Source organism: Acidovorax sp. SRB_14 (assembly GCF_012932145.1).
In the GTDB taxonomy this organism is placed as follows: domain Bacteria; phylum Pseudomonadota; class Gammaproteobacteria; order Burkholderiales; family Burkholderiaceae_C; genus Simplicispira.
Genome location: NZ_MWOK01000003.1, coordinates 1 through 224,664 on the forward strand (window position 1 = coordinate 1; position 224,664 = coordinate 224,664).

Annotated in this window: 202 protein-coding genes and 6 tRNA genes (1 of these 208 only partly in view); 77 read left to right on the forward strand and 131 right to left on the reverse strand. The window is 67.0% G+C overall.

Going from position 1 to position 224,664, the window contains the following annotated elements; all coding sequences use genetic code 11:
* Positions 1 to 411: 411 nt before the first annotated feature.
* Together B2J86_RS03100 and B2J86_RS03105 are read right to left on the reverse strand one after the other, a co-directional pair.
* Entirely contained in the window at positions 412 to 2,313 is a 1,902-nt protein-coding gene (locus B2J86_RS03100; protein WP_173024700.1) for a ferrous iron transporter B, read from the reverse strand.
* A complete protein-coding gene (locus tag B2J86_RS03105) occupies positions 2,310 to 2,618 on the reverse strand; it encodes a FeoA family protein (RefSeq protein ID WP_169170368.1) in 309 nt (102 codons plus the stop codon). The genes B2J86_RS03100 and B2J86_RS03105 overlap by 4 nt, the downstream gene beginning before the upstream one ends.
* A 216-nt stretch (positions 2,619 to 2,834) precedes the next feature.
* Here B2J86_RS03105 and kynB point away from each other — a divergent pair, with 216 nt between their 5' ends.
* From kynB to B2J86_RS03125, 4 genes are all read left to right on the forward strand, one after another.
* The gene (gene kynB, locus B2J86_RS03110; RefSeq protein WP_169170359.1) at positions 2,835 to 3,461 is read left to right on the forward strand and encodes an arylformamidase; all 627 of its coding nucleotides are present in this window, start codon (positions 2,835 to 2,837) and stop codon (positions 3,459 to 3,461) included.
* A gap of 72 nt (positions 3,462 to 3,533) precedes the next feature.
* Positions 3,534 to 4,814: a kynureninase gene (gene kynU / locus B2J86_RS03115; RefSeq protein WP_169170360.1), complete on the forward strand. Its 1,281-nt coding sequence runs from the start codon at positions 3,534 to 3,536 to the stop codon at positions 4,812 to 4,814.
* Between the two features lie 2 nt (positions 4,815 to 4,816).
* The gene (kynA, locus tag B2J86_RS03120; RefSeq protein ID WP_173024701.1) at positions 4,817 to 5,719 is read left to right on the forward strand and encodes a tryptophan 2,3-dioxygenase; all 903 of its coding nucleotides are present in this window, start codon (positions 4,817 to 4,819) and stop codon (positions 5,717 to 5,719) included.
* A gap of 255 nt (positions 5,720 to 5,974) precedes the next feature.
* Positions 5,975 to 7,186: an MFS transporter gene (locus B2J86_RS03125; protein ID WP_173024782.1), complete on the forward strand. Its 1,212-nt coding sequence runs from the start codon at positions 5,975 to 5,977 to the stop codon at positions 7,184 to 7,186.
* Between the two features lie 56 nt (positions 7,187 to 7,242).
* On the opposite strand, the gene B2J86_RS03130 is transcribed toward B2J86_RS03125, so the two are convergent.
* The 4 genes from B2J86_RS03130 to B2J86_RS03145 all read right to left on the reverse strand — a co-directional run bounded on the left by B2J86_RS03130 (position 7,243) and on the right by B2J86_RS03145 (position 13,519).
* A complete protein-coding gene (locus B2J86_RS03130; RefSeq protein WP_169170362.1) occupies positions 7,243 to 8,439 on the reverse strand; it encodes an FAD-dependent monooxygenase in 1,197 nt (398 codons plus the stop codon).
* Positions 8,440 to 8,514: 75 nt separating this feature from the next.
* Positions 8,515 to 11,442, reverse strand: coding sequence for an aconitate hydratase (locus B2J86_RS03135; protein ID WP_173024702.1), 2,928 nt, complete (start codon positions 11,440 to 11,442; stop codon positions 8,515 to 8,517).
* 371 nt (positions 11,443 to 11,813) lie between these two features.
* Positions 11,814 to 12,101 carry an H-NS family nucleoid-associated regulatory protein gene (locus B2J86_RS03140; protein WP_169170370.1) on the reverse strand — a complete coding sequence of 96 codons (288 nt, stop codon included), beginning with the start codon at positions 12,099 to 12,101 and terminating at the stop codon, positions 11,814 to 11,816.
* 110 nt (positions 12,102 to 12,211) lie between these two features.
* Complete coding sequence (locus B2J86_RS03145) at positions 12,212 to 13,519, reverse strand: hemolysin family protein (RefSeq protein WP_169170364.1); 1,308 nt, start codon at positions 13,517 to 13,519, stop codon at positions 12,212 to 12,214.
* A 25-nt stretch (positions 13,520 to 13,544) separates the two neighbouring features.
* Between B2J86_RS03145 and B2J86_RS03150 the strand changes: the two genes are divergently transcribed.
* On the forward strand, positions 13,545 to 14,387 hold the full coding sequence (locus B2J86_RS03150; protein ID WP_173024703.1) for a symmetrical bis(5'-nucleosyl)-tetraphosphatase: 843 nt from the start codon (positions 13,545 to 13,547) through the stop codon (positions 14,385 to 14,387).
* 137 nt (positions 14,388 to 14,524) lie between these two features.
* On the opposite strand, the gene B2J86_RS03155 is transcribed toward B2J86_RS03150, so the two are convergent.
* The 3 genes from B2J86_RS03155 to B2J86_RS03165 form a co-directional block, all read right to left on the reverse strand.
* Positions 14,525 to 15,985, reverse strand: a complete 1,461-nt coding sequence (locus tag B2J86_RS03155) for a DEAD/DEAH box helicase (protein WP_173024704.1) — start codon at positions 15,983 to 15,985, stop codon at positions 14,525 to 14,527.
* 184 nt (positions 15,986 to 16,169) lie between these two features.
* Positions 16,170 to 17,039 (reverse strand): neutral zinc metallopeptidase, encoded by an 870-nt coding sequence (locus tag B2J86_RS03160; RefSeq protein ID WP_169170367.1) that lies wholly within the window; start codon positions 17,037 to 17,039, stop codon positions 16,170 to 16,172.
* 102 nt (positions 17,040 to 17,141) lie between these two features.
* A complete protein-coding gene (locus tag B2J86_RS03165; protein WP_173024705.1) occupies positions 17,142 to 17,483 on the reverse strand; it encodes a hypothetical protein in 342 nt (113 codons plus the stop codon).
* A 134-nt stretch (positions 17,484 to 17,617) separates the two neighbouring features.
* Between B2J86_RS03165 and B2J86_RS03170 the strand changes: the two genes are divergently transcribed.
* The gene (locus B2J86_RS03170) at positions 17,618 to 18,562 is read left to right on the forward strand and encodes a delta(1)-pyrroline-2-carboxylate reductase family protein (RefSeq protein WP_169168805.1); all 945 of its coding nucleotides are present in this window, start codon (positions 17,618 to 17,620) and stop codon (positions 18,560 to 18,562) included.
* Between the two features lie 210 nt (positions 18,563 to 18,772).
* Positions 18,773 to 19,921 (forward strand): branched-chain amino acid ABC transporter substrate-binding protein, encoded by a 1,149-nt coding sequence (locus tag B2J86_RS03175; protein ID WP_173024706.1) that lies wholly within the window; start codon positions 18,773 to 18,775, stop codon positions 19,919 to 19,921.
* 58 nt (positions 19,922 to 19,979) lie between these two features.
* Here B2J86_RS03175 and dcd read toward each other — a convergent pair whose 3' ends face one another.
* The 16 genes from dcd to B2J86_RS03255 all read right to left on the reverse strand — a co-directional run bounded on the left by dcd (position 19,980) and on the right by B2J86_RS03255 (position 39,922).
* A complete protein-coding gene (gene dcd / locus B2J86_RS03180; protein WP_169168807.1) occupies positions 19,980 to 20,546 on the reverse strand; it encodes a dCTP deaminase in 567 nt (188 codons plus the stop codon).
* Between the two features lie 262 nt (positions 20,547 to 20,808).
* Positions 20,809 to 22,101 carry a dihydrolipoamide acetyltransferase family protein gene (locus B2J86_RS03185; RefSeq protein WP_173024707.1) on the reverse strand — a complete coding sequence of 431 codons (1,293 nt, stop codon included), beginning with the start codon at positions 22,099 to 22,101 and terminating at the stop codon, positions 20,809 to 20,811.
* 2 nt (positions 22,102 to 22,103) lie between these two features.
* Positions 22,104 to 23,108: an alpha-ketoacid dehydrogenase subunit beta gene (locus B2J86_RS03190; protein WP_169168809.1), complete on the reverse strand. Its 1,005-nt coding sequence runs from the start codon at positions 23,106 to 23,108 to the stop codon at positions 22,104 to 22,106.
* A gap of 60 nt (positions 23,109 to 23,168) precedes the next feature.
* A complete protein-coding gene (locus B2J86_RS03195; RefSeq protein WP_173024708.1) occupies positions 23,169 to 24,404 on the reverse strand; it encodes a 3-methyl-2-oxobutanoate dehydrogenase (2-methylpropanoyl-transferring) subunit alpha in 1,236 nt (411 codons plus the stop codon).
* An 89-nt stretch (positions 24,405 to 24,493) separates the two neighbouring features.
* Positions 24,494 to 25,594 (reverse strand): BMP family ABC transporter substrate-binding protein, encoded by a 1,101-nt coding sequence (locus B2J86_RS03200; RefSeq protein WP_173024709.1) that lies wholly within the window; start codon positions 25,592 to 25,594, stop codon positions 24,494 to 24,496.
* Between the two features lie 152 nt (positions 25,595 to 25,746).
* Positions 25,747 to 27,321, reverse strand: coding sequence for a methyl-accepting chemotaxis protein (locus B2J86_RS03205; protein WP_169168812.1), 1,575 nt, complete (start codon positions 27,319 to 27,321; stop codon positions 25,747 to 25,749).
* A gap of 302 nt (positions 27,322 to 27,623) precedes the next feature.
* The gene (locus tag B2J86_RS03210) at positions 27,624 to 28,676 is read right to left on the reverse strand and encodes an adenosine deaminase (RefSeq protein ID WP_169168813.1); all 1,053 of its coding nucleotides are present in this window, start codon (positions 28,674 to 28,676) and stop codon (positions 27,624 to 27,626) included.
* Complete coding sequence (locus B2J86_RS03215) at positions 28,676 to 29,653, reverse strand: aromatic ring-hydroxylating dioxygenase subunit alpha (RefSeq protein WP_173024710.1); 978 nt, start codon at positions 29,651 to 29,653, stop codon at positions 28,676 to 28,678. Before B2J86_RS03215 ends, B2J86_RS03210 begins: the two co-directional genes overlap by 1 nt.
* Before the next feature lie 69 nt (positions 29,654 to 29,722).
* A complete protein-coding gene (locus tag B2J86_RS03220) occupies positions 29,723 to 30,877 on the reverse strand; it encodes a BMP family ABC transporter substrate-binding protein (RefSeq protein ID WP_169168815.1) in 1,155 nt (384 codons plus the stop codon).
* 209 nt (positions 30,878 to 31,086) lie between these two features.
* The gene (locus B2J86_RS03225) at positions 31,087 to 32,232 is read right to left on the reverse strand and encodes a BMP family ABC transporter substrate-binding protein (RefSeq protein WP_169634528.1); all 1,146 of its coding nucleotides are present in this window, start codon (positions 32,230 to 32,232) and stop codon (positions 31,087 to 31,089) included.
* Positions 32,233 to 32,272: 40 nt separating this feature from the next.
* The gene (locus B2J86_RS03230) at positions 32,273 to 33,193 is read right to left on the reverse strand and encodes an ABC transporter permease (RefSeq protein ID WP_169168817.1); all 921 of its coding nucleotides are present in this window, start codon (positions 33,191 to 33,193) and stop codon (positions 32,273 to 32,275) included.
* Between the two features lies 1 nt (position 33,194).
* On the reverse strand, positions 33,195 to 34,277 hold the full coding sequence (locus tag B2J86_RS03235) for an ABC transporter permease (RefSeq protein WP_169168818.1): 1,083 nt from the start codon (positions 34,275 to 34,277) through the stop codon (positions 33,195 to 33,197).
* On the reverse strand, positions 34,264 to 35,871 hold the full coding sequence (locus B2J86_RS03240) for an ABC transporter ATP-binding protein (protein WP_173024711.1): 1,608 nt from the start codon (positions 35,869 to 35,871) through the stop codon (positions 34,264 to 34,266). The genes B2J86_RS03235 and B2J86_RS03240 overlap by 14 nt, the downstream gene beginning before the upstream one ends.
* Positions 35,872 to 35,948: 77 nt before the next feature.
* Complete coding sequence (locus B2J86_RS03245; RefSeq protein WP_169634530.1) at positions 35,949 to 36,881, reverse strand: LysR family transcriptional regulator; 933 nt, start codon at positions 36,879 to 36,881, stop codon at positions 35,949 to 35,951.
* 146 nt (positions 36,882 to 37,027) lie between these two features.
* A complete protein-coding gene (locus tag B2J86_RS03250) occupies positions 37,028 to 39,112 on the reverse strand; it encodes a diguanylate cyclase domain-containing protein (protein ID WP_371736080.1) in 2,085 nt (694 codons plus the stop codon).
* A 186-nt stretch (positions 39,113 to 39,298) separates the two neighbouring features.
* A complete protein-coding gene (locus B2J86_RS03255; protein WP_169168821.1) occupies positions 39,299 to 39,922 on the reverse strand; it encodes a Crp/Fnr family transcriptional regulator in 624 nt (207 codons plus the stop codon).
* A 252-nt stretch (positions 39,923 to 40,174) separates the two neighbouring features.
* On the opposite strand from B2J86_RS03255, the gene B2J86_RS03260 reads away from it, so the two are divergent.
* Entirely contained in the window at positions 40,175 to 41,200 is a 1,026-nt protein-coding gene (locus tag B2J86_RS03260) for a porin (RefSeq protein WP_169168822.1), read from the forward strand.
* A 247-nt stretch (positions 41,201 to 41,447) separates the two neighbouring features.
* On the opposite strand, the gene B2J86_RS03265 is transcribed toward B2J86_RS03260, so the two are convergent.
* The 3 genes from B2J86_RS03265 to B2J86_RS03275 are packed head-to-tail and all read right to left on the reverse strand — an operon-like array spanning position 41,448 to position 47,397.
* On the reverse strand, positions 41,448 to 42,881 hold the full coding sequence (locus B2J86_RS03265; protein WP_169634531.1) for an efflux transporter outer membrane subunit: 1,434 nt from the start codon (positions 42,879 to 42,881) through the stop codon (positions 41,448 to 41,450).
* Entirely contained in the window at positions 42,874 to 46,056 is a 3,183-nt protein-coding gene (locus B2J86_RS03270) for an efflux RND transporter permease subunit (RefSeq protein ID WP_173024712.1), read from the reverse strand. Before B2J86_RS03270 ends, B2J86_RS03265 begins: the two co-directional genes overlap by 8 nt.
* A gap of 12 nt (positions 46,057 to 46,068) precedes the next feature.
* The gene (locus tag B2J86_RS03275; protein ID WP_169634533.1) at positions 46,069 to 47,397 is read right to left on the reverse strand and encodes an efflux RND transporter periplasmic adaptor subunit; all 1,329 of its coding nucleotides are present in this window, start codon (positions 47,395 to 47,397) and stop codon (positions 46,069 to 46,071) included.
* 179 nt (positions 47,398 to 47,576) lie between these two features.
* Here B2J86_RS03275 and B2J86_RS03280 point away from each other — a divergent pair, with 179 nt between their 5' ends.
* Positions 47,577 to 48,218, forward strand: a complete 642-nt coding sequence (locus B2J86_RS03280) for a TetR family transcriptional regulator (RefSeq protein ID WP_169168826.1) — start codon at positions 47,577 to 47,579, stop codon at positions 48,216 to 48,218.
* Here the strand turns inward: B2J86_RS03280 and B2J86_RS03285 are convergent, their stop codons facing one another.
* Positions 48,219 to 49,433 (reverse strand): urate hydroxylase PuuD, encoded by a 1,215-nt coding sequence (locus B2J86_RS03285; RefSeq protein ID WP_173024713.1) that lies wholly within the window; start codon positions 49,431 to 49,433, stop codon positions 48,219 to 48,221. It abuts the gene before it with no gap.
* A gap of 430 nt (positions 49,434 to 49,863) precedes the next feature.
* Between B2J86_RS03285 and B2J86_RS03290 the strand changes: the two genes are divergently transcribed.
* Positions 49,864 to 50,400 (forward strand): hypothetical protein, encoded by a 537-nt coding sequence (locus tag B2J86_RS03290; RefSeq protein ID WP_371736082.1) that lies wholly within the window; start codon positions 49,864 to 49,866, stop codon positions 50,398 to 50,400.
* A 144-nt stretch (positions 50,401 to 50,544) separates the two neighbouring features.
* Here B2J86_RS03290 and uraH read toward each other — a convergent pair whose 3' ends face one another.
* Positions 50,545 to 50,895 (reverse strand): hydroxyisourate hydrolase, encoded by a 351-nt coding sequence (uraH, locus tag B2J86_RS03295; RefSeq protein ID WP_169168828.1) that lies wholly within the window; start codon positions 50,893 to 50,895, stop codon positions 50,545 to 50,547.
* 90 nt (positions 50,896 to 50,985) lie between these two features.
* On the opposite strand from uraH, the gene B2J86_RS03300 reads away from it, so the two are divergent.
* The 9 genes from B2J86_RS03300 to B2J86_RS03340 all read left to right on the forward strand — a co-directional run bounded on the left by B2J86_RS03300 (position 50,986) and on the right by B2J86_RS03340 (position 62,883).
* The gene (locus tag B2J86_RS03300; RefSeq protein WP_173024714.1) at positions 50,986 to 51,663 is read left to right on the forward strand and encodes a GntR family transcriptional regulator; all 678 of its coding nucleotides are present in this window, start codon (positions 50,986 to 50,988) and stop codon (positions 51,661 to 51,663) included.
* Positions 51,660 to 52,616, forward strand: coding sequence for an allantoinase PuuE (gene puuE, locus B2J86_RS03305; RefSeq protein WP_173024715.1), 957 nt, complete (start codon positions 51,660 to 51,662; stop codon positions 52,614 to 52,616). The genes B2J86_RS03300 and puuE overlap by 4 nt, the downstream gene beginning before the upstream one ends.
* A gap of 6 nt (positions 52,617 to 52,622) precedes the next feature.
* Positions 52,623 to 54,398 carry a 2-oxo-4-hydroxy-4-carboxy-5-ureidoimidazoline decarboxylase gene (gene uraD, locus B2J86_RS03310; protein WP_173024716.1) on the forward strand — a complete coding sequence of 592 codons (1,776 nt, stop codon included), beginning with the start codon at positions 52,623 to 52,625 and terminating at the stop codon, positions 54,396 to 54,398.
* The gene (locus B2J86_RS03315) at positions 54,395 to 55,651 is read left to right on the forward strand and encodes a M20/M25/M40 family metallo-hydrolase (protein ID WP_173024717.1); all 1,257 of its coding nucleotides are present in this window, start codon (positions 54,395 to 54,397) and stop codon (positions 55,649 to 55,651) included. Before uraD ends, B2J86_RS03315 begins: the two co-directional genes overlap by 4 nt.
* Positions 55,652 to 55,754: 103 nt before the next feature.
* Positions 55,755 to 57,548, forward strand: coding sequence for a gamma-glutamyltransferase (ggt, locus tag B2J86_RS03320; RefSeq protein WP_173024718.1), 1,794 nt, complete (start codon positions 55,755 to 55,757; stop codon positions 57,546 to 57,548).
* Between the two features lie 425 nt (positions 57,549 to 57,973).
* On the forward strand, positions 57,974 to 60,265 hold the full coding sequence (locus tag B2J86_RS03325) for an NADP-dependent malic enzyme (RefSeq protein ID WP_169168835.1): 2,292 nt from the start codon (positions 57,974 to 57,976) through the stop codon (positions 60,263 to 60,265).
* Between the two features lie 370 nt (positions 60,266 to 60,635).
* Positions 60,636 to 61,988: a dicarboxylate/amino acid:cation symporter gene (locus B2J86_RS03330; protein WP_169168836.1), complete on the forward strand. Its 1,353-nt coding sequence runs from the start codon at positions 60,636 to 60,638 to the stop codon at positions 61,986 to 61,988.
* A gap of 193 nt (positions 61,989 to 62,181) precedes the next feature.
* Positions 62,182 to 62,269, forward strand: a tRNA-Ser gene (locus B2J86_RS03335).
* Positions 62,270 to 62,499: 230 nt separating this feature from the next.
* Positions 62,500 to 62,883, forward strand: a complete 384-nt coding sequence (locus B2J86_RS03340; RefSeq protein WP_169169480.1) for a LysR substrate-binding domain-containing protein — start codon at positions 62,500 to 62,502, stop codon at positions 62,881 to 62,883.
* Between the two features lie 34 nt (positions 62,884 to 62,917).
* On the opposite strand, the gene pyk is transcribed toward B2J86_RS03340, so the two are convergent.
* From pyk to hyi, 4 genes are all read right to left on the reverse strand, one after another.
* Positions 62,918 to 64,336: a pyruvate kinase gene (gene pyk / locus B2J86_RS03345; protein ID WP_173024719.1), complete on the reverse strand. Its 1,419-nt coding sequence runs from the start codon at positions 64,334 to 64,336 to the stop codon at positions 62,918 to 62,920.
* A 3-nt stretch (positions 64,337 to 64,339) separates the two neighbouring features.
* Positions 64,340 to 65,656 carry a glycerate kinase gene (locus B2J86_RS03350; protein ID WP_254067963.1) on the reverse strand — a complete coding sequence of 439 codons (1,317 nt, stop codon included), beginning with the start codon at positions 65,654 to 65,656 and terminating at the stop codon, positions 64,340 to 64,342.
* Positions 65,657 to 65,696: 40 nt separating this feature from the next.
* Positions 65,697 to 65,867, reverse strand: coding sequence for a hypothetical protein (locus tag B2J86_RS18330; RefSeq protein ID WP_173024721.1), 171 nt, complete (start codon positions 65,865 to 65,867; stop codon positions 65,697 to 65,699).
* 105 nt (positions 65,868 to 65,972) lie between these two features.
* A complete protein-coding gene (gene hyi, locus B2J86_RS03360) occupies positions 65,973 to 66,752 on the reverse strand; it encodes a hydroxypyruvate isomerase (protein ID WP_173024722.1) in 780 nt (259 codons plus the stop codon).
* A gap of 548 nt (positions 66,753 to 67,300) precedes the next feature.
* Here hyi and B2J86_RS03365 point away from each other — a divergent pair.
* Positions 67,301 to 67,630 carry an I78 family peptidase inhibitor gene (locus B2J86_RS03365; protein ID WP_173024723.1) on the forward strand — a complete coding sequence of 110 codons (330 nt, stop codon included), beginning with the start codon at positions 67,301 to 67,303 and terminating at the stop codon, positions 67,628 to 67,630.
* A 99-nt stretch (positions 67,631 to 67,729) separates the two neighbouring features.
* Here the strand turns inward: B2J86_RS03365 and hemW are convergent, their stop codons facing one another.
* The 5 genes from hemW to B2J86_RS03390 form a co-directional block, all read right to left on the reverse strand.
* Positions 67,730 to 68,971, reverse strand: a complete 1,242-nt coding sequence (gene hemW, locus B2J86_RS03370) for a radical SAM family heme chaperone HemW (protein WP_173024724.1) — start codon at positions 68,969 to 68,971, stop codon at positions 67,730 to 67,732.
* Position 68,972: 1 nt separating this feature from the next.
* The gene (gene rdgB / locus B2J86_RS03375) at positions 68,973 to 69,572 is read right to left on the reverse strand and encodes an RdgB/HAM1 family non-canonical purine NTP pyrophosphatase (protein ID WP_169633972.1); all 600 of its coding nucleotides are present in this window, start codon (positions 69,570 to 69,572) and stop codon (positions 68,973 to 68,975) included.
* Between the two features lie 42 nt (positions 69,573 to 69,614).
* On the reverse strand, positions 69,615 to 70,346 hold the full coding sequence (rph, locus tag B2J86_RS03380; protein ID WP_173024725.1) for a ribonuclease PH: 732 nt from the start codon (positions 70,344 to 70,346) through the stop codon (positions 69,615 to 69,617).
* Positions 70,347 to 70,492: 146 nt separating this feature from the next.
* Positions 70,493 to 71,392 (reverse strand): PP2C family serine/threonine-protein phosphatase, encoded by a 900-nt coding sequence (locus B2J86_RS03385; protein ID WP_169169488.1) that lies wholly within the window; start codon positions 71,390 to 71,392, stop codon positions 70,493 to 70,495.
* Positions 71,389 to 72,405, reverse strand: coding sequence for a serine/threonine-protein kinase (locus tag B2J86_RS03390; protein WP_173024726.1), 1,017 nt, complete (start codon positions 72,403 to 72,405; stop codon positions 71,389 to 71,391). The genes B2J86_RS03385 and B2J86_RS03390 overlap by 4 nt, the downstream gene beginning before the upstream one ends.
* Before the next feature lie 74 nt (positions 72,406 to 72,479).
* On the opposite strand from B2J86_RS03390, the gene B2J86_RS03395 reads away from it, so the two are divergent.
* The 4 genes from B2J86_RS03395 (at position 72,480) to B2J86_RS03410 (ending at position 76,630) form a co-directional block, all read left to right on the forward strand.
* Positions 72,480 to 73,397: a YicC/YloC family endoribonuclease gene (locus B2J86_RS03395; protein WP_173024727.1), complete on the forward strand. Its 918-nt coding sequence runs from the start codon at positions 72,480 to 72,482 to the stop codon at positions 73,395 to 73,397.
* A 36-nt stretch (positions 73,398 to 73,433) separates the two neighbouring features.
* Positions 73,434 to 74,054, forward strand: coding sequence for a guanylate kinase (gene gmk / locus B2J86_RS03400; RefSeq protein WP_169169491.1), 621 nt, complete (start codon positions 73,434 to 73,436; stop codon positions 74,052 to 74,054).
* A gap of 16 nt (positions 74,055 to 74,070) precedes the next feature.
* On the forward strand, positions 74,071 to 74,274 hold the full coding sequence (gene rpoZ, locus B2J86_RS03405; protein WP_169169492.1) for a DNA-directed RNA polymerase subunit omega: 204 nt from the start codon (positions 74,071 to 74,073) through the stop codon (positions 74,272 to 74,274).
* A 94-nt stretch (positions 74,275 to 74,368) separates the two neighbouring features.
* A complete protein-coding gene (locus B2J86_RS03410) occupies positions 74,369 to 76,630 on the forward strand; it encodes a bifunctional (p)ppGpp synthetase/guanosine-3',5'-bis(diphosphate) 3'-pyrophosphohydrolase (protein ID WP_173024728.1) in 2,262 nt (753 codons plus the stop codon).
* Between the two features lie 7 nt (positions 76,631 to 76,637).
* Here the strand turns inward: B2J86_RS03410 and greB are convergent, their stop codons facing one another.
* From greB to hrcA, 4 genes are all read right to left on the reverse strand, one after another.
* On the reverse strand, positions 76,638 to 77,195 hold the full coding sequence (greB, locus tag B2J86_RS03415; RefSeq protein ID WP_173024729.1) for a transcription elongation factor GreB: 558 nt from the start codon (positions 77,193 to 77,195) through the stop codon (positions 76,638 to 76,640).
* A 75-nt stretch (positions 77,196 to 77,270) separates the two neighbouring features.
* Positions 77,271 to 77,347: transfer RNA gene (locus B2J86_RS03420), tRNA-Arg, on the reverse strand.
* A gap of 260 nt (positions 77,348 to 77,607) precedes the next feature.
* Positions 77,608 to 77,684 (reverse strand) — tRNA-Ile (locus tag B2J86_RS03425).
* Between the two features lie 49 nt (positions 77,685 to 77,733).
* Positions 77,734 to 78,738, reverse strand: coding sequence for a heat-inducible transcriptional repressor HrcA (gene hrcA / locus B2J86_RS03430; RefSeq protein ID WP_169633970.1), 1,005 nt, complete (start codon positions 78,736 to 78,738; stop codon positions 77,734 to 77,736).
* 28 nt (positions 78,739 to 78,766) lie between these two features.
* Here hrcA and B2J86_RS03435 point away from each other — a divergent pair, with 28 nt between their 5' ends.
* From B2J86_RS03435 to rapZ, 3 genes are read left to right on the forward strand one after another with little or no spacing between them, the layout of a single operon-like run.
* Positions 78,767 to 79,663 (forward strand): NAD kinase, encoded by an 897-nt coding sequence (locus B2J86_RS03435; RefSeq protein ID WP_169167669.1) that lies wholly within the window; start codon positions 78,767 to 78,769, stop codon positions 79,661 to 79,663.
* Positions 79,664 to 79,665: 2 nt separating this feature from the next.
* Positions 79,666 to 81,333 (forward strand): DNA repair protein RecN, encoded by a 1,668-nt coding sequence (gene recN, locus B2J86_RS03440; protein WP_173024784.1) that lies wholly within the window; start codon positions 79,666 to 79,668, stop codon positions 81,331 to 81,333.
* Positions 81,334 to 81,336: 3 nt separating this feature from the next.
* Positions 81,337 to 82,200: an RNase adapter RapZ gene (gene rapZ / locus B2J86_RS03445; RefSeq protein ID WP_169167670.1), complete on the forward strand. Its 864-nt coding sequence runs from the start codon at positions 81,337 to 81,339 to the stop codon at positions 82,198 to 82,200.
* 35 nt (positions 82,201 to 82,235) lie between these two features.
* Here rapZ and mutY read toward each other — a convergent pair whose 3' ends face one another.
* The 3 genes from mutY to mutM all read right to left on the reverse strand — a co-directional run bounded on the left by mutY (position 82,236) and on the right by mutM (position 86,157).
* On the reverse strand, positions 82,236 to 83,279 hold the full coding sequence (gene mutY, locus B2J86_RS03450) for an A/G-specific adenine glycosylase (RefSeq protein WP_169167671.1): 1,044 nt from the start codon (positions 83,277 to 83,279) through the stop codon (positions 82,236 to 82,238).
* Complete coding sequence (locus tag B2J86_RS03455; protein ID WP_173024730.1) at positions 83,276 to 85,237, reverse strand: dynamin family protein; 1,962 nt, start codon at positions 85,235 to 85,237, stop codon at positions 83,276 to 83,278. Before B2J86_RS03455 ends, mutY begins: the two co-directional genes overlap by 4 nt.
* 104 nt (positions 85,238 to 85,341) lie before the next feature.
* Complete coding sequence (mutM, locus tag B2J86_RS03460) at positions 85,342 to 86,157, reverse strand: bifunctional DNA-formamidopyrimidine glycosylase/DNA-(apurinic or apyrimidinic site) lyase (RefSeq protein WP_173024731.1); 816 nt, start codon at positions 86,155 to 86,157, stop codon at positions 85,342 to 85,344.
* Positions 86,158 to 86,188: 31 nt separating this feature from the next.
* Between mutM and B2J86_RS03465 the strand changes: the two genes are divergently transcribed.
* The 7 genes from B2J86_RS03465 to pth all read left to right on the forward strand — a co-directional run bounded on the left by B2J86_RS03465 (position 86,189) and on the right by pth (position 91,941).
* The gene (locus tag B2J86_RS03465; RefSeq protein ID WP_173024732.1) at positions 86,189 to 87,982 is read left to right on the forward strand and encodes a tetratricopeptide repeat protein; all 1,794 of its coding nucleotides are present in this window, start codon (positions 86,189 to 86,191) and stop codon (positions 87,980 to 87,982) included.
* The gene (locus B2J86_RS03470) at positions 87,982 to 88,521 is read left to right on the forward strand and encodes a lipoprotein insertase outer membrane protein LolB (protein WP_173024733.1); all 540 of its coding nucleotides are present in this window, start codon (positions 87,982 to 87,984) and stop codon (positions 88,519 to 88,521) included. The genes B2J86_RS03465 and B2J86_RS03470 overlap by 1 nt, the downstream gene beginning before the upstream one ends.
* 9 nt (positions 88,522 to 88,530) lie before the next feature.
* On the forward strand, positions 88,531 to 89,376 hold the full coding sequence (gene ispE / locus B2J86_RS03475) for a 4-(cytidine 5'-diphospho)-2-C-methyl-D-erythritol kinase (protein WP_173024734.1): 846 nt from the start codon (positions 88,531 to 88,533) through the stop codon (positions 89,374 to 89,376).
* 43 nt (positions 89,377 to 89,419) lie between these two features.
* A tRNA-Gln gene (locus B2J86_RS03480) sits at positions 89,420 to 89,496 on the forward strand.
* A 46-nt stretch (positions 89,497 to 89,542) separates the two neighbouring features.
* Positions 89,543 to 90,517, forward strand: coding sequence for a ribose-phosphate pyrophosphokinase (locus B2J86_RS03485; protein WP_169167677.1), 975 nt, complete (start codon positions 89,543 to 89,545; stop codon positions 90,515 to 90,517).
* Positions 90,518 to 90,610: 93 nt separating this feature from the next.
* On the forward strand, positions 90,611 to 91,237 hold the full coding sequence (locus B2J86_RS03490) for a 50S ribosomal protein L25/general stress protein Ctc (RefSeq protein WP_173024735.1): 627 nt from the start codon (positions 90,611 to 90,613) through the stop codon (positions 91,235 to 91,237).
* A gap of 95 nt (positions 91,238 to 91,332) precedes the next feature.
* A complete protein-coding gene (gene pth / locus B2J86_RS03495) occupies positions 91,333 to 91,941 on the forward strand; it encodes an aminoacyl-tRNA hydrolase (protein WP_169167679.1) in 609 nt (202 codons plus the stop codon).
* Positions 91,942 to 92,017: 76 nt separating this feature from the next.
* Here the strand turns inward: pth and B2J86_RS03500 are convergent, their stop codons facing one another.
* Entirely contained in the window at positions 92,018 to 92,278 is a 261-nt protein-coding gene (locus B2J86_RS03500; RefSeq protein WP_169167680.1) for a YfhL family 4Fe-4S dicluster ferredoxin, read from the reverse strand.
* Positions 92,279 to 92,468: 190 nt separating this feature from the next.
* Between B2J86_RS03500 and B2J86_RS03505 the strand changes: the two genes are divergently transcribed.
* The 6 genes from B2J86_RS03505 (at position 92,469) to B2J86_RS03530 (ending at position 99,217) form a co-directional block, all read left to right on the forward strand.
* The gene (locus B2J86_RS03505) at positions 92,469 to 93,431 is read left to right on the forward strand and encodes an ABC transporter permease (protein WP_173024736.1); all 963 of its coding nucleotides are present in this window, start codon (positions 92,469 to 92,471) and stop codon (positions 93,429 to 93,431) included.
* Positions 93,428 to 94,312, forward strand: a complete 885-nt coding sequence (locus B2J86_RS03510) for an ABC transporter permease (protein WP_169167682.1) — start codon at positions 93,428 to 93,430, stop codon at positions 94,310 to 94,312. The genes B2J86_RS03505 and B2J86_RS03510 overlap by 4 nt, the downstream gene beginning before the upstream one ends.
* Before the next feature lie 10 nt (positions 94,313 to 94,322).
* A complete protein-coding gene (locus B2J86_RS03515; protein ID WP_169167683.1) occupies positions 94,323 to 95,318 on the forward strand; it encodes an ABC transporter ATP-binding protein in 996 nt (331 codons plus the stop codon).
* Positions 95,315 to 96,214 carry an ATP-binding cassette domain-containing protein gene (locus B2J86_RS03520; RefSeq protein ID WP_169633967.1) on the forward strand — a complete coding sequence of 300 codons (900 nt, stop codon included), beginning with the start codon at positions 95,315 to 95,317 and terminating at the stop codon, positions 96,212 to 96,214. Before B2J86_RS03515 ends, B2J86_RS03520 begins: the two co-directional genes overlap by 4 nt.
* Positions 96,215 to 96,305: 91 nt before the next feature.
* Entirely contained in the window at positions 96,306 to 97,796 is a 1,491-nt protein-coding gene (locus B2J86_RS03525; RefSeq protein ID WP_169167685.1) for an ABC transporter substrate-binding protein, read from the forward strand.
* Positions 97,787 to 99,217, forward strand: a complete 1,431-nt coding sequence (locus B2J86_RS03530) for an amidase (RefSeq protein ID WP_318294042.1) — start codon at positions 97,787 to 97,789, stop codon at positions 99,215 to 99,217. Before B2J86_RS03525 ends, B2J86_RS03530 begins: the two co-directional genes overlap by 10 nt.
* Positions 99,218 to 99,380: 163 nt before the next feature.
* Here B2J86_RS03530 and B2J86_RS03535 read toward each other — a convergent pair whose 3' ends face one another.
* The 22 genes from B2J86_RS03535 to serA all read right to left on the reverse strand — a co-directional run bounded on the left by B2J86_RS03535 (position 99,381) and on the right by serA (position 122,702).
* Positions 99,381 to 100,277 carry a MaoC family dehydratase N-terminal domain-containing protein gene (locus B2J86_RS03535; RefSeq protein ID WP_169633966.1) on the reverse strand — a complete coding sequence of 299 codons (897 nt, stop codon included), beginning with the start codon at positions 100,275 to 100,277 and terminating at the stop codon, positions 99,381 to 99,383.
* 113 nt (positions 100,278 to 100,390) lie between these two features.
* The gene (locus B2J86_RS03540) at positions 100,391 to 101,092 is read right to left on the reverse strand and encodes a histidine phosphatase family protein (RefSeq protein WP_169633965.1); all 702 of its coding nucleotides are present in this window, start codon (positions 101,090 to 101,092) and stop codon (positions 100,391 to 100,393) included.
* A 95-nt stretch (positions 101,093 to 101,187) separates the two neighbouring features.
* Positions 101,188 to 101,865 carry a LysE family translocator gene (locus B2J86_RS03545; protein WP_173024737.1) on the reverse strand — a complete coding sequence of 226 codons (678 nt, stop codon included), beginning with the start codon at positions 101,863 to 101,865 and terminating at the stop codon, positions 101,188 to 101,190.
* Between the two features lie 79 nt (positions 101,866 to 101,944).
* Positions 101,945 to 102,802, reverse strand: coding sequence for a DUF429 domain-containing protein (locus B2J86_RS03550; protein ID WP_173024738.1), 858 nt, complete (start codon positions 102,800 to 102,802; stop codon positions 101,945 to 101,947).
* 6 nt (positions 102,803 to 102,808) lie between these two features.
* The gene (locus B2J86_RS03555; RefSeq protein WP_173024739.1) at positions 102,809 to 103,690 is read right to left on the reverse strand and encodes a DMT family transporter; all 882 of its coding nucleotides are present in this window, start codon (positions 103,688 to 103,690) and stop codon (positions 102,809 to 102,811) included.
* 229 nt (positions 103,691 to 103,919) lie between these two features.
* The gene (locus tag B2J86_RS03560; RefSeq protein WP_169167691.1) at positions 103,920 to 104,342 is read right to left on the reverse strand and encodes a BLUF domain-containing protein; all 423 of its coding nucleotides are present in this window, start codon (positions 104,340 to 104,342) and stop codon (positions 103,920 to 103,922) included.
* 1 nt (position 104,343) lies between these two features.
* The gene (folE, locus tag B2J86_RS03565; protein ID WP_169167692.1) at positions 104,344 to 105,069 is read right to left on the reverse strand and encodes a GTP cyclohydrolase I; all 726 of its coding nucleotides are present in this window, start codon (positions 105,067 to 105,069) and stop codon (positions 104,344 to 104,346) included.
* Positions 105,070 to 105,179: 110 nt separating this feature from the next.
* The gene (clsB, locus tag B2J86_RS03570) at positions 105,180 to 106,406 is read right to left on the reverse strand and encodes a cardiolipin synthase ClsB (RefSeq protein ID WP_169167693.1); all 1,227 of its coding nucleotides are present in this window, start codon (positions 106,404 to 106,406) and stop codon (positions 105,180 to 105,182) included.
* Positions 106,407 to 106,487: 81 nt separating this feature from the next.
* Positions 106,488 to 107,240 (reverse strand): endonuclease/exonuclease/phosphatase family protein, encoded by a 753-nt coding sequence (locus B2J86_RS03575; protein ID WP_173024740.1) that lies wholly within the window; start codon positions 107,238 to 107,240, stop codon positions 106,488 to 106,490.
* Positions 107,237 to 107,698 (reverse strand): dihydroneopterin triphosphate diphosphatase, encoded by a 462-nt coding sequence (gene nudB, locus B2J86_RS03580; protein ID WP_169167695.1) that lies wholly within the window; start codon positions 107,696 to 107,698, stop codon positions 107,237 to 107,239. The genes B2J86_RS03575 and nudB overlap by 4 nt, the downstream gene beginning before the upstream one ends.
* Before the next feature lie 183 nt (positions 107,699 to 107,881).
* Positions 107,882 to 109,696 carry an aspartate--tRNA ligase gene (aspS, locus tag B2J86_RS03585; RefSeq protein WP_173024741.1) on the reverse strand — a complete coding sequence of 605 codons (1,815 nt, stop codon included), beginning with the start codon at positions 109,694 to 109,696 and terminating at the stop codon, positions 107,882 to 107,884.
* A gap of 42 nt (positions 109,697 to 109,738) precedes the next feature.
* The gene (locus B2J86_RS03590) at positions 109,739 to 110,359 is read right to left on the reverse strand and encodes a DUF502 domain-containing protein (protein WP_169167697.1); all 621 of its coding nucleotides are present in this window, start codon (positions 110,357 to 110,359) and stop codon (positions 109,739 to 109,741) included.
* A gap of 9 nt (positions 110,360 to 110,368) precedes the next feature.
* Entirely contained in the window at positions 110,369 to 110,680 is a 312-nt protein-coding gene (locus tag B2J86_RS03595; RefSeq protein ID WP_173024742.1) for an FmdB family zinc ribbon protein, read from the reverse strand.
* 103 nt (positions 110,681 to 110,783) lie between these two features.
* Positions 110,784 to 112,238 carry a sodium:solute symporter family protein gene (locus B2J86_RS03600; RefSeq protein ID WP_169167699.1) on the reverse strand — a complete coding sequence of 485 codons (1,455 nt, stop codon included), beginning with the start codon at positions 112,236 to 112,238 and terminating at the stop codon, positions 110,784 to 110,786.
* A 124-nt stretch (positions 112,239 to 112,362) separates the two neighbouring features.
* Complete coding sequence (gene ubiB, locus B2J86_RS03605; RefSeq protein ID WP_169167700.1) at positions 112,363 to 113,937, reverse strand: ubiquinone biosynthesis regulatory protein kinase UbiB; 1,575 nt, start codon at positions 113,935 to 113,937, stop codon at positions 112,363 to 112,365.
* Positions 113,934 to 114,527: a hypothetical protein gene (locus B2J86_RS03610; protein ID WP_169167701.1), complete on the reverse strand. Its 594-nt coding sequence runs from the start codon at positions 114,525 to 114,527 to the stop codon at positions 113,934 to 113,936. Before B2J86_RS03610 ends, ubiB begins: the two co-directional genes overlap by 4 nt.
* Before the next feature lie 45 nt (positions 114,528 to 114,572).
* Entirely contained in the window at positions 114,573 to 115,574 is a 1,002-nt protein-coding gene (locus B2J86_RS03615; protein WP_173024743.1) for a Tim44 domain-containing protein, read from the reverse strand.
* 19 nt (positions 115,575 to 115,593) lie between these two features.
* Positions 115,594 to 116,325, reverse strand: a complete 732-nt coding sequence (gene ubiE / locus B2J86_RS03620) for a bifunctional demethylmenaquinone methyltransferase/2-methoxy-6-polyprenyl-1,4-benzoquinol methylase UbiE (protein WP_169167703.1) — start codon at positions 116,323 to 116,325, stop codon at positions 115,594 to 115,596.
* A gap of 145 nt (positions 116,326 to 116,470) precedes the next feature.
* Positions 116,471 to 116,887, reverse strand: coding sequence for a gamma-butyrobetaine hydroxylase-like domain-containing protein (locus tag B2J86_RS03625; RefSeq protein WP_169167704.1), 417 nt, complete (start codon positions 116,885 to 116,887; stop codon positions 116,471 to 116,473).
* A 63-nt stretch (positions 116,888 to 116,950) separates the two neighbouring features.
* Positions 116,951 to 117,385: an HIT family protein gene (locus B2J86_RS03630; RefSeq protein WP_173024786.1), complete on the reverse strand. Its 435-nt coding sequence runs from the start codon at positions 117,383 to 117,385 to the stop codon at positions 116,951 to 116,953.
* Positions 117,386 to 117,399: 14 nt separating this feature from the next.
* Positions 117,400 to 121,317 (reverse strand): FAD/FMN-binding oxidoreductase, encoded by a 3,918-nt coding sequence (locus tag B2J86_RS03635; RefSeq protein WP_173024744.1) that lies wholly within the window; start codon positions 121,315 to 121,317, stop codon positions 117,400 to 117,402.
* Between the two features lie 155 nt (positions 121,318 to 121,472).
* Complete coding sequence (serA, locus tag B2J86_RS03640) at positions 121,473 to 122,702, reverse strand: phosphoglycerate dehydrogenase (RefSeq protein ID WP_169167707.1); 1,230 nt, start codon at positions 122,700 to 122,702, stop codon at positions 121,473 to 121,475.
* A gap of 297 nt (positions 122,703 to 122,999) precedes the next feature.
* Between serA and ugpB the strand changes: the two genes are divergently transcribed.
* From ugpB to ugpQ, 5 genes are all read left to right on the forward strand, one after another.
* Entirely contained in the window at positions 123,000 to 124,319 is a 1,320-nt protein-coding gene (gene ugpB, locus B2J86_RS03645; RefSeq protein ID WP_169167708.1) for a sn-glycerol-3-phosphate ABC transporter substrate-binding protein UgpB, read from the forward strand.
* A gap of 207 nt (positions 124,320 to 124,526) precedes the next feature.
* Complete coding sequence (gene ugpA, locus B2J86_RS03650; protein WP_173024745.1) at positions 124,527 to 125,408, forward strand: sn-glycerol-3-phosphate ABC transporter permease UgpA; 882 nt, start codon at positions 124,527 to 124,529, stop codon at positions 125,406 to 125,408.
* 51 nt (positions 125,409 to 125,459) lie between these two features.
* Positions 125,460 to 126,311: a sn-glycerol-3-phosphate ABC transporter permease UgpE gene (gene ugpE / locus B2J86_RS03655; RefSeq protein ID WP_169167710.1), complete on the forward strand. Its 852-nt coding sequence runs from the start codon at positions 125,460 to 125,462 to the stop codon at positions 126,309 to 126,311.
* Positions 126,312 to 126,352: 41 nt separating this feature from the next.
* Positions 126,353 to 127,363: a sn-glycerol-3-phosphate import ATP-binding protein UgpC gene (locus tag B2J86_RS03660; RefSeq protein ID WP_169167711.1), complete on the forward strand. Its 1,011-nt coding sequence runs from the start codon at positions 126,353 to 126,355 to the stop codon at positions 127,361 to 127,363.
* A 21-nt stretch (positions 127,364 to 127,384) separates the two neighbouring features.
* Positions 127,385 to 128,155 (forward strand): glycerophosphodiester phosphodiesterase, encoded by a 771-nt coding sequence (gene ugpQ / locus B2J86_RS03665; protein WP_173024746.1) that lies wholly within the window; start codon positions 127,385 to 127,387, stop codon positions 128,153 to 128,155.
* A 145-nt stretch (positions 128,156 to 128,300) separates the two neighbouring features.
* Here ugpQ and B2J86_RS03670 read toward each other — a convergent pair whose 3' ends face one another.
* Together B2J86_RS03670 and B2J86_RS03675 are read right to left on the reverse strand one after the other, a co-directional pair.
* Positions 128,301 to 129,188, reverse strand: coding sequence for an N-formylglutamate amidohydrolase (locus tag B2J86_RS03670; RefSeq protein WP_173024747.1), 888 nt, complete (start codon positions 129,186 to 129,188; stop codon positions 128,301 to 128,303).
* Positions 129,188 to 130,171 carry a tripartite tricarboxylate transporter substrate binding protein BugE gene (locus B2J86_RS03675; RefSeq protein ID WP_169167713.1) on the reverse strand — a complete coding sequence of 328 codons (984 nt, stop codon included), beginning with the start codon at positions 130,169 to 130,171 and terminating at the stop codon, positions 129,188 to 129,190. The genes B2J86_RS03670 and B2J86_RS03675 overlap by 1 nt, the downstream gene beginning before the upstream one ends.
* A gap of 108 nt (positions 130,172 to 130,279) precedes the next feature.
* Between B2J86_RS03675 and B2J86_RS03680 the strand changes: the two genes are divergently transcribed.
* Positions 130,280 to 131,179 (forward strand): LysR substrate-binding domain-containing protein, encoded by a 900-nt coding sequence (locus tag B2J86_RS03680; RefSeq protein ID WP_169167714.1) that lies wholly within the window; start codon positions 130,280 to 130,282, stop codon positions 131,177 to 131,179.
* A 41-nt stretch (positions 131,180 to 131,220) separates the two neighbouring features.
* On the opposite strand, the gene B2J86_RS03685 is transcribed toward B2J86_RS03680, so the two are convergent.
* A complete protein-coding gene (locus tag B2J86_RS03685; protein ID WP_169167715.1) occupies positions 131,221 to 131,499 on the reverse strand; it encodes a hypothetical protein in 279 nt (92 codons plus the stop codon).
* Between the two features lie 72 nt (positions 131,500 to 131,571).
* Between B2J86_RS03685 and hemA the strand changes: the two genes are divergently transcribed.
* From hemA to B2J86_RS03710, 5 genes are all read left to right on the forward strand, one after another.
* Positions 131,572 to 132,870 (forward strand): glutamyl-tRNA reductase, encoded by a 1,299-nt coding sequence (gene hemA, locus B2J86_RS03690; protein ID WP_169167716.1) that lies wholly within the window; start codon positions 131,572 to 131,574, stop codon positions 132,868 to 132,870.
* Positions 132,871 to 132,928: 58 nt separating this feature from the next.
* Positions 132,929 to 134,038 carry a peptide chain release factor 1 gene (gene prfA, locus B2J86_RS03695; protein WP_173024748.1) on the forward strand — a complete coding sequence of 370 codons (1,110 nt, stop codon included), beginning with the start codon at positions 132,929 to 132,931 and terminating at the stop codon, positions 134,036 to 134,038.
* Positions 134,039 to 134,131: 93 nt separating this feature from the next.
* The gene (gene prmC / locus B2J86_RS03700) at positions 134,132 to 134,980 is read left to right on the forward strand and encodes a peptide chain release factor N(5)-glutamine methyltransferase (protein ID WP_371736098.1); all 849 of its coding nucleotides are present in this window, start codon (positions 134,132 to 134,134) and stop codon (positions 134,978 to 134,980) included.
* A gap of 48 nt (positions 134,981 to 135,028) precedes the next feature.
* On the forward strand, positions 135,029 to 135,349 hold the full coding sequence (gene grxD, locus B2J86_RS03705) for a Grx4 family monothiol glutaredoxin (RefSeq protein ID WP_169167718.1): 321 nt from the start codon (positions 135,029 to 135,031) through the stop codon (positions 135,347 to 135,349).
* A 131-nt stretch (positions 135,350 to 135,480) separates the two neighbouring features.
* On the forward strand, positions 135,481 to 136,797 hold the full coding sequence (locus B2J86_RS03710) for a hemolysin family protein (protein ID WP_173024749.1): 1,317 nt from the start codon (positions 135,481 to 135,483) through the stop codon (positions 136,795 to 136,797).
* A gap of 9 nt (positions 136,798 to 136,806) precedes the next feature.
* On the opposite strand, the gene B2J86_RS03715 is transcribed toward B2J86_RS03710, so the two are convergent.
* Together B2J86_RS03715 and B2J86_RS03720 are read right to left on the reverse strand one after the other, a co-directional pair.
* The gene (locus B2J86_RS03715) at positions 136,807 to 137,451 is read right to left on the reverse strand and encodes a lytic transglycosylase domain-containing protein (RefSeq protein ID WP_169633956.1); all 645 of its coding nucleotides are present in this window, start codon (positions 137,449 to 137,451) and stop codon (positions 136,807 to 136,809) included.
* Complete coding sequence (locus tag B2J86_RS03720) at positions 137,448 to 139,193, reverse strand: proline--tRNA ligase (protein ID WP_173024750.1); 1,746 nt, start codon at positions 139,191 to 139,193, stop codon at positions 137,448 to 137,450. The genes B2J86_RS03715 and B2J86_RS03720 overlap by 4 nt, the downstream gene beginning before the upstream one ends.
* A gap of 92 nt (positions 139,194 to 139,285) precedes the next feature.
* Here B2J86_RS03720 and B2J86_RS03725 point away from each other — a divergent pair, with 92 nt between their 5' ends.
* Positions 139,286 to 139,981 (forward strand): RNA pyrophosphohydrolase, encoded by a 696-nt coding sequence (locus B2J86_RS03725; RefSeq protein ID WP_169167771.1) that lies wholly within the window; start codon positions 139,286 to 139,288, stop codon positions 139,979 to 139,981.
* 89 nt (positions 139,982 to 140,070) lie between these two features.
* On the opposite strand, the gene proB is transcribed toward B2J86_RS03725, so the two are convergent.
* The 4 genes from proB to rplU form a co-directional block, all read right to left on the reverse strand.
* The gene (gene proB / locus B2J86_RS03730) at positions 140,071 to 141,213 is read right to left on the reverse strand and encodes a glutamate 5-kinase (RefSeq protein WP_173024788.1); all 1,143 of its coding nucleotides are present in this window, start codon (positions 141,211 to 141,213) and stop codon (positions 140,071 to 140,073) included.
* 89 nt (positions 141,214 to 141,302) lie between these two features.
* Positions 141,303 to 142,376, reverse strand: a complete 1,074-nt coding sequence (gene cgtA, locus B2J86_RS03735; protein ID WP_173024751.1) for an Obg family GTPase CgtA — start codon at positions 142,374 to 142,376, stop codon at positions 141,303 to 141,305.
* A 169-nt stretch (positions 142,377 to 142,545) separates the two neighbouring features.
* Complete coding sequence (rpmA, locus tag B2J86_RS03740; protein WP_169167723.1) at positions 142,546 to 142,803, reverse strand: 50S ribosomal protein L27; 258 nt, start codon at positions 142,801 to 142,803, stop codon at positions 142,546 to 142,548.
* 15 nt (positions 142,804 to 142,818) lie between these two features.
* Positions 142,819 to 143,130: a 50S ribosomal protein L21 gene (gene rplU / locus B2J86_RS03745; protein WP_119014632.1), complete on the reverse strand. Its 312-nt coding sequence runs from the start codon at positions 143,128 to 143,130 to the stop codon at positions 142,819 to 142,821.
* A 249-nt stretch (positions 143,131 to 143,379) separates the two neighbouring features.
* Between rplU and B2J86_RS03750 the strand changes: the two genes are divergently transcribed.
* The 8 genes from B2J86_RS03750 (at position 143,380) to B2J86_RS03785 (ending at position 150,069) form a co-directional block, all read left to right on the forward strand.
* Positions 143,380 to 144,309 (forward strand): polyprenyl synthetase family protein, encoded by a 930-nt coding sequence (locus tag B2J86_RS03750; protein WP_169167773.1) that lies wholly within the window; start codon positions 143,380 to 143,382, stop codon positions 144,307 to 144,309.
* A 25-nt stretch (positions 144,310 to 144,334) separates the two neighbouring features.
* A tRNA-Pro gene (locus tag B2J86_RS03755) sits at positions 144,335 to 144,411 on the forward strand.
* Positions 144,412 to 144,524: 113 nt separating this feature from the next.
* Positions 144,525 to 146,261 carry a type IV-A pilus assembly ATPase PilB gene (gene pilB, locus B2J86_RS03760; RefSeq protein ID WP_169167729.1) on the forward strand — a complete coding sequence of 579 codons (1,737 nt, stop codon included), beginning with the start codon at positions 144,525 to 144,527 and terminating at the stop codon, positions 146,259 to 146,261.
* 23 nt (positions 146,262 to 146,284) lie between these two features.
* Positions 146,285 to 147,502, forward strand: a complete 1,218-nt coding sequence (locus B2J86_RS03765; RefSeq protein ID WP_169167730.1) for a type II secretion system F family protein — start codon at positions 146,285 to 146,287, stop codon at positions 147,500 to 147,502.
* Positions 147,502 to 148,374, forward strand: coding sequence for an A24 family peptidase (locus B2J86_RS03770; protein WP_169167731.1), 873 nt, complete (start codon positions 147,502 to 147,504; stop codon positions 148,372 to 148,374). The genes B2J86_RS03765 and B2J86_RS03770 overlap by 1 nt, the downstream gene beginning before the upstream one ends.
* Positions 148,371 to 148,991, forward strand: a complete 621-nt coding sequence (coaE, locus tag B2J86_RS03775) for a dephospho-CoA kinase (RefSeq protein ID WP_371736101.1) — start codon at positions 148,371 to 148,373, stop codon at positions 148,989 to 148,991. The genes B2J86_RS03770 and coaE overlap by 4 nt, the downstream gene beginning before the upstream one ends.
* 81 nt (positions 148,992 to 149,072) lie before the next feature.
* Complete coding sequence (gene zapD, locus B2J86_RS03780) at positions 149,073 to 149,828, forward strand: cell division protein ZapD (protein WP_173024752.1); 756 nt, start codon at positions 149,073 to 149,075, stop codon at positions 149,826 to 149,828.
* Between the two features lie 13 nt (positions 149,829 to 149,841).
* Positions 149,842 to 150,069 carry a DNA gyrase inhibitor YacG gene (locus B2J86_RS03785; RefSeq protein ID WP_173024753.1) on the forward strand — a complete coding sequence of 76 codons (228 nt, stop codon included), beginning with the start codon at positions 149,842 to 149,844 and terminating at the stop codon, positions 150,067 to 150,069.
* 46 nt (positions 150,070 to 150,115) lie between these two features.
* On the opposite strand, the gene B2J86_RS03790 is transcribed toward B2J86_RS03785, so the two are convergent.
* From B2J86_RS03790 to secA, 4 genes are all read right to left on the reverse strand, one after another.
* Positions 150,116 to 150,568, reverse strand: a complete 453-nt coding sequence (locus B2J86_RS03790) for an NUDIX domain-containing protein (RefSeq protein ID WP_173024754.1) — start codon at positions 150,566 to 150,568, stop codon at positions 150,116 to 150,118.
* A complete protein-coding gene (locus B2J86_RS03795; protein WP_173024755.1) occupies positions 150,561 to 151,433 on the reverse strand; it encodes an ATP-binding protein in 873 nt (290 codons plus the stop codon). The genes B2J86_RS03790 and B2J86_RS03795 overlap by 8 nt, the downstream gene beginning before the upstream one ends.
* 44 nt (positions 151,434 to 151,477) lie before the next feature.
* On the reverse strand, positions 151,478 to 152,707 hold the full coding sequence (gene argJ / locus B2J86_RS03800; RefSeq protein ID WP_169167736.1) for a bifunctional glutamate N-acetyltransferase/amino-acid acetyltransferase ArgJ: 1,230 nt from the start codon (positions 152,705 to 152,707) through the stop codon (positions 151,478 to 151,480).
* 175 nt (positions 152,708 to 152,882) lie between these two features.
* Entirely contained in the window at positions 152,883 to 155,642 is a 2,760-nt protein-coding gene (secA, locus tag B2J86_RS03805) for a preprotein translocase subunit SecA (protein ID WP_173024756.1), read from the reverse strand.
* Between the two features lie 275 nt (positions 155,643 to 155,917).
* Between secA and B2J86_RS03810 the strand changes: the two genes are divergently transcribed.
* On the forward strand, positions 155,918 to 156,217 hold the full coding sequence (locus B2J86_RS03810) for a DciA family protein (RefSeq protein ID WP_169167738.1): 300 nt from the start codon (positions 155,918 to 155,920) through the stop codon (positions 156,215 to 156,217).
* Between the two features lie 45 nt (positions 156,218 to 156,262).
* Here the strand turns inward: B2J86_RS03810 and B2J86_RS03815 are convergent.
* From B2J86_RS03815 to petA, 6 genes are all read right to left on the reverse strand, one after another.
* Positions 156,263 to 156,338, reverse strand: a tRNA-Thr gene (locus B2J86_RS03815).
* Positions 156,339 to 156,391: 53 nt separating this feature from the next.
* Entirely contained in the window at positions 156,392 to 156,907 is a 516-nt protein-coding gene (locus B2J86_RS03820; RefSeq protein WP_173024757.1) for a ClpXP protease specificity-enhancing factor, read from the reverse strand.
* A gap of 37 nt (positions 156,908 to 156,944) precedes the next feature.
* Positions 156,945 to 157,556 (reverse strand): glutathione S-transferase N-terminal domain-containing protein, encoded by a 612-nt coding sequence (locus B2J86_RS03825; protein WP_056668591.1) that lies wholly within the window; start codon positions 157,554 to 157,556, stop codon positions 156,945 to 156,947.
* A gap of 96 nt (positions 157,557 to 157,652) precedes the next feature.
* Positions 157,653 to 158,414: a cytochrome c1 gene (locus tag B2J86_RS03830; RefSeq protein ID WP_169167740.1), complete on the reverse strand. Its 762-nt coding sequence runs from the start codon at positions 158,412 to 158,414 to the stop codon at positions 157,653 to 157,655.
* A gap of 16 nt (positions 158,415 to 158,430) precedes the next feature.
* Positions 158,431 to 159,843 (reverse strand): cytochrome bc complex cytochrome b subunit, encoded by a 1,413-nt coding sequence (locus tag B2J86_RS03835; protein WP_169167741.1) that lies wholly within the window; start codon positions 159,841 to 159,843, stop codon positions 158,431 to 158,433.
* A gap of 11 nt (positions 159,844 to 159,854) precedes the next feature.
* Positions 159,855 to 160,454, reverse strand: coding sequence for a ubiquinol-cytochrome c reductase iron-sulfur subunit (petA, locus tag B2J86_RS03840; RefSeq protein WP_169167742.1), 600 nt, complete (start codon positions 160,452 to 160,454; stop codon positions 159,855 to 159,857).
* A 145-nt stretch (positions 160,455 to 160,599) separates the two neighbouring features.
* Here petA and mscL point away from each other — a divergent pair, with 145 nt between their 5' ends.
* Positions 160,600 to 161,028 carry a large conductance mechanosensitive channel protein MscL gene (gene mscL, locus B2J86_RS03845; RefSeq protein ID WP_169167743.1) on the forward strand — a complete coding sequence of 143 codons (429 nt, stop codon included), beginning with the start codon at positions 160,600 to 160,602 and terminating at the stop codon, positions 161,026 to 161,028.
* A 73-nt stretch (positions 161,029 to 161,101) separates the two neighbouring features.
* Here mscL and pdxA read toward each other — a convergent pair whose 3' ends face one another.
* The 5 genes from pdxA to B2J86_RS03870 all read right to left on the reverse strand — a co-directional run bounded on the left by pdxA (position 161,102) and on the right by B2J86_RS03870 (position 166,884).
* The gene (pdxA, locus tag B2J86_RS03850; protein ID WP_173024758.1) at positions 161,102 to 162,127 is read right to left on the reverse strand and encodes a 4-hydroxythreonine-4-phosphate dehydrogenase PdxA; all 1,026 of its coding nucleotides are present in this window, start codon (positions 162,125 to 162,127) and stop codon (positions 161,102 to 161,104) included.
* A gap of 126 nt (positions 162,128 to 162,253) precedes the next feature.
* Entirely contained in the window at positions 162,254 to 163,003 is a 750-nt protein-coding gene (locus B2J86_RS03855) for a Nif3-like dinuclear metal center hexameric protein (RefSeq protein ID WP_173024759.1), read from the reverse strand.
* 54 nt (positions 163,004 to 163,057) lie between these two features.
* A complete protein-coding gene (locus tag B2J86_RS03860) occupies positions 163,058 to 165,070 on the reverse strand; it encodes a TRAP transporter large permease subunit (RefSeq protein WP_173024760.1) in 2,013 nt (670 codons plus the stop codon).
* Entirely contained in the window at positions 165,070 to 165,696 is a 627-nt protein-coding gene (locus B2J86_RS03865; protein WP_169167747.1) for a TRAP transporter small permease subunit, read from the reverse strand. The genes B2J86_RS03860 and B2J86_RS03865 overlap by 1 nt, the downstream gene beginning before the upstream one ends.
* A gap of 66 nt (positions 165,697 to 165,762) precedes the next feature.
* Positions 165,763 to 166,884 carry a TRAP transporter substrate-binding protein gene (locus B2J86_RS03870; protein WP_169167748.1) on the reverse strand — a complete coding sequence of 374 codons (1,122 nt, stop codon included), beginning with the start codon at positions 166,882 to 166,884 and terminating at the stop codon, positions 165,763 to 165,765.
* A 238-nt stretch (positions 166,885 to 167,122) separates the two neighbouring features.
* On the opposite strand from B2J86_RS03870, the gene B2J86_RS03875 reads away from it, so the two are divergent.
* Positions 167,123 to 168,274, forward strand: a complete 1,152-nt coding sequence (locus B2J86_RS03875) for a trypsin-like peptidase domain-containing protein (RefSeq protein WP_169633947.1) — start codon at positions 167,123 to 167,125, stop codon at positions 168,272 to 168,274.
* Between the two features lie 95 nt (positions 168,275 to 168,369).
* Here the strand turns inward: B2J86_RS03875 and tatC are convergent, their stop codons facing one another.
* From tatC to hisI, 8 genes are all read right to left on the reverse strand, one after another.
* Positions 168,370 to 169,161: a twin-arginine translocase subunit TatC gene (gene tatC / locus B2J86_RS03880; protein WP_169167750.1), complete on the reverse strand. Its 792-nt coding sequence runs from the start codon at positions 169,159 to 169,161 to the stop codon at positions 168,370 to 168,372.
* A 53-nt stretch (positions 169,162 to 169,214) separates the two neighbouring features.
* Positions 169,215 to 169,688: a Sec-independent protein translocase protein TatB gene (tatB, locus tag B2J86_RS03885; protein ID WP_169167751.1), complete on the reverse strand. Its 474-nt coding sequence runs from the start codon at positions 169,686 to 169,688 to the stop codon at positions 169,215 to 169,217.
* A gap of 20 nt (positions 169,689 to 169,708) precedes the next feature.
* Positions 169,709 to 169,948, reverse strand: a complete 240-nt coding sequence (gene tatA / locus B2J86_RS03890; RefSeq protein ID WP_169167752.1) for a Sec-independent protein translocase subunit TatA — start codon at positions 169,946 to 169,948, stop codon at positions 169,709 to 169,711.
* A gap of 86 nt (positions 169,949 to 170,034) precedes the next feature.
* On the reverse strand, positions 170,035 to 170,391 hold the full coding sequence (locus B2J86_RS03895) for a histidine triad nucleotide-binding protein (protein ID WP_169167753.1): 357 nt from the start codon (positions 170,389 to 170,391) through the stop codon (positions 170,035 to 170,037).
* A gap of 42 nt (positions 170,392 to 170,433) precedes the next feature.
* Complete coding sequence (locus B2J86_RS03900) at positions 170,434 to 171,465, reverse strand: patatin-like phospholipase family protein (RefSeq protein WP_169167754.1); 1,032 nt, start codon at positions 171,463 to 171,465, stop codon at positions 170,434 to 170,436.
* Complete coding sequence (locus B2J86_RS03905; RefSeq protein WP_169167755.1) at positions 171,458 to 171,844, reverse strand: hypothetical protein; 387 nt, start codon at positions 171,842 to 171,844, stop codon at positions 171,458 to 171,460. The genes B2J86_RS03900 and B2J86_RS03905 overlap by 8 nt, the downstream gene beginning before the upstream one ends.
* Positions 171,841 to 172,242 carry a phosphoribosyl-ATP diphosphatase gene (locus tag B2J86_RS03910; RefSeq protein WP_169167756.1) on the reverse strand — a complete coding sequence of 134 codons (402 nt, stop codon included), beginning with the start codon at positions 172,240 to 172,242 and terminating at the stop codon, positions 171,841 to 171,843. Before B2J86_RS03910 ends, B2J86_RS03905 begins: the two co-directional genes overlap by 4 nt.
* 5 nt (positions 172,243 to 172,247) lie before the next feature.
* The gene (gene hisI / locus B2J86_RS03915) at positions 172,248 to 172,637 is read right to left on the reverse strand and encodes a phosphoribosyl-AMP cyclohydrolase (protein ID WP_216842292.1); all 390 of its coding nucleotides are present in this window, start codon (positions 172,635 to 172,637) and stop codon (positions 172,248 to 172,250) included.
* Between the two features lie 276 nt (positions 172,638 to 172,913).
* Between hisI and B2J86_RS03920 the strand changes: the two genes are divergently transcribed.
* From B2J86_RS03920 to B2J86_RS03940, 5 genes are all read left to right on the forward strand, one after another.
* Positions 172,914 to 174,776 carry an ABC transporter ATP-binding protein gene (locus B2J86_RS03920; RefSeq protein ID WP_173024761.1) on the forward strand — a complete coding sequence of 621 codons (1,863 nt, stop codon included), beginning with the start codon at positions 172,914 to 172,916 and terminating at the stop codon, positions 174,774 to 174,776.
* 69 nt (positions 174,777 to 174,845) lie between these two features.
* Positions 174,846 to 176,360, forward strand: coding sequence for an ABC transporter substrate-binding protein (locus tag B2J86_RS03925; RefSeq protein ID WP_169167759.1), 1,515 nt, complete (start codon positions 174,846 to 174,848; stop codon positions 176,358 to 176,360).
* Positions 176,361 to 176,395: 35 nt separating this feature from the next.
* Positions 176,396 to 177,319 carry an ABC transporter permease gene (locus tag B2J86_RS03930; protein WP_173024762.1) on the forward strand — a complete coding sequence of 308 codons (924 nt, stop codon included), beginning with the start codon at positions 176,396 to 176,398 and terminating at the stop codon, positions 177,317 to 177,319.
* Positions 177,316 to 178,179, forward strand: coding sequence for an ABC transporter permease (locus tag B2J86_RS03935; RefSeq protein WP_173024763.1), 864 nt, complete (start codon positions 177,316 to 177,318; stop codon positions 178,177 to 178,179). Before B2J86_RS03930 ends, B2J86_RS03935 begins: the two co-directional genes overlap by 4 nt.
* 1 nt (position 178,180) lies before the next feature.
* A complete protein-coding gene (locus tag B2J86_RS03940) occupies positions 178,181 to 179,956 on the forward strand; it encodes a peptidase M14 (RefSeq protein ID WP_173024764.1) in 1,776 nt (591 codons plus the stop codon).
* A 95-nt stretch (positions 179,957 to 180,051) separates the two neighbouring features.
* On the opposite strand, the gene B2J86_RS03945 is transcribed toward B2J86_RS03940, so the two are convergent.
* The 4 genes from B2J86_RS03945 to B2J86_RS03960 are packed head-to-tail and all read right to left on the reverse strand — an operon-like array spanning position 180,052 to position 183,171.
* Positions 180,052 to 181,080 (reverse strand): S49 family peptidase, encoded by a 1,029-nt coding sequence (locus tag B2J86_RS03945; RefSeq protein WP_169167763.1) that lies wholly within the window; start codon positions 181,078 to 181,080, stop codon positions 180,052 to 180,054.
* A gap of 1 nt (position 181,081) precedes the next feature.
* On the reverse strand, positions 181,082 to 181,459 hold the full coding sequence (locus B2J86_RS03950) for a Rieske 2Fe-2S domain-containing protein (RefSeq protein ID WP_169167764.1): 378 nt from the start codon (positions 181,457 to 181,459) through the stop codon (positions 181,082 to 181,084).
* 24 nt (positions 181,460 to 181,483) lie between these two features.
* Positions 181,484 to 182,152, reverse strand: a complete 669-nt coding sequence (locus B2J86_RS03955; protein WP_169167765.1) for an HAD family hydrolase — start codon at positions 182,150 to 182,152, stop codon at positions 181,484 to 181,486.
* A complete protein-coding gene (locus B2J86_RS03960; protein ID WP_371736110.1) occupies positions 182,149 to 183,171 on the reverse strand; it encodes an RluA family pseudouridine synthase in 1,023 nt (340 codons plus the stop codon). Before B2J86_RS03960 ends, B2J86_RS03955 begins: the two co-directional genes overlap by 4 nt.
* A gap of 579 nt (positions 183,172 to 183,750) precedes the next feature.
* On the opposite strand from B2J86_RS03960, the gene B2J86_RS03965 reads away from it, so the two are divergent.
* The 4 genes from B2J86_RS03965 to queF all read left to right on the forward strand — a co-directional run bounded on the left by B2J86_RS03965 (position 183,751) and on the right by queF (position 189,593).
* On the forward strand, positions 183,751 to 186,873 hold the full coding sequence (locus tag B2J86_RS03965; RefSeq protein WP_173024766.1) for an Rne/Rng family ribonuclease: 3,123 nt from the start codon (positions 183,751 to 183,753) through the stop codon (positions 186,871 to 186,873).
* A 104-nt stretch (positions 186,874 to 186,977) separates the two neighbouring features.
* Entirely contained in the window at positions 186,978 to 187,754 is a 777-nt protein-coding gene (gene yaaA, locus B2J86_RS03970; protein ID WP_169635407.1) for a peroxide stress protein YaaA, read from the forward strand.
* Positions 187,755 to 187,774: 20 nt separating this feature from the next.
* Positions 187,775 to 188,680, forward strand: a complete 906-nt coding sequence (locus tag B2J86_RS03975) for a 2OG-Fe(II) oxygenase (RefSeq protein WP_169635381.1) — start codon at positions 187,775 to 187,777, stop codon at positions 188,678 to 188,680.
* Between the two features lie 67 nt (positions 188,681 to 188,747).
* Positions 188,748 to 189,593, forward strand: coding sequence for an NADPH-dependent 7-cyano-7-deazaguanine reductase QueF (queF, locus tag B2J86_RS03980; RefSeq protein WP_169170105.1), 846 nt, complete (start codon positions 188,748 to 188,750; stop codon positions 189,591 to 189,593).
* 27 nt (positions 189,594 to 189,620) lie between these two features.
* Here queF and B2J86_RS03985 read toward each other — a convergent pair whose 3' ends face one another.
* On the reverse strand, positions 189,621 to 191,183 hold the full coding sequence (locus B2J86_RS03985) for a PAS domain-containing methyl-accepting chemotaxis protein (protein ID WP_173024767.1): 1,563 nt from the start codon (positions 191,181 to 191,183) through the stop codon (positions 189,621 to 189,623).
* A gap of 102 nt (positions 191,184 to 191,285) precedes the next feature.
* The gene (gene dinB, locus B2J86_RS03990; protein WP_173024791.1) at positions 191,286 to 192,470 is read right to left on the reverse strand and encodes a DNA polymerase IV; all 1,185 of its coding nucleotides are present in this window, start codon (positions 192,468 to 192,470) and stop codon (positions 191,286 to 191,288) included.
* Positions 192,471 to 192,667: 197 nt separating this feature from the next.
* Between dinB and B2J86_RS03995 the strand changes: the two genes are divergently transcribed.
* Positions 192,668 to 193,564: a c-type cytochrome gene (locus B2J86_RS03995; RefSeq protein WP_173024768.1), complete on the forward strand. Its 897-nt coding sequence runs from the start codon at positions 192,668 to 192,670 to the stop codon at positions 193,562 to 193,564.
* 147 nt (positions 193,565 to 193,711) lie between these two features.
* On the opposite strand, the gene B2J86_RS04000 is transcribed toward B2J86_RS03995, so the two are convergent.
* The 9 genes from B2J86_RS04000 to B2J86_RS04040 form a co-directional block, all read right to left on the reverse strand.
* Complete coding sequence (locus tag B2J86_RS04000) at positions 193,712 to 194,875, reverse strand: alpha-hydroxy acid oxidase (protein ID WP_169635384.1); 1,164 nt, start codon at positions 194,873 to 194,875, stop codon at positions 193,712 to 193,714.
* Between the two features lie 245 nt (positions 194,876 to 195,120).
* Positions 195,121 to 197,376: a diguanylate cyclase domain-containing protein gene (locus tag B2J86_RS04005; protein ID WP_173024769.1), complete on the reverse strand. Its 2,256-nt coding sequence runs from the start codon at positions 197,374 to 197,376 to the stop codon at positions 195,121 to 195,123.
* 191 nt (positions 197,377 to 197,567) lie between these two features.
* Positions 197,568 to 198,440, reverse strand: coding sequence for a methylglyoxal synthase (locus B2J86_RS04010; protein ID WP_169635386.1), 873 nt, complete (start codon positions 198,438 to 198,440; stop codon positions 197,568 to 197,570).
* Positions 198,441 to 198,555: 115 nt separating this feature from the next.
* Entirely contained in the window at positions 198,556 to 199,431 is an 876-nt protein-coding gene (locus B2J86_RS04015) for an endonuclease/exonuclease/phosphatase family protein (RefSeq protein WP_169635387.1), read from the reverse strand.
* Positions 199,432 to 199,528: 97 nt separating this feature from the next.
* Positions 199,529 to 200,377 carry a carbohydrate ABC transporter permease gene (locus B2J86_RS04020; protein ID WP_169170112.1) on the reverse strand — a complete coding sequence of 283 codons (849 nt, stop codon included), beginning with the start codon at positions 200,375 to 200,377 and terminating at the stop codon, positions 199,529 to 199,531.
* Positions 200,374 to 201,276, reverse strand: coding sequence for a carbohydrate ABC transporter permease (locus B2J86_RS04025; protein WP_169170113.1), 903 nt, complete (start codon positions 201,274 to 201,276; stop codon positions 200,374 to 200,376). Before B2J86_RS04025 ends, B2J86_RS04020 begins: the two co-directional genes overlap by 4 nt.
* A 7-nt stretch (positions 201,277 to 201,283) precedes the next feature.
* Entirely contained in the window at positions 201,284 to 202,582 is a 1,299-nt protein-coding gene (locus B2J86_RS04030) for an ABC transporter substrate-binding protein (protein WP_169635389.1), read from the reverse strand.
* 114 nt (positions 202,583 to 202,696) lie between these two features.
* A complete protein-coding gene (locus B2J86_RS04035) occupies positions 202,697 to 203,722 on the reverse strand; it encodes an ABC transporter ATP-binding protein (protein ID WP_173024770.1) in 1,026 nt (341 codons plus the stop codon).
* A 156-nt stretch (positions 203,723 to 203,878) separates the two neighbouring features.
* Positions 203,879 to 205,993: a BCCT family transporter gene (locus tag B2J86_RS04040; protein WP_169635391.1), complete on the reverse strand. Its 2,115-nt coding sequence runs from the start codon at positions 205,991 to 205,993 to the stop codon at positions 203,879 to 203,881.
* A 325-nt stretch (positions 205,994 to 206,318) separates the two neighbouring features.
* On the opposite strand from B2J86_RS04040, the gene B2J86_RS04045 reads away from it, so the two are divergent.
* Positions 206,319 to 208,439 carry a catalase gene (locus B2J86_RS04045; protein ID WP_173024771.1) on the forward strand — a complete coding sequence of 707 codons (2,121 nt, stop codon included), beginning with the start codon at positions 206,319 to 206,321 and terminating at the stop codon, positions 208,437 to 208,439.
* Positions 208,440 to 208,609: 170 nt separating this feature from the next.
* Here B2J86_RS04045 and B2J86_RS04050 read toward each other — a convergent pair whose 3' ends face one another.
* Positions 208,610 to 209,599, reverse strand: a complete 990-nt coding sequence (locus tag B2J86_RS04050) for a Bug family tripartite tricarboxylate transporter substrate binding protein (RefSeq protein ID WP_173024772.1) — start codon at positions 209,597 to 209,599, stop codon at positions 208,610 to 208,612.
* A 198-nt stretch (positions 209,600 to 209,797) separates the two neighbouring features.
* The gene (gene argH, locus B2J86_RS04055) at positions 209,798 to 211,255 is read right to left on the reverse strand and encodes an argininosuccinate lyase (RefSeq protein ID WP_169635393.1); all 1,458 of its coding nucleotides are present in this window, start codon (positions 211,253 to 211,255) and stop codon (positions 209,798 to 209,800) included.
* Positions 211,256 to 211,306: 51 nt separating this feature from the next.
* Here argH and B2J86_RS04060 point away from each other — a divergent pair, with 51 nt between their 5' ends.
* Together B2J86_RS04060 and B2J86_RS04065 are read left to right on the forward strand one after the other, a co-directional pair.
* The gene (locus B2J86_RS04060; protein ID WP_169635394.1) at positions 211,307 to 212,440 is read left to right on the forward strand and encodes a sensor histidine kinase; all 1,134 of its coding nucleotides are present in this window, start codon (positions 211,307 to 211,309) and stop codon (positions 212,438 to 212,440) included.
* Entirely contained in the window at positions 212,437 to 213,195 is a 759-nt protein-coding gene (locus B2J86_RS04065; protein ID WP_169169991.1) for a LytTR family DNA-binding domain-containing protein, read from the forward strand. Before B2J86_RS04060 ends, B2J86_RS04065 begins: the two co-directional genes overlap by 4 nt.
* Before the next feature lie 108 nt (positions 213,196 to 213,303).
* Here the strand turns inward: B2J86_RS04065 and hisF are convergent, their stop codons facing one another.
* From hisF to B2J86_RS04105, 8 genes are all read right to left on the reverse strand, one after another.
* Complete coding sequence (gene hisF, locus B2J86_RS04070) at positions 213,304 to 214,104, reverse strand: imidazole glycerol phosphate synthase subunit HisF (protein WP_169169990.1); 801 nt, start codon at positions 214,102 to 214,104, stop codon at positions 213,304 to 213,306.
* 193 nt (positions 214,105 to 214,297) lie between these two features.
* Entirely contained in the window at positions 214,298 to 215,329 is a 1,032-nt protein-coding gene (gene galE / locus B2J86_RS04075) for a UDP-glucose 4-epimerase GalE (protein WP_173024773.1), read from the reverse strand.
* 10 nt (positions 215,330 to 215,339) lie between these two features.
* Positions 215,340 to 216,083 (reverse strand): 1-(5-phosphoribosyl)-5-[(5-phosphoribosylamino)methylideneamino]imidazole-4-carboxamide isomerase, encoded by a 744-nt coding sequence (hisA, locus tag B2J86_RS04080; protein ID WP_173024774.1) that lies wholly within the window; start codon positions 216,081 to 216,083, stop codon positions 215,340 to 215,342.
* Between the two features lie 55 nt (positions 216,084 to 216,138).
* Positions 216,139 to 216,816, reverse strand: coding sequence for an imidazole glycerol phosphate synthase subunit HisH (gene hisH, locus B2J86_RS04085; RefSeq protein WP_169635395.1), 678 nt, complete (start codon positions 216,814 to 216,816; stop codon positions 216,139 to 216,141).
* Positions 216,817 to 216,866: 50 nt separating this feature from the next.
* Positions 216,867 to 217,490 carry an imidazoleglycerol-phosphate dehydratase HisB gene (gene hisB / locus B2J86_RS04090; protein ID WP_169635396.1) on the reverse strand — a complete coding sequence of 208 codons (624 nt, stop codon included), beginning with the start codon at positions 217,488 to 217,490 and terminating at the stop codon, positions 216,867 to 216,869.
* Entirely contained in the window at positions 217,487 to 218,599 is a 1,113-nt protein-coding gene (gene hisC, locus B2J86_RS04095) for a histidinol-phosphate transaminase (protein ID WP_169169985.1), read from the reverse strand. The genes hisB and hisC overlap by 4 nt, the downstream gene beginning before the upstream one ends.
* Positions 218,596 to 219,048 (reverse strand): PIN domain-containing protein, encoded by a 453-nt coding sequence (locus B2J86_RS04100; protein WP_169635397.1) that lies wholly within the window; start codon positions 219,046 to 219,048, stop codon positions 218,596 to 218,598. The genes hisC and B2J86_RS04100 overlap by 4 nt, the downstream gene beginning before the upstream one ends.
* 2 nt (positions 219,049 to 219,050) lie before the next feature.
* On the reverse strand, positions 219,051 to 219,275 hold the full coding sequence (locus tag B2J86_RS04105; RefSeq protein WP_173024775.1) for a CopG family transcriptional regulator: 225 nt from the start codon (positions 219,273 to 219,275) through the stop codon (positions 219,051 to 219,053).
* A 116-nt stretch (positions 219,276 to 219,391) separates the two neighbouring features.
* Between B2J86_RS04105 and B2J86_RS04110 the strand changes: the two genes are divergently transcribed.
* Positions 219,392 to 220,240 (forward strand): NAD-dependent protein deacetylase, encoded by an 849-nt coding sequence (locus B2J86_RS04110; RefSeq protein ID WP_173024776.1) that lies wholly within the window; start codon positions 219,392 to 219,394, stop codon positions 220,238 to 220,240.
* Between the two features lie 285 nt (positions 220,241 to 220,525).
* Here B2J86_RS04110 and hisD read toward each other — a convergent pair whose 3' ends face one another.
* From hisD to B2J86_RS04135, 5 genes are all read right to left on the reverse strand, one after another.
* Entirely contained in the window at positions 220,526 to 221,842 is a 1,317-nt protein-coding gene (gene hisD / locus B2J86_RS04115) for a histidinol dehydrogenase (protein ID WP_173024777.1), read from the reverse strand.
* A 10-nt stretch (positions 221,843 to 221,852) separates the two neighbouring features.
* Entirely contained in the window at positions 221,853 to 222,515 is a 663-nt protein-coding gene (gene hisG / locus B2J86_RS04120) for an ATP phosphoribosyltransferase (RefSeq protein ID WP_173024778.1), read from the reverse strand.
* Positions 222,515 to 223,792, reverse strand: coding sequence for a UDP-N-acetylglucosamine 1-carboxyvinyltransferase (gene murA / locus B2J86_RS04125; protein ID WP_169169978.1), 1,278 nt, complete (start codon positions 223,790 to 223,792; stop codon positions 222,515 to 222,517). Before murA ends, hisG begins: the two co-directional genes overlap by 1 nt.
* 95 nt (positions 223,793 to 223,887) lie before the next feature.
* Positions 223,888 to 224,133: a BolA family protein gene (locus B2J86_RS04130; RefSeq protein ID WP_169169977.1), complete on the reverse strand. Its 246-nt coding sequence runs from the start codon at positions 224,131 to 224,133 to the stop codon at positions 223,888 to 223,890.
* A gap of 57 nt (positions 224,134 to 224,190) precedes the next feature.
* A protein-coding gene (locus B2J86_RS04135) for an ABC transporter permease (protein WP_169169976.1) crosses the window boundary here: on the reverse strand, positions 224,191 to 224,664 show its 3' portion. It continues 279 nt past the right edge of the window; the window shows 474 of its 753 coding nt (coding positions 280–753); its start codon lies off the right edge, out of view; the stop codon is at positions 224,191 to 224,193.

Below are 224,664 nucleotides of genomic sequence, written 5' to 3' on the forward strand. Positions count from 1 at the left end.
CTTTCTTTCGGCGACGCGAAAGAAAGTTACTGCGCCGCCGGGCGCACATCCCGGCCAGCAGCCTCAGCAAAGAGCGCGCCCATAGAACACCACAAACCACAAAACAATAGCTACCCACGCAAGCCAGGCACGCCCCAGCGCCAAATAAAACCCCAAATACCACTCACCGATCCGGCGCCATCCACACCGGTTTCCGGCCTTCCACACCACCCTCCGGCACACCGCCGGACGCAGCAGTAGGAGCATTCCCGCAGCCCCCACAGCTGCTGCAAGACCCGCAGCCCGACTTCTCAGCCAGCGCCGGCCGCACAAAACCCAGACGGCGGCGCAGGGCGGCAGGCATCCAGTACCACAGCGCATACAGCGCCGCCAGGGCCACGATGGCGCCCACGACACAGTCTTGCCACATGGTCATGCCCCTCCTGTCAACACCAGCGCCAGCCGGTAGGTGATGAAACTGGCGCCGTAGGCGAGCGCAAACAGGTACGCCGCCATCAGCGCGGCCAGGCGCCAGGAATTGGTTTCGCGGCGCACCGTGGCCAGCGTCGAAAAGCACTGCGGCGCAAACACAAACCACACCAGGAGCGACAGCGCCGTGGCCAGCGACCACTGGTGGGCAATCAGCGGGCCGAGCTGCGCCGCCACGCCGTCGCCCGTGGCCGAGAGCGCATAGACCGTGCCCAGTGCGCTCACCACTACCTCGCGCGCCGCCATGCCCGGCACCAGCGCGACGGCGATCTGCCAGGTAAAGCCGAGTGGCGCAAACAGCACTTCGAGCCAGCGCCCCAGCTGGCCGGCCAGGCTGTACTGGATGGCCGGGCCCGGCGCGCCCGCGGGTGCGCCGGGGAACGACGACAGGAACCACAGCAGCACCGTGAGCGTCAGAATGATGCCGCCCACGCGCTTCAAGAAGATGGCCGCGCGCTCCTGCAGGCCGCGCGCCAGGCTGCGCAGGTGGGGCCAGCGGTAGGGCGGCAGCTCCATGAGCAACGGCGTGGGCTGCATGCGGCCGCGCCAGAGCTTCATCACCGCCGCCACGGCCATGGCGCTGGCGATGCCGCCCAGGTAGAGCGCGAACAGCACCAGCCCCTGCAGGCTGAACACGCCCCAGACGGTGCGCGCCGGAATGAAGGCGGCAATCAGCAGCGCATACACCGGCAGACGCGCCGAGCAGGTCATGAGCGGCGCCACCAGGATCGTGGTGAGCCGTTCGCGCCAGTGGGGGATGGTGCGCGTGGCCATGATGCCGGGGATGGCGCAGGCAAAACTCGACAGGAGCGGAATGAACGCGCGCCCCGACAGCCCCACCGTGCCCATCAGGCGGTCGAGCAGGAAGGCCGCGCGCGGCAGGTAGCCCGAGTCTTCGAGCGCCAGGATGAACAGGAACAAGACCAGGATCTGCGGCAGGAACACCAGCACGCCGCCCGCGCCGGCCAGGATGCCGTCGACCAGCAGGCTGCGCAGCACGCCGTCGGCCATGTGCGCGCGCACCGCCTGGCCCAGCGCGTCAAAGGCGCCGGTGATGGCCTCCATCGGCACCTTGGCCCAGCTGAACACCGCCTGGAACATCAGGAACAGCGTGGCGGCCAGCACCAGCGTGCCCCACAGCGGGTGCAGCAGCACGCGGTCGATGGCCTCGCTACGCAACGCCTGGCCCGCGGGCGCCTGCACCGCCAGGCGCAGGATGCGGCGCACCTCCTGCTGCGTGCGCAGCACCTGTTCGGGGCCTTGCGGCTGCCAGGGCCGCAGGGCGGCGCCGGCGCCCGCCTGCGCGCCGCGCCAGCCGTCGATGAACTGCAGCAGCTGCTGCGCCCCGCCCTTGCGGATGCCCACGGTCTCGACCACGGGCATGCCGAGTTCGCGCGCGAGCAGCGCGCGGTCGATGGCCAGGCCGGCGCGGCGCGCCGCATCGCTCATGTTGAGCACCAGCACCATCGGCCCCCCCATGGCCCGCGTCTCCAGCACCATGCGCAGGCCCAATGGCAGGTTGGTGGCATCGACCACGCAGACCAGCAGGTCGGGCGCGGCCTCGCTGGCGCGCCGGCCCAGCACCACGTCGCGCGTGACGGCTTCGTCGGCGCTCAGCGCGTTCAGGCTGTAGGCGCCGGGCAGGTCGAGCACGCGCACGCGCTGGCCCGAGGCCGTGGTCAGCAGCCCCTCCTTGCGCTCCACGGTCACGCCGGCGTAGTTCGCCACTTTCTGGCGGCTGCCGGTGAGCAGGTTGAACAGCGCCGTCTTGCCGCTGTTGGGGTGGCCCAGCAGCGCGAGTTTCCAGGGCGCAGCGGGGCTTGAAACTGCAGCGGCGCCACTCATGCGGCCTCCGCCAGCGCGCCGGGCGGCGTGCTGCCCACGCGCACCAGGGCCGCCTCGCGCCGGCGCAGCGCGAACGTGGTGCGCCCCACGCGCACCGCCAGCGGATCGCCGCCGGCCGGCGCCCGCGCCACGACGCGCACCGGCTCGCCGGGCAGAAAACCGATTTCCAGCAGGCGCAGCAGCACATCGCGCTCGTGCGGCGCGGCGTCCATGTGCAGCGCGCGCACCCAGGCGTCGGTGCGCAGCGGCAGGTCGGCCAGGCTGCATTCGCCCGCTGCGGGAGCGGCAGCAACGTTCCAGGGCATCGCGGTCACAGAGACCCTCTCCAACGAAAATAGGAATGGTTCTCATTCTATGAATTCCCGGCCTTTCGCGGGGATTTTTCTGCGCCCTCCTGCCGCTTGCCAGCGCCTTCCTTTGCGGTGGCGCAAATGCCATTTGGATCGGCACGCGGCAGGTTTTTACCGCGCTGTTGCAATGAAGCGACACCACGGCGTGGCCACGGCGCTACCTTCTGGCCCATGAAGAACCTGTGGGACATCTCCCCCGCCGTGCACCCGGCATCGCCCGTTTTTCCCGGCGACACGCCCTACCAGCAGCAGTGGAGCGCCACCATCGCGCCCGGCTGCCCGGTCAACGTGAGCAGCATCACGCTCTCGCCGCATGTCGGCGCTCATGCCGACGCGCCGCTGCACTACGACGCGCAGGGCGCCAGCATCGGCGAGCTGCCGCTCGAGCCTTTCCTGGGGCGCTGCCGCGTGGTCCACGCCATCGGCTGCGGCGCGCTGATCGAATGGCGCCACCTCGCGCATGCGCTGGCCGACCTGCCGCCGCGTGTGCTGGTGCGCACCTATGCTCGGGCGCCCACGCAGTGGGACGCGCACCTCGCCGCCTACGCGCCCGACACCATCGAGCGCCTGGCCGACCTGGGCGTGCAGCTCGTGGGCATCGACACCGCCAGCATCGACCCGGCCGACAGCAAGCCGCTGGCGAGCCACCAGGTGATCCGCCGCCGCGGCCTGCGCGTGCTCGAGAACCTGGTGCTCGACGCCGTGCCCGAGGGCGACTACGAGCTGATCGCGCTGCCGCTCAAGCTCACGAGCGCCGACGCCTCGCCGGTGCGCGCCGTGCTGCGCTCCCTGGCCTGAATTTCAGGTCTTTTCGGCCCCAAACGCTTGCTGGATAAGCGCTGGCAGCTATCAAAAAGAAAGAATTACCGCATGACCAACTTGCAAGACTGCCGCGCGCTCGACGCGCAAGACCCCCTGGCGCCGCTGCGCCAGCATTTCACGCTGCCGGACGGCGTGGTCTACCTCGACGGCAACTCGCTGGGCGTGGCGCCGAAGGCCGCGGCCGCGCGCGTCGCCGACGTGGTGCAGCGTGAATGGGCGCAGGGCCTGGTCCGCTCGTGGAACGACGCCGGCTGGGTCGACCTGCCGCAGCGCCTGGGCAACCAGCTCGCGCCGCTGCTCGGCGCACGCCCGAACGAGGTCGTGTGCACCGACAGCACCTCGATCAACCTCTACAAGGTGCTCAGCGCCGCGCTGCACATTGCGCAGGCCGACGCGCCGGCGCGCACCAAGGTGCTGAGCGAGCGCAGCAACTTCCCCACCGACCTCTACATCGCCGAGGGCCTGTGCCGCGAGCGCGGGCTCGAGCTCGTGCTGCTCGAGCCCGAAGCCATCGCTGGCGCACTGCAGGACGACGTGGCCGTGCTGATGCTCACGCACGTCAACTACCGCACCGGTGCCATGCACGACATGGCGGCCGTCACGGCCGCGGCGCACGCGGCGGGGGTGCTGGCGGTGTGGGACCTCGCGCACAGCGCGGGCGCCGTGCCGGTCGACCTGCACGCGGCCCAGGCCGACTTTGCGATCGGCTGCGGCTACAAGTACCTGAACGGCGGTCCCGGCGCGCCAGCGTTCGTCTGGGTGCATCCGCGCCACACCGACCGTTTCTGGCAGCCGCTGTCGGGCTGGTTCGGCCACGCCGCGCCGTTCGCCTTCACGCCCGGCTACCAGCCGGCGCCCGGCATCCGCCGCTACCTGTGCGGCACGCAGCCGATCCTCAGTCTGTCGGCGCTGCAGTGCGGGCTTGATGTGTTCGATGCCGCACAGCCGCTGGGCGGCATGGCGGCGCTGCGCGCCAAGTCGCTGGCGCTGACCGACCTGTTCATCGCGCTCGTCGAGGAACGCTGCGCCGGCCACGGCCTGGGCCTGGCCACGCCGCGCGCCCACGCCCAGCGCGGCTCGCAGGTGTGCCTGACCAGGGAGGTAGGTGCCTACGCCATCGTGCAGGCGCTGATTGCGCGCGGCGTGGTCGGCGACTTCCGCCAGGGCGACGGCGGCACCGGCCCGCACAAGGACATCCTGCGCTTTGGCTTCACGCCGCTGTACCTGGGCTTTGAAGAGGTCTGGCACGCCGCCGAGCAGCTGCGCGAGGTGCTCTACAGCGGCGAATGGCAGCGCCCCGAATTCCACCAACTCAACGCGGTGACCTGACCATGTCTGACTGCCCCTTCTCCCCCGGCCCTGCCGCCGCTGGCGCAGCTGCGGCCTCTTCGTCCGGCCCCACTCCCGAAGCCATCGTGCGCGCCGAGCACGCCCAGCTCGACTTCAGCCAGCGCATGGGCTATGGCGACTACCTGCAGCTCGACGCGATCCTCGGCGCGCAAAAACCGCTCTCGCCCGCGCACGACGAGGTGCTGTTCATCGTGCAGCACCAGACCAGCGAGCTGTGGATGAAGCTCATGCTGCACGAGCTGCATGCCGCCATCGCCCTGATCGCCCAGGACCAGTTGCCGCCCGCGTTCAAGATGCTCGCGCGCGTGAGCAAGATCCTCGAGCAGCTGGTGCACGCCTGGGACGTGCTGGCCACCATGACGCCGCCCGAGTACAGCGCGATCCGCCCCTACCTGGGCGAGTCGAGCGGCTTCCAGAGCTACCAGTACCGCTGCATCGAGTTTGCCCTGGGCAACAAGAACGCCGCCATGCTGCAGCCGCACGCGCACCACCCTGCGTGGCTCACGCAGGTGCAGGCCGCGTTCGAGGCGCCCTCGCTCTACGACGAAGCGCTGCGCCTGCTGGCGCGGCGCGGCATCGACGTGCCGGCCAGCCACCTCGAGCGCGACTGGACGCAGCCGTATGCCGCCGACCCGGCCGTCGAGCAGGCGTGGCTCACCGTCTACCGCGACCCGCAGCGGCATTGGGACCTGTACCAGCTCGGTGAAGAACTCACCGACCTCGAGGACGCTTTCCGCCTGTGGCGCTTTCGCCATGTGACCACGGTGGAGCGCATCATCGGCTTCAAGCGCGGCACCGGCGGCACGGGCGGCGTGAGCTACCTGCGCAAGATGCTCGACGTGGTGCTGTTCCCCGAGATCTGGTCGCTGCGCACCAGCCTGTAAACTTCAGGCCCCATCGGCCTCCAGCGCTGGTACAGAAAGCGCTGACAGCTATCAAAACCGGAGTGCTGCCGCCGCGACAGCGCCCACGCGCGCCAGCGTGTAGGCTGCACGCTTCAAAAGACACCCGCCGTGCCCCCGCAACCCTCGCCCGTTTCATCCCCCGTGCCCCATCCCCCTGCCGTCCCTGCGCACCCGGCACCCTTGCCGGATTCCTCGCCCCAGCCCGCGCCGCCCTCGCAGGCCACGCTGTGGTTCATGCTGCTGGCGCTGCTCTCGGCCTTTGCGCTGAGCCAGGCCTACCGCACCGTCACCGCCATCATGGCGACCGGCCTGCAGGGCGACTTTGGCCTCTCGCCGGCGTCGCTGGGCGCGTTTGCCGGGCTGTTTGGCCTGTCGTTTGGCGTGACGCAATTTTTCATGGGCATTGGCATGGACCTGTACGGCCTGCGCCGCACCGTGCTCAGCGCCTTTCCGCTGGCCATTGCCGGCGCTGCCGTGTCGGCCTGGGCGCCCGGCTATGGCTGGCTGATGTTCGGCCAGCTGCTCATCGGCGTGGGCTGCGCGCCGGCCTTCCTGGCCTGCACGGTGTTCATCTCGCGCCATTTCCCGAGTTCGCGCTTTGCCTTCCTGTCGGGCGTGGGCATGGGCGTGGGCGGCCTGGGCCTGCTGCTGACCGGCACGCCGCTGGCCTGGCTGGTGCAGCAGCACGGCTGGCGCAGCGGCTTTGCGCTGCTGGCGCTGCTGTCGGCGCTGGCGTGGCTGCTGATCTGGCGCTGCGTGCACGAGCCGGCGCTGCCCGGCCCCGCGCCCGCGCGCGAGCGCTGGGGCACGGCCGTGCGCCGCTTTGGCGCGCTGTTCATGCTGCCGCACACGCTGGGCATCCTGCTGCTGGGCATGGTGGCCTATGCCTCGTTCCTGGCGCTGCGCGGCCTCTGGATCGGGCCGATGCTGATCGACCGCTATGGCTTCACGCTGGTCGAGAGCGGCAACATGGCCCTCGTGATGTCGCTGATTTCGCTGTTCAGTCCGGCCCTCTTTGGCCGCCTCGATCCGGGACCGGCGCGCCGGCGCGCCTGGGTGGTCAACTTCTCGCTGCTGGCAGCCGCGCTGTACCTGGGCGTGGGGCTGGTGCACCACGCCGCGCTGAACCTGGCGCTGGTGGTGGTCATTGCGGTGCTGTCGGGTTACTCGGTGCTGCAGTATTCCGACGTGCGCTCGTCCTACCCGCCCGACCTGACCGGGCGCGCGCTGTCGGTGTTCACCATGGCCATGTTCCTCGGCGTGGGCCTGGTGCAGTCGCTGACCGGCTGGGTCGCCGACTGGGCGCAGGGCCAGGGGCTCGAGCCCTACCGCGCGGTGATGGCGACCATTGCCGCCTTGCTGGCGTTGGGTTCGACCGCGTTCCGCTGGCTGCCGGTGTCGCCGCTGCTGCGGCAGCCCGCGGCGCACGGCACAGAATCCGCATGAAAAAGCACGCCAGCGCTTATGGGAAAAGCGCTGGCAGCTCTGTTTTTTTATAGCCCTTAAAGCGAGCTGGCGCTGGAGCCATCGCCGCGGTACAGCCACGGCAGGTCCAGCAGGCGCGGCCCGAGCAGGCGCAGCGCGGCGTCGCGCCCCCAGCGCACCGGGCCGGTGGCGTGGAAGATGCGCCCGTTGCGCTGCGAACGCGCCTGCACGCGCGCGTTGCGCTCCCAGCGGTTGAGCGCGTAGCGGCGCAGGCGCAGCGGCACCTCCAGGTCGTGCATGGCCAGGGCATGCTGCAGCTGCGCGGCGTCTTCAATGGCCATGCCGGCGCCCTGCGCCAGGTAGGGGCGCATCGGGTGCGCGGCGTCGCCCAGCAGCGCCACCAGGCCCTGCGCCATCTGCGCCGCACTGCGCACCGGGGGGCGATCGGACAGCGGCCACAGGCGCCAGGCCGGGACACTGCGCACCAGGGTTTGCAGCGCGCTGCAGCTGCCGGCGAGGGCCCCCTTGAGGTCGGCGGCGTTGGCCGCATGGTCCCAGCTTTGCAGGTCCTGCCGCGCCGGCCCCTGCACGATGACGACGATGTTTTGCAGCTCGCCGCGGCGCACCGGGTACTGCACGGCGTGCAGGCGCGGCCCGAGCCAGGCGGTGACCTGCCGCGTGCGCAGGGCCTTGGGCAGGGCGCGCTGGGGCACGATGGCGCGGTAGGCCAGGTGGCCGGTGCTGCGCGGCGGTCCGTCGCCGAGCAGCTGCACGCGCGTGTGGCTCCACAGGCCGTCGGCGCCGATCAGGGCGTCGCCCTCGACGTCCTTGCCGCGCGTGGTGCGCACCAGGATGGCGCCGTTGGCCTCGGCATGGCGCTCAATGCCCAGGCCCAGGTTGAGCTGGACGCTCTCGCAGGTTTCGACGGCCGCCAGCAGCACGCCGTGCAGGTCGGCGCGGTGCACGGTGGCGTAGGCGGCGCCGTAGCGCTGCACGGCGTCGGCGCCCAGCGGCAACACCGCCAGTTCGCGCCCCGACAGCGCGCTGCGCACCTGCAGCCGCTCGGGAAAAGCCGCGACCGACTGCAGCGCGCGCTGCAGGCCCCAGGCCTGCAGGCGGCGCACCACGTTGGGCCCCAACTGCACGCCTGCCCCCACTTCGCTGAACGCGCCAGCGCGCTCGTACAGGCGCACGTCCCAACCGGCCCGCGACGCGCCCAGCGCAGCCGCCAGCCCCCCGATGCCGCCGCCGGCAATCAACACCTGCTTGTTCATGCGGCCATTGTGCCTGCTGCCACCGGCCCCGCGGCGCAGCGCAGGGGTCCGGGCCGTGCCGAAGCACGGGCCGGGTCAGGCGGCCAGCAGCTGGCGCAGCACATAGGGCAGGATGCCGCCGGCGCGGTAGTAGTCGACCTCGATCGGCGTGTCGATGCGCAGCGTGACCTGCACCTCCTGGCGCGTGCCGTCCGCGCGGTGGACGACCAGGGTGGCGTCGCTTTGCGGCGTGAGCGCAGCGTCGGGCCGCACGTCGATGGTTTCGATGCCCGTGAGCGCGAGCGACTCCCACGAATCCTGGCCCTTGAACTGCAGCGGCAGCACGCCCATGCCGACGAGGTTCGAGCGGTGGATGCGCTCGAAGCTCCGGGCCACCACGGCCTTGATGCCCAGCAGCTGCGTGCCCTTGGCGGCCCAGTCGCGGCTCGAACCCGTGCCGTATTCCTCGCCCGCGAACACCACCGTGGGCGTGCCCTGCGCCATGTACTGCATGGCGGCGTCGAAGATGAACATCTTCTCGCCCTGCAGCGGGCCCTCGTTCTGGAACAGGGTCACGCCGCCTTCTTCGCGCGAGCCGTCGGGCCCGGGCGGCAGCATCAGGTTCTTGATGCGCACGTTGGCGAAGGTGCCGCGCATCATCACGTCGTGGTTGCCGCGGCGCGCACCATAGCTGTTGAAGTCCGCCTTCATCACGCCGTGCTGCTGCAGCCACTGTCCGGCGGGCGAGCTGTCCTTGATGGAGCCGGCCGGCGAGATGTGGTCGGTGGTGATGGAGTCGCCAAACAGCGCCATGATTCGGGCGCCGTGCACCGAGGCGTCGATGGCGCCGGACCCGCCCGCGCTGGCAGCCGCCTGGGGGGACGCGGCTTGCAGCGTGAAACCGCTGAAAAACGGCGGCTCGGCGATGTAGGTGCTGGCGGGCCAGGTGTAGGTGTCGCCGCCCACGCCCCGGATACCGCCCCAGAGTTCGCCCGGCTCGGTTTTGACCTTGGCATAGTTGTCGCGGAACGCCGTGCCGTTCATGGCGAATCGCATCAGGGCATGGATCTCGTCGCTGCTGGGCCAGATGTCCGCCAGGTACACGTCTTTGCCATTGCGCGCCTGCCCCACCGGCTGGCTGGTCAAGTCCTTGAGCACCGTGCCGGCAATGGCGTAGGCCACCACCAGCGGCGGGCTGGCCAGAAAATTGGCCTTGATATTGGGGTGGATGCGCGCCTCGAAGTTGCGGTTGCCCGACAGCACGGCGGCACAGACGAGGTCGTTGCTGGTGATGGCTTCGTTGAGCTCGGGGGTGAGGTCCCCCGAGTTGCCGATGCAGGTCGTGCAGCCGTAGCCTGCCAGGGAAAAACCCAGCTGCTCGAGGTACGGCATCAGCCCCGTTTGCGTGAGGTACTCGGTCACGATGCGCGAGCCCGGCGCCAGCGAGGTCTTGATGTGCGGCTGCACGCTCAGGCCCGCCTCGACCGCCTTCTTGGCCAGCAGGCCGGCCGCCAGCAGAACGCTCGGGTTGGAGGTGTTGGTGCAGCTGGTGATGGCGGCGATCAGCACGTCGCCGTTGCCGATGGCCAGGTCGGGACCCGAGGGTTTGACCTGCACACTGGCCTCGCTGTGCGCGCTGGCCAGCGTCGGCTTGTTGCCCTCCATCTCGACGACCGAGCGCGGCGCGCCGATGGGGGTGGGCACGCTTGCGGCGGCCACCGCCTCTGGCTGCTCGGCCTCGCCGTGGCGCACATGGTGGCGCGTGTGCAGCAGGGCGGCGCTCTGGTTGAAGCCGTTCTCGGCATTGGACTTGGAAAACAGCGACGCGAACTGCGCGGACACCTGGCCAAGCTCGATGCGGTCCTGCGGCCGCTTCGGACCTGCCAGGCTCGGGGTGACGCTGTCCAGGTCCAGCGCGATCACCTGCGAATAGTCGATTTCGCCCTGCTGGGGGATGCCAAACAGGCTCTGGGCCTTGAAATAGGCTTCGAACGCTTCGATTTCGTCCTGCGTGCGGCCGGTGCCGCGGAAATACTCGATGGTTTTTTCATCGACCGGAAAGAAGCCCATCGTGGCGCCGTACTCGGGCGCCATGTTGCCAATGGTTGCGCGGTCGGGCAAGGCCAAGGTGCGCGTGCCTTCGCCAAAAAACTCGACAAATTTGCCCACCACCTTGTGGCGGCGCAGCAGCTCGGTCACCGTGAGCACCAGGTCGGTGGCGGTGACGCCTTCGCGCAGCCGGCCCGTCAACTCCACGCCGACCACGTCGGGGGTCAGCATGTACACCGGCTGCCCGAGCATGGCGGCCTCGGCCTCGATGCCACCCACGCCCCAGCCGACCACGCCAATGCCGTTGATCATCGTGGTGTGGCTGTCGGTGCCGACCAGGGTGTCGGGGTAGTACACGCCATCCTGGGTTCGGTGCACGCCGCGCGCCAGATACTCCAGGTTGACCTGGTGCACGATGCCAAAGCCCGGGGGCACGACACCAAAGGTATCGAATGCCTGCATGCCCCATTTCATGAATTCGTAGCGCTCGCGGTTGCGCTGGAATTCGAGCTTCATATTGAGGTCGAGCGAGTCTTTCTGGCCGTAGGAGTCGACCATGATCGAGTGGTCCACCACCAGATCCACGGGCACCAGCGGTTCGATCTTCTTCGGGTCCTGGCCAAGGCGGGCGGCCGTGCTGCGCATCGCGGCCAGATCGGCCAGCAGCGGCACGCCAGTAAAGTCCTGCAGCACCACGCGCGACACCACAAACGGAATTTCTTCGGTGCGCGCGGCCTGGGGCTTCCACTGCGCCAGCTGCTCCACGTGCGCAGGAGCCACTTTGAGGCCATCGCAGTTGCGCAGCACCGACTCCAGCACGATGCGGATCGACACCGGTAAACGCTGGATTTGCGGAAACTGCTGGGCCAGCGCGGGCAAAGAATACAGCGTGCCTGTCTTGCCAGAGGCCGTTTCGAAACTCTTGAGCGTGAATGCAAACGCGTGAGGGTGGGATTTTGGCGACGACTGGACCATGGCGTACTCCTGTGACGGTGACAAACCCCATTCTGGCACCTTGGTGAAAAGTACTGGCGCGTGCTGTCTTTCGCGCGCAATGGTTTCATGGCAGTGCCCCATCGATTCCTGCCGCGCCAAGGCTGAACGGCTGTGTTTCACCCAGCGAATATGCGTGCCCTGCGCTCTGCGGCAGCGATATTGCCTCGCGATATAGGGCTGCACTCAAAGGCCGCAAAAACAACTGAACCTTTTTTCGAAGCCGCATCTGCCCATCGCAATGGGGCGCCATGGAAACTTCTGGTGGCGGGGTTAACCGGCATAGCGGGAATTTCTGGGCGCAAAAAAGCCCGCCGAGGCGGGCTTTGGGGGCACAAACAGGGAAAACCTGTTCAGATCGCGAACTTTGCGCGGTCTTCGTTCTGAATCCATTTGGGCGCCTTGCCGCGGCCGGTCCAGGTCTGGCCCGTGGCGGGGTCGCGGTATTTGGGGGCCACTTTGGAGCCGCTGGCGCTGCTGCGCGCACGCGCGGCAGGGAAAACGTCTTGCGCAGTCAGGCCAAACTCTTCCACCAGCGCACGCACCTGGGTCAAAGCGCCGGCCAATTCCTGGTGGCGGGCTTCGTTGATTTGCTTTTCAAGGGCTTCGCGCTGTTTCAGCAGTTCTTTGTAACTGGTCATGGTAGGTTGACGTTGTGTTGATGAAGCGGTGATTATAGAAACATCATTGCGGGTCTGCACGCAAACCACGTCTTATGTCCCGACTAATGTGTGCATTATTGCTGTATCCGTCAGTCGGGGGTTTCTGGGGCCGGCGCCTTTTGCGCCAAAACCTTGTCGATGCGTTTGCCATCGAGATCGAGCACCTCGAATATCCAGCCTTCGCACGCAATGCGCTCTGCCACTTCGGGCATATGGCCCGATTCGGCCATCAATAATCCGGCCAACGTGTTATAGCGCCCGCGCTCTTCTTCCGGCAGATCGCGGATATCCAGGCGCGCTTTCAATTCCGAGACGGGCATCAGGCCGTCCAGCAGCCACGAACCGTCTTCGCGCTGCACCGCCCAGGCATCGGTGGCGGCACCGGGCTGCAATTCGCCGGTAATGGCTTCGAGCAAATCGCGCGGCGTCATGATGCCTTGCACCACGCCATATTCATCGACCACGAAAACCATGCGGCCCGAGCGCGCGCGAAACTGCTCGAGCAACTCCATGCCGCTGAGCGTCTCGGGCAGGAACGAGGCCGGCTGCACATGCTGCTCAATGGGGCCGGGGGCCTCGGGGCCGAGCTCGAGCAGATGCGCGACGCTGATGATGCCGACCACATCGTCGAGCGAGCTGCGGCAGACGGGATACCACGAATGCGCGCCCTTGTTGCCGCTGGCGCTGGCCATTTGCAGGCACTGCACCACCGTGTGGGAAGCGTCGAGCCACTGCACGTCGCTGCGTGGCACCATGATGGACGTGAGCGGCCGGTCGTCGAGGCGGAACACGTTCTGCACCATCTGGTGCTCGTGGTGCTCGATGACGCCGGCATTGCGTCCTTCTTCGAGGCTGGCGACGATCTCTTCCTCGGTCACGGCGCGGGCGGCCGCGTTGTCGACGCGCAAGAGCCTGAGCACGCCCTGCGTGGACACCGCCAGCAGGGCCACGAAAGGCTTGGCGATCTTGGCCACCCACGCCATGGGGCGCGAGACGAGGCGCGCCACCGTCTCGGGGTAGAGCTGGCCGATGCGCTTGGGCACCAGTTCGCCAAACACAATGGTGATGAAGGTGATCAGCGTGACCACGATGGCCGTGGCCGTGATGCCCGATGCCCCTTCGGGCATGCCGAGCGACCGCAGCCAGTGCGCCAGGTCGTCGCTGAAGGCGGCTTCACCGATGATGCCGTTGAGCATGCCGATCGAGGTGATGCCGACCTGCACCGACGAAAGAAACTGTGTGGGATTGCCCAGCAGGGCCAGCGCCGCGTCGGCGCCCTTGTCGCCGCCCTCGGCCATGGCCGTCAGACGGGCCTTGCGGCTGGATGCGAGGGCGAGCTCCGACATCGCGAACACGCCATTGAGCACGGTCAGCAGCGCGATCAGCAGAAAATCCATGGATCAAAAACTAAGAAAGAACAGGATGGCACTTTACTGTATCGGTGATATCCAGGGCTGCGACAGCGCCTTGCAGCGCCTGCTCGAGCGTATCGATTTCTCGCCCAGCCGCGACACGGTCTACCTGCTGGGCGACCTGGTCAATCGCGGCCCCGAATCGGCCGCCGTGCTGCGCCGCTGCATGGCAGCCGAGGGCGCCCTGGCGTGCCTGCTGGGCAACCACGACCTGCACCTGCTGGCCGCCGCGCACGGAGCGCGCAAGATCTCGCGCCGCGACACGCTGGCCGACGTGTTGCAGGCCCCCGACCGCGATGCCCTGCTCGATTGGCTGCGCCAGAAGCCGCTGGCGCGCCTGCATACGCACGCCGGCGAGCCGCTGCTGATGGTGCATGCCGGCGTGCTGCCCGACTGGAGCGCTGACGACACGCTGGCGCGGGCCGCCGAGGTGCATGCCGTGCTGCGCGGCCCCGATCTGCCGCAGTTCCTGCCGCACATGTATGGCAACACGCCCGAGCGCTGGAGCGATGCGCTCACCGGCACCGAGCGCCTGCGCGTGATCGTCAACGCGCTCACGCGGTTGCGCTTTTGCACCCCCGACGGGGCCATGGATTTCGACAGCACCGAGAGCGCCGCGGCCGCGCCGCCGGGGCTGATGCCCTGGTTTGACGTGCCTGGACGGCAGAGCGCCGACACCTTGGTGGCCTTCGGGCACTGGTCCACGCTGGGCTGGATGGACCGGCCCCGGCTGCTCGGACTCGACACGGGCTGTGTGTGGGGCGGCTGCCTGAGCGCCGTGCGTTTTGGCGCCACCTTGGCAGAGCGCGAATGCCTGCAGGTGCGCTGCGCGCAGGCACAGCAGCCGGGGTAATGCTACTATTTAAATAGCTGCTTTCGCTTACCCCATCAACGCTGCAGCCTGTTTTCACCCAAATCCAGGCCATCGGCGCACCGGCCAAAAGACAGGGAGGCCGGGCGCGGCGGCGATCGGAGCCGCCGCCCGAGGCCTCAGGCCTGCGTGGCGCTTTCCACGGGCTTGAACAGCGCGGCCACTTTGCGCTTAGGCTTGATGTTGGCCGAGAGGCCACGGCCGGCCGGTGACCGGGGCGCGGACTCCCACTGCGCTGCAGCCGCGTCTGACGGGGCCTCGTAGGGCTTCTCGAAGAACGGGTCGCGCGACGCCACGGCCGGACGGAAGCCGCTGCGCGGTGCGCGCGGGGTGCGCTCGGCATAGGGCGGGCGCTCGGACGGTGCGCGCGGCGCGCCGTCCGCATCGCTCGCCCGCCAGGCGCGGCGGCCGTCGTTGATGCGGCCCTGCGGGCGGTCTTCGTCGTATTCGATCGCTTCGATCTCGATCTTTTTCTTCAGCAGCTTCTCGATGTCGGCCACCAGGCGCGCATCGGTGCCCGACACCAGCGTGACCGCCAGGCCCGAGGCGCCCGCGCGGCCCGTGCGGCCGATGCGGTGCACGTAGTCCTCGGCATTGAACGGCACGTCGAAGTTGAACACCGCCGGCACGTCCTTGATGTCGAGGCCGCGCGCGGCCACGTCGGTGCAGACCAGCAGATCGACCTCGCCGCTCTTGAAGGATTCGAGCGCCTTCAGGCGTTCGTCCTGGCTCTTGTCGCCGTGCAGCGCGGTGGTATTGAGGCCCTCGCGCTCGAGGCTACGCGCCAGGCGCGCGCAGCCGAGCTTGCTGTTGACGAAGATGAACGCCTGCTTGATGCCACGCGTCTTCAGCACCTGGTGGATGGCGCGGCGCTTGTCGTCGTCGCCCGCGCTGTAGAAGTGCTGCTCGACGGTGGAGGCGGTTTCGTTGGGCCGGGCGACCTCGATGGTCACCGGGTTTTGCAGGTAGCTGCCGGCCAGGCGCTTGATCTCGGGCGAGAACGTGGCGCTGAACAAGAGCGTGGTGCGCTGCTTGGGCAGGTACGACAGGATGCGCTGCAGGTCGGGCAGGAAGCCGATGTCGAGCATGCGGTCGGCCTCGTCGAGCACCACGTACTCGACCTGGTTGAGCACCGCGTTCTTGGCCTCGATGTGGTCGAGCAGGCGCCCCGGCGTGGCCACCAGCACTTCGACGCCCTTCTTGAGTTCGAGCGTCTGCGGCTTCATGTCCATGCCGCCGAACACCACGGTGCTGCGCAACTTGGTGTATTTGGCGTAGAGCGCGATCTGCTGCGCGACCTGGTCGGCCAGTTCACGCGTGGGCAGCAGCACCAGGGCGCGCACCGGGTGGCGTGCGGGCGAGGTGGAGCTGCTTTCGTGCTTGAGCAGGCGCTGCAGCAGCGGCAGCGAGAACGCCGCCGTCTTGCCGGTGCCGGTCTGGGCCGCGCCCATCACGTCCTGGCCCGTGAGCACGACCGGAATGGCCTGCGCCTGGATGGGGGTCATGGACTCGTAGCCCATCTCGGCCACGGCGCGCGCGAGCGGCTCGGCCAGCGATAAATTGGAAAAAGAACTTGTCATTGAGCCTGCTATTGTCGCACCAGCGCCGGCAAACGCTACCGCGGCACCTCCGCGCGCTGCTGCGCAGGGCCCGAGCCGCAGCCCCTTGCGGGCCATTTTTCTATGGTTTTAATAGCTGGCATCGCCCTGCCCTATTGGCCTGCAAGGCCTTTTCGTTCAAATACACGCAGAGGCCCGCGCGGCTTCAGAGGCTGCGTGCAGAAAAGGTGTCGCAGTCGCGGACGCTGCCGCTTTGCAGCCCGTTGTTGAACCAGCGCACGCGCTGCGCGCTGGTGCCGTGGGTGAAGCTCTCGGGCACCACGCGGCCCTGGCTTTGCTTTTGCAAGGCGTCGTCGCCGATCTTGGCGGCGGCATTCATGGCGGCCTCGATGTCGCCGTTCTCCAGGATCTGGCGCGCCGACTGCGCATGGTTGGCCCAAACGCCGGCAAAGCAATCGGCCTGCAGCTCCAGGCGCACCGACAGCTGGTTGTATTGCGCCTGGCTCACGCGGCCCCGCTGCTGGTCGACCTTTTCGCTGATGCCCAGCAGGTTCTGCACATGGTGGCCGACCTCGTGCGCGATCACATAGGCCTGCGCAAACTCGCCCGGTGCGCCCAGCTGATTCTTCAGGGTTTGGTAAAAGTCCAGGTCGATATAGACCTTCTGGTCGCTCGGGCAATAGAACGGCCCCATGGCCGCCTGGCCGGTGCCGCAGGCCGTGGCCGTGGCGCCGCGGAACAGCACCAGCTTGGGGTCCTGGTAGCGCCCGCCGCCCTGGCTGAAAATGCCCGTCCAGACATCCTCGGTGTCGGCCAGCACGGTGGAGACAAACTTGGCCATGCGGTCGTCGGCCGGGGGCCGCTGCGCCGGGGCCTGCTGCACCTGCGCGGGCTGCCCGCCACCGCTGAGGAACCCCAGGATGGTCAGCGGATTGATGCCGAAGATCCAGCCCCCCAGCAGGGCGATGACGATGGTGCCGATGCCGATGCTGCGCCCACCAAACACCGGCATGCCGCCGCCTGCGCCGCGGCGGTCTTCGACGTTGTCCGACTCGCGATTGCCTTCCCATTTCATGGCGTCTCTCCTGGCGGTTGCGCGCGGCGTGGCGCGGGCAAGGGCAGTGTACGCCCGGCGCGGGGCCGCGGAACACCCTCGCCGCGCGCGCGGCAGCCCCGGTCAGCGCTGCGCATACAGGGCGGTCGGCACATCGCCGGCCGCGCCCTGCGGCGGCATCGGCGACGCGGCGGCGGTGTGCAGCGGCGCCGCGCCTGCGCGCAACTGCGCCTGGGCCTGCGCCGCCGCGGCGCCGGGCTCCGCACGGGCCTGGCCGGCAGGCAGCATGGCGATGGTCTGGCGCAGTTCCACGCCGCGCTGCACCTGGTGCTGTGCCAGCTGAGCCATGGCCAGGAGCTGCGCCGCAATCGCGACCAGCGCCACAGCGAGGAACAAGCGCGGCCAGCGCGGCGGCGCCGATGGCGAGGAGCGCGAAGGGAAAGGGGTCGGCAGGGCTGGTGGCATGGTGTAAAAGCTGCGCGGGGCAGCCGCAAGGAACATGGCACGAATGCTAGGCAGCGGCGCGGCCCGCCGGGCGCGGCACAACACCCATTGCACTGTAGGAGAGGGCCGGCAGTGGCAGCGCTACAGTCATGGGCATGCCCGAAACCCTGCCTCCACCCCCTTCTCTTCCACCGTCCGGCCGGCTGCTCGACGGCCCCCACACTGCGGCGCGCCTGCCCTGGAACGCGCTGGCCGACGAGATCGCGCTGGTGCTGCGCGACCCGAGCGTCCGCGTGCCGGCGCGCCTGGTGCTGCCGCTGGGCGGCGGCGGCAGCCTGTTCGTGATGCCCGCGACCGATGCGCACGTGGCCATGACCAAGCTCATCAGCTTTACCCCGGCCAACGCCGGCACGGACCGCCCGACCATCCAGGGCGACGTGGTCGTGTTCGACGTTGCCAGCGGCACGCGCCGCCTGGTGCTCGACGGCCCCACGGTCACGGCACACCGCACCGCCGCGGTCTCGCTGCTGGCCGCGCGGCTGATGGCGCCGAAGCCGCAGGGCCCGCTGCTGATCGTCGGTGCGGGCGTGCAGGGGCTGGCGCACCTGCAGGGCTTCGTGCTTGGCCTGGGCGTGCGCGACGTCGTCGTCGCCTCGCGCAGCAGCGCCAGCGCCGAGGCGCTGGCCGAGCAGGCCCGCCAGCTCGGCGCCCGCGCGCGCACCACCGACGATCCCGATGCCGCGCTGGCCGAGTGCCCGCTGGTGGTCACCTGCACGCCCGCTGGCGCCGTGGTGCTGCGCGGCCTGCCGCGCGCTGACGCCTTCATGGCCGCCGTGGGCGCCTTCACGCCCGCCATGGCCGAACTCTCGCCCGCGCTGTGCCGCCACTTCGTGCAGGCCGGCAGCGTGGTCGTCGACACCGTGGACGCGGTGCACGAGGCCGGCGACCTGCTGCAGGCCGATATCGATGTGGGCGCCCTGGCCACCTTGGGCGACGTGATGCGCGGCGTGCGCGTGCCCGGGCCGGGCCCGGTGCTGTTCAAGAGCTGCGGCTGGGGTGGCTGGGACCTGGCCGCGGCGCGCTTGGCGCTGCGCACCTGAAGGCGGCGCAAACCGCTGGCCCCCTGTGGCGCGCGGTGCAGGGCCGCTGCCTATTATGTATAGCCTATTTAACGCAGATTGGCGTGCGCGGCGGGGGTGAATTTTGCAGAACATTCCCTGATGCAGGCGGCTGCCCGCTGCTGATAGGCTGCCACGGCGTTCCGCGCATTGACCCATCTCACTATTCCGCCGATCAGAAAGAGACACCGAATGAACCCACGCCCCTTCCTGCCGTCCCCGTCCTGCCTGGCCGTCGCCGCGCTCTCGCTGCTGGCCGCCGGCGCCAGTGCCCAGGACACCCGGACCGTGAAAATTGCCCACGCCGGTCCGACCTCGGGCGCCATTGCGCACATCGGCAAGGACACGCAAAACGGCGTCAGCATGGCGCTCGAAGAAATCAACACGCAGAACCTGGTGATCGGGGGCAAGAAGGTCAAGTTCGAACTGGTGGCCGAGGACGACGCGGGCGATCCGCGCCAGGCCACGGCCGTCGCGCAAAAGCTCTGCGACGCGCGGGTGGCCGGCATCGTCGGCCACCTGCAGTCGGGCACCACGATTCCCGCGTCAGTTGTCTACAGCAAGTGCGGCATTCCCCACATCACGGCGGCGGCCACCAACCCCGATGTCACCAAGCCCGGCTACAAGACCACCTTCCGCCTGATCGCCAACGACAACGCGCTGGGCGCGGCGCTGGCCATCTACGCCCACGACACGCTCAAGCTCAAGCGCGTGGCCATCATCGACGACCGCACCGCCTACGGCCAGGGCCTGGCCGACGTGTTCAAGGCCACGGCACGGCAAAAGGGCATGGAGGTGGTGAGCGAGGAATTCACCAACGACAAGGCCACGGACTTCATGGCCATCCTGACGTCCATCAAGGGCAAGAAGCCCGACGCCGTGTTCTTTGGCGGCCTGGACGCACAGTCCGGCCCCATGCTGCGCCAAATGGAACAGCTGGGCCTGTCGAATGTGAAGTATTTCGGTGGCGATGCGCTGTGCACCGAAAAGCTGCCCGAGCTGGCGAGCAAGGCCGGCACGCTGGCCAACGTGACCTGCGCCACCGGCGGCGCCTCGATCCAGAAGATGCAGGGCGGCGCCGAGTGGAAGAAGAAGTACGACGCCAAGTTCCCCGGCCAGTTCCAGAACTACAGCACCTATGCCTACGACGCGACCTATGTGCTGGTGGACGCCATGAAGCGCGCCAACTCGGCCGATCCGAAGGTCTATGTGCCCTTCATCGGCAAGGCCAACTACAAGGGCGTGACCGCCCCCATCACGTTCACCTCCAAGGGCGAGCTGACCCAGCCGGCCGTCACGCTCTATGCCTTCCGCGACGGCGCGCGCGTGCCGCTGAACTGATGCCGCAGCCGGGGCGCAGCCGCCCCGGCCCTGCCCAGCGCCGCCATTCCCGCGGGAATCAGGCCTTGGGCAGGGTCACGCCGTGCTGGCCCTGGTACTTGCCGCCGCGGTCCTTGTAGCTGACTTCGCAGACCTCGTCGCTCTCGAAGAACAGCACCTGCGCGCAGCCTTCGCCGGCGTAGATCTTGGCCGGCAGCGGCGTGGTGTTGGAAAATTCGAGCGTCACGTAGCCTTCCCATTCGGGCTCGAACGGCGTCACGTTGACGATGATGCCGCAGCGCGCATAGGTGCTCTTGCCCAGGCAGATGGTGAGCACGTTGCGCGGGATGCGGAAGTACTCGACCGTGCGCGCCAGCGCGAAGCTGTTGGGCGGGATGATGCAGCTGTCGCCATGGAAGTCGACAAAGCTTTTTTCGTCGAAGTTCTTCGGGTCCACCACGGTGCTGTGGATGTTCGTGAACACCTTGAACTCGGGCGCACAGCGGATGTCGTAGCCGTAGCTGCTGGTGCCGTAGCTGATGATCTTGCGCCCTTCGGCCTCGCGCACCTGGCCGGGCTCGAACGGCTCGATCATGCCGGTTTGCTCGGCCATGCGGCGGATCCACTTGTCGCTCTTGATGCTCATATTGCTTCCTCGCAAGACTATTGTTTTGATAGCTATCAGCGCTTGACCAACAAGCGTTAGAGCCGTATTTTGCTCCATAAATGCCGCAACCCGCCAGCCGAGCACGGACACCAGGCAGGCCTGCGCTGCGGCCCAGGTGCAGCGCCGCAAGCTTAGCCGCCCGGCGCAAGCGGGCCCCGCAGGGCATGCGGGGGAATGGGACCGCACGCCCTGCACCCTGCTGCGCTGCGGCGCCCCATCGCGGAAAAGCAGCGCCCCGGCCCTATTCCACGAACAGCAGTGCCGGCGTTTCGAGCAGCGCACGCATGGCCTGGATGAACTGGGCGGCGTGCAGCCCATCGACCACGCGGTGATCGAACGAGGACGACAGGTTCATCAAGAGGCGCCCCACGACCTGCCCCTCGCGCAGCATGGGGCGCAGGGCGATGCGGTTGACGCCGACGATGGCCACTTCGGGGTGGTTGATGACGGGCGTGCTGGCAATGCCGCCGAGCGCCCCCAGGCTTGTCAGCGTGATGGTCGAACCCGACAGCGCCGCGCGCACCGCCTTGCCGCTGCGCGCGTCCTCGGCCACGCGCGCGATGCCGGCCGCGCAGGCCCACAGGTCGAGCGCCTCGGCGTGGCGCAGCACCGGCACCATGAGGCCGAGCACGGTCTGCGTGGCGACGCCCAGGTGCACGGCCGCATGGCGCGTGACCACGCCGGCCTCGTCGTCAAAGCGCGCATTGATCTGTGGAAACTCGCGCAGCGCCAGCACCATGGCGCGCACCAGGAAGGGAAGCAGTGTGAGCTTGCCACGCGCCGCACCGTACCGTGCGTTGAGCTCGGCACGCAGCGCCTCGAGCGCGGTCACGTCGATTTCTTCGACGTAGCTGAAGTGCGGGATGCGGCGCTTGGACTCCTGCATCTTCAGCGCAATCTTGCGGCGCAGCCCGATGACGGGAACGGCCTCTTCGCCCTCGCGCTCGGCATAGGCCGTCGGACCCGCCTGTGGCGCCGGCCGGCTGGCCAGCAGATAGGCGTCGAGGTCGGCGTGCTGGATGCGTCCGGCCAGGCCGCTGCCGTGCACCTCGTGCAGCGCAATGCCCAAGTCCCGCGCGCGATGGCGCACAGCGGGTGCGGCCAGCGCGCGCTCGGCGGCCTGCGGCGCTGCCGCTTCGGCACGCGACGCTGGCGGGAGTCGCGCCGCAGCAGGTGCTGACACGGGCGCAGCCGCCGGCGGGGTTGCCGCCGCGCTGGCCGTGGCCGCTGGCGACGGTACCGGGGCAGACGCGGCTGCAGGAGCGGGCGCGCTGCCCTGGAGGTTGCCCGCGTCTTCCACCTCCAGCCGCAGCAGCTCGGAGCCCACGGCCAGCGACTGGCCCACCTCGCCGCCGCGCGCCAGCACCTTGCCGGCCCGCGGCGACGGGATCTCGACCGTGGCCTTGTCGGTCATCACGTCGGCCAGCGGCTGGTCGGCGGCCACGGTGTCGCCCGGCTGCACATGCCAGGCCACCAGCTCGACCTCGGCAATGCCCTCGCCAATGTCGGGCACCCGGATGGCGTAGAGACCCATGGTCATGCCTCCACCGTGCGTTGCAAGGCCGCGCCCACGCGCGCCGGGCCCGGAAAGTAGGCCCATTCCTGGGCGTGCGGGTAGGGCGTGTCCCAGCCGGTCACGCGCTCGATCGGGGCTTCGAGGTGGTAGAAGCAGTGTTGCTGCACCAGCGCGACCAGTTCGCCGCCAAAGCCGCCGGTGCCGGTGGCCTCGTGCACGACGACGCAGCGGCCGGTCTTCTTCACCGACGCCACGACGGTGTCCAGGTCCAGGGGCCAGAGGGTGCGCAGGTCGATGATCTCGGCATCGATGCCGGTCTCGCGTGCCGCGCATTCGGACACCCAGACCATGGTGCCGTAAGTGAGCACAGTGACCGCGCTGCCGGGCCGGAACACAGCGGCGCTGCCGAGCGGCACCGTGTAGTGGCCCGTGGGCACCTTGCCCAGCGTATGCTGGGACCAGGGCACGACCGGGCGGTCGTGGTGGCCGTCGAACGGACCGTTGTAGAGGCGCTTGGGCTCCAGGAAGATGACCGGGTCGTCGTTCTCGATGGACGCGATCAGCAGGCCCTTGGCGTCGTAAGGGTTGCTGGGCATGACCGTGCGCAGCCCGCAGACATGCACGAACAGCGCCTCGGGGCTCTGGCTGTGCGTCTGCCCGCCATAGATGCCGCCGCCGCAGGGCATGCGGATGGTGATGGGCGCGGTGAAATCGCCCGCGGAGCGGTGGCGCAGCCGCGCCGCTTCGGAGACGATCTGGTCCATGGCCGGGTAGAAATAGTCGGCGAACTGGATCTCGACCACGGGCCGCAGCCCGTAGGCGCCCATGCCCACGGCCGTGCCGACGATGCCACCCTCGGAGATCGGCGCGTCGAAACAGCGCGACGTGCCGTACTTGGCCTGCAAACCTTCGGTGACGCGGAACACGCCGCCGAAATAGCCCACGTCCTGGCCATAGACGATGACCTGGGCATCGCGCTCCATCGCCACGTCCATGGCCGAGCGCAGCGCCTGGATCATGGTCATGGGAACGGTCTCTGCCGGGGCGCCCGGCTCCGGGGACTCTTGTGCGCGCGCTGCCATGGCTCAGACCCCCAGCTGCTGGCGCTGGCGGCGCAGGTGCGCGGGCAGCTCCTGGTAGACATCGTCGAACATGGTGGCGGCGCTCGGCACACGGCCGTCGAGCAGCGTGCCGTGGCTCTCGGCCTCCTTCTGCGCCGCGACCACCTCGGCCTCCAGCTCCTGCTGGGCCTGCGCATGGCGCTCGTCGGACCAGGCGCCGAGGGCGATCAGGTGCTGCTTCAGGCGCGCGATCGGGTCGCCCAGCGGAAAGCGCTGCCAATCGTCGGCCGGGCGGTATTTGGAAGGGTCGTCGGACGTGGAGTGCGGCCCGGCCCGGTAGGTCACCCATTCGATCAGCGTGGGGCCGTGGTTGCCGCGTGCGCGCTCTGCCGCCCACTGCGAGGCCGCGTACACCGCGAGGAAGTCGTTGCCATCGACGCGCAGCGAGGCGATGCCGCAGCCCACGCCGCGCGCAGCAAAGGTGGTGCCCTCGCCACCGGCAATCGACTGGAAGGTGGAGATGGCCCACTGGTTGTTGACCACGTTGAGGATGACGGGCGCGCGGTAGACATGGGCGAAGGTCAGCGCCGTGTGGAAGTCGGATTCGGCCGTGGCACCGTCGCCGATCCAGCCCGAGGCGATCTTCGTGTCGCCCTGGATGGCCGACGCCATGGCCCAGCCCACGGCCTGCACGAACTGCGTGGCCAGGTTGCCCGAGATCGAGAAGAAGCCTGCCCGCTTGTACGAATACATGACGGGCAGCTGCCGCCCCTTGAGCGGGTCGCGCTCGTTGCTCATGAGCTGGCAGACCATCTCGGACAGCGGAATGTCGTCGCGCGCCAGCAGCAGGCCCTGCTGGCGGTAGGTCGGGAAGCACATGTCGCCCGGCGCCAGCGCCAGCGCATGCGCCACCGCGATCGCTTCCTCGCCGAGGCACTGGATGTAGAACGAGAGCTTCTTCTGGCGCTGCGCGATCAGCATGCGCGCGTCGAAAATGCGCGTCTTGAGCATGGCGCGCAGGCCCCGGCGCAGGCGCTCGGGCGCGAGGGCCACGGCCCAGGGCCCGACGGCACGGCCCTCGGGGTCGAGCACGCGCACCAAGTGGTTGGCGAGGTCGGCCGTGTCGGCAGCGGGGGTGTCGATCGGCGGACGCCGCACCGCGCCCGCGGGCGAGACGCTGAGGTAGGAAAAATCGGTCTTGCAACCGGGCCGCCCCGTCGGCTCCGGCACATGCAGCCGCAGGGCTGGGTGCTGGTTCATCCACGGTCTCCATGCGCAACGCTGTCGCGCCCGGCACAAGGATAGGCCCGCACCGCCCCGATCGGCCCATGGGCATGATGCGAGTGGGGTCAGCGAGCGATTTTCCCCTGCACGCCTTCGACCAGCCAGTTCATCTGCAGGATCTGCGCATCGGTCAGCGCCTGACCGCGCGCGATGACCTCGCGCCCGGTGTTGTCGCGCACGGCCGCCTGGGTGGCGCGAAACGGATGCAGCTTGCCCGCGCCAATGTCCTTTTGGCGTGCCAGCACTTCCTGCTGCACGGCAGCGGGCACTTGGGAGCCAAAGCCTTCCACGCGGATCATGCCTTCGCGCACACCGCCCCAGACATCGCCGCTTTTCCAGCTGCCGTCCAGTACGGCGCGCGCGCGCTGCGTGTAGTAGCCGCCCCACTGGTGCGTGACGGCCACGATCTGCGCGTCAGGCCCGACGCTGCGCATGTCCGAGTGGTAGGCCACGGCGAGCTTGCCGCGCTCCTGGGCGGCGGCCATCACCGCGGTCGATGCGGTGTGGAACGAGACCACGTCCACGCCCTGGTTGAACAGCGCCATGGCGGCATCGCGCTCGCGCGGCGGGTCGAACCAGGTGTCCAGCCAGACCAGCTTGACCGTTGCCTTCGGGTTCACCGAGCGCATGCCAAGCGTGAACGCGTTGATGCCCTGCAGCACCTCAGGGATGGGAAAGCCCGCCACATAGCCCGCCACGCCGGTCTGACTCATGCGCCCGGCCGCGATGCCGGCCAGGTAGCGGCCCTCGTAGTAGCGTGCATTGGCCGTGGCCACATTGGGCGCCTGCTTGTAGCCGGTGATGGACTCGAACTTCACGTTCGGAAAATCCTGCGCCACCTTGAGCGTGGGCTCCATGTAGCCAAAGCTGGTCGTGAAAATGAGCCGGTGCCCGGTCTGCGCCAGGTCGCGGATCACGCGCTCGGCGTCAGCGCCCTCGGGCACGCTTTCGACAAAAGTCGTCTCGACCCGCCTGCCCAGCGCCGCCTCTACGGCACGCCGCCCTTGGTCATGCTGGCGCGTCCAGCCGGCGTCGAGCACCGGCGTGACATAGACAAAGCCGATCCGCAGCGGTTCTTTGGGCGGCGCCTTGGCGGCCGGGGTCTGGGAAAAAACGGGGAAGAAAAAACAGGCGGCCGCGAGCGCAGCTGCGAGGTTTTTGTACATGGTGTTCCTCTACATGGTCCTGGATGAAAAACGAAAAAGCCGCAGGACAACAGCCTTTCCGTGGGAAAAACGCAAGCAGTGCGTGGAGGGAGTTTGCTAGGGGATTACTCCCGCGCAATGAAAGCGATGTTGCAACAATGTCGAGATAAGGGTCACCTCAGGCGCAGCGCCTGCGATGCCGCGCCCAGGCGGAAGGCGCCGACCACATCGGCTAGGCGCGATGCCTGATCCTTGAGGCTTTCGGCCGCGGCCGTGGACTCTTCCACCAGTGCGGCATTCTGCTGCGTCATCTGGTCGAGCTGGCTCACCGCCACGTTCACCTGGCCAATGCCCTGGCTCTGCTCGGATGCCGCGGCGCTGATCTCCCCGATGATGTCGGAAACACGGCCCACGGAGCTGACGATATCGGTCATGGTGCTGCCGGCATCCCGCACCAGCGCCGCACCCGACTCCACCTTCTCCACCGAGACGCCAATCAGCGTCTTGATCTCCTTCGCCGCCTGGGCAGAACGCTGCGCCAGCGAGCGCACTTCGCTGGCCACCACCGCGAAACCGCGCCCCTGTTCTCCCGCACGGGCGGCCTCTACCGCCGCGTTGAGCGCAAGGATGTTGGTCTGGAACGCAATGCCGTCGATGGTGCCGATGATGTCCGAGATTTTCTTGCTGCTGGCGTTGATCTCATCCATGGTGCTGACGACCTGGGCCACCACCGTGCCCCCACGTTGCGCCACCTGCGCGGCCGACGCTGCCAGCTGGTTGGCCTGCATGGCAGAGTCCGCACTCTGGCGTACGGTACTTGTGAGCTCTTCCATCGAGCTGGCGGTCTCTTGCAAGCTGCTGGCGGTCTGCTCGGTGCGTGCGCTCAGGTCCTGGTTGCCCGTCGCGATCTGGGTGCTGGCGGTGGAGATGCTGTCCACCACGCCGCGCACCTGCGACATGGACGTGTGCAATTCGGTGCGCATCACATCCAGCGCACGCAGCAGGCGGCCGGTTTCATCGCCAGCGTAGCTCGACTGGAGCGCTCCCGTGAGGTCCATGCCGGCGATCGACTCGGCAATCGCCTCGGCCTGGCGCAGCGGGCGCGTGATGCTGGTGGCCAGCAGCCAGGCCAGCAAGGCCCCCAGCAGCAGCGAAACGCCCGTGCAGATCGCCAACAGCATAGAGGTCTGGGCACGCAGTTCTTCGCTGTGTTTGCCTGCCGCATCCAGCTCGGTGCGCTGGGCGTCCACCATCTGTTGCACCCCAGCGAGGTAACTGCGCGACGTGGGCTCGAACCGCTCGTTGAAGACCTTGTTGGCGCCTTCGGCGTCACCGGCCTGCTTGAGTTTGCTCACTTCTTCGCGGGCTGCAAGGTAGTTTTTGCGCAACTCGGCCACCTTGGCAAACAGCTGCTTTTTTTCTGGCGTATCCATCTTGGATTCGATGAACTTCTGCAATTCATTGGTTTCCTTGATCGACGCGGCCGTGGCCGGAGCGAAATACGGAATCAGGTCGGCATCGCTGCTCTTGGCAATGGCCGCCGCGCGCTGTACGCCCGATGTGGTGTGGCGCAACCAGTCGGAGCCTGCACGCTCCGCCTTGATGTTGCCATTGACCATGGCGTCGATCTCTTTGCCCAGCTGGCTCAGCTTGACCACCGCCACCACGCTGCTGGCCAGAAACAATGCCAGGATCAGACCCAGCACCACGGCCAAGCGCTTGCCGATGGAAAGTTGATTGAGAAACATGGAACGACTCCGATAAGGAACAAGGCTGAGGGTGCGCGCAGACAACAGCCGCCGGGCGAGCGACATACCGCGCCACGCTACAACCTGCCAATCGACGCGTACAAAACCTCACAATTCTAGTTTTTTCCAGGGTTTACCCGAAAACTCATTGCGCCCTCCAACGCCACGGATGGGTCGCAAGCCGGTGTCTGAGCCCGTGTTTCCACAGGCAATTTGCCGTTCCACCCGATTTTTTCCGGTGCCTCGCAGTGTTGCGCGGCAAACACATCGCAGCCGCACAACACCAGCCTTTTCGCCACAGCTCAGCCGTCGTGCGCGACAAAACGCTCGAAGGTTTCCTTGAGTTTGTGCTCCCACAAACGCTTGTCGGAATTGCTGGCAAAGCTCGCCTCAAAGCTGTTCAAAGCAAGCTGGTAGGCATCCTGCGCGGTCATGCCTGTGGCCGCAAACACCTGCGTGAAGTTTTCGTTGATGTAGCCACCAAAGTAGGCTGGGTCGTCGGAATTGACGGTGGCGGCCAGCCCTGCTTCCAGCAGCTTGCCCAGGTTGTGGTCTGCAAGGTTCGGGAACACGCGCAGTTTCTGGTTCGACAGCGGACACACGGTGAGCGCAATACGGTCCTGCGCAAGGCGCCGCATCAGCACAGCGTCATGCACTGCCTGCACGCCATGGTCGATGCGTTCGACCTTCAGCACATCCAACGCGCTCCAGATATAGGCCGGAGGGCCTTCCTCTCCCGCATGGGCCACAAGGTGCAGGCCCAGTTCGCGGCAACGTGCGAACACCCGCGCAAACTTCTCGGGCGGGTGTCCGACCTCGCTCGAATCGAGCCCCACGCCCACGATCCTGTCGAGGACCGGCAATGCCTGCTCGAGGGTTTCAAAGGCCGACTCCTCACTCAGGTGGCGCAGGAAGCACAGGATCAGCGCGGCGCTGATGCCCAGCTCGGCGCGCGCATCGGCGCAGGCGCGGTGCAGGCCATTGACCACGGCCGCCATCGGTACGCCGCGCGCCGTGTGGGTTTGCGGGTCGAAGAAAATTTCCGTATGCACTACGTTATCGATAGCAGCCCGCGCAAGATAGGCGCGGGCCATGTCGTAAAAGTCCTGCTCATGCAACAGCACGCTGGCGCCGGCGTAATAAATGTCGAGAAAGCTCTGCAGGTTGCTGAACGCATAGGCGCTGCGCAGCTCCTCCACGCTGGCGTAGGGCAGCGGCACGCCGTTGCGCTGTGCCAGGGCAAAGATCAGCTCGGGCTCCAGCGAGCCCTCGATGTGGATGTGCAGCTCGGCCTTGGGCATGCTGCACAGCAGTGCCGGCAGCCGGTGCGTGGCGATGGGCGGGACCTGGAACATCAGCAGACTCCAAAGGTGGTGCCGCTGGCCTTGAGGAAGCGGCGGTAGGCCGACGAGGCCTTGTCGGCGGCGGTATGCAGCTCGGCGAGCAGGTCCAGCGGCAGGCGCTTGGGATTCTGCGACTCGAGCACCGGCTGGTCCTGCGTGAAGATGGTGTGCTGGAAGGCCTGCAGCTTGGCATCGGGCGAATCGAAATCGGCCACGGCCAGGCGAAACCACACGCGGCTGCTTTCGGGCGTGAGCGGGCAGACATCAAGCGCGATCGACTCGCGCCAGCCCTGCACGGCCGTCGAGCCCTCTTCCGGCACCTTGGTCAGCACGGCGGTATACGGGCCGGTGACTTCATAGGTGTATTCGACCTGCGCCGGCGCCGTGGAATGCAGGTTGGACTGCGGCTGCCAGGCCTTGCAGCCCGTGGCGCGCAGGCCGGTGGGCGTCGGCTCGACGCGGTAGTCGTCGATCGCGGTGGCCGCGCGCGTGCCGAGCCAGCCTTCGTGGACGAAGCCAAAATGCGACATGTCGAGAAAATTCTCGATGATGCGCGGCGCGCTGGCGGCCACATCGTAGGGCCCGCAGTTGAGCTTGCGCAGGCGCGCGTCGCTCTCGGCCTCGAAGGCGGGCAGGCCCGCCGTGCCCGCTTCCAACCGCACCCAGACCAGGCCCTGGGCCTCGCAGGCTTCAAAGCGGTGCGCACAGTGTGCGGCGGAAGGCGTGAAGGTGGGCAGCGCCGGCACGTGTACGCACTGGCCGCTGGCGGCGAACTGCCAGCCGTGGTACGGGCACCCCAGCTTGCCGTCGTGCACGCGGCCCAGCGACAGGCGGGCGCCGCGGTGCGGGCACTGGTCGGCAAAGGCCTGCAGCGCGCCGGTGCCGTCGCGCCACAGCACCACATCGCGCTGCAGCAGGCGCACGGGCACGGGGGCCTGCGCCACGTCATTCGACAGCGCCACCGGGTGCCACAGGGTTGCTTCCATCATGGGAATTTCCTTAAGAAAAAAGGGCCGCCTGCTGGCGGCCCTGGTGCGTGCGGTGGGGCGCGCGCTCTCTTACTTCTTGTCGCCGCCCGGGACCTTGCCTTCCACGCCCTTGACGTAGAAGTTGATGCCGCCGAGGAACTTGTCGTCGGCGACCGCGTCCTTGGCGATCACTTCCGTACCGCTGTTGTCGAGGATCGGGCCCTTCCAGATCGCAAAGCTGCCGTCCTTCAGGCCCTTCTTGACTTCATCGACCTTGGCCTTGGTTTCGGCGGGCACGTCTTCGGCAATCGACACCATGTCGATTGCCCCTTCCTTCACGCCCCACCAGGCCTGGCCGGTGCTCCAGGTGCCATCGAGCACGTCCTTGACGGCCTTGGTGTAGTAAGGCGCCCAGTTGATGATGGCCGAGCCCAGGTGGGCCTTGGGGCCGTAGGCGGTCATGTCGGAGTCCCAGCCGAAAGCGCGCTTGCCCTTTTCCTGCGCCGTCTTGAGCACGGCGGGCGAGTCGGTGTTCTGGAACAGGATGTCGGCGCCGCCGTTGATCAGCGAGGTGGCGGCTTCGGTTTCCTTGGGCGGGCTGAACCATTCGTTGACCCAGACCACCTTGGTCGTGATCTTGGGATTGACCGACTGCGCCCCCAGCGTGAAGCTGTTGATGTTGCGGATGACCTCGGGAATCGGCACCGAACCCACCACGCCCAGGGTGTTGGACTGGGTCATGGCGCCCGCGATCACGCCGGCCAGGTAGGCGCCTTCGTAGGTGCGGCTGTCGTAGGTGCGCAGGTTGGGCGCCGTCTTGTAGCCGGTGGCGTGCTCGAACTTGACGTCCGGATTGTCCGCCGCCACCTTCACCATCGACTCCATGTAGCCAAACGTGGTGCCGAAAATCAGCTTGTTGCCCTGGCCGACGAAGTCGCGCAGCACGCGCTCGGCGTCGGCAGACTCGGGGACGCTTTCGACAAACGTGGTCGCGATCCGGTCGCCAAACTCTTTTTCCAGCGCCTTGCGGGCGTTGTCGTGCGCGTACGACCAGCCGCCGTCGCCCACGGGGCCGACATAGGCAAAGGCAATCTTCAGCGGCTCCGCCTTGGGTGCAGGGGCGGCCGCAGGCGCCGCTGCAGGCGGTGCCGGCTCCTCCTTCTTGCCACAGCCCACCAGCGCGACGGCGGCGACGGCGGACAGCGCCGTCGCCTTGAGCAGGGAGCGTTTTTGAAGATCGGTCATGGTCTTTTCCTTAAAGGGTTCTCTGGATACAACAGGGGAAAGAGGCGGGGCATCGCAACGCTGCGTGCCGGTGGCTGCTCGGGTAAGCCCCGCAAATATAGGAAAAAAACACCGGGGTTTTCGCGGGTTCTCCCGAAAACGACAGTCTGGCCGGTCGCAGGCGCCCAGAAGAAAGGCCCTGCAGGGCCGCTCTTGCTCGGGCGTCGCGCTTATTTCGCGCCAGGCACCTTGCCTTCGACGCCGTGGACGTAGAAATCGATGCCGGTCAGGAAGGCGTTGTCGCCGACCTTGCCCGCGGGCAGCACTTCCTTGCCGGCGTTGTCCTGGATGGGGCCGGTCCAGACATGGAAGCTCTCGTCCTTCATGCCCGCCTTGGCCTTCGCGACCCGGTCCTTGATCTCCTGGGGCACGTCGTCGGCGATCTTCACGAGGTCCATCGCACCTTCCTTGACGCCCCACCAGAACGAGCCGCCTTCCCACTTGCCGTCGAGCGTGTCCTGGGTGACCTTGGTGTAGTACGGTGTCCAGTCGATCACGGCCGAGCCCAGGTGGGCCTGGGGCGCGAAGGCGCTCATGTCGCCGTCCTTGCCGAAGGCGCGGACACCGCGCTCCTGCGCCGTCTTGAGCACGGCAGGCGAGTTGGTGTTCTGGTACATCACGTCGACACCGCCATTGATCAGGCTGGTCGCAGCTTCAGACTCCTTGGGCGGGCTGAACCACTCGTTCACCCACACCACCTTGGCCTTGATGGCCGGGTCCACGCTTTGCGCACCGAGCACAAAGCTGTTGATGTTGCGCACCACTTCCGGGATCGGCACGGACGCCACCACGCCGATGGTCTTGGTCTTGGTCATGCCGCCCGCCACGATGCCGGCGAGGTACGCGCCTTCGAAGGTCTTGGTGTCGTAGGTCGCCACGTTGCCAGCGGTCTTGTAGCCGGTGGCGTGCTCGAACTTCACGTCCTTCAGGTCTGCGGCCGCCTTCTGCACAAACTCCTGATAGCCAAAGCTCGTCGCAAACACCAGCTTGCTGCCCTGGCCGGCCATGTCGCGCATCACGCGCTCGGAGTCGGCACTTTCGGGCACGCTTTCGACGAAGGAGGTTTCGATCCGGTCACCGAATTTTTCCTGGATGGCGCGGCGGCCCAGCTCGTGCTGGTAGGTCCAGCCGCCGTCGCCCACGGGGCTCACGTACATGAAAGCGATCTTCAGCGGCTCGCTCTTGGCAGGCGCCTCGGCCCCCGGGGCTGCGGCGGGAGCGACCTCCTCCTTCTTGCCACAGCCCACCAGGGCGGCAACTGCCACGGCGGTCAGTGCGACCGTCTGGAGCAGCGAGCGTTTCTGCAGATTCGTCATTGGATTTCCTTGCGAGTAAAAAAAACGGGGAACGGCTGGCTCAGGAGCCCGGATAGAACGGTTTGCCGAGCGAGGCCGGCATGTTGACGCGAATCCAGGTCGGATTGCGCGAAATGAGCGCCAGCACCACGATGGTGGCCACATAGGGCAGCATGCTCAATAGCTGGCTGGCCACCTGCACGCCTGTGGCCTGCAGATGGAACTGCAGCATGGTCACGCCGCCGAACAGGTAGGCGCCCAGCAGCACGCGCGCCGGCCGCCAGGTGGCAAAGGTTGTGAGCGCCAGCGCGATCCAGCCGCGGCCCGCCACCATGCCTTCGACCCACAGCGGCGTGTAGACGGTGGAAATGTACGCACCGGCCAGGCCGCACAAGGCGCCGCCCGCCATCACGGCGGCCAGTCGGATGCGGCGCACCGGGTAGCCCAGTGCATGCGCCGATTGCGGCGACTCGCCCACCGAGCGCAGCACCAGCCCCGCGCGCGAGCGGTACAGGAACCACACGAGCGCGGCGGCAAAGGCGATCGTCAGGTATACCAGCGGGTGCTGGCGAAACAGCGCGGGCCCGGCGAGCGGAAGGTCGCCGAGCACGGGGATGGCGTATTTGGGCAGCTCGGGCAGCTTGGCCTGCACATACTGGATGCCGGCAAAGGCCGAAAAGCCCACGCCAAACAGCGACAGGGCCAGCCCCGTGGCGTACTGGTTGGTGCCCAGCCAGATGACCAGCACGCCGAAGATGGCGGCCAAGAACGCGCCCGCGGCCATGCCGGCGGCAAAGCCCAGCCAAGTATTGCCTGTGTGCACCACGGTGGCAAAGCCGGCGATGGCGGCGCACAGCATCATGCCCTCGGCCCCCAGATTGACGATGCCGGCCTTCTCGTTGATGAGCAGGCCTAAAGCGGCAATGGCCAGCACGGTGCCCGCGCTCAGCGTGGCGCCGATCAGCAATGCATAGGATTCCATGTCAGAGCCCTCCCTTCAGGGCCGTGGGGGTGCGCACCCAGCGGATGCGGTAGGCGATCAAGGTGTCGCAGGCCAGCAGCGTGAACAGCAGCAGGCCCTGGAACACGCCCGTGAGCGACTTCGGCAAGCCCAGGCGCGACTGCGCCAGCTCGCCGCCGATGTAGAACATGCTCATCAGGATGGCGGAAAACACCATGCCCACCGGGTGCAGGCGCCCGACAAACGCGACGATGATGGCGGCAAAGCCGTAGCCGGCCGGCACATAGGGCGTGAGCTGGCCGATCGGCCCGGCCACTTCCAGGGCGCCCGCGAGGCCGGCCGCGCCGCCCGAGATCAGCAGTGCGGTCCACAGCGCGCGGCGCGTGGAAAAGCCCGCGTAGCGCGCCGCCGCCGGTGCCAGTCCACCGACTTGCAGCGCAAAGCCCGAGCGCGTGCGAAACAGGAACACCCACAGCGCCCCCGCGCCGGCCAGCGCCAGCAGCAGGCCGATGTTCATGCGCGAGCCGGCCATCAGGCGCGGAATCTGCGTTGCCTTCTCGAAGGTCTTGGTCTGCGGGAAGTTGTAGCCCATCGGATCCTTCCACGGCCCGAACACCAGGTAGCCCAGCACCAGCGTGGCCACGTACACCAGCATCAGGCTGACCAGGATTTCGTTGGCGTTGAAGCGGTCGCGCAGCAGGGCCACGAGGCCCGCCCAGACCATGCCGCCCAGCACGCCCGCGAGCAGCACCACCGGCATGATCCAGGGGCCGGTGGTCTTGTCGGCCAGCAGCGCCATGCCGCCGGCCGCGATGGCGCCCATGACGAACTGCCCTTCGGCGCCGATGTTCCAGATATTGGAGCGAAAGCACACGGCCAGGCCCAGCGCTATCAGCAAGAGCGGCGTGGCCTTGACCATCAGCTCGCCGAGCGCGTACGGCGACTTGATGGGCTCCCAGAAGAACACCTGCAGGCCGCGCACCGGGTCCTTGCCCAGGGCGGCGAACAGCGCGATGCCGATCAGCACCGTGATCGCCAGCGCCAGCAGCGGCGAGCCGTAGCTCCACCCGCGCGAGGCCTGGGGGCGGGGTTCAAGCTTGAGCATGGGGGGTCTCCTGGTCCAGTGCGTGCCGCTGCGCTGGGCTGCGGGCCAGGTGGGCCTGCACGTCGGCGTGCCACAGGCCACTCATCCACTCGCCAATGCGCTCGACCGTCGCTTCGGCGCGGTCCACCGAAGGCGACAGGTGGCCCTTGGCCATGACGTAGAGCCGGTCGCTGACGTCGAACAGCTCTTCGAGTTCTTCGCTGAGCACCAGCACGGCGCAGCCGGCGTCGCGCAGCGCCAAAATGGCGCTGCGGATCTGCTGCGCCGCGCCCACGTCCACCCCCCAGGTGGGCTGGGAGACGATGAGCAGCTTGGGGTTCGCGTCGATCTCACGGCCGACGATGAATTTCTGCAAGTTGCCTCCCGACAGCGACTGTGCCGCTGCATTCGGGCCGCCGGCCTTGACGCCAAAGCGCGCGATGATGCCCCGCGCCTGCGCCTGCAGCGCGCCCATGCCGATCCAGCCGAAAGCGCCCACGGCGTCGCTGCGCGTCAGCAGCAGGTTGTGCGCCAGGCCCATGCCGGGCACCGCGCCACGGCCCAGGCGCTCTTCCGGCACAAAGTGCAAACCCAAGGCGCGGCGTGCGCGCGGCGAAAGGCGCCCGGCGCGCCGGCCCGCCACCTGCACCATCGCCGGCTCGGCGCGGGGGTCTTCGCCCGAGAGCGCATACAGCAGCTCCTTCTGGCCGTTGCCCGACACCCCGGCAATGCCCACCACCTCGCCGGCGCACACCTCCAGTTGCAGGTCGAGCAGATCGACCCCAAACTGGTCGGCCCGCGGCAGGCTCAGGCCCTGCACGCGCAGCACGGCGGCGCCGGCGTGCACGGGGCGGTGCGTGAGCGCTGGGGGCTCGGCGCCGATCATCAGGCGCGAGAGCGAGGCGTTGGACTCTTCGGAGGGATTGCACACGCCCGTGACCTTGCCGCCGCGCAGCACCGTGCACGCGGTGCACAGGGCGCGGATCTCGTGCAGCTTGTGGCTGATGTACAGGATGCTGCAGCCCTCCGACGCAATCTTGCGCAGCACCACGAACAGCTTCTCGACCGCCTGGGGCGTCAGCACCGAAGTCGGTTCGTCGAGGATCAGCACCTTGGGATCGGTGAGCAAGGCACGGATGATCTCGACGCGCTGCATCTCGCCCACGCTGAGCGTGTGCACCGGGCGCAGCGGGTCGATGTCGAGGCCGTACTCGGCCGCCTTGGCCGTGATGCGCTGCGTCACTTCGGCCAGGCCCAGGCGCTTGTCCAGCCCCAGCCACACGTTCTCGGCCACCGAGAGCGTGTCGAACAGGCTGAAGTGCTGGAACACCATCGCAATGCCCAGGGCGCGCGCCTCCTGCGGGTTGCGCACCTGCACCGGCTGGCCGTTGAACGCCACCGTGCCCTCGTCGGGGCGGGTGGTGCCATAGATGATCTTCATCAGCGTGGACTTGCCCGCGCCGTTTTCGCCCAGCACGGCATGGATTTCGCCCGGCTGCACGGTCAGCGAAACGCCGCTGTTGGCCACCACGGCGGGGTAGCGCTTGGTGATGCCGGTCAGCTGCAGCCGCGGTGGCGGCGCGCCCGGGCTGGGAGAGGGTGCGGTGGAACTCATGCGGGCGATTGTCTCTCAGTTTGATTTTGGCATTCGATGAAATAGGCCTCTGGCGCAGCATGGACGTGCGCTGAAAGCTATTGTTTTCGTAGCGACTCCGCCACCGCCTTCACACAGTCGCGCAGCCACATGGCGGCGGCAGACTGGTGCGTGCGCGCATGCCACAGCTGGTAGTACATGAGCGGCGGAAAGGGCACGGGGCACGGCAGGATCGCCAGCGGCAGCTGCTCGGTGTAGCGCTCGCAGTACTGGCGCCCGGTGGTCAGCACCAGCAGGCTCGACGCCACGATGTCGGGGATGGCGCTGAAGTGCGCGCAGCGCGCCGTGATGCGGCGCGACAGGCCCAGGCTTTCCAGGTGCGCATCGATCACGCCCCGCGCCCCCGGGTGCGTGGGCGTGGGCGCAATGTGCTCGGCCGCCAGCCAGTCCTCCGGCTCCCAGCCGCGGCGCACGGCCGGGTGCTCGCAGCTGACCAGGCAGACCACTTCGTCGGCGAACAGGCGGCCCATGTGCAGGTCGCTCGGCGGCTGCGGCCAGTTGCCGATCACGACGTCGACCTCGCCCTGCTCCAGGTGCGCGTGGTAGTGCGCGTCGGGCGTCAGCGCCAGGATGTCGATGGGGCACAGCGGCGCCTCGGACTTGATGCGCGCCACCAGGCGCGGCAGGAAGCGGGGGTCGAGGTAGTCGCTGGCGGCCACGCGGAAGGTGCGCGTGGCGCTGCGCGGGTCAAAGCCGCGCGCGTCGGAGAAAAGCGCCTCGGCCGCGCGCAGGATGGCGCCGGCAGGCTCGACCATGCGCAGCGCCGCATCGGTGGGCAGCATGGCGGCGCCCGAGCGCACCAGCAGCGGATCGCCCGCCAGGTCGCGCAACCGCTTGAGGGCGCCGGACACGGCCGGCTGGTGCATGCCCAGGCGCACGGCGGCGCGCGAGACGCTGCGCTCGGTCAACACCGTGTGCAAGACCCGGATGAGGTGCAGGTCTATCTTGTCTAGAAGGGCTTGGTCTCTCATGGGGGATGGTGCTTCCGGTCTGGTGCGCAGGCCTGTGCGGCGCCGTCTTTCCAGGCCCGCAGGCGTGCCCCGCACTTCGTCCGAAGCGGCCAGCCCCGGGCGGCGGCCAATGTACCACTGGGCGGCACCGGGGCCGGCCCGCGTGCCTAAACGTCCACGGTCCGCGGCGCACCAGGCGCTGCGTGCACCACCACCTGGTTCCGGCCCGCGCGCTTGGCGTCGTAGCAGGCCATGTCGGCGGCATGCAGCACGGCCGCCACGCCGTGCGCGCGCGCGTCCAGCACCACCATGCCCACGCTCACGCCCAGCGTGAAGCTGCGGCCCTGGTACACGGGCTCCCAGCCCTGCACGGCCGCGCGCAGCTGCTCGGCCACCAGCGCGCCGTGCGCCGCCGTGCAGCCCGGCAGCACCACGGCAAATTCGTCGCCACCGAGCCGGGCGACCCAGCCGCTCTGGCGCACCTGGCCCTGCAGCAGCTGCGCCACATGGCACAGCACGTCGTCGCCCGCGCCGTGGCCGGCGACGTCGTTGACCACGGTGAAATGGTCGATGTCGAGGTGCAGGAACACGCCGTCGCAGGGCGCCGCATCGGGCGCTGCGGGCGGCGCGCCCTGCCCGGCGCGGTCCAGCCGCTCTGCCAGCAGCAGCTGCAGTCGCTGCTCGCAGCCCAGCCGGTTGGCCAGCTGGGTGAGCGGGTCGTGCGTGGCGGCCCAGGCGTTTTGCTGGCGCGCCTCGTGCGCCGCGGTCAGGTCGTCCAGCGTCCAGACGTTGCCGCCCTCGAGGCCTTCCACCCGCACACTGCGCCCTTGCACGCGCGCCCAGACGGCGCTGCCGTCCTTGCGCCGCAAGCGCACGTCGCCGGCATAGGCGCCGTGCGCGGCAAAGCCGGCGCGCACGCGGGCGGCGGTGTCGGCGTAGTCGGCGTCGGACAGGTAGAGCATGCGCAGAGGCCGGCCCCGCAACTCGGCCTGCGCATAGCCCAGCATCTGGCAGACCTGCCGACCCAGCACCTGCAGGCGGCCCTGGCGCGTCACCACGATGCCGATCGAGGCATGGTCCAGGATGGCCTGGAACTGTCCGCCCACGGCCTGCTGCAGGCGCGCCTGGTGCGCGCGCTGCCCCTGCAGCGCCTGCAGCACCTGCACCAGCGCATCGACCTCGCCCGGGGAGGCGGGCCAGGGCAGGTCGGCAGCCGCGTCGTCGTGCAGCAGCAGCGCGGCACGGTCGCGCAGGCGCTCCAGGGGCAGCAGCAGCCACCACAACAGCGCCACCGCGAGCGCTGCGCTGAGCGCAATGCCCGCTGCGGCCAGCCCCCAGGCGCGTTGCTGGGCGCCCTGCAGCGGCTGCAGCACCTGCGGCGTGTCGCTGACGCGCGCCACCATCCACTGCGGCAGCGGCATGCCGGCCATGCTGACGATGTGCCCGGGCAGCACCGTGGTGCTGCCCGGTCCCGGCACGGCGCGGGCCTGCGCCAGCCACTGCGCGTAGACCGCGGCGAGGCCGGGCTCGTCGCTCACATTGCCCATGACGCGCTCGGGATCGGAGTGCGACAGGATGGTGCCGTCGCGCGTGAACACCACCAGGCGCGAGTCGCTGCGCTGCGGCTGCGCGATGTAGGCGGGCAGCAGGCCCTGCGACTGCAAGCGCAGGGCGCCGGCCAGCGCCCCCGTCACCGCGCCGTCGGCGGCGTGCAGCGGCATGGTGAACATCACGCGCGCCTCGCTCGTGCCGCCGCCCACCAGTTCGGAGACCATGGGCTTGCCCCCGACCAGCGTGCGGCGCAGGTAATCGCGCTCGGCCGGGTCGAGGTTGGCCACGCCCTCGAGGCGGCCATGCTGCAGGTTCAGCCGCAGCTCGCCGTCCTTGCGCGCCACCTGCATGGAGTCGAAGAACTGCACGGCCGGCAGCCCCTGCTGCAGCACCCACTCGAGCGACGAAGGCGATTCGAGCATGTCCGTGGTGATGCCCGAGGCGACGGTGCGCAGCACTTTCTGGCTTTGTTCGATCTTGCTGGCCAGCAGCCGGGCCACCAGCTCGACCTCGTCGCCCTGCTGGTCCACCAGGCGCTGCACCGCTTCCTGGTCCGAAGCCCGGTCCACCAGCCAGCCTGCCAGCGTGCCCGACAAGACCACCAGCAAGGCGACCAGCACCGCGAGCTTGAGGGCCAGCGCGCCGGGCAGGGTCCAGGCCCCTGCCCCATCGGAAGATGGCGCAAGGTCTGGGGGTTTCACGGCCGCTCCGCGCAGGAAGCGTCCGCGTCGCGTGCAAAAACTGCAGGGGGCATGGTCGCAGAGAGGTGGAAGCGGGAGCACCCAATATACGCAGCCGCCCGCTCCCTTGCGTGGGGTCGAACCCTCAAAGGCCCCGAGGACAAACCCTGACAGCCACCCGCAGGCGCCCTCCACGCCGCGGCGGACTCAGCGGCCCGCGACCTGCTGCAGGATCTCGGGCAGTGGCAGCTGCAGCACAGCGCCCGTGCCCTTGATGAGCCCGCTCTCGCGCAGGTTGCGCAGCACGCGCGAAAACGTCTCGGGTGCAATGCCCAGTTGCGCCGCGATCAGGCGCTTGCGCTGGCACAGCGTCACGCTGGCGTGGCCCTGCGCATCGCGCTGTGCGTGCTGCAGCAGCCACTGCGCGCAGCGCGCTTCCGCATCCTGCGCCAGCCGGCTTACCGCCAGCTCGGTCTGCTGGCGGTAGCCCGAGGCCATGTCGCGCAGCAGCATCTGCGTCGACGCGGGCAGCATCTGGACCTCGTGCAAGAACACTTCCAGAGGCTGGCGCCGCAGCCGCACGCTGGTCTCGGCCACCATGTCCACCGCAGAGGGCAGCCCGAGCAGGGCCGAAGCGGCATCCAGCCAGAACGGGCCCTCCACGACGCCGAGCTGGTGGCGCATGTGGCCATCTTCCCGCACCCCCAGTACCACGCGCCCGCTTTCGAGGTGCAGCACCGAGGTCAGCTGCTGCTGGCGCTGGCGCAGCACCTCCCCTGCAGCGGCCATTTCGGGCGCGGCATGCAGGTCGGAGCTGGAGAAGGACAACATGGAGGCCACTGTGCCGGGCGACTTCCCTGCGCGCCTTGCGCAGGATCAAAAAAACGGGTGATGCAGGCACGCAACAGATTGTCTGTTTTGTATACAGCTTCCCGGCAATTGCCCGCGCAAAACGGCCCGGGAGCGGCAAAGTTACTTACCATCACACCCCGCCCAGCCGTGCGCGCACGGCTGGGCGCCCCTTTTGGGCCCCGCATTTCCCCCGCCGCCCTGTCGGCATCCTTTCCCTTTGCAGGAGTTTCAATGTCCAAAACCCTCATGGCGCTGAGCGCCGCCCTGCTGTGCGCCGGCGCAGCCCACGCCCAAAGCTCGGTGCAAGCCACCGGCCTGGTCGACCTCTATGTCGGCTCGCTGAAGTTCGCTGGCGACGCCAGCAGGAAAAACGTCGTCGACAGCGGCGGCCTGACCACGTCGTGGATTGGCTTCACGGGCACCGAAGACCTGGGCGGCGGCCTCAAGGCCCAGTTCAACCTGACCTCGTTCATGCGCGCCGACACCGGCACGCCCGGCCGCTTCGTGAACGACACGTTCTTCTCGCGCGACGCCAACGTGGCGCTGTCGGGCGCGTTCGGCTCGGTCCAGCTGGGTCGCGGCATGGCGCCCAACTTCCTGCCCACCATCGTGTCGAACCCGCTCGGTGATTCGTTCACGTTCTCGCCGCTGGTGCTGCACGCCAACGTGCCGCTGTTCAACGCCTCGGGCTGGCAAGGCACCACCCCGTCCGACACGGGCTGGTCCAACCAGGTCGTCTACAGCACGCCCGACATGGGCGGCCTCAAGGCCAACCTGCACTACCAGTTCGGCGAGCAGGCCGGCAGCAACGGAAAGAAGAACATCGGCCTGAACGCGCTGTACTTCAGCGGCCCGATCACGCTGACCGGCTTCTACGAGCGTGACCAGGTCAGCAACCCGGCCGTGCCCAACACGCTGCTGCCGAACACCCAGAAGAGCTGGATGCTGGGCGGCGCCTACGACTTCAGCGTCGCCAAGGCCTTCCTGAGCTATGGCCAGTCGTCCGCCGACGGCTCGAACATCAAGGCCAAGACCGGGCAGCTGGGCGCGTCGGTGCCGCTGGGCGCGGGCAAGGTGCTGGCCTCGTACGCGCAGACCAAGCTGTCGTCCACCGACATCTCGCGCAAGACCTTCACCGTGGGCTACGACTACAACCTGTCCAAGCGCACCGACGTGTACGCCATGGTCATGAACGACCGCATCACCGCGCAAACCACCGGCACCAGCTTCGGCGCCGGCATCCGCCACCGCTTCTGAGGCTGAAGGCGCCGGGCTGCAGCGCGCACGCCGCTGCAGCCCGGCGCTATGGGTGCGTTGCGCCATCAAAAAAGAGAGCGCCTTGCGCTTGCCCTGTCTGAGTTTCGGAGTGAAAAGCCTCTGAAATACAGCAGTGACAAGCGCAAGGCGCTCTCTTTTTTGATGATCGGAAGCACCGCGGCCCTGCCCCCGCAGGCACCGCTCCCCACCGCGGCGCCGGGCGCAGGCGCTGCGGCCTGCCGCCGGCCTACAGCGCCGGGGGCACCGGTGCTGCCGGGACAGCGTCGGCCGTCCAGCCGCCACCCAGCGCCTTGTACAGCGCCACCTGGTTCTGGCGCTGCGCCAGCTGCGTCTGCGCCAGCGCCTGCTGCGTGGCAAACAGCGCGCGCTGCGCGTCGAGCACGTCCAGGTAGTTGGCCACGCCGTTGCGGTAGCGCAGGTCGGCCAGGCGGAAACGGTCGGCCTCGGCGTCGGCCTGGGCCTGCTGCGCCAGCACCTGCTCGCCCAGCGTGGCACGGCCCGCCAGCGCGTCGGCCACTTCGCGGAACGCGCTCTGGATGGCCTTCTCGTACTGCGCCAGAGCAATCTGGCGCCCGGCGCGGGCCGAGTCCAGGCCAGCCTGGTTGCGGCCCGCATCAAAGATGGGCAGCACCGCCTGCGGGGCCAGCGTCCAGCCCCACGAGCCGCTTTTGAACAGACCCGACAGCGCGCCGCTGGCCGTGCCGGCGCTGGCCGTGAGCGAGATGCGCGGGAAAAACGCCGCACGCGCCGCGCCGATGTTGGCGTTGGCGGAGATCAGCTGCTGCTCGGCCTGGCGGATGTCGGGCCGGCGCGCCAGCAGGTCGGACGGCATGCCTGCGGGCACATCGGGCAGCATCAGGGCCGCGCTGCTTTCGGGTGGCGCCAGCAGGGCGTCGGGAATCGGCTGCCCCACCAGCAGCGTGAGCGCGTTGACATCGAGCGCCCGCTGGCGGCGCTGCTCGGCCAGCGCCGAGCGGGCGGCGGCCGTGAGCGACTCGGCCTGGCGCAGGTCCAGCGCCGAGGTCACGCCCTGCTCGAAGCGCAGCCGGTTCAGGCGCAGCGAATCCTCGCGCGTGGCCAGCGTGCGCTGCGTCAGCGCCAGCAGTTCGTTGTTGGTCTGCAGGCTCAGCCAGGTGCTGGCCACCGAGGCCACCAGGCTGGTCTGCGCGGCGTTGCGCGCTTCCTCGGTGGCAAGGAACTGCGCCAGGGCGGCCTCCTTGAGGCTGGCGACCCGGCCAAAGAAGTCGATCTCCCACGACGCCAGCGCCAGGCCCGCGGTGTAGACGCTGGCGATACCGTTGCTGCCGTCGACCGCCGGCTGGCGATTGCCGGCAACGGCGGCATTGAGCGTGGGCAGCTGGTCGGCCCGCCGGATCTGGTACTGCGCCCGCGCCTGCTCGATCGACAACACCGCCACGCGCAGGTCGCGGTTGTTCTGCAGCGCCAGCGCCACCAGCTCACGCAGGCGCGCATCGCCGACGAAATCCTGCCACGGAACGTCGGCCGCCGCCGTGGCGGCACGCGCCGTCTCCGTCGCAGCAAAGGGCCATTGCGCAGCGACCGGCGCCGCAGGGCGTTCGTAGGTCGGGATCATCGAGCAACCGGCCAGCAGCGCCGCAGCGCTCGCTGCCAGCAGCGGGGAAAGTTTGTTCTTACGCATGGGGCTTACCTTCATTTCCTGCTGGATCCTGTTCGATGCCGGCGGCTTGCGCGTGGGCCGCGTGCATCCGGCGCTGCCGGTCGCTGCCCTTGAAGAGGCTGCGCACCACAACAAAGAACGTCGGCACGAAAAACACCGCCAAGGAGGTGCCGACCACCATGCCCGCGATCACACCGGTGCCGATGGCGCGCTGGCTGGCCGAACTCGCGCCAGAGGCAATGGCCAGCGGCACCACGCCCAGAATGAAGGCGAGCGAGGTCATGACGATCGGGCGGAACCGCAAATGGGCCGCCGCCAGCGCCGACTCGACGACGCCCTTGCCCTGCGCCTGCAGATCCTTGGCGAATTCGATGATCAGGATGGCGTTCTTCGCCGACAGGCCGATGATGGTGATCAGCCCCACCTGGAAGTAGACGTCGTTGTTCATGCCGCGCAGGCTGACGCCTAGCAGCACGCCCAACACGCCCAGCGGCACCACGAGAATCACCGACAGCGGGATCGACCAGCTCTCGTAAAGCGCCGCCAGGCACAGGAACACCGCCAGCACGGCGAAGCCATACAGCACGATGGCCTGCGAGCCGGCGAGCTTTTCCTCGCGCGACTGGCCCGTCCATTCGAAGCCGAAGCCCGCCGGCAACTGCGCTGCCAGGCGCTCCATCTCGGCCATGGCCTCACCGGTGCTGTAGCCCGGCGCGGCGCCGCCCGCAATGCGCATGGCCGGATAGCCGTTGTAGCGCACGGTCTGCATGGCGCCGCTGATCCAGCGCGTGGTGGCGAACGACGACAGCGGCACGGCCTTGCCCTGGCTGTTGAGCGCCGTCAGCTGCAGGATGTCCTCGGGCTGCATGCGGGCCTCGGCCTCGGCCTGCACCACGACGCGCTGCATGCGTCCGGCGTTCGGGAAGTCGTTGATGTAGGCCGAGCCCAGTGCGGTCGAGATCGTGTTGTTGATGGCGGCAAAGCTCACGCCCTGCGCGCTGGCCTTGTCGCGGTCGATATCGACCTGCAGTTGCGGCGCATCCTCCAGCCCGTCGGGTCGCACGCCGGCCAGCACCTTGCTCTGGGAGGCCATGCCCAGCATTTGGTTGCGTGCCGCCACCAGGGCGTCGTGGCCGTTGCCACCGCGGTCCTGCAGGCGGAACGTGAAGCCGGAGCTGACGCCCAGCTCAGGAATCGGCGGCGGGCTCAGCGCAAAGATGAACGCATCGCGCACGCTCGAGAGCGCGCCCATGGCCCGGCCCGCAATGGCGTCGGCGGTGTGCTCGGCGCCCGCGCGCTCCGACCAGTCCTTGAGCGTCACGAACGCCAGACCGGCGTTCTGCCCCTGGCCGGAGAAGCTGAAGCCCAGCACGGCGACCATGTTCTTCACTTCGGGCTGCTTCAGCATGAAGCCCTCGACCTTTTCGACCACGGCCTGGGTGCGCTCCAGCGTGGCGCCCGGCGGCAGCTGGATGTTGACCAGCAGGTTGCCCTGGTCTTCGCCGGGCAGGAACGAGGTCGGCAGGCGCATGTACAGCACGCCCACGGCCGCGATCAGCGCAACGTAGATGACCATCACCCGCCCGCCCCGGCGCAGCAACTTCGCCACCCAGCCTTCATAGCCCTTGGCAGTGCGCGTAAAACCGCGGTTGAACCAGCCGAAGAAGCCCGTCTTGGCATGGGCATGGCCCGCCTGGACCGGCTTGAGCAGCGTGGCGCACAGCGCGGGCGTGAGTGACAACGCCATGAACGACGAGAACGCGATCGACACCGCCATCACCGCCGAGAACTGGCGGTAGATGTTGCCCACCGAGCCGGCAAAGAACGCCAGCGGCACAAACACCGAGATCAGCACCACGGTGATGCCGATGATGGCGCCCGAGATCTGGCCCATGGCCTTGCGCGTGGCCTCGAGCGGCGGCAAGCCCTCCTCGTTCATGATGCGTTCGACGTTCTCGACCACCACGATGGCATCGTCCACCACGATGCCGATCACCAGCACCATGCCGAACATGGTCAGCACGTTGATCGAGAAGCCCATCGCCAGCAATGCGCCGAAAGTGCCCAGCAGCGCCACCGGCACCACGATCGTCGGAATGATGGTGTAGCGGATGTTCTGCAGGAACAGGAACATCACCAGGAACACCAGGGCGATGGCTTCAAGCAGGGTCTGCGCGACCTGCTTGATGGAGATCTTGACGAAGTCAGAGCTGTCGTAGGGAATGGTCCAGCTCACACCGGGTGGAAAGAATTTCTCCAACTCGGCCATGCGCGTCTTCACGGCCGCGGCCGCAGCCAGCGCGTTGCCTGTGGGCGACAGCTGAACGCCCATGCCCGTGGCCGGCTTGCCGTTCAATCGCGCCGTGGTGGCGTAGGACTGCGCACCGAGTTCGATGCGGGCCACGTCCTTGAGCCGAACCGTGGAGCCGTTGGGGTTGGCGCGCAGCACGATGTCGCCGAACTCCTTGGTCGAACTGATCTGCCCGGGCACCACCACGGTGGCCGAAATCGTCTGGCCTGTGAGGTTGGGCAACTCGCCCAGGCTACCGGCCGAGACCTGCGCGTTCTGCGTCTGGATGGCGCTGGCCACGTCGGCGGCCGACAGGTTGAAGCCCTGCAGCTTGGCCGGATCGACCCAGACCCGCATGGCGCGCTCGGCGCCGAACAGCTGCACCTGCCCAATGCCGGGCAGGCGCTGCAACTCGGGCAGCACGTTGCGCGCGGCATAGTCGCTCAGCGCATTGACGTCAAACCCTGGATCGGACGACGACAGCATGGTGAACAGCAGGAAGTTGCTGCGCGACTTGTCGACGCGTACGCCCTGCTGCGTCACCACGGAGGGCAGTCGCGGCGTGGCACGCGAGAGGCGGTTCTGTACCTCGACCTGCGCCAGATCGGGATTGGTGCCAGGCTCGAAACTCAGCGTGAGGGTGCCCGTGCCGTTGGCCTGGCTCACAGCCTCCATGTAGGCCAGACCGGGCGCGCCGTTCATTTCGCGTTCGATCACGGCCAGCACGCTGTCTTCCAGCGTCTGTGCCGAAGCGCCTGGATAGGCTGCGGACACCACGATGGTCGGTGGCGCTACGGACGGGTACTGCGCGATGGGCAGCTGGGTGATCGACACGGCGCCAAGCACCATGACGAACAGGGCGATCACCCACGCAAAGATGGGGCGGTCAATAAAGAACTTGGCCATGGGGCTGGCTCCTTATTTCTGACCGGCGCCGGAGGCCGCCGCAGGAGCGCTGGCCGCTGGCGCAGCACCGGATGCGGCTGTGGCCGGTGCAGCGGCAGACGGCGCAGCGGCGGCGGGTGTCGCGCTGCCGGGGGCTTGCCACGGCACGGCCTTCACGGGCGTACCGGGCGGCATCATCTGCAGCTTTTGGAAGCCATCGACCATGACCTGCTCCCCTTCCTTCAGGCCTTCGAGCACGATCCACTGGTTATTGCGTGCCGCGCCGATCTTCACCGTGCGCTGGCTGAGCTTGCCGTCGGCGCCTACCACTGTGATCTTGTCGCCCTGCTGGGTGCGCGTGACCGCCTGCTGCGGCAGCGTGATGGCATTGGCCACCTGGGCCTGCTCCAGCCGCACCCGCACATACAGGCCCGGCAGCAATTCCCCCTTGGGATTGGGCACCTCGGCGCGCAGCGTGATCTGGCCCGTGCTGGCATCCACTGTCAGGTCGGAGAACAGGAGCTTGCCGGCACGGCTGTATTCGCTGCCATCCTCCAGCAGCACGCGCACGCTGGCGGCATCGCTGCCGCCAGCCCGCTCAAGCTTGCCCTCGGCCATGGCGCGGCGCAATTTCATCACCTCGCCTGCCGACTGGGTGAAGTTGATATAGACCGGGTCAATCTGCTGGATCACCGCCAGCGGCGTGGCCTCGCCCTGTCCTACCAAGGCACCTTCGGTGACCAGGGCGCGGCCGATGCGGCCCGAAATGGGCGCCGTCACGTTGGCGTAGTTGAGGTTGATGCGCCCGGTCTGCACAGCCGCCTTGCCGACGGCCACGTCGGCTTCGGCCTGTTTTTGCGCCGCCACGGCATTGGCGTATTCCTGCTGGCTCACGGCATTGGCTTCAAGCAGCGGCTTGTAGCGCGTGGCCAATGCGGTCGCTTGCGTCAGGTTGGCCTGCGCGCGTGCCAGCGTGGCCTCGGCGCTTTGCAGGGCTGCCGCATAGGGAGCGGCGTCAATGGCAAACAGGGGCTGGCCTGCCTTGACGTCGCTGCCTTCACGGAAAAGGCGCTTTTGCAAAATGCCCGCTGCCCGCGCCCGCACTTCGGCGACGCGCGATGCCTCCAGGCGCCCTGGCAGTTCTGTGACCAGTCCCACTTCACCAGGCTGGGCAATGACCACGCCCACCTCGGGCGCAGGCATGCCGCCAGCGGCCGCAGCGGACGGCGCATCGCCCTTGCCGCAGGCGGACAACAGCAAGGCAAGGGACAAGCCACCGGCTGCCACGCCCCAGCGCAGGTGCGCAGGAGGCTGGGCAGGGGCAAGCACGGGGGCAGTCTTGACAGAACGCAAGGCAGGCATGGTGTTCCTTTGGTACGGGAAAAGCGATGGCTTGAAGAAGAGGCCGCGCCAGTTTAGTGAATCGGCCCATGGCGCGTGTGACGCGCCCAGCGCCAGTGCTGGATGAAACGGCGAAGTATATATACATTCTCGAATGTATGTATAGTGACGGCATCGACACCCATGCCGGAGGTATTTACATGGCCAGACGCACCAAGGCAGACGCCCAGGCGACCCGCGCGGGCCTGCTGGATGCCGCCGAAACACTGTTCCAAATGAAAGGCGTGTCGCGCACATCGCTGAACGACATTGCGGTGGCAGCGGGCACCACGCGCGGCGCCATTTACTGGCATTTCAAGGACAAGGCCGACCTGTTCAACGCCATGATGGAGCGCGTGACGCTGCCCCTGGAGCGAACGCTGACGCTGGCCAACGTGATCACGGCAGACGACCCGGTGGCCGAAATCCGCAGCGCCATGCTCGAGGCGCTGCGCATCATTGCGACCGATGCACAAACGCGCCGCGTGTTGACGATCGCCACGCACCAGGTGGAATACACCGCCGAGCTCAGTGCCGTGCAAGAGCGCCATGTGCGGGTGCACAGCGAATGCGTTGCGCGCAACCAGGCGGCCTTGGCCCGGGCTTTTGCGGCCCGCCGGCTGTCCGCGCCGATGCCCCTGGAGTGCGCGGCGCTGGGCCTGCAGGTGTTGATCGAAGGGCTGGTCCAGAAATGGCTGCTGGACCCTTCGGCCTTTGACCTGGCGGCCTGCGGAGAAGCCACCCTCGATGTCTATCTGGCGGGCCTGGGCTTGCGCGCCCGGCCCGCCCCCCCTGCCGCCTGATCAGTGCGTGGCGGCGCCGGCCTCGTACCAGCGGCCGATCAACGCGCGCTCGTCGTCGGTGATCTGGGTGGCGTTGTTCATGGGCATGAGTTTTTGCACCACCACCTGCTGGTAGATCGCCTGCGCATGCTGCTGTACGCTTTCGGCCGAATCCAGGCGCAGGCCCTTCATCTGCACCTGGGCGCCGTGGCACTGGGTGCAGCGCTGCTCCAGCACGTGCTGCACGCTCTTGAAGTCCACCGGGGTTGGCGCGCTGGCGGCTGAGGCGCCGGCCGCTGCCGCGGCGGGTGCGGGACGCAGCCAGGCGATCAGACCCGCGAGGACGCAGATGCCCACCAGCGCGTAACCCAGCGGATTGCCGTTGCGGCCGAGCTTGTAGCCATGGCGCATCACGAAGAACTGGCGGATCGCGGCGCCGGCAAACATCATGGCAATCAGAATGACCCAGTTCTGCGGATGGCTCCAGGTGAAGCTGTAGTGACCGCTGAGCATGGCAAAGATCACCGGCAGCGTGAAATAGGTGTTGTGCACGCTGCGCTGCTTGCCGCGCTTGCCGTGGATCGGGTCGACCGGCTGGCCGGCCTTGATCTGGGCGACCATGGTGCGCTGGCCAGGAATGATCCAGAAGAACACGTTGGCGCTCATGGACGTGGCGATCATCGCGCCGACCAGCAGGAACGCGGCGCGGCCGGAGAACCAGTGGCATGCGAGCCACGAGGCCACGCACACCAGCACCAGCACCAGCGCGCCCACGATGGCGTCGCCGTTCTTCTTCTGGCCGAAGACGCGGCAGATGCCGTCGTAGAGCAGCCAGAACACGACCAGGAAGGCCAGCGCCACGGCGATCGCCTCGGCCGGCGCCCAGTCCATCTTCGACTTGTCTACAAGATAGGTGCTGGCGCTCCAGAGGTAGGACACGGTGAACAGCGCAAAGCCGCTCAGCCAGGTCGTGTAGCTCTCCCAATAGAACCAGTGCAGGTGCTCGGGCAGTTGGGGCGGTGCGCCGGCGAACTTGACCGGGTGGTAGAAGCCGCCGCCATGCAGGGCCCACAGCTCGCCGCTCACGCCCTGCTTTTTCAGGGCCTCGTCCTCGGGCGACGTGAGGCTGCTGTCGAGGAACACGAAATAGAACGACGAGCCAATCCAGGCAATGGCGGTGATGACGTGGACCCAGCGCAGCAGCAGGTTGGCCCAGTCGAGATAGTAGCTTTCCATGGCTCTCAACCTTGGCGGCTCTGACGGGCCGCGTTCGCAACCTGCTCACCACTGCGGGGCGCTCTGAGCAGACAAAGGGGCCGCGCTCCACGGCAGTGGCCTGCCAGGCTCCGCTGCGACCGGAGGACAGGAAGTGTATGCAAAAACTGCGCACCCTTTGAGACGGCGCAGGCAGAAACACACCGGATTTACCCTGCCCCTGTCTGGGCCGCACGGTGCCACAGCCCCCCCGATGCAACCCCAGGCCGGCACGCACTGCCGCCATGTCCGTTCCCATGGCGCCGCGCCTTGGGTAGACTGCGCCCTCACGGGGCGGCCCGCAGCAGCCTCCAGGCCCTCCGACCACCCACACCCTGTCGCCCAACCACCACCCGCCCGCAGCCACGCACCGTCCATGCGCTGGACTGCCCGCAGCACCGCGATACGCACCATGCCCCACACACCGCCCCCGCACCGCTCCGCACACCGCAGCCACTGGCTTGTGGCCGGCCTCATGGCCGCCGTGGCGGCATTGGTAGCCGCCTGCAAGTCGGCGCCCGACACCCCGCAGACCTCCGACAGCCGCTGGCCCGGCACCGATGTGCCCACCGCCACCGGCCCGGGGGGCGCCGCCGTCGCCGCGCGCGCCTCGGCCGCAGCCACGGCCCGGGCCTACCGCCAGGATGCGGCCACGCACCTGTACGGACTCAACGCCCACCGCATCTACAAGGGCAAGATGCCGCCCATGCTCTACGCCATCGGCGTGCTGGAGGTGGACATCGACCGCACGGGCCGCGTCACGCGCCTGCACTGGATGCGCGCGCCGCGCCATGCGCCCGAGGTGGTGGCCGAAATCGAACGCACGGTGCGCGCCGCAGCGCCGTTCCCGGTGCCCGCGCGCCTGGGCCGCGTGACCTACACCGACACCTGGCTGTGGGACAAGGCCGGCCAGTTCCAGCTCGACACGCTGACTGAAGGGCAGCTTTGAGCGAACGGACGCCCTGAATCGCTCCTGAAAAAAGAGCAGCCCGCGCTTACAGGCCATGGATTTCGAGATGCTTTCATTCTGAAACCCAATCGCCAAAAGCGCTGGCTGCTCCTTTTTTTGATGCAGCCACCGCTGCACCGCGCCTCAGGAGCCGCGGTAGGTCGAGTAGCTCCAGGGGCTGACCAGCAACGGCACGTGGTAGTGCTGGTCGGCGTGGGCGACGCCGAAATCCAGGCTCACCTGGCCGAGGAAGTTGGGCTCCGGCAGTGCCACGCCGCGGGCCTTGAAATACCCGGCCACATCGAAAGTCAGGCGGTAGGTGCCCACCTTCAGGCTGGCGTTGTCGAACAGCGGCGCATCGGTGCGCCCGTCGTGGTTCAGCACCAGGCGCTGCAGCAGCGTGGCCTGCCCGCCCGTGGTGGCATACAGCGCCACGTGCATGCCCGCCGCGGGGCAGCCGTTCATGGTGTCAAGGACGTGGGTGCTCAGGCCCATGGGATTTCTCCTTCAGTGATGCCAAGCGCAAAGCTGCGCATGTAGACCAAAAGTGTATACACTTTTTGGCAATCTCTCTATCATGTCGCCATGGAATCCTCTACCACCAGCAGCATCGTCGAGGCGCTGACCCGCGCCATCGTCGACCACCGCCTCCACCCGGGCGCCAAGCTCGCCGAGCAGAAGCTGGCCGACCACTTCGGTGTCTCGCGCACGCTCGTGCGCCAGGCGCTGTTCCAGCTCGCGCAGAACCGCCTCATCACGCTCGAGCCCGCGCGCGGCGCCTTTGTCGCCAAGCCCTCGGTGGCCGAAGCGCGCCAGGTGTTCAGCGTGCGCCGCATGCTCGAGGCCGAGATGACGCGCGCGTTCGTGCAGGGCGTCACGCCCGCCAAGATCCGCGCGCTGCGCGCCCACGTGGCCAGCGAGAAGGCCGCCATGGACCGCGCCGACGTGACCCAGCGCACCGAACTGCTGGGCGACTTCCATGTCCGCATGGCCGAGCTCATGGGCAACGACGTGCTGGCCCAGCTGCTGGGCGAGCTGATCTCGCGCTGCGCGCTCATCACGCTGGTCTACCAGTCCACCACCGCCGCGGAACATTCGCACGAGGAGCACGGCCAGATCGTGGACGCACTGGCCGCGCGCGATGAGACGCGGGCCGTGCAGCTCATGCAAGCGCACCTTCTGCATGTGGAAGAAGGCCTGACCTTCGACCGCGAGCCCCCGAGCAACGACCTCTCCATGGCCCTCTCGGCCGTTTCCCCATGACCTACGACGCCACCCTGCCCTACCCCCGCGACCTGATCGGCTACGGCCGCAACCCGCCCCCTGCGCAATGGCCCGGTCAGGCGCGCGTGGCCGTGCAGTTCGTGCTCAATTACGAAGAAGGCGGCGAGAACTGCGTGCTGCACGGCGATGCCGCCTCCGAGCAGTTCCTGTCGGAGATGTTCAACCCGGCCGCCTACCCCGAGCGCCACATGAGCATGGAAGGCATCTACGAATACGGTGCGCGCGCCGGCGTCTGGCGCCTGCTGCGCGAATTCGAGAAGCGCGGGCTGCCGCTGACGGTGTTCGGCGTGGCCACGGCGCTGCAGCGCTCGCCCGACGTGGCCCAGGCCTTTGTCGACCTGGGCCACGAGATCGCCTGCCACGGCCTCAAGTGGATCCACTACCAGGGCGTGCCCGAAGGCATCGAGTGCGCCCACATGGAGCTGGCCATGGGCATCTTCCAGGACCTATTCGGCGACCGCAGCGAGCACGGCCTGGGCTGGTACACCGGCCGCGACAGCCCCAACACCCGCCGCCTGGTGGCCGACTTTGGCGGCTTCGCCTACGACAGCGACTACTACGGCGACGACCTGCCGTTCTGGATGAAAGTGCAAAAGAGCGACGGCAGCACGGCCCCGCAGCTCATCGTGCCCTACACGCTCGACTGCAACGACATGCGCTTTGCGCTGCCGCAGGGCTACTCGCACGCCGATCCGTTCTTCCAGTACCTCAAGGACACGTTCGACGTGCTCTACGCCGAAGGCGACCCTGCAGGCGACAACGCCCCCAAGATGATGAGCATCGGCATGCACTGCCGCCTGCTGGGCCGCCCCGGCCGCATCACCGCGCTGCAGCGTTTTCTCGACCATGTCCAGAGCCACGACAAGGTATGGGTTTGCCGCCGCATCGACATCGCGCGCCACTGGGCGCACACCCACCCCTGCAAGGACTGAAACGCCATGCCATTGACGCTGGAACAACTCAACGCCGCCGATGCGGCCACCGCAACCGCCCTGCTCGACGGCCTGTACGAACACTCGCCGTGGATCGCCGAGGCGGCGCTCGCGCAGCGCCCGTTCAAGTCGCTGGCGCATATCAAGCACGCCATGGCGCAGGTGCTCGCCCAGGCGCCCGGGCAGGCCCAGCTCGACCTGATCCGCGCCCACCCGGAGCTCGCCGGCAAGGCCATGGTGGGCAACACGCTCACGGCCGAATCGAAGAACGAGCAGAACCAGGCGGGCCTGACGCAGTGCACGCCAGAAGAATTTGCGCGCATCCAGCAACTCAACGCCGACTACAACGCGCGCTTTGGCTTTCCGTTCATCCTGGCCGTGCGTGGCCCGCGCGGCCTGGGCCTGTCCAAGCAGGAAATCATCGACACCTTTGCGCGCCGCCTGCTCAATCCGGTCGACTTTGAACGCGCCGAGGCGCTGCGCAACATCCACCGCATCGCCGAGATCCGGCTCAACGACAAGTTCGGCTACGCGCCCACGCTGGGCAACGACGTCTGGGACTGGCAGGAGCGCCTGGCGCAGCACAGCGACGCGGGCTACGCCGAAAAGGGCCAGCTCACCGTCACCTACCTCACCGACGCGCACCGCGCCTGTGCCCAGCGCATCAGCCACTGGATGCGCGAATGCGGCTTTGACGAGGTCGAGATCGACGCCGTCGGCAACGTCGTGGGCCGCTACCACGGCGCCACACCCGGCGCCAAGGCGCTGCTCACCGGCTCGCACTACGACACCGTGCGCAACGGCGGCAAGTACGACGGGCGCCTGGGCATCTTCGTGCCCATGGCCTGCGTGCGCGAACTGCACCGCCAGGGCAAGCGCCTGCCGTTCGGCCTCGAGGTGGTCGGTTTCGCCGAAGAGGAAGGCCAGCGCTACAAGGCCACCTTCCTGGGCTCGGGCGCGCTTATCGGCCAATTCAACCCGGCCTGGCTGGAGCAAAAGGATGCCGATGGCATCGCGATGCGCGAGGCCATGCAGCATGCGGGCCTGTGCGTCGACGACATCCCGAAGCTGCAGCGCGACCCGGCCCGCTACCTGGGCTTCATCGAAGTGCACATCGAGCAGGGCCCGGTGCTCAACGAACAGGGCATTCCGCTCGGCGTGGTCACCTCGATCAACGGCGGCAAGCGCTATGTCTGCGAAATGATCGGCATGGCCAGCCACGCCGGCACGACCCCGATGGATCGGCGCCGCGACGCGGCCGTCGGCGTGGCCGAACTCGCGCTCTACGCAGAACAGCGTGCTGCGCAAGACGGCGACTCGGTCGCCACCATCGGCCAGCTCACCGTGCCCAATGGCTCCATCAACGTGGTGCCGGGGCGCTGCCAATTCTCGCTCGACATGCGCGCACCGACCGACCCGCAGCGCGACGCGCTCGCGACCGACATCCTCGCCGAGCTCGAAGCCATCGCCCAGCGCCGGGGCCTGCGCTTCAGCGCCGAGCTGTCGATGCAGGCGGCTGCCGCGCCCAGCGCCCCCGCATGGCAACAGCGCTGGGAGCGCGCCGTCGAGGCGCTCGGTGTGCCGGTGTTCCGCCTGCCCAGCGGCGCCGGCCACGACGCCATGAAGCTGCACGAAATCATGCCCCAGGCGATGCTGTTCACGCGCGGCCTCCACAGCGGCATCAGCCACAACCCGCTCGAGAGCACCACCAGCGACGACATGCAGCTGGCCATCGATGCCTTCTCCCATGTCCTCCACCAAATCGCCACGGAGACCCCATGAACGCACCCAACCACGGCCACAACGCCCTGACCTACCGCCAGCTCGACGCCTGGATCGACCAGCATTTCGACGAGGAAGTGCGCTTTCTACAGGCGCTGGTGCAGGTGCCGACCGACACCCCGCCGGGCAACAACGCCCCGCACGCCGAGCGCACCGCCGAGTTGCTGCAGGACTTTGGCTACACCGCTGAAAAGTACGCTGTGCCCGCCGCCGATGTCAAGGCCTACGGCATGGAGTCGATCACCAACCTGATCGTGCGCCGGCCCTACGGCGACGGCGGCCGCACCATCGCCCTCAATGCCCATGGCGACGTGGTGCCACCGGGCGAAGGCTGGACGCACGACCCCTATGGCGCGGACATCGCCAACGGCGACATGTACGGCCGCGCCACGGCCGTGAGCAAGAGCGACTTTGCGAGCTTCACCTACGCCGTGCGCGCGCTCGAAGCCGTGGCCCGGCCCTGCAAAGGCGCGGTCGAACTGCACTTCACCTACGACGAAGAGTTCGGCGGCGAACTCGGCCCCGGCTGGCTGCTCAGGCACCAGCTGAGCCGGCCCGACCTGATGATTGCGGCGGGCTTCAGCTACGAAGTGGTCACCGCGCACAACGGCTGTCTGCAGATGGAAGTCACGGTGCACGGCAAGATGGCGCACGCCGCCGTGCCGCACACCGGCGTGGACGCGCTGCAGGGCGCGGTGCAGATCTTGAACGCGCTGTACACACAGAACGCGCTGTACCGGCAGGTGACCTCGCAGGTCGATGGCATCGAGCACCCCTACCTGAACGTCGGCCGCATCGAAGGCGGCACCAACACCAACGTCGTGCCCGGCAAGGTGGTGTTCAAGCTCGACCGCCGCATGATCCCCGAAGAAAACCCGGCCGAGGTGGAAGCCAACATCCGCCAGGTGATCGCCGATGCCGCCGCCCAGTGCGCCAAGGGCACCACCGTCGAGATCAAGCGCCTGCTGCTGGCCAACGCCATGAAGCCCCTTGCCGGCAATGCGCCGCTGGTCCAAGCCCTCCAGAAGCACGGCGGCGAGCTGTTTGGCGAGCCGATTCCGTCCCGGGGCACGCCGCTGTACACCGACGTGCGCCTGTACGCCGAGCACGGCATTCCGGGTGTGATCTACGGCGCCGGCCCGCGCAGCGTGCTCGAATCGCACGCCAAGCGCGCCGACGAGCGCCTGCACCTCGAAGACCTGCGCCGCGCCACCAAGGTGATCGCGCGCAGCCTGCACGACCTGCTGGCCTGAGCGCGCGGCAAGCCAGTAGCGCTCGCACCACTGCCCGCTCTACACTGCCAAGGACTTGCCCCGCCATCGGTGCAAGTCCTTTTTTACGCCCGAGGAGACAAGCATGCACATCCGCCACACCCTGCTGGCCAGCAGCCTTGCGCTGGCCCTCGCCAGCCTCGCCGCCTGCAGCAACACGCCGCAGCAGATGCCCCCCGCCGCGGCCACGCCGGCGGTCGTGCAGCAGACCGCCGCCGCCCAGGCGGCCAGCGCCGCCTACGACTTCGACATGGACGTGTTCCACCCGGTCGTGGCACGCAACGGCATGGTGGCCACCGAGCAGGAACTGGCGTCGCGGATCGGCCTGGACATCCTCAAATCCGGCGGCAACGCGGTGGATGCGGCCGTGGGCATCGGCTTTGCCTTGGCCGTCGCCTTGCCCAATGCGGGCAACCTGGGCGGCGGCGGCTTCATGGTGGTGTACGACGCCAAGACCGGCAAAAGCGTGGCGCTCGACTTCCGCGAAGTGGCGCCGGGCAAAGCCACGCGCGACATGTACCTCGACGCCAAGGGCAATGTGATCGATGGCAAATCGCTCTACACCCCCTACGCAGTGGGCGTGCCCGGCACCGTGGCCGGCATGGAGCATGCGCTCAAGACCTGGGGCACGCTGCCGCTGTCCACGGTGGTCGCGCCGGCCGTCGCGCTGGCAGACAAGGGCTTTCCCGTGAGCGAGCCGCTGGCCAAGATCCTGCAGCAGGAGAAGAAGAACATGGGCCAATGGCCTGCCACGCGCGAGATCTTCTGGCGCAACGGCGAACCGCTCCAGGTCGGCGACACCCTGGTGCAAAAAGACCTGGCGCAGTCCATGCGCCTGATCGGCCAGCAGGGCTCCAAGGTGTTCTACGAAGGCGCCATCGCACAACAAATTGCCGCCGAGATGGCACCGTATCCCGGCGCCCTCTCGCTGCAAGACCTGCGCGAATACAAGGTGGCCGAGCGCGAACCGACGCGGGGCAGCTACCGCGGCCATGAGATCGTCACCATGCCGCCGCCCTCTTCCGGCGGCCCGCACCTGGTGCAGATCCTGAACATGATGGAGCAGTGGCCGATCGCACAATGGGGGCCCAACAGCGCCCAGACCATCCACTACATGGCCGAGAGCATGAAGCTGGCCTACGCCGACCGCGCCGAATACCTGGGCGACCCCGATTTCGTGAAGATTCCGCTCAAGGGCCTGACCTCCAAGCGCTACGCAGCGGCGCTGGCCAAGGGCATCGATCCCAACATGGCGCGCAGCGGCAAAAGCATCAAGCCCGGCCAGCCCCAGCCTTATGAGAGCGACCAGACCACGCACTACTCGGTGGTGGACAAGGCCGGCAATGCCGTGGCCGTGACCTACACGCTGAACACCAACTTCGGCAGCGGCATCGTGGCCAAGGGCACGGGCATCCTGCTCAACAACGAGATGGACGACTTCTCGGCCAAGCCCGGCGTGGCCAACGCCTACGGCCTCGTGGGCGGCGACGCCAATGCCGTGGCCGCGAAGAAGCGCCCGCTCTCGTCGATGACGCCCACGCTGGTGCTCAAGGACGGCAAGCCCGTGCTGGTCACGGGCAGCCCCGGCGGCGCGCGCATCATCACGACCGTGTTGCAGACCGTGGTCAACACCATCGACTTCGGCATGAACCCGGCCGAGGCCGCGTCGACCCCGCGCGTGCACCACCAGTGGACGCCCGACGAGCTGCGCATCGAAAAAGGCCTGAGCCCCGACACCATCGCCCTGCTCAAGCAGCGGGGCCACAACGTGGCGCTCAAGCCCTCGATGGGCCGCACGCAGACCATCCAGCTCAGGGACGGCAAGCTCTACGGCTACTCCGATCCGCGCAACCCCGACGGCAAGACGCTGGGCTACTGATCCCCGCACTCCGGCGAGACGCACGACCGTGCCGAACGCGCCCGCCGCAGCCATGTCCATGCCTGCGGCTTTTTTCATGCCCGGCGCGGCGTCGCCGGCGGCAGACCGAGGCCCAGTGGCCCCGCCGACCCAGAAAATTCATGCCTGCACAGCAACAAATTGCGCACAAACCTCCCACTGGCGTGCGTCATAAGCTATAGTTTAAATAGCACAAATGGGGTGAATAGCGCGGGAAAGCGTCTCACCCCACACTCCCCGCCCCCCACCAGGCCGAACCTTGCGCAAACCGATCCCCGCTGTGCCAAAGCAACCTTCCCGCCGCAGCCACCCCCGCTGCCACGTGCTCTGGCACACTCGTCTTACCAGAGGCGAGTGATCTTTCCCTTCCCCATTTCCCTCCCCAGTCAACGTCACAGGAGTCCGCAGTGGCACATCCCACCTCCGCCGCCGAACAGGCTTTGCGCGAAGCCGCGCTCGAATACCACCGCAATCCCAACAAGGGAAAGATCTCGGTCACGCCCACCAAGCCGCTGTCGAACCAGCGCGACCTGTCCCTCGCGTACTCGCCCGGCGTGGCCTACCCGTGCCTCGACATCGAGGCCGACCCCTCGCTGGCCCACGAATACACGGCACGTGGCAACCTGGTCGGCGTCGTTACGAACGGCACGGCCGTGCTGGGCCTGGGCAACATCGGCCCGCTGGCCAGCAAGCCGGTGATGGAAGGCAAGGGCTGCCTGTTCAAGAAATTCGCCGGCGTCGATGTGTTCGACATCGAACTGGCCGAGAACGACCCCGACAAGCTGATCGACATCATTGCGGCGCTCGAGCCCACGCTGGGCGGCATCAACCTCGAAGACATCAAGGCGCCCGAGTGCTTCTACATCGAGCAGGAGCTGAGCAAGCGCATGAACATCCCGGTGTTCCATGACGACCAGCACGGCACGGCCATCATCTCCAGCGCCGCGCTGCTCAACGGGCTCGAGCTCGTTGGCAAGCAGATCGGCGACGTGAAAGTGGCCGTCTCGGGCGCCGGCGCCGCCGCCATCGCCTGCGTGGGCGTGATGGTAGGCCTGGGCGTCAAGCGCGAACACATCTTCATGTGCGACTCCAAGGGTGTCGTCTACGAAGGCCGCCCCGGCGGCTACGACGCGTCCAAGGCGCTCTATGCCCAAAACACCGACGCGCGCACGCTGGCCGATGCGGTCCACGGCGCCGACGTGTTCCTCGGCTGCTCGGCCCCCGGCGTGCTCACGGTGGACATGGTCAAGACCATGGCCGACAAGCCCATCATCCTGGCACTGGCCAACCCCGAGCCCGAGATCCGCCCCGAACTGGCCAAGGCCGCGCGCCCCGACTGCATCATCGCCACTGGCCGCTCGGACTACCCCAACCAGGTCAACAACGTCCTGTGCTTCCCGTACATCTTCCGCGGCGCGCTCGACTGCGGCGCCACCAAGATCACCGAGGCCATGAAGCTGGCCTGCGTGCGCCAGATCGCCGACCTGGCCAAGGCCGAGCCGAGCGACGAGGTCGCTGCCGCCTATGCCGGCAAGGACCTGAGCTTCGGCCCCGACTACCTGATCCCCACGCCGTTTGATGCGCGCCTGATCCTGCGCATCGCCCCGGCCGTGGCGCAGGCGGCGGCCGATTCCGGCGTGGCCACGCGCCCGATCGCCGACATCGCCGCCTACCGCGAGAGCCTGACGCGCTTCGTCTACCAGACCGGCATGTTCATGCGCCCGGTGTTCCACGCCGCCAAGCTGGCGCAAAAGCGCGTCGCCTATGCCGAGGGCGAAGACGAGCGCGTGCTGCGCGCCGTCCAGACCGCCGTGGACGACGGCCTGGCCAAGCCCATCCTGATCGGCCGCCCGGCCGTGATCGCCGCACGCATCGCCAAGGCCGGCCTGCGCATCCAGCCCGGCAAGGACGTGGAGATCTGCAACCCCGAGGACGACCCGCGCTTTCGCCAGTACTGGGAAACCTACCAGCGCCTCATGGGCCGACGCGGCATCACGCCCGAGACCGCCAAGGCCGCCGTGCGCCGCTCGAACACGCTGATCGCCTCGCTCATGGTGCACCTCGGCGATGCCGACGCCATGATCTGCGGCCTGGTGGGCAAGTTCGACAGCCACCTGGACCACATCCGCGACGTCATCGGCCTCAAGGAAGGCACGCCCAAGCTGGCGACCGTGAACGCCCTGATGCTGGAAAAGCACACGCTGTTCATCGCCGACACCTACATCAACGAAAACCCCGACGCCGCCGAACTCGCCGCCATCGCCCTGATGGCCGCCGAAGAGGTGCAGCGCTTTGGCGTGCCGCCCAAGGTGGCCTTCCTGTCGCACTCGAACTACGGCTCGTCCTCGCGCGAATCGGCGCGCAAGATGCGCGCGGCGCGCGACCTGTTCGTGCAGGCGGCGCCGCACATCGAGTGCGATGGTGAACTGCACGGCGACGCCGCCCTGTCGCAGGTGATCCGGACCGCCGCGCTGCCCGAGACCACGCTGACCGGCGCGGCCAACGTGCTGATCTGCCCGAACCTCGACGCCGCCAACATCCTGTTCAACGTGCTCAAGGTCACCAGCACCCAGGGTGCGACCATCGGCCCGATCCTGCTCGGCGCGGCCGCATCGGCGCACGTGCTGACGCCTTCGGCAACCGTGCGCCGCGTGCTCAACATGACGGCCCTGGCGGCCGCGAACGCGGTGCGCGGCTAAAACCTCCGCCGCACTCCCCCACAGCTGCCTCCAGACCGTGAACGGGTCTGGAGGCAGTTTGCCTTGGCGGGAGCGATCCACGGGCGCCGACCGCAGCGCGGCGCCCGGCAAGCACACGCAACACCTGTTCGGGTCCCAGACAAAGCCGGTGCCGGCGCCGCGCCACCGCGGCATTCCACGCCAGGAAAATCAAAAAGAGAGCTGCTTGCGCTTACGCAGCAGGGGTTTGAGGCGCTTTTTGCCCAAAACGCCTCTGGGCCACGCGCTGCGCCGCCCCCTCCAGCATGCTGGGTGTGTGGTTTTCCACCCGCACGGGCGGAAAACCGCCGCAGAAAGCGCTAAATCCGGGCATCACTCCAGCGGAGGCACCATGGCCACCCACCCACGCCTTGCGGGAAAGCTTCCCTTCTACCGCTCGCTCTACCTGCAGGTGCTTGCCGCCGTGGTGGTCGGCGTGCTCCTGGGGTATTTCTATCCCGCGCTGGGCGAGAAGATGAAGCCGCTGGGCGACGGCTTCATCAAGCTCATCAAGATGGTCATCGCGCCCATCATCTTTTGCACCGTCGTGGTCGGCATCGCCGGCATGGAAGACATGAAGAAAGTCGGGCGCACGGGGGGCCTGGCGCTGCTTTATTTCGAGGTGGTCAGCGGCATCGCGCTGGTCATCGGCCTGCTCGTGGTCAATGTGCTGCAGCCGGGCGCCGGCATGAACGTCGACGTCTCCAGCCTCGACACCAAAGCCATCGCCGCCTACACCGCGCCGGGCAAGCTGGGCACGACCACCGAATTCTTGATGAACATCATCCCCACCACACTGATCGATGCGTTTGCCAAGGGCGAGATCCTGCAGGTGCTGCTGATCGCGGTGATGTTCGGCTTTGCGCTGCACCGTTTCGGCGGGCGCGGCACGCTGGTGTTCGACATGATCGAGAAGACCTCGCATGTGCTGTTCACCATCGTCGGCTACATCATGAAGGTCGCCCCCATCGGCGCGTTCGGCGCCATGGCATTCACCATCGGCAAGTACGGCGTGGGCTCGCTGCTATCGCTGGGCAAGCTGATGGGCGCCTTCTACCTGACCTGCCTGCTGTTCATCTTCCTGGTGCTGGGCTCGATTGCGCGCTTCCACGGCTTTTCGATCTGGAAGTTCATCAAGTACATCAAGGAGGAACTGCTCATCGTGCTGGGCACGTCGTCGAGCGAGTCGGTGCTGCCGCGCATGATGGAGAAGATGGAGAACCTGGGCGCGAAGAAATCCACCGTCGGCCTGGTCATCCCCACCGGCTACTCGTTCAACCTCGACGGCACCTCGATCTACCTTACGATGGCCGCCGTGTTCATCGCCCAGGCCACCAACACGCCCATGACACTGACGCAGGAGATCACGCTGCTGGCCGTGCTGCTGCTCACCTCCAAGGGCGCTGCCGGCATCACCGGCAGCGGCTTCATCGTGCTGGCGGCCACGCTGTCGGCCGTGGGCCATGTGCCGGTGGCGGGGCTGGCGCTTATCCTGGGCATCGACCGCTTCATGTCTGAGGCGCGCGCGCTCACCAACCTGATTGGCAACGGCGTGGCGACCGTGGTCGTGGCCAAATGGACCGACGAACTCAACACCGAACAGCTCCACGCCCGCCTGAACAACCAGGACTGGGTGGACGCCCAGGAGCCCGAAGTGCTGCTCAACGCCACGACCGCGCGCATGGACACATCGGGCGTCCATTAGCGGCTCTCCACCCCTTAAAACTCCTATTTCGATAGCTTGAAACGCTTGCTCCATCAGCGCTTGGTGCCTCAACCGTTCGAAACAGGCATTTCCGGCGGTATGCCCATGGGCCCGCGCCTCCCGCCTCCTTGCAGCCCGTGTCCGGGCGGCGCCAGGCACTGCGGCGACCCGCTAGAATACGCGGCTCCTTCCAGGAGACTTGGGTGAGTGGTTTAAACCAGCAGTCTTGAAAACTGCCGACGGGCAACCGTCCGTGAGTTCGAATCTCACAGTCTCCGCCAAAACGTCCTAAGATTTTGATTTAAAAGAGATTTTTTCTTGGACCAGACGAGCTCGATGTTGCATCCGATCAACGTCCAACTTTTGCTCAATTGATGTCCAAGAGCGCGTCTGCTCTCGATGGGCATGCGGACTCCCATGCCAACGCCCTGATCGTGCTCCCCGCGGGTGTCGGTGCCGACCGGAACAAGCTCGTGCCTTCGAAGCAGCCAAAGCAGGCCTTTGGTGCTCGATGCAGAACCTGGCGCAGCACATGTGCGTGCTGCGCCGCCCCGCCGGCGTTCACCGTGACAGTTTTACGCTGTGGCGCAACGATCAGCACATGGATGAACAGCCAGCGCATGACATTCAAGTGCACGCCGCCATCACCATCAACCAGACTGCCAGCATCCTGCAAATGGTTCTGGACGGTGCAGGCATTGCCACGTTCACCATGGATTCGGCACGCCCATTCTTGAACCAAGGTGCACTCGAACACGTTCTGCCAGGTTGGATTACAGGACGCTATTGCGTATTGGCAGCGCTGCCGAGCCGCAAACACTTGCCTGAGCGGGCCAAGGCATTTCTTGACTTTGTATTTGCAGCACACAAAGCGCAACTCATCGATCGCTGCTGAGAGGAGACCGTGAACCCTCGCCCAAGCCGCCGGCCTACACCGTGGCGATGCGCAGCAGGTTGGTGGCGCCCGGCGTGCCAAAGGGCATGCCGGCAATGGTGACGATGAACTGTCCGGGCCCGGCAAAGCGCTCGCGCTGTGCTGTTTGGCGTGCCACCTCGGTCATTTCCTCGGCGCTGGAGACGTCCTGGGTGTGCACCGAGTGCACGCCCCACACCAGTGCCAGGCGGCGCGCGGTGGCGAGGTTCGGCGTCAGGCTCAGCACGGGCGACTCGGGCCGCTCGCGCGCCGCGCGCAGGCTGGTCTGGCCCGAGCCCGTGTAGCAGACGATGGTAGAGGCGTGCAGCAGCGACACCACGCGGCGCATGGCGCAGCACACGGCCTCGGCCACGTCGCCCCCGGCGCGGGCCGACGTGTGCGAGGCCTCGATCAGCTGGCGGTACAGCGGGTCGCCCTCGACCTCTTCGATGATGCGGTTCATCATCTTCACCGCCTCGATCGGGTGCTTGCCCGAGGCCGACTCGGCCGACAGCATCACGGCATCGGCACCGTCGTAGATGGCGGTGGCGACGTCGGACGCCTCGGCCCGCGTGGGCACCGGGCTGTCGATCATCGATTCGAGCATCTGCGTGGCCACGATCACGGGCTTGCCCAGGCGGCGGCAGCTGCGCACGATGCGCTTCTGGATGGCGGGCACGCGCTCGGCGGGCATCTCGACGCCCAGGTCGCCGCGCGCCACCATGATGGCGTCGGACAGTTCCACGATGGCGTCCAGCTGCTCGATGGCCGACGGCTTCTCGAGCTTGGAGACGATGGCCGCGCGGTCGCCGATCAGGGCGCGCGCTTCGGACACGTCTTCGGGGCGCTGCACGAACGACAGCGCAATCCAGTCCGCCCCCAGCTCCAGCGCCAGGTCCAGGTCACGCCGGTCCTTGGCCGTGAGGGCCGTGATGGGCAGCACGATGCCGGGCACGTTGACGCCTTTGCGCTCGGACAGGCGCCCGCCGACGGCCACGCGGGTGTCGGCAAAGTCGGCGCCGCAGCGCTCGACGACCAGGCGCAGCTTGCCGTCGTCGAGCAGCAGGTCGGCGCCCGGCACCAAAGCGGCAAAGATTTCCGGGTGGGGCAGGCTTGCGCGCTCTGCCGTGCCCGGCGTGGCGTCGAGGTCGAGGCGAAACGCCGCGCCTTCGGCCAGCTGCACCGGGCCGTTGGCGAACGTGCCCACGCGCAGCTTGGGGCCTTGCAGGTCGGCCAGGATGCCGATCGGGCGGCCGGTTTCCTCTTCGAGCGCGCGCAGCACGGCAAAGCGGGCGCGGTGGTCGTCGGCGCTGCCGTGGCTGAAGTTGAGGCGGAACACATCGACACCGGCCAGAAAAAGCTGGCGCACGGTGTCCGGGTCGGAGCTGGCAGGGCCCAGCGTGGCGACGATCTTGGCATTTCGGGTTCTGCGCATGGTCTATGTCCGATCGATGACGATGGCGCGGAAGTCGTTCACGTTGGTGAGGGTGGGACCGGTGACGACCGTATCGCCCAGCGCCTCGAAAAAGCCGTGGCCATCGTTGTTGGCCAGCGCATCGCGCGGCTTGATGCCGAGGGCCCAGGCACGCGCCAGCGTGTCGGGCGCAAGGCACGCGCCAGCGATTTCTTCCTGGCCGTCGACGCCATCGGTGTCGGCGGCCAGGGCGTGGATGCGGGGGTGGCCCTGCAGCGCCACGCCCAGGGCCAGCAGAAACTCCACGTTGCGTCCGCCGCGGCCTTCGCCGCGCACCGTCACGGTGGTCTCTCCGCCCGACAGCAGCACGCACGGCGCCGGCACCGGCTGGCCGCGCTCGGCGACCTGGCGCGCAATGCCAGCGTGCACGGCGCCCACGTCGCTGGCCTCGCCCTCCAGGGCGTCGCCCAGGATGAAGGCCGGGTAGCCGGCCTCGCGCGCCACCTGCGCCGCCGCTTCGAGCGCCTGCTGGGGCGTGGCGACGATGCGCGTCTCGCAGCACGCCAGGCGCGCGTCGCCGGGCTTGATCGACTCGCCCTCTCCGCTTTCGAGCAGCGCACGCACCGCTGGCGGCACGTCGATGCCGTAGCGGCGCACGATGGCCAGCGCGTCGGCGCAGGTCGTGGGGTCGGGCACCGTCGGGCCCGAGGCAATGTCCATCGGGTTGTCGCCCGGCACGTCGGAGATCAGCAGCGTCAGCACGCGCGCCGGGTGGCACGCCGCGGCCAGCCGCCCGCCCTTGATGGCCGAGAGGTGGCGGCGCACGCAGTTCATCTCGCTGATGGTGGCGCCCGACTTGAGCAGCGCGCGGTTGAGCGCCTGCTTGTCTTGCAGCGTGAGGCCGGGCGCGGCCAGCGGCAGCAGCGAGGAGCCACCGCCCGAGATCAGGCACAGCACCAGGTCGTCCTCGCGCAGGCCGCTGACCAGGGCCAGCAGGCGCTGCGCGGCCTTTTCGCCGGCCGCGTCGGGCACGGGGTGGGCGGCCTCGGCGATCTCGATGCGCTCGCACGGCACGCCGTAGCCATAGCGCGTCACGACCAGGCCCGACAGCGGGCCCGGCCACGCGTCTTCGACCGCGCGCGCCATCGCGGCCGACGCCTTGCCGGCCCCGATCACGATCAGGCGCCCGGTGCCCAGGCTCTGCGGCGTGGGCAGGTGCGGCGGCACGCAGTGCGCGGGTTGCGCCGACGCCACGGCGGCGTCGAACATGCGCCGCAGCAGCTGCGACTGGGAACTGGCAGGGGGGTGGGCTGGCACTGCGTTCTGGGGGTTGTCTGGCATGGGCATGGCTCGCTGGTCGCGGGTGGGTGAGTTGCTGAGCTTATTCGACCTTGTGGCCGATTTCGAAGCTGGACATTGTCCCCACTGCACGCACCATGCCCAAGTGGCCCCAGGCCTTGGCGCGCTCGGCCACGCCGCGGGTGTTCAAGCACTGGGTGGCGTCGCTCTCGGCAATCAACTTGGGCGGTTTGCCGTGGCCGTAGACGAACACCTGGTGACGGGGGAAGAGATCATGTCTTCGTCCTGTGAATAAGTGGTGCCAGTGGGGCGCGATGGACCGTCAAAGAAGGAGGCGCGCGTTTGTGCAGGGCGGCCCTCAGGCGGCCAGCCGCTGGCGCCAGCCCAGGCCCGCTTCGGTGGTGGTGGCGGGCCGGTACTCGCAGCCGATCGTGCCGGTGTAGCCAATGCGGTCGATCAGCGCGAACAGGAACGGGTAGTTGATCTCGCCCGTGCCCGGCTCGTGGCGGCCGGGGTTGTCGGCCAGCTGGATGTGGCCGATGCGCGCCAGGTTCTTCTGCAGCGTGCTCGCCAGCTCGCCCTCCATGCGCTGCGCGTGGTAGAGGTCGTACTGCACGAACAGGTTGTCGGCGCCGACTTCGTCGATCAGCGCCAGCGCCTGCGGCGTGCGGTTGAGGACAAAACCGGGGATGTCGAAGGTGTTGATCGGCTCGATCAGCAGACGCAGGCCCGCTGCCTTCAACTCGGCGGCGGCAAAGCGCAGGTTCTCGACCAGCGTCTGGTGCACGGCGTGCGCGTCCACGCCGGCGGGCGCCTTGCCGGCCAGGCAGTTGAGCTGCGGCACGCCCAGGACCTTGGCGTATTCGATGCCCCGGGCCACGCCGGAGCGGAATTCCTGCACGCGGTCGGGGTGGCAGGCGATGCCGCGCTCGCCCCCCTTCCAGTCGCCGGCAGGCAGGTTGTGCAGCACCGGCATGAGGCGGTGGGCGTCCAGCCGCGCCCTGAGAGCGGCGGCCGGGAAGGCGTAAGGAAACTGGAACTCCACGGCCTGGAAGCCCGCCCGCGCGGCGGCGCCGAAGCGCTCCAGAAAAGGCACTTCGTTGAACAACGTGGTCAGGTTGGCGGCAAATTGCGGCATGTCTCTTTCCTTCGGCTTGGGCGTTCGGTCCAGCATACCCACGGCAACGGGTATGTCGGCCCTGCGTGCCGCCCCGTCTCGCACCCGACCACGTGGCGATTCCGGTGCGACGCCCAGGGCGATGCGGGTGACGGGTTCGCGCAGGACTTCCATGACCCCGGGAGCGCGGAGCCCGTGCATCCAGGCACGGGCCTGGGCGCTGGCCGGGGCGACCCGTTCCAAGCGGGCCATCCGCAGGGGCCCTGCAGGCTGGTGCCCGACCGGGCCCGCGGGCGGCCACGTCGCGGCAGCTCGGTGGAGCACGATCGGCCTGTAACCCGAGTGTAATAAGCGCAAGCAGCTATTTTTTCCATAGCACCCTGCGCAAGCCATGCGCCGGCGTGCGCGGCCCGCGGCACGCCCCGCGCGCCCGGCGCTTCCCGGAACGGCCGCCGCGCCAGCCCCGGGGCGCGCGTGCCAGGCGCCAGCGCAGCGCCCGCTTGCCACGCGGTATGGTGTCGGGCCCGGCGCCCTGCGCTGCCTTTTTGCACTTCACAAGGAAACCCGACATGCGCCCTTCCAACACCCTGTCCCTGCTGTCCGCCGCCCTCTGCGCAGCCCTGCTGGCCGGCTGCGCCGGTCTGCCCAGCCCCCAGCCGGCGGCGCCCCAGTGGCAGACGCCGGGCCCGCGCGGCGGCACCTGCGACGCCGCGCCAGCGCAGAAAGTCCTGGGCAAACAGAGCACGGCGTCGGTGACCGAGCAGGCACGCGTTGCCTCGGGCGCGGCCATGGCGCGCGTGCTGCAGCCCAACCAGCCGGTGACGCGGGACTTCAACCCCGAGCGGCTGAACCTGGTGGTGGACGGCAGCGGCCGCATCACGGCCGCGCGCTGCGGCTGAGGGCGCGCCCAATTCACTACCGCATTGATAGCTTCCAACGCTTATCCCATAAGCGTTTGATGCCTTTTTGACTTGAAAATAGGGCCCACCGCGCCGCGCTCAGTCGGCCAGGAACAGCGCCTGCAGGTCACTCAGGAAATCGAAGCCGCACTCGGTCGGGCGCACATGCACCATGTCGCGCTCGATCAGTCCCTTGCGCTCGGCCTCGTCGAGCGCCTGGGCAATGGCGGTCACCGGCAGGCCGGTGCGCTCGACAAAGTCCTGCAGCGCAAAGCCGCCGCGCAGGCGCAGCGCGTTGAGCATGTACTCGAACGGCAGGTCGGCGCGGCGCACGTCTTCGTCCTGCGCCACGGCGCGGCCAGCCAGCGCATGCTCCATGTAGCGCACCGGGTCGCGAAAGCGCGTCTGGCGCACCACGCGGTGCGCAAAGCTCAGCTTGCTGTGCGCCCCCGCGCCAATGCCCAGGTAATCGCCGAACTGCCAGTAGTTGGTGTTGTGGAAGCACGCGTGCCCGGGCTGCGCATAGGCCGATATTTCATAGCGCTCCATGCCCGCCTGGCCCGTCAGCTCGGTGATGCGGTCGAGCATGGCGTAGGCGTCGTCGTCTGCCGGAATGGCTGGCGGAAACTTGGCGAAATAGGTGTTGGGCTCGATCGTCAGGTGGTAGATCGAGATGTGCGGCGGCGCCAGGGCCAGCGCCTGGTGCAGGTCGGCGTCGAGCTCGGCCATGGTCTGGCCGGGCAGCGCGTACATGATGTCGAGGTTGAAAGTATCGAAGGCCTGCGCGGCCTCTTCGACCGCGGCCAGCGCCTGCGCGCGGTCGTGCACACGGCCCAGCGCCTGCAGGTGCCTGTCGTTGAAGCTCTGCACGCCGACCGACAGCCGCGTCACGCCGGCCGCACGGAACGCGCGAAAGCGGTCCTTCTCGAAGGTGCCGGGGTTGGCTTCGAGCGTGATTTCGCAGTCGGCCGCCAGCGGCAGGCGTGCGCGGATGTCGCCCAGCAGCCGGTCGATGGCCTGGGGCGAGAACAGGCTGGGCGTGCCGCCGCCGATGAACACGCTGTGCACCGGCCGGCCCCAGACCAGCGGCAGCGCGGCCTCCAGGTCGGCCACCAGGGCGTCGAGGTAGCGCTGCTCGGGAATGCCGGCCGCGCCGCCTGCGCCCTGCCATTCGTGCGAGTTGAAGTCGCAGTACGGGCATTTCTTCAGGCACCAGGGTAGATGCACGTACAGCGACAGCGGCGGCAGGCTGGCAAGCTGCAGCAGGCCGGGGCGCATGTAGTGCTGGACGTCGCGCAGCGGCGCCGGCGCATCGCCGGCCGGAGTGATGGGAATGGCCATGCTAGATCCAGCGCTCGCGCAGCAGCGCCAGCATCTGCTGGGACGCGCGGCCGCGGTGGCTGTGGGCGTTCTTGACCTCGACCGGCAGCTCGGCAAAGGTTTTGCCGAATTCGGGCAGGAACATCACCGGATCGAACCCGAAGCCGTTGCTGCCGCGCCGCTCGCGCGCGATCTCGCCGACCACGCGGCCCACCGCGATCAGGGGCTCGGGGTCCTGTGGGCTGCGCACCGCGACCAGGGTGCTGACCATGGCGGCGCGGCGGTGGTCCTGGCCCTGCAGTTGTTCGAGCAGCGCGCGCACGTTGTTGTCGTCGCTTTTCTCGTAGCCGAACTGGGTGCAGTAGTAGGCCGTGTCCACGCCCGGCAGGCCGCCGAAGGCCTCGACGCACAGGCCGGCGTCGTCGGCCAGCGCCGGCAGGCCCGTGTGGGCGGCGGCAAAGCGCGCCTTGGCCAGGGCGTTTTCGACGAAGGTGCGGTGCGGCTCCTCGGCCTCGCCGACGCCCAGGTCGGCCTGTCGGACCAGCTCCACGCCCAGCGGCGCCAGCATGGCCTGCAGTTCGGCGAGCTTGCCGCGGTTGTTCGATGCCAAAACAATTTTCATGGTCAAAAGTGCCTGTAACGCTTACCAGATCTACGCTGATAGCTATTCATTCGATAGTGATTGCTGCTGCAGCTGCACCAGCTCGGCGATGCCCTTGTCGGCCAGCGCGAGCAGCTGGTCCATCTGCGCGCGCGTGAAGGCGGCGCCCTCGGCCGTGCCCTGCACTTCCACGAAGTGTCCCGCGCCGGTCATGACCACGTTCATGTCGGTGTCGCAACCAGCGTCTTCGGCATAGTCGAGGTCGAGCACCGGCTGGCCCTGCACCAGGCCCACCGAGATGGCGGCCACGGGCCCGCGGATCGGCGAGGCCGCCAGCGCGCCGCTGGCCAGCAGCGTGGCCACGGCGTCGCTGGCCGCGACCCAGGCGCCGGTGATGGCCGCGGTGCGCGTGCCGCCGTCGGCCTGGATCACGTCGCAGTCGAGCACGAGCGTGCGCTCGCCGAGCAGCGACAGGTCGAACACCGCGCGCAGGCTGCGCCCGATGAGGCGCTGGATCTCCTGCGTGCGCCCGCTTTGCTTGCCCTTGGCCGCCTCGCGGTCGCTGCGCTGGTGCGTGGCGCGCGGCAGCATGCCGTATTCGGCCGTGACCCAGCCGCGGCCCGTGCCGCGCTGGTGCGGCGGCACGTTCTCTTGCACCGAGGCGGTGCACAGCACGCGCGTGGCGCCGAACTCGATCAGCACCGCGCCTTCGGCGTGTTGCGTGTAGTGGCGAGTGATGCGCACCGGGCGCAACTGGTCTGCGGCGCGGTTGCCGCTGCGGATGGGGGTGGTCATGGAAAAAGTGCGGGTCCGTTCAGGTCGAAGTGGCCATGCAGCTGGCGGCCAGTGTGCGGGCGTGCAGCGGCAAGGAGGAAAGAAAACGGCTGTCGCTGCGTGCGCCTTCGGCGCGTGGCAGCGGGCCGGGGCATGCGGTGCTCGCGCTACGCCTTGCGCGCAGCCGAGCGGCGAATGGCTTCGTTGATCTCCGCGATCGAGCGCTCGATGGCCTCGTCGTCCAGGTCGTCCACCAGCCCATCGAGCGGGCCGGCCTGGATCGTCGAGGCGAACACGTCGCCACCGATGCTGTCGGTCGACACCCCTTGCGTGGACTCGAACGCATCGGGCGTCTCCCATTCCAGCGCCACCACGGTGACGTTGTCGCTGCCCCGGCCAGCCTTGCGCAGCGCCTCTTCCACCAGCTCGGGCACGGACTGCGACACCGGCAGGCGCGCCATCTGCTGCGCGATCTCGCCGTCGCTGAGCGTGCCCCAGAGCCCGTCCGAGCACAGCATCAGGCGGTCGCCCTGCTCCAGGGGCACGGGGCCGGCCAGGTCGTAGATCGGCTTGGTGGGCGAGCCCAGGCAGGTGAACAGGACGTTGCGGTTGATGCGCTCGAGCCCCGGCGGGACGCTGCGCAGCTCGCTGTACGAATGGTCGCGCGTGCGCGTGAGCAGCTCGCCCGCGCGCACCATGTACAGGCGCGAGTCGCCACAGTGCACCCAGGTGGCGCTGCCGCCCTGCAGCACCGCCGCCACCAGCGTGGTGCGGGGCGAGTCGAGCATGCCTTTGTCACTGGCGTAGCGCAGGATCTGGTGGTGCGCCGCCAGCAGGGCCGACGACAGGAACTCCTGCACATCCCGGAGCACGGGCTTGGCCTGGCGCTGGAACAGGGCCGAGACGGTCTGCAGCGCAATCTGCGCCGCCACTTCGCCCTCGGGGTGGCCGCCCATGCCGTCGGCCAGCACAAACAGGCTGGCCTCGCGCGTGTAGCAGTAGCCCATGCGGTCTTCGTTTTGCTCGCGACCACCGCAGCGGCTGATCTGAAAGACGGAGAACTTCATTTGGATTTGGCGGCCAGGCCGGCGGCAGCGCCGACCTTGTGCACGTTCTTGCGCGTGTCGGACACCAGGGTGTCGAGTTGCAGGCGCATCTTTTCTGCCACCGTGAGCTTGGTGTAGCGGCGCTCTCCTTCGCGCGCGAGTTCCTTCTGCAGCGCAAACACCGACTGCGGGCGCGACATGGGATCGAGCGCCATGCACCACTCAACCACTTCGATGAGGTTGTCCGAATACACGCCGCGCAGCTTGGCCAGCGCCAGCGAGAGCCGGTCCTTGTCGTGGCGCTGCGGCGCCTCGTTGGGCGGAAAACCCTGCATGCAGGCGTAGATGCAGGCACCGATCGCGTAGATATCGGTCCACGGTCCCATCGACGAGTCGCGCCGGTACATCTCGGGCGCGGCAAACCCGGGCGTGTACATCGGACGGATGAAGTTGCCCTCTTTGGAGAGCACTTCGCGTGCGGCGCCAAAGTCGATCATCACGGCCTTGTCGCTGTCGGTGATGAAGATGTTGGCGGGCTTGATGTCCAGGTGCAGCATCTTGTGCTGGTGCACGATGCGCAGTCCGCGCAGCACCTCGTCGAACAGCGAGCGGATGGTGGACTCGCGGAACACCTTGGGCGTCTTGAGGTCGCGCGCGGTGATGATGAAGTCCTGCAGGGTCGCGCCCTCCAGGTAGTTCATCACCATGTAGACGGTCTCGTTCTCGCGGAAGAAGTTGAGCACGCTCACCACCGAGGCATGCGAGATCTGCGCCAGCGCGCGGCCTTCTTCAAAAAAACTCTTGAGTCCGAGCCGGTAGAGCGAGAGCTTTTCGGGCGGTACGCAGGGCAGCAACTCGCCCGCAGCGCGCGCCGCCAGCGACGACGGCAGGTATTCCTTGATGGCGACCTGCTGGCCTTCGCCATCTTCGGCCAGGTACACCACGCCAAAGCCACCGGAGGATAACCGGCGGATCACTCGGTAACCGCCAATGGCGGTATCGGGCGGCAACGGCGCCGGTTTGATTTTGGACATATTTCGCAGGGAGAATTCGAGCGTGAACCAGAACCCGGATAATCGCCGGATTGCAAGCAACCATCAAAAGTCCAATGCCAGTTTACAGCATGACCGGATACGCCAGCGCCCAGCATGGCGCATCCAGCGGGGGCGAAGCGGCCGACGCGCGCAGCCCCTCGGCACGCCGGCTCGGGCTGGAAATCCGCTCCGTCAACAGCCGTTTTCTCGACCTGTCGTTTCGCCTCCCCGACGAGCTGCGCGCCATGGAACCCGTGCTGCGCAGCCTGGTCACGCGCAAGATCAAGCGCGGCAAGGTGGAAGTGCGCGCCGCCATCGACAGCAACGATGCCGGCGGACTGCCCGAGCTCGCTCCGCGCCTGCTGCAGCGCCTGGGGACTCTGCAGGACGGCGTCCAGTCGTGGCTGCCCCAGGCCGCTGCCCTGACGGTGGCCGACGTCCTTCGCCTGTGCGCCAACAACCAGACCACGCACGAAGACTGGAGCGAAGCCGTTCCTGCGCTTGCCGAGAAGGCCGTCAAGGCCCTGCTGGCCGCGCGCAAGCAAGAAGGTGAGCGCCTGGCCACCATGCTGCACGAGCGCGTGGGCCAGCTTCGCACCCTGACCCTGCAGGCCGTGCCGCTCGTACCCCGGCTGGTCGAACAACAGCGCCAGCGCTTCATGGAACGCTGGAAGGAAGCCATGGGCCTGGCAGAAGGCAGCGCCACGCCCGAAGCCGCGCAAGACCGCGCGCTGTCCGAGGCCACCGCATTTGCCATCCGCATCGACGTGGCGGAAGAAGTCACGCGGCTGCAGTCGCACCTCGACGAGATCGAGCGCCTGCTCGATCAAGGCGGCGAGATCGGCAAGCGCCTGGACTTCCTCATCCAGGAGCTGCACCGCGAGGCCAACACTCTGGGCTCCAAGTCGGCGGCACTGGACCTCACGCGCATCAGCGTGGACATGAAGGTGCTGATCGAGCAAATGCGCGAGCAGGTGCAGAACATCGAATAAAACCCCTCATTTCATAGCGCACTGCACATATCCCTTATGGACTACCCCGGAAATCTATACGTAGTCGCAGCACCCAGCGGTGCTGGCAAGTCCAGCCTTGTCAAGGCCCTGCTGGAGCTCGACTCCCACATCTACCTGTCCGTCTCGCACACGACGCGCGCACCGCGCGGACAGGAAAAGCACGGCCGCGACTACTTCTTTGTCTCGGAATCGGAGTTCGACGCCATGGTGGCGTCCAACGCCTTCGTCGAGTGGGCCCATGTCCATGGTCAGCGCTACGGCACGTCCAAGAAGACCATCGAAGAGCGCATTGCACAGGGCAGCGACGTGATCCTGGAAATCGACTTCCAGGGGGCACTGCAGATCAGGCAGACCTTTGCCAACGCGGTGCTGATCTTCATCCTGCCGCCGAGCTGGGAGGAACTGCGCTCGCGCCTGGAGCGCCGCGGCGAAGACTCGGCCGAGGTGATCGAGGTGCGGCTCAAGAATGCCGCCACCGAGATGGCCCAGGCCCACCAATTCGACTTCGTTATAATCAATGAGTTGTTTGAGCGCGCGCTTTTCGATCTGAAAGCCATTGCACACGCCCAGCGGCTCAAATACGCGGCCCAGCGCCGTGCACGTGCCGCGACCTTCGAGTCGCTCAACATCCCTTGAATTCCCCGGAGTACCCATGGCCCGCATTACCGTCGAAGACTGCCTGGAGCAGATCCCCAACCGCTTTCAACTGGTGCTGGCGGCTACCTACCGCGCGCGCATGCTCAGCCAGGGTCACGCCCCCCGCATCGAAAGCCGCAACAAGCCCGCCGTGACCGCCTTGCGCGAGATCGCGGCCGGCAAGGTCGGCATCGAGATGCTCAAGAAGGTTCCCGGCTGATCCGCAGCTGCACAGCCGCATGGAAAAAGCACCGCCCAGCGGTGCTTTTTTTATGCCGCACGCCCTCCCATTGCAGGCGCGCTACATTTAAGGCATGACTGCGGTGCTGAACGCTTCCTCTTCTTCCACTGACCCTCGCCTGCTTCCAAGCTCCGCCACGGCGGCGGCCAATGCTGCGGCGGCAAGCTTTGCTGCACTCATGGAGAGACTGGACTACCTGGACGCCGCCAGCGTGGAGCTGGTACGCCAGGCCTACCGGTACGCCGACACGGCGCACCTGGGGCAACTGCGCAACAGCGGCGAACCCTACATCACTCACCCGATCGCGGTGGCGGCGCAATGTGCGAACTGGAAGCTCGATGCCCAGGCCCTGATGGCAGCGCTGCTGCACGACGCCATGGAAGACTGTGGTGTCACCAAAGCGGACCTGATCGACCGCTTCGGCGCGCCCGTGGCCGAACTGGTCGACGGTCTCACCAAACTCGACAAGCTGCAGTTCGATACGCGCGAAGAAAACCAGGCCGAGTCGTTTCGCAAAATGCTGCTGGCCATGGCGCGCGACGTGCGGGTCATTCTCATCAAGCTGGCTGACCGCACACACAACATGCGCACGCTGTCGGACATGCCGCGCAGCAAATGGGGGCGCATTTCGTCTGAAACCCTCGAGATCTACGCCCCGATTGCCCACCGGCTCGGACTCAACCAGACCTACCGCGAACTGCAGGACCTGGCATTCAGGCATCTGCACCCCTGGCGCTACACGACCTTGAGCAAGGCCGTCAGCAAGTCGCGCAACCGCCGCCGCGACCTGGTGCAAAAGGTGCAGGCCGACGTGGATGCGGTGTTTGCGCGCATGGGCATGGCTGCGCGGCTCGCCGGGCGCGAAAAAACGCTCTACGCCATCTACCAGAAGATGGTCCTGAAACACCTGAGCTTTGCCCAGGTCACCGACCTTTATGGCTTTCGTGTCATCGTCCCCACGGTGACCGACTGCTATACCGCGCTCGGCGTGCTGCACCAGATGTACAAGCCTGTGCCGGGCAAGTTCAAGGACCATATCGCCATTGCCAAGCTCAATGGCTACCAGTCTCTGCACACCACGCTGGTCGGCCCTTCGGGCGTGAACATCGAGTTCCAGATGCGCACCGAAGAAATGCACGTCATTGCCGAAGCCGGCGTTGCCGCACACTGGCTCTACAAAGCCCAGGACACGGAGGACAAGGCGGCAGAGCGCCTGGGCACCAAATGGCTCCAGTCGCTGCTCGACATCCAGAACGAAACACGCGATGCCGCAGAGTTCTGGGACCATGTCAAAGTTGACCTGTTTCCCGATGCGGTCTATGTGTTCACGCCCAAGAGCCAGATCATGGCCCTGCCGCGTGGCGCTACGGTCGTCGACTTTGCCTACGCCATCCACAGCAACATCGGCAACCGCACGGCCGCCGCCAAAATCAACAACGAGCAGGTGCCGTTGCGCACCGAGCTCAAGAATGGCGATGTGGTGGAAATCATCACCACGCCCCACGCTTCTCCAAACCCTGCTTGGCTCGGCTTTGTGCGCACCGGACGCGCACGGTCCAAAATCCGCAACTACCTCAAAACACTGGCCCACAGCGAATCCGAAGGCTTGGGTGAGAAGCTGCTGGCGCAGGCCTTGCGCGCCGAAGGGCTGCAGCAGTTGCCCCCGGTGGTCGAAGAGACGCAGGCAATCTGGGACAAACTGCTGCGCTTCACCGGCAGCCGCTCGCGCAGCGAACTCATGACCGACCTCGGGCTGGGCAAACGCATCGCCAGCATCGTGGCCAAGCGCCTCATGGTGCTGATGGCCGAGCACGGCCACAGGCCTGACGCGCTGCTGCTGACGCGCGAACGCTACAGCTCGCACGAAACCGTTTCCCAGGGCGGCGTCACGCTGGACGGCAGCGAAAATGCCTCTGTCCAATATGCCCCGTGCTGCAGGCCCATTCCAGGCGATGCCATCGTGGGCTATCTGGGGCGCGGCGAAGGCCTGGTGGTGCATGCAGCGCAATGCCCGGTCGCCAAAAAACTGCAGAACAAAGACAGCGAACGTTTCATCGCCGTGGACTGGGCAGACGAGCCCACGCGCATGTTTGAAACGGGTGTCATCGTCACGGTGCGAAACGGCAAGGGCGTACTGGCGCGGATCGCTGCGGAACTGGCCCATTCCGAGGCCGACATCACCCATGTCGACATGGACGATGAAGTTGCCCTGGATACGGTAGACCTGCGGTTTGTCGTCGCGGTGCGCGACCACATGCACCTGGATGCCGCCCTGCGCAACCTGCGCCGCGTCCCAGCGGTCTTGCGTGCCACGCGCACAGTGCCGCCTGAGTGAAGGACACTTAGGCGCGTGGACCAGGTGGGTAGCGCACCTTCAGGATCGTCAGCAGCCGCGTCCCTGTCGGCGTCGCCAGGGCAACCTCATCGCCCTCTCGGGCTTTGATCAATGCGCGCGCCACGGGAGACACCCAACTCACCTCGGCCTGGGTCGTATCCGCCTCGTCGATGCCTATGATGGTGATGGTTCTCTGGACATCCAGATCATCCACGTACGTGACGGACGCGCCAAAAAAAACCTGGTCGCTGCCTGCATGCACCGATGGATCAACGATTTCTGCAATCTCTAAGCGCTTGGTCAAAAAGCGGATACGACGGTCTATTTCTCGCAGGCGTTTCTTGCCATAGAGATAGTCTCCGTTTTCAGACCGGTCGCCATTGCTGGCGGCCCAGTGAACGATGTCGACCACTTGAGGCCGCTCGTTGTCAATGAGGGTCAGCAATTCCGCGTGCAAGCGGGCATAACCCTGGGGAGTGATGTAGTTTTTTCCACCGACAGGCACAGAAGGCGGCACGATGTCTTCATCTTCCGTGTTCGTTTCTTTGGTGAACGCTTTGCTCATAGCCCATCATCCAACGAATACGCAATTATGCAAATGAAAAAGCCCTGCAATCCTAAGATTGCAGGGCTTTTCAATTGGTGCGGCTGGCAGGAATTGAACCCACGACCCCTTGGTTCGTAGCCAAGTACTCTATCCAACTGAGCTACAGCCGCTAAGCTTTAAATTATATCATGAATTTTAAGCTGCCTCAAAATTCATGTACTTACCGTCGTGCATCTCTGCACTTACAACAGGCAAGCCTGAGCAAGGGTGCAATTGTATATCAGTCATCCCTGCGCTGATTTCAAATTTCGCAATTTTTCTGCATCTTGCGCAGGCCCAACGCAAGTGGCTCACTTTCATCCCTGCATCGGCGATTCTTCTTCAACCCCAAGGATGGTTGGGGCATTGCAAGGCCACCGACTGTCGAGCTTGGTAGGGCGTGTTGGACTTGAACCAACGACCAAAGGATTATGAGTCCTCTGCTCTAACCAACTGAGCTAACGCCCCATGCTTTCTCGCCCAGCGACAAAGCCGGCAGGCCCAGTATTGTAGGGGCTTACTTATGGTGACTGAGCGCGTTCGACACCAGCTTGGAAGTGATATCTACGATCTGAATCATTCTGTCGTACGGCATTCGCATAGGTCCGATCACCCCCAATGTGCCCACTACCTGGCCGTTGACCTCGTAGGGAGCACTGACCACCGAAAGCTCCTCGAAGGGTACAACCTGACTTTCACCGCCAATGAATATGCGCATCCCCTCGGCTTGGCTGGACACATCTAGCAAGCGCAAGATCTGTGTCTTCTGTTCAAACAGATCAAAAGCACGCCGCAGATTGCCCATATCTTTAGAGAAGTCACTGACGGCCAGCAGGTTTCGCTCTCCTGAAATCACGACCTCGTCTTGCGCCTGGGTGAGGGCCTCGGAACTGATGTTGACTGCGGCCTGCATGAGAGCCGCAATCTCGCTGCGCAACATTTCCACCTCGCTTTTGAGCCTCTCGCGCACCTGCTCCATCTCCATGCCCGCATAGTGCGTATTGAGAAAATTTGCCGTCTCGATCAACTGACTTTGTGTGAAATCCGTTTCCGAAAAGATCACCCGGTTCTGAACATCCCCATCCGGAGAGACGATGATGACCAGGAAGCGCCGTTCGGACAAGCGCAGGAACTCAATGTGGCGGAAAACCGATGTACGGCGGGGTGCCATGACGACACCCACGAACTGCGAAAGGCTGGACAGCAGATGGGCCGCGTTGGCAATCACCTTCTGTGGCTGCTCTGGCAGCAGTGAAGACGTCACAAACCGCTCACGGTGCACAGTCATCATGGTGTCCACGAACAACCGATAGCCTTTGGCAGTAGGTATGCGCCCTGCAGAGGTATGCGGACTGGTGATCAACCCGAGCTCTTCCAGATCTGCCATGACATTTCGGATAGTTGCCGGCGACAGCTCCAGACCCGATGCGCGCGATAGTGTGCGCGATCCGACGGGTAGCCCATCCTCGATATAACGCTCTATCAGCGCTTTGAGCAACAGCTTGGCACGATCATCGAGCATGTAATGATTTTAATGATGTAATTTCCATATGAAGCCCCATTTCCGCCACGTTGCATTGATAGGCAAATACCAAACTCCTGTGACTGGCGCTGCGGCCGAGAGCTCTCGGCAAGTTCTTGAGAACATTGCCTTATTCCTTGTATCTCAGGGGTGCAAAGTCACATTGGAAGCGGATACCGCCGCTGCTGCACGGTTGCCGCAGTATGACGCTCTTGACGCTGATGCTATCGGAGAGCAATGCGATGTTGGCCTGGTGGTAGGAGGTGATGGCACCATGCTCAGCATTGGGCGCAAGTTAGCGCGGCATGGCACCCCTCTCATTGGAATCAACCAGGGGCGTCTGGGCTTCATCACCGACATTCCGCTTGGCAACTACCGCACCACGCTCCCTCCCATGCTGCGAGGTGAGTACGAGGAAGACCACCGACCACTGATGCATGCTCGCGTGATCCGCGAAGGAACCTGCGTATTTGATGCCTTCGCCATGAATGACGTCGTCGTCAACCGTGGTGCAACCTCCGGCATGGTCGAGTTGCGTGTGGAGGTCGGGGGTCACTTCGTCTCCAACCAGAGAGCAGATGGGCTCATCATCGCCTCTCCCACCGGCTCTACCGCATACGCCTTGTCGGCGGGCGGACCGATGCTCCATCCATCGATTCCGGGATGGGTCTTGGTTCCGATTGCTCCACACACGCTGTCCAACCGCCCCATCGTTTTAGCGGACGCAACAGAAATTGCCATAGAGGTTGTGGGCGGAAGAGACATCAGCGCGAACTTCGACATGCAATCCTTGGCGTCACTTTTGCACGGCGACCGCATTCTCGTAACCCGGTCAGAATATTGCGTTCGTTTTCTGCACCCAAGGGGCTGGAGCTACTTTGACACCTTGCGCAAAAAACTGCGCTGGAACGAAGGAGGCTCTTGAACATGGCCCTTAGGCGCATTGCCCTGCGTGATTTTGTCATCGTCCAAGCACTGGACCTCGACCTTCACGAAGGATTCACGGCCCTGACCGGAGAAACCGGGGCAGGAAAGTCCATTCTGATCGATGCAGTGCAGCTCTCATTGGGCGCCCGTGCCGAAGCGGGCGCCGTGCGCGAAGGCGCCGAGAGGACGGACGTCTGCACAGAATTTGACTGCCCTCCCGCACTCTACCCGTGGCTGGAGGAAGCTGGCTTTGAGTGCGACGACACGCTGCTGCTGCGGCGCAGTATCGACGCACAAGGCAAGAGCCGCGCATGGATCAACGGCAGCCCGGCCACTGCATCGCAGCTGCGTATCGTCGGCCAACAGCTGCTTGACATCCATGGGCAGCACGCCTGGCAAAGTCTCACCAAACCGGATGCGGTGCGCGGGCTGCTCGACGCGTATGCAGGCGTGTCTGACCAAGAGGTAGCGTCCCAGTGGGGACAGTGGCGCGCCGTACAAAAAAAGCTGGCCCATGCACGCTCCGCACAGAGCACGCTGCAGCGCGAGCGCGAGCGCTTGCAGTGGCAAATCTCGGAGGTGGAAAAATTGGCGCCGGCAGAGGGCGAATGGGAGACGCTGAATGCACAACACACACGTCTTGCGCACGCTCAAGCCCTCCTGGACGCGGCACAAGGCGCTTTTTCCGCCTTGGCCGAGGACGACGCCAGCGCGAGCACCCATTTGGCACGCGCGCACCATTTGCTCACAGAGCAAGCGCACCTGGAGCCAGAATTCACCGCTCTCACGGACATCCTGGCATCAAGCATCGCCCAAGCCACCGAAGCTGCGCGCTCCTTGCAGTCGTATCTGCGGCGTACCGAACTGGACCCCCAACGCCTGGAAGAACTCGATGCCCGCGTCTCGCAATGGCTTACCCTCGCGCGCCGCTACAAACGCCAGCCTGCAGAGCTCTCTGCCCTGTTGCACTCTTGGAAAGTGGAAGTGCAGCAACTCGATGCCGCAACCGATCTGGCAGGGCTAGAAGCCACGGAGCACGTTCTGTCCGAAGCCTACAGCGATGCGGCCCGCCAATTGTCACTTGCGCGCACGAAAGCCGCTCCGGGTTTGTCGCGTGCTATCAGCAAAGCCATGCAGGAACTTGGTATGGGAGGTGGCAAATTTGAAGTGGTGGTTGCGAAAGCCGATGCGTCTGCCAGCCACGGCCTGGACGATGTCATCTTTCTGGTGGCTGGGCATGCCGGAATGACGCCACGCCCCGTTGCAAAAGTGGCTTCTGGTGGAGAGCTGTCGCGCATTTCCCTGGCCATTGCCGTCGCAACCAGTGCTTTGGGCACGGCTTCCACCTTGATTTTCGACGAAGTGGACTCGGGGGTGGGCGGAGCGGTGGCCGAGACCGTGGGCCGCTTGATGCGCCAACTGGGCCGGGACCGCCAGGTCTTGGCGGTGACGCATTTACCTCAGGTGGCAGCCTGCGCCGACCACCATTTGGTGGTCTCCAAGGGCCGAGGAATCGCTGGCCCATCGAGCACAGTCACCCCCATTGCGCAAGAGCAGCGTATCTCGGAAGTGGCGCGCATGCTGGGCGGAGAGCGCATCTCTCCCACCACTTTGGCCCATGCACGTGAGATGCTTGGCCTCCGTGACCTGAGACATGTGGAGAAATAGACGATGGCCCTGGAAATTGTATTGATCACCGGAATGTCGGGGTCGGGAAAATCCGTCGCCTTGCGTGCATTGGAAGATGCCGGCTACTACTGCGTTGACAACCTGCCTCCCGAGCTGCTTTCCTCCTTTGTAGCACTGGAACCGCAGCACCATGGCAACCGCGTTGCCATCGCCATGGATGTGCGCAGCGCCACTTCACTGCCACAAGTCCCACAAGAGTTGGCTCGCCTGCGCAGCCAGGGCGTCAAAGTTCATTCCCTGTTTCTGGATGCCACCACGGACACTCTGGTGCGGCGTTTTTCAGAAACACGGCGCCGCCACCCGCTATCCCATGATGAGCTCAAGAACGCGCCCCGCGCCCTGATGCAGGTGATTGACGAAGAGCGGGAGTTGCTCGCGGACCTGCGGGAGCAGGCGCATGTGATTGACACCAGCACGATCCGCGCCTCCCAATTGCAGGGCTATGTCAAGGACCTTATTTCCACGCCACCCGAGCAGCTCACGTTGGTATTTCAGTCGTTCGCTTTTAAACGTGGCATTCCTGTGGATGCGGATTATGTCTTTGACGTGCGCATGCTTCCCAACCCACATTACGAGCCTGCGCTGAGAGAACTGACTGGCCTGGACAAACCGGTGGCGGACTTTCTAAGCCAGCAGCCTGCAGTGGCAGAGATGCGCCTGCACATAGAAAACTTCCTTGGGCACTGGTTGGACTTTTTGGCGAAAAACCACCGCAGCTATGTCACAGTCGCCATTGGCTGCACGGGGGGCCAGCACCGGTCTGTTTATTTGGTGGAGCGCCTGGCGGAAACCTTCAAGGCACAGTGGACGACCTTGCAGCGCCACCGTGAGCTCGATGCGCGCTGACACCACGGCAAACACACACCCATCACCGCTTCCTCTCAGATGCGCTCCAGCAGCTTGCGAATAGGAGCTGGCAATCCCAGATCCTTCCACTGCGCAGGGTTGAACCATGCGCCTTCACTGCCCTGCCAGTCTGAAGCCGCAGGATGCACCTGCACTGTATGCAGATGCAAATCCCTGTGGGTCAGCACATGCACAAACACAGGCCACTCAGAGACGGAGACTGCGGCACCAAACGCAGGATGCTCCATCAAAGCGGCACTTTGTTCGTACACCGGCAAGCAATGCAGTCCAGCCCAGATTCCGGTCGGGGGGCGCCTCTGCAAATGCACGCGTCCCACGCCATCACGCAGCAACAGCAACCACCAAGACACAGACTTGCGCACTAGTTTGCGGGACTTCACTGGATAACGTGCGGGATCACCCTGCCTAAAAGCAATGCATTGCTGTGCAAGTGGACACTGCGTGCACAAGGGTCTGCGCGGTAGGCACACCGTGGCCCCCAAATCCATCAAGCCCTGTGTGTAACGCGGCATGGTGACAGGCAAATCGGTGCGCGGCAGCAAGATTTCCGCTTGGCCCCACAAGGCGCGTTCGTTGGCGGCCACCGCCAGATCGGCCTCGAAACCGAGAATGCGCGTCAGCACGCGGCGCACATTCGCATCCAAGATTGGCACACGTTCTGCAAAGCAAAACGCGGCAATCGCTCCAGCCGTAGAGCGCCCAATCCCAGGCAGCGTTTGCAGCAACTGCGCGCTGCCAGGAAAAACGCCGCCATGCAGCGCCATCACTTGCTGGGCACAGCGATGCAAATTGCGGGCTCGGCTGTAGTACCCCAATCCACTCCAGAGCGACAGCACCTCATCTTCAGAAGCCATGGCAAGCGCACGCACATCCGGGAACCGTTCCAAAAAACGGGCGTAGTAGTCCAATACCGTGCTCACCTGGGTTTGCTGCAGCATGACTTCCGACAGCCACACCCGGTAAGGATCGCGCGTTTGCTGCCACGGCAAATGGTTGCGCCCGTGGTCTTCCTGCCAGCGCACCGTCAGCGCGGCTATCGTCTGTGGCATGTCCCTCATACCGCTTGCAATCCCAACGCCGGGGTAGCGCCGTGCCCGGCAGACAAGCGCATCAATTCGCCAGTAAGTTCTTCGAGTCGCTGCTCGATCTGCACCAATGCCAATTCATTGCCCTCAATCTCTGTAATGCGTTCCACCAAGCCACTGGCGGCATGCTGTATGCGGTCCACAGCTTCGATGCGTCGCACGAAACTGCGCTGGCGCTCACGCAGCTGCACATTCAGAGGGGCCGTGGCCGAGTTGCTCCAGAGTTCCAATTCGTTGGCGACCGATTCCAACAATGCTCGCAGGCGCAGCGCCAATGCGCGCCCCAAGCGCGCCGAAAACTCGGGCCGAGCCATCTTGAGCGCATTGCCCATGCTCAGGTACTGCATATGGCTGTGTTCGACGCGCGCCAGATCCGCGACAAACTGTGCAAATTGCGGCGCAGCAGCCACCTGCAGAGAAAAACCAAACTCCGCATTGAGTTGCCGAAATGTCCCGCCGAGCATGGCCTGAATTTCCGCCGCAGCTGCCTCTGCCGCAGTGAGGGTGCCACGCAAACGCTCAAACAACTGTGTGTAATGTGTGCGAATACCCAGCTTTAATCCACTGTGCTGCAACGATGCATTCAGCTCTTGCATATGCACCTTCAAGGTTTTTGCGCCGAGGTTGTCAAAAACGGCACCCAGCAGTTTCAGGTGCACGGCCCGAACCGCATGGATCTTGGTGGCACTCAACTCGAATTCGCGTTGCTCCTGCTCAATGCGCTGGCGCATCGACGCAATCACCGAAGCGTTCTTGCCACGCAGGCTGCGCAACTCCAGCATCTGGTCATCCAGATCACGCCTGCGAATATGGACTGCACGCGCAGCTTGATTGCGCAAACCTGCCACCCCATCGGCGATGGCGGCGCGCAAAATCGCTTGACGCCCACCCACAATGCCGTCGGCCAACGCAGCTTCCAGGACCGGCAAACCACTCGCAGCCAACAAAGCGCTATCGCCAGAGATCTTGGCCACCAGACCTTTTTGCGCAGAGACCGACACAACCTGTTCTGGATGCACACCCAGCAATTGCGCAGATGTGGCGCACTGGCGCTCCAGTTGCGACTGCACCTGCTCAGACGAACTGAGCGTGTCCCAGAGGGTGTCAATTTTGTTGAGCACCACCAGGCGCGATTCTTTGCCGCCATGCGCAGAAGTCAGATGTTCCCGCCAGATGGACAGATCCGAACGCGTGACCCCGGTGTCCGCTCCCAGAATAAAAACCACCGCCTGTGCCTGCGGTATGAGGTTGACTGTGAGCTCGGGCTCCGCGCCCACGGCATTGAGCCCAGGTGTGTCCAGAATCACCAGGCCTTGTTTGAGCAGGGGGTGCGGCATGTTGATGAGAGCATGCCGCCACATCGGCACTTCAACATATCCCTGGGCGTCCACCACAGGATTTTCGCCGGGCAACTCGTCGTGCCAGAACCCCAGAGCCCGTGCCTCATCCACACTGACGTGGCGCACCTGGGCCACTTTCGCCATCGCCTGTGCAAGTTGATCGGCATCGTGGATGTCCAGCGGAAAATCGACCCATTGCTCGGATCGCATTCGCCACTCCGTCAGGCCTTGCTCCTGCAAACGGGTATCAATCGGCAGCAAACGCAAACTTGGCGCCAGCGCAGAGTCATAGCCCAGCTCGGTCGGGCACATGGTGGTTCTGCCGGCACTGGCTGGCATGATGCGGCGGCCAAAATCCGCAAAAAAAAGGGCGTTGATCAGTTCTGACTTGCCACGCGAGACCTCGGCGACAAAAGCCACCGTGATCTTGTCGGTTCGCACCTGGTCTTGCAGCCGTTGCAAACGCTCACGCATCGCGGACTCCATGAGGTCGTGCGACGTCATCCATTCGGCCAGCCGCGTCAATTGCTGGGCAAATTCGCGCCGCCAAGATCCATGCTGCTCGAACTGTTCGTTGAATGAGGATCCCACGCTGCTCCCGGAATTCAGTGTCTGGTCCAGGGACCGACTGCCTAAAAATACACCACCGTGGTCTCGGCGCCATGCGTCCGCGGCTGGCGCAACGCGGTGGCCTTTCATGCGCGCTGGCATTTCGGACAATAGAAACTGCTGCGCTGTCCCTGGCGCAGCATGCGCACGGGCGTCGTGCAAGTATGACAGGGCATTCCTTCACGGGCATAGACACGCGCCTGCAACTGGAAATGGCCCGTCTGACCATCGGCGCTGGAAAAATCTCGCAAGGTACTGCCCCCTGCGTCCACCGCGGCGTGCAGGACTTGCCGAATGGCGTCGTACAACCTTTGCGCTCTCTTCGGGCCAATGTGCATTGCCGAGGTCGTCGGGCGAATTCCCGCCATGAACAGCACTTCGGAAGCATAGATATTGCCCACGCCCACTACCAGCTTTCCTGCCAGCAAAACCTGCTTGACAGGAGCGCGAGCGGCTTTCAAACCCGCCTTGAAACGTTCCAGCGAAAATCCATCCGAGAGTGGCTCCATGCCCAGCCCACTCAGCAGTTTGATGACCACCGCATCCTGCTCGCTTCCGGCATACACCACTGCGCCAAACCTGCGTGGATCGTGCAATCGAAGCACGCCATGCGTGGTGAACAGTTCAAAGTGGTCATGCACGCCCCGCGCGGGCAAGGTCTGGGCGAATCCGAGACTGCCAGACATGCCCAGATGGAGCAACAGCATGCCCTCGTCAAGGTCCAGAAGCAAATACTTGCCTCGCCTGCGCACGCCCATCACCCGGCGTCCCTGCAACCGCTGGGCGTCAATTCCCAGGGGCCAGCGCAGCGGCTTTCCCGTCTCGACCGAGAGGATTCGCCCCCCCGCGATGGCGGCGGCAAAACTGCGGCGTGTCACTTCCACTTCTGGCAGTTCAGGCATCAACAATCACTTCAAAACAAGGGGCATATGCATGGATTATTATGGCTTGATGGTCCATACACATCGCCTTCTGATGGCCGCCTTGGCCGCCGCTCTGTTGACCGGAACAATGGCAGTGGTGGCGCAACCCGTTGCCGCCAAAGGCAACGCCCAGCGCGGCGCCACGGCCGCCAAAACCGCTGAAACAGAGTCCAACGCAGCCCTCGATGCCGAACTTTTCTACGAAGTGCTGCTGGGCGAGATGACAATCCAGTCTGGCGACCCTGGATCTGGCTACGCCCTCATGCTGGAAGCAGCCCGCCGCAGCAACGACGAAAAACTCTACAGGCGGGCGGCCGATATTGCCTTGCAAGCGCGTTCTGGCGATGCCGCATTGCAGGCTGCCAATGCCTGGAAGGAGGCTCGGCCGCAATCGCGCGATGCCAACCGGTATGTGCTGCAGATTCTGGTTGCTCTCAACCGAGTTGCCGACAGTGCCGGCCCTCTGAAGCAGGAACTGGCGCAAACCGCGGTGCAAGCCAAGGCTGCCAGCTTTCAGGCACTGCCACAAATATACCGCCGTGTCAGCGACAAGACACTCGCTGCCGCCGTGGTGGAACAGGCGCTCGCGGAAGATCTGGCCAGCCCCACCACGGGAGCTGCAGCCTGGACCGCTGTGGGACGCATGCGCTTGCTGGCGAACGACAAAGCGGGCGCACTCGATGCGGCGCAACGCGCGCAGCAGCTTGACCCCATCAGCGACGGCCCGGCGCTCCTGGCGCTGGAGCTTTTGGACGCACGCACTGCGCAAGCCGATGCTGTCGCAGCGCGCTACTTTGCCGGCAAGCCTTCGCCCGCTCTGCGTGCGGCTTACGCACGCGTACTGGTCAACCAGCAACGCAACGAAGACTCTCTCCAGCAATTGCAGGCAGCGACAAGCGAGAAGCCAGACTTTGCCGAAGCTTGGCTCATGCAGGCTGCGCTGCAGTTCCAGCTGAAGCAACTGGCGCAGGCACAAAAATCCTTGGAGCAGTTTGAAGCCCTGGCCCAGGCAGTCCCCGAGGGCGACGCACGCCGCGCCGGTTTGTCCCAGGCCTATTTGCTGCATGCGCAGATTGCTGAGCGGCGCGGTGACTACGAAGCGGCAGACGCCTGGCTCAACCGCATCGACAGTCCACAGGATATGTTCAGCGCGCAGAGTCAGCGCGCTTTTCTGCTGGGACGCCAAGGCAAACTGGCCCAGGCCCGGGCGCTCCTTCAAAGCCTGCCCGTCGCCGGGCCTGACGACGAACGCATGAAACTGCTGGCCGAAGTGCAGTTGCTGCGAGACGCCGGCCAATACCGCGAAGCCTATGCCTTGCAAGGCAAAGCGGTTGCACAGTTTCCTGACGACAACGAACTGCTCTACGACCATGCCATGCTGGCGGACAAAGCCGGCCAACCAGAAGCCATGGAGCGCCTGCTGCGCCAGCTGATGGCCCGCCAGCCCGATTACCACCACGCCTACAACGCGCTGGGTTACTCGTTGGCCGAGCGCGGAATCCGGCTCGAAGAAGCCAAGGAGCTGATCCAGAAAGCGTTGGAATTTGCACCCCAAGATCCTTTCATTACGGACAGCCTGGGCTGGGTGGAATTCCGCCTTGGAAACCGCACCGAGGCCGCCCGGTTGCTGAACCTGGCTTTCAAGAGTCGCCCCGATGCAGAAATTGCCGCCCATCTTGGCGAAGTCTTGTGGAGCCTGGGCGACAAAGAGCAGGCACGTTCGATCTGGAAGCAGGGCCAGCAGCTCAACGCCGACAACGACACACTGCGTGAAACCCTCAAGCGCCTGGGCGCTGGGCTGTGATGCACGCTTTGTTCTGTCCTTTTCCGCATCTTGCCAACTTCTGCCGTCCGGCCCTCCACCGGATTTTCTGGGCTGCGATGGTGCTGTGCCTGATGGCCGGCTGCGCACAGCGCCCAACCGCACCGGGTGGCGCCTTGGCGCAGAGAAGCCACTGGAGTGGCCGGCTGGCCCTTGCCCTGGAAGACCAGTCCTCGCAATCGTTTGCCGCTGCATTCGAACTCGAAGGCGATGCCACGCATGGCGCTCTGACCCTGCTGAGCCCCTTGGGCAGCGTGCTGGCCCAACTCGAGTGGACTCCAGGGCATGCACGCCTGCAGTCGAACGGGCCGCCCCGCGAATCGGCGTCATTGGACGAACTGTTGCTGCAGGCCACCGGCACGGTCATCCCCGTGCGTGCGCTGTTCAGCTGGCTCGGAGGGATGCAAGCCACGGCCCCCGGATGGCAAGCCGACTTGAGCACGATCGAACAGGGGCGGCTGCTGGCAGTACGCCATGAACCCCCTCCACGCGCCACCCTGCGCGTCACCTTTGAGCGCTGAATTCCGGCCATGCAAGCGATTTACGATGTTCCGGCGCCCGCCAAGCTGAATCTTTTCCTGCACGTCACGGGCCGCCGCCCGGACGGCTACCACCTACTGCAGTCGGTTTTCATGCTGATCGACTGGTGCGACACCCTGCATTTCGAGCGCCGCGCGCATGCGCGGCTGAGCCGGGAAGATATTTCCGTGCCCCTGCCCGCGGACGACCTGACGCTGCGCGCGGCACGCGCGCTGCAAGCTGCAACAGGTTGCCAACACGGCGCGCACATCAGCGTGCACAAGCGCATTCCAGCGCAGGCCGGCATGGGCGGCGGCTCGTCGGACGCCGCATCTGCGCTGCTGGCACTCAACCGGCTGTGGGACCTGCACCTCGACTTGCCCGCGCTGCGGCAGATCGGCCTGGGGCTGGGTGCGGACGTGCCCTTTTTTTTATGCGGCGGAAACGCCTGGGTCGAAGGAATTGGTGAGACAATAGCGCCGCTTGAGAACGCGCACCGCCTTCCGAAAGCGCGCTTTGTGGTCGTCAAACCCGAAGCAGGATTGGATACGAAAGAAATTTTTTCATCTCCCTTCCTCAAACGCGATTCAGACAGTGCTACAATCTCAGGCTTTGCTGCAGCACACTACGACTTTGGTCGTAACGACTTACAGAGCGTTGCTCAGGCACTCTGCCCCGAAGTCACCCAAGCCCTACAGTGGCTTGCGACCCAGGGGTTGAATGCCAGAATGACAGGCTCGGGAAGTGCGGTGTTTGCGCAAATTCCACAGGCGATGGACCTGCCAGACGCACCGCGCGGATGGCAAGTCAAAGCATGTGAAAACCTGATGTCTCACCCTCTGGCAGGGTGGGCATAGGATAAAGTTTTAGGTTGATTGCCATTCGGCAATTGACCTGTGTAGGGGAGTCGCCAAGCTGGTTAAGGCACTGGATTTTGATTCCAGCATGCAAAGGTTCGAATCCTTTCTCCCCTGCCAAATTCTTGTCGCGTACAGGCATTCAATTCAAATCGCTGAGACGCTCATGCAAGCCAATCACCCTGACTTCATGGTTTTCACTGGCAATGCCAATCCTGGCATGGCCTCGGAAATCGCGCAGCACCTCGGAATTTCGCTCGGAGCTGCACATGTCGGCCGCTTCTCCGACGGCGAAGTCACCGTGGAAATCAACCAGAACGTTCGCGCCCGCGACGTTTTCGTGGTCCAGTCCACCTGCGCACCGACCAATGAAAACCTGATGGAATTGCTGATCATGGTCGATGCGCTCAAGCGCGCTTCGGCCGAACGCATCAGCGCCGTCATCCCCTATTTCGGCTATGCGCGGCAAGACCGCCGCCCCCGCTCGACGCGCGTGCCCATCACCGCCAAGGTGGTGGCCAACATGCTGCAGGCCGTGGGCGTGGCCCGCGTGTTGACCATGGACCTGCATGCCGACCAGATCCAGGGCTTCTTCGACATTCCGGTCGACAACATCTACGCCTCGCCGGTGCTGCTGGGCGACCTGCGCCAGAAGAACTACGAAGACCTGATCGTGGTCTCGCCCGACGTGGGCGGTGTGGTGCGCGCCCGGGCGCTGGCCAAGCAGCTGGGCTGCGACCTGGCCATCATCGACAAGCGCCGGCCCAAGGCCAACGTCTCCGAAGTGATGCACGTGATCGGCGAGATCGACGGCCGCAACTGCGTGATCATGGACGACATGATCGACACCGCGGGCACGCTCGTGAAGGCGGCCGAGGTCCTCAAGGAGCGCGGCGCCAAGAAGGTCTACGCATACTGCACCCACCCGATCTTTTCGGGCCCGGCCATCGAGCGCATTGCTAAAGGCAGCTCGCTCGACGAAGTCGTGGTGACCAACACCATCCCCTTGAGCGACGCCGCACGCGGCTGCGCCAAGATCCGCCAGCTCTCCGTCGCGCCATTGATCGCCGAAACGATCCAGCGCATAGCCCGCGGGGACTCGGTGATGAGTTTGTTCTCAGACCAGGAAAATCTTTTCTAGGTCGGAACAAAAAAGTGCGGCCTCCAGCATCGGAGGCCCTTTTGACAACCGAAAGTGACACTGGTCGCGGTGCACTTCTCATGGAGAATTTTTATGAACTTCGTCGCTTTTGAGCGCGCCAAGCAAGGTACGGGTGCGAGCCGCCGTCTGCGCAATTCGGGCCGCACGCCCGGTATCGTCTATGGTGGTTCGGCAGAACCCCAAGCCATTGAAGTGGACCACAACGCCCTGTGGCACGCCCTGAAGAAGGAAGCCTTCCATTCCAGCGTGCTCGACATGGAAGTGGCCGGCCAGACCAGCAAGGTTCTGCTGCGCGACGTGCAATACCACCCCTACAAGCAGCTGGTGCTGCACGTGGACTTCCAACGCGTGGACGCCAAGACCAAGCTGCACATGAAGGTGCCCGTGCACTACGTTGGCGCGGAAGAGTCCGTCGCGGTCAAGACCGAAAACTGCACGATCAACACGGTCGTGAACGAACTCGACGTGACGTGCATGCCCTCGGACCTGCCCGAGTTCATCACCGTCGACCTGAGCGGCCTGAAGAAGGGCATGGCAGTGCACCTCAAGGACGTGAAGTTCCCCCGTGGCGTCAGCGCTGTCACGCGCGGCAGCCAGAACAACCCGACGCTGGTGTCCGTGGTGCCTCCACTGGTTATCGTCGAAGCGGCCGCAGTGGCGCCCGTCGCCGAGGCCAAGGGCAAGGGCAAGAAGAAGTAATTCTTCCTGCCGTGCCGCCGCGCCGCGGCGGCCTTGCCCGACAACGGCCCACCCAGTGTGGGCCGTTTCTTTTGGTGCCACGGATAATCGCCCGCATGATCAAATTGTTTGTGGGCCTGGGCAATCCCGGGCCCGAGTACGAAGCCACGCGCCACAACGCGGGCTTCTGGTGGATAGACGCGCTGGCGCGCGAACTCAAGCTCACCCTGCAGCCCGAGCGCAGCTACTGGGGACTGGCCGCGCGCACCGCCGTGCAGGGGCAGAGCGTGTGGCTGCTGCAGCCGCAGACCTTCATGAACCTGTCGGGCAAGTCGGTGGCCGCCCTGGCGCGTTTTTTCAAGATCCCACCCGACGAGATCCTGGTGGTGCACGACGAGCTCGACATGGTGCCCGGCCAGGCCAAGCTCAAGCGCGGCGGTGGCCACGCGGGGCACAACGGCCTGCGCGATATCCACGCCCAGCTCGGCTCGCCCGACTACTGGCGCCTGCGAATCGGCATCGGCCACCCCGGTGACCGCGCCGACGTGGCGAACTGGGTGCTCAAGAAGCCGTCGCCCGAACAGCGCACGCTGATTGAGGACAGCATTGCCCACTCGCTCAAGGCCTGGCCGCTGCTGCAGGCGGGCGACATGGACAAAGCGACGCTGCAGATCCACACCACCAAACCGCCACGGCCCAAGCCGCCCCGGCCCGCGGTGGCGTGATCCTTACTGACTTCACTTTTTATAGCTTCCAGCGCTTGTCCTGTAAGGGCTAGAGCCTGAAATCACCTGAAAACGGTTAGCCGATCTGCACGCTCGCCTGCAGGCGGTGGAATTTTTGCCACAGCGTTTCGCGGCTTTCCACATGCTGCGGATCGACGGGAATGCAGGACACGGGGCAGACCTGCATGCACTGCGGCTCGTCAAAGTGGCCGACGCACTCGGTGCACTTGTGCGGATCGATCTCGTAGATTTGCGGGCCCAGGTAGATGGCCTGGTTCGGGCACTCGGGTTCGCAAACATCGCAATTGATGCATTCGTCGGTGATCATCAAGGCCATGGCAGACTCCGGTGGGGGTGGCGCGGCGTGCGGCAGAAGCTTTGGCGCACGCCTGCGGACCAATGCGCCATTATCCCGCTTCGCCCCACCGCCCCCCGGAGTCCACCGCCGCGGTGGGGAGATTTGCCGCTATGCTGCGGGCGCCACCCTCGCCCTGCGCTGCCGCCTCGCCAGACCCCGCTTTCCCTGCATGAGTCTTTTCCTCCTCAAACGCTTCGCCACCTTCCTCGCCACGCTGCTCGGCACCTCCGCCGTGGTGTTCCTGGTGCTGGAGGTCCTTCCGGGCAACGCCGCGCAGGTGCTGATGGGCCCCGACGCGGCGCCCGAAGCCGTCGCCGCCCTGGCCGCGCAGCTGGGGCTCGACCAGCCGGCCTGGCAGCGCTATGGCCACTGGCTGGGCGGCCTGCTCACCGGCGACCTGGGTAACAGCCACGCCTACGGCTCGCCCGTGCTGGACCTGGTGCTCGAGCGCCTGGCGTTGACCGTGCCGCTGGCCCTGCTGGCGATGGCGATCACCACCGTGCTGGCCCTGGCCGCGGGCGTCTATGCGGCCGCGCGGCACAACCGGCTGGGCGACGTGGGGGTGATGACCCTGGCGCAGATCGGCATCGCCATTCCCAACTTCTGGTTCGCCATCCTGCTGATCCTGCTGTTTTCGGTGCGGCTGCAGTGGTTCTCGGCCGGCGGATTTCCGGGCTGGACCGAGGACAGCGGCGGTGGCCTGGTGCCGGCGCTCAAGGCCTTGCTGCTGCCGGCCATTGCGCTGGCCGTGGTGCAGGCCGCCATCCTGGCGCGCATCACGCGCTCGGCGGTGCTCGAAGTGCTGCGCGAGGATTTCGTGCGCACCGCGCGCGCCAAGGGCCTGTCGCGGCGCGCGACGCTGTGGGGCCATGTGCTGCGCAACGCCATGATTCCGGTCATCACGGTGATGGGCCTGCAGTTCGCGAATCTGCTGGCAGGCACCATCGTGGTCGAGAACGTCTTCTACCTGCCGGGCCTCGGGCGCCTGATCTTCCAGTCCATCGCCAACCGCGACCTGGTCGTGGTGCGCAACTGCGTGATGCTGCTGGCGGCCATGGTGGTCGCGGTCAACTTCGTGGTCGACCTCCTCTATGCCGCGATCGACCCGCGCGTGCAGGCGAGCGACATATGAACCCCTCTTCCGCCTTCCCCCCCTCCCCGCCTGCCGCCGCACGGCCCGCGCGCGGCTGGCAGCGCGCGCTGCGCCACCCCAGCTTCGCGCTGGGCGCGCTGCTGGTGCTGCTGCTGCTGGCCGCGGCCGGCCTGTCCTTCGTCTGGACGCCCTGGTCGCCCTACGAGATGGACCTGCCCGGCAAGCTGCAGGCGCCGACGGCGCAGCACTGGCTGGGCACGGATGCGTTCGGCCGCGACGTGGCCTCGCTGCTGCTCGTGGGTGCGCGCAATTCGATTCTGGTCGGCCTGATCGCCGTCGGCATCGGCCTGTCGGTCGGCACGGCGCTGGGGCTGCTGGCGGCGGCGCGGCGCGGCTGGGTCGAGGAGCTGGTGATGCGCCTGGCCGACTTCACCTTCGCCTTCCCGGCGATCCTCTCGGCCATCATGCTGACGGCGGTGTTTGGCGCCGGCATCGTCAACGCCATCGTCGCCATCGGCATCTTCAACATCCCGACCTTCGCGCGCGTCACGCGCGCCTCGGCCAACGCCGTCTGGTCGCGCGAATTCATCCTGGCCGCGCGCGCCTGCGGCAAGGGCCGCTGGCGCATCACGCTCGAGCATGTGCTACCCAACATCGCCTCGGTGCTGATCGTGCAGGCGACCATCCAGTTCGCCATCGCCATCCTGGCCGAGGCCGCGCTGTCGTACCTCGGCCTGGGCACGCAGCCGCCCCAGCCCTCGTGGGGCCGCATGCTCGCCGAGGCGCAGACCCTCATGTTCCAGGCGCCGCTGCTGGCCGTGTGGCCCGGCGTGGCCATCGCGCTGGCCGTGCTCGGGCTGAACCTGCTGGGCGATGGGCTGCGCGACCTGCTGGACCCGCGCCTCGCGCGCCAACGCTGAACCCGAAACCATGGCCTTGCTCGAAGTCTCCGACCTGCACGTGCAGCTGCAAACGCCCCGCGGCCCGGCCGAGGCCGTGCGCGGCGTCGGCTTCACGCTCGAGCGCGGCGACACGCTGGGCCTGGTGGGCGAGTCGGGCTGCGGCAAGTCGATGACCGCCCTGGCGCTGCTGGGCCTGCTGCCCGACCGTGCCGTGGTGCGCGGCAGCATCCGCCTGCACGGCCAGGAGCTCGTGGGCCAGGGCGACACCGCGCTGTGCCAGGTCCGCGGCAACCGCATCGGCATGGTGTTCCAGGAACCCATGGCGGCGCTCAACCCGGTGCACCGCATCGGCCACCAGGTGGCCGAGCCGCTGCGCCTGCACCGCGGCCTGGGCGCGCGCGCGGCGCGCCAGGAGGCCATCGCCTTGCTGGACCGCGTGGGCATTCCCGACGCCGCGCGGCGCATCGACGCGTACCCGCACCAGTTCTCGGGCGGCCAGCGCCAGCGCATCACCATCGCCATGGCGCTGGCCTGCGGGCCCGACCTGCTGATCGCCGACGAGCCGACCACGGCGCTGGACGTGACCGTCCAGCGGCAGATCCTCGACCTGATCGCCGAGCTGGTCGCCGAGCGCCAGATGGCGCTGATCCTGATCTCGCACGACCTCGGCGTGATCGCGCAGAACGTGCGCCGCATGCTCGTGATGTACGGCGGCAGCGTGGTCGAGAGCGGCCCCACGGCAGAGGTGTTTGCCGCCATGGCGCACCCCTATACGCGTGGCCTGTTCGCCGCGCGCCCGCGCCTGGCGGCTGTGCGCCAGCCCGGCAAGCGCCTGGCCACCATCGCCGGCACCGTGCCCGAGCTGGTGGAGCTGCCCGCCGGCTGTCCGTTCGCCGGACGCTGCGCATTCACCATCGGCGCCTGCCACACCACCGTGCCGCCGCCGACGCTGCTGGCGAACGGGCATGTCGTGCGCTGCATCCGGCTCGATGCGGTGGCGGCCGCGCAGGAGGCCACCGCATGAATCTCGCAGCAACTACCGATTTGATAGCTGCCAGCCCAGGCGGGGCAAGCGCTGGAGCCTCATTTGACCCTCGGAACCCGCCGCTGCTGCAGGTCACCGACCTGGTGCGCCACTACGCCCTGCCGCGCGAGCGGCTGTTTGCGCCGCCGCCCAAAGTGCAGGCACTCAACGGCGTGGGCTTCCGCATCACGGCCGGGCGCAGCCTGGGCATCGTCGGCGAGTCGGGCTCGGGCAAGTCGACGCTGGCGCGCCTGGTGATGGCGCTGGACACGCCCACCTCGGGCACGGTCGAGCTGCTCGGGCGCAACCTGCACACGCTGCCGCAGGCCGAGCTGCGCCGTGCGCGGCGCGACTTCCAGATGGTGTTCCAGGACCCGTACGGATCGCTCGATCCGCGCCAGACCGTCGAGCGCATCGTCACCGAGCCGCTGCAGGCCCAGGGGCAGGCGGGCCGCGCCGCGCAGCAGGCGCAGGCCGCCGCCGTGCTCGACCAGGTGGGGCTGCGCCGCAGCGACCTGGCCAAGTACCCGCATGAGTTTTCTGGCGGTCAGCGCCAGCGCATCGCGATTGCACGCGCGCTCATCACGCGCCCGCGCCTGATCGTGGCCGACGAACCGGTGAGCGCGCTCGACGTGTCGGTGCAGGCGCAGGTGCTCAACCTCATGGCGGACCTGCAGCGGGAGTTCGGCGTCACCTACCTGCTCATCAGCCACGACCTGGCGGTGGTGAACCACCTGTGCGACGAGGTGGCCGTGCTCTACCAGGGCCGCATCGTCGAGCAGGGCGCGCCCGGCGCGCTGTTCACTGCGCCAAACCACCCGTACACGCGCGCGCTGCTCGAGGCCGTGCCCCCGATGCAGCCGGCGCCGGCGCGCGCGCTGCGCGCAATGGTGTAAAAAGACAGGCTACCTGGCTCGCTGCGCAGCCCCGGGGAGGCCGCCCAGCGAGCGTTCTCGCTTGCCACGTATTCATTCGGAGATCTTGTCCATGCTCAACCGCCGCACCGTCCTTGCCACAGGCGCCCTGGCTGCCGCCCCGCTGGCCCTGCCGCTAGCGGCCCTCGCCCAGAGCAAGAAGGACACCGTGGTCCTGGCCCTGACCCTGGAGCCGCCAGGGCTGGACCCGACGGCGGGCGCGGCCTCGTCGATCGCCGAGATCGTCCACTACAACGTCTTTGAAACGCTGACCAAAATCAACCCCGACGGCAGCGTCTCGCCGCTGCTGGCCGAGGGCTGGGAGGTCTCGCCCGACCTCAAGACCACCACCTTCCGGCTGCGCAAGGGCGTGAAATTCCAGAACGGCGAGCCGTTCAACGCCGCCGCCGTGAAGTTCTCGTTCGATCGCGCCGGCAGCGACAAGAGCACCAACAAGGACAAGCGCAACTTCGCCAACCTCAGCACGCAGGTGGTGGACGAGCACACGGTGGTGGTCATCAACAAGGACATCGACCCCGACTTCCTGTTCGTGCTCGGCCAGGCCACGGCCATCATCGTCGAGCCCAAGAGCGCCGCCACCAACGCCACCCAGCCCGTGGGCACCGGCCCCTACAAGCTCGATGCCTGGAGCAAGGGCTCGTCGATCACGCTCGGCCGCTGGGACGGGTTCCGCAACCCTGGCGCCATCCGCATCCGCCGCGCCACCTTCCGTTTCATCTCCGACCCGGCCGCCCAGGTGGCGGCGCTGCTGGCCGGCGACGTGGACGCCTTCCCGCGTGTGACGCCGCGCAGCGTGGCGCAGTTCAAGGCCAACCCGCGCTTCCAGGTGGTGGTGAGCGGCTCGCGCGCCAAGACCATCCTGGCCATCAACAATGCCAAGAAGCCCCTCAACGACGTGCGCGTGCGCCGCGCGATCGCGGCCGCCATCGACCGCAAGGCCGTGATCGAGGGCGGGGCCGACGGCTATGGCGCCCCGATCGGCAGCCACTATGTGCCCGGCGCCTTCGGCTACGTGGACACCACGGGCATCAACCCCTACGACGTGGAGAAGGCCAAGAAGCTGCTGGCCGAGGCCGGCATCAAAACGCCGCTCGAACTCACCATGACGCTGCCGCCCGCGCCCTACGCGCGCCAGGGCGGCGAGGTGATCGCGGCGCAGCTGGCCAAGATCGGCATCGTCGCCAAGCTGCAGAACGTGGAGTGGGCGCAGTGGCTCAGCGGCACCTATGGCGCCAAGAACTACGACCTGACGCTGATTTCGCACGTCGAGCCCTTCGACCTGGGCAACTTCGCCAAGCCCGACTACTACTGGGGCTACCAGTCGCCCCAGTTCAACGAGCTCTACGAAAAGATCCAGACCTCGGCACGCCCGGCCGACCGCGCCCGCCTCCTGGGCGACGCGCAGCGCCTGCTGGCGCAGGACTGCGTGCACGCCTTCCTGTACCAGCCGCAGTGGGTGACGGTGGCACACAAGAACCTCAAGGGCCTGTGGAAAGACATGCCCGTGTTCGTCAACGACCTCTCGGCGCTGTCGTGGACCTGAGCGCCCCCGCCACCGGCGGCGCGCTACATGCGCTGCCCGCCCACGCCCTGCTCGCCGCCTACCGCGCGCGCACGCTCTCGCCCGTGGAGGTGACGCGGGCCGTGCTCGACCACATCGAACGCTGGGAGCCGCACCTGCACGCCACCTGGCTGCTGCGCCCCGAGGCCGCGCTGGCCCAGGCACGCGCCTCCGAGGCCCGCTGGCAGCGCGGCGCGCCCCAGGGCCTGCTCGATGGCGTGCCGGCCACCCTCAAGGACAACATCGCCACGCGCGGCGATCCGACGCCGCTGGGCACCGCGGCCGCCGACCTGGTGCCCGCCAGTGCCGACGCCCCGCCGGCCGCCCGCCTGCGCGAGGCCGGTGCCGTGCTCGTGGCCAAGACCACCATGCCCGACTACGGCATGCTTTCGTCGGGGCTGTCGAGCTTCCATGCGCTGGCGCGCAACCCCTGGGACCTGTCCAAGGGACCGGGCGGCTCCAGCGCCGGCGCGGGCGCCGCCGCCGCTGCGGGCTACGGCCCGCTGCACGTGGGCACCGACATCGGCGGCTCGCTGCGCCTGCCGGCGAGCTGGTGCGGCATCTTCAGCCTCAAGCCCAGCCTGGGGCGCATTCCCATCGACCCACCCTACACCGGCCGCGCCGCCGGCCCGATGACCCGCAGCGTCGCCGACGCCGCGCTCATGATGCAGGTGCTGAGCCAAAGCGACGCGCGCGACAGCATGAGCCTGCCCGCGCAAGACATTGCCTGGGCCGATTTCGACCACGGCGCGGGGCACCTGCGCGGCCTGCGCATCGGGCTGCTGCTCGAAGCGGGCTGCGGCCTGGCCCTGGAGCCCGAGGTGCGCGCCGCCGTCGAGCACGCCGCGCGCCTGCTGGAGCGCGCAGGCGCCTCCGTCGTGCCCATGCAGCCGTTCATGACGCAGGCCATGCTCGACGGCATGGACCATTTCTGGCGCATGCGCTCGCACCTGGACATGGCCAGCCTGGCGCCCGCGCGCAAGGCCCGGGTGCTGCCCTACATCCGCGCGTGGGCCGACAGCGCGGCCACCATGACCGGTGCCGAGGTGTACCGCGCGAGCCAGCAGTTCCACCTCGTGCGCGTCGCCACCGTCCAGGCCTGCAGCGCCTTCGACTACGTGGTCTCGCCCGTGGCCCCGATGGCGGCCTTCCCGGCCGAACTGCCATCGCCCACCAACGACCCGCTGCGCCCGCTGGAGCACATCGGCTTCACGGTGCCGTTCAACATGTCGGAGCAGCCGGCCGCCTCGGTCAACTGCGGCTACACCGCCGGCGGCCTGCCGATCGGCCTGCAGATCGCCGGGGCGCGCTTTGACGACCTCGGCGTGCTGCGCGTGGCGCGAGCGTTCGAGCTGATCCGCGACCCCCAGCGGCCCTGGCCGCAGCCGCCGGCCAGCGCCTGAGCGGCGGCCGCCCGGGCGCCCTGGCGCACGGTGCCGGCAGGGCTTCTCAATGCGCCACCGCGCCGCAGGCGCCGGCGTTGCCGCTGCGCCGGTGGTTCTGTTCCTGGCCGACCCAGGGCCCGGCCCATCCCAGGCCCGCGCCCGCCTCCGAGGGTCGGACCGCTCACCACAGCTCGGCCGTGGCCTGCAGGACAAGCCCGCCTTCGTGGTCGCTGGCCCACAGCCGCACCTCCTGTACGTCGGCCGACGGCGCGCCATGGAGGCCGAACGGGTGCAGGTCGAACACCGGCCGCACGGCCTTGAAGCGGAAACCTTTGAGCCGTGCCCCCGGCCGCTGGCGGCGCACCAGATCGACCAGCAGCGTGGCGATCAACGGGCCGTGCACGACGAGGCCGGGATAGCCTTCGACCTCGGTCACATAGCGGCGGTCGTAGTGGATGCGGTGGCCGTTGAAGGTCAGCGCCGAATAGCGGAACAGCAGCACATCGTCGGGCACGATGTCGCGCTGCCAGGCGGCGCCTTGATCGGCCGGCATGGGAGGTGGCGCCGGGTCATCGGCCCGCGCGGCCGCGCGGTAGACGATGTCGTGCTCCTCCGTGAGTGCCAGGCCCCGCGCGTTGTGCACTGCGTGCTGCACCTGCACGAACAGCAGGTCGCCCGTGCGCCCCGCCCTGTGCGTGACCGAGGCGATGCGCGAGGTGCGCCGCACGGCATCGCCCACCACCAGGGGGTTGCCCGGCTGCCACTGCAGGCGGCCCCCGGCCCACATGCGGCGCGGCAGCGGCACCGGCGGCAGGAAGCCGCCGCGCCGGGCGTGGCCGTCCGGGCCCAGCGCGCTCTGGCGCGGGTGTGGCAAGAAATACAGCCAGTGCCACAGCGGCGGCAGCGGCGTGCCGGTCCGGGGAGGCGGATCGTCGCGGTCCAAGGTCGCGCTGAGGGCTTGCACGGGGGCGGCGGTGACGGTGTCGTCCAGCGTTTCGGTGGTGCCGACCCAGGTTTTCAGGTGCGCCAGCGAGGCGCTGTCCAGGGTGCGTGCCGCAGGGTCGAGAGAATGGTCCATGGGAGCATCATGGTCGCCGCACTCGGGGGCGCGCGCAATCCCTCCCTGACAGGGTCGACAGCGCTGCTGCCGCAGGCCACCGCCACACGCCACCGGGCGATCGGCGATCCGGTTTACGCAGGCTTGAGGGCTGCGCCGGCCTCGGAGTCGGCCTGCGCCTTCGCCTGGTCGTACACCGGCTGCGCGGGCAAACCCTCCAGGTGCCGCGTGTCGGCCCAGCGCAGGATGTCGATGGCATCGCCGTGCATGCGCACGCGGTTGAAGGCGGCGTTGGGAATGTCGCTCTGGCGCGGACCCGCCAATCCCAGGCCATGCGCGGTGCGCCACACCATGTCGAGCACGCCGCCGTGCGTCACCACCACCAGCGTCTGGCCCGCGTGTGCCTGCGCCAGGCGCCGCAGCGCGTCCATCACACGCGCATGGAACTGGCGCGTGGTTTCGCCCCCGGGCATGCCCGAATCGGCCTGGAAGCGCAGCCACTGCGCCCAGGCGCCGGCATGCTGGGCCTGGATGTCGGCCACGCGCATGCCATCGACCACGCCAAAACTCTGCTCGCGCAACGCACGGTCGACCAGCGCCTCCAGGCGCAGCTGCGGCAGCAGCGCGCCCAGCACGGGCTGCGCGGTTTGCTGCGTGCGCAGCAGGTCGCTGCTGACCAAGTGGTCGGCCCGCACGCCTTCGCGCGCCAGCCGCTGCGCCAGGCGCTGCGCCTGCGCATGGCCGGTGGCGTTGAGCGGCACGTCCACCTGGCCCTGGAAGCGCAACTCGCGGTTCCAGTCGGTTTCGCCATGGCGGATGAGGATGAGTTCGGTCATGGAGGCGTCGTCCTGCGCGGTGTCATTTTTTGGGTATTTTTAGCCTCAAACGCTTGGCTGGAAAGCGCTTACAGCTATATTTTACATAGCACACTTTACCGCGTCACCGTGACCAGGCGCACCGCCAGCCCGAGAAAGACCAGCCCCGCCACCCGGTTGAGCCAGCGCTGCGCGCGCGCCGAGCGCTGCAGCAGCACGCCGAAGGCCCCCGAAAAGCAGGCGATGGCACCGAACACCAGCAAGGTCGCCAGCATGAAGACCACGCCCAGCACCATGAGCTGCGGCGCCACGCTGCCGCGCGCCGGGTCGGCGAACTGCGGCAGGAACGCCAGGAAAAAGATCAGCACCTTGGGGTTGGTGAGGTTCATCACCATGCCGCGCCCCACCATGCGCGCCAGGCCCGGGGTTGCTGCAGCGCCGCGCGCGCCTGCGGCCCCCTCTGGAGCGGCGGCGCCTTCGGCCGCTGCCGCCCCATCGACCACCGCCACGGGCGCGCGCAGGCTGTGCCACGCCAGCCACGCCAGGTAAGCGGCGCCGCAGAACTTGAGCACGGTGAACGCCAGCGCCGAGGCCGCGAACACCGCCGCCAGCCCCAGCGCCACGGCCGCCGTGTGCACCACGAGCCCCGCACACAGGCCCAGCACCACGGCCATGCCAGCGCGCCAGCCGCGCTGGGCCGACTGCAGCAGCACGAAGAGGTTGTCGGGGCCGGGCGTCAGGCCCAGCAGGACGGCGACACCAAAAAACGCCACCAGGGTTTCAAGAGAAGGCATGGAAATGCGGCTCCAGAGAACGGAAAGGACACAGCCTGCCATTGTGCGCCCGGGCCTGCGGGCCATGGCCGCCGCCGCCTCACGCCGTGACGATCCAGCCTTCGAGCGGGTCCATGCCGGGCGGCAGGCCGTAGAGCGGATCGCCCGCCGCGTGCGCGCGCTCGGCCCAGGCGGCCTGCAGCAGGCACAGCACGGCGTCCAGGCTGTCGCCGCTGGCGTCGTCGACCAGGGCATCGCGCTGCGCATGGCTGAGCTTGAGCTGCAGCTCCAGCCGGGTCTGGCCGTGTTCCAGCGCGGTGACCAGGTCCTTGCGCGCGAGCAGGCGCTCGGCCGTCTGCTGGGCGCGGGCGTCGCTCTTGTAGCTGCGCCGCCCCAGCACCTCGCGCGCCAGCAGACCCGGGTAGGCCTCCACGGCCACGCGCCGCGCCCCGTCCCGGTCCTCGCCCGCGTGCAGGCCGGGCAGGTACACGCCCGCATCGAGCAGCAGTGGCACGCCGGCATGCAGCATGTAGGCCACGGGCGGGTTGACCCATTTCATGCTCGGGCTGGAGCCCGCCGGGCCATCGGTGGCGCGGTGCGCAAACTTGCCGCCTGCGGGGCGCCCGGCGCAAAAGGCGGCAAAGGCGTCGCGCGCCTGCGCACGCGTGAGCGACCGGTAGTGGCGCATGCAGGCCTGCCACTGCAGCGGCCAGCCCAGGGTCTGCAGCAGGTCGCGCGGCAGGCCGAACGGCAGGTCAAAGCCGCCCACCCAGGGGCGCGGCTCGGCCAGCCAGCGGCCAAAATCTTCGAGCGTGGCAAAACGCTGCAGGCCGGCCAGCACGACGCGGCCGCCGCGCCGCTCGCCCAGCGCCAGCACGATGGGCTTGCGCCGGCTCGGGCGGCTGGAGAAGTCGCAGCCCAGCAGCGGGGTGGCTATGGCCGCAGCGGGCGTGGCCATGCGCGTTCAGCCCAGCGCCAGCGCCGCCACGCCGGCGGCGATGCACAGCGCGCCCAGCACGCGTGCCGCGCGGTCGCCCTCGCCCAGCAGGTGGCCGCCGATGAGGGCGGCGAACAGCATGGAGACCTCGCGCGCCGGCGCCACGTGCGACAGCGGCGCCTGCTGCATGGCGTAGAGCACCAACACATAGGCCACCGGGCTGACCACGGCTACCAGCAGCGCAAAGCGCCACTGCGCGCGCCACAGCACGGCGGCGGTGGGCAGGTCGCGCAGCACGGCCGGCGCCAGCAAGGCCACGCGCACGAAATTGCCCATGTAGTCGATGAGGATGGGCGACATCAGCACGACCTTGACCGCGTAGCCATCGACCACGGTGTAGCTGGCGATGAAGACCCCTGTCAGCACGCCGTAGGCCAGCCCCAAGTGCACGCGCGCACGCGCCTGCGGGTCGTGCGCGGCGCGCAGCAGCCCCGGGCCGCCTGCGATCAGGAACACGCCGCCGACCACGCCCGCAATGCCCAGCAGGCCGAGGGCCGTAATCTGCTCGCCCAGCAGCGCAATCGCCACCAGCGACGACAGCAGCGGCCCCGAGCCGCGCGCCAGCGGATAGACCACGGTGAGGTCGGCCTTGCGGTAGCCGCGCAGCAGGATGACGTAATAAAACACATGCAGCACGCCACTGGCGCCCACGAAGGCCCACTCCCGCAGGCCCCACAGCGGCACGGCGTCGCGCCCCACCCACCAGCCCAGCGGCCCCCAGAACAGCATCATCAGCACGGCCGTGAAGAACGCGAAACGCGCATCGCCCCCCGCTTTCTTGGCGGCGATGTTCCAGCAGGCATGGATCAGGCCGGCGAGAAGGATGAGGGCAAAGGCGGTGAGGGTCATGAAAAACAAATGGCCACAGCCCTTCAGGACTGCGGCCGTGCCATGGCGCGGCAGAAAATCAGTGATCGACTGCGCTGTGCTCCATCCGGTGCGACTGAGACCGGCGCGGCCCAGGCCAGCGGCCACCGTGCAAAGGCCGCCCCCCTGCACCGGTGGCGTCCCCCTGCCCGCATCGCGCAGCGATGCGCGAGCGGGGGGAAGGAGCGACGCGACGCAGGGCGGTGTTCACTTATGCCCTGCCGATGATGGAGGCCGTCGCCATCAGCTCTTCGAGCAGCGCAAACGACACCTTGCCCGACACGGAGTACGGGTCGAGCTCGGGCTTTTCAGAGTACTTGAGCAAGATGGAGTGGTTGACCTTGGACAGGTTGGCCTGGCCCATGGTCCAGCCGCCAAAGCGCCGTTCGGTGATCTCTTCGTAGTGCAGCAGCTCGACATTCTTGTGGCGTGGGTCGCGCTGGATGTGGCCGTAGAGCTCATTGACCGCGGAGCGTCCGCCTTCGATGGCCTGCAGGAAGATGCCCCCGCCGTAGCAGAGGATGCCGGTGATGCCGCAGCCCGGGTTGTGCTGGCGCGACTGGGTCAGGATGGCTTCGATGGCGTCGGGCGAGGTATCGACCGCACGGCTCGCATAGAGCAGGCGTACCAACATGTCAATTCCTTCCGGGAATGAGGGACAAAAATTCGCGCCGCAGCGACGGGTCTTTGAGGAAGACGCCGCGCATGACGGAGTTGAGCATCTTGCTGTCCATCTCGCGCACGCCGCGCCAGGACATGCAGAAATGGGATGCCTCCATGACGATGGCCAGGCCGTCGGGCTGGGTCTTTTCCATGATCAGGTCCGCCAGCTGCACCACGGCCTCTTCCTGGATCTGCGGGCGGCCCATGACCCAGTCGACCAGGCGCGCGTACTTCGACAGGCCGATCACGTTGGTGTGCTCGTTGGGCAGCACGCCGATCCAGATCTTGCCGATGACGGGGCAGAAATGGTGGCTGCAGGCACTGCGCACGGTGATCGGGCCGACGATCATCAGCTCGTTGAGGTGCTCGGCGTTCGGGAACTCGGTGATCGGCGGCTGCGCGACGTAGCGGCCCTTGAACACCTCGTTGAGGTACATCTTGGCCACGCGGCGCGCGGTGTTGTGGGTGTTGTGGTCGCCCGCGGTGTTGATGACCAGGCTGTCGAGCACGCCCTGCATCTTGGCTTCGACCTCGTCGAGCAGCAGCTCGAGTTCGCCGGGCTCGATGAACTCGGCGATGTTGTCGTTGGCATGAAAGCGCTTGCGCGCAGCGCCCAGCCGCTCGCGGATCTTGACGGAGACCGGCGTGCCTTCGTCGGGGTTGGCAGGATTCATGTCGGCGGCGGTTTGTCTGAACATGCCGGCATGGTAACAGCGAACCGCGCGGGCAATACTCCAAGGGTTTTTGCCGTTCAGCGCAATACCAGCAAGCGCAGAAAGCTATAAAAACAATAGCATTCAGAGAACCCTCAATAGCTCTTGCCCGAGACCCAGAGCGCCGTGCGCATGAGCGCGAAAGCCACGCCGTCGAGCGCGCGCTCGCGCCAGGGCCGGGCGGCGTACTGGGCGGGGTCGAGCAGGTGGCCCGCGTGCTCCATGGCGTGCACCAGGCGCGCGCGCAGGCCCTCGGCGAAGGCCGCGTCTTCGACGACCACGTTGGCCTCGCGCGCCAGCAGCAGCGACAGCGGATCGAGGTTGGACGAGCCCACCGTGGCCCAGGGGCGCGGCCACAGCGCATCGATCACCGCGACCTTGGCGTGCAGGAAGCTTGGCGAATACTCGTGGATCTCGACGCCCGCCGCCAGCAGCGCGCCGTACACCGGCCGGGCCGCGTGGTACTGCATGAAATATTCATAGCGCCCCTGCAGCAGCAGGCGCACGCGCACGCCGCGCTCGGCCGCGTGCACCAGCGCGCGGCGCAGCTTGCGCCCGGGCACGAAGTAGGCGTTGGCGATGATGATTTCCTCGCGCGCGAAACCGATGGCGCGCAGGTAGGCCTTTTCGATGCGGCTGCGGTTGCGCACGTTGTCGCGCAGCACCAGCGCGGCGCGCATGCGCGGGCCCGGCAGCGCCGCTTCCGCGGCCTCCTCGCCGAGGGAGGCGACATGGGCCGCGCGCAGCGCACGCACGGCCTGTGGCAGGCGGTGGGCCCGCACGTCGCGCACCGCCTGCATGCGCTGCCAGAGCTTTTCCATCGCGTCGCTGGCTTGGACCACGAGGCGGCCCGTGGCCTGGACGGCGAAGTCCAGGCGCGGCGCGTCCAGCGCACCGTAATTGGGGTCGTGGAAGTCGTCGAGCACGTTGATGCCGCCACAAAACAGCATGCGCCCATCGACCACGCAGAGCTTGCGGTGCAGCCGGCGCCAGCGGTGGGGCAGCAGCAGGCCCAGCGGCCCCAGCGGGGAATAGACGCGAAACTGCACGCCCGCCGCGGCAAAGCGCTGCTGCCACTGCGGCGGCAGCGGGCCGGTGCCCACGCCATCGACCACCAGTTGCGTGCGCACCCCGCGCTGGGCGGCGCGCTCCAGCGCCTCGGCCACACCGACGCTGGCACCCGTGAAGTCGAAGATGTAGGTTTCGAACTGGATGTCGACCACGGCCGCATCCATGGCGCGCACCAGGGCCGGAAACAGCTCGGCGGCACCTTGCAGCAGCTGCACGCGGTGCCCGTCGCCGAGGACCAGGCCATTTTTCACACCGCGGCCCTCCACGGCGCACCGTGCGGACGCCCGGCCTCAGGGCGGCGGTGGTGTGGTGCAAGGGGGGTGGCCAAGCGGCTACACCCGGAACTCGGCGATCAGCGGCAGGTGGTCGGACATGCGCCACCAGATGCGCCCCCGCGGCACCTTCAGGCCCAATGGCGTGAGCCCGCGCACATAGATATGGTCCAGCTGCACGATGGGCAACCGCGCCGGATAGGTCAGGGCCTGCGTGGCATCGAACTCGATCAGCCCGAAGCGCGCGAGCGTGTGCTTGACCTGCAGGCCCCAGTCGTTGAAATCGCCCGCCACGACCAGCGGCGCATGCGAGGGCACTTCGCGTTCGATGAACTGGCGCAGCCGCTGCACCTGGCGCACGCGGCTGCCCGGAACCAGGCCCAGGTGCACGACGATCACGTGCACATGCTGGCCCTGGATGTCGACCTCGACATGCAGCAGGCCGCGCTGCTCGAAGCGGTGGTCGGAAATGTCCTCGTGCTGGTGGCCGATCACGGGCCAGCGCGTGAGCAGCGCATTGCCATGCTCGCCATGGCGCGTGAACGCGTTGGTGCGGTAGACCGACTCGTAGCCCTCGGGCGCCAGGAATTCGGCCTGCGATACGTCGGGCCAGCGTTCAAAGTACTGCGCCTCGCGGCGGTGCATCTTGCGCACCTCCTGCAGGCAAACGATGTCGGCATCGAGCTGCTCGACCGCGTGCCCGAGGTTGTGGATCTCCAACCGGCGCGCGGGGCCTATGCCCTGCACGCCTTTGTGGATGTTGTAGGTGGCAACCCGCAGGATGCCGGCAGAGTCGTCGGAATGCGTGATCATGGTCGGCAAAATTGTGGCAACAAGAGGATGGCCTCGGCGTTGGAGGGAGAGAAGCAGCGCTCGGCCGCCTCGCGCCAGGGCAGCCATGCACATGCGGTGTGCTCGCGCGGATTCAAGGCGACTGGCGTGCCGGCCGGAACCTGCAGGCCAAAGAGGTGCTCGGTGTTCTGGCGCACGCCGGGCGCATAGCGGTGCAGCCACTGCGGGTAGATGCTGTAGACGTTCTGCAGCTGCCAGTCGACCAGGGCGCACGCGCCGGTGCCGGCGTCGATACCGGTCTCTTCCTGCACTTCGCGCAGCGCCGTGTCGCGCCAGCTCTCGGCCAGGCTGTCTTTGCTGCCGGTCACCGACTGCCAGAAATCAGCGTCCGTGTCGGCACGGCGGAGCAGCAGCACATCGAGCGCGGCGGTGTGGATGACCACCAGCACCGACTGGGGGATTTTGGGGTTGGACGTCATCGTGTCTGTGGTTGGGAAGCCCAGAATACACCCCGAAGCACGGCACCGCTGTACGACAAGATCCCTAACGCAGCGCCGCCTTTACGGCACGCAGCTTGCCCAGGCCAAAAAAAAGCGGCCCGGGCCCCAGGCCCTGCCGCTTCTTGGATTGCGTCAACCGGCGGACAGCGCCGCAACCGGGCTTCAGCCCGCCTTCACGGCATCCACATTGCGCAGGCGAATGTGCAGTTCGCGCAACTGCTTTTCGTCCACCGGGCTGGGCGCCTGCGTGAGCAGGCACTGGGCGCGCTGCGTCTTGGGGAAGGCGATCACGTCGCGGATCGATTCGGCGCCGGTCATCATCGCCACGATGCGGTCCAGGCCAAAGGCCAGGCCGCCGTGCGGCGGCGCACCGTACTGCAGCGCGTCGAGCAGGAAGCCGAACTTCTGCTGCGCCTCTTCGGGCGTGATCTTGAGCGCGTCAAACACCTTCTGCTGCACGTCGGCACGGTGGATGCGCACGGACCCGCCGCCCATCTCCCAGCCGTTGAGCACCATGTCGTAACCCTTGGAGATGCACTTCTCGGGGGCGGTGACCATGTAGTCCTCGTGGCCGTCCTTGGGCGCGGTGAAGGGGTGGTGCACGGCGACCCAGCGGTCGTTTTCCTCGTCGTGCTCGAACATCGGGAAGTCCACCACCCACAGCGGCGCCCAGCGGTCCTCGAACAGGCCGTTCTTCTTGCCGAACTCGCTGTGGCCGATCTTGATGCGCAGCGCGCCAATGGCGTCGTTGACGACCTTTTCCTTGTCGGCACCGAAGAACAGCAGGTCGCCGTCCTGCGCGCCGGTGCGCTGCAGGATCTCGGCGATGGCCGCGTCATGGATGTTCTTGACGATGGGCGATTGCAGGCCGTCGCGTCCCTTAGCCAGATCGTTGACCTTGATGTAGGCCAGGCCCTTGGCGCCGTAGATCTTGACGAACTCGGTGTAACCGTCGATCTCGCCGCGCGAGAGGCCACCGGCTTCGCGTGCGCCGCCGGGCACGCGCAGGGCCACCACGCGGCCTTTCTTCATGTTGGCGGCACCCGAGAACACCTTGAAGTCCACGTCCTTCATCACGTCGGTGAGTTCGGTGAATTCGAGCTTGACGCGCAGATCGGGCTTGTCCGAGCCAAAGCGGTAGGCTGCGTCTTGGTAGGTCATGACCGGAAATTCGCCCAGATCCACGCCCAGCGTGTTCTGGAACACGGTCTTGACCATGCCCTGGAACATGTCACGGATGTCCTGCTCTTCCATGAACGAGGTTTCGATATCGATCTGCGTGAACTCGGGCTGGCGGTCGGCGCGCAGGTCTTCGTCGCGGAAGCACTTGGTGATCTGGTAGTAGCGGTCGAAGCCCGCCACCATCAGGAGCTGCTTGAACAGCTGGGGCGACTGCGGCAGCGCGAAGAAGTGGCCGTCGTGCACGCGGCTGGGCACGAGGTAGTCGCGCGCGCCTTCGGGCGTGCTCTTGGTGAGCATGGGCGTTTCGATGTCGACGAAGCCATGGGCGTCGAGGAACTTGCGCACTTCCATCGTCACGCGGTAGCGCAGCATCAGGTTGTTCTGCATGTAGGGGCGGCGCAGGTCGAGCACGCGGTGCGTGAGCCGGGTGGTCTCCGACAGGTTCTCTTCGTCGAGCTGGAACGGCGGCGTCACCGAGGGATTGAGCACGTTCAGTTCGTGGCACAGCACCTCGATCTTGCCGCTCTTCAAGCTGTCGTTGGTCGTTCCCTCGGGGCGCGCGCGCACCAAGCCCTTGACCTGCACGCAGAACTCGTTGCGCACGCCTTCGGCGGTCTTGAACATTTCGGCACGGTCGGGGTCGCACACCACCTGCACATAGCCTTCGCGGTCGCGCAGGTCGATGAAGATCACGCCGCCATGGTCGCGGCGGCGGTTCACCCAGCCTGCGAGGGTGACGGTTTGGCCCAACAGGGCTTCGGTGACAAGACCGCAATAGTGGGAACGCATGGCCATGGCAAGACTTCCGGCGCCGGCAAGGGCGCGTTGGTAAAAGGTTTATTTGGGGTTTGCAAGAGCGGGGTCGCTGGGTGCCACCACGCCCATGGAAACGATGTAGCGCAGGGCGGCATCCACGCTCATGTCGAGCTCGATGCAGTCGCTCTTGCGCACCATCACGAAATAGCCGCCCGTGGGGTTGGGCGTGGTCGGCACGTAGACGCTGAGGAATTCATCGCGCAGGTAGGCCGCGACCTCGCCGCTGGGCGCACCCGTGACGAAGGCCACGGTCCAGACGCCTTCGCGCGGCCACTGCACCAGCACGGCGGTGCGAAATGCGTTGCCACTCTCGGAAAAGAGCGTGTCCGACACCTGCTTGACGCTGGAGTAGATGGAGCGCACCACCGGAATGCGGCTGACGAGGGCGTCCCCCCATTGCACCAGTTTGCGACCGGCGAAGTTGCTCGCGGTGGCCCCCACCGCCAGCAGGATCACCAGCGTGAGCACCACGCCGAAACCCGGAATATGGAGGCCCAGCAATTTGTCCGGATGCCAGGCCCCGGGCAGGATGAGCAGGGTCTGGTCGAGCAGGCCGACGATCCAGTTGAGCACCGCGATGGTGATCGCTCCCGGAACGATCACCAAAAGGCCCGTGAACAGCCATTTGCGCAAGGGTGCCATCAACTGCGCTCAGTTCGTGGTCGGGGTGGCAGCCGGGGCGCTGGCAGGTGCGGCAGCGGCGTCAGCCTTGGCCGCAGGGGCCGTGCCGGCATCGCCCGCCGCGGCCGGCGTGGCGGGTGCTGCACTGGCGCCAGAATTGCCGCCGCGAAAATCGGTGACATACCAGCCCGAGCCCTTGAGCTGGAAACCGGCCGCAGTCACCTGCTTGGTGAACGCCGCGGCGCCACAGGCCGGGCAAACCGTCAGGGGATCGGCAGAAATTTTCTGCAGCACATCCTTGGCATGGCCACAGGAGCCGCATTTGTAGGCATAGATAGGCATGGCAATAAGAAGGCTGGAAGTGCAAAACCTTCAATTATAGGCGGCCTGCCCCTGTTCAAGCGCGCAGCCGGACCGCGCGCTTGGACTCCAGCGTGCGCTCGGCTCAGACCGGCGTGCCCTGGTAGTGGCGCACGTGGCCCTTGTGGTCTGCGGTCCATTGCGGCGCCAGCGACCCCGCCACCATGCCCGCCAGTGCGGCCAGCACGCCGGCGAGTTGCTGCGGGAACGCTGACGACAGCACCGGCGTGGCCACGAACAGGAGCCAGACCCCCAGGCCCAGCGCCACGGCGCAGAGCGCTCCCTGCGTGGTGGCACGCTTCCAGTAGAGGCCAAACACCAAAGGCACAAAAGCCCCCACCAGAGGCACCTGGTAGGCGCCCGACACCATTTCATAGATCGAGGTGCCCTGCATGGTGATGGCATAGGCGAGCACCACCAGCGTGAACACCAGCACCGAGACGCGCATCGCCTTGAGGGTGGCGGCATCGCTCATGCCGGGGCGCAGGTTGCGCAGGATGTTCTCGACAAACGTGGTCGCGGGCGCCAGCAGGGTCGCAGAGGCCGTGGACATGATGGCCGAGAGCAGCGCGCCAAAAAAGGCCACCTGCAACGCCAGCGGCATGCGCTCCATCACCAGCGTGGGCAGCACCTTCTGCGGATCGTCCTTGAGCAGGGCCTGCGCCGTCTCGGGCATGATCAGCACCGCAGCGGTGACCACGAACATGGGAATGAAGGCGAACAGCAAATACAGGATGCCGCCGATGATCGGGCCGTTGCGCGCCGTGCGGGCGCTGTTCGACGACATGACGCGCTGGAACACGTCCTGCTGCGGAATCGAGCCCAGCATCATGGTGATGGCCGCGGCAAAAAAGAACGTCCACTGCTTGAAGCCGCCGTCCCGCGGAAAGAACTGGAATTTGCCTTCGCGCGCCGCAAAGTCGATGACCTTGCCCGCGCCACCGGCCAGGTCGGCCGCATAAAAGGCGATGGCGATCAACCCGAGGGCGATCACGATCATCTGGACAAAGTCGGTCAGCGCCACCGACCACATGCCGCCGTACAGCGTGTAGATCAAGACCACCGCCGTTCCCAGCACCATGCCGGTGGTAATCGAGAGCGCGCCCTGCGTGAGCAGGTTGAACACCAGGCCCAACGCCGTGACCTGCGCGGCCACCCAGCCCAGGTAGCTGAACAAGATGATGCACGAACACACCACCTCAATGGTGCGGCCGTAGCGCTGGCGGTAGTAATCGCCCAGCGTGATCAGGTTCTTCTGGTAAAGCCGGTACGCAAAGAACAGGCCGACGAGCACCAGGCACATGGAAGCACCAAACGGGTCTTCCACCACCTCGCCCAGCCCGCCATCGATGAAGCGCGCCGAGACCCCGAGCACGGTTTCCGAGCCAAACCAGGTCGCGAACGTGGTCGCAATGATCACGGCCAGCGGCAGGCTGCGGCCGGCCACCGCGTAGTCTGCGGTGTTGTGCACCCGCGTGGCGGCAAACAGACCGATCGCCATGGAGGCCAGCAGGTAAAAAACAATGAAAGTCACCAGCATGCGCCGCTCCAAAGCTCAAAGGGGTTGCAACAAAACGCCGCGCATTATCAGCGCAAAACCCCGCAAACCCGGCCCTTCATGTCGCTTGTGGGCGACAGCGGGCGCGCCTTCAGACCACGCCCGTTCAGAAGATGCGTACGCGCACCAGCCACTGCATCGCCAGGAGCCCGAGCAAAAACCCGACCCCGCCATAGACCAGGCTTTGCAGCAGGCGGTTGGTGCGTTTTTGCTCGCGCAGGAGCTCCAGCAGCTCGCGCTGGCCGCGTTGCTGGCGCGGCGTGCCGCGGCGCAGGTAATCGTGCAGCAGGCGCGGCAATTCGGGCAGCAGCTGTGCGTAATGCGGGGCCTGGGCACGGAGTTCGCGCCACATCCGCTGCGGTCCCATCTGGTCGAGCATCCACTTTTCCAGGAAAGGCTTGGCCGTGCTCCAGAGGTCGAGGTCGGGATCGAGCTGGCGCCCCAGGCCCTCGATGTTGAGCAGCGTCTTTTGCAGCAGCACGAGCTGCGGCTGGATCTCGACCTGGAAGCGCCGCGAGGTCTGGAACAGGCGCATCAGCACCATGCCAAGCGAAATCTCCTTGAGCGGCCTGTCAAAGTACGGCTCGCAGACAGTTCGGATGGCCGACTCGAGCTCGTTGACCCGCGTCTCGGGCGGCACCCAGCCGCTTTCAATGTGCAGTTCAGCCACGCGCTTGTAGTCGCGCCGGAAGAAGGCCACGAAGTTTTGCGCCAGGTACTCCTTGTCGGACTCGGTCAGCGTGCCGACGATGCCGAAGTCCAGCGAGATGTAGCGCCCGAACGTGGCCGGCTCCAGGCTGACCTGGATGTTGCCCGGGTGCATGTCGGCGTGGAAGAAGCCGTCGCGGAACACCTGCGTAAAGAAGATCGTGACACCGTCGCGCGCCAGTTTGGGAATGTCCACGCCGGCCGCCCGCAAGCGCTCGACCTGGCTGATGGGCACGCCGTTCATGCGCTCCATCACCATCACCTCCGCGTGGCAGAAGTCCCAGTGGATGATGGGGATTTCCACCAGGCCCAGGCCTTCCATGTTGCGCCGCAACTGCGCCGCATTGGCCGCCTCGCGCACCAGGTCCAGCTCGTCGTGCAGGTAGTTGTCAAACTCCGCCACCACCTCGCGCGGCTTGAGGCGCTTGCCATCGGCGGACAGGCCTTCGAGCCAGCCGGCCATCGTGCGCATGAGCCCCAAATCCTTCTCGATCACCGGCAGCATGCCCGGGCGCAGCACCTTCACCGCGACCTGGTGCAGCAGGCCGCGGCGGTCGCGCAGGGTGGCAAAGTGGACCTGTGCGATCGAGGCGCTGGCGACCGGATCGTGCTCGAAGGTTTCGAACACCTCGGCCAGGGGTCGGCGGAACGCGCGCTCGATCGTCGCCACGGCAATCGCAGAATCGAACGGCGGCACGCGGTCCTGCAACAGCGCCAGTTCATCGGCAATGTCGGGCGGCATAAGGTCGCGCCGGGTCGACAGCACCTGTCCGAACTTCACAAAGATCGGCCCCAGCCGCTCAAGCGCCTCGCGCAGGCGCTGGCCGCGCGGTGCCTGCAGGTTGCGCCCCACCGACACCACACGGGCGAGCAGGCGCAACCAAGGCTTTTGAAAGCTGGTCAAAACCAGCTCGTCCAGGCCGTAGCGCAGCGCCACCCAGACAATGGTGGCGCCGCGGAAGAAGCGCTTCATGGTGCGGCCCGGTCGCCGCTGTCGGCCGCGGGGGCAGCGGCGGGGTGGCTGGCAGGGGCTGGCGCGAGGGCGATGCGCGCCCCCACGAACTGGCGCAACGCCTCCACCGACCGCCGTGCCATGCCGGCGAGCATGTGCGCAGGCACATCGCCCACTAGGCGCGCCAGGTCTTCTTCAGCGTCCCAGCGCACGTTATCCGCCAGCCACTGCAGATCGGCGGCGAGCTGCACGTCGCCCTCGATGCGCACGGCCGGCTTGTCGCCGCGCAGGGCAGACTGCGCAAGGTCGAGTGGCGAGGTTTGCGTGGCCTCCAGGCGCAGATGGGGCTCTTGCGTGGGCGGGGCCAGATCGAACAGTCCCGCGGGGGTGACCTGCAGCGCCATGGAATAGCCGCGCCACTGGAGGCGAGCCACCCGGCCGCTTTGGCGCGCCAGGCGCTCGGTGGCCGCGCGCTCCTGCATCAGCACATGGTTGAGGAACAGCACGGCGCGGTGCTGCACTTCGTGTGCTAGCCACTCGGGCGGCTGCGGGCCGGCGGCAAGGCGCTCGAACACGCTGCCAAGAAAAGAAAAAGGGGACTGTGTTGCCATAGTCCCCGATTATTCCCTGAACTGCGCGCGGCGCGCCGCGCTGCGTTATTGCAGTGCCTGCACCCCGGCCACGAGCCAGCCGCTGGCGCCGCTCTTGGCCTTCGTCATGTTCCAGACTTCACGGAACGGGCTGGGGCCCGACGAGGGCTCCTCGCGGATCATGCCGGAGAACTCGACGCTGGCCATGTAGGCTTCGCCCAGGTCTTCGATGCCCAGCAACTGCGCCTCGATCATCACCACCTCGGTGTGGTTCGGCTGGGCGCCGCCGCGGTGCGACTCGCGCTCGGCCAGCTGGGCGCGGATTTCCTCGAGCATGCCGTCGGTCATCATGGAGCGCAGCGTGGCCACGTCCGAGCGGTCCCACGCCGCCTGCAGCGTGGAGAAGTTGCGTTTGGCCGCCTCGAGGAAACCAGCGGTGTCAAAGCCCTCGGGGATGCCCCAGTTCTGCGAACCCGACAGGGCCGAGCCGATCATCGAGCCGCCGCCGGACTGTCGCGCAGTGTCCCCGGACGTGGCGCCGCGTTCCCAGGGACGGGCCGACGCGTCGTTGCCCACCTTGTCCGGGCTGTAGTCGCGCGGCACGGTGGCGGTCTCGGGCGAAGCGGAGCCCGCGCCCTGGAAGGCGAACGGTGCCCCGCCCTGCGCCGCGCCTGCGGGCTTGCGGGAGCGCATGACCATCTTGAAGATGGCAAACGCCGCCATCGCCAGCAAAGCAATCATCAGGATCTGGCCAAAGCCTTCGCCCATGCCCAGCGAATGGGCGAGCCACGCCAGGCCGAGGCCGGCGGCCAGGCCGCCGAGCATGGCGCCCCAGGGTTTCTTGGGCGCGGCGGCGGCAGGCGCCGCCGGTGCCGGCTTGGCGGCGGCGTTGTTGACGTTTTGCGTCGGTGCGCCGGGCGCGTTGCTGGGGGGCGTTGCCTGGCGCTGCGTCACATTGCTGGACTGCCGGCCCATCGACCTGCCGCCGCCCATGCGCGCAGCCTCCGCGTCAGGAAGTGACGCCACCATCATGATCGCCACAAGCAGGGCGGGCCACAGTTTTTTCATGTCTTGGTTCTCCGTTCAGTCAACACTTGATACCCACATGCAGCGCGACGATGCCGCCCGTCATGTTGTGATAGTCCACATGGCCAAAGCCGGCTTGGTGCATCAAGGCCTTGAGCTCTTCCTGGCCCGGGTGCATGCGGATCGACTCGGCCAGGTAGCGGTAACTTTCGGCATCGCCCGCGATCAGGCGGCCGATCTGCGGCAGCACATTGAAGGAATACCAGTCGTAGGCCTTGGCCAGCGGCTTGGCGATCTTGGAAAATTCGAGCACCAGCAGCTTGCCGCCGGGCTTGAGCACACGGCACATCTCGGCCAGCGCGGCATCCTTGTGCGTCATGTTGCGCAGGCCGAAGGCCACGCTGACCACGTCGAAGTGCGCGTCCGGGAAGGGCAGCTTCTCTGCGTCGCAGACCAGCGTCGGCAAGACCACACCGGCGTCGATGAGCCGGTCGCGGCCGGTGCGCAGCATGGCCTCGTTGATGTCGGTGTGCACCACGCGGCCGCTGCGCCCGACCTTCTTGGAAAACGCCAGCGACAGGTCGCCGGTGCCGCCCGCAATGTCGAGCACCTGGCTGCCTTCGCGCAGATTGGCGACCATCACGGTGTAGGCCTTCCAGGCGCGGTGCAGGCCACCCGACATGAGGTCGTTCATCACGTCGTATTTGGACGCCACGGAGTCGAACACGCCGCGCACGCGGCGTGCCTTGTCTTTTTCGTCTACCGACTCGAACCCGAAATGCGTGGTGCTCATGGGCGTGATGCTAGCGTGTGTGGTGACAACCCCGCAGTTCTGTGGGGTATCGCCGTGGAATTTTGATCCAATAGGGCTTCAGCGCTTATGGGCAAAGCGCCACCAGCTATGAATTCCGAAGCAGCAGATCCGGCCGCTGCGGCGCTCAATGGCTTGCGCACCCGTGGCCGCCGCCCTTGGCGGGCATCGGGGCGTCGCGGTCGACGCCCGCCGCGGCCAGGCGCTGCAGATAGTCGTTCCACCGCTCCTGCTGGCGCTGGCCAAGGTCGTACAGGTAGTCCCACGAAAAAATGCCGCTGTCATGGCCGTCCGAAAACTGCGGCTGGATGGCGTAATTGCCGATCGGCGCCAGCGCGGTGACCGTGACCTCGCGCTTGCCGGTCTGCAGCACCTCCTGCCCCGGGCCATGGCCCATGACTTCGGCCGAGGGCGAATACACGCGCATCAGCTCGAAGGGGATGCGGAACTGCGCACCATCGGAAAACACCACCTCGAGCACGCGCGATTTTTCATGCACCGTGATCGACTCGGGCGTGGGCGCGCCCGCTTTCAGACCTGCCATGGACGTACCTCGAAAACTGAAAAAGCAGCGGCCATTGTCCCACCCGCCGGCCGGGCCAGGCCGCTATAGCCGTGCCAACCCCAGGCCCATATGGGCCTCGGCGCGCGCGAGCTGGCTGCGCACCTGCTCTTCGCGCTCGGCAGCGCGCTCGCGCTGCGCCGCCGCCCACACCGGCGCGGGAAAGTGGCTGTCCCACCCAAAGCGTGCGATCACGTGCCAGTGCAGGTGCGGCACCATGTTGCCCAGAGCGGCCAGGTTGATCTTGACCGGCTGCAGGTGCTCGCGCAGTGCCTGCTCGACCAGGGCCACCGCGTCCATGCAGTGCGCACGGTCGGTGGCGTTCAGGTCTGAAAACTCCGCCACATGGGCATGCCAGACGACGCGGTAGAAGGCCGGAAAGCCCGCCTCGTCGGCGCGGATGACGCGCAGTTTGGCGCCGCGCCAGACCAGCTGGCCGCCGTCCTGCGCGCACAGCGGGCAGGATGGCGCAGGCGCCACGGGCGTCGCAGCCGTCACACCAGCACCCGCTCGATGCCGCCGCTGTTGGCGCGCTGCACGAACTCGGGCAGCCAGTTCTCGCCCAGGATCTGGTTGGCCATCTCGATGACGATGTAGTCGGCTTCGAGCAGGCCGTTTTGCAGGTCGTCCTCGTAGCGCTTGAGGCCTTGCAGGCAGCTGGGGCAGCTGGTGAGGATCTTCACGTTGGCCTGCGCCGGCACGGTGCCGCTGGCGCGCAGCTGGGCTTCGCCCTTGCGGATCTCTTCCTCCTTGCGAAAGCGCACCTGGGTCGAGATGTCGGGGCGCGTGACGCCCAGCGTGCCCGACTCGCCGCAGCAGCGCTCGCTTTTGACCACGTTGTCGCCGACTAGCGCCTTGACGGTTTGCATCGCGTCGCCCTGCTTCATCGGGTTGTGGCAGGGCTCGTGGTACAGGTAGCCGCCCTGCCCGCCCGGCAGCGTGATGCCCTTTTCGAGCAGGTACTCGTGGATGTCGATGATGCGGCTGCCGGGGAAGATCTTGCCGAATTCGTAGCCCTGCAGCTGGTCGTAGCAGGTGCCGCAGCTGACCACCACCGTCTTGATGTCCAGGTAGTTCAGCGTGGTGGCCACGCGGTGGAACAGTACCCGGTTGTCGGTGATCATCTTGTCGGCCTTGTCGAACTGGCCCGAGCCGCGCTGCGGATAGCCACAGCACAGGTAGCCCGGCGGCAGCACGGTCTGCACGCCCGCGTGCCAGAGCATGGCCTGCGTGGCCAGGCCCACCTGGCTGAACAGGCGCTCGGAGCCGCAGCCGGGGAAGTAGAACACCGCCTCGGTCTCGGCCGTCGTGGCCTGGGGGTTGCGAATGATCGGGACGTAGTCCTTGTCCTCGATGTCGAGCAGCGCGCGCGCCGTGCGCTTGGGCAGGCCGCCGGGCAGCTTCTTGTTGATGAAGTGGATCACCTGCTCTTTGACCGGCGCCGTGCCCACAGTGGCCGGCGGCTTGGCCGTCTGCCTGCGGCCCACCTTGCGCAGCACGTCCACCGCCATGCGCTGCGCCTTGAAGCCCACGCCGACCATGGCGCTGCGCAGCAGCTTGATGGTGTCGGGGTTGGTGGCGTTGAGCATGGCCATGGCCAGCGCGTTGCCGGGCCGGAAGCTCTTCTTGCCCATCTTGCGCAGCAAGTTGCGCATGTTCATGGTGACGTCGCCAAAGTCGATGTCGACCGGGCAGGGCTTCTCGCACTTGTGGCAGACGGTGCAGTGGTCGGCCACGTCTTCAAACTCCTGCCAGTGCCGGATCGACACGCCGCGGCGCGTCTGTTCTTCGTACAGGAAAGCCTCGACCAGCAGCGAGGTCGCCAGGATCTTGTTGCGCGGGCTGTAGAGCAGGTTGGCGCGCGGCACGTGCGTGGCACAGACGGGCTTGCACTTGCCGCAGCGCAGGCAGTCCTTGACCGAGTCGGCGATCGCGCCGATGTCGCTCTGCTGCATGATCAGCGACTCGTGCCCCATCAGGCCGAAGCTCGGCGTGTAGGCGTTGGTCAGGTCGGCGTACATCAGCGACTTTCGGGTCGAATCGCCCTCTGAAGCTTGCTGCACCTGCGCCAGCCGCTCTTCTTTTCGAAGCAGCTTGCCTTTGTTGAAGCGCCCTTCGGGGTCGATGCGCTGCTTGTATTCGGCAAACGGGCGCAGCTCTTCGTCGGTCAAAAATTCCAGCTTGGTGATGCCGATGCCGTGCTCGCCCGAGATCACGCCGCCCAGGCTGCGCGCCAGCACCATGATGCGCGCCACGGCCTCGTGCGCGGTCTGCAGCATTTCGTAGTCGTCGCTGTTGACCGGCAGGTTGGTGTGCACGTTGCCGTCGCCGGCGTGCATGTGCAGCGCCACCCAGACGCGGCCCTTGAGCACGCGCTGGTGGATGGCGGTGGCCTCGTCCAGGATGGGCGCAAACGCCGCGCCCGAGAAGATCGCCTGCAGCGGCGCGCGCAGCTGCGTCTTCCAGCTCGCGCGCAGCGTGTGATTTTGCAGCTGCGCAAACAAGGTGTCCATGCCTTGCAACCAGCCCGACCAGAGCGCGCGCACCTCGGCCACCAGGTCGATGGCACGCGCCACGCGGTCGCCCAGCACCTCGGCCGAGGGGATGGGGTTGGCCGCGTCGCCCTGCTTGCCCAGTGGCAGGTTGCCGCGCGCAAAGAAGTCGCCCAGCTCGTCGCACAGGCGGATCTTGTTGCGCAGGCTCAGCTCGATGTTGATGCGCTCGATGCCGTCGGTGTATTCGGCCATGCGCGGCAGCGGGATCACCACGTCTTCGTTGATCTTGAAGGCGTTGGTGTGGCGGCTGATGGCGGCCGTGCGCTTGCGGTCAAGCCAGAACTTCTTGCGCGCCTCGGGGCTGATGGCGACAAAGCCCTCGCCGCTGCGCGAATTGGCCAGGCGCACGACCTCGCTGGTGGCGCGCGCCACGGCATCGGCGTCGTCGCCCGCAATGTCGCCAAACAGCACCATCTTGGGCAGGCCGCCGTGCTTCTTGCTCTTGGTGGCATAGCCCACGGCCTTCAGATAGCGGTCGTCCAGGTGCTCCAGCCCGGCCAGCAGCACGCCCGAGCGCTTTTGCTCGGCGAACATGAAGTCCTTGATGTCGACGATGCTGGGCACGGCGTCCTTGGCGTTGCCGAAGAACTCCAGGCACACGGTGCGCGTGTGCGCGGGCATCTTGTGGACCACCCAGCGGCAGCTGGTGATGAGGCCGTCGCAGCCCTCTTTCTGGATGCCCGGCAGGCCCGAGAGGAACTTGTCGGTCACGTCCTTGCCCAGGCCCTCCTTGCGAAAGCTCTTGCCCGGGATGTCGAGGCGCTCGCTGCGCAGCGGCGTCTTGCCGTCGGCCGCGAAATACTGCAGCTCGAAGCTGGCCACCTCGGCGTCGTGGATCTTGCCCATGTTGTGGCCAATGCGCGTGACTTCGAGCCACTCTGCATCGGGCGTGACCATGCGCCAGCTGGCCAGGTTGTCGAGCGCCGTGCCCCACAGCACGGCCTTCTTGCCGCCCGCGTTCATGGCCACGTTGCCGCCAACGCACGAGGCTTCGGCGCTGGTCGGGTCGACCGCAAACACGTAGCCCGCGCGCTCGGCCGCGTCGGCCACGCGCTGCGTGACCACACCGGCCTCGGTCCAGACGGTGGCCACTTCGTGGTCCATGCCCGGCAGGCGGCGCATCTCGACCTCGGTCATGGCTTCGAGCTTTTCGGTGTTGATGACCGCGCTCTTCCAGCTCAGCGGAATCGCGCCGCCGGTGTAGCCCGTGCCGCCGCCGCGCGGAATGATGGTCAGGCCCAGCTCGATGCAGCCCTTGACCAGGCCGGCCATCTCGGCCTCGGTGTCGGGCGTGAGCACGACAAACGGGTATTCGACGCGCCAGTCGGTGGCGTCGGTCACGTGGCTGACGCGCGAGAGCCCGTCGAACTTGATGTTGTCCTTGGCCGTCAGGCGCCCCAGGCGGCGCTGCACGCTGCGGCGCAGGGCCGTGGCCTCGACAAAGGTCGCGTCGAACTCGGCCACCGCGCGGTGCGCGGCCTGCACCAGCGCGCCCACCAGGCGGTCGCGCTCGACGTCGACCTCGGGGGTGCGGCGCTTCTCGACCTCGGCCAGGCGGTGCACGAGCGCGTCCACCAGCTGCTTGCGCCGGCTGGGGTTGTCGAGCAGGTCGTCTTGCAGATAGGGGTTGCGCTGCACCACCCAGATGTCGCCGAGCACTTCGTAGAGCATGCGGGCGGAGCGCCCCGTGCGGCGCTCGCTGCGCAGGCGGTTCAGCACGTCCCAGGAGGGCATGCCGAGCAGCCGAATCACGATCTCCCGGTCAGAGAACGAGGTGTAGTTGTAGGGGATTTCGCGCAGTCGGGCGGGCTCGGCAGCCTGCGCCTGCAGGGCGGCCAACGCAATCGGAACATTCATGGGGATCAACCTGGGGTGGGCGCCGCGCGCCCAGGAGCCTCGGGGCAGCGATTTTATGACAGGGGGCGGCCCCGTGCCCGATCAGGGCCAGGGCACCGGGGGCGCCAGGCGGTTCAAGCACGGCGCAGCCTGGCGGGGCCTGCCGCGCGGCGGGTTCAGAACAGCACGCGGCTGCGGATGGTGCCCGGCACCCGGGCCAGCTTGTCCAGCGCCAGGTCGGACGAGGCGGCATCCAGGTCGATCACCACATAGCCGACCGCCTCATTGGTCTGCAGGTACTGGGCGGCAATGTTGATGTGGTTGTCCGACAGGATGCGGTTGATGTGCGACAGCACGCCGGGCACGTTGCGGTGGATGTGCAGCAGGCGGTGCTTGCCGGGGTGCGACGGCAGCGCCACTTCCGGGAAGTTGACCGACGAGGTCGAGGTGCCGTTGTCGCTGTACTTGACGAGCTTCTCGGCCACTTCCAGGCCGATATTGGCCTGCGCCTCCATGGTCGAGCCGCCGATGTGGGGCGTGAGGATGACGTTGTCGAGCCCGCGCAGCGGCGACACAAACTCGTCCTTGTTGCTGCGCGGCTCGACCGGGAACACGTCCACGGCCGCGCCCAGCAGCTTTTTCTGGCGCAGGGCCTCGGCCAGCGGCTCGATCTCGACCACCGTGCCGCGCGCGGCATTGATCAGGATGCCGCCCGGCTTCATGGCGGCGATCTCGGCGGCGCCGATCATCCACTGCGTGGACGGCAGCTCGGGCACATGCAGGCTGACGATGTCGCTCTGCCCCAGCAGCGCGTGCAGGCTGTTCACCTGGCGCGCATTGCCCAGCGGCAGCTTGTTGACCACATCGTAGAAGGCCACGTGCATGCCCAGGGACTCCGCCAGCACCGAGAGTTGGGTGCCAATCGACCCATAGCCGACGATGCCCAGCGTCTTGCCGCGGATCTCGTAGGCGTTCTCGGCCGACTTCATCCAGCCGCCGCGGTGCGCTGCCGCGCTTTTCTCGGGGATGCCGCGCAACAGCAGGATGGCCTCGGCCAGCACCAGCTCGGCCACCGAGCGGGTGTTCGAATACGGCGCGTTGAACACGGCAATGCCGCGCTCGCGCGCGGCGTTCAGATCGACCTGGTTGGTGCCGATGCAAAAGCACCCCACGGCGACGAGCTTGTGCGCCTGCGCGAACACCTCGGCCGTCAGCTGGGTGCGCGACCGGATGCCGACGAAGTGCACGTCGGCAATCTTCTGCTTGAGCACCTCGTCGGGCAGCGCGCCCGCCAGGGATTCGATTTGCGTATAGCCCGCCGATCGCAACACATCGAGCGCGGAAGGATGGACCCCCTCCAGCAACAGAAATTTGATTTTGCTTTTGTCCAGCGACGTGTGGGGCATGGGGATATCCAGTGTCGAAAAGGTGGAAACAAGGTTCAGGCGCTGCTCCAGCGCCCCGCCAAGAGCATGCTGCAACGCACAAAACCTTGGGGCGCAAGGTGCAATACCCTGCGCGGAGTCCGCAAATCGTCACACAAATGTCACAAATTAGCGACAATCGCCGGTCAAGCAACCCAGCCGAAAGCGGGTTTCCCCTGTTGGGCAGGTTTTCAGGGTGTGCGACAACGACACACTTTTGACACATGGGCCGCCTAGCATGGCCCTTTCGTGCCTTTCGTCTTTCACCGAGGAGATTCCATGAAGTTCAAACACCTGACCCTGAGCGCGGCCATCGCCGTTGCGGTGTGCGCTCCGGCGCATGCGCAAACCGAAATACAGTGGTGGCATTCGATGACCGCCGTGAACAACGAGTGGGTGAACGACCTGGCCAAGCAGTTCAACGAAAGCCAGAAGGAATACAAGATCGTGCCGACCTACAAGGGTTCGTACGACGAAAACATGACGGCCGCGATCGCCGCGTTCCGCTCGGGCAACGCGCCGCACATTCTGCAGGTGTTCGAAGTGGGCACGGCCACCATGATGGCGAGCAAGGGCGCCACCGTGCCCGTGGGCAAGGTCATGACCGACGCCGGCCAGGCGTTCGACCCCAAGGGCTACATCCCTGCGGTGGCCGGTTACTACACGGCACCCAACGGCCAGATGCTGAGCTTTCCGTTCAACAGTTCGACCACGGTCTTCTACTACAACAAGGACGCCTTCAAGAAGGCCGGCCTGAACGCCGACAAAGCCCCTGCGACGTGGCCTGAAGTGTTCGAAGCGGCCAAGAAGCTCAAGGCCAGCGGCCACAGCTGCCCCATGACCCTGGCGTGGATGGGCTGGACCCAGCTCGAGAGCTTCTCGACTTGGCACAACGTCGAGTTCGCCACCCACCAGAACGGCTTGGGCAAGGACGGCATGGCCGCGCGCCTGAAGATCAACTCGCCACTGCACGTGCGCCATATCGACAACCTCGCCAAAGCCGCCGCCGCTGGCGAGTTCGTCTACAAGGGCCGCGGCTCCACCGCCCAGGCCTCGTTCACGGCCGGCGAGTGCGCCATGATCCAGACGTCTTCGGGCTTCTACGGCGATGTGGCCAAGAACGCGAAGTTCGCCTACGCCATCGCACCCCTGCCCTACTACCCAGACGTCAAGGGCGCGCCACAGAACACCGTGATCGGCGGCGCCAGCTTGTGGGTGATGGCCGGCAAGAAGGCCCCTGAGTACAAGGGCGTGGCCGAGTTCTTCACCTTCCTGTCGCAGACCAAGGTGCAGGCCGCCAGCCACCAGCGCACGGGCTACCTGCCGATCACCCTGGCCGCCTACGACCTGACCGAAAAGTCGGGCTTCTACCAGAAGAACCCCGGCACCGACGTGGCCGTGCAGCAGATGATCCGCAAGGTGACCGACAACTCGCGCGGTATCCGCCTGGGCAACTACGTGCAGATCCGCACCATCGAGGACGAAGAACTCGAGCAGGTGTGGTCGGGCAAGCAGACGGCCAAGGCCGCGCTGGACGCCATCGTCAAGCGTGGGGACGAGCTGCTGGTGCGCTTTGAGCGCGCCAACAAGGGCAAATAATCGGCGCATGAACCCTGCCCTGCCCGGTACGGGACAGGGCAGCAGCCTGGGGCCGCAAAACCCCAGGCTCTGCGCAAGGGCACAATAGCGCCACTTCGTATGGCACCGCGCCATTTTTCTTGCATCGGGGGCCGCGCTTGCGCGCCGGCCCAGCACCATCCGCCGCGACCCGCAAGGGGCTCGGCGGTTGTTTTATTGTGAATCTCCATGGAAAAACGCGTACTTTTCCGATCCCGGTGGCTCCCCTGGGCATTGATGTTGCCGCAGCTCGTCATCATCGGCGTCTTCTTCTTCTGGCCCGCCAGCCAGGCGCTCCTGCAGTCGATGCAGGTGCAGGACGCCTTTGGCCTGTCCTCCGAATGGGTGGGCCTCGATAACTTCCGCCAGCTGTGGAACGATCCCAACTACCTGGAGTCCTTCCAGACCACCGCCTGGTTCTCGGTGCTGGTCGCCGCTTTGGGCATCGGCATCTCGCTGGTGCTGGCCATTTTTGCCGACCGCATCGTGCGCGGCGCCATGGTCTACAAGACCTTGCTGATCATGCCGTACGCCGTGGCGCCGGTCATCGCCGGGGTGCTGTGGGTGTTCATCTTTTCGCCCTCCATCGGGGTTGCGACCTTTGGCCTGCGCGCCATCGGCGTGGAGTGGAATTACCTGATGGACGAAAGCCAGGCCATGGCGCTGATCATCATCGCCTCGGTCTGGAAGCAGATCTCCTACAACTTCCTGTTCTTCCTGGCGGGTCTGCAGTCGATTCCCAAGTCGCTGATCGAGGCCGCCTCGATCGACGGTGCGGGCCCGTGGCGCCGGTTCTGGAACATCCAGCTGCCGCTGCTCTCGCCCACCACGTTCTTCCTGCTGGTGATCAACATCGTCTACGCGTTCTTCGATACCTTCGGCATCATCGACGCCACCACCAGCGGCGGCCCCGGCCAGTCGACCTCGATCCTGGTCTACAAGGTCTACCAAGACGGGTTCAAGGCGCTGGACCTGGGCGGCTCGGCGGCGCAGTCGGTGATCCTGATGGTCATCGTGGTGGCGCTCACCATCGTGCAATTCCGCTACGTCGAGAAAAAGGTGCAGTACTGATGTCTGTCTCTTTCATTGCACCCGTCTGTTCCGTGAATCTGGAGTCCGCACATGGTTGACCGCCGTCCCTGGCTCACCGTCCTTTCGCACGCCGTGATGCTCCTCGGCGTGCTGGTGGTGGCCTTCCCCCTGTACCTGGCTTTCATTGCCTCGACTCACACCGCCCAGGCCATCGTGCAGGCGCCCATGCCGCTGCTGCCCGGCGCCAACCTGTGGGCCAGCTACGAGGCCGCGCTGCTGGGCTCGGGCAAGCTCGGCTCCAACACCACGGTGGCGCACATGATGTGGGTCAGTTTCGTGACCGCCATGGTGATCACCGTGGGCAAGATCGCGATCTCGCTGTTGTCGGCGTTCGCCATCGTGTACTTCCGCTTTCCCTTCAAGATGTTCTGCTTCTGGGCCATTTTTCTGACCCTGATGCTGCCGGTGGAAGTGCGCATCCTGCCCACCTACAAGGTCGTGGCCGACCTCGGCATGCTCAACAGCTACGCGGGCCTGACGCTGCCCTTGATCGCCTCGGCCACCGCCACCTTCCTGTTCCGCCAGTTCTTCCTGACGGTGCCCGACGAGCTGGTGGAGGCCGCGCGCATGGACGGCGCGGGTCCGATGCGCTTCTTCAAGGACATTCTGGTGCCGCTGTCCAAGACCTCGATCGCAGCGCTGTTCGTGATCCAGTTCATCTACGGCTGGAACCAGTACCTGTGGCCGCTGCTCATGACGACCAGCGAAGACATGTACCCGGTGGTGATCGGCATCAAGCGCATGGTCGCCGGTGGCGGTGACGCCGCCATCGACTGGAACGTGGCCATGGCCACGGCCATCCTGGCCATGCTGCCCCCCACGGCAGTGGTGATCCTGATGCAGAAGTGGTTTGTCAAGGGCTTGGTCGATACCGAGAAATAAGCCGCAGCCACCCTCTTTTGACCTATTGAACGAATACTCCCATGGCTTCCATTTCCCTCAAAAACGTCGTCAAGCGCTACGGCAGCGGCAAGACCGCCGTGCCCGTGATCCACGGCGTCAATGCAGAAATCGCCGACCGCGAATTCATCGTCATCGTCGGCCCCTCGGGCTGCGGCAAATCCACCCTGCTGCGCATGATCGCCGGCCTCGAAGAAATCTCCGGCGGCGACATCTGCATCGGCGACCGCGTGGTGAACAACCTGGAACCGGCCGCGCGCGACATCGCCATGGTGTTCCAGAACTACGCGCTGTACCCGCACATGACGAACTTCGACAACATGGCCTATGGCCTGAAGATCGCCAAGGTGCCCAAGGACGAGATCAAGGCGCGCGTCGACAAGGCCGCCAAGATTCTGGAGCTGTCGCACCTGCTCGACCGCAAGCCGCGCCAGCTCTCGGGCGGCCAGCGCCAGCGCGTGGCCATGGGCCGCGCCATCGTGCGCCAGCCGCAGGTGTTTTTGTTCGACGAGCCGCTGTCGAACCTCGACGCCAAGCTGCGCGCGCAAACCCGCATCGAGATCCAGAAGCTGCACCTCGAACTCGGCATCACCAGCCTGTTCGTGACGCACGACCAGGTCGAGGCCATGACGCTGGCGCAGCGCATGATCGTCATGAATGCTGGCGTCGTGGAACAGTTCGGCACGCCCGAAGAGGTCTACCACACGCCGGCCACCACCTTTGTCGCCAGCTTCATCGGCTCGCCGCCCATGAACCTGCTGCAGCACGCGCCCGGCTGCCAGAAAGGGCGCATCGTGGGCATCCGCCCCGAGCACCTGGACATCGGCATCGGCGACACCGGCTGGCAGGCGCAGGTCGACGCCGTCGAGCTGCTGGGCGCCGAGCGCCTGGTGTACGCCAAGGTGGGCGATGAGGCCCTGATCGTGCGCATCGAAGAAGGCCAGCCCGCGCCACGCGTGGGCGAGAGCATCCACGTCAGCCCGCGCGAAGGCCGCCTGCACTGCTTCGACGCCGAGACCGGCAAGCGCATCTGACGGGCCGGGGGGAAAACTACCATGAAGATCACCGACGCATGGCCCTACCCGCGCTGGGTTGCGCACCGCGGCGCGGGCCGGCTCGCGCCCGAAAACACGCTGGCCGCGTTCCGCCTGGGCGCCGCCCACGGCTACCTCATGTTCGAGTGCGACGTGAAACTCAGCAGTGACGGCGTGCCCTTCCTGATGCACGATGCGGCGCTGCCCCGCACCACCAATGCCGCGGCGCACCTGCCGGCGGGCGCGAGCCTGGTCGGCGGCGAGCACCCCTGGGCGACGCTGGCGCAGCTCGACGCGGGCGGCTGGCACTCGCGCCAGTACGCGGGCGAGCCGCTGCCCACGCTCGACAACGTGGCCGCCTGGTGCCTGGCCAACGGCCACGGCCTGAACATCGAGATCAAGCCCACGCCCGGCACCGAGCGCGAGACCGGCGAGGTCGTGGCGCGCCGCGCCGCGCAGCTGTGGGCGGGGCAGACGGTACCGCCGCTGCTGACCTCATTCCAGGTCGAGGCGCTCGCGGGTGCGCGCACGGCCGCGCCGGCCCTGCCGCGTGGCCTGCTGCTCGACAAGCTGCCGGCCGACTGGCTGGACACGGCGCGCATGCTCGGCTGCGTGGCCGTGGTCTGCAACCACGCGCTGTGGGACGCCGCCACCGTGGCGCAGGCGAAAAGCGCCGGCCTGCGCTGCCTGAGCTACACCGTCAACGACGCATGGGCGGCCCAGCGCCTGTGGGACCTGGGCACGGACGGCATCATCACCGACCGGGTCGATCTGTTCAGCCCGTCGGCCTGAGCAAAAGGCTTGCGCTCACGAAAAGTGAGCTGCTTGCGCAGGTTTTGATTGGGTTTCAGATAATTTTCTATCTGAAACTCTGCAAACACCAGCGCTGGCAGCTCACTTTTTTGATGGCCGCGCGGGGCACGCGCTCTGCGCGCCGTCAGGCCGGGTACGCCAGCGCGGCGCGCACATGGGCCGCCACCACACCCATCAGTTCGTCGAGGTGCCCGCGCAAGGGCGCAAAGCCGGCGTTGGGCTCGCGCGTGGCCTCGTCCATGTAGACCGGGCGGCGGATCTCGATCTGCAGGCTGTGGCGGTTGAGCTGCGGCTGGCCGATGCGGCCGATCAGCTCGACGCCCTTGTACGGATCGTTCACGGCCACGCTGTAGCCAAAGCCGCGCAGCGTGTCGGCCACCAATTGGACGAACCCGGGCGCGCAGGTCGTGCCGTCGCGGTCTCCCAGCACGAAATCGGCCAGGGGCCGTTCGCTCGCGATGCCCAGGCGCTGGTACGCGTCCTGCGGCATCGAGTGCAGGTTCAGGTGCCAGACGGCGCCAAAGTCGCGCACGCTCGCGTCGATCGCCTGCTGCAGGGCCGCGTGGTAGGGGCGCCAGCAGTTCGCGATGCGCCCCTGCACCTCGGCCACGCTGAGCGCGCGCTGGTACATCGGCGTGGCCGCGTTCAGGCGGCTCCAGACCAGGCCAAAGCCCAGCCGGGTCTTGGGACCCGGCTGCAAAGGCTGCGGCCACGGCCCGTCGAGCAGGCCCGCGTCGAGGTCGGTCTCGGCGCGGTTGGGGTCGATGTAGGTGCGCGGAAAGTTCGCCGCGATCAAGGTCGCGCCGTGCGCCGGCGCACCGCCCCAGAGCGTGTGGATGTGCGTGTCCTCGCCGCGGCGCAGCAGCGCCAAGGGTACGGCGTGGCCAAAGTCGGCCGGGTAGGCCGTGCCGCTGTGCGGCGAATCGCACACCAGCGGCAGGGCCGCCGCGGTGGGCAAGCGCACCTCGACCGGGGTGTCCGGCCGGGGCTGCAGGAAGTCGGGCAAGGCCATCAATCGAGCCGGATGTTGGCCTTCTTGGCCACGCCCTGGTAGCGCGCAATCGCGGTATCGATCTGCTTGGCGAACTGCGCCGGCGTGTTGGCCATGGACTCGCCCGAGATCGCGTTCATGCGCTCGATGTAGTCGGCGCTGGCCATGACCTTGTGCGCCGTGTCGTTGAGCTTCTGGATGATGGCCTTGGGCGTGCCCGCGGGCGCCACCAGGCCGAACCAGCCGCCGTCGCCCATGCCAGGGTAGCCCAGCTCGGCGTAGGTCGGCACGTCGGGCAGCACCGGGCTGCGCTTCAAGGCCAGCACGGCCAGCGGGCGCAGTTTGCCGGCCTTGATGTGCGGCAGCGTCGAGGGCAGGTTGTCGGTCATGGCGTTGACCTGGCCGGCCAGCGCGTCGTTGATGGCCTGGCCCGCGCCCTTGTAGGGGATGTGCAGCAGGTCGATGCCTGCCAGGTCCATGAAATTCTCGATGTTGGCATGGCCCAGCGAGCCGGTGCCCGGCGAGGCAAAGGTGTACTTGCCGGGGTGAGCCTTGGCCAGCGCGATGAATTCCTTCATCGTCTTGGCGGGCACGCTGGTGTGCACGACGAACACGCTGGGCACGGCCATCACGTTGGTGATCGGGGCGAAGTCCTTCACGGCGTCGTAGGGCAGCTTGGCGTAGATGGCCGGGTTGGCGCCGTGCGTGCTCACCGTGGCCATGCCGATGGTGTAACCGTCGGGCGCAGACTTGGCGATCGCGTCGGCGCCCAGCGAGCCGCCGGCGCCGCCCTTGTTGTCCACCACCACGGCCTTGCCGAGCAAGGCGCCCATCTTGTCGGCCAGCATGCGCGCGACCATGTCGGTGGAGCCGCCTGCGGCAAACGGCACGATCAGCTTGATCGGGCGGCTCGGGTAGTCGCTGGCCTGGGCCAGCGCGGCAGGGGCCGACAGCGCGGCAACGGTGCTGGCGGCCAGGGCGACCAGGCTACGGCGAGACATCATGGCTTTCTCCTTTGTAATGGTTCGAGCGGCCATTCTGGTCAATCGCGCCAGAGAGGAAAAGCGACAATGTGGCACCAACCCATTACCAACGCTCACCATTCATCTGCCATGCGCATCCGCTCCCCTTCGCTGTCCGAACTGCACGCCTTTGCCACGGCCGCGCGGCTGGGCAGCTTCTCGCAGGCGGCCGACGAACTGCATGTCACGCAGGGCGCCATCAGCCGCTCCATCGCGCGCCTCGAAGAACACCTGGCGCTGGCGCTGTTCGTGCGCGAGGGCCGGCGCAGCGTGCTCACGGCCACCGGCCAGTCCTACCTTGACGCCATTGCCCCGGCGATCGCCAGCATCGAGGCGGCCACCGTGGCCCTGCAGACGCGGCGCACGGCGCGCGCGCTGCGCCTGTCGGTCGCGCCGACGCTGTTCAGCCACTGGCTGATTCCGCGCCTGCCCGATTTCCACGCGCGCCACCCCGACACCACGCTGTCGTTCGCCCCCTACCGGCGCGACGACCCGCTGCAGGCGCCCGAGATCGACGCCTGGCTGCGCGTGGGCGCGCGCGAGTGGCCGCGCCACATCCAGGCCGAATACGTGGTCGGGCGCGAATTGGTGCCCATCTGCCGGCCCGCCGACCTGCACGGCCCCCACGCCATCCGCACGGCGCACGACCTGATAGCGCGCCCGCTCCTGTTCCACACCAACTACCCGGACAACTGGGCCCGCTGGTTCGCCGGCGTGGGCTGCGCGCACGCGCCGCTGGCGCCGGCGGCCGACTTCGAACTGGTCGGCCTGCTGGTGCAGGCGGTGATCGCCGGACTGGGCGTGGCCGTGGTGCAGCGCTGCCTGGTCGAGCCCGACCTGGCCGCCGGCCGCATCGCCATCGCCGTGCCGCAGGCGGTGGAGATCGACCGCGGCTACTACCTGTGCCAGCCGCCCGGCCGCGTGGCGCCGGCGGCGCTGCACGATTTCAGGCAGTGGCTGCTGTCCCAGCCGCAGCACGCAACGCCGTGACCGGGGCAAAGGCCCCCGCCGCCCGGCGATCCGGCCGCCGCTCAGTGCCGCCACGCGCGCAAGAAACACCACTGGCAGCTGGCGCACACCAGCACCAGCGCGGCATAGGTCAGCATCTTGCCGTCGCGCCCGAACGCCCACAGTCCGGCCAGCAGCACGCCGCTGCCCAAGATGAAATTGATAGCTATCTGCGCCCACCAGGCCTGCGTTACAGGCATTTTTCGCCAAAAAACCCGGCTGCCCAACCAGAGCAGCACGGACAGCGCCGCCGCCGGAGCAAGGAAGTTGAGCAGGTGGTTGAGAGCGTCCAGCGGACCCATGGAAATGACCCAGATCAAGGTTTGAAGGGCAAAGGCTGCCCTGCTTGCCCAACAATTTTATAATCGCGCACTATGGCAGTCTGGGCCCTCGGCATCAACCACACCACCGCGCCGCTCGATCTGCGTGGCCGCTTTGCGTTCGCGCTCGACCAGATCGCGCCGACGCTGCACGGCCTGCGCCAGGCGCTGGGGCAGAGCGATGCGCACCGCGGCATCGAGTCGGCCATCATCTCCACCTGCAACCGCACCGAAATCTACTGCGCCGGCGACCATGCGGCGCTGGACCACACGCTGGGCTGGCTCGCGCACAGCGGCGGCGTCAGCACCGATGTGCTGCGCTCGCACTCCTACACGCTGCAAAACGGCCCGGCCGCGCGCCACGCCTTCCGCGTCGCCAGCGGGCTCGATTCGATGGTGCTGGGCGAGCCGCAGATCCTCGGCCAGATGAAGGACGCCGTGCGCGCCGCCGAGACCGCCGGCGCCCTGGGCTCCACGCTCAACCAGCTGTTCCAGCGCAGCTTTGCCGTCGCCAAGGAGGTGCGCACCGCCACCGAGATCGGCGCGCACAGCATCAGCATGGCGGCCGCTGCCGTGCGCCTGGCGGGCCAGCTGTTCGAAGACCTGGGCAAGACGCGCGTGCTGTTCATCGGCGCGGGCGAGATGGTCGAGCTCACCGCCACGCACTTTGCCGCACGCAACCCGCAGTCGATCGCCATCGCCAACCGCACGCTCGAGCGCGGCGAAAAGCTCGCCACGCGCTTTGGCGGCGAGGTGCTGCGCCTGGCCGACCTGCCCGAGCGCCTGCACGAATTCGACATCGTCGTCAGCTGCACCGCCAGCACGCTGCCCATCGTCGGCCTCGGCGCGGTCGAGCGGGCCCTGAAAAAACGCCGCCACCGCCCCATGTTCATGGTCGACCTGGCCGTGCCGCGCGACATCGAGCCCGAGGTCAAGCAGCTCCAGGACGTCTACCTCTACACCGTCGACGACCTCGCCAGCGTGGTGCAGACCGCGCAGGCCAGCCGCCAGGCCGCCGTCGCGCAGGCCGAGGCCATCATCGATGCCGGCGTGCAAAGCTTCATGCACTGGATGGACCAGCGCGACCCGCAGCACGGTGTGGTGCCGCTGATCCGCCAGATCCAGGGCCAAGCCGACACCTGGCGCGCCATCGAGATTGCGCGCGCGCGCCGGCGCCTGGCGCGCGGCGACGACGTCGAGGCGGTGCTCGACGCCCTTGCGCGCGGCGTCGCCAAGAAGATGCTGCACGGCACCATGGCCGAGCTGCGCAATGCCGACACGGCAGCGCGCGAGCAAACGGCGCGCACGGCGTCGCGCCTGTTCCTGCGCTCCCAGAGCAAAAAACCCCTCTAGCGCTGACCCCATCAGCGTCACTAGCTACTTTTTTGGTAGCTAAAACCCTTATTCCTGCATGCAACCCTTTCTCCAGACCCAGTTGGAGCGCTATGCCCGGCGCCTGGACGAGCTCGACTTCCTGCTCTCTCGCGAGGACATCATGGGCGATATGGCGCAGTACCGCCTGCTCTCGCGCGAGCATGCCGAGGTCACGCAGGTCGCGGGGCGCTATGCGCGCTGGCGCCTTTGCGCAGCCGATCTGCAGGGCGCGCGCGAGTTGCTCGAAGACCCCGACATGGCCGAGATGGCGCAGGAGGAGATGGCCAGTGCCGCAGCCGAGCTGCTGCAGCTCGAAGATGAGCTGCAGCGCCTGCTGCTGCCCAAGGACCCCGACGATGCGCGCAACGTCTTCCTCGAAATCCGCGCCGGCACTGGCGGCGACGAGTCGGCACTGTTTGCCGGCGACCTGGCGCGCATGTACATGCGCTATGCCGACCGCGTGGGCTGGAAGGTCGAAGTGGTGAGCGAAAGCGCCGCCGAGCTCGGCGGCTACAAGGAAATCGTGCTGCGCATCGCGGGCCCGGCCGACAGCGGCCCCTCCGGTAGCGGCGTCTATGGCGCCCTGCGCTTCGAGTCGGGCGGCCACCGCGTGCAGCGTGTGCCCGCGACCGAAACGCAGGGACGCATCCACACCAGCGCCTGCACCGTGGCGGTGATGCCCGAGCCCGACGAGCATGAAGCCATCAAGCTCAACCCGGCCGACCTGCGCATCGACACGTTTCGTGCCAGCGGCGCCGGCGGCCAGCACATCAACAAGACCGACTCGGCCGTGCGCGTGGTGCACCTGCCCACCGGCATCGTCGCCGAGTGCCAGGACGGCCGCAGCCAGCACGCCAACAAGGCCAAGGCGCTGCAGGTGCTGCAGGCGCGCATCCAGGAGAAGGAGCGCAGCGAGCGCGCCTCGAAGGAAGCGGCCGAGCGCAAGGGCCTGATCGGCAGCGGCGACCGCAGCGACCGCATCCGCACCTACAACTTCCCGCAGGGGCGCCTGACCGACCACCGCATCAACCTCACGCTCTACAAGCTCCTGTACGTGATGGAAGGCGACCTGGACGAGGTGCTGCAGGCACTGGCGCACGCGCGCGAGGCCGAGCAGCTGGCCGAACTCGAAGCGCAGACGGCCTGAGGCCGGCTGTCGCCGTCGCCGTCGCCGTTAGAAATTCGATCAAAACACCTTCCAGCGCTTACCCTGCAAGCGCCGGAAGCTATTAAAACCATAGTGACAACCGACCTCCCCCCGACCACGCTGGCCCAGGCCCTGGCCGCCGCCCAAGCCCAGGGACTGGCGCGCATCGACGCCCAGCTGCTGCTGCTTCACGCGCTCGGGCACGCAGGCGCGGGGCGCGCCTGGCTGCTGGCGCATGACAACGATGCACTCGGCGCCGAGGCGCAGGCCCGCTTTGCCGCGCTGTGCCAGCGCCGTGCCGCGGGCGAGCCCGTGGCCTACCTGACGGGCGTCAAGGAGTTCTACGGCCTGGCGCTACAGATCGACGCGCGCGTGCTCGACCCGCGTCCCGACACCGAAACGCTCGTCGACTGGGCGCTCGCAGCCATCGCGCCGCTGCCGGTGCCGCGCGTGCTCGACCTGGGCACGGGCAGCGGCGCCATCGCGCTGGCCGTGCAGCACCAGCGGCCGCAGGCACAGGTCAGCGCGGTCGATGCCAGCCCCGATGCCCTGGCCGTCGCGCAGGCCAACGCCGCGCGGCTGCAGCTGCCGGTGCAGTTCCGCCGGGGCCACTGGCTGCAGGGCGTGGGCGGGCGCTTCGACGCCATCGTCTCCAACCCGCCCTACATCGCCGCAGCCGACCCGCACCTGGCCGCCCTGGTGCACGAGCCGCGGCAGGCGCTGGCCAGCGGCGCCGACGGGCTCGACGACCTCCGCGCCATCGTCGCGCAGGCGCCGGCGCACCTTGAACCGGGCGGCTGGCTGCTGCTCGAACACGGCTGGGACCAGGCGGGCGCCGTGCGCGCGCTGCTGCAGGCCGCCGGCTTCGCCCAGGTGCAAAGCCGCAAAGACCTCGCCGGCATAGAGCGTTGCTCGGGCGGCCAGTGGCCGACAGTGAAATAATCCCTTTGTACCCACCGGGGCCCCTGGCCCCTCTTTTACGGAGCCCCCATGAGCGATACCCAGAAACGCATCGACGACCTCGTCAAATCCAGCGACGTGCTGCTGTTCATGAAAGGCACGGCGAGCTTTCCGATGTGCGGCTTTTCCGGCCGCGCCATCCAGATCCTCAAGGCCTGCGGCGTCGACCCCAAGGCCATCACCACCGTGAACGTGCTCGAAGACGACGAAATCCGCCAGGGCATCAAGGAATACAGCCACTGGCCGACGATTCCGCAGCTCTACGTCAAGGGCGAATTCATCGGCGGCTCGGACATCATGATGGAGATGTACGAGTCGGGCGAACTCAAGCAGGCGCTCGGCGCCGCCTGAGCGGCCCGCTGCTGCGCACGAAGCCGCCCGCCGGGCGGCTTTTTTGTGCCCGCCCGGCGGTGAAGGGGCCGCTACACTGGCGGCGGCACAGGGCCGCGAGGGGCGGCCGGTGCGCCACGCTCCCCCGGACCATGCTAGAAAACACCTTCACCATCGTCGCCCTGATTGCCGCCAGCGCCTTCTTCTCGATTGCCGAGATTTCCCTGGCCGCCTCGCGCCGGCTGCGCCTGCGCCAGCTGGCCGACGAGGGCGATGCGCGCGCCGACCGCGTGCTGCGCGTGCAGGAGCAGCCGGGCGACTACTTCACCGTGGTGCAGGTGGGGCTGAACGCCGTGGCCATCCTCGGCGGCATCATCGGCGAGAGCGCGCTGAGCCCGCACTTTGCGGCGCTGTTCGGCCTGTGGATGTCGGCAGAACAGGCGCAAACGGCCGGCTTCGTGGCCTCTTTCTTCGTCATCACCTCGCTGTTCATCCTGTTTGCGGACCTGTTCCCCAAGCGCCTGGCCATGACCGATCCCGAGCGCCTGGCGCTGCGCGTGGCCACGCCGATGGGCTGGTGCATCACGGCGCTGCAGCCGCTGGTGTGGCTGTACAGCCGCACGGCCGACGCCCTGTTCCACCTGCTGGGCCTGCCGACGCGGCGCGACGACCGCGTCACCTCCGACGATGTGCTGGCCATGATGGAGGCCGGTGCGCGCGCGGGCGTGCTGCCCGAGCGCGAGCAGCAGGTGATCACCAACGTCTTCGAGCTCGACACCCGCATGGTGGGCAGCGCCATGTCGCAGCGCGAGCGCATCGCGTTCTTCCTGCGCGACGATCCGGACGACGTGATCCGCGTGCGCATCGCGGCCGAGCCCTTTTCGACCTACCCCGTGTGCGAGGGCGACATCGACCATGTGGTCGGCTACGTGGACGCCAAGGACCTGTTCCAGCGCATCCTGAACAACCAGCCGATTTCGCTGCAGGACGACAGCCTGGTGCGCAAGGTGCTGATCGCGCCCGACCGGCTGACGCTGTCCGAAGTGCTCGAGCAGTTCCGCCAGGTGCACGAGGACTTTGCCGTCATCGTCAACGAGTACAGCCGCGTGGTCGGCGTGGTCACGCTCAACGATGTGATGAGCACTGTGATGGGCGACCTGGTGGGACCGGACGACGAGGAGCAGATCGTGCGCCGCGACGAGAATTCCTGGCTGATCGATGGCATGACGCCGATCAGCGACGTGCTGCATGCCCTGGCGCTCGATGCGCTGCCGCACGAGGCGGAGTACGAGACGCTGGCGGGCTTCTTGATGGTGATGCTGCGCCGCGTGCCGCGGCGCACCGACAGCGTGGTCTGGGGCGGCTACAAGTTCGAAGTGCTCGACGTGGACCGCTACCGCATCGACCAGGTGATGGTGTCGCGCCTGCCCCAGGGTGCGGACACCGGCGCCGTGCCCACGGCAGCCTGAACCCGGCGGTCAGCCCGCCAGGCGGCCGTCGAACAGCCAGTTGCGCTGCGCCGTGAACACCGCGTTCGGGTACGGGGCACGGCCTCGGCTGCCGTTGTAGCGGCCCAGCGTCATGAACAGGTCGCCGCGCTCGCGGTCCAGATAATGGCGCAGGATCACGCAGCCAAAGCGCAGGTTGGTCTGCATGTGGAACAGCTTGCCCGGGTCGCCGTCGCCGATGACGCGGGTCCAGAACGGCATGACCTGCATGTAGCCGCGCGCCCCGACGCTCGAGACGGCGAACTTGCGGAACGCGCTCTCGACCTGGATCAGGCCCAGCACCAGCGAGACATCGAGCCCGGCGCGCCGGCTTTCGTACCACACGGTCTGCAGGAAATCGCGGCGCACCTCCCATTCGGGCTTGCGCCGGCGCAGCCGATCGCTCATGGTGGCCAGCCAGCGCAGGTACAGCAGGCGCGCCTCGGTGCTCGCGAATTCGGGCTCGGGCGGTGCCTGGTTGGCGATGGCGGAACTCAGCGCGGTGCGCACCGAGTCCATCAAGGGCTCTTCGAGCTGGCTGCCCGCATGGGCCTGCGCGGGCAGGCCCAGCCAAGCCGCGGGCCCCAGGGCCAGCGGTGCCAGGCAGGCGCGCCGCGAAAGCCCCCCCAGGCTCATGCGGCCAGCCGGCCCTGGAGATGGGCCAGGATGTCGGTGGTGGCGACCTTGGTGGCTGCGCTGTCGCGGCGGTGCTGGTATTCGACCTGGCCTTCCTTGAGGCCACGGTCGCCAATGGTCACGCGGTGCGGCACGCCGATCAGCTCCCAGTCGGCGAACATGGCGCCGGGCCGCTCGCCGCGGTCGTCGAGGATCACGTCCACGCCCGCGGCCAGCAGGTCGGCGTAGAGCCGGTCGGCCGCGGCCTTGACGTCGGGGAAGCGGTCCGGCGTGATCGGGCACAGCACGACAGTGAACGGCGCAATCGCGTCGGGCCAGATGATGCCGCGCTCGTCGTGGTTTTGCTCGATGGCGGCGGCCGGCAGGCGCGTGATCCCGATGCCGTAGCACCCCATTTCAAAGAAGGCCGGCTTGCCGTCTTCGCCGAGGAAGCTGGCGTTCATGGCCTGGCTGTATTTGGTGCCGAGGTAGAACACATGGCCGACCTCAATGCCGCGCTCGATGGCCAGCACGCCCTTGCCGTCGGGCGAGGCGTCGCCGGCCACCACGTTGCGGATGTCGGCCACCAGGTCGGGCTCGGGCAGGTCGCGGCCCCAGTTCACGCCGGTCATGTGGAAATCGGCTTCGTTGGCGCCGCAGATCCAGTCGGCCATCAGCGCCACTTCGCGGTCCACCACCATGTGGACCGGCTTCTTCAGGCCCATCGGGCCCAGATAACCGGGCTTGCAGCCAAAGTGCTCCTCGATCTCGCCCTGGGTGGCAAAGCGCGAACCGCCGCCCAGGCCCGGCACCTTGCCGACCTTGATCTCGTTCATGTCGTGGTCGCCGCGCAGCAGCAGCAGCCAGACCTGGCTTTTCACGATTTCGCCGGTGTCATTGGTTTCGTCGGTGGCGAGCACCAGCGATTTCACCGTGGTTTGCAGCGGCACGCCCAGCAGGTCGGCCACGTCGGCGCAGGTGCTCTTGTCGGGGGTCGGCGTCTTGGCCAGGGCCTGTGCGGGAGCAGCGCGCGGACCAGCGGGCGCCAGCGCCTCGGCCTTTTCCAGGTTGGCGGCGTAGTCGCTGCCCGGGCAGTAGACGATGGCGTCCTCGCCCGTGGCGGCGATCACCTGGAATTCTTCGCTCAAATCGCCGCCAATGGCGCCGCTGTCGGCGGCCACGGCGCGGTAGGTCAGGCCAAAGCGGTCGAAGATGCGGCGGTAGGCCTGCGCCATGACCTGGTAGCTGGCCTTGGCCGCGGCCGGGTCGCGGTCGAAGCTGTAGGCGTCTTTCATGGTGAATTCGCGCCCGCGCATCAGGCCAAATCGCGGCCGGCGCTCGTCGCGGAACTTGGTCTGGATCTGGTAGAAATTCTTGGGCAGCTGCTTGTAGCTGCGCAGTTCCTGGCGCGCGATGTCGGTCACCACTTCTTCGCTGGTGGGCTGGACCACGTAGTCGCGCCCGTGGCGGTCGTGGATGCGCAGCAGCTCAGGCCCCATTTTCTCGAAGCGGCCCGTCTCCTGCCACAGTTCAGCGGGCTGCACCACCGGCATGGCCAGCTCGACGGCACCTGCGCGGTTCATTTCCTCGCGCACGATGGCTTCGACCTTGCGCACCACCCGCAAACCCATCGGCATGTAGTTGTAAATGCCCGCACCCAGTTTTTTGATGAGACCGGCCCGTGTCATGAGCTGGTGGCTGACCACTTCGGCGTCGGCCGGAGCTTCTTTGAGGGTGGAAATAAAGAACTGGGAAGCTTTCATCGGTGCAATATCAGGCCAATGGAGATGGGTCCCATTGCCGCGCCCGAGGGGCCGTGCATAATGGACACAACTATAGATTTTGGGGTTCGATTATGCTTGACCGGGACGGCTTTCGGCCGAACGTCGGCATCATCCTGCTCAACCAGAAAAACCAGGTGTTCTGGGGCAAACGCATACGCACCCACAGCTGGCAGTTTCCGCAGGGTGGCATTGACCGGGGCGAATCCCCCGAGCAGGCCATGTTCCGTGAACTGCACGAAGAGGTGGGACTGCAGCCAAACCATGTACGCGTGGTTGCCCGCACCCGGGACTGGTTGCGCTACGAGGTGCCAGACCGGTACATCCGCCGCGATGCGCGCGGCCACTACAAGGGCCAGAAGCAAATTTGGTATTTGCTGCAGCTGATGGGTTACGACTGGGATTTGAATCTGCGTGCCACCAACCACCCTGAATTCGATGCCTGGCGCTGGAACGATTATTGGGTTCCGCTCGACGTTGTGGTGGAATTCAAGCGCGGCGTCTATGAAATGGCGTTGACCGAGCTGGCGCGTTTTCTGCCGCGCCATGAACCGCGCAACCGCTATCTGCGCAGCGGCATGCGCACACGCGAGCACGACATTGCCGGCCTCGCCATGCACCGCAGCAGTTCGCTGCTGCTGCAGCCTGGCATGGAATTGCCGCCCGGCGCGAGTTTCGACCCCGACCCGCAAAGCGGCTTGGCCGCGCCCAGCGAATCCCTGGAACTGCCGCAGGACCGGCAGAACCGCTTCCCCGACGCGCGCTCTTGAGAGACAACAGAGGATTGCCTGGCCATGCCCCATGGCGCTAGCTGCAGCGCACAGGCCCACCGTGGCAGGCGCGCGCGGCCCGCAGGCGTCTATCCCCCCATCAACACCAGGTTGTCGCGGTGCACCATCTCGGGCTCCGCAGCGTATCCCAGAAGCCTTTCAAACTCGGATGAAGGCTTGCGGCACAGCAGCCGTGCCTCGGCACTGGCGTAGTTCGCCAGACCGCGGGCAATCTCTGCGCCAGCCGGATCGCGCACAGCAATCACGTCGCCGCGCGAGAAGTCCCCTTCCACGGCGGTCATGCCGATGGGCAGCAGGCTTTTGCCTTCGGCGCGCAGCTTGGCCGCTGCCCCTGCATCCACCGCCACCGCGCCGCGCAGCTGCAGGTGGTCGGCCATCCATTGCTTGCGCGCCTGGGTCTTGGCCGTTTGCGCAACGAGCAAGGTACCGATGCCCTCGCCCCGCGCCAGGCGCAGCAGCACATCGGGCTCACGGCCCCAGGCGATCACGGTGGAGGCGCCCGAGCCGGCGGCGCGCTTGGCCGCCAGGATCTTGGTGAGCATGCCGCCACGGCCAATGCTGGAGCCAGCCCCGCCGGCCATGGCCTCCAGCGCCAGGTCGCCCGCACGCGCCTCGTGCACAAACTGCGCCGCCGGATCGCGGCGCGGATCGGCCGTGAACAAGCCCTTCTGGTCGGTCAGGATGACCAGCGCGTCGGCCTCGACCAAATTCGCCACCAGCGCGCCCAGCGTATCGTTGTCGCCAAACTTGATTTCGTCGTTGACGACGGTGTCGTTCTCGTTGATGACGGGCACCACGCCAAGCTCCAGCAGCGTGAGCAGCGTCGAGCGCGCGTTCAGGTAGCGTTCGCGGTCGGCCAGATCGGCGTGCGTGAGCAGCACCTGCGCGCTGCCCATGCCTTGCTCGCGCAGCTTGGTCTCGTACATCTGGGCCAGGCCCATCTGCCCCACGGCGGCCGCCGCCTGCAGCTCATGGATTTCCCGCGGGCGCACGGTCCAGCCCAGGCGCTTCATGCCTTCGGCCACCGCACCGCTCGAAACCATGATGACCTCGCGCCGCCCCGCGCCATCGTCGCCGCGCACCAGCGCGGCCAGTTGGCGGCTCCATTCGCCAATCGCGGCCTCGTCGAGGCCCCGTCCCTCGTTCGTCACGAGGCTGGAGCCCACCTTCACGACAATGCGGCGGGCATCGCGCAGCACACCAGAGATCATTTTTTCGGTCATTTTGGCTTGTAGCGCTTATGCAGAAAGCGCTAGATGCTATAAAAACAATAGCTCACTGAACCGTCCACCGCGGCCTATCAAACGGGTGCGTCGCCTGAAAAACGCGGATCCAGCTCGGCCACAGGCGCCTGCTCCGCCACCTGCTGCGCTTTGACGTGGCGGTAGATGGCGTGGATCAGTGCCTCGCAGCCTTCGCGCGTCAGGGCCGAGATCTCGAACACCGGACCCTTCCACTTGAAGCGCTTGACGAAGTCGGCCACGCGCGCAGCGCGCTCATCGGCGGCCACCATGTCGAGCTTGTTGAGCACCAGCCAGCGCGGCTTCTCGTAGAGCGCTTTGTCGTACTTCTTCAGTTCGCCCACGATCGCCTTGGCTTGCGCCACCGGGTCCACGCTGTCGTCAAACGGCGCCATGTCCACGACGTGCAGCAGCAAGCGCGTGCGCTGCAGGTGCCGCAGGAATTGGTGGCCCAGGCCGGCGCCTTCAGACGCCCCTTCGATCAGGCCCGGAATGTCGGCCACGACAAAGCTCTGCTCGGGCGCCACACGCACCACACCCAGGTTGGGGTGCAGCGTGGTGAAAGGGTAATCGGCGATCTTGGGGCGGGCGTTCGATACCGCCGCAATGAAGGTCGACTTGCCCGCATTGGGCATGCCCAGCAAGCCCACGTCGGCCAGCACCTTGAGTTCGAGCTTGAGGCTCTTCTTGTCGCCGGGCCAGCCCGGCGTCTTCTGGCGCGGCGCACGGTTGATGGCGCTCTTGAAGCGCATGTTACCAAAGCCCCCGTCGCCGCCTTTGGCGATGGTGATGACTTCGCCGGGCTCCAGCAATTCGTACAGCACCTCGCCGGTTTCGGCATCGCTGATGATGGTGCCCACGGGCATCTTGAGCGTGATGTCGCTGCCCGCCGCGCCGAACATGTCCGAACCCATGCCATGCTCACCCCGCTTGGCTTCATGGCGGCGCGCATAGCGGAAATCCACCAGCGTATTCAGGTTCGGGTCGGCAACCGCGAACACATGTCCGCCGCGCCCGCCGTCGCCGCCGTTCGGGCCACCGAATTCCTTGTATTTTTCGTGCCGGAACGACACGCAACCATTGCCGCCATCCCCGGCAGCAATGTCTATGTAGGCTTCGTCGACGAACTTCATAAGGTATCCAGTTTACAAAACAGCAGCCAGTCGGGCGCTGCAGCACCCCAAAAGCACAAAGCCCCGACAGTGCGGGGCAACGGCATGCAGCGACGCTACCGGCGCTGCGCGCCCGAAAAAACAAAGCCCCGACCAAGCGGGGCTTAGGGTGCCAAGAAGCGGTGAAGCCTCAGGCTGCAGTCACGTTGACCATGTGCTTGGACAACGCGCCCTTGTGGGAAAACGACACGTGACCGTCTACCAGGGCGAACAGCGTGTGGTCTTTGCCCACGCCGACATTGGTGCCGGGGTGGAACTGAGTGCCGCGCTGGCGCACGATGATGGATCCGGCGCTGATCAGTTCACCACCGAAAGCCTTCACACCGAGCATTTTGGGCTTGGAATCGCGCCCGTTTCGCGTAGAGCCGCCGCCTTTTTTCTGTGCCATGACTCAGCTCCTTCTTTAAGCAGCAATGTCGCCGATTTGCAGTTCGGTGAACTGCTGGCGGTGACCTTGGCGTTTTTGATAGTGCTTGCGACGGCGCATCTTGAAAATGTGCACCTTGTCGTGCTTGCCGTGCGCCACAACGGTGGCTTTCACGGTTGCGCCGGACACCAGGGGCGTACCGACCTTCAGTTCGGCGCCGTTTCCGACGGCCAGAACCTGGTCGATGACGATTTCCTGGCCTACGTCCGCAGCAATCTGTTCTACTTTAATTTTTTCGCCGGAAGCAACGCGATACTGCTTGCCGCCGGTTTTTATGACCGCGTACATGTTGACCTCTTTGACTCTGTGTACCCCAGGGTACTTTTTGTGAGTTTTCACAGACGAATTTCTGCGAAGCCCGAGATTCTACCATCAATGCCTTTTTGCGCCACGCCGGCTGTTTGCCATTGCCACCGCGGCAAACATCCGCAACACAGCTTCCTATAATTCGTGGCAACGCTTGTGACCACCACCTTGATTGCCACCACCCCCCCCTCCCCACTCGCCCATTCACTTCTTGGCCTCATTGCAGGCGACATGTTCGAAGTGGACCGTGTCATCTCCCAGCGCCTGGCATCGGGCGTGCCGCTGGTCGGGCAGATTTCGCAATACATCATTGCCGCAGGGGGCAAACGGCTGAGGCCCTCCCTGTTGCTGATGTTGTGCGGCGCACTGGAGTACCGGGGCAGCCAGCGCTTCACCCTGGCCGCGGTAGTGGAGTTCATCCACACCGCGACGCTGCTGCACGACGACGTAGTCGATGCCTCCACGCTGCGCCGCGGCCGCGCCACGGCCAATGAAACCTTTGGCAACCCCGCCAGCGTGCTGGTGGGTGACTTTCTTCACTCGCGTGCATTCCAGATGATGGTGGACGTGGACAACATGCGCATCATGCAGATCCTGGCCGACGCGACCAACGTGATCGCAGAAGGCGAAGTGCTGCAGCTCATGAACATGCACGACGCCTCGCTCGACGAAGCCGGCTATTTGCGTGTGATCCGCTCCAAAACAGCCAAGCTGTTCGAAGCCAGTGCCCGGCTCGCCGCCGTGCTTGCCGGCAGCGCCCCGGCCGTTGAAGAAGCGTGTGCCACTTACGGCCAGGCGCTCGGCACTGCCTTCCAGATCATTGACGACGTGCTGGATTACGACGGCGATGCCATCGAGATGGGCAAAAATCTGGGCGACGACCTGCGCGAAGGCAAAGCCACACTGCCGCTCATTGCCGCCATGCAGCGCGCCTCGGCGCAAGACTCGGCCACGGTGCGCCATGCCATCGAAAACGGCAGCACAGAACAGCTCGAACGCGTGGTTGCCATCGTGCGCGAGACCGGCGCTCTCGGTGTGGCGCGCGATGCCGCAGCCGCAGAAGCACGCCGCGCCATGGACGCGCTGGACCAGCTTCCCGCCAATGAATACACCTCAAACTTGCTACAATTGGCGGCTGAGCTTCTTGCACGGCGCACCTGACGCAGCGCGCTGCGCAAAAAGCCATCGGGGTGTAGCTTAGCCTGGTAGAGCGCTACGTTCGGGACGTAGAGGCCGGAGGTTCGAATCCTCTCACCCCGACCAGATTCCTGCTGTTACCCCATTGACCACACTGTGGCGCGTGTTGCGGGTTACAGCTTGAAACCAGATGGCAATGATAGGATGGCTCATTTACCGTCCTCTACATTCTCGGTTCAATGGCCGCCGTCGATACCACCCAAAAAGACTCTGCAACGGTTGCGCTCCCCGGTTTGGCCCGCGCGCTCATTTCGGTGGCCAAGCTCACGCAGAAGTCGGCCGAAGAGCTTGTCCGCAAATCGCAGACCAGCCGCACCAGTTTCATTGCCGAGCTCACCGGCTCCGGGGCGATTTCGTCGGCAGACCTGGCCCACACGGTGTCCTCTGTGTTCGGCGCACCGCTGCTGGACCTCGATGCCATTGACCCTGTACGCCTGCCGCACGATCTGCTCGACAGCAAGATCTGCTTAGCCTACCGGGTGGTGGTGCTCAGCAAGCGCAACAGCCGCCTCACCGTCGCCACGGCAGACCCAACGGACCACGAGGCGGCAGAAAAAATCAAGTTCACCACGCAGATGGGCGTGGACTGGGTGATCGCCGAGTACGACAAGCTGACGAAGCTCGTGGAAGCCTCGTCCAAGACAGTCGGCGAGTCGCTGGACACGTTCACCAGCAGCGGCGATTTCGAGTTCGATGACGTGCCCGTAGAAGATGCCGCGGACACTGCGGACACCGGCGCCAGCGAGGTCGAAGATGCTCCGATCGTCAAGTTTCTGCACAAGATGCTGCTCGACGCTTTCAACATGCGCGCGTCCGACCTGCACTTCGAGCCTTATGAGCACCACTATCGGGTTCGCTTTCGCATCGACGGCGAACTGCGGGAGATCGCTTCTCCCCCCGTGGCCATCAAGGACAAGCTCGCATCGCGCATCAAGGTGATCTCGCGCCTGGACATTTCCGAGAAACGCGTCCCGCAGGATGGGCGCATGAAGCTCAAAGTCGGTCCGAACCGGGTCATCGACTTTCGCGTCAGCACTCTGCCCACCCTTTTTGGTGAAAAAATCGTGATCCGTATCCTGGACCCGAGCAGCGCCAAGATGGGCATTGATGCGCTGGGCTACGAGCCCGAAGAAAAAGAGCGCCTGCTCAAGGCCATTGCGCGGCCCTATGGAATGATCCTGGTCACCGGACCCACGGGCTCGGGCAAGACGGTGTCGCTCTACACCTGCCTGAACCTGCTGAACAAGCCCGGTGTGAACATCGCCACGGCGGAAGACCCTTCGGAAATCAACCTGCCCGGCGTGAACCAGGTCAATGTCAACGAAAAAGCGGGCTTGACCTTTGCCGCCGCGCTCAAGTCCTTTCTGCGCCAGGACCCGGACATCATCATGGTGGGCGAAATCCGCGACCTGGAAACCGCCGACATCTCGATCAAGGCCGCACAGACCGGGCACCTGGTGCTGTCGACCTTGCATACCAACGATGCGCCCACCACGCTCACGCGCATGCGCAACATGGGCATCGCCCCGTTCAACATCGCCTCCAGCGTGATCCTGATCACCGCCCAGCGCCTTGCACGGCGGTTGTGCCCGCAGTGCAAGGCGCCGGCCGACATTCCCCACCAAGCCCTGCTCGATGCGGGGTATGCGGACGACGAAATCGACGGCTCCTGGGTGCCTTACAAGCCCGTGGGCTGCTCTGCCTGCAACAACGGCTACAAGGGGCGGCTCGGTATTTACCAGGTCATGCCCATCACCGAAGAGCTCCAGCGCATCATCTTGCGCGATGGCAGCGCGCTGGAAATTGCCGAGCAGGCAAAAAGGGAAGGCGTGCGCTCTTTGCGTGCGGCAGGTTTGCACAAGGCCAAGCTCGGCCTCACTTCCCTCGAGGAAGTGCTGGCCGTGACCAACGAATAAAACATCGGCATTGAGGGGACGCGATGGCAACGGCAGCAGCACAGGGCATCAAGGACTTTGTCTTCGAATGGGAGGGGAAAGACCGCCACGGCAAGATCGTGCGCGGCGAGGTGCGCGCGTCTGGGGAAAACCAGGTGCAGGCCACGCTGCGCCGACAGGGCGTCTTCCCCACCAAGATCAAGAAGCGCCGCATGCGCGCGGGCAAAAAGATCAAGCCCAAAGACATCGCACTGTTCACGCGCCAGATGGCCACCATGATGAAGGCCGGCGTTCCGCTGCTGCAGGCTTTCGACATCGTCGGGCGAGGCAACACCAACCCCAGCGTCGGCAAGCTGCTCAACGAGGTGCGGGCGGATGTGGAAACCGGCACCTCGCTCAATAGCGCTTTTCGCAAGTACCCGATGTATTTCGACAGCCTGTATTGCAACTTGGTCGAAGCGGGTGAGGCCGCCGGCATTCTCGAGGCGCTGCTGGACCGCCTGGCGCTCTACATGGAGAAGACCGAGGCGATCAAGTCCAAGATCAAATCGGCCTTGATGTACCCCATTTCGGTGGTGATCGTGGCCTTTGTGGTGGTCACGGTGATCATGATTTTCGTGATTCCGGCCTTCAAAGAGGTTTTCACCTCCTTCGGCGCCGACCTGCCCGCCCCGACGCTGTTCGTGATGGCCATCAGCGAAGTGTTCGTGCAGTGGTGGTGGCTGATTTTCGGCGTGCTCGGCGGAAGCTTCTACTTCTTCATGCAGGCCTGGCGCCGCAGCGAAAAAGTGCAGATGTTCATGGACCGGCTGATGCTGCGCATTCCGGTCTTTGGGGTGTTGATCGAAAAATCGGCCGTGGCACGGTGGACGCGCACCCTCTCGACCATGTTCGCCGCAGGCGTGCCGTTGGTCGAAGCGCTGGATTCCGTCGGCGGCGCCGCAGGCAACTCGGTTTATGCCTTGGCGACGGAGAAGATCCAGCAGGAAGTCTCCACCGGCACCAGCCTGACGGCCGCCATGGGCAACGCCAATGTCTTCCCTTCAATGGTGCTACAGATGTGCGCCATTGGCGAAGAATCAGGCTCCATCGACCACATGCTGGGCAAGGCCGCCGATTTTTACGAAGCCGAGGTCGATGAGATGGTGGCCGGTCTCTCGAGCCTGATGGAGCCCATCATCATCGTCTTCCTAGGCTCCTTGATCGGTGGCATCGTGGTGTCGATGTACCTGCCGATCTTCAAGCTGGGGCAGGTCGTCTGATGGTTCTGGATCCGTGGTGGGACGCCGCACTGGCCGGCGTGGTGGGGCTGCTTGTCGGCAGTTTTCTGAACGTTGTGATTTACCGCCTGCCCAAGATGCTGGAGCAGCAATGGGCGGCCGACTGCGCCGAGTACGCGGCCTCGGCCACCGCGGTGCAGACCGTACAGCCAGCGGCGCCGGTCTTCAACCTCAGCCAGCCGCGCTCGCGCTGCCAGGCCTGCGGCCACCAGTTGCGCTGGTATGAAAACATTCCGGTCGTCAGCTACCTGGCCTTGCGCGGGCGCTGCTCGGCCTGCGCAACGCGCATCAGTGCCCGATATCCCCTTGTCGAGCTGGCCACAGCGGCGCTGTTCTTCTTTTGTGTGCAGCACTGGGGCGCAACGCCTGCGGGGCTGGCCTGGTGCGGGTTCTCGGCTGCACTGGTGGCGCTGGCCTTCATCGACTGGGACACCACCTTGCTGCCCGACAACCTCACCCTGCCCTTGCTGTGGGCGGGCCTGCTGGCCTCTGCGCTGGGCTGGGGCATGGTGCCGCTGGTGGATGCGGTGTGGGGTGCAGCCGCTGGCTACCTTTCGCTGTGGCTGGTGTACTGGGCCTTCAAGCTGGCAACGGGCAAAGAAGGCATGGGCTATGGGGACTTCAAGCTGTTTGCCGCACTCGGTGCCTGGTTCGGGTGGCAGGCCCTGGTGCCGCTGATCCTGATGGCGTCCGTGGTCGGCGCGCTGGTGGGCATCGCCATGAAAATGGCCAGCGGCCTGCGTGAAGGCGGCTATGTGCCTTTCGGCCCCTTCCTGGTGGGTGCGGGGCTGATCGCCATGGTGTGGGGCCCGCAGCGGGTGCTGTCTGCGCTTCTGGGGGCTCTGGGCCTGTGACAACGGGCGCAGGCACGCCGATCCGCCTGGGCCTGACCGGCGGCATCGGCAGCGGCAAGAGCACCGTAGGGAACATGCTGGCCGAGCGCGGTGCCACCCTGCTGGACGCAGACGCCATGGCACGCAGCGTCACCGGCCCGGGCGGGGCGGCCATGGAAGCCATCGCTGCGGCTTTCGGTCCGGCCTATGTGGACGCCACGGGTGCGCTGGACCGGGTGCGCATGCGGGCCCTGGCGTTTTCCGAGCCCACCGCGCGCCAGCGGCTCGAAGCCATCGTCCACCCCTGGGTGGCGCGGCTGACCGAAGAGCACGCCAGCGCAGCCGCCGCGGCCGGCCAGCGCCTGCTGGTGTTCGACATCCCGCTGCTCGTGGAGTCGGGGCGCTGGCGTCGCCAGCTCGACGCGGTGGCGGTGGTGGACTGCCGGGTGCAGACGCAGATCGATCGCGTCGTGGCCCGCAGCGCGCTCGCAACGGGCGCGGTCGAGGCGATCATTGCCGCCCAGGCCAGCCGCAGCGCGCGCCGCGCCGTGGCCGACGCCGTGGTCTACAACGACGGCCTGACCCTCGACGCGCTGCGCAGCCAAGTGCACGCGCTGGCCCTGCGGTTCGAGCTATGATGGAAATACGTTTCTGACACCCATTGCAGACCCTCGGGGTCGGTCCCTTGTCCACCGCTCCCCCACCAGGAACCCGGCAGCGTGATTCTGTACGAATACCCTTTCAACGAACGCATCCGAACCTACCTGCGGCTGGAACAGCTGTTCCGCCGTCTCGGTGAACTCATCGGGCGCAGCCATGCGCTCGACCACCACTTTGCCTTGAACACGATCTTCGAGATCATGGACGTGGCGGCGCGCGCAGACCTCAAGACCGATGTGCTCAAGGACATCGAGAGACAGAAGCATGCGCTCGAAGCCTACCGTGGCAACCCCTCGATCTCCGAGGCGGCACTCGAGGCCATCTTCACCCAGCTCGACCGCTGCTTCCAGGGCCTCAACGCGCAGGCCGGCAAGGCCGGCCAGGCGCTGACGGAAAACGACTGGCTGATGAGCATCCGCAGCCGCATGGGCATTCCAGGCGGCACCTGCGGCTTCGACCTGCCGGGCTACTATGCCTGGCAGCACGGCGAAGCCGCCACGCGCCAGCAGGCGCTCGAAGGCTGGGCGTCGACGCTGGCGCCGCTGGCCGAATCCATCTACGTGCTGCTCAAGCTGCTGCGCGACTCCGGCGTTCCGCAGAAAGTGGCGGCCGAGCGCGGCCAGTTCCAGCAGAACCTGCCTGCGGGCCGCACCTTCCAGTTGTTGCGCCTGCGCATTGACCCAGCGCTGGGCCTGGTCCCCGAGATCAGCGGCAACCGCCTCATCGTCTCGGTGCGCCTGATGCGCGCCCAGGACGACGGCCACCTGCTGCCGTGCACCGACGACGCGACGTTCGAGTTGACCCTGTGCGCCTGACCCTCTTCGCACCATGAGCCACGATCACACCCCTCCTGCGCCACCGGCCGCGCCCAAGACGGTCGTCTGCCCCGGCTGCGGCGGGCCCAGCCTGTACGGCCCGCAGAACCCCTGGCGGCCGTTCTGCAGCGAGCGCTGCAAGCAGATCGACCTGGGTGCCTGGGCTTCGGAGAGCTTTCGCATGCCCACCGAAGCGCCGCCCGACGACGCCCCGCACGGCGACCCGCGCCAGCAGCACTGATTTCAGTGAAATCGGGCTCTAGCACTGATCTGGAAAGCGCTTTTAGCTATTCAATCGATAGCATTGCCGGGTCAAAATCCTGGCCCCGCTCCTGCGCCAGCCACTGCAGCACCGGCAGAGCCCCAGGCAAGATCGGGCGCACTGCTAGGGGCCAGTGCTGCCAGGCCATCGCCTGGCCCTCGCGCATTTCAAATTCACCGGTCCACTGCCACACCTTGCACCAGTGCAGGCGCACCAGCGCGTGCGGGTAGTCGTGCTCGGTGGCCTTCCAGACCTCGGCCGGGCCGATGGTGACGCCCAGTTCTTCGATCAGTTCGCGGCGCAGCGCCTGCTCCACGCTTTCGCCGGCCTCGATCTTGCCGCCCGGAAACTCCCAGTAGCCCGCGTACACCTTGCCGGGCGGGCGCGTGCAGAGCAGCAGCGCGCCGTCGGGCCGCAGCAGGATGCCGACCGCGACCTCGGTGTGCGGGCGCAGCGCAGCCGCCACCGGCTCAGCCACCGTGGCGCCCGGCAAAATCGCGCGCGAACTGGTAGGCCACGCGGCCGCTGCGCGATCCGCGCTCGAGCGCCCAGACCAGCGCCTGCGGGCGCGCCGCTTCGATGGCAGCGGCGTCCACGCCGAGCGCGGCGAGCCACTGCGCCACGATGGTGAGGTACTCGTCCTGGCTGAACGGGTAGAAGCTCACCCACAGGCCAAAGCGCTCGGACAGGGAGATCTTTTCCTCCACGCCCTCGCCCGGGTGCACCTCGCCATCGTCGGTGTGCGTGTAGCTGAGGTTCTCGCGCATGTACTCGGGCAGCAGGTGGCGCCGGTTGCTGGTGGCGTAGATCAGCACGTTCGGCGTAGCGGCGGCGATGGAGCCGTCGAGGATCGACTTGAGCGCCTTGTAGCCCGGCTCGCCGTCCTCGAAGCTCAGGTCGTCGCAGAACACGATGAACTTCTCGGGCCGCCCGGAGACCACCTCGACGATGTCGGGCAGGTCGGTCAGGTCGGCCTTGTCGACCTCGATCAGGCGCAGGCCCTGGGGCGCGAAGGCATGCAGGCAGGCCTTGATGAGAGAGGACTTGCCGGTGCCGCGCGCCCCGGTCAGCAGCACGTTGTTGGCCGTGCGGCCGTCGACGAACTGCCGGGTGTTGCGCTCGATCTTCTCCTTCTGGCCGTCGATTTCCTGGAGGTCCTGCAGGCGCATGAGCGCGACGTGGCGCACGGGCTCGAGCGTGCCATGGCCGCTGCTGCGCTTGCGGTAGCGCCAGGCGACGGCGGCCGTCCAGTCGGGCGCCGACAAGGGCTGCGGCAGCACCGACTCGATGCGCGCGATGAGCTGCTCTGCGCGCTCGATCAAATGGTCAAATTTATCGGTCATTTTGGACTCAAGCGCTTATCCCATAAGCGCTGACAGCTATTGAATCAAGAGCGGTAGTCGGCGTTGATGGTGACGTAGTCGTGGCTCAGGTCGCAGGTCCAGACGGTGTCCGACGCGCTGCCCCGGCCGAGCACCACGCGCACCGTGATCTCGCTTTGCTGCATCACGCGCTGGCCGTCTTCCTCGCGGTAGGCCGGGTTGCGTCCGCCCTGCACGGCGACATGCACGTCGTCGAGGTACAGATCGATGCCGGTCTGCTCCAGGTCGTCGATGCCGGCGTAGCCGACGGCCGCCAGGATGCGGCCCAGGTTCGGGTCGCTGGCAAAAAAGGCGGTCTTGACCAGCGGCGAGTGCGCAATCGCATAGGCCACCTTGCGGCACTCCTCGCCCGTCTTGCCGCCTTCGACGCGCACCGTGATGAACTTGGTCGCGCCCTCGCCGTCGCGCACGATGGCCTGCGCGAGCTTCTGCGCCACGCCGCGCAGCGCGGCCTTCAGGGCCTGGCCTTCGGCGCTGTCCCACGAGGTGATGGGGGCATGGGCCGCGCGCTGCGTCGCGACGACGACGAACGAGTCGTTGGTCGAGGTGTCGCCGTCGATGGTGATGCGGTTGAACGACTCGTCGGCGAGCTCGCGCGCCAGCGGCTGGATCAGCGCCGGGTCGATGCAGGCGTCGGTGGCCAGGAAGCCGAGCATGGTCGCCATGTTGGGGCGGATCATGCCGGCGCCCTTGCTGATGCCGGTCACCGACACCGTCGCGCCGCCGATCTGCATCTGCGCGCTGAAGGCCTTGGGCAGCGTGTCGGTGGTCATGATGCCCTCGGCCGCCCGCGCCCAGTGCGCAGGCTGCGCGTCGGCAAGGGCGGCGGGCAGGCCGGCCGCGATGCGCTCGACGGGCAGCGGCTCCATGATCACACCGGTGGAAAACGGCAGCACCTGCGCGGCGTCCACGCCCAGCTGCGCGGCCAGCAGCTCGCAGGTGGCGCGCGCGCGCTGCAGGCCGTCGGCGCCGGTGCCGGCGTTGGCATTGCCGGTGTTGACCACCATGGCGCGCACCGCAGCGCCCCCGGCCAGGTGCTCACGGCACACCTGCACCGGCGCGGCACAAAAGCGGTTTTGCGTGAACACCGCCGCCACCGTGGCGCCTTCGTCGAGCAGGAACACGGTGAGGTCTTTGCGCTGCGCCTTGCGGATGCCGGCTTCGGCCACGCCGATGCGCACACCGGCGATGGGGTGCAGATCGGATGCGATGGGAGCGGAGAGATTCACGGGCATGGGTCGTCGTCCTTGAAAAATGCAACACACGGGCAGAAGCCCATGAAAGTGGCGCGGCCTGTGCCAGCAGACACCGCGCAAGGGGCCACCCCGCCGCGCTGGTGTCGCCCCCTTCCCGGCGAAGCCGAGAGAAGGGGGAAGTGGCGCAGCCGGTCAGGGGTTGTTCCGAATGCTTTCAGGCCAGCTTGCCGTGGCACTGCTTGTATTTTTTGCCGCTGCCGCACGGGCAGGGGTCGTTGCGGCCCACGCGCACGCCGGGCATGGCAGCTTGCGGCGCGCGCAGCGTGCGCTCGTCCACGGTGGTCTCGACCTCGCCGGTTTCGGTGGGCGCACTGTAGGTCACGTTGGCGATGTTCTCGGCGCGCTGGCCCATGTCCTCGGCCGCCTGGTCGAGCTGTGTGGGCGACTGGATCTGCACCGTCATCAAGACCTTGGTCACCTCGTTCTTGACCATGTCGATCAGCTGGCGGAACAGCTCGAAGGCTTCGCGCTTGTATTCCTGCTTGGGCTGCTTTTGCGCATAGCCGCGCAGGTGGATCCCCTGGCGCAGGTAGTCGAGCGCGCTCAGGTGGTCGCGCCAGTTGGAGTCGAAGCTCTGCAGCAGCACGACGCGCTCGAACTGCAGGAAGTTTTCCTGGCCCACCAGCTGCACCTTGGCCTCGAAGGCATCGTGCGCCGCCTTCAGCACCTTCTCGAGGATGTCGTCGTCGGTGATGGACTGCGCGCCTTCGACTTCGCTTTGCAGCGACAGGGACAGCTGCCACTCGTCGGCCAGGGCCTTTTCGAGGGCCGGCAGGTTCCACTGTTCCTCCACCGACTCGGCAGGCACGTGCTGGCGCACCAGGTCGTTGAAGCAGTCCTCGCGCATGGCGGTGATGACGTCGGACAGCTCGGCCGCGTCCAGGATGTCGTTGCGCTGCTGGTAGATGACCTTGCGCTGGTCGTTGGCCACGTCGTCGTATTCGAGCAACTGCTTGCGCACGTCGAAGTTGCGCGCCTCGACCTTGCGCTGCGCCGACTCGATGCTGCGCGTGACGATGCCGGCCTCGATGGCTTCGCCATCGGGCATCTTCAGGCGGTCCATGATGGCCTTGACGCGGTCGCCCGCGAAGATGCGCATCAGCGAGTCGTCGAGGCTCAGGTAAAAGCGCGAGGAGCCCGGGTCGCCCTGGCGGCCCGAACGGCCGCGCAGCTGGTTGTCGATGCGGCGCGACTCGTGGCGCTCGGTGGCGATGATGCGCAGGCCGCCCAGCGCCTTGATCTTCTCGTGGTCCACGGTCCAGGTGGCGCGCAGTTCGGCGATGCGCGCCTGTTGGGCCGCCGCGTCGAGCGCCTCGTCGGCTTCGATGGCCGCCACGTCCTTTTCAATGTTGCCGCCGAGCACGATGTCGGTGCCGCGCCCCGCCATGTTGGTGGCGATCGTGATCATGCCGGCGCGGCCGGCCTGGGCCACGATGTCGGCTTCGCGGGCGTGCTGCTTGGCGTTGAGCACCTGGTGCGGCAGGCCTTCGGTGTTGAGCAGCTGGTCGATGATTTCGGAGTTCTCGATCGAGGTCGTGCCCACCAGCACGGGCTGGCCGCGTTCGTGGCATTCGCGGATGTCCTTGATCGCTGCCTCGTACTTCTCGCGCGTGGTCTTGTAGACGCGGTCGAGCTGGTCGTCGCGCCGGCTCGGGCGGTTGGGCGGGATCACCATGGTCTCCAGACCATAGATTTCCTGGAACTCGTAGGCCTCGGTGTCGGCCGTTCCGGTCATGCCGGCGAGCTTGTTGTAGAGGCGGAAGTAGTTCTGGAACGTGATCGACGCCAGCGTCTGGTTCTCGGCCTGGATTTCGACCCCTTCCTTGGCCTCGACGGCCTGGTGCAGGCCTTCGCTCCAGCGCCGGCCCGACATCAGGCGGCCCGTGAATTCGTCGACGATGACGATCTCTCCGCCCTGCACGACGTAGTGCTGGTCGCGGTGGTACAGGTGGTTGGCCCGCAGCGCCGCGTACAAGTGGTGCATCAAGGTGATGTTGGCCGGGTCGTAGAGCGAAGCGCCCTCGGCAATCAGGCCCTGTGCGGCGAGCACGCGCTCGGCGGTCTCGTGCCCTTGCTCGGTCAGGAACACCTGGTGCGTCTTTTCGTCCAGCGTGAAGTCGCCGGGTTTGGTGACGCCCTCTCCGGTGCGCGGGTCGGCTTCGCCCTCCTGGCGCACCAGCAGCGGAACCACCTTGTTCATCGCGATGTACATCGCGGTGTGGTCTTCGGCCTGGCCGCTGATGATGAGCGGCGTGCGGGCCTCGTCGATCAGGATGGAGTCCACCTCGTCGACGATGGCGTAGTTGAGCTTGCGCTGCACCCGGTCGCGCGACTCGTACACCATGTTGTCGCGCAGGTAGTCGAAGCCGTACTCGTTGTTGGTGCCGTAGGTGATGTCCGAGCCATAGGCGGCCTGCTTTTCCTCGCGCGGCATGTTGGGCAAGTTGATGCCCACCGAAAGGCCGAGGAAGTTGTACAGCCGCCCCATCCATTGCGCATCGCGCCCTGCGAGGTAGTCGTTCACCGTCACCACATGCACGCCTTCGCCCGACAGGGCGTTGAGGTACACCGGCAGCGTGGCGGTGAGCGTCTTGCCCTCGCCGGTGCGCATTTCAGCGATCTTGCCGTAGTGCAGGGCCATGCCCCCCAGCAGCTGCACATCGAAATGGCGCATCTTCATGATCCGCTTGGAGCCTTCACGCACCACGGCGAACGCCTCGGGCAGCAAGTCGTCGAGCGCCTCGCCGCCGGCCACACGGTCCTTGAACTCCTGCGTCTTCGCACGCAAGGCCTCATCACTCAGACCCTCGAGCTCGGGCTCCATCGCGTTGATGCGTGCCACCGTCTTGCGGAATTGCTTGAGGAGCCGGTCGTTGCGGCTGCCGAAAATTTTGGTGAGAAAGTTGGTGGCCATGCGAGCAGGTCCGCCCACCATGCCAAGGCATGCCAAGCGGCCAGAATCCCTAAGAAGAAGTGAGTTCAGTTGGGGCCGTCACCCGGTATTGCAAGTTTGCCAATGCCGGGAGCGCGGGGTCCGGACTGGAGATTTTACCCGGCCGATGCGCCCTGTTACCGGACCCCGTGGCGCGGGTCCCGGAACGTGGCCCGCCCGCACCGAGGCGGCCGCCGCGCATGCGGCGCGTCACCGATAATCAGCGCCATGCTTACCTTCTCGCGCACCGCCGTGCCATGAACCGCCGCCACTATGCCGTCTCGCTGCAGCAGGCCTCGGAAGAAGCGCCCGTGCTGGCCAGGCTCGCGGCCCTGACACGCGACTCCAGCAACCGGCTGCGCGCCATCGAGGCCCTGATTCCCGCCGCACTGCGCCATGCCGTGCAGGCCGGGCCGATCGAGGGAAGCACCTGGTGCCTGTTGGTGAAAGGCAATGCCGCAGCCGCCAAGCTGCGCCAACTGTCGCCTGCACTGCAGGCGCACTTGCGCAGCCGGGGATGGGATGTGACGGCGATCCGCCTGAAGGTCCAAGCCTGAGAGCGCGTGCGCCAGGGCATGAACGGTGGATGCACCGCAAAGAGATGGTGCCGATTGTCGGGATCGAACTGACGACCTACCGCTTACAAGGCGGTTGCTCTACCAACTGAGCTAAATCGGCGAAAGCTGTATTCTAGTATCGAAAAAGGCCCCTCCAGAGGCCATTCCGGGATGCTATTTGACGCGCTTGAGCGCCGGGCGTGCGGCCCCAGACGCGGGCGAGGTGGGACGCGGAGGGGGCTCACTGCCATCGTCGGCAGGCGGCTCGGCGGGCACCAACTGCACCACAGACTCCTCCTGCGGCGCCGCCGCATCTCCGGTCCCCCTCGGCACGGGCGCAAGCGCCGCACCCACACCCGAGAGCATGTCTACCGGTGGAGGAAACGCCATGCCCTGGCCATTTTCCCGCGCGTAAATGGCGATCACCCGGCCCACCGGGACCATGATGTCGCGCGGCTTGCCGCCAAAGCGCGCCTTGAATTCGATGAAATCGTTGCCAAGCTGCAGCCCGCTGGTGGCGTCCATGCCGACGTTGAGAACGATCTCTCCATCCTTCACATACTCCCGTGGCACCTGCACCGAATCGTCCACGCGCACGGCCAGGTACGGCGTGAAGCCATTGTCCGAGCACCATTCGTGCAGAGCCCGGATGAGGTAGGGGCGTGTGCTGGTCGATTCCTGTGCGTTCATGGTAGTGGTGGGTGTGGGCGGCAGGCGGCAGCGGCGCTTACTTGCGCATGACCTTTTCGGACGGCGTCAGTGCTTCGATGTAGGCCGGACGCGAGAAGATGCGCTCTGCATACTTCAGCAGGGGGGCGGCGTTCTTGCTGAGGTCGATGCCGTAGTAGTCGAGGCGCCACAGCAGCGGCGCAATCGCGACGTCCAGCATGGAGAAGTTCTCGCCCAGCATGTACTTGTTCTTGAGAAACACCGGGGCCAGCTGCGTGAGGCGGTCGCGGATGTGTGCACGCGCCTTCTCCAGGGCTTTCTCGTTGCCCTTGGTGGCGCGCGACTCCAGGATGTTCACGTGCACGAACAGCTCTTTCTCGAAGTTCAGCAGAAACAGGCGCACGCGCGCACGGTCCACCGGATCGCCGGGCATGAGCTGCGGGTGCGGAAAGCGTTCGTCGATGTACTCGTTGATGATGTTCGACTCGTACAGGATCAGGTCGCGCTCGACCAGGATGGGCACCTGGCCGTACGGGTTCATCACATTGATGTCTTCGGGCTTGTTGTACAAGTCGACATCGCGGATTTCAAAGTCCATGCCTTTTTCAAATAGCACGAAGCGGCAGCGGTGGGAAAAGGGGCAAGTTGTACCCGAGTAAAGCACCATCATGGCGGGGGACTCCTAAAAATCAAAAGAGTGGAACGCAAATGCGCCCACTCTAGAAAAGATCCGGCAGCGCCCGAAGGCGCAGCGTAGCGGACCCAATTACTTCACGTCTTTCCAGTACGCGGCATTAAGCTTCCAGGCGATCACGGTGGCAAAGCCCAGGAAAATCAAGACCCACACACCGATGCGCACACGGGTGTTCTGGGCAGGCTCGCCCATCCATTGCAGGTAGCCCACCAGGTCACCGACCGCCTGCTCATACTGCAGCGGCGTCATCGCGCCGGGGCCGGTTTGCTGCCAGCCCTTGAACACCTGGCTCGTTTGGCCATGGCTGTCGTGCGCTTCAAAGATCGGCTGGCGTTCGCCTTGCAGCTGCCACAAGGCATGGGGCATGCCCACGCTGGGGAACACCAGATTGTTCCAGCCGGTCGCCTTGGTGTCGTCGCGGTAGAAACTGCGCAGGAAGGTGTAGAGGTAATCCGCTCCCGTGCCGCCGTGGCCAGCGCGCGAGCGCGCGATCACGGTGAGGTCGGGTGGATTCGCGCCGAACCACTGCTTGGCCTGCTTGGGGTCGATGGTCGCCACCATGGTGTCACCGATTTTTTCGGTGGTAAACAGCAGGTTGTCCTTGATCTGCTGCTCATTCAGGCCAATGTCGGTGAGCCGGTTGTAGCGCATGAACGCCGCCGAGTGGCAGCCCACGCAGTAGTTGACGAACAGCTTGGCGCCATTTTGCAGCGCGCCCAGATCGTTGGTCTTGTTGGGCGCCTTGTCCCAGGCAACGGTGTCACCACCGGCTGCATGCACCGCACCGGCGGCCAGCCCCAGGGCCGCGATCATCGTGAGAATGAGTTTTTTCATATTGGTCGTCTCCAGCTCAATGCGCAGCGAAGGTCACGCGGTCAGGCACTGCCTTGGGCTCGCCCAGGCGGCTCCACCACGGCATCAGCAGGAAGAAGCCAAAGTAAAACAGCGTTCCGACCTGCGAGACGCGCTCGCCAATCGGCGACGGTGGCTGCACGCCCAGGTAGGCCAGCACGACGAAATTGACGACAAACACGCCATACAGGTACTTGTGCCAGCTTGGACGGTAGCGAATCGACTTGACCGGGCTGGCGTCGAGCCAGGGCAGGAAGAACAGGATGACGACGGCGCCTCCCATGACCACCACGCCCCAGAATTTGGCGTCGATCGACAGCATCAGCGCCACAACCACCACGGCGGCGGCCACGATAGCACCCTTGAGGAAGCCGGGCAACTTGCCCTTGACCACACCCAGCACAGCACCCAGCAGCACGCAGGCGATCAGCGCGTACATCATTTCGCTCGTGATGGCACGCAGCATCGAGTAGTACGGCGTGAAATACCAGACCGGTGCAATGTGCGCAGGGGTCTTGAGCGGATCGGCCGGGATGAAGTTGTTGTATTCCAGGAAGTAGCCGCCAGCCTCGGGAGCGAAGAAGATCACCGCCGTGAAGGCCATCAGGAACAGGCACACACCCAGGATGTCGTGCACCGTGTAATAGGGGTGGAACGGGATGCCGTCGAGCGGATGGCCTTTGGCGTCCTTGGGCGCGTTGGGGCCCTTGATTTCAATGCCGTCGGGGTTGTTGGAACCCACGTCGTGCAGTGCCAGTAAGTGCGCCACCACCAGGCCCAGCAGCACCAGCGGCACGGCGATGACGTGGAAGCTGAAAAAGCGGTTGAGCGTGGCGTCGCCGACCACATAGTCACCGCGGATCAGCAGGGCCAGGTCGGGGCCGACGAAAGGAATGGCCGAGAACAGGTTCACGATCACCTGGGCGCCCCAGTACGACATCTGGCCCCAGGGCAGCAGGTAACCCATGAAGGCTTCGGCCATGAGCGCCAGGAAAATGGCGCAACCGAAGATCCAGACCAGCTCGCGCGGCTTGCGGTAGCTGCCGTAGATCAGGCCACGGAACATATGCAGGTAGACGACGATGAAGAACGCCGAGGCACCGGTGGAGTGCATGTAGCGGATCAGCCAGCCCCAGGGTACGTCGCGCATGATGTACTCGACCGACTCGAAGGCCTTGGCGGCGTCGGGCTTGTAGTGCATCACCAGGAAGATGCCGGTGACGATCTGGATCACCAGCACCAGCAGGGCGAGCGAACCGAAGATGTACCAGAAGTTGAAGTTCTTCGGGGCGTAGTACTCCGACATGTGGACGCGGTAGGCGTCGAACGCAGTCGGGAAGCGGTTTTCAAACCAGTTCGTCAGCTTGGCGCCGGACGAGGCGTTGGGGGAAATTTCCTTGAATTCAGCCATGGTGCATTTCCTCAGGCTTTCTTGTCGGCGCCGATGAGCAAACGCGTGTCCGTCAGGTACATGTGCGGCGGCACTTCGAGGTTGTCGGGCGAAGGTTTGTTCTTGAAAACGCGTCCGGCCATGTCAAAGGTCGAGCCGTGGCAGGGGCACAGGAAGCCGCCCTTCCAGTCGTCGGGCAGGGAGGTCTGCGCGCCAGGCGCAAACCGATCGGACGGCGAGCAGCCCAGGTGCGGGCAAATGCCCACGGCCACCAGGATCTCGGGTTTGATCGAGCGGTGCTCGTTGCGCGCGTACTCGGGTGTGAATTCAGCCGGGTTGCGCTTGGACTGCGGATCGGCCAACTGGCCATCAAGCTTGGGCAGCTCGGCCAGCTGCTCGGGCGTGCGCTTGACAATCCATACCGGTTTGCCACGCCACTCGACGGTGACTTTTTCACCGGGTTTGAGCGCGGAAATGTCCACTTCGACGGCAGCACCAGCGGCCTTGGCCTTCTCGGAGGGCTGAAAAGTACTCACGAAAGGAACGGCGGTTGCCACGCCGCCCACCGCACCCGCACAGCCGGATGCGATCAGCCACGTCCGTTTGCTGGAGTCGATTGGAGTTTCACTCATGGGAATCCTCGATGAACATCGCTATATTGGAGAGATCAACCTCAAATTGTAGCGGAGTGAAAACTGGCGCCGCCGCAACAGCGCAGCGTTGACAGCCCCACAGGCTGCGCAATACTGCACGCCTCAACATCCGAAAGGGCACACCATGGGAATGGCACAAGAATTCAGGGAGTTCGCGGTCAAGGGCAACGTCATCGACCTGGCGGTGGGTGTCATCATCGGCGGCGCTTTCGGCAAGATCGTGGACTCGGTCGTCGCAGACCTCATCATGCCGGTCGTGGGCCTGGTGTTCGGCAAACTCGACTTCTCCAACCTGTTCGTGGTGCTCGGCTCTGTACCAGCGGGCACGGCCATGACCCTGGATGCGCTCAGGAAGGCCGGCGTTCCGGTCTTTGCCTACGGCAACTTCATCACCGTGGCGGTGAACTTCCTCATCCTGGCGTTCATCATTTTCCTCATGATCAAGCAGGTCAACCGCCTCAAGCGCCAGGCGCCGCCCGTGCCGGTGGTGGTCCTGCCGCCGTCCGAAGACATCGTGCTGCTGCGCGAAATCCGCGACAGCCTGCGGCGCTGAAACAGCCCCATGCGGCTACTGTTTCAGTAGCTTGAAACGCCCGGCGCGCAAGCGTTTCGGGCGTTTTTCTTGCTCAAGCCAGCTCGCGCGCCATGCGCACGGCTTCGATCAGGCTGGACGCATCGGCCACGCCCTGGCCCGCGATGTCGAACGCCGTGCCGTGGTCGGGACTGGTGCGCACCAACGGCAAACCAAGCGTGACGTTCACACCCTTGTCCACGCCCAGGTATTTCACCGGGATCAGGCCCTGGTCGTGGTACATGGCCAGCACCACGTCGAATTCGCCCTGCCGGGCGCTGGTGTGGCGCGCGCGCATGAACACCGTGTCGGGCGCCAGCGGGCCGGTGACATGGAGCCCTTGCGCGCGGGCGGCCGCCACGGCCGGCGCGATGTGCTCGATCTCCTCGCGGCCGAACAGCCCGCCCTCGCCGGCATGCGGGTTCAGCCCCGCCACGGCGATGCGCGGCGCGCGGCCCAGGCTGCGTTGCAGCGCCGCATGCGTGATCTGCAGCGTCTGCAGCACGTTCTCGCACGTCACGGCCTCGAGCGCCGCGCGCAGCGACACATGGATGCTGACCAGCACCGTGCGCAGCTCGTCGCTGGCCAGCATCATGCGCACCGGCATGTCGGCCAGCGCCACACCGCGGTGCGCCGCCGCCTCGGCCTGCAGCAGCTCGGTGTGGCCCGGGTAGTGCACGCCCGCCAGGTGCAGCGCCTCCTTGTGCAGCGGCGCCGTGACCAGGCCGGCGATCTCGCCGCGCAGTGCCGCGCGCGCCGCCCAGACCACGCAGTCGGCCGCGGCGCGCCCGGCCTCGGCACGGACCTGTCCGAACGGTTGCGGCCCCGGCAGCCCGGGCAGTTGCAGCACGGGCAGGCAGCGCGGCGGCACGGCCCAGGCCTCGGCCGGATCGGTGATCAGCGCCACGGGCAGCTCGGGCTCGCCGGGGCGGGCAATGCAGTGCGCAGCGCGGCGCAATGTGGCGAGGTCGCCGACGGCAAAAAAACCACGCAACTCGCTGGGCGCGTCGCGAAAGGCTTTGGCAATGGTCTCGGGGCCGATGCCGGCCGGATCGCCCTGGGTGATGGCAAAAGGGGTCATGCTGGAGGGTGCGGAGAAATTTGGATGAAATCGGCATCAAACGCCCGTCAATAAAGCGTTGTTAGCTATACAAAACGTAGCATCCCTTTGCGCGCCGAACGCACGCGGCGCGGTGCGGTGCCGCTTTCAGGCGGGGTTGTCGATGTCAATGAAGACATGGTCGAGCCCGAACTGCGCCGCCACCTGCGCGGCGACGGCCGGTGCGCCATAGCGCTCGGTTGCATGGTGCCCGGCGGCGATGAAGGCCACGCCCATTTCACGCGCCAGGTGCGCCTGGGGCTCGGAGATTTCGCCGGTGACGAAGGCGTCGGCGCCCGCGGCGATGGCCGCCTCGAAATAGCCCTGCGCGCCGCCCGTGCACCAGGCCACGCGGGTGATGGCCTGGTCGCCCGGCGACACCAGCGTGGCACGCCGCCCCAGCACCTGCTCCACATGCTGCGCCAGGGCCTGTGCGTCGCTGTAGCGCGCACGGGCGACACAGCCCAGGTCCTGTTCGCCAAAGCGCGCATCGGCCACCCAGTCCAGCCGCTTGCCGAGCTGCGCGTTGTTGCCCAGCTCGGGGTGGGCATCGAGCGGCAGGTGGTAGGCAAACAGGTTGATGTCGTGCGCCAGCAGCCGCTGCAGGCGCTGCTTCATCCAGCCCGTCACACGCCCGTCCTGACCGCGCCAGAACAGGCCGTGGTGCACAAACAGGGCATCGGCGCGCGCGCCGATGGCGGCATCGATCAGCGCGCGGCTGGCGGTGACACCGCTGGCGATGCGCGCGATCTCCTTCTTGCCTTCGACCTGCAGGCCGTTGGGGCCGTAGTCCTTGAAGCGTTCGGGTTGCAGCAGGCTGTCGAACGCCTGCAGAAGTTCGGGGCGGGAGATGGGCATGTGGCTATTGTGCTATGTCGTATGGCGCCTTTCCCACCGCCCCCCCGCTGCGGATTACTTGTAGAGCAGCTCCGGCAGCCAAAGCCCGATGGCTGGGAACATGTACAGCAGGACGATGGCGATGATCTGGATGCCCATGAACGGCATCATGCCCGCAAAGATCTGGTTGAGCGTCACATGCTTGGGCGCCACGCCTTTGAGGTAGAAGGCCGACATCGCCACAGGCGGACTCAGGAACGCGGTCTGCAGGTTCAGCGCCACCAACAGGCCGAAGAACAGCGGGTCCACCCCAAAGTTGTCCAGCAACGGAATGAAGATCGGCATGAAAATGACGATGATTTCTGTCCACTCGAGTGGCCAGCCCAGCACGAAGATGATCACCTGGGTCAGCACCAGAAACTCGACCTTGGTCAGGTTCATCCCAAGCACCCATTGCTCGACCAGCGCCTGTCCGCCCAGCAGCGCAAAGGCCGCCGAGAAGATGGCAGAACCGACAAAGAGCCAGCACACCATGGCCGAGGTCTTGGCGGTGAGAAAGACCGACTCTTTCACCATGCTCAGGTTGAGCTGACGGTAGGCCGCCGCAAGGATGAAGCCTCCGAAGGCACCCACCGCAGCCGCCTCCGTCGGCGTCGCCAGGCCAAAGACGATCGAGCCCAGCACGGTCAAGATCATGGCGAGGAGCGGGAAGAACGAGGCCAGCAGCATCTTGAAGATTTCGAGCCGCGCGAAACTGAGCAGTGCGTAGTAGACGGCCAGCACGACGGCACCCACCGCCAGGCCGATCCAGAAGCTGGCCGATGCCGGTTGGGTCGTTGCCACAGGCGGGCTGACGGGGGTCGCCGGCGCTGCGGCTGCGGCCGTTGCCGCAGGCTCTACACCTGTGGCTGCCGCCAGAGCGCCATCGCCGGGCTGCGCCTGACCGCCCTCCGCCGGCGGCTCAGCCAGTCCGCCCTCCGAAGGTGGCTCAGTCAGCCCGCCCTCGGACGGTGGCTCCGCCAGCCCACCGCTTTCACCCGGCGGCTCCTGTACGCCGCCATAGTCGGCATTGGACGGCGCCTCGCTGCCGATCTGCTGCAGTCCGGAACTCGCTGGCAGCGGCTCGATGCTGGTAGCGGTGCGATAGCTGAGTGCGGCGATGACGATGAAAAGCAGCAAGGGCAGCAGCGCGAGGGACAGCTGGCGAAGCAGGTAGGCTCCGGGAACTTCTGTGTTGCGCCGGCCCTTCAGCGCGCCGATCAGTGCAGGCACGGCATGGCGTGCGCCTGTGGCGCCGACGGCGATCAGTTGCGCCGGCAACGGCACCTTGCGCTGCTCGGCGCTGAGCGGAGGCGCCAGGCGGGGCTTGATTTTCGCGACCAGGATGACATACAGGATGTACAAGCCGGCCAGCATCAATCCGGGGAAAAACGCACCGGCGTACAGCTGGACCACCGAGACGCCCGCCGTTGCGCCGTAGACGATCAACAGCACCGAAGGCGGGATCAGAATGCCCAGGCAACCACCGGCCGTGATGACGCCCGCCGACACCCGCACGTCATAGCCGGCGCGCAGCATCGGCGGCAAGGCCAGCAGTCCCATCAGCGTGACGACCGCACCAACGATGCCTGTGGCGGTCGCGAACAGGGCGCAGGTCACCAGGGTCGCGACGGCGAGCGAGCCGGGGACGCGTGCGAGCATGAGGTGCAAGCTGGTGAACAGCTTTTCGATCAGGTTGGCGCGCTCGACCAGATAGCCCATGAAGACGAACAACGGGATGGCGATCAGCACGTCGCTGGCCATCACCGAGAAAGCGCGCTGCACCATCAGGTCGAGCGTCTGGTGCATCGCGCCCTCAATCGTCTGGCCGCCTGAATGGTATGCAAAAAACGCGAACAGTATCCCCATCCCCATCAGCGTGAATGCGGTGGGGAAACCCAGCATGATGGCCACCACCACCAGCGAGAGCATCAGCAGGCCGATGTGGCCGTTGGTGAGCACCGGGGCGCTGATCAGCATGTACAGGGCCCCGGCGATGATGATTGCCATCAGCCCAAAGCCGAACCACAGTTCCTTGCGGATCATCATTACGCACCCTCCTGGCGTTGTGCGAGCGGTACGTATTTAGCGACGTCGTTCACGTTGGCGTCTTTGGCGTGCACCATTTCCTTGAGCTTGTCGACGTCCACTTCTTCGACGTCTTCCTCGCGGGCGGGCCAGACGCCATCGCGCAGGCACAGGACGCAACGCACGATCTCGACCAGACCCTGCAGCAGCAGCACAGCGCCGGCCACGGGAATCACGAACTTAAACGGGTAGACCGGGATCGGGTCGGCATTGAAGGTCTGCTCACGCATGGCCAGCGACTCGTGGGCGTAGGTCCATCCAGCCCAGGTGAGCGCCACGATGCCGGGCAGGAAGAACACGATATAGAGCGCCAGATCCAGGGTGGCCTGCGTGCGCGGCCGGAAGAAGCCGTACAGCACGTCGCCGCGCACATGGCCGCCCTTGGCCAGCGTGTACGCGCCTGCACACATGAACAGGGTTCCGTACAGCATGATCTGTGCATCCAGCACCCACGCATGGGGTTGGTTCAGAACATAGCGGGAGAACACTTCCGCCGTGATAAGAAAGGTGAGCCCGACCACGGTCCAGGCCGTGGCCTTGCCGAACCAGGTGGAAAAGCTGTCCACAGCCAAAAGAAATCGTTGCATCAAAAATCCTTGGTCGAACATAAAAAAAGGCGCCGAACATCCGGCGCCTTTCCCTCCTAATGCGGCTCAGCTCTTCTTGGCCGGTGCGTTGCGGCCGAAGTAGTGGTTGTAGGCCATCTTGAAGTCGACCGAGTAGTCGTTCTGCCACTGGCCGGCGCGCTGTGCAAAGGCCTTCTGCGAATCGAGCACTTTCTGGAACAGCGGGTTCTCCTTGGCCTTCTTTTCAATGGTCCTGTCCCAGGCGGCGAGCTGGTCGCGCAGGATCGAATCGGGCGTCTTGTAGAACTTCACACCGGCCTTTTTCAGCTCGATGTAGTCCAGCGAGTTGCGCTCGATGGCCTTCCAGCTCATGTCGGCGCTGGCCGCTTGCACGCCATAGTCGATGATGGCTTTGAGTTCCGCCGGCAACGCCTTGTACTTGGCGCCGTTGAACAGGATTTCGAACTGCTCGCCGCTCTGGTGAAAGCTTTGCAGCATGCAGTTCTTGGCCACGTCCGGAAAGCCGAGCACGCGGTCGCTGGAGGCGTTGTTGAACTCGGCAGCGTCAATCAGGCCACGGTCCAGCGCCGGGACAATCTCGCCGCCGGGCAGTGGATTCACCGCCACCCCCATGTCGGTGAACACATCGACGGCGAGACCCACGGTGCGGAACTTCAGGCCCTTCATGTCGGAAGACTTGGCGACCGGCTTCTTGAACCAGCCCAGCGGCTGGGTGGGCATGGGGCCGTAGAGGTAGGACACGACGTCCATGTTCAGGCTCTTGTAGATTTCATCAAGCAGCGCCTTGCCGCCGCCGTAGTTGTGCCAGGCGAGCACCATGTTCGGGTCCATGCCGTAGGCGGGGCCGGACCCCCACAGCGCCAGGGCGGCGTTTTTCCCGTAGTGGTAGGCCACCACACCGTGACCGCCGTCGAGCGTGCCCTTGTTGACCGCTTCAAGCAACTGGAACGCCGGAACCACGGCGCCGGCAGGAAGCACCTCGATCTTCAGGCGCCCGCCGGCCATGTCGTTGATCTTCTTGCCAAAATCCTGCGCGTATTCGTGGAAGATGTCCTTGGACGGCCAGGTACTTTGGAAGCGCAGCGTGGTGGTCTGGGCGGTAGCGACCATGGGTGCCGACATGGCGCCTGCTGCCACGGCGGCACCCTTGAGCAGGCTGCGGCGGCGCGGTGTGTTGCTGTGTGTCATTGGTGTCTCCGTAATGTTGAATGCAATCTAACGTTGCAATTTCATTGTCGGCAACGGTCCCGGCAACACCACAGGGTTTACACCATGCACGTTCCGGGGACTCCGTTGAGGGCGCAGGAACAGGCTGAGAAGACACGGTTTTGCAAGGAATGCGGGCGTTCAGCGACAATCCACGATGCCCTTGCGTGCCATGCGCATGCGCAGCCCAAAGCCCTTTGTTTCCGACCCAAACACCATCATGAAGCGCACTTGGCTCCTCTTTTCACAGGCCGTGACCGTACTGGTTGCCGCCTATTTCGTCGTCGCCACGCTCCAGCCCAGCTGGCTGCAGCGCGGCGCTACGCTGTCGGGCGCGGGCATTGCGCTGATTGAGGCACCGCCGTCCAACGCCGCGCAGCCCGCGCCGGGCAGCTTCAGCGTGGCCGCGCGCAAGGCGGCGCCGGCAGTGGTCAGCATCAACACCAGCAAGGCGGCGGTGCGCAACCCGCGCAGCAACGACCCTTGGTTCCAGTTCTTCTTTGGCGACCAAGACAACCAGCCGCAGGCAGGGCTGGGCAGCGGCGTGATCATCAGCCCCGACGGCTACATCCTGACCAACAACCACGTCGTCGAGGGTGCCGACGAGATCGCGGTCACGCTCACCGACAGCCGTCACGCCCGCGCCCGCGTGATTGGCACCGACCCCGAGACCGACCTGGCCATCCTGAAGGTCGAGCTCGACAAGCTGCCGGTGATCGCGCTGGGCAACTCGGACGAGCTGGCCGTGGGCGACCATGTGCTGGCGATCGGCAACCCGTTTGGCGTGGGCCAGACGGTGACCAGCGGCATCGTCAGCGCCCTGGGCCGCAGCCAGCTGGGCATCAACACGTTCGAGAATTTCATCCAGACCGACGCGGCCATCAACCCCGGCAACTCGGGCGGCGCGCTGGTTGATGTGTACGGCAACCTGCAGGGCATCAACACCGCCATCTACTCGCGCTCGGGCGGCAGCATGGGCATCGGCTTTGCCATTCCCGTGTCCACGGCCAAGATGGTGCTCGACGGCATTGTCAAGGACGGTCAGGTCACGCGCGGCTGGATCGGCGTGGAGCCCAGCGAACTCTCGCCCGAACTGGCCGAAACCTTTGGCGTCAAGGCCACCGAGGGCGTGATCGTCACCGGCGTGCTGCAGGGCGGCCCGGGCGCACAGGCCGGCATGCGCCCTGGCGACGTGATCTTGCGCGTCGGCGACAAAGCCATCACCAGCGTGCCCGCGCTGCTCAGCACCGTGGCTGCGCTCAAACCGGGCGCGCCAGCCAACTTCCAGGTGCTGCGCGGCGAGCGCACGCTCAACCTGGGCGTCACGCCCGGCCTGCGGCCCAAGCCGCCGCGCGCCCTCCTGCAGCGCTGACCAAGGCTGCGGCAGCGCAGCCCCAGACGCTATAAAAAACATAGCTTCCAGCGCTTACCCATAGGGCGCTGGAAGCCATTTTTATGCAAAACCCGTCAGGACGACGCCGGCTGGTCCGCGTCTTCGGGCGCCTTGGTGTGCTTGATGAAAATCTGTGCCGCCCAGATGCCCAGCTCGTACAACAGGCACATGGGTATGGCCAGCGCCAGCTGCGACACCACATCGGGCGGCGTCACGATGGCTGCGATGATGAACGCCAGCACGATGAAGTAGCCGCGAAAGTGCTTGAGCTTCTCGACACTGACCAGCCCCATGCGCGCCAGCACGACCACCACAATGGGCACCTCGAACGCCAGTCCGAACGCCAGGAACATGGTCAGCACAAAGCTGAGGTAGGCCTCGATGTCAGGTGCTGCCGTGATGCTCTTGGGCGCAAAGCTCTGGATGAAACTAAACACCTGGCCGAACACGAAAAAGTAGCAAAAGCACACGCCGATGAAGAACAGCACGGTGCTGGACACCACCAGCGGCATCACCAGCTTTTTTTCGTGCGAATACAGGCCCGGCGCCACAAACGCCCAGACCTGCCACAGCACAAACGGCAGCGCCAGCAGGAAGGCCGCCATCAGCAGGATCTTGAGGGGCACCATGAAAGGCGAAATCACCGAGGTGGCGATCAGCGTGGCCCCCTTGGGCAGGTGCGCCACCAGCGGCGCCGCCAGCAGGTCGTAGAGCGCGCCGGGGCCGGGGTAGAAGAACAGCAGCGCGGCGGCAATGCCCACGGCAATGGAGGCCTTGACCAGGCGGTCGCGCAACTCCATGAGGTGCTGCACAAACGGCTGCTCGGTGCCGGCCAGCTCGTCGTCTTGGGATGGAATATCGGACATGTTGAGGTGCTGCGGGCCCTAGGCCCGCACAGGCTGCGCAATGCGCCGCAGCATCAATGGAATTTCTGCGGCCGGTAGCGCGCCACGCGCGCCGCGCCCGACAGGGCCTTGGTGCGAACACCGTTGCGCGACTTGTACCACTGCGGCATCGCGCCGCGCTTGAGGCGCCAGTTCTTGCCGGGGTGGCGGTAGGCCGGCACCAGCGCACGGCCCAGATCGTCCAACCCGGACGCCGACGCGTCGGCCGTGTGCGTGGTCTCGGCCCAGTCCTTTTCGAATTCTTTGGCGCTGGTGTGGATGGACTGTTCGACGTCTCGCGCCGCACCCTCCACCGTGTCCTTCATCTTCTTGAGCTCGTCGAGCTCCATGGAACGATTGACCTCGGCCTTGACGTCGGACACATAGCGCTGCGCCTTGCCGAGCAAGGTGCCCACGGTGCGCGCCACGCGCGGCAGCTTCTCGGGCCCGATGACGATGAGTGCCACCGCGCCGATCAGCGCCATTTTGGACAGGCCGATATCAATCATGCGTGCACGCGCTCAACGACTCAGCTCTTTTGCTTGGCTTCGACATCAATGGTGGTCTTGTCGGTCGCGGCCTGGTTGGCGACCTGGCCCGCGGGGGGCGTGGCAGCGGTGGCGTCGGCCGAGCCGTCCTTCATGCCGTCCTTGAAACCTTTGACGGCGCCGCCCAGATCAGAACCCATGTTCTTGAGCTTCTTGGTGCCAAACACCATAACGACGATCAGCAGCACGATCAGCCAGTGCCAGATGGAAAACGAGCCCATGAAATATCTCCTAAGGAATGCGGTTCATTTTAGACGGCGGATATGACCAAAGGGTATTCACCCTGCCACATCCATGGCGCGGCCCGTCAGCCGCGCAACCAGGGGCGCGGCCCGCCCATGACGTGCAGGTGCAGGTGGTGCACTTCCTGGCCCCCTTCAAGGCCGGTATTTACCACGATGCGGAACCCCCCCTCGGGATAGGGCCTGCACCCCTGCTCCAGCGCCAGGCGCGGCGCCAGGGCCATCATGCGCCCCAGCAGCCCCGCATGTGCGGGCTCGGTCTGTGCCATGGACGGCAGGTGGAGCTTGGGCACCATCAGGAAATGCACCGGCGCCCACGGATGGATGTCATGGAACGCGAAGATCTCCCCGTCTTCATAGACTTTTCGGGAGGGAATCTGGCCTGCAATGATTTTGCAGAAGAGGCAGTCAGGGTCGTGCATGGTCAAACAAAAAAGCGGCAGTGCAACACCGCCGTTACAGGATCAGAAGGGATGGTGGTGGGCGAGATCCAGGGTCGCACGCACGCCCAGGTCTTTGCGGTGGGCGTGCAGCCACTTCTGGCCCGCCGCACGACCGAGTTCGAACAGCTGGCGCACAAAGGCCAGGTCGGCGCGCGATTTGCTGGTCGCACCAAAACCCGCCAACTCCGTGCCCCCGTCGATGCGGTGCATGCGCACGTCCTTGTAGCGGCCGGGGTCCAGCTTGCCTTCAGCGAGCAGGCGGCGCACGAATTCGATGGCCCGCAACTCTGCCAGCAGGCTGGCATTGAAGGTGACTTCGTTCAAGCGCTCCATGATTTCGGGCACGGTATTGGGCACGCTCAAGTGCTCGATCGGATTGATCTGCACCAGCAAGATGTCGCTGCAGTCGGTCTGGTAGATCAAGGGGTAGAGCGCCGGGTTGCCGGAATAGCCTCCGTCCCAATAGGGTTCGCCCCCGATTTCGACCGCCTTGAACACCAGCGGCAGGCAGGCCGAGGCCATCACCACATCGACGCTCAGGTGTGCACCCGAGAAAATCTCGCCGCGCCCGGTGCGCACATTGGTCGCGCAGACAAACAGCTTGGGCCCAGCCTTGGCGGACGCCAGCAGATCGAAGTCCACCTCCTGCTCCAGCAGCTTGCGCAGCGGATTGATGTTCATTGGGTTGCTCTGCGCCGGTGCCAGCCAGGGCGTCAGGTTCGCCAGCGAAGGAAAGACCTGCGCCAGCGGCGCGCCCCACATCAGGCTGCCCATGGTGCCCACGCCCTCCCACAGCCGCGTGAGCGTGGCGCGCGCCAGCGCCGCGCCGGCCGCGCGCGCTTCTGCGGGGTCCTTGTGCTGCTGCGCCGCCTGCGCAAAACCGTGGGCCAGGGCCACCGCGTTCATGGCGCCGGCACTGGTGCCGCTGATGCCGTCAAAATCCAGCTGACCGTCTTCGAGCAGCGCGTCCAGCACGCCCCAGGTCAGCGCGCCATGCGAGCCGCCGCCTTGCAGGGCCAGGTTGAGGCGCTGGGTGGCGCGGGGCTCAGGCATCGACCGCCTGGTTCTTGTTCATGGCCACCATACCGCGCACGATGCGGTAGAGGAACCAGACCGAGATCAGGCCCCAGGCGATCCACCCCGGCAGGAAGAACAGCAGCCACAACGGCGCAGTGACGACGTAGAGCACGCCGGCCCACAGCACGCTGCGGATGCGCCACGAGAAATGGCTGGCCTGCCAGGTGCTTTGGGCATCGCCGCGCTTGACGAGATCGATCACCAGCGCAATCAGCAGCAGCGCCACGCTCGGCTGCGCCGAAGGGAGCACCGCGCCCACGGCCACCACCAAGTGCAGCACGTAGCTCACCCAGCCCCAGGCCTTGAGTCCCTCGGCCCTCTGGGCGTCCGTTTGCACATCAATGATGTCGTTCATGGCTTGGCCCCTTCCTGCACTGCGCGCGCAACCGCCTTGCGCAAGGCTTTTTCCTCGATGCCGCTGGTGCCTTCGCGGCGCTCCAGCTCGGCAATCACGTCGGCGGGGGCCAGGCCATAGTGCGCCAGCGCGATCATCGAGTGAAACCACAGGTCGGCGACTTCGTAGAGCAGCTTCCCCGGATCGGCCCCATGGTCCACATCCTTGGCGGCCATGACCACTTCGGTGGCCTCTTCGCCAATTTTCTTCAAAAAGGCGTCTGGCCCCTTGTGCAGCAGGCGGGCCACATAGCTCTTGTCGGGGTCGCCGCCATTGGCGGCCTTGCGGCTCTCAATGATGGCCGCCAGGCGCGCCAGCGCGTCGTGCGAGTGCGTCGCAGAAAGTGGAGAAGTGCTCATGGGCATCACTTGTAGATGGATTGCGGGTCTTTCAAGACCGGTTCGCTGGCCCGCCAAGCGCCGTCGCGCAGAACGCTGAAGAAGCAGCTGTGGCGCCCCGTATGGCACGCGATGCCCGGCGTGTGGCCTTGCTGCGTGACCAGGAGCAAGACCACGTCGTTGTCGCAGTCGATGCGGATCTCGTGCACGGTCTGCACGTGGCCCGACTCCTCGCCCTTGAACCACAAGCGCTGGCGCGAGCGGCTGAAATACACGGCGCGCCCCAGCTCGGCCGTCTTTTGCAGCGCCTCGCGGTCCATCCAGGCGAACATCAGCACGTCTTTCGTGCCTTTTTCCTGAGCGATCACGGGCACCAGCCCCTGCGCGTCCCACTTCACTTCATTGAGCCAGTTCATGCAGAGGATTGTCGGTGATTTGCGCCGCCGGCACCGGCGTGCATGAACCCTGCCACTTCTGCTCCTATTGCAGCCAATTAGATGGCAATTTACCGACAATTTGTTGACGTTTGGGGAAAACACTACGTTCGTTCAACCCCTTCGGAAGTACAGTCAGACTGCGCCAACGCATTGCCTCATCCGCACCCCAATGAACCGCCCTGCCCCCTGGACGACCTCGTCTCGCCTGCGCGAACTGCGTGAGCACACCCGCTCGGCTGCACGGCTGTGCATGCCATGAGCACAATTGCGCCCCCAGGCGGCGTGCCGCTGCTTTCCGTGCGCTCGCTGGCGGTGGAGTTCAAAGTGCCTGGCGGGCGCTTTCGCGCTGTGGACGGGCTGAGCTTTGACGTGCATGCAGGCCGCACGGTCGCCATCGTGGGCGAATCGGGATCGGGCAAGTCGGTCACCTCGCAGGCGATCATGCGCCTGACCGACTATTCGGGCGGAGAGATCGTGGACGGCGAGATCCTATTCCACTCGCCGCGCAGCGGCGTCCAAAACCTGCGCACGGCCAGCGACGACGCCCTGCGCGCGATCCGCGGCAACGAGATTGCGATGATCTTCCAGGAGCCCATGACATCGCTGAACCCGGTGTTCACGATTGGCAACCAGATCGCCGAGTCGCTGATCCTGCACCAGGGCCTGAGCGCGGCGGAGGCGCGCCGACACGCCCACGCCCTGCTGCAGAAGGTGCGCCTGCCCGATGCCGAGCGCTTGCTCGACACCTACCCGCATGCCCTCTCGGGCGGCATGCGCCAGCGCGCCATGATTGCCATGGCGCTGGCCTGCCAGCCGGCGCTGCTGATTGCCGACGAGCCCACGACGGCCCTGGATGTAACCATCCAGGCGCAGATCCTCAACATCATCCGCGAGTTGCAGCGCGATCTGCACACGGCCGTGGTCTTCATCACCCACGACATGGGCGTGGTCGCACAAATGGCCGACGACGTGGTGGTGATGTGGCGCGGCCGCCAGGTCGAACACGGGCCGGTGGCGCAGATCTTCAATGCGCCCCAGCACCCCTACACCCGCGCACTGCTCTCAGCCGTGCCACGGCTCGGTGCGCTGCGCGGACAGCCGTTTCCTAAGCGCATGCCGCTCACGGTGCTGGACGGCGACGCCTTGTGCGAAGTGGGCACCGAGCAGCTGCAGGACACCGTCGACGCCAACGCGCCGCTGCTCACCGTCGACAAGCTCACCACCCGCTTCGACATCGCGCACAACCTGTTCGGCCGGGTCACGCACCGCGTGCACGCGGTGGAGGAGGTCAGCTTCGAGATCTACCCGGGCGAAACCCTGGCGCTGGTGGGCGAGTCGGGCAGCGGCAAGACCACCATCGGCAAGACGCTGCAACAGCTCGTCGCGGCCTCCAGCGGCACCATCCGCTTTGCCGGGCAGGACATTGCGCAACTCGATGCCGCGGGCCGCATGCGGCTGCGCCAGGACATCCAGTACATCTTCCAGGACCCGTTTGCCTCGCTGGACCCGCGCAAGACCGTGGGCTTCAGCATTGCCGAGCCCATCGTCACGCACCGGCTGCTGGCGCGGCCGCAGGACCTGGAGCGGCGCGTTGCCGAGCTGCTCGAGTGCGTGGGCCTCCAACCCGCGCATGCGCACCGCTATCCGCACGAGTTTTCGGGCGGCCAGCGCCAGCGTGTCTGCATTGCCCGCGCGCTGGCCTGCAACCCCAAGCTGGTGATTGCCGACGAGTCGGTGTCGGCGCTCGACGTGTCCATCCAGGCGCAGATCATCGACCTGCTGATGGAATTGCAGGCACAGCGCGGCCTGTCCTACCTGTTCATCACGCACGACATGGCGGTGGTCGAGAAGATCAGCCACCGCGTCGCGGTGATGTACCTGGGACAGATCGTCGAGATGGGCCGGCGCCAGGACATCTTCGAGAACCCCCAGCACCCCTACACGCGCCGGCTGCTGGCGGCCGTGCCCGTGGCGGAGCCGGGCCGCAGCATCGACGCACGGCTGATCGAGGGCGAGATCCCGAGCCCCGTGCGCCGCGTGGGCCAGGAGCCGCAGATCCTGACACTGGTCGAAACCACGCCGGGCCACCGGGTCGCGCAGCCGGCCCTGCTTTCCTAGACACCCTGCCCATTCCCCTTTTTGTGGCTCTGCACCCCGAGAGCCAGTCCTTGCAACCAGGAGACCTCCATGAAGCTGAAAAACTTCTTCGCCACCACCAGCCTGGTGCTTGCCACGCTGGCGGCGCCTTCCACGCATGCGGCCGGAACGCTCACCGTCGCGCTGCACCAGGACCCCGGCAATTGGGACCCGATCGCCACTTTCCTAGTGGCGTGGGGCGCGGTGGGCAGCCAGGTGTTTGACGGCCTGATCATGCGCACGCCCGACATGAAGCTGGTGCCCGGCCTGGCCACCAAGTGGGAATTCCTGGACAAGAACACCAAGCTGCGCTTCACGCTGCGCCAGAACGTGAAATTCCACAACGGCGAGCCTTTCGACGCCGAGGCCGTCAAGTTCACCTTCGACCGCCTGCTGGGCGATGAAGGCAAGAAAGGCCCGCAGCAGTCCAACTACAACGCCATCGACAAGGTGGTGGTGGTCAACGCGAACACGGTCGATTTCATCCTGAAAAACCCCGACCCCGTGCTGCTGACCAAACTGGCCGGCTACGGCGCGATGATCGTTCCGCCCAAGTACATCAAGGAAAAGGGCAGCCAGTACTTCGGCATGAACCCCGTGGGCACCGGTCCGTTCAAGTTCACGGACTACAAGCCCAAGGTGAGCCTCTCGTTCGAGCGCAACGACGCCTATTGGGGCGGCGCGCCCAAGCTGGACCAACTCGTGTACCGCTTCATCAGCGAGCCCGCCACGCAGGCGGCCGAGTTGCAGGCCGGCCGCGTGGACGTGGCCAACCAGATCCCGCTGGCGCTGATCGGCACGATCAACAAGGACAGCAAGCTGTCCGTGGTCAGCATGGACGGGCCCGTGGCCCTCGCGCTGCGCTACAACACCCAGCGCGGCATCATGAAGAACCCCGAGGTGCGCAAGGCGTTGACCATGGCCGTGGACCGCGACGCCATCATCAAGACCATTCTGCTGGGCCAGGCCAAGCCGATCGCCAGCTTCCAGGGCGCGCTGTCGTTTGGCAACGACCCGAACCTCAAACCCTTGCCGTTCAACCCCGCGCAGGCCAAGGCCATGCTGCAAAAGGCCGGGGTCAAGCCCGGCACGCAGATCCAGCTCGACTTCCGCGGCCCCGACAGCAACTTCCGCGAAGTGGCGCAGGCCGTTGCCGGCTACCTCGGTGCCGTGGGCATCACGGTGTCGCTCAAGCCTTACGAAACCAACGTGCTGATCAACGACATCATCCCGAGCGGCAAGACCGGCGAGATGTGGCAGAACCAGTGGGGCGGCTGGACCTTCGACTACGACAACACGGCCTACGCCATGTACTACACCAAGCAGCGCTGGAACCCGTTTGACGACGATCCCAAGCTCAATGCCCTGCTGCACACCCAGCGCAACACCTGGGACCAGGACGCGCGCAAGGCCACGCTGCAAGAGATTGCCCGCTATGTCGCCAGCCAGGCGCTGGAGATGCCGCTCTACAGCCTCAACACCGTCTACGGCGTGAACAAGCGCGCCAAGAACCTCGGCTTGCCGGGCGACGGGCGCTTCCGCTTCGTCGACGCCACCGTCGAATGAACGCTTGAGCCCTCTGCCTTGAAACGACCGATACCATGAGCGGTTTCCTCTTCAAGCGGCTGCTGCAGGCGATCTTCGTAGTGCTGGTGGTGTCGCTGTTCGTCTCATATGCCGTGCGCCTGTCGGGCGATCCGGCCGTCATGCTGAGCCAGGGCGCGGGCAGCGTGACCGAGGAAGACCTGCAGAACATCCGCCAGGGCCTGGGGCTGGACCGGCCCTTCCTGGTGCAGTACGCGGAGTTCGTGCGCGGCGCCGTCACCGGCGACTTCGGCCGCAGCTTCCTGGGCGGTACGCCCGTGAGCCGCCTGATCGGCGACGCGCTGCCCGCCACGCTGGCGCTGGCGCTGGTGTCGCTGCTGGTGTCGGTGGCGGTGTCGGTGCCGCTGGGCGTCCAGGCCGCGGTGCACCAGGGCAAGGGGGTGGACCAGTTCATCCGCATCGTCTCGCTGGTCGGCCTGTCGTTTCCGAACTTCTGGCTGGCCATCATGCTGGTGCTGCTGCTGTCCATCACGTTCCCGCTGCTGCCGCCCTCGGGCTGGGACGGGCCGGCGAGCCTCATCATGCCGGCGCTGACCATGGCCATCATCCTCTCGGCGACCAACGTGCGCCTGGTGCGCACCTCCATGCTCGAGACGCTGTCGGCGCAGTACATCATGGTGGCGCGCAGCAAAGGCCTCAAGGACCGCGTGGTGCTCTACAAGCACGCGCTGCGCAACTGCGCCATTCCGCTCATCACCTACATCGGCCTGCAGTTCGGCAACCTGATCGGCGGCATCGTGGTGGTCGAGAAAGTCTTCAACTGGCCCGGCCTGGGCACGCTGGCCTTCGACGCCATTGCCAGCCGCGACTACCCCGTGCTGCAAGGCACCGTGACGCTCCTGTCGGTCATGATCGTGTCGGCCAACCTGCTGGTCGACATCGCCTATGGCCTGGTCGACCCCCGCATCCGCAGCAAATGAACGCATCCGCCTCCGTCCCTTCGACCCCGCAAGCGCGCACCTTCCAGTGGCGTTCGCTCGAATTCATCCTCGGCGCGGTGCTCACGGGCGCCATGCTGGCGCTGGTGCTGACCTCGGTCTGGATCTTCCCCGACCGTGGCTCGGCCATGGACCTGACCGCGCGCCTCACGGCCCCGTTCACCACCTGGGCGCACCCGCTGGGCACCGACCCGCTGGGCCGCGACGTGCTGGCGCGCGTGCTGGTGGGCGGACGCATCTCGCTGTGGGTGGGCTTTGCCTCCGTGGCGGGGGCTTCGCTCATCGGCATCGCGATCGGCCTGGTGGCGGGCTACTACCGGGGCTTCTGGGACATGTTCCTGATGCGCTGCGTGGACGTGCAGCTGGCCCTGCCCTTCATCCTAGTGGCGCTGACCTTCATCTCCATCCTCGGCGGCGGCCTGGGCAACATCATCCTGTTCATGATCATTTCGCAATGGGTGCAGTACGCGCGCCTGGTGCGCGGCATGGTGCTGTCGGTGCGCGAGCGCGAATATGTGCAGGCGGCGCGCTCGTTCGGTGTGCGCGACCTGGCCATGGTGCGCCACCACATCCTGCCCAACGTGATCGGGCCGGTCATCATCCTGGTCATGCTCAACGTGGCCAACAACATCCTGCTCGAGAGCAGCCTGACCTTCCTCGGCCTGGGTGTGGACCCTCTGATCCCCAGCTGGGGCGGCATGCTGGCCGACGGCCGCACCTACATGCAGACCGCGTGGTGGGTCAGCGTCTTCCCCGGCGTGGCGATCATGCTCACGGTGCTGGGCCTGAACCTGCTCGGCGACTGGCTGCGCGACCGCATCGACCCCACCGGAAAGCTCTGACATGGACACCCCCGTGCTGCTCGACCTGCAGGTGCCGCGCACGCTCGACGCCTGGGTGCGCCAGTTCGAGGCGCCCCCGTGGCGCGGCGCCAGCGTCGAAGGCTGGCTGTTCGAGGGCCCGGACGCGCGCCGTGCGGCCGAGCAGCGCCTGCGGGCAGCCGGCGTGCGGGCGCGCCTGCGCAGCGCCTACAAGCCGCTGGTCCACAGCTTCCTCGAAGACGTAGACTGTGCCCGCCTGGTCGCCGTGCACCTGACCTACCCCGCGCCCGCGCACGCCGCCCCGCGCCGCTTTCTGCTCGAGGCCTACCCGCTCGCCGGCCTGCTGCCGGCCGGCTGCACGCTGCAGTGCACGCCCGGCGGCGAAGACCTGCATTACCAGCTGGACCTTACGTACGGCAGCGGCGAGCGCGTGGAGGCGCGCGTGTTCGCCCCCAACCGCGTGCACACCGACCACCTGGGCAGCACGCAGCTCTCGCCCACCGGCTGGCTGCGCACCGGCGCACCCCAGGGTGGTGGCGCGGCCCTCGACGGCCCCCAGGCCACCGATTGCGAGCAGCTCTTCGACCATGCCGTGCGCACCGTGCAGCAGCACCCATGGCCGGTGCAGGAGCCCTATTTCGAGCGGCTGGACCTGCGCGTGGACCTGCCGGGCATCGAGCTGCCGCTGGCCGTGGACCATGAATGCATCAGCCTGGCCGAGGCGCTGCACGAAGACCTGTATTTCTCGCTGCTCGAAGTGTTCCAGCGCCACTCGGGCCGGGCCGCCAGCGACCGCCGCCTGCAGCCCGGCCAGATCGTGCCCGACGTGCGCCACGGCGCGCCCGCCGTGCGCATTGCGCTGCAGCCGTTCGCGGCGCAGGCGCAGGACCGGCTGGGCCCGCCGCCCGAGCCACTGCCGGGCACGCCGCTGGAGCGGCTGGCGCACCCGGCGCACCCGCAGCGGATCGCTGCCGAGATGGCGCGGCTGCCGGGCCTGCGCTTTGCCGCGGCCTCGCGCCAGGGCCGCGCGGTGCTCGGCCTGTACCACCGCGGCCCGGGCGCTGCCGTGTTCATCAGCGGCGGCCAGCACGCCAACGAAACCTCGGGCGTGGTCGGTGCGCTGCGCGCGGCGCAGCAGCTGCAGTCCCCAGGCAGCGCGAACTTTGCGCTGATCGCGCTCGAAAACCCCGACGGCTACGCGCTGCACCGCGAGCTGTGCGTGCAGCACCCGCGGCACATGCAGCATGCGGCGCGCTACAGCGCGCTGGGCGACGACATCGAATACCGCGAGCAGGCGCCGCTGTACGAGCGCGCTGCGCGCGAGCAGGCACTGGCGCTGTCGGGCGCGCAGCTCCATGTCAACCTGCATGGCTACCCGGCCCATGAATGGACGCGGCCGCTCACCGGCTATGTGCCGCGCGGCTTTGGCCTGTGGACGATTCCCAAGGGTTTCTTTCTGATCCTGCGCCACCGGCCGGGCTGGCAGGCCGAGGGGCGCGCCCTGCTCGAACAGGTCTGCGCCGCCTTGGCCCGGGTGCCGGGCCTGTCCGCCTACAACGCGCGGCAGATGGCGCTGTACGCGCAGCATGCGGGCGAGCTGCCGTTCGAGCAGATCCAGGGATTTGCCTGCACGCAGAGCGAAAACCCGCTGCCCGGGCCGCCGGTCACGCTGATCACCGAGTTTCCCGACGAGACCGTGGCGGACGGCGATTTCCGTTTTGCGCACACCGTGCAGTGCGCGGCCGTGCTGGCCGCCGTGCAGGCCTGGCAGGGCCTGGCGCGGCCTGCGGCGGGCTGACAGGCCGGCGCAAAACTATCAAAAACATAGCTGCTGGCGCTTGCTGCACAAGCGCCAGAGCCCTATTTCACTGAAATTCCTGCGTGCAGCTGCGTTCAGCGCAGCGCGGGCGCGCGCTGCAGCGTTTGCAGCGCACCGGCACCGACGGCGGCGCCAAAGCGCTTGGCCAGGCGCTCGGCGACGTTGTCGCGGCGCGTGTAGTCGATGACGTCTTCGGCCTTCACGACCTCGCGGGCCACATAGTCGAGGCTGCCCAGCCGGTCCGCCAGCCCCATGTCGACCGCCTGCTGGCCGGTCCAGAACAGGCCGCTGAAGGTCTCGGGCGTGGGCTTGAGCCGCTCGCCGCGGCCGGCCTTGACGGCGGCAATGAACTGCGCGTGGATCTGGTCGAGCATGGCCTGCGCGTACTCGCGCTGCCTTTCGGTCTGCGGGCTGAACGGGTCGAGGAAGCCCTTGTTCTCGCCCGCGGTCAACAGGCGCCGCTCCACGCCCAGCTTTTCCATGGTGCCGGTGAAACCGAAGCCGTCCATGAGCACGCCGATGCTGCCGACAATGCTGGCCTTGTCGACAAAGATGTCGTCGGCCGCCGCTGCGATGTAGTAGGCAGCCGAGGCACAGGTTTCTTCCACCACGGCATACAGCGGCTTCTTGTGCTTGGCCTTGAGGCGCACGATCTCGTCGTAGATGATGCCGGCCTGCACCGGGCTGCCGCCCGGCGAGTTGATCAGCAGCACCACGGCCTTCGAGCCGTCGTCCTCGAAGGCGCTGCGCATGGAAGCGATGACGAATTCGGCGCTGGCCTCGGCGCCGGCGGAAATTTCGCCCTTGATGTCGACCACCGCCGTGTGCGGGCCGCTCTTGGCCGCCGTGGCCATGTCGCGCGACAGGAAGGCCCAGGCGATGAAGACGAAAAACGCCAGCCAGGCCAGGCGCGTGAAGGTGCGCCAGCGGCGCGCCGCGCGCTGCTCGGCCAGCGTGGCCAGGGCCAGCTTTTCGAGCACGCCGCGCTCCCAACCCGGCGCCCCGGGCTCGACTTTAGCTCCTGAAACAGGAGCTGCTTGCGCCCACAGGTCGGGCATTTCAGGCGGATTTTTATCGGATCCGCTGGAGGTGGGCTCGGTCATATCAGAAGAGGACGGGTTGGAGGTTGTAAGCAGTATGCCAGTGCACCACGCCGCCGTGCTCCGACAGTGTGATCTTCACCAGAGCGCCCCGGCAGGGGCCGCCGGCGCAGGCGCCGGTGTCTGGCGCATAGGCCGCGCCGTGCGTGGCGCACAGCAGCCAGCGGCCGCTGTCGTCGAACACGCGGTTGGGCTGGTAGTCCATCTCCATGGCCACGTGGGTGCAGCGGTTCAGGTAGGCCTGGGGCTGCCCCTGAAAGCGGATGGCGAAGGCCCGGCAGGTCTGGCCGGCGTAGCACACGTCGAACGGCACGGCCAGCCCGCCGTCCACCAGGTCGCGGCTGTGGCAGAGGGCCACGGCGTGGTCGTCAGGGGCAGTCATGATGGACAGCGTCCGCCAAGAGGGTCAGGCTTCGCGCCGCAGCCAGTCGTGCAGCTCGGCCACCGACGCGGCAACGGCCAGCGGCTGCAGCGCGGCAAAGCCCTCGGTCGTGTGCGCGCCATAGGCCACGCCCACGCTGGCGCAGCCGGCGTTCAAGGCCATCTGCAGGTCGTGCGTGGTGTCGCCGATCATCAGCGTGCGCTGCGCCGGCACGCCGAACTCGGCCATCAGCTCCTGCAGCATTAGCGGGTGCGGCTTGCCGGCGGTCTCGTCGGCGGTGCGCGAGCCGTCGAACACGCCGCGCAGCGCCGCGCTGTGCAGCGCCTCGTCGAGGCCGCGCCGGCTCTTGCCGGTGGCCACGGCGAGCAGGTGGCCGCGCGCGCGCAGGTCGGCCAGCAAGGGCAGCACGCCGCCAAACAGGCTGATGTCGTCCTGGTGGCGCAGGTAGTGGTAGCGGTAGCGGTTGCCGAGCTCGGCGTATTTTTCGGGCGGCACGTCGGGCGCCGCATGGGCCAGCGCCTGCGTGAGCGCCATGCCGATCACGTAGGCAGCGGCCTCGTCGGTGGGCACGGTGCCGCCCACGTCGCGCACCGCGGCCTGGATGCAGCGCACGATGATGGACGTGGAATCGAACAGCGTGCCGTCCCAGTCGAAGGCAATCAGGTCAAAGCGGCGGGGTCGGACAAGGGTCATGGCACAGGGGCGAAGGCGGCCAGTTCGGGGGGCAATTCGGCGCGCAGCTCGGTGCGCGCGCCACTGGCGGGGTGGGTGAACTGCAGGCGCCAGGCATGCAGGAACATGCGCTTGAGGCCCGATTTTTGCAGGCGCTTGTTGAGATCGAAGTCCCCGTACTTGTCGTCGCCCGCAATCGGGTGGCCGCTGCTGGCCAGGTGCACGCGGATCTGGTGCGTGCGCCCGGTCTTGATCGTGACTTCGAGCAGGCTCATCGCGGGCAGGCCCTGCAACGGCACGGCCGGGGCGGTGGCGCGCACCTTGACCAGGGTGATGGAGCGCATGCCATCGGGATCGCCCTCCGTGGTCACGCGCACGCGGCGTTCGCCATCGGGCTGCAGGTACTTGTGCAGCGGCGTATCGATGACCTTCTTGTTCGCGGGCCACCTGCCGGTGACCAATGCCAGGTAGGTCTTGCCGGTCTCGCGTTCGCGGAACTGGTCCTGCAGGTGCGTGAGTGCGCTGCGCTTCTTGGCCACCAGCAGGATGCCCGAGGTTTCGCGGTCGAGCCGGTGCACCAGCTCCAGGAACTTGGATTGGGGCCGCGCCTGGCGCAGCTGCTCGATCACGCCAAAGCTCACGCCGCTGCCGCCGTGCACGGCCACGCCGGCGGGCTTGTCGAGCGCGATCAGGTGCTCGTCCTCGAGCAGGATGGGAAACTCGCGCGCCGGCGCCGGGTGCGCGGCCTTGTCGGCCATTTTCTCGGACACCCGCACCGGCGGCAAGCGCACCTGGTCGCCGCCCTGCACGCGCGTGTCGGCGCTGGCGCGGCCCTTGTTGATGCGCACCTCTCCGCTGCGGATGATGCGGTAGACATGGGTCTTGGGCACGCCCTTGAGCTGGCGGAGGAGGAAGTTGTCGAGCCGCTGGCCGCTCGATTCGGCATCGACCTCGACCATGCGGGCCGACGGTGGCGCGGCGGGTGCGCCGGGCCCCTGGACCCGGTGTGGTGGCGGTTTGGCCCCTATAATGTGTTTCACCTGCGCAGCGTTTTGTAAGTGGTTGATTTGTCTGGAGTTTAGTCCACACGGCCATTTCCCCGCGCGCAGGCAGGTCGATGCCAGCGGGCGTCGTGCACGCAAAGATGCAGGCCAGTTGCCTGCTTTGGCCTGCATGCCGCGCGGCAGGCTGACGCAATTGAAACACTGATATGGAATACCCCAGCTGGCAGTCCACCCCTTGCGGGCCGCGACTGCCGGCGGATCGAAGCGAACATGTTGATGCTGGTGATGATGGTCCAATCCCTGGGGCGGCGGCGCTGGCTTCCGCTATGGGCATTGAAAATCACGCCAACGCTCATCCTGCCTGCGCAATCAGCTATTCATTTAATAGCAAAAATGCACTCCCCCAGGCTCGCCCCCATCCACGCGCCCTTGCCACCCCCGCAGAGCTAAAGCCCTGCGGCACCTGGCATACCCGGCAATTCCCTTCGTTTCACAGCGTCAGTCCAGGCATTGTGGGCTCCTCGCGAGCCTGTTGTTTGTTTGGAATCACGGGCCGCAGCCCGGCAGCCAGAGTGCTGCGGCGCTGCCGACCCAGCACATAAAAGGAAACGCATCATGAAGCGGATGCTGATCAACGCCACGCAGCCCGAAGAACGCCGCTTGGCCATTGTCGACGGGCAAAAGCTGCTCGACTACGAAATCGAAATCGAAGGGCGCGAACAGCGCAAGGGCAACATCTACAAGGCCGTCGTCACGCGCGTCGAGCCCTCGCTGGAAGCCTGCTTCGTCGACTACGGCGAAGACCGCCACGGTTTTCTGCCGTTCAAGGAAATCTCCAAGCAGTACTTCTCCCCCGGTGTCTCGCCCAGCCAGGCGCGCATCAACGACGTGATCCGCGAAGGCCAGGAGCTGCTGATCCAGGTCGAAAAAGAAGAGCGCGGCAACAAGGGCGCGGCCCTGACCACCTTCATCTCGCTGGCCGGCCGCTACGTCGTGCTGATGCCCAACAACCCGCGCGGCGGTGGCGTGAGCCGCCGCATCGAGGGCGAGGACCGTGCCGAGCTCAAAGAGAACATGGACCAGTTGGAATACCCCAACGGCATGAGCATCATCGCGCGCACCGCCGGCATCGGCCGCAGCGCGCCCGAGCTGCAGTGGGACCTGAACTACCTGCTGAAATTGTGGAACGCCATCGACGGCGCCGCCAAAGGCGGCAAGGGCGCGTTCCTGATCTACCAGGAATCGAGCCTGGTGATCCGCGCGATCCGCGACTACTTCAACAACGACATCGGTGACATCCTCATCGACACCGACGACATCTACGAGCAGGCGCAGCAGTTCATGGCGCACGTCATGCCCGAGCATGCCGCCCGCGTGAAGCGCTACCGCGACGACGCTGCGCTGTTCAGCCGCTTCCAGATCGAGCATCAGATCGAGTCGGCCTATGCCCGCACCGTGCAGCTGCCCTCGGGCGGCGCCATCGTGATCGACCACACCGAAGCGCTGGTCAGCGTGGACGTGAACTCGGCGCGCGCCATCAAGGGCGGCGACATCGAGGAAACCGCGACGCGCACCAACCTTGAAGCCGCCGACGAAGTGGCGCGCCAGATGCGCCTGCGCGACCTGGGCGGCCTGATCGTGATCGACTTCATCGACATGGAAGAGTCTAAGAACCGCCGCGAAGTGGAAAACCGCCTGCGCGACGCGCTGCGCCAGGACCGCGCCCGCGTGCAGTTCGGCACCATCAGCAAGTTCGGCCTCATGGAAATGAGCCGCCAGCGCCTCAAGCCTGCCCTCTCCGAAGGCTCGTCCATCCCCTGCCCGCGCTGCGGCGGCTCGGGCCACATCCGCGACACCGAATCGTCGGCGCTGCAGATCCTGCGCATCATTCAAGAAGAATCGATGAAGGACAACACGGCCGCCGTGCACTGCCAGGTGCCGGTGGAAGTGGCTTCGTTCCTGCTCAACGAAAAGCGCCCCGAAATCGCCAAGATCGAGCTCAAGCAGCGCGTCACCGTGCTGATGGTGCCCAGCAAGGCGCTGGAGACGCCGAACTACAAGCTCGAGCGCCTCAAGCACGACGACCCGCGCCTGGACCACATCGAGGCCAGCTACACGCTCGCCGACCAGGTGGAAGATCCCACGGCCGTGACGCGCCGCTCGCAGGAGCCTACCAACAAGCAGACGCCCGTGATCAAGGGCGTGCTGCCCGACGCGCCCGCACCGCAGGCCGCGCCGCGCGCCGAAGGCGAAGTGCGTGCCCCACGCCACGCGCCCAGGGCGGCGGCTCCTGCCGCCGCGCCCGCAGCGCCGGTGCGTGCACCGCACGTGCCGCAGGAGCAGGGCTTCTTTGCCTGGCTCAAGAGCCTGTTCGGCTTTGGCGGCGCACCCGCGCCTGGGGTCTCCCCTGCGCCTGCCGCAGCGCCCGCACCGGCCACTTCCGAGGCACCCCAGCGCGAACCCCGCCGTGACGGGCGCGGCGGCGAAGGCCGAGGCCGCCGCAGCGGTGGCCGTGACGGCAACCGCGAAGGCGGCCGCGACGGGCAGCGTGACAGCGCCCGCGAAGGCAGCGCCGACGGCCGCGGCCGCCGCAGTGAACGCAGCGGCGAAGGCCGGAGCGCCGAAGGTCGCAACGCCGAGCCCCGCGCTCCACGCGAAGGCGGACGCGACGTCCGGGGCCGCGAACGCAGCGCCAACGACCTGCAAAACGGCCAGGCACCGGAGCAGGCCCACAGCGATGCGGCCGGCCAGGAGCCCCGCAGCGACGCCCGCACCGACCGCGGCCCCCGCCGCGAACGCGGTGACGGCAGCGCCGCCAATGGCGCTGGCAACGGCCGCCGCGAACGTGGTGAACGTGCGCCGCGCGGAGAAGTCCGCGATGGCCGCGATGGCCGCGATGGCCGCGAGCGTCCAGCCCCCGCGCCCGAAGCGCAGCATGCCGCCGCCGACTTTGCCGAGACCGCGCCGCTGACGGCATTGCCCGACCTGGACCTGTCTCTGGACACCCCCGCGACCGCAGCGCCTGCCGCCGCGCCCGAGGGCGAGGAGCGCCCCCGCCGCTCGCGCGACCGCTACGGCCGCGACCGCCGCGAACGTGGTGAACGTGGTGAACGTGCCGAGCGCGGTGAGCGCAGCGAACAGCGCGCCGACGCACCGGCGGCCGCCGACAGCATGCCGGCCGCAGCGGTGGGCATCGACGCCGCAGACGACCAGGCCACGGCCCCTGCCGAGCCGCCACGCCGCAGCTACTTTGCGCCGGCCCCGGCCGCTGTACCGGCCGCGCCTCAGCCCGTGGTGGCGCCCGAAGCCGCGCCCGTGCCAGCACCCGCCGCTGTAGTGGCGGCGCCATCCCCGGCCGCTCTCGCTGCCGTGGCAGCGCCCGTGGTGCCCGCCGCCGCGGCCCCGGTGGCCCCTGCATTGGCCGCTCCCGCAGCGCAACCGGCCCCGGTGGCCGCAGCGGTCCCGGCCGAGGCGGCCGTGGCACCGGTGCAGGACTTTGTCCTGCCCGTGGAACAGCTGCACCAGGTGGCGCAGGGCTCGGGTCTGCAGTGGGTCAACTCCGACGCCGACAAGATCGCTGCCGTGCAGGCTGCTATCGCCGCCGAGCCGCGCCCCATCCATGTGCCGCGCGAACGCGCACCGGCCGTGCAGCCCGACGAGGGACCGCTGGTGCTGGTGGAAACACGCCGCGACCTGAGCGCAATGGAGCTGCCCTTCGAGCAATCGAACAAGCCCTGAGACCCCTAGCCTTGGCCCCTGTCCAAGGCCTTGTCGATAATGGCCGGCGCCTCGCGCCGGCCATTTTTCATTCACGACCGAGATTGATGGACTCCACGCCCGCCATGCTGTTGCTGCTCTCTCCCGCCAAATCCCTGGACTACGACACGCCACTGCCCCAAGGCCTGGGCCATACGCTGCCGCAGTTCATCCCCGAGGCCGCCGCCCTCATCGAAGTGCTGCGCCAGAAGGCGCCGCAGGATATCGCCACGCTGATGAAAATCAGCGACCCGCTGGCCGCGCTGAATGTGGCGCGCTACCAAGCCTGGACGCCCGAATTTTCGGCCCGCAACGCGCGCCAAGCCGTGCTGGCATTCAACGGCGACGTGTACGAGGGCCTGCAGGCGCAGACGCTGGGCCGTGCCGACCTGGCATGGGCGCAGCAGCATGTCGCCATCTTGAGCGGCCTGTACGGCGTGCTGCGGCCGCTCGACTGGATGCAGCCCTACCGGCTGGAGATGGGCACGCGCCTGGCCACGGCGGCAGGGGCCAACCTCTACCAGTTCTGGGGCACGCAGATTGCCGAGCACCTGAACGCCCGACTGCAGGAGGCGGCGCACCCCTGGCTGCTCAACCTGGCATCGCAGGAATACTTCAAGGCCGTGGACCGCAAGGCGCTGCAGGCCCGTGTCATCGAATGCGTGTTCGAAGACTGGAAAGGCAGCGGCTACAAGATCATCAGCTTCTACGCCAAGCGCGCACGCGGCCTGATGGCGCGCTACGCGATCGAACAGCGCATCCAGCGGCCGCGCCAGCTCGAAGCCTTCGATGCCGAAGGCTATGCCTTCGACGCCAGCGCCTCCGCGCCCGACCGGCTCGTCTTCCGGCGCCGGGGGGCTTGAAACCTGTTCAAAATAGCGCCATGGCACACCGCAACCGCCCCAGCGCCGGCCGCAGCCGCCCGGCCTCCACCCGCAGCACCGCGCCCGCCGTCACCCCCGCGCTGCGCGAATGGATCATTGCCCAGGCCCAGGCCAACGTCGCCGCGCCCGCCTTGCTGCAGTCCATGCAGGACGCGGGCTGGGCCGAAGACGTGGCCATGGAGGCGCTCGAATCCACCCTGCGCGAGCACCTCAGCGGCGTCGCCGAGCAGCAGGGCCTGCCGCCCGTGGTGCCGGTGCCCGAGCCCACGCTGCAGACCTCGCCTGCGCGCATCAACGTGGGCGACCGCCAGGTCGACGTGCTGGTGTCGCTGGCGCTGCCGCGCCTGGTGGTGTTTGCCAACCTGCTGTCGGCCGAGGAATGCGAGGCGCTGATCGATGCGGCACGCCCGCGCATGGCGCGTTCTCTCACGGTGGCCACGCGCACCGGCGGCGAAGAGGTCAACGGCGACCGCACCAGCCGCGGCATGTTCTTTCCGCGGGGCGACACCGCCGTGGTGCGCACGCTCGAAGCGCGCATTGCCAAGCTCGTGCACTGGCCCGTCGAAAACGGTGAAGGCCTGCAGGTGCTGCATTACCCCCCTGGCGCCGAATACAAGCCGCATTACGACTACTTCGATCCGACCGAGCCAGGCACGCCGACCCTGCTGCGCCGCGGCGGCCAGCGCGTGGCGACGCTGCTGGTCTACCTCAACACCCCGACCGAAGGCGGTGGCACCACCTTCCCGCACGCGCACATGGAGGTGGCGGCGCAGCGCGGCAATGCGGTGTTTTTCAGCTACGAGCGCCCACACCCCGACACGCGCACACTGCATGGCGGCGCCCCCGTGCTGAGCGGCGAGAAGTGGATCGCCACCAAATGGCTGCGCGAGCGCGAATTCAACTAAAACAGCCTCCAGCCCTTGCCCTGCAAGCGCCTGAAGCTACCATTTACATAGCATCAAAGAGCAAGCCATGGACACGCCAGAACACTCCCCGCTGGGCAAGGCATCGGCCTATGCGGACCAGTACGACGCCACACTGCTGTTTCCCATTCCCCGCGCCGGCAAGCGCGCCGAGCTCGGCATCGACGGCGCGCCGCCGTTTTTCGGCGCCGACCTGTGGACCGCGTTCGAGCTGTCGTGGCTCAACCTGCGCGGCAAGCCGCAGGTGGCGCTGGCGCACATCACCGTGCCGTGCGAGACACCGAACATCGTCGAGAGCAAGTCGTTCAAGCTCTACCTCAACAGCTTCAACAACACGCGCTTTGCCGATGCCGCCGAAGTGCAGGCGCGCATCCGCGCCGACGTGAGCGAGGCCGCCTGGCGCGGCGCCGCGCACCCGGCGACGGTGGGCGTCAAGCTGCTGCTGCCCGAAGCGTTTGACCGCGAGCCGGTGCACGAACTCGACGGCCTGAACCTCGACCGGCTCGACATCGAATGCACGCGGTACGAACCGGCGCCCGAACTGCTGACGGCGCAGTTCGACGAAGCGCCGGTCAGCGAAGTGCTGGTCAGCCACCTGCTCAAGAGCAACTGCCTGGTCACCGGCCAGCCCGACTGGGGCAGCGTGCAAATCCGCTACAGCGGCCCGCAGATCGACCAGGAGCGCCTGCTGCAGTACCTGGTGAGTTTCCGCAACCACAACGAGTTCCACGAGCAGTGCGTGGAGCGCATCTTCATGGACGTCTGGACGCGCTGCCGGCCCATCAAGCTGGCCGTGTACGCGCGCTACACGCGCCGCGGCGGGCTCGACATCAACCCGCTGCGCACCAGCCACCCGCAGCAGCTGCCGGCGAACACGCGCACCGCGCGGCAGTAAACCACGGGCCCGGCGCGCGTGCCGGAATCAGGCCATGTGAAAGACCTGCACCGAGCGCGACAGGGCCGTCGAGTTGCCCTGCAGCACGTCGGCCGAGGCCGCCGTCTGCTCGACCAGGGCTGCGTTCTGCTGGGTCATGGTCTCCAGGTGGGTCACGGCCTCGTTGGCCTGGCCGATGCCGATCGACTGCTCGGTCGTGGCATGGCTGATGTGGCGCACCAGCTCGCTCACGCGCGAGACCGACGCCACCACCTCGGCAATGGTCTGGCCGGCCTCGGCCATCTGGCGCGAGCCCTCGGCCACCTGCGTGACCGAGGTGCCGATCAGCGCGCGGATCTCCTTGGCGGCACTGGCGCTGCGCTGCGCCAGGCCGCGCACTTCGCCCGCCACCACGGCAAAGCCGCGGCCCTGCTCGCCCGCGCGCGCGGCCTCCACGGCCGCGTTGAGCGCCAGCAGGTTGGTCTGGAACGCAATGCCCTCGATCACCGAGATGATCTCGCTGACCTGGCGCGACGACTGCTCGATGGCCTGCATGGCCTGGCCGACCTGCTGCACGGCGTGGCCGCCGCGGCGCGCCACCTCGGCGCTTTGCGCGCTGTCGCCCGAGACCTGGGCCGCCGTGTCGGCCGTCTGGCGCACCGTGCCCGAGAGCTCCTCCATGGCCGCGGCCGTCTGCTCCAGGCTGCTCGCCTGGGCCTCGGTGCGCGCGCGCAGGTCGTTCCCGCCCTGAGCAATTTCCGCGGTCGAGCGCATGAAACCGGCGATTTCGGCGCGCACATCGCCCACCACGGCGCGCAGGTTGACCTGGATCTGCTGCAGGTTGCGCGCCAGCCCGTCCATCGACGGTGCGAACTGGCCGACGTCAAAGGACGTGCTCAGGTTGCACGCGGCGATGTCGCAGGCGAAGCGCTCGGCCGCCTGCAGGCCTTGCACCATGCGCGCATGGAACCAGGCCAGCACGGCCAGCTGGCCCGCCAGCAGCAGCGCCAGCGCCGCGCCCCAGGCCAGGGGCGCGGGCAGGTCCAGCGCGTGCGGCAGCATGCCCAGGCCCACCACACCCAACAGCATCAGGCCCAGCGTGTACGTGGCCGAGAACCCGCCCAGGCGCTGCAGCACGCCGCGCAGGCCCGGGTGGTGCACGCGCCCGCCCACCAGGCGCACGCCCTTGCGCTGCTCGGCCGCATTGCGGCGCAACAGCGCGTACAAGGCCTCGGCCTCGCGCACCTGTTCGCGCGTGGGCTTGGTGCGCACCGACATGTAGCCGCGCGGCTTGCCCCCTTCCATGATGGGCGTGACATTGGCCTGCACCCAGTAAAAGCCACCGTCCTTGCGCCGGTTCTTCACCAACCCGGTCCAGGCCCGGCCGCGGCCGATGGTGGACCACAGGTCCTTGTAGGCCTGCGGCGGCATGTCGGGGTGGCGGATCAGGTTGTGCGGCTGGCCGATGAGTTCGTGGTGCGCAAAGCCGCTGGCATCGGTGAAGGCGGCATTGCAGTGGGTGATGCGGCCCTGGGTGTCGGTGGTGGACACCAGCATGCTCTCCGCCGGAAAGTCGTATTCATCGGATGTCACGGGCAAATTGACGCGCATGCGGGGGGCTTCCTCTGTAAATGAAAAAGTCCCCGCCAGCGGGGACAACCCTCCACTTTACTGCTTGATACATATCAATGGACCGCCCTCCCCCCGAATGGCTCAGAACAGCGGTGCGGTATAGGAGTCGGCCCGCTGGGCGGAACGCAGCGGCTGCGCCGCGCGGGCGTCCGGGCCGGTGGCGCCGGACAGCGACCCGACGCGCACGCCCAGCAGGCGCAGGCGCTGGGTCAGCGGCACGCGCTTGAGGCACTGGCCGGCCACGCGGCGGATGGCGGTCGCCTCGTCGGTGGGCAGCGCCACCGTCTGGTCGCGCGTGACGCTGCGAAAGTCGTCGTAGCGCAGCTTGATGCCGATGGTGCGGCCCACATAGCCCTTGCCCTGCAGGTCCTGGGCGACGCGCTCGCACAGGTCGGTGAAGATACGCCCGAGCTCGGCGCGGTCGTGCACGGCGTGCAGGTCGCGCTCGAACGTGGTCTCGCGGCTCATGCTCACGGGCTCGCTCTCGGTCACCACGGGCCGCTCGTCGCGCCCCCAGGCGACCGCATGCAGCCAGGCGCCCGTGGCCTTGCCAAACTGCTGCACCAGCCAGGCGGGCGACTGCGCGGCCAGTTCGCCAATGGTGTGGATGCCGTGGCGCGCCAGCTTCTCGCCGGCCTTGGGGCCGATGCCGTTGACCTTGCGGCAGGCCAGCGGCCACACCCGCGTCGGCAGGTCGGCCTCGTGCAGGACGCAGATGCCGTTGGGCTTGTGGAATTCGCTGGCCATTTTGGCCAGCAGCTTGTTCGGTGCCACGCCGATCGAGCAGGTCAGGCCCGTGGCGTTGAAGATGCTTTGCTGGATCAGCCGCGCCAGCACGCGCCCGCCCTCGCGCTGGCCGCCGGGCACGGCGGTGAAGTCGATGTAGACCTCGTCCACGCCGCGGTCCTCCATGACCGGCGCGATGTCGGTGACGATCTCCTTGAAACGGCGCGAATAGCGCCGGTACTCGGCGAAATCGACCGGCAGCAAAATCGCCTGCGGGCACAGGCGCGCCGCCTTCATCGTCCCCATGGCCGAGCCCACGCCGAACTGCCGCGCGGCATAGGTGGCGGTGGTGATCACGCCGCGCCCCGCGTAGCCGGCCAGGCGCGGGAACGCCGCCACCGGAATGTCCTGCAGCGGCGTATCGGCATAACGCGCGCGCAGCGCCGCGTCGAGCGCGCTGCGGCCGCCGCCAATGACCACGGGCAGGCCCTGGAGCTGCGGGTAGCGCAGCAGCTCGACGGACGCGTAGAACGCATCCATGTCGAGGTGGGCAATGCGGCGCGGGGCGGGCACGGGGTCGGTGTCACTCACCCCGGCATTGTCGCTGCGCGCGGGCCCGCGCGGCCCGCGGGCCGGGCAACGGCAGGACCGGCTGCCCCCTTTTCGGCGCACGCCATTGGGATGACAATGGCCGTCCGTTGCGCGGTGCAACGGGGTCCCCGCAGGAGGTGCGCCTTATGCAACGCTGGATCCAATGGACCGTTGGCGGCTTCGCGCTGCTCGCGGTGGCCGCGGCCGCCACCTTCGGCGCAGGCCTGTCGCTGGCGGAACGCAAGCGACAGCGCACGGTCGCCGTCCCGCCCTACCCGATTGCCTATACCACGGACCCCCAGGCGCTCGCGCGCGGCCGCTACCTCTACGAAACGCGGGGCTGCACCGACTGCCATGGCCTGCAGGGCACGGGGCGCAGCTTTGTGCAGGACGGCAAGGGCACGCACATCGCCGGGCCCAACATCACGGCGGCCGGCGTGGTCGCGCAGTTCCGTCCCGAGGACTGGGAGCGCGCCATCCGCCACGGCGTGACCCGCGACGGCCGACCGCTGCTGGTCATGCCCAGCGAGGACTACCACCGCCTGACCGATATCGATCTCTCGGCCCTGGTGTCGTATGTGCGCAGCCTGCCGCCGCAGGCCGGCGGCCAGGCCCGTGTGGAGTTTCCAAAGCCGGTCTGGGTGCTGTACGGCCTGGGCCTGATCCCCGATGCGGCCGGGCGCATCGACCACCAGCTGCCACCGGCCCAGCCCGTGGCGGCCGGGGTGAATGCCGCGCATGGCCGCTACATCGCCAACATGTGCATCGGCTGCCACGGCGCCGCCCTCTCGGGCGGCAAGATTCCCGGCGGCCCGCCCGACTGGCCGCCGGCCGCCAACCTCACGCCCGGCGCGGGCAGCGCCATGGTGCGCTACCCCGATGCCGCGCGCTTCGTGGCCATGCTGCGCTCGGGCCAGCGCCCCGACGGCAGCGCCATCCAGGTGATGCCGTTCGAGTCGATCGGCAAGCTCAACGACGTGGACGCGCAAGCGCTCTACGTCTACCTGCAGACGGTGCCGGCGCAAGCGGCCGGCCAGCGCTGAAGCGGGCCAGGCAGCACCGCGCAATTTGGGGTGATTCCGCGCTCAAACGCTTATCCATCATGCGCAAGCAGCTACAAAATAAGGAGCAACTTCAGGCCGCCGCCGGACACCCCGCCAAGGGCGCGCCAGCGGGGCGCCGGCGCCTGCTCAGGCCTCGGGGTAGGTGCCGGGCAGCAGGATGCTGCGGTCCACGGTGTTGATGTCGGTGTGGCCGCAGAACGCCATGGTGGTGTCCAGCTCCCGCTGGATGATCTGCAGCGCGCGCGCCACGCCCGCTTCGCCGTGGGCGCCCAGGCCATACAGGAAGCTCCGCCCGATCATCGTGCCGTGCGCGCCCAGCGCGCGCGCCTTGAGCACGTCCTGGCCGCTGCGGATGCCGCCGTCCATCCAGACCTCGATGTCCCGGCCCACCGCCGCGGCGATCGCCGGCAGCGCAGCGATCGACGAGGGCGCGCCGTCGAGCTGGCGCCCGCCGTGGTTGCTGACGATGAGCGCGTCGGCGCCGCTGTCGGCGGCCAGGCGCGCGTCCTCGGCATCCATGATGCCCTTCAAGATCAGCTTGCCGCCCCAGCGTTTCTTGATCCATTCGACGTCGCCCCAGTTGAGCTCGGGGTCGAACTGCTCGGCCGTCCACGACGACAGCGACGACAGGTCGCCCACGCCCTTGGCGTGGCCGACGATGTTGCCGAAGCTGCGCCGCTGCGTGCCGAGCATGCCCAGGCACCAGCGCGGCTTGGTCGCCAGATTGAGGAGGTTGGCCAGCGTGGGCTTGGGAGGCGTGGACAGCCCGTTCTTGATGTCCTTGTGGCGCTGGCCGAGGATCTGCAGGTCGAGCGTGAGCTGCAGCGCCGAGCAGCCGGCGGCCTTGGCGCGGTCGATCAGGCGCTCGATGAAGTCGCGGTCGCGCATCACATAGAGCTGGAACCAGAAGCCCGGCCCGGCGTGCCGGGCCACGTCTTCGATCGAGCAGATGCTCATGGTCGAGAGCGTGAACGGAATGCCGAAGGCCTGGGCGGCGCGCGCGCCGAGGATTTCGCCGTCGGCGTGCTGCATGCCCGTCAGGCCCGTGGGCGCGATGGCCACGGGCATGGCCACGTCCTGGCCGATCATGGTGCTGCGCGTGCTGCGCCCGGTCATGTTCACGGCCACGCGCTGGCGCAGCTTGATGTACTGGAAGTCGGCTTCGTTGGCGCGGTAGGTGCCTTCGGTGTACGAGCCCGAATCGGCATAGTCGTAGAACATGCGCGGCACGCGGCGCTGGGCCAGCACGCGCAGGTCCTCGATGCAGGTGATTTTGGACAGGTCGGGCATGCAGGGCTCCTTGGGGTGGTATGGGCGGGACGGCCGTCTGTGCGGCAGACTTCAGGCCCGCCATGGTAGAGAGTGGGCCGCAGCGGGGCCATCAAAATAATTTGCGCGCTGCTGCAACAAATTTCCTTGCCGCGCAGCGCCGCCCCGGCCGGGCGGGCAAGGATTTGGATCCAAAGCGGCCGAAACGCTTTTTGTGCATGCGCATAAAGCTCTTCTTTTCATAGCAAACCCGGCACCCGCACGCGTCAGCGGACCAGCCTGTGCGCGCCGTCCGGCGCGAACAGGCGAAACTGCAGCCGCCCCTGGCGCTTGGCGGCGTACATGGCGGCGTCGGCGCAGCGCGCCAGTGCCTCGAAGGTCTCGCCGTCCTGCGGGAACAGCGCAATGCCGCCGCTCATGCCGATCTGCACGGGCTGGCCTTCGAGCAGGAAAGCTTCCTCGCACACCGCCAGGATCTTGCGCGCCACAGGGCCCACCGTGTCGGCGCTGCCGATGCCGGGCAGCAGCACCACGAACTCGTCGCCGCCCTGGCGCGAGACCGTGTCGGAAGCGCGCGTGGCCTCCTGCAGGCGGCGCGCGAACTGGACCAGCAGGTGGTCGCCCGCGTCGTGGCCTAGGCGGTCGTTGACCTGCTTGAAGCCGTCGAGGTCCAGGTAGATCACCGCCAGGCCCTGGCGTTCACGCCGCGCCTGCGCCAGGGCCTGGCGCGCGCGGTCCTGCAGCAGCACGCGGTTGGGCAGGTCGGTCAGTGCGTCGTACTGCGCCAGGTGCGCCATGCGCTGGGCCATGGCGACGCTTTCGGTGACATCGTGCAGCACCATCACGGCGCCGGTGACCTGGCCATGCCGGTCGGCGATGGGGCTGGCCGACTCCTCCACGTCAAAGCGCTGGCCGTCGCCGCGCTGCAGCACCACGCCGCGCGTGGGCCCGAGCGGGCGGACTTCCGCCAGGGCATGGCGCAGCGGGCTGGGCTGCACCGCCGCGCCGCCGGGCAGGTGCAGCGGCACCACGTCGTCGACGTCGCGGCCGGCCGCGTCGAACGCCTGCCAGCCGGTCATGCGCTCGGCCACGGGGTTGAGGTAGCTCACGCGGCCCTGGGCGTCGGTGCAGACCACGGCATCGCCGATCGATTGCAGCGTCAGGCGCATGCGCTCCTTTTCCTCGAACAGCTCGTCTTCCATGCGCTTGCGCTCGGTGATATCGGTCACCTGCACGAAGATGCCGCGCACGGCGCTGCCGTCGAAGTCGGGCACGTACGAGGCGATGCTGTGGCGCTCCGCGCCGTACGCGTCGACGACGGTGCGCTCGAACAGCTGCGCGTGGCCTTGCAGCGCCTGCTCGAGGTAGGGCAGGCTCTTGGCATACAGCGCCTCGCCGAGCAGCTCGCGCATCGACAGCTGCTTGAGCTTTTCGGGCCCGACGCCAAACCAGTCCACGTAGGCGTGGTTGGCAAAGCGGTTGTGCAGATCGGCATCCCAGTAGCCGATCATGGACGGCACGTTGTCGAGGATGGTGCGCAGGTCGCGCTCGGCCTGCGCCAGCCGCGCGCCCACCTGCTGGCGCCGCTGCAGCTCGCGCGCAAACAGCGCGGCCAGGCCCACGCAGGCCAGCATCAGCACCAGCGCGAAGCTGCCCAGCACCCAGGCATTGCGGCGCCAGTCGGCCAGCACGGTGTCCACCGCCTGGGCGACGTTCAGCGCCAGCGGGTAGTCCCCGACATGGCGGAACGCGTACTGGCGCGGCACGCCGTCGAGCACGGCGGTGCCCTTGAAGGTGCCGCTGCGCGCGGCCTGTACGGCGCGCATGTTGGCCGTGCCCGCCAGGCTCTTGCCCACGAGGCCGTCGCTGTCCGGAAAGCGCGTGACGATGGTGCCGTCGACGCGCAGCAGGGTCACGCTGCTTTGCGGTCCCAGGTTCAGCTGCGCGAACAGGCCGTTGAAGTGCTCCAGGCGCACGATGCCGACCACCACGCCGGCAAAGTGGCCGTCGGCGCCGTAATAGGCGCGCGCCAGTGGCAGGCTGTATTCGCCCGAGAGCCGGCCGCGCACCGGCACGCCGATGAACAGGCCCGTGTGGGCGCCGCCCTGGAAGACGCGGAAATAGTCGCGGTCGGCCAGATTGGCCTGCCGCGCCGGCGCACTGCCCGAGTCGATGACGATGTGGCCTTCGGCGTCGAGCACCAGCACGCCGCCCACGCCGCTCAGGCGCAGCGAATTGTCAAACAGCAGCTTGTCGCGCAGCGCCGCCGGCAGCGCCATCGCGGCAGGGTTGCCCAGCTCATGCACCACGCCCTGCAGCGAATGGTCCAGTGCGCCCACCGTGCGCCCGATGGCCTGGTCCAGCGTGTACGCCAGGTTGACGCTGGTGCGCTCGGCAAAGCGCTGCTGGTCGTCGCGCAGGGTCCAGATCGCGCGCGCGAACAAGGCGCCAATGCCCAGGGACAGCAGCAGGGCCAGCACGATCAGGCGGCGCGGAAAAGGCGGGGAAACGGACGAAGGCATGAAATTACTTCGAATTGTAAAAGGCCCGGTCCAGGCCCCAGCGTGCCCCGCCAGCGCGCGCGCCTGGCATCAAGGCACCGCCCCACGCCCGCCCACCTTGGATCTTGCAGCGCCGCCCGCCGGGCACCGTGTGGGGCAATGCTGCGACAGACCGCCCTGGGAGGGCGGTGCCGCCCCGTCCGCGGCCGGCGTCAGCGGCTGGCGCGCAGGCGCGCCGCATCGCACCAGCGCTGCGCCACCTGGGGGGTCGTGGCGCACACCGCATCGTGCGTGGCGGTGGTCACGGCGCGTTCGAGCAGCTGGATGTCGGCCTCGTGCTGGCGCGCCACATGCGGGTCCTCGAAAAAGATGGCGCGGTGGCAGCGGCGCTCGAGCACCAGGTTGGCGATCTGCGCGTCGCCGCCCAGCGGCCCGCTTTTGAAGCGGTCCACCCAGGGCTGTCCCGCGGGCCAGCCGCGGCCCCAGGCCAGCTCGTTGAGGCGCTGGCCCGTGGTGCCCGTGGCCACGCGCCTGTGGTACCGCGACAGCAGCGCGAAGTTGCGGTCGGCAAAGTCGAGCATGGCGTCCTTCATCGCATCGTGGGCGATCAGCGCCAGCGTCTGGGCGCCGTAGTCGTGGAAGCGGTCGGCATTGCGGTCGCGTGGCAGGCCGGCGTGGATGCGCTCCATTTCGACCCAGTCGCGCGCGCTGGCCACGGTGGAGATGAAGGGCTTGCCGTGGATCACGCACTGGCGCTTGAGCGCGAGGGCCTCGGGGAAGATGGACGACGGGTCCACCGGGTCGATGAGGTAGATGGCGCCATCGAGCGTGCGGCCCTCATCCTCCATGCCCACCACCTCGGCCACCAGCTTCATCAGGCCGCCCTCGCGCCCATAGGGGTAGCGCACCAGGGGAAGGTAGCCCTGCAGCAGGCCCGCGGTGGCGATCGCGTCGTGCGTGCGGCCCACGGCGTGCAGGCCCAGGCGCAGTTCGCGGATGCCCGCCTCGCAGGCGCGCAGGAAGGCGAACAGCGCGGCGTCTTCGGTGTGGTGGTGCAGGCGGTTGGCGGCAAGACCTATCAGCATGGTGGGGCAACGGCTTTCAAGCAGGGAGGGTGGGAAGTGGATGCGCCGAGCATAGAACGGCGCCTTGAACGCCTGCGCCCGCGCCTGCCGAACAGGGCAAGCCAGCGCCGCAGCGCTAACCGAGGGTGAGCAGCACGGGCTGGTGGTCCGATGCCTGCGTGGCGCCATCGACGCGCACCGCCTGCACCGCGCCCTGGAGCGAGTCGCTGACCCAGGCGAAATCGCAGGCCACGGCCTCGGGGCCGTACTGGCGGTCGAACACGCAGAAGGTGGGCGGCTGCTGCGTGCCAGGGTGCCGCAGGCGCCAGGCGTCCCACAGCGGCACCGTGCCCGCAGCGCCCCAGCCTGCGGCCTCGGCCGGCGACAGCGGGGCCGCCAGGGCCGCGTATTCGGGCTCATGAGCCTGCAGGTTGAAGTCGCCGCACAGCACCGCATGCGGCGTGTGGGCCTTGGTCTGGAACGGCGAGCCATCGCTGGCTGCTTGCGGCGGGCACGCCGCCTGCGCACAGGCCTGCAGGTGCAAGGCGCGCAGCGCCAGGGCCTGGGCCATGCGCTGCGGTTTGGAAAAATACTCGAGGTGGGTGGTCATGATGCGCACCGCGCCCAGCTGGGCATCCTGCACGGTGAGCACGCTGCACATGCGCGGCATGCTGCGCACCCCCGCGTCCGGCGGGTACGGCAGTGCGTGGTGCTGCACCTGCCGCACCGGCAGGCGCGTGGCGATCAGGTTGCCAAAGCGCTGGCGGCCAGCGGCGGTCCATTCGTCCACCGCGGCGCCGAAGAACAGCTGCCAGCCCTCGGGCAGCAGCGCCCGCACCTCGCCCACCTGGTCGCCCGGTGCGCCAGGCAGACCGGGGTAGTGCACCGCGATCTCCTGCAGGCAGAGCACGTCCACATCGCCCAGCGCCAACGCGTGCTGCACGACGCGCACCACATCCACCCGGCCGTCCAGGCCGCGGCACCACTGGGTGTTCCAGGTCACAAGTTGCATCGGGTCTTCCGCGCCGCCTTGGGGGCACAATCCATCAAAATCAATAGCTGCCAGCGCTTTCTGGGCAAGCGCTGGAGGCCATTTTCATTCAAAAACATCACTTGATGCCGGCGCGCATGAAGCTCTGCACGAACTGGCGCTGGAACAGGATGAAGGCGATCAGGAGCGGCGCGGTGGACATCAGCGTGGCCGCCGTGATGATCGACCATTCGACGCCCTGCTCGACCGACGAGAACACCTGCAGCCCGACGGTGAGCGGGCGCGACTCCACGCTGTTGGTGATGATCAGCGGCCACAGGAAGTTGTTCCAGTGAAAGCTCACCGACACCAGCGCGAACGCGGTGTACACGGGCCGCGCCAGCGGCACATACACGCGCCAGAGGATCTGCAGCGCACTCGCCCCTTCCACGCGCGCGGCCTCGTCGAGCTCCTTCGGAATGCCCAGGAAGGTCTGGCGCAGCAGGAAGATCGCGAAGGCCGAGGCGAAATACGGCAGGCCGATGGCCACCAGCGTGTCCACCAGGCCCAGGGCACCCATGGTCTTGTAGTTTTCGACCAGCAGGATGTCCGGCATGATCATCAGCTGCACCAGCACCAGCGCGAACGCGACGTTCTTGCCGCGGAACTCGTAGCGCGCAAAGGCATAGGCCGCCAAGGTGGACAGCACCAGCTGCGCGCACAGGATGAGGGTCACCAGCACCATGGTGTTGAGGAAGTAGCGCGCAAAGGGCGCTGCCTCCCAGGCGCGGCGGAAGTTGTCGAGCGTCCAGGGCGCGGCCAGGTCAAAGCGCGTGGCGTATTCGCTCGGGTGGAATGCGGTCCAGAACGCATAGGCCAGCGGCAGAATCCACAGAATGGCCAGCACCCAGGCGGCCAGCGTATCCAGCCACGTGGCGCCATAGATGTCGGGCCCGCGCTGCGCGGAGGTGGCAACGGCGCTGGTCATTGGTAGTGCACCTTTTTGTCGAGCACGAAGAACTGCACCAGCGCCACGCTGGCCAGCACCACGACCAGCACCACGGTGATGGCGGCGGCATAGCCCGTGTCCCAGAACTTGAATCCGACCTCGTACAGGTGGTACAGCAGCAGCGTGGAGGCGTTGTTCGGCCCGCCGCGCGTCAGGATGAAGATGTGGTCCACCAGCCGGAAGGCATTGATCACCGCGTTAACCAGCACGAACAGCGTGGTCGGCATGAGCAGCGGCCACTGCACGCGGCGGAAGAAATACCAGCGCGAGGCACCCTCGATGGCCGCGGCTTCCTTGAGGCTGGGGTTCAGCGTCTGCAGCGCGGCCAGGTAGAAGATCATGAAAAAGCCTGCCTCTTTCCACACGGCCACCAGCGTCACGCTGGCCAGCGCCGTACCCGGGTCACCGAGCCAGTTGTGCGACGGCAGGCCGAAGGCGCCGGTGATCTGCTCGAGCAGCCCGTACTGCGGCGTGTAGAAGAACAGCCAGATATTGGCCACGGCGATCATGGGCAGCACCGTGGGCGTGAAGTAGGCCATGCGCAACAGCGTGCGCCCGGCCATGCGCTCGTTGACCCACACGGCCATGAGCAGTGCGAGGCCGATGGACAATGGAATCGTCACGCCCGCGAACCACAGGTTGTTGCGCACGGCCTGCCAGAACACCGGGTCGTCGGCCATCACCGCGTAGTTTTCCAACCCCACCCACTGGGCGGCCTGGCCGGCGCGCGGGGTGGAAAAGAAGCTGTCGATCAGCGTGGCCACGGCGGGCCAGTGCGTGAACGCCACCAGGAGGACCAAGGCCGGAAGCAGCAGCAGCCAGGCATGCACCGCACGCTGGCTGCTGCCCGCATCCGGCGTGATGTGCATCGCCGGCATGGGTGGCTTACTTGTAGCTGCGCAGAATGCGGTCGGCCTCGCGCTGCGCGTCCTTCATGGCCTGCGCCGAGGTCTTGGTGCCATTGAGCGCAGCCTGGATGGCGTCGTTGAGCACCTTGGTCACGCGCTGGTTGTCGTGCGTCGAGAATTCGGCCACCGACACGGGCAACTGGTCACGCGCCACCAGCGCCTGGGGGAAATCCTGGCCGTACTTCTTGAGGGTGGGCGTGTCGTAGGCGGCCTGCGACACGGCCACGTAGCCGCTGTCCATGCTCCACTGCGCCGCGCGCTCGGGCTGGGTGACCCACTTGGCAAACTCGAAGGCGGCCTGCTGCTGTTCCTTGGGCGCCTTCTTGAAGATGTAGAAGTTGCCGCCGCCCGTGGGCGAGCCGCCCTTGCGCACGTTGCCCGCAATTTGCGCCACGCCAAAGTCGAACTTGGCGTTGTTCTTCACGTTGGTCAGGTTGCCCGTCGTGGTGATGATGATCGCGGCCTTCTTCTCAAAGAAGTCCTTGGGTGTCGTGCCCCACTCCACCACGCCCTTGGGGTGCACGCCGTCCTTGGTCAGGTTGACCCAGTAGTCCAGCGCCTCGATGACCTTGGGGTTGTCGAAGGTGACCTTGGTGCCGGCTTCGTTGGCCAGCAGCACGTCGTTGGGCGTGGTCAGAGTCTGCAGCATCCAGTAGGCAAAGCCGGTCGACGGGATCTGGATGCCGTACTGCGTGACGTTGCCGCTGGCGTCTTTCTTGGTCAGCTTCCTGGCGGCCTCGGACAGCTCCTTCCAAGTGGCGGGCGCCTTGTTCGGGTCCAATCCCGCTTCCTTGAACGCTTCCTTGTTGTAGTACATGACCACGGTGGAGCGCTGGAACGGAATGCCCCAGGTCTTGCCGCCCGTCTGGCTGTTGGCCATGAAGGCGGGGTAGAAGCCCTTGAGCCAGGCCTTGTCGGCATCGGTCTTGACGAAGCCGTCGATCGGCGCAATGGCGTCTTCATCAATCAGCGTGAACATGTCGGTGGACAGCAGCACGGACGTGGCCGGCGCCTTGCCCGATTTGTGGGCCGTCAGGGCCTTGACGATGGTTTCCTGGTAGGTGCCCGCATAGATCGGCGTGACGTTGTACTGCGGATGGGCCTTGTTGAACTCGGCCGCGTAGCCGTCGATCGCCTTGGTGATGGGCCCGCCCACCGCCACGGGGTAGTAGAACGGTACCTCCAGCGGTGTTTGCGCCAAGGCGCTGCCTGCGCACAGGGCGAGTGCGGCGACCGCGGGGGCGGCCAGGGTCTTCAGAAACGTGTTGCGTTGCATGGGTGAACTCCGGGTATCAACATTGTGGTAAAGAGGAAAAGCCATGCCCGTCCGCATGGGCCATGGCGGTGGCAGGGGTGAAGGACATCGGTCTCGCAGCGGCGAGTGGACGCGTCAGGCCGCGATGCGCCGCCCGTCGGCATCGAACACATGCTGGTCGTGTGCCTGCCAGCGCAAGTGCACGGCGGTGCCCTGCACCGACGGCGCCTGGTGGCCCGGCGCACGCACCGTGATGAATTCAGTTCCCACGGCGCAGCGCAGCACGGCATCGGCGCCCAGGTACTCCTGGCTGTGGACGAACCCGCCCACTCCGCCGTCGGCGAGCACCACGGCCTCGGGGCGCAGGCCCAGCCAGTGCGCGTGCGCGGCAGCGACACGCAGGTCCGTCCCGGCAATACAGCCTTGGTCGAGCCGCACGAGGTTCATCGGGGGCGTGCCGATGAAGCGCGCGGCGAACGTCGTGGCCGGCTCGGCATACAGGGCGCGCGGCGCGGCGCACTGTTCGACCCGCCCCTGGTTCAGAAGCACCACCTGGTCGGCCATGCTCATGGCTTCGGTCTGGTCGTGCGTCACGTAGACCACGGTCAAGCCCAGGCGCTGCTGCAGTTCGCGCAGTTCGGTGCGCATTTCCTGGCGCAGCTGGGCGTCGAGGTTGGACAGCGGCTCATCCATGAGGCACACGCGCGCCTGCGCCACCAAAGCGCGCCCGAGCGCCACGCGCTGCTGCTGCCCGCCCGACAGCTGCGCGGGCCGGCGCTCCAGCAGGTGCGACAACCCCAGCATGTCGGCCGCCTGCGCCACACGCTGCGCGGCCTCTGCCTTGGGAACCTTGCGCACCGACAGGCCAAAACCGATGTTCTGCCCCACGCTCAGGTGCGGAAACAGCGCATAGTTCTGGAACACCATGGCAATGCCACGCTGCGCCGGCGGCCGATGGGTCACATCGTGCCCATCGATGAGCACGCGCCCCGACGTGGCCGACTCCAGCCCCGCAATGATGCGCAGCGTGGTCGATTTGCCGCAGCCCGAAGGGCCCAGCAGCACGCAGAAGGAGCCCGGCTCAATGCGCAAGCTCATGGACTGCAGTGCCGTGGTCGTCCCCCAGGACTTGCCGACCGCGTCGATTTCAATCAGTGACATCGCCCCAGTGTAGGCAGCAGATATGACGGCGGTGTTACGGTTTTTGCAGGGTTTTCCAGGGGCCTGTGTCTGTCATATGACAGTGCCATGTGGACCCCAGCGCGCGATGGTGAATGCGCGCAGCGAGACCGGTTGCGCGGCGGCTGTGCGGCATTGTCAGGCGGGATCGGTGTGGCCGGGCGCGCGGTTGAGCAACTGCGCGCGTTCGTCGGCCAGCACGGTGCGGTGACGCTCGTAGTGGCGCAGGATGTCGACGATGATTTCCTCGCGCCGCAGGTACTCGATGTCGTAGCCCAGGCGCCCGTCGGCAAAGAAAGTCATCGGCGCATACACCTCTTCACGCTGGCCCGAGCGTGCCGCCTCGCGCACCAGATACACCGGCACCGGGCGGTGCATGGCCTTGACGCCGTAGACGAAGTCACGCATCTGCGGATCGGGCAGCGTCAGGCGCACCAGGTCGGTCGTGCCCTCTTCGGACTGTCGAGCCAGGTTCTCGTGCACATCGGCCTCGACGCCGCGCTCGCGCAGCTCGCGCGCCACGTCGTGCATGGCCGGCAGCACGGTGGCGCGCAGAAACTGGCGCACGTCGGCTTCGGTGGTCTCGTGCACGATCTGCGCCAGGCGCCGGCGCCAGTGCTGGCCGCTCCAGAAGTTGGTGGCGGGTGCCAGGTCCTGCATGGCATGCGCCCGGTCGGCCACCAGCCCGCGCCACAGGCCATAGCACAGCACCAGCATGATCAGCGCCACCGGCAGCGCCGCCACCAGCGTCATCGCCTGCAGGGCTTTGAGGCCGCCGGCCAGCAGCAGCACCGCCGCCGTCACGCCCAGCACCACGGCCCAGAACAGGCGCTGCCACACGGGCGAGCGCGGGTCGCCGCGCGAAGCGATGGCATCGACGACATAGGCGCCCGAGTCGGCCGAGGTGATGAAGAACACGCCGATCAGCAGAATGGCCAGCCACGACACGGCGTTGGTCCACGGCAGGTATTCGAAAAAGCGGAACAGCAAAGCGTCTACGTTGCCGACGGTTTGCGCCAGCGCGCCGTGGGCAATGTGCGTGTCCACCCAGATGGCGCCGTTGCCGAAGGCCGTCATCCACAGCAGGTTGAAGGCCGTGGGCACGAGCAGCACGCCAATGACGAACTCGCGGATGGTGCGCCCGCGCGAGATGCGCGCAATGAACATGCCGACAAACGGCGACCACGAGATCCACCAGGCCCAGTACAGGATCGTCCAGCCGCCGAACCAGCCCGGCTCGCGGCTGGGCTCGTAGGCAAAGGTGCGCAGCGACAGCTGGGCCAGGCTGGAGAGGTAGGTGCCGATGTTCTCGCTGAACGCCTGGAACAGGAATACCGTCGGGCCGGCCACGATCACGAACCCCAGCAGCACGAAAGACAGCGACAGGTTGAATTCGCTCAGGATGCGCACGCCCTTGTCCAGGCCCGAGACCGCCGAGAGGCCCGCCAGCAGCACCACCACGGCGATGATGCCGACCTGAAAGACCGGTGTGGACGTGTCCCAGCCCGTCACCTGGTGCAGGCCGGCGGCCAGCTGCAGCGCGCCGTAGCCCAGCGTGGTGGCAAGGCCGGCGATGGTGCCGACCACCGCAAAGGCATCCACCCCGTGGCCGATCGGGCCGTTGATGCGGTCTTTCAGCAGCGGGTACAGGCCCGAGCGCAGCGTCAGCGGCAGGTTGTAGCGAAAGCCGAAGTAGGCCAGCACCAGGCCCATGGTGCCGTACACCGCCCAGGCGTGGAAACCCCAGTGAAAGAAGGTCGACGCCAGCGCCTCACGCGCCGCCGCAGGGGTGCCGCCGATCTGCGTGGGGGGCTTGAGGTAGTGCTGCAGCGGCTCGCCGACGCCAAAGTACATCAGGCCGATGCCCATGCCGGCGGCAAACAGCATGGCCGTCCACGACACGAAGCTGAACTCGGGCACGGCGTCGTCCGGCCCCAGGCGGATGTCGCCATAGCGGCTGACCGCCACCAGCACCAGAAACACCAGAAACGCGGTGACTGCCACGGTGTAGAGCCAGTCGAAATGGCCCGTCACCCAAGCCTGCGCGCCCAAGAAAAAACGGTCGGCGCGCTGGGGAAACACACCGCAGAACACCAGCAGCACGCCCAGCACCAGCAGCGCTGGCACCACCACCTGCGGCGCCATCGTGGTGAAAGGTGCGCGCCCCGGCCCGGCCGGCGGCGGCGTGAATGGCGTGGCGGGCGGGGCGCCCGCGCCAGGCGGGGCGGCATTGGCAGAAGGTGTGTCAGGCATGCTGGGCCGATCTCGAAAGACAGAAGCAAGACGCAAACCCCAGCGCCAGGGTGCGGATGCTGAAACCAGGCCGAAAAAATGGCGCACAGCGCTTTATGGCACCCATTGGGTCGCGTAGCAAGCGCGCCGCTGCAGTGGCAAGCACCGTGCCACGGACGACTGCATGCCATGGGCATGAAACTTGCCCGGTGCTCCATCCGCGGACGCGCCCGCCCTGCCCCGACCCGGCGCCGACACGTGCATGGCGCGGTGTCCTACCCGCCGGGTACCGATGGCATCTGAAGATGGCGGCTGCCCCCTGACCTTCCTTTGAGGAGCGTTTCGCATGCCCAAGTCCCCACCCCCACGTCGCCATGCCAGCGGCACCCCTGCGGCCGCCTCGGCCGCCAATCCATCCAAGGCCCCCCACGGCGAAGGTGGCGAACTGCAGCAGCAGGCCGACGGCAGCCACCCGGTGCTGACCACGCAGCTGGGCATTGCCATTGCCGACAACCAGAATTCGCTGCGCGCCACGCCGAAGGGTCCCACGCTGCTGGAAGACTTCATCCTGCGCGAAAAAATCACCCACTTTGACCACGAGCGCATCCCCGAGCGCGTGGTGCATGCGCGCGGCTCGGGCGCGCACGGTTTTTTTGAACTGACCGAGTCGCTCGCGCAATACACCACGGCCAAGGTGCTCACCGAGGTCGGCAAGCAAACGCCGCTGTTTGCGCGCTTTTCCACCGTGGCCGGCGGCGCCGGCTCGGTCGACACGCCGCGCGATGTGCGCGGCTTTGCCGTCAAGTTCTACACCAGCGAAGGCAATTGGGACCTGGTGGGCAACAACATTCCGGTGTTCTTCATCCAGGACGCGATGAAATTTCCGGACCTGGTGCACGCGGTGAAGATGGAGCCCGACCGTGCATTCCCGCAAGCGGCGAGCGCGCACGACACCTTCTGGGACTTCATCTCGCTGATGCCCGAAGCCATGCACATGGTGATGTGGCAGATGAGCGACCGCACCCTTCCGCGCAGCCTGCGCATGATGGAAGGCTTTGGCATCCACTCGTTTCGCCTGCTCGACGCACAGGGCCGCAGCACCTTCGTCAAGTTCCACTGGCGCCCCAAGCTGGGTCTGCAGTCCACCGTGTGGGACGAGGCCCTGAAGCTCCAGGCCGCGGACAACGACTTTCACCGCCGCGACCTGTTTGAGGCCATCGAGGCCGGCAACTTCCCAGAATGGGAGCTGGCGGTGCAGCTGTTCACCGAAGACGAAGCGGCCAGCTTCCCGTTCGACCACCTCGACCCGACCAAGATCGTGCCCGAAGAGCTGGTGCCGCTCAAAACCATCGGCCGCATGGTGCTCAACCGCTGGCCCAACAACTTCTTTGCCGAAACCGAGCAGATCGCGTTCTGCCCGGCCAACGTGCCGCCCGGCATCGACTTCTCGAACGACCCGCTGCTGCAGGGGCGGCTGTTTTCGTACCTCGACACGCAGCTGATCCGCCTGGGCGGGCCGAACTTCACGCAGATCCCGGTCAACGCGCCGCAATGCCCGTTCCACAACCTGCAGCGCGACGGCCACATGCAGATGCGCCAGCCCCAGGGCCGGGTCAACTACGAGCCCAGCAGCCTGCAGCCCGACACGCCGCGGGCCTCGCAGGCCGTGGGCACGCGCGCCTTTGCCGAGCCCGCCGGCGACGGTGCCAACGGCCGCGTGCGTGCCGAGAGCTTTGCCGACCACTTCAGCCAGGCGCGGATGTTCTACCGCAGCCAGAGCAAGGTCGAGCAGGCGCACCTGGCCTCGGCGCTGGTGTTCGAGCTGTCCAAGGTCGAGACAGTGCGCGTGCGCGAAGCCGTGGTGGGGCAGCTGCGCCACATTGACGAGACGCTGGCCCAGCGCGTGGCCGATGGCCTGGGCCTGAGCGCCCTGCCGCCGGCCCCGCCCGCCGCGGTGGCGCCGCAGGACCTGCCGCTCTCGCCCGCCACGGCGTTGATTGCGCGCATGAAAAACACGCTCAACGGCCGCTGCGTCGGCATTCTGGTGGCCGATGGCTCCAGCGCCAAATCCATCGCCGCGCTGCAGAAAGCCATTGAAAAGGAAGGCGCCAGCGTGAAGATCGTGGCGCCCAAGGTGGGCGGAGCGGTGCTCGACGATGGCAAGCACCTGAGCGCCGATGGGCAGCTGGCGGGCATGCCTTCGCCCCTTTTTGATGCCGTGGCGTCGGTGCTGGCGCCCGAACAAGGCGGCAAGCTGGCACGCGAAGCCGCAGCGGTGAACTGGTTCCGCGATGCGTTTGGCCACCTCAAGGCAATTGCCGCCTGCAAGGGCTCGCAGGCTATCGTGCAGGCTGCGGGCATCGAGCCTGACGCCGGCGTGCTCGACCCGTCCGACACCGCGGCCTTCGTTGCCGCCGCCAAGACGCGCCAGTGGGAGCGCGAACCCAAGCTGCGCACCCTCGCCTGAGAGCAGGCGCGGCGCCCGCGCGCCCCTGTTCGTTGGACCTGCCAAGGAGTATGGGACCGCCGCCCGAAGAGGTCAGACAGGTCGAGAGCGCCGTAGGTGCTTCGCGCGCCGAGCAGCAGCGCGACAGCCTGCTCTGAGCGCGCCGCGAGCGCGTTGGCCCGCGGCCTGCGTCACTGCGGCTGGAAGCCGCTGCCCTGGATGATGCGCGTCCACGCCTGGGTATAGGCGCGCTCGCGCGCGGCCAGCTGCTGCTGGGTCATGTAGTCCATGGTGAGGCCCAGGTCGGTGAGCTGCTTGCGCACCTCGGGCAGCAGCAGCACCTTCGAGACCGCGACCGACAGGCGGTTGAGCTCGCGCTGCGGCGTGCCCTTGGGCGCGTACAGGCCGTAATACGGCAGGTCTTCGAAGCCCTTGAGGCCGAGCTCAGAAAACGTCGGCACCTCGGGCATCGCGGCCTGGCGCTTGCCGCCCAGCACCGCCACCACGCGGATCTTGCCGGCCTTGTGGTTTTCGATGAAGTCCTGCACCGAGCCCACGCCGGCCGCGATCTGGTTGCCCAGCATGTCGGCCACCATCGGGGCGCTGCCGCGGTAGGGCGCGGCCACCAAGTCGAGCTGGTATTTCTGGCCGATCAGTTGGACCAGAAACTCGGGCGTGGACGCCGGCGCCGGAATGCCCACTGCACCCTTGCCGCCGCCCTGCGCCTTGACCCAGTCCACGTAAGCACCAAAGTTCGGGGCCGGCGTGCCGCCCGAGACGGCAAAGGCGTTGACGAAGGTGGCGATGCCGGCCACGGGCACGAAGTCGCGCACCGGCTCGTAGCCGGGGTTGCGGGTGACCAGTGGCAGGATCGAGATGGTGTGGTCGTGCGAGAGGAACAGCGTGCGGCCGTCGGCGGGCGCGCCCTTGAGCGCCTGCGCCGCGATCTGGCCACCGGCGCCGGGACGGTTGTCGACCACCACGGGCGCCTGGATCTGGTCCTTGAGCTTGTCGGCCAGCAAGCGCGCGATCGCATCCGAGCCGCCCCCGGCCGGAAAACCGACCAGGATGCGCACGGGCTTGGCCGTCTGCGCCATGGCGGTGGACAAGGCCAGACCCGCGGCCAGGGCGCCGGCGCAGCGCAGGGCGCGCGCCAACAGGGTGCGACGTGAAGACAACATATCCGACTCCCTCCAGGAATGAAATGGATGAACACCAGCGCAGCACGATAGCCGCCTGCGCGCGGTGCGGCAGGGCGCGGCGGGCGCCGGCGCCCGTCCGTGCCCACGGCGGGCATCTTGCACTATGAAAAAGAGAGCTGCCAGCGCTTGCCAGGCAAGCGTCAGAGCCCTGTTTGGCTCAAACCGCTGCGCCAGCCCTCAACCCAGGCGCGCCTGGTGCCGCGCGATCTGCGCGCGCACCTGCGCCGGCGCGGTGCCGCCCAGCGTGTTGCGCGCGTTGAGCGAGCCGCGCAGGCTCAGCACTTCGTACACGTCTTTTTCGATCTGCGGGTGGAAGCCCTGCAGCACGGCCAGCGGCAGCTCCGACAGATCGCACGCGTGGGACACCGCCGCCTTGACCGCGTGGGCCACGGTTTCATGGGCGTCGCGGAACGGCAGGCCCTTCTTGACCAGGTAGTCGGCCAGGTCGGTGGCGGTGGCGTAGCCCTTCTTGGCGGCGTCTTCCATGGCCTGGGCGTTGACGGTGATGCCGCCCTCCTTCGCGCCCGTGGCCGGGTTCAGCTGTCCGCCGACCATCTCGGCGAAGATGCGCAGCGTGTCCTTCAAGGTGTCGACGGTGTCGAACAGCGGCTCCTTGTCTTCCTGGTTGTCCTTGTTGTAGGCCAGCGGCTGGCCCTTCATCAGCGTGATCAGGCCCATCAGGTGGCCGACCACGCGGCCGGTCTTGCCGCGTGCGAGTTCGGGCACGTCGGGATTCTTTTTCTGCGGCATGATCGACGAGCCGGTGGTGAAGCGGTCGGCGATCTTGATGAAGCCGAAGTTCTGGCTCATCCACAGGATCAGCTCTTCGCTGAAGCGGCTGATGTGCACCATGCACAGGCTCGCGGCAGCCGTGAACTCGATCGCGAAGTCGCGGTCGCTCACGGCGTCCAGGCTGTTCTGGCACACGCCGTCCATGCCCAGCGTGCGCGCCACGCGCTCGCGGTCGAGCGGGTAGGTGGTGCCGGCCAGCGCCGCGCTGCCCAGCGGCAGCACGTTGACGCGGCGGCGCACGTCCTGCATGCGCTCGGCATCGCGCGCAAACATTTCCACATAGGCCAGCAGGTGGTGGGCAAAGCTCACGGGCTGCGCCACCTGCAGGTGCGTGAAGCCGGGCAGGATCATGTCGACATTCTGGGCAGCGGTGTCGACCAGCGCCTTTTGCAGGTCGGTCAGCAGGCCACCGATCAGGTCGATCTCGCCGCGCAGCCACAGGCGCACGTCGGTCGCGACCTGGTCGTTGCGGCTGCGGCCGGTGTGCAGGCGCTTGCCGGCATCGCCCACGAGCTGCGTCAGGCGTGCCTCGATGTTCAGGTGCACGTCTTCGAGGTCGAGCTTCCAGTCAAAGCCGCCGGACTCGATCTCGGCGGTGATCTGCGCCATGCCGCGCTCGATGTCGGCATGGTCGCCCGCGCCGATGATGCCCTGCGCGGCCAGCATCTCGGCATGTGCGAGGCTGCCCGCGATGTCGGCCTGCCACAGCCGCTTGTCGAAGAACACGCTCGAGGTGTAGCGCTTGACCAGGTCGCTCATGGGCTCCGAGAAAAGCGCCGACCAGGCCTGCGCCTTGGTGTCGAGCTGGTTGTGGGACGGCGGCGGGGTGGAGCTGGTAGGCATGGTGGGGCAATAATCCGGTGGAACAGACACCCGGGACGCCCGGATGCCGCAATGCAAAACCCGCAAATTTTATCGACCCTGCCGCAAGATCTCGAATCCTTGCCTCCAAGGCCCCGCGCGCACGCCAAAGTGCGGCGCGCGCTGGTGTTCGACGCCTGCGAAGTCGGCGTGGTGCTGCGCGCCGTGCTGTTCGTCGAAACGGTGCTGGGCGTGGGCGCGATGTACGGGGCCGACACGCTGCTGGACTGGCTGGCGCGCCTGGCGCTGCTGACTGGCGGCGCCCTGCCCGCCACGCTGGCCTGGCTGGTGGCCGCCTGCAGCCTGAAGACGCTGCTGCAGCGCCTGGGCACGCGCGGCCAGTACGCGGCCGGTGTGGCGCTGGGGGCGCTGGCGGGCGCCTATGCCTGCGCCATGCTGGCGCTGGCCGGCGTGGTGGCGCAGCCGCCCTGGCTGGCGAGCAGCGCCAGCGGCGCGCTGCTGGCGGCGGCGCTGGTGGCGGCGCTGGTGCTGCGCGCGCGCGGGCGCACGCCGGCGGCTACCACGGCGCGGCTCGCCGAGCTGCAGTCGCGCATCCGGCCGCACTTCCTGTTCAACACGCTCAACAGCGCCATCGCCCTGGTGCGCGAAGAACCGGCCCAGGCCGAGTCGCTGCTGGAAGACCTGAGCGACCTGTTTCGCCACGCGCTGGTCGAACAGGGCGAGGCCGTGACGCTGGCCGAAGAGATCACGCTCGCGCGGCGTTATCTGCACATCGAGCAGGTGCGCTTTGGCGCGCGCCTGCAGGTGCAGTGGCAGCTCGACCCGCGCGCCGACAGCGCACGCCTGCCGCCGCTCCTGCTGCAGCCGCTGGTGGAGAACGCCGTCAAGCACGGCATCGAACCGAGCGCGCGCGGCGGCAAGCTGCGCGTGCAGACCGAGCTGCGCGGCAGCCGCGTGGTGGTGCGCATCACCAACACCGTGCCCGGCGAGAACGCGCAGGGGCCCGCGGCCCCGCCCGGCCACGGCATCGCGCTGGCCAATGTGCGCGCGCGCCTGGCGCTGCTGCACGACGTGCAGGGCGAGTTCAGCGCCGGCATGGACGGCGGCCTCTACCAGGTGCGCATCGCCCTGCCCGCGCCCCGCCCGGCGCGCGCGCCAGCGCCCTCCCCGACCCCCGCGCGCCGCAGCGCGCCGACTGCCCCATGAACATCCTGGTCGTTGACGATGAGCCCCTGGCGCGCCAGCGCCTGCGCACCCTGCTGGCCGACTGCAGCGCGGACGCGCCGCACAGCGCGCCCCACGCCGTGGCCGAGGCCGCCAGCGCCGCCGAGGCGATGGAGCGGCTCGCCCCGACCGGGGGCCGCGCTTTCGACCTGGTGCTGCTCGACATCCACATGCCCGGCCAGGACGGCCTGGGCCTGGCACACCAGCTGCGCACGCTGGCGCACCCGCCGGCCTTGGTGTTCGTCACAGCGCACACCGACCACGCGGTCAGCGCCTTCGAGCTCGACGCGGTCGACTACCTGACCAAGCCGGTGCGCCGCGAGCGGCTGCAGCAGGCGCTGGCAAAGGCGCGGCGCGCCGTGGGCACGCCCGCCCTGGCCGCTGCGCCGCCCCGGGCGGGCGAGGCGCTGTTGATCCAGGACCGCGGCCGCACCGAGCGCGTGCCGCTGGCCGAGGTGCTGTACTTCAAGGCCGAACAGAAATACGTCACCGTGCGCACCGCCGCGCGCAGCTACATCCTCGACGGCGCGCTCAGCGAGCTCGAAGCGCGCCACGCGCCGCACTTCTTGCGCATCCACCGCAACGCGCTGGTGGCGCGCCGCGCCGTGCGCGCGCTCGAAAAGCACGATGACCCCGAAGAAGGCGAAGGCTGGGCCGTGCGCCTGCAGGGGCTGGGCGAGCTGCTGGCGGTCTCGCGCCGGCAGGTGGCCGCGGTGCGCGAAGAAATCGAGCGCTGAGCCTCCCCAAAGAAAACGGTCCCTTGCGGGGCCGGCGGCATGCTATCCAAACAATAGCTATCAGCGCTTTCCCAGAAAGGGCTGGAGGCCTATTTCATCAAAAACAGATTACAGCCGCACCGGAATGCCGCGCGCCGCCATGTGCTGTTTGGCCTGCTGCACGGTGAACTCGCCGTAGTGGAAGATGCTCGCGGCCAGCACCGCGTCGGCGCCGCCGATCTGGATGCCGTCGGCCAGGTGGTCGAGGGTGCCGACACCGCCCGAGGCGATCACCGGCACGCTGACCGCGTCGCTGACGGCGCGCGTGAGCTCGAGGTCGAAGCCCGCCTTGGTGCCGTCGCGGTCCATGCTGGTGAGCAAAATCTCGCCGGCGCCGCGCTGCGCCATCTCGGCGGCCCAGGCCACGGCGTCGAGGCCCGTGTTCTTGCGCCCGCCATGGCTGTAGACGTCCCAGCCCGCGCCCACCGGCTCGCCATGCGCGCCAAGGCGCTGCGCGTCTTCCGCACTGCGGCGCTTGGCGTCGATCGCGACGACGATGCACTGCGCGCCGTACTTGGCCGACACGGCGTTGATGACCTCGGGGTTGGCCAGCGCCGCCGAGTTGAAGCTGGTCTTGTCGGCGCCCGCGTTCAGGAGGCGGCGCACGTCATCCACCGTGCGCACACCGCCGCCGACGGTGAGCGGGATGAAGACCTGGCTGGCCACGGCCTCGATGATGTGCAGGATCAGGTCGCGCCCGTCGCTGGTGGCGGTGATGTCGAGGAAGGTGAGCTCGTCTGCCCCCTGCGCGTTGTAGCGCGCGGCGATCTCGACCGGGTCGCCGGCATCGCGCAGTTCGACAAAGTTGACGCCCTTGACGACGCGGCCACCGGTCACGTCAAGGCAGGGAATGATGCGTTTGGCAAGCATGGCGCTGGAAATCCGGCAGTGGAAAAGAAGCCCGACAAGATACCACGCGGGTGCGGCCCGCCGGCCGGCCCTGGCGGCCCGTGGCGCAGGGCCCGGCTACGGGATGCTTCAAAAACGTGAGCACGCTGCGCTCGCCTGGCCCTGATTTGAGGCATTTTCAGGCCTGAAAGCGAAACAAGGCCTGCGTCGCGTGCTATGCTTTTTGAGAGTCCGGTGCCTGCAGCGTGCGCGCCACGCCGTCCTGCCAGCGCCAGGCGTCTGCGCACATGCGGTCGAGGTCGCGTCCCGCGCGCCAGCCCAGCAGCTGCTCGGCCAGCGCCGGGTCGGCCCAGCACTGCGCCACGTCGCCGGGGCGGCGCGCGACGACGCGGAAGGGCACGGCGCGGCCGCTGGCGCGCTCGAAGCTGCGCACCATCTCGAGCACCGACACGGGGCGGCCCGTGCCCAGGTTCACGGTCAGCAGCCCCGCGTGGTCCTGCAGGTAGCGCAGCGCCGCCACATGGCCTTCGGCCAGGTCGCAGACATGGATGTAGTCGCGCACGCCGGTGCCGTCGGGCGTGGCGTAGTCGTCGCCATAGACGCTCAAGGCTTCGCGCTGCCCGACAGCGACCTGGGCCACGAAGGGCATCAGGTTGCCCGGCACGCCCTGCGGGTCTTCGCCGATCAGGCCGCTCTCGTGCGCGCCCACCGGGTTGAAGTAGCGCAGGCGCGCAATGCGCCACTGGCCGGGCTCGGCCGCATCGACGTCGGCCAGCACCTGCTCCATCATGAGCTTGCTCCAGCCGTAGGGGTTGGTGGCCGAGAGCGGGAAGTCCTCGCGGATCGGCAGCGAGGCCGGGTCGCCGTACACCGTGGCCGAGGACGAGAACACCAGCGTGCGCACGCCGGCCGCCTGCATGGCCTGCAGCAGCACCACGGTGCCCGCGACGTTGTTGTCGTAATAGCGCAGCGGCTCGCGCACCGACTCGCCGACGGCCTTGAGCGCCGCGAAATGGATGACGGCGCGGATCGGGTGCTCGGCAAAGATGCGCGCCAGCAGCGCCGCATCGCGCACGTCGCCCTCGATGCAGACGGGCTCGGCGCCCGTGATGCGGCCCAGGCGCGCGAGCACCGAGGGGCGGCTGTTGCCGAAATTGTCGAGGATCAGAAAGGGCACGCCCGCCGCAGCCAGCGCCACGCAGGTGTGGGAGCCGATGAATCCGGCGCCGCCAGTGACAAGAATCACGCTGTGGCGCTCAGACCGCGTTCAGCGCATCGGCGCGCGCCTGCGCGGCGGCGAAGTCGAGGTCGCCGGTGTAGATGGCGCGGCCGCAGATCACGCCTTCGACGCCTTCGTCCTCGACGGCGCAGAGCTGCTCGATGTCCTGCATGCTGCCCAGGCCGCCCGAGGCGATGACGGGAATGGTCACCGCCTGCGCGAGCTTGACGGTGGCTTCGACGTTGATGCCCGAGAGCATGCCGTCGCGGCCGATGTCGGTGTAGATGATGGATTCGACGCCCCAGTCCTCGAACTTCCGCGCCAGGTCCACCACGTTGTGGCCGGTGAGCTTGCTCCAGCCGTCGGTGGCGACCTTGCCGTCCTTGGCATCGAGGCCGACGATGATGTGGCCGCCAAATGCCGTGCAGGCGTCCTTGAGGAAACCGGGGTTCTTCACGGCGGCGGTGCCGATGATGACGTAGCGCAGGCCGCCGTCGATGCATTTCTCGATGGTGTCGAGGTCTCGGATGCCGCCGCCCAGCTGCACCGGGACGTCGTCGCCAACCTCGCGCAGGATGGCCTTGATGGCGGCGATATTCTTGGGCGCCCCGGCGAATGCGCCGTTCAGGTCCACCAAGTGCAGCCGGCGCGCACCGGCATCGACCCAGCGGCGCGCCATGGCGGCCGGGTCTTCACCGAAGGTGGTCGATTGGTCCATGTCGCCTTGCTTGAGGCGTACGCAATGGCCGTCCTTGAGATCGATGGCAGGAATGAGCAGCATGGTGGTTCAGCGAAAAAAGCGATGGCAGGCGCGGCCCGAACAGATGGTGAAAAACTCAGGGATTCCAGTGCAAAAAGTTGCGGTAGAGCTGCAGGCCCTGTTCCGCGCTTTTCTCGGGATGGAACTGTGTGGCGAAAATATTATCGCGTGCGATGGCCGAGGCGAACAGGCCGCCATAGTCGGTCTCGCCCGCGCAGTGGCGCGCATCGGACGGTCGGGCGTAGTAGCTGTGGACGAAATAGAAGTGGCTGCCGTCGGGAACGCCGGCCCACACCGGGTGCACGGCGCCGCCATGCGGCACCTGGCGCACCGGGTTCCAGCCCATCTGCGGCACCTTGTAGCGGCTGCCGTCAGCTTGCAGCCGGCCGGCCAGATCGAACCGGAGCACCTCGCCGTGGACCAGGCCCAGGCCCGGCGTTCCGCCGTCCGGCCCCTCGGCGCTGTGGTCGAGCAGCATCTGCATGCCCACGCAGACGCCGAACAACGGCTTGGCCGCGGCCGCTTCGAGCACCGATTCGCGCAGCCCCGAGGCCTGCAGCTCGGCCATGCAGTCGGGCATCGCGCCCTGGCCGGGCAGCACGACGCGCTGGGCGGCGCGCACGTCCTCGGGGCGCGCGGTGACGACGACGGTCCAGGCCGTGCCGGCGGCCGCCGCCTGCACGGCCTGCGACACCGAGCGCAGGTTGCCCATGCCGTAGTCCACCACGGCCACGGTTTTTGCTTCTGTATTCATAGCTGTCAGCGCTTATCAGGCAAGCGTTTGGAGCCGATTTGGCTTGAAGATCACAGCAGTCCCTTGGTCGAGGGGATGGTGCCGGCGCTGCGCGCATCGCGCTCGACGGCAAAGCGCAGCGCGCGCGCAAAGGCCTTGAACGCGGTCTCGCACTGGTGGTGGGCGTTGGCGCCGCGCAGGTTGTCGATGTGCAGCGTGGCGCCCGCGTGGTTGGCGAAGCCCTGGAAGAATTCGTGCGTGAGCTGGGTGTCGAACGCGCCGATCATGCCGCTCGTGAACGCGATGTTCTGCACCAGGCCGGGGCGGCCCGAGAGGTCGATGACCACGCGCGTGAGCGCCTCGTCGAGCGGCACGTAGGCGTGGCCGTAGCGGCGCAGGCCCTTCTTGTCGCCGACGGCGCGGGCCACGGCCTGGCCGAAGGTGATGCCGACGTCTTCGACCGTGTGGTGGCCGTCGATGTGCAGATCGCCGTCGGCGTGCACTTCGAGGTCGATCAGGCCGTGGCGCGCGATCTGTTCGAGCATGTGGTCGAAGAAGCCGATGCCGGTGTGCAGCGAGGACTGGCCCGTGCCGTCGAGGTTGATGCGCACGGTGATGCGCGTCTCGGCGGTGTTGCGGCTGACTTCAGCGGTGCGGTCGGAGGAAATGGAAGAAATGAGGGCAGAAGAGGTCATATCGAAGCCTGGAGCGCGTCCAGCATGCGCGCATTGTCATCGGCGCTGCCGACCGTGAGGCGCAGGCAGCGGGCCAGCAATGGGTGCATTGTAGAAACGTTCTTGACAAGGACCTTGCGTTCGCGCATGCCGGCGAAGGTCTTGGCGGCGTCGCGCACGCGCACCAGCACCATGTTGGCCTCGCTGTCCCAGCATTTCTCGATGCCGGGCATCTGGCGCAGCGCGGCCACGAGCCGGTCGCGCTGGGCGCGCAGCTCGGCCGCCTGGGCGGCGAACACGTCGGCGTGCTCGAGCGCGAACAGCGCGGCCTCGCAGTTGAGCACGCTGACGTTGTACGGCGGGCGCACCTTGTCGATCTCGGCCACCAGCGCGGCCGGACCCATCAGGTAACCCAGGCGCACGCCGGCCAGGCCGAACTTGCTGAGCGTGCGCATCAAGAGCACATGCGCATTGCGCTCGGGCTCGGCGCGGATGCGGTCGATCCAGCTGCGGCGGGCGAACGGCTGGTAGGCCTCGTCCATGACGACGATGCCGCCCTGCGCGCCCACGGCATCGATGATGCGCTGCACCACCGCTTCGCTCCACAGCGTCGCCGTGGGGTTGTTCGGGTACGCGATGTAGGTGATGGCCGGCTTGTGCTCGGCCACGGCGGCTAGCATCGCGGGCTCGTCGAGTTCGAAGTCGGGCGTGAGCGGCACGGCGACGAAATCGAGGCCTTGCAGCTGCGCGCTCATCGGGTACATCACGAAGCCGGGCATGGGCGCGAGCATCGTGGCGCGCTGGCCCGTGCCGGGCTGGGCGCAGGCCAGCGCGAGCAGCGTGATGAGCTCGTCCGAGCCATTGCCCAGCACCAGGGCTTGGCCGGCCGGCAGGCCGGCATAGCGCGCCAGGGCCTCCTTGAGCCGCTCGGTGCCCTCGCCCGGGTAGCGGTTCAATGCCAGCGCGCCCAGGCGCTGGCCCAGCGCTGACTGCAGCGCGGGCGGCAGGCCGAAGGGGTTTTCCATCGCGTCCATCTTCAGCAGGCCGTCGGCGCTTTGCACGGCATAGGCGCGCATGGCGCGCACGTCAGGGCGGATCACCTGGAGGGGATCTTTGGCAGAGAGCGTCATTCGGAAAAGTCCAGTTCTGTCGGAACCACAAGAAAGGGGTTGATGGTCTGCACCGCATCCATCTGCTGACCATGCGGCAGGGCTTCGGTCAGCAGGCAGCGGCAGCCCTGCTGGTGCGCCGAGGACAGGATCAGCGCATCCCAGTAGCTCAGGCCGTAGCGGTCCTGCAGGTCCCAGGCGCCGTCCACGGTGTAGGCGTCGAGGTGCGGCGGCAGCCACACGCGCAGGCGCCGCACCTGGGCGCGCACGCGTTGCAGCACCTGCGGGCCTTTAAAACGCTGGATGGCTTGGTTGTACAACTCGTTGAGCACCTGCGAGCTGATGCGCCCGCTGCGGGTCTGCCAGCAAAACGCCATCCATTCGCGGGCCCGCGCCCGGCGGGCCGGATCGCGGTCGTCCACGCTGGCCAGCAGCACTTCGGTGTCGACAAAGATCGGGGCGGTGGCCACGTTCAACGCTCGAAAAGGATGTTGCGCGGCACATAGGGCCCGCTGGAGGCGCCCCAGGATTCGAAGCTCAGCGCCTCGCGCATGGCCTGGGCGTAGGCGTCTTCCTGGCGCATCTTTTCGGCCATCCATTCACCGAGCAGGCGCGAGACGCTGCTGCCGCGCCTGGCGGCCTCCACGCGCACCCATTCGGCGACGGCGTCGTCCATGGTGACGGTGATGTTCTTCATGGGCAAAATAATACACGAACTTCGTGTTGCACGAACTTCGTGCTCCAATTTGATGCGCCGTGTGGTGGCTTTTGGTTGGCCGAACGCCGCCCGCTTTCGCCCGGTACATTCGTGCCATGGACCACCCGCCTGCCAGCCCCGTTGCGGACCACTCCCACCACCCTGTGCTGACCCTGCTGCGGCGCGCGCCGCGCTGGACCGTGCTGACCGGCGCCGGCATCAGCACGGACAGCGGCATCCCCGATTACCGCGACGCCGCGGGCGCGTGGAAGCGCTCGGCGCCCGTCACCTTCCAGGATTTCATGGGCAACGCCAGCAACCGCCAGCGCTACTGGGCGCGCAGCCTGGCCGGCTGGCCGGTGTTCAGCCAGGCCCGGCCGAACGCTGCGCACCAGGCCCTGGCCCAGCTGGAAGCGCGCGGCCCCGCACACAGCACCATCACCCAGAACGTGGACGGCCTGCACCAGCGCGCCGGCAGCCGGCGGGTGATCGACCTGCACGGGCGTCTGGACCAGCTGGTCTGCATGGCCTGCGGCCAGCGCAGCGCGCGCGGCGACTTCCAGGCGCGCCTGCTGGCGGCGAATCCCGCGTGGCGACACCGCCATGCGCCGGCGGCGCCCGATGGCGATGCCGACCTGAGCGGGGTGGATTTTTCACGCTTCGCCGTGCCGCCGTGCCCGCTGTGCGGCGGCATCCTCAAGCCCGATGTCGTGTTCTATGGCGAGAACGTGCCGCGCCCGCGGGTCGACGACGCCATGCAGCGGCTGGCGCACAGCGACCTGCTGCTCGTCGTGGGCAGTTCGCTCATGGTGTATTCGGGCCTGCGCTTTGTGCATGCCGCCAAGCAGCTCGGTCTGCCGGTGGTGGCGATCAACCTCGGTGCGACGCGCGCGGACGCGCAGCTCGATGGCAAGCTGCAGGTGGCGTGCGCCCCGGCCCTGGAAGACCTGGCCGCCCTGCTCTGAATGCGGGAACCTCGGGCCGCGGCACTCCATGCTCCGCGGCGATGCGTTTGAGTTGCGCAACTTTCCGACCTTGCGCCCTCAATTGCTGCCTCAAGTCCGCTTTCTCCATCTCCAACCGACTTATCACGTCGTGCAGTTCTTGATCCTGTTGTGTTCCACCGGATTGCGGCTTTTGGGCTGGCTGTTGCCCCGGCGCACCATGCACCGTCGGGGCGGGCAGCCATGCAAAAAGCCGCCAGACCTTGCGGCATGGCGGCTTGGCGCGAAAGCGCGCAACTGCAGGGGCTACTTCAGCCGCATCTCCGCCGCGCGCGCATGGGCCTGCAGTCCTTCGCCATGCGCGAGCACGCTGGCAATGCGGCCCAGCACCTGCGCGCCTTGCTCACTGACCTCGATGAGGCTGCTGCGCTTCTGGAAGTCGTACACGCCCAGCGGGCTCGAAAAGCGCGCCGTGCCGCTCGTTGGCAGCACGTGGTTGGGGCCGGCGCAGTAGTCGCCCAGCGACTCGCTGGTGTACGGGCCCAGGAATATCGCGCCGGCGTGGCGCAGCAGCGGCTCCCAGCGGTGCGGCTCGCGGCTCGATATTTCGAGGTGCTCGGGCGCGATGCGGTTGGAGATCGCGCAGGCCTCTTCCATGCTGCGCGTGTGGATCAGCGCGCCGCGGCCGGTGAGGCTCTTGGCGATGATCTCGGCGCGCGGCATGGTGGGCAGCAGACGGTCGATGGCCTGCTGCACGGCGTCGAGGTAGGCGGCGTCGGGGCACAGCAGGATCGACTGCGCCAGTTCGTCGTGCTCGGCCTGCGAAAAAAGATCCATCGCCACCCAGTCGGGCGGCGTGCTGCCGTCGGCCAGCACCAGGATTTCGCTCGGGCCGGCGATCATGTCGATGCCCACGGTGCCGAACACGCGCTTCTTGGCGCTGGCCACGTAGGCATTACCGGGGCCGGTGATCTTGTCGACCTTGGGCACGGTCTGCGTGCCATAGGCCAGCGCCGCCACGGCCTGCGCGCCGCCGATCGTGAAGGCGCGCGTGACGCCGGCCACATAGGCGGCGGCCAGCACCAGCGGGTTCTTCTCGCCGCGCGGCGTGGGCACGACCATGATGATCTCCCCCACGCCCGCCACGTGCGCGGGGATGGCGTTCATCAGCACGCTGCTGGGGTAGGCCGCCTTGCCGCCGGGCACGTAGATGCCGACGCGGTCGAGCGGCGTGACCTTCTGGCCCAGCAGGCTGCCGTCCTCGTCGCGGTAGCTCCAGCTCTGGCCGCAGGCCTGCTTCTGCGCCTCGTGGTAGCTGCGCACGCGCGCGGCGGCCGCCTCCAGAGCGTGGCGCTGTTCCGCGGAAATCGCGTCGAACGCGGCTTTGAGCTCGGCCTGCGTGAGTTCGAGCGCGGCCACCGCGGGCGCGGCCAGGCCGTCGAAGCGCGCGGTGTACTCGAGCACGGCCGCGTCGCCGCGCTGCTGCACGTCGGCCAGGATGTCGGCGACGCGCTGCTCGATGGCAGCGTCGGTGTCGGCGGACCAGTGCAGGCGCGCGGCAAAATCTGCCTCAAAAGTGGCGCTAACGCTGGACAGGCGTGCGGGTGCAGCTACAAAAGTCATAGTCAATCGGTCAGTCGGCAGGGCGGATGGCACCGGCAAACGCATCGATGATGCGGCGCAGCGGCGCCTGCTTGAGCTTGAGCATGGCCTGGTTGACCACCAGGTGCGAGCTGATGTCCATGATGCGCTCGACCTCGACCAGGTGGTTGGCCTTGAGCGTGTTGCCGGTCGAGACGAGGTCGACGATGGCGTCGGACAGGCCGATCAGCGGCGCCAGCTCCATGCTGCCGTAGAGCTTGATGAGGTCGACGTGCACGCCCTTGCTGGCGAAGAAGTCGCGCGCGATGGCGGTGTATTTGGTCGCCACCTTCAGGCGCGAGCCCTGCTTGACGGCCTGCGCATAGTCGAAGTCCGAGCGCACGGCCACGCTCACGCGGCACTGGGCAATGCGCAGGTCGAGCGGCAGGTACAGGCCCGAGCGGCCCGCACCCCATTCGGCGCTGTGCTCGATCAGCGTGTCCTTGCCGCACACGCCCAGGTCGGCGCCGCCGTACTGCACGTAGGTGGGCACGTCGGTGGCGCGCACCAGCACCACGCGCACGTCGGGCCGGTTGGTGGGCAGGATGAGCTTGCGCGACTTTTCCGGATCTTCGAGCACCTCGATGCCGGCGGCGGCCAGCAGGGGCATGATTTCGTCAAAGATGCGGCCTTTGGACAGGGCGAGGGTGATCATCAGATTCTTTCAATGTCCGCGCCCAGGGCACGCAGCTTCGCTTCCATGCGGTCGTAGCCCCGGTCCAGGTGGTAGATGCGGTCGACCACGGTCTCGCCCTGCGCCACCAGGCCGGCAATGACCAGGCTGGCCGACGCGCGCAGGTCGGTCGCCATGACGGTGGCGCCCGAGAGGCTGGCCGTGCCGTCCAGGCCGTCGGTGATGGCGACGCGGCCATCGATCTGGATGCGCGCGCCCAGGCGCACCAGTTCGTTGACGTGCATGAAGCGGTTCTCAAAAATGGTCTCGGTCACGGCCGCCGTGCCCTGCGCCACGCAGTTGAGCGCCATGAACTGCGCCTGCATGTCGGTCGGAAAGCCCGGGTACTCGGTGGTGCGAAAGCCCTGCGCGCGCAATGCGGCAGCGCCCGGACTGCGCACGCGGATGCCGCCGTCCACGGCCTGCACGTCCGCACCGGCGTCCTGCAGCTTCTCGACCACCGCGTCCAGGTGGTCGGGGCGCGCGTGGCGCAGCAGCGCATCGCCGCCGGTGGCGGCCACGGCGCACAGAAAGGTGCCGGCCTCGATGCGGTCGGCCACCACGGCATGCGTGCAGCCGTGCAGGCGCTCCACGCCCTGGATGCGGATGCGGCTGGTGCCGTGGCCCTCGATGCGCGCGCCCATCGCGATCAACATCTCGGCGAGGTCGGCGATCTCGGGCTCCTGCGCGGCGTTCTCGAGCACCGTCTCGCCCTCGGCCAGCGCCGCGGCCATGAGGAAGTTCTCGGTGCCGGTCACGGTGACCATGTCGGTGGTGATGCGCGCGCCCTTCAGGCGCGTGCGCCCGGCCGGCAGCTTGGCGATCATGTAGCCGTGCTCGACCACGATCTCGGCGCCCATGGCCTGCAGGCCCTTGATGTGCTGGTCCACGGGGCGCGAGCCGATGGCGCAGCCGCCGGGCAGCGACACCGTGGCCTCGCCAAAGCGCGCCAGCAGCGGCCCCAGCGCCAGCACCGAGGCGCGCATGGTCTTGACCAGCTCGTAGGGCGCCTCGGGCGAGCTCAGGGCGCTGGCGTCGATGCGCACCGTGCCGTTGTCGTCGCGCTCGGCCGACACGCCCATGTTGCGGATCAGCGTGAGCATGGTCGCCACGTCCTGCAGGCGCGGCACGTTGGTCAGCACCACGGGATCGGCGGTGAGCAGCGCCGCGCACAGTTCGGGCAGGGCGGCATTCTTGGCACCAGAGATGGCCACCTCGCCCTGCAAGGGCCGACCTCCGCGGATGAGGAGTTTGTGCATGGCGGAAAACCTGAAAAGTGAATTGAGAAAGAAAAAGGGCTCAAACGCTTATGGGCAAAGCGCAAGGAGCTATCAAATTTGATGCGCGCAAGCGCTCAGCCGCGGGACTGCGCGGCCCACTCGGCGGGGGTGAAGGTCTTCATCGACAGCGCGTGCACTTCATCGGTCGCCATCTTGCTGCCCAGCGTCGCATAGACGCGCTGGTGGCGCGCAATCGGGCGCTTGCCCTCGAACTCGGCCGAGACGATGGTCGCGTACCAGTGGCGGCCATCGCCTTCGAGCGTGATGTGTTCACAGGCGAGGCTGGCGGTGATGAGGTCTTTGAGTTGGTCGGCGGTCATTTCAGTCATCCATTGCGTTGTGCGCTACCTGCAGCGCGTGCAGCGGCTCGGGGGGTGTCATGTTCTGATCTTGTAGCCGGTGCGCAGCAGGTGCACGGCCAGCAGGCTCACGAGCGCCCAGGCGGTGGCCACGATGGACAGGCTGAGCCAGGGCGAGACGTCGCTCTGGCCAAAAAACCCGTAGCGGAAGCCGTCGATCATGTAAAAGAACGGATTCAGGTGGCTCACCGCCTGCCAGAACGGCGGCAGCGACTGGATCGAATAGAACACGCCCGACAGGAACGTCATGGGCACGATGATGAAGTTCTGGAACGTGGCCATCTGGTCGAACTTGTCGGCCCACAGCCCGGCAATCACCCCCAGCGTGGCCAGCAGCGCGGCGCCCAGCACGCCAAACAGCACGATCCACAGCGGCGCGGCGAACTGCGGCGTGGCAAACGCCAGCGTGACCACGAAGACGCCCAGCCCCACCACGAGGCCGCGCAGCACCGAGGAGCCGACGTAGGCGCCGAACCAGGTCCAGTGCGACAG

What these genes read in the sequence shown, in the direction of transcription:
- B2J86_RS03100 (WP_173024700.1), bottom strand. Translation starts at nt 2,313, where the DNA reads ATGAGTGGCGCCGCTGCAGTTTCAAGCCCCGCTGCGCCCTGGAAACTC.
- B2J86_RS03105 (WP_169170368.1), bottom strand. Translation starts at nt 2,618, where the DNA reads ATGCCCTGGAACGTTGCTGCCGCTCCCGCAGCGGGCGAATGCAGCCTG.
- kynB (WP_169170359.1), top strand. Translation starts at nt 2,835, where the DNA reads ATGAAGAACCTGTGGGACATCTCCCCCGCCGTGCACCCGGCATCGCCC.
- kynU (WP_169170360.1), top strand. Translation starts at nt 3,534, where the DNA reads ATGACCAACTTGCAAGACTGCCGCGCGCTCGACGCGCAAGACCCCCTG.
- kynA (WP_173024701.1), top strand. Translation starts at nt 4,817, where the DNA reads ATGTCTGACTGCCCCTTCTCCCCCGGCCCTGCCGCCGCTGGCGCAGCT.
- B2J86_RS03125 (WP_173024782.1), top strand. Translation starts at nt 5,975, where the DNA reads ATGCTGCTGGCGCTGCTCTCGGCCTTTGCGCTGAGCCAGGCCTACCGC.
- B2J86_RS03130 (WP_169170362.1), bottom strand. Translation starts at nt 8,439, where the DNA reads ATGAACAAGCAGGTGTTGATTGCCGGCGGCGGCATCGGGGGGCTGGCG.
- B2J86_RS03135 (WP_173024702.1), bottom strand. Translation starts at nt 11,442, where the DNA reads ATGGTCCAGTCGTCGCCAAAATCCCACCCTCACGCGTTTGCATTCACG.
- B2J86_RS03140 (WP_169170370.1), bottom strand. Translation starts at nt 12,101, where the DNA reads ATGACCAGTTACAAAGAACTGCTGAAACAGCGCGAAGCCCTTGAAAAG.
- B2J86_RS03145 (WP_169170364.1), bottom strand. Translation starts at nt 13,519, where the DNA reads ATGGATTTTCTGCTGATCGCGCTGCTGACCGTGCTCAATGGCGTGTTC.
- B2J86_RS03150 (WP_173024703.1), top strand. Translation starts at nt 13,545, where the DNA reads ATGGCACTTTACTGTATCGGTGATATCCAGGGCTGCGACAGCGCCTTG.
- B2J86_RS03155 (WP_173024704.1), bottom strand. Translation starts at nt 15,985, where the DNA reads ATGACAAGTTCTTTTTCCAATTTATCGCTGGCCGAGCCGCTCGCGCGC.
- B2J86_RS03160 (WP_169170367.1), bottom strand. Translation starts at nt 17,039, where the DNA reads ATGAAATGGGAAGGCAATCGCGAGTCGGACAACGTCGAAGACCGCCGC.
- B2J86_RS03165 (WP_173024705.1), bottom strand. Translation starts at nt 17,483, where the DNA reads ATGCCACCAGCCCTGCCGACCCCTTTCCCTTCGCGCTCCTCGCCATCG.
- B2J86_RS03170 (WP_169168805.1), top strand. Translation starts at nt 17,618, where the DNA reads ATGCCCGAAACCCTGCCTCCACCCCCTTCTCTTCCACCGTCCGGCCGG.
- B2J86_RS03175 (WP_173024706.1), top strand. Translation starts at nt 18,773, where the DNA reads ATGAACCCACGCCCCTTCCTGCCGTCCCCGTCCTGCCTGGCCGTCGCC.
- dcd (WP_169168807.1), bottom strand. Translation starts at nt 20,546, where the DNA reads ATGAGCATCAAGAGCGACAAGTGGATCCGCCGCATGGCCGAGCAAACC.
- B2J86_RS03185 (WP_173024707.1), bottom strand. Translation starts at nt 22,101, where the DNA reads ATGGGTCTCTACGCCATCCGGGTGCCCGACATTGGCGAGGGCATTGCC.
- B2J86_RS03190 (WP_169168809.1), bottom strand. Translation starts at nt 23,108, where the DNA reads ATGACCATGATCCAGGCGCTGCGCTCGGCCATGGACGTGGCGATGGAG.
- B2J86_RS03195 (WP_173024708.1), bottom strand. Translation starts at nt 24,404, where the DNA reads ATGAACCAGCACCCAGCCCTGCGGCTGCATGTGCCGGAGCCGACGGGG.
- B2J86_RS03200 (WP_173024709.1), bottom strand. Translation starts at nt 25,594, where the DNA reads ATGTACAAAAACCTCGCAGCTGCGCTCGCGGCCGCCTGTTTTTTCTTC.
- B2J86_RS03205 (WP_169168812.1), bottom strand. Translation starts at nt 27,321, where the DNA reads ATGTTTCTCAATCAACTTTCCATCGGCAAGCGCTTGGCCGTGGTGCTG.
- B2J86_RS03210 (WP_169168813.1), bottom strand. Translation starts at nt 28,676, where the DNA reads ATGTTCCAGGTCCCGCCCATCGCCACGCACCGGCTGCCGGCACTGCTG.
- B2J86_RS03215 (WP_173024710.1), bottom strand. Translation starts at nt 29,653, where the DNA reads ATGATGGAAGCAACCCTGTGGCACCCGGTGGCGCTGTCGAATGACGTG.
- B2J86_RS03220 (WP_169168815.1), bottom strand. Translation starts at nt 30,877, where the DNA reads ATGACCGATCTTCAAAAACGCTCCCTGCTCAAGGCGACGGCGCTGTCC.
- B2J86_RS03225 (WP_169634528.1), bottom strand. Translation starts at nt 32,232, where the DNA reads ATGACGAATCTGCAGAAACGCTCGCTGCTCCAGACGGTCGCACTGACC.
- B2J86_RS03230 (WP_169168817.1), bottom strand. Translation starts at nt 33,193, where the DNA reads ATGGAATCCTATGCATTGCTGATCGGCGCCACGCTGAGCGCGGGCACC.
- B2J86_RS03235 (WP_169168818.1), bottom strand. Translation starts at nt 34,277, where the DNA reads ATGCTCAAGCTTGAACCCCGCCCCCAGGCCTCGCGCGGGTGGAGCTAC.
- B2J86_RS03240 (WP_173024711.1), bottom strand. Translation starts at nt 35,871, where the DNA reads ATGAGTTCCACCGCACCCTCTCCCAGCCCGGGCGCGCCGCCACCGCGG.
- B2J86_RS03245 (WP_169634530.1), bottom strand. Translation starts at nt 36,881, where the DNA reads ATGAGAGACCAAGCCCTTCTAGACAAGATAGACCTGCACCTCATCCGG.
- B2J86_RS03255 (WP_169168821.1), bottom strand. Translation starts at nt 39,922, where the DNA reads ATGTTGTCCTTCTCCAGCTCCGACCTGCATGCCGCGCCCGAAATGGCC.
- B2J86_RS03260 (WP_169168822.1), top strand. Translation starts at nt 40,175, where the DNA reads ATGTCCAAAACCCTCATGGCGCTGAGCGCCGCCCTGCTGTGCGCCGGC.
- B2J86_RS03265 (WP_169634531.1), bottom strand. Translation starts at nt 42,881, where the DNA reads ATGCGTAAGAACAAACTTTCCCCGCTGCTGGCAGCGAGCGCTGCGGCG.
- B2J86_RS03270 (WP_173024712.1), bottom strand. Translation starts at nt 46,056, where the DNA reads ATGGCCAAGTTCTTTATTGACCGCCCCATCTTTGCGTGGGTGATCGCC.
- B2J86_RS03275 (WP_169634533.1), bottom strand. Translation starts at nt 47,397, where the DNA reads ATGCCTGCCTTGCGTTCTGTCAAGACTGCCCCCGTGCTTGCCCCTGCC.
- B2J86_RS03280 (WP_169168826.1), top strand. Translation starts at nt 47,577, where the DNA reads ATGGCCAGACGCACCAAGGCAGACGCCCAGGCGACCCGCGCGGGCCTG.
- B2J86_RS03285 (WP_173024713.1), bottom strand. Translation starts at nt 49,433, where the DNA reads ATGGAAAGCTACTATCTCGACTGGGCCAACCTGCTGCTGCGCTGGGTC.
- B2J86_RS03290 (WP_371736082.1), top strand. Translation starts at nt 49,864, where the DNA reads ATGCCCCACACACCGCCCCCGCACCGCTCCGCACACCGCAGCCACTGG.
- uraH (WP_169168828.1), bottom strand. Translation starts at nt 50,895, where the DNA reads ATGGGCCTGAGCACCCACGTCCTTGACACCATGAACGGCTGCCCCGCG.
- B2J86_RS03300 (WP_173024714.1), top strand. Translation starts at nt 50,986, where the DNA reads ATGGAATCCTCTACCACCAGCAGCATCGTCGAGGCGCTGACCCGCGCC.
- puuE (WP_173024715.1), top strand. Translation starts at nt 51,660, where the DNA reads ATGACCTACGACGCCACCCTGCCCTACCCCCGCGACCTGATCGGCTAC.
- uraD (WP_173024716.1), top strand. Translation starts at nt 52,623, where the DNA reads ATGCCATTGACGCTGGAACAACTCAACGCCGCCGATGCGGCCACCGCA.
- B2J86_RS03315 (WP_173024717.1), top strand. Translation starts at nt 54,395, where the DNA reads ATGAACGCACCCAACCACGGCCACAACGCCCTGACCTACCGCCAGCTC.
- ggt (WP_173024718.1), top strand. Translation starts at nt 55,755, where the DNA reads ATGCACATCCGCCACACCCTGCTGGCCAGCAGCCTTGCGCTGGCCCTC.
- B2J86_RS03330 (WP_169168836.1), top strand. Translation starts at nt 60,636, where the DNA reads ATGGCCACCCACCCACGCCTTGCGGGAAAGCTTCCCTTCTACCGCTCG.
- B2J86_RS03340 (WP_169169480.1), top strand. Translation starts at nt 62,500, where the DNA reads ATGCAGAACCTGGCGCAGCACATGTGCGTGCTGCGCCGCCCCGCCGGC.
- pyk (WP_173024719.1), bottom strand. Translation starts at nt 64,336, where the DNA reads ATGCGCAGAACCCGAAATGCCAAGATCGTCGCCACGCTGGGCCCTGCC.
- B2J86_RS03350 (WP_254067963.1), bottom strand. Translation starts at nt 65,656, where the DNA reads ATGCCAGACAACCCCCAGAACGCAGTGCCAGCCCACCCCCCTGCCAGT.
- hyi (WP_173024722.1), bottom strand. Translation starts at nt 66,752, where the DNA reads ATGCCGCAATTTGCCGCCAACCTGACCACGTTGTTCAACGAAGTGCCT.
- B2J86_RS03365 (WP_173024723.1), top strand. Translation starts at nt 67,301, where the DNA reads ATGCGCCCTTCCAACACCCTGTCCCTGCTGTCCGCCGCCCTCTGCGCA.
- hemW (WP_173024724.1), bottom strand. Translation starts at nt 68,971, where the DNA reads ATGGCCATTCCCATCACTCCGGCCGGCGATGCGCCGGCGCCGCTGCGC.
- rdgB (WP_169633972.1), bottom strand. Translation starts at nt 69,572, where the DNA reads ATGAAAATTGTTTTGGCATCGAACAACCGCGGCAAGCTCGCCGAACTG.
- rph (WP_173024725.1), bottom strand. Translation starts at nt 70,346, where the DNA reads ATGACCACCCCCATCCGCAGCGGCAACCGCGCCGCAGACCAGTTGCGC.
- B2J86_RS03385 (WP_169169488.1), bottom strand. Translation starts at nt 71,392, where the DNA reads ATGAAGTTCTCCGTCTTTCAGATCAGCCGCTGCGGTGGTCGCGAGCAA.
- B2J86_RS03390 (WP_173024726.1), bottom strand. Translation starts at nt 72,405, where the DNA reads ATGTCCAAAATCAAACCGGCGCCGTTGCCGCCCGATACCGCCATTGGC.
- B2J86_RS03395 (WP_173024727.1), top strand. Translation starts at nt 72,480, where the DNA reads ATGCCAGTTTACAGCATGACCGGATACGCCAGCGCCCAGCATGGCGCA.
- gmk (WP_169169491.1), top strand. Translation starts at nt 73,434, where the DNA reads ATGGACTACCCCGGAAATCTATACGTAGTCGCAGCACCCAGCGGTGCT.
- rpoZ (WP_169169492.1), top strand. Translation starts at nt 74,071, where the DNA reads ATGGCCCGCATTACCGTCGAAGACTGCCTGGAGCAGATCCCCAACCGC.
- B2J86_RS03410 (WP_173024728.1), top strand. Translation starts at nt 74,369, where the DNA reads ATGACTGCGGTGCTGAACGCTTCCTCTTCTTCCACTGACCCTCGCCTG.
- greB (WP_173024729.1), bottom strand. Translation starts at nt 77,195, where the DNA reads ATGAGCAAAGCGTTCACCAAAGAAACGAACACGGAAGATGAAGACATC.
- hrcA (WP_169633970.1), bottom strand. Translation starts at nt 78,738, where the DNA reads ATGCTCGATGATCGTGCCAAGCTGTTGCTCAAAGCGCTGATAGAGCGT.
- B2J86_RS03435 (WP_169167669.1), top strand. Translation starts at nt 78,767, where the DNA reads ATGAAGCCCCATTTCCGCCACGTTGCATTGATAGGCAAATACCAAACT.
- recN (WP_173024784.1), top strand. Translation starts at nt 79,666, where the DNA reads ATGGCCCTTAGGCGCATTGCCCTGCGTGATTTTGTCATCGTCCAAGCA.
- rapZ (WP_169167670.1), top strand. Translation starts at nt 81,337, where the DNA reads ATGGCCCTGGAAATTGTATTGATCACCGGAATGTCGGGGTCGGGAAAA.
- mutY (WP_169167671.1), bottom strand. Translation starts at nt 83,279, where the DNA reads ATGAGGGACATGCCACAGACGATAGCCGCGCTGACGGTGCGCTGGCAG.
- mutM (WP_173024731.1), bottom strand. Translation starts at nt 86,157, where the DNA reads ATGCCTGAACTGCCAGAAGTGGAAGTGACACGCCGCAGTTTTGCCGCC.
- B2J86_RS03465 (WP_173024732.1), top strand. Translation starts at nt 86,189, where the DNA reads ATGGATTATTATGGCTTGATGGTCCATACACATCGCCTTCTGATGGCC.
- B2J86_RS03470 (WP_173024733.1), top strand. Translation starts at nt 87,982, where the DNA reads ATGCACGCTTTGTTCTGTCCTTTTCCGCATCTTGCCAACTTCTGCCGT.
- ispE (WP_173024734.1), top strand. Translation starts at nt 88,531, where the DNA reads ATGCAAGCGATTTACGATGTTCCGGCGCCCGCCAAGCTGAATCTTTTC.
- B2J86_RS03485 (WP_169167677.1), top strand. Translation starts at nt 89,543, where the DNA reads ATGCAAGCCAATCACCCTGACTTCATGGTTTTCACTGGCAATGCCAAT.
- B2J86_RS03490 (WP_173024735.1), top strand. Translation starts at nt 90,611, where the DNA reads ATGAACTTCGTCGCTTTTGAGCGCGCCAAGCAAGGTACGGGTGCGAGC.
- pth (WP_169167679.1), top strand. Translation starts at nt 91,333, where the DNA reads ATGATCAAATTGTTTGTGGGCCTGGGCAATCCCGGGCCCGAGTACGAA.
- B2J86_RS03500 (WP_169167680.1), bottom strand. Translation starts at nt 92,278, where the DNA reads ATGGCCTTGATGATCACCGACGAATGCATCAATTGCGATGTTTGCGAA.
- B2J86_RS03505 (WP_173024736.1), top strand. Translation starts at nt 92,469, where the DNA reads ATGAGTCTTTTCCTCCTCAAACGCTTCGCCACCTTCCTCGCCACGCTG.
- B2J86_RS03510 (WP_169167682.1), top strand. Translation starts at nt 93,428, where the DNA reads ATGAACCCCTCTTCCGCCTTCCCCCCCTCCCCGCCTGCCGCCGCACGG.
- B2J86_RS03515 (WP_169167683.1), top strand. Translation starts at nt 94,323, where the DNA reads ATGGCCTTGCTCGAAGTCTCCGACCTGCACGTGCAGCTGCAAACGCCC.
- B2J86_RS03520 (WP_169633967.1), top strand. Translation starts at nt 95,315, where the DNA reads ATGAATCTCGCAGCAACTACCGATTTGATAGCTGCCAGCCCAGGCGGG.
- B2J86_RS03525 (WP_169167685.1), top strand. Translation starts at nt 96,306, where the DNA reads ATGCTCAACCGCCGCACCGTCCTTGCCACAGGCGCCCTGGCTGCCGCC.
- B2J86_RS03535 (WP_169633966.1), bottom strand. Translation starts at nt 100,277, where the DNA reads ATGGACCATTCTCTCGACCCTGCGGCACGCACCCTGGACAGCGCCTCG.
- B2J86_RS03540 (WP_169633965.1), bottom strand. Translation starts at nt 101,092, where the DNA reads ATGACCGAACTCATCCTCATCCGCCATGGCGAAACCGACTGGAACCGC.
- B2J86_RS03545 (WP_173024737.1), bottom strand. Translation starts at nt 101,865, where the DNA reads ATGCCTTCTCTTGAAACCCTGGTGGCGTTTTTTGGTGTCGCCGTCCTG.
- B2J86_RS03550 (WP_173024738.1), bottom strand. Translation starts at nt 102,802, where the DNA reads ATGGCCACGCCCGCTGCGGCCATAGCCACCCCGCTGCTGGGCTGCGAC.
- B2J86_RS03555 (WP_173024739.1), bottom strand. Translation starts at nt 103,690, where the DNA reads ATGACCCTCACCGCCTTTGCCCTCATCCTTCTCGCCGGCCTGATCCAT.
- B2J86_RS03560 (WP_169167691.1), bottom strand. Translation starts at nt 104,342, where the DNA reads ATGTTGGTACGCCTGCTCTATGCGAGCCGTGCGGTCGATACCTCGCCC.
- folE (WP_169167692.1), bottom strand. Translation starts at nt 105,069, where the DNA reads ATGTTCAGACAAACCGCCGCCGACATGAATCCTGCCAACCCCGACGAA.
- B2J86_RS03575 (WP_173024740.1), bottom strand. Translation starts at nt 107,240, where the DNA reads ATGATCACGCATTCCGACGACTCTGCCGGCATCCTGCGGGTTGCCACC.
- nudB (WP_169167695.1), bottom strand. Translation starts at nt 107,698, where the DNA reads ATGACGTCCAACCCCAAAATCCCCCAGTCGGTGCTGGTGGTCATCCAC.
- aspS (WP_173024741.1), bottom strand. Translation starts at nt 109,696, where the DNA reads ATGGCCATGCGTTCCCACTATTGCGGTCTTGTCACCGAAGCCCTGTTG.
- B2J86_RS03590 (WP_169167697.1), bottom strand. Translation starts at nt 110,359, where the DNA reads ATGGCACCCTTGCGCAAATGGCTGTTCACGGGCCTTTTGGTGATCGTT.
- B2J86_RS03595 (WP_173024742.1), bottom strand. Translation starts at nt 110,680, where the DNA reads ATGCCTATCTATGCCTACAAATGCGGCTCCTGTGGCCATGCCAAGGAT.
- B2J86_RS03600 (WP_169167699.1), bottom strand. Translation starts at nt 112,238, where the DNA reads ATGCTGGTGACTTTCATTGTTTTTTACCTGCTGGCCTCCATGGCGATC.
- ubiB (WP_169167700.1), bottom strand. Translation starts at nt 113,937, where the DNA reads ATGAAGCGCTTCTTCCGCGGCGCCACCATTGTCTGGGTGGCGCTGCGC.
- B2J86_RS03610 (WP_169167701.1), bottom strand. Translation starts at nt 114,527, where the DNA reads ATGGCAACACAGTCCCCTTTTTCTTTTCTTGGCAGCGTGTTCGAGCGC.
- B2J86_RS03615 (WP_173024743.1), bottom strand. Translation starts at nt 115,574, where the DNA reads ATGAAAAAACTGTGGCCCGCCCTGCTTGTGGCGATCATGATGGTGGCG.
- ubiE (WP_169167703.1), bottom strand. Translation starts at nt 116,325, where the DNA reads ATGAGCACCACGCATTTCGGGTTCGAGTCGGTAGACGAAAAAGACAAG.
- B2J86_RS03625 (WP_169167704.1), bottom strand. Translation starts at nt 116,887, where the DNA reads ATGGCAGGTCTGAAAGCGGGCGCGCCCACGCCCGAGTCGATCACGGTG.
- B2J86_RS03635 (WP_173024744.1), bottom strand. Translation starts at nt 121,317, where the DNA reads ATGAATGTTCCGATTGCGTTGGCCGCCCTGCAGGCGCAGGCTGCCGAG.
- serA (WP_169167707.1), bottom strand. Translation starts at nt 122,702, where the DNA reads ATGCCCCACACGTCGCTGGACAAAAGCAAAATCAAATTTCTGTTGCTG.
- ugpB (WP_169167708.1), top strand. Translation starts at nt 123,000, where the DNA reads ATGAAGTTCAAACACCTGACCCTGAGCGCGGCCATCGCCGTTGCGGTG.
- ugpA (WP_173024745.1), top strand. Translation starts at nt 124,527, where the DNA reads ATGGAAAAACGCGTACTTTTCCGATCCCGGTGGCTCCCCTGGGCATTG.
- ugpE (WP_169167710.1), top strand. Translation starts at nt 125,460, where the DNA reads ATGGTTGACCGCCGTCCCTGGCTCACCGTCCTTTCGCACGCCGTGATG.
- B2J86_RS03660 (WP_169167711.1), top strand. Translation starts at nt 126,353, where the DNA reads ATGGCTTCCATTTCCCTCAAAAACGTCGTCAAGCGCTACGGCAGCGGC.
- ugpQ (WP_173024746.1), top strand. Translation starts at nt 127,385, where the DNA reads ATGAAGATCACCGACGCATGGCCCTACCCGCGCTGGGTTGCGCACCGC.
- B2J86_RS03670 (WP_173024747.1), bottom strand. Translation starts at nt 129,188, where the DNA reads ATGGCCTTGCCCGACTTCCTGCAGCCCCGGCCGGACACCCCGGTCGAG.
- B2J86_RS03675 (WP_169167713.1), bottom strand. Translation starts at nt 130,171, where the DNA reads ATGATGTCTCGCCGTAGCCTGGTCGCCCTGGCCGCCAGCACCGTTGCC.
- B2J86_RS03680 (WP_169167714.1), top strand. Translation starts at nt 130,280, where the DNA reads ATGCGCATCCGCTCCCCTTCGCTGTCCGAACTGCACGCCTTTGCCACG.
- B2J86_RS03685 (WP_169167715.1), bottom strand. Translation starts at nt 131,499, where the DNA reads ATGGGTCCGCTGGACGCTCTCAACCACCTGCTCAACTTCCTTGCTCCG.
- hemA (WP_169167716.1), top strand. Translation starts at nt 131,572, where the DNA reads ATGGCAGTCTGGGCCCTCGGCATCAACCACACCACCGCGCCGCTCGAT.
- prfA (WP_173024748.1), top strand. Translation starts at nt 132,929, where the DNA reads ATGCAACCCTTTCTCCAGACCCAGTTGGAGCGCTATGCCCGGCGCCTG.
- grxD (WP_169167718.1), top strand. Translation starts at nt 135,029, where the DNA reads ATGAGCGATACCCAGAAACGCATCGACGACCTCGTCAAATCCAGCGAC.
- B2J86_RS03710 (WP_173024749.1), top strand. Translation starts at nt 135,481, where the DNA reads ATGCTAGAAAACACCTTCACCATCGTCGCCCTGATTGCCGCCAGCGCC.
- B2J86_RS03715 (WP_169633956.1), bottom strand. Translation starts at nt 137,451, where the DNA reads ATGAGCCTGGGGGGGCTTTCGCGGCGCGCCTGCCTGGCACCGCTGGCC.
- B2J86_RS03720 (WP_173024750.1), bottom strand. Translation starts at nt 139,193, where the DNA reads ATGAAAGCTTCCCAGTTCTTTATTTCCACCCTCAAAGAAGCTCCGGCC.
- B2J86_RS03725 (WP_169167771.1), top strand. Translation starts at nt 139,286, where the DNA reads ATGCTTGACCGGGACGGCTTTCGGCCGAACGTCGGCATCATCCTGCTC.
- proB (WP_173024788.1), bottom strand. Translation starts at nt 141,213, where the DNA reads ATGATCTCTGGTGTGCTGCGCGATGCCCGCCGCATTGTCGTGAAGGTG.
- cgtA (WP_173024751.1), bottom strand. Translation starts at nt 142,376, where the DNA reads ATGAAGTTCGTCGACGAAGCCTACATAGACATTGCTGCCGGGGATGGC.
- rpmA (WP_169167723.1), bottom strand. Translation starts at nt 142,803, where the DNA reads ATGGCACAGAAAAAAGGCGGCGGCTCTACGCGAAACGGGCGCGATTCC.
- rplU (WP_119014632.1), bottom strand. Translation starts at nt 143,130, where the DNA reads ATGTACGCGGTCATAAAAACCGGCGGCAAGCAGTATCGCGTTGCTTCC.
- B2J86_RS03750 (WP_169167773.1), top strand. Translation starts at nt 143,380, where the DNA reads ATGTTCGAAGTGGACCGTGTCATCTCCCAGCGCCTGGCATCGGGCGTG.
- pilB (WP_169167729.1), top strand. Translation starts at nt 144,525, where the DNA reads ATGGCCGCCGTCGATACCACCCAAAAAGACTCTGCAACGGTTGCGCTC.
- B2J86_RS03765 (WP_169167730.1), top strand. Translation starts at nt 146,285, where the DNA reads ATGGCAACGGCAGCAGCACAGGGCATCAAGGACTTTGTCTTCGAATGG.
- B2J86_RS03770 (WP_169167731.1), top strand. Translation starts at nt 147,502, where the DNA reads ATGGTTCTGGATCCGTGGTGGGACGCCGCACTGGCCGGCGTGGTGGGG.
- B2J86_RS03785 (WP_173024753.1), top strand. Translation starts at nt 149,842, where the DNA reads ATGAGCCACGATCACACCCCTCCTGCGCCACCGGCCGCGCCCAAGACG.
- B2J86_RS03795 (WP_173024755.1), bottom strand. Translation starts at nt 151,433, where the DNA reads ATGACCGATAAATTTGACCATTTGATCGAGCGCGCAGAGCAGCTCATC.
- argJ (WP_169167736.1), bottom strand. Translation starts at nt 152,707, where the DNA reads ATGCCCGTGAATCTCTCCGCTCCCATCGCATCCGATCTGCACCCCATC.
- secA (WP_173024756.1), bottom strand. Translation starts at nt 155,642, where the DNA reads ATGGCCACCAACTTTCTCACCAAAATTTTCGGCAGCCGCAACGACCGG.
- B2J86_RS03810 (WP_169167738.1), top strand. Translation starts at nt 155,918, where the DNA reads ATGAACCGCCGCCACTATGCCGTCTCGCTGCAGCAGGCCTCGGAAGAA.
- B2J86_RS03820 (WP_173024757.1), bottom strand. Translation starts at nt 156,907, where the DNA reads ATGAACGCACAGGAATCGACCAGCACACGCCCCTACCTCATCCGGGCT.
- B2J86_RS03825 (WP_056668591.1), bottom strand. Translation starts at nt 157,556, where the DNA reads ATGATGGTGCTTTACTCGGGTACAACTTGCCCCTTTTCCCACCGCTGC.
- B2J86_RS03830 (WP_169167740.1), bottom strand. Translation starts at nt 158,414, where the DNA reads ATGAAAAAACTCATTCTCACGATGATCGCGGCCCTGGGGCTGGCCGCC.
- B2J86_RS03835 (WP_169167741.1), bottom strand. Translation starts at nt 159,843, where the DNA reads ATGGCTGAATTCAAGGAAATTTCCCCCAACGCCTCGTCCGGCGCCAAG.
- petA (WP_169167742.1), bottom strand. Translation starts at nt 160,454, where the DNA reads ATGAGTGAAACTCCAATCGACTCCAGCAAACGGACGTGGCTGATCGCA.
- mscL (WP_169167743.1), top strand. Translation starts at nt 160,600, where the DNA reads ATGGGAATGGCACAAGAATTCAGGGAGTTCGCGGTCAAGGGCAACGTC.
- pdxA (WP_173024758.1), bottom strand. Translation starts at nt 162,127, where the DNA reads ATGACCCCTTTTGCCATCACCCAGGGCGATCCGGCCGGCATCGGCCCC.
- B2J86_RS03855 (WP_173024759.1), bottom strand. Translation starts at nt 163,003, where the DNA reads ATGCCCATCTCCCGCCCCGAACTTCTGCAGGCGTTCGACAGCCTGCTG.
- B2J86_RS03860 (WP_173024760.1), bottom strand. Translation starts at nt 165,070, where the DNA reads ATGATGATCCGCAAGGAACTGTGGTTCGGCTTTGGGCTGATGGCAATC.
- B2J86_RS03865 (WP_169167747.1), bottom strand. Translation starts at nt 165,696, where the DNA reads ATGCAACGATTTCTTTTGGCTGTGGACAGCTTTTCCACCTGGTTCGGC.
- B2J86_RS03870 (WP_169167748.1), bottom strand. Translation starts at nt 166,884, where the DNA reads ATGACACACAGCAACACACCGCGCCGCCGCAGCCTGCTCAAGGGTGCC.
- B2J86_RS03875 (WP_169633947.1), top strand. Translation starts at nt 167,123, where the DNA reads ATGAAGCGCACTTGGCTCCTCTTTTCACAGGCCGTGACCGTACTGGTT.
- tatC (WP_169167750.1), bottom strand. Translation starts at nt 169,161, where the DNA reads ATGTCCGATATTCCATCCCAAGACGACGAGCTGGCCGGCACCGAGCAG.
- tatB (WP_169167751.1), bottom strand. Translation starts at nt 169,688, where the DNA reads ATGATTGATATCGGCCTGTCCAAAATGGCGCTGATCGGCGCGGTGGCA.
- tatA (WP_169167752.1), bottom strand. Translation starts at nt 169,948, where the DNA reads ATGGGCTCGTTTTCCATCTGGCACTGGCTGATCGTGCTGCTGATCGTC.
- B2J86_RS03895 (WP_169167753.1), bottom strand. Translation starts at nt 170,391, where the DNA reads ATGCACGACCCTGACTGCCTCTTCTGCAAAATCATTGCAGGCCAGATT.
- B2J86_RS03900 (WP_169167754.1), bottom strand. Translation starts at nt 171,465, where the DNA reads ATGCCTGAGCCCCGCGCCACCCAGCGCCTCAACCTGGCCCTGCAAGGC.
- B2J86_RS03905 (WP_169167755.1), bottom strand. Translation starts at nt 171,844, where the DNA reads ATGAACGACATCATTGATGTGCAAACGGACGCCCAGAGGGCCGAGGGA.
- B2J86_RS03910 (WP_169167756.1), bottom strand. Translation starts at nt 172,242, where the DNA reads ATGAGCACTTCTCCACTTTCTGCGACGCACTCGCACGACGCGCTGGCG.
- hisI (WP_216842292.1), bottom strand. Translation starts at nt 172,637, where the DNA reads ATGAACTGGCTCAATGAAGTGAAGTGGGACGCGCAGGGGCTGGTGCCC.
- B2J86_RS03920 (WP_173024761.1), top strand. Translation starts at nt 172,914, where the DNA reads ATGAGCACAATTGCGCCCCCAGGCGGCGTGCCGCTGCTTTCCGTGCGC.
- B2J86_RS03925 (WP_169167759.1), top strand. Translation starts at nt 174,846, where the DNA reads ATGAAGCTGAAAAACTTCTTCGCCACCACCAGCCTGGTGCTTGCCACG.
- B2J86_RS03930 (WP_173024762.1), top strand. Translation starts at nt 176,396, where the DNA reads ATGAGCGGTTTCCTCTTCAAGCGGCTGCTGCAGGCGATCTTCGTAGTG.
- B2J86_RS03935 (WP_173024763.1), top strand. Translation starts at nt 177,316, where the DNA reads ATGAACGCATCCGCCTCCGTCCCTTCGACCCCGCAAGCGCGCACCTTC.
- B2J86_RS03940 (WP_173024764.1), top strand. Translation starts at nt 178,181, where the DNA reads ATGGACACCCCCGTGCTGCTCGACCTGCAGGTGCCGCGCACGCTCGAC.
- B2J86_RS03945 (WP_169167763.1), bottom strand. Translation starts at nt 181,080, where the DNA reads ATGACCGAGCCCACCTCCAGCGGATCCGATAAAAATCCGCCTGAAATG.
- B2J86_RS03950 (WP_169167764.1), bottom strand. Translation starts at nt 181,459, where the DNA reads ATGACTGCCCCTGACGACCACGCCGTGGCCCTCTGCCACAGCCGCGAC.
- B2J86_RS03955 (WP_169167765.1), bottom strand. Translation starts at nt 182,152, where the DNA reads ATGACCCTTGTCCGACCCCGCCGCTTTGACCTGATTGCCTTCGACTGG.
- B2J86_RS03965 (WP_173024766.1), top strand. Translation starts at nt 183,751, where the DNA reads ATGAAGCGGATGCTGATCAACGCCACGCAGCCCGAAGAACGCCGCTTG.
- yaaA (WP_169635407.1), top strand. Translation starts at nt 186,978, where the DNA reads ATGCTGTTGCTGCTCTCTCCCGCCAAATCCCTGGACTACGACACGCCA.
- B2J86_RS03975 (WP_169635381.1), top strand. Translation starts at nt 187,775, where the DNA reads ATGGCACACCGCAACCGCCCCAGCGCCGGCCGCAGCCGCCCGGCCTCC.
- queF (WP_169170105.1), top strand. Translation starts at nt 188,748, where the DNA reads ATGGACACGCCAGAACACTCCCCGCTGGGCAAGGCATCGGCCTATGCG.
- B2J86_RS03985 (WP_173024767.1), bottom strand. Translation starts at nt 191,183, where the DNA reads ATGCGCGTCAATTTGCCCGTGACATCCGATGAATACGACTTTCCGGCG.
- dinB (WP_173024791.1), bottom strand. Translation starts at nt 192,470, where the DNA reads ATGGATGCGTTCTACGCGTCCGTCGAGCTGCTGCGCTACCCGCAGCTC.
- B2J86_RS03995 (WP_173024768.1), top strand. Translation starts at nt 192,668, where the DNA reads ATGCAACGCTGGATCCAATGGACCGTTGGCGGCTTCGCGCTGCTCGCG.
- B2J86_RS04000 (WP_169635384.1), bottom strand. Translation starts at nt 194,875, where the DNA reads ATGCCCGACCTGTCCAAAATCACCTGCATCGAGGACCTGCGCGTGCTG.
- B2J86_RS04005 (WP_173024769.1), bottom strand. Translation starts at nt 197,376, where the DNA reads ATGCCTTCGTCCGTTTCCCCGCCTTTTCCGCGCCGCCTGATCGTGCTG.
- B2J86_RS04010 (WP_169635386.1), bottom strand. Translation starts at nt 198,440, where the DNA reads ATGCTGATAGGTCTTGCCGCCAACCGCCTGCACCACCACACCGAAGAC.
- B2J86_RS04015 (WP_169635387.1), bottom strand. Translation starts at nt 199,431, where the DNA reads ATGCAACTTGTGACCTGGAACACCCAGTGGTGCCGCGGCCTGGACGGC.
- B2J86_RS04020 (WP_169170112.1), bottom strand. Translation starts at nt 200,377, where the DNA reads ATGACCAGCGCCGTTGCCACCTCCGCGCAGCGCGGGCCCGACATCTAT.
- B2J86_RS04025 (WP_169170113.1), bottom strand. Translation starts at nt 201,276, where the DNA reads ATGCCGGCGATGCACATCACGCCGGATGCGGGCAGCAGCCAGCGTGCG.
- B2J86_RS04030 (WP_169635389.1), bottom strand. Translation starts at nt 202,582, where the DNA reads ATGCAACGCAACACGTTTCTGAAGACCCTGGCCGCCCCCGCGGTCGCC.
- B2J86_RS04035 (WP_173024770.1), bottom strand. Translation starts at nt 203,722, where the DNA reads ATGTCACTGATTGAAATCGACGCGGTCGGCAAGTCCTGGGGGACGACC.
- B2J86_RS04040 (WP_169635391.1), bottom strand. Translation starts at nt 205,993, where the DNA reads ATGCCTGACACACCTTCTGCCAATGCCGCCCCGCCTGGCGCGGGCGCC.
- B2J86_RS04045 (WP_173024771.1), top strand. Translation starts at nt 206,319, where the DNA reads ATGCCCAAGTCCCCACCCCCACGTCGCCATGCCAGCGGCACCCCTGCG.
- B2J86_RS04050 (WP_173024772.1), bottom strand. Translation starts at nt 209,599, where the DNA reads ATGTTGTCTTCACGTCGCACCCTGTTGGCGCGCGCCCTGCGCTGCGCC.
- argH (WP_169635393.1), bottom strand. Translation starts at nt 211,255, where the DNA reads ATGCCTACCAGCTCCACCCCGCCGCCGTCCCACAACCAGCTCGACACC.
- B2J86_RS04060 (WP_169635394.1), top strand. Translation starts at nt 211,307, where the DNA reads ATGCAAAACCCGCAAATTTTATCGACCCTGCCGCAAGATCTCGAATCC.
- B2J86_RS04065 (WP_169169991.1), top strand. Translation starts at nt 212,437, where the DNA reads ATGAACATCCTGGTCGTTGACGATGAGCCCCTGGCGCGCCAGCGCCTG.
- hisF (WP_169169990.1), bottom strand. Translation starts at nt 214,104, where the DNA reads ATGCTTGCCAAACGCATCATTCCCTGCCTTGACGTGACCGGTGGCCGC.
- hisA (WP_173024774.1), bottom strand. Translation starts at nt 216,083, where the DNA reads ATGCTGCTCATTCCTGCCATCGATCTCAAGGACGGCCATTGCGTACGC.
- hisH (WP_169635395.1), bottom strand. Translation starts at nt 216,816, where the DNA reads ATGAATACAGAAGCAAAAACCGTGGCCGTGGTGGACTACGGCATGGGC.
- hisB (WP_169635396.1), bottom strand. Translation starts at nt 217,490, where the DNA reads ATGACCTCTTCTGCCCTCATTTCTTCCATTTCCTCCGACCGCACCGCT.
- hisC (WP_169169985.1), bottom strand. Translation starts at nt 218,599, where the DNA reads ATGACGCTCTCTGCCAAAGATCCCCTCCAGGTGATCCGCCCTGACGTG.
- B2J86_RS04105 (WP_173024775.1), bottom strand. Translation starts at nt 219,275, where the DNA reads ATGAAGAACATCACCGTCACCATGGACGACGCCGTCGCCGAATGGGTG.
- B2J86_RS04110 (WP_173024776.1), top strand. Translation starts at nt 219,392, where the DNA reads ATGGACCACCCGCCTGCCAGCCCCGTTGCGGACCACTCCCACCACCCT.
- hisD (WP_173024777.1), bottom strand. Translation starts at nt 221,842, where the DNA reads ATGACTTTTGTAGCTGCACCCGCACGCCTGTCCAGCGTTAGCGCCACT.
- hisG (WP_173024778.1), bottom strand. Translation starts at nt 222,515, where the DNA reads ATGATCACCCTCGCCCTGTCCAAAGGCCGCATCTTTGACGAAATCATG.
- murA (WP_169169978.1), bottom strand. Translation starts at nt 223,792, where the DNA reads ATGCACAAACTCCTCATCCGCGGAGGTCGGCCCTTGCAGGGCGAGGTG.
- B2J86_RS04130 (WP_169169977.1), bottom strand. Translation starts at nt 224,133, where the DNA reads ATGACCGCCGACCAACTCAAAGACCTCATCACCGCCAGCCTCGCCTGT.